Source organism: Mesorhizobium sp. M0862 (assembly GCF_040319795.1).
Lineage (GTDB): Bacteria > Pseudomonadota > Alphaproteobacteria > Rhizobiales > Rhizobiaceae > Mesorhizobium.
The window spans coordinates 1-228,024 of sequence record NZ_JAMYOJ010000010.1 but is presented as its reverse complement, the minus strand read 5'-3'; the positions used below and the strand labels follow the sequence as shown (position 1 = coordinate 228,024).

207 protein-coding genes and 2 pseudogenes (1 of these 209 only partly in view) are annotated in these 228,024 nt (G+C 63.7%); 103 read left to right on the top strand and 106 right to left on the bottom strand.

Annotation, left to right across the window (positions count from 1 at the left end; all coding sequences use genetic code 11):
- The 5 genes in view from NKI15_RS17570 to NKI15_RS17550 are tightly spaced (at most 21 nt apart) and all read left to right on the top strand, a layout consistent with a single transcriptional unit that may run on beyond the window.
- Positions 1–207, top strand: the end of a protein-coding gene (locus tag NKI15_RS17570) for a carbohydrate ABC transporter permease (protein ID WP_023682778.1). 753 nt of this gene lie to the left of the window's left edge; the window shows 207 of its 960 coding nt (coding positions 754–960); its start codon lies beyond the left edge, outside the window; it ends in the stop codon at positions 205–207.
- Entirely contained in the window at positions 204–1,064 is an 861-nt protein-coding gene (locus NKI15_RS17565) for a carbohydrate ABC transporter permease (protein ID WP_023749045.1), read from the top strand. Before NKI15_RS17570 ends, NKI15_RS17565 begins: the two co-directional genes overlap by 4 nt.
- 21 nt (positions 1,065–1,085) lie before the next feature.
- Positions 1,086–1,940 (top strand): sugar phosphate isomerase/epimerase family protein, encoded by an 855-nt coding sequence (locus NKI15_RS17560; protein WP_023749046.1) that lies wholly within the window; start codon positions 1,086–1,088, stop codon positions 1,938–1,940.
- Positions 1,937–2,800, top strand: coding sequence for a PfkB family carbohydrate kinase (locus tag NKI15_RS17555; RefSeq protein WP_023749047.1), 864 nt, complete (start codon positions 1,937–1,939; stop codon positions 2,798–2,800). Before NKI15_RS17560 ends, NKI15_RS17555 begins: the two co-directional genes overlap by 4 nt.
- Positions 2,797–4,215 carry an NAD(P)/FAD-dependent oxidoreductase gene (locus tag NKI15_RS17550; protein ID WP_023830434.1) on the top strand — a complete coding sequence of 473 codons (1,419 nt, stop codon included), beginning with the start codon at positions 2,797–2,799 and terminating at the stop codon, positions 4,213–4,215. Before NKI15_RS17555 ends, NKI15_RS17550 begins: the two co-directional genes overlap by 4 nt.
- Before the next feature lie 177 nt (positions 4,216–4,392).
- Here NKI15_RS17550 and NKI15_RS17545 read toward each other — a convergent pair whose 3' ends face one another.
- A complete protein-coding gene (locus NKI15_RS17545; protein WP_023751096.1) occupies positions 4,393–5,487 on the bottom strand; it encodes a LacI family DNA-binding transcriptional regulator in 1,095 nt (364 codons plus the stop codon).
- Between the two features lie 213 nt (positions 5,488–5,700).
- On the opposite strand from NKI15_RS17545, the gene NKI15_RS17540 reads away from it, so the two are divergent.
- From NKI15_RS17540 to NKI15_RS17500, 9 genes are all read left to right on the top strand, one after another.
- Positions 5,701–6,543 carry an ABC transporter substrate-binding protein gene (locus tag NKI15_RS17540; protein WP_031245644.1) on the top strand — a complete coding sequence of 281 codons (843 nt, stop codon included), beginning with the start codon at positions 5,701–5,703 and terminating at the stop codon, positions 6,541–6,543.
- Positions 6,544–6,636: 93 nt separating this feature from the next.
- Complete coding sequence (locus NKI15_RS17535) at positions 6,637–8,178, top strand: amino acid ABC transporter permease/ATP-binding protein (protein WP_023695154.1); 1,542 nt, start codon at positions 6,637–6,639, stop codon at positions 8,176–8,178.
- A 60-nt stretch (positions 8,179–8,238) separates the two neighbouring features.
- The gene (locus NKI15_RS17530) at positions 8,239–9,366 is read left to right on the top strand and encodes an NAD(P)/FAD-dependent oxidoreductase (RefSeq protein WP_023695155.1); all 1,128 of its coding nucleotides are present in this window, start codon (positions 8,239–8,241) and stop codon (positions 9,364–9,366) included.
- Between the two features lie 180 nt (positions 9,367–9,546).
- Complete coding sequence (locus NKI15_RS17525) at positions 9,547–9,762, top strand: hypothetical protein (protein WP_023686879.1); 216 nt, start codon at positions 9,547–9,549, stop codon at positions 9,760–9,762.
- A 13-nt stretch (positions 9,763–9,775) separates the two neighbouring features.
- A complete protein-coding gene (locus tag NKI15_RS17520) occupies positions 9,776–10,021 on the top strand; it encodes a hypothetical protein (RefSeq protein WP_023686880.1) in 246 nt (81 codons plus the stop codon).
- 481 nt (positions 10,022–10,502) lie between these two features.
- Entirely contained in the window at positions 10,503–10,664 is a 162-nt protein-coding gene (locus NKI15_RS17515) for a hypothetical protein (RefSeq protein WP_023695157.1), read from the top strand.
- A gap of 10 nt (positions 10,665–10,674) precedes the next feature.
- On the top strand, positions 10,675–12,441 hold the full coding sequence (locus NKI15_RS17510) for a thiamine pyrophosphate-dependent enzyme (protein ID WP_023695158.1): 1,767 nt from the start codon (positions 10,675–10,677) through the stop codon (positions 12,439–12,441).
- Between the two features lie 23 nt (positions 12,442–12,464).
- On the top strand, positions 12,465–12,629 hold the full coding sequence (locus NKI15_RS17505) for a hypothetical protein (protein WP_023695159.1): 165 nt from the start codon (positions 12,465–12,467) through the stop codon (positions 12,627–12,629).
- 1 nt (position 12,630) lies between these two features.
- Positions 12,631–13,500 (top strand): SDR family oxidoreductase, encoded by an 870-nt coding sequence (locus NKI15_RS17500; RefSeq protein ID WP_023692305.1) that lies wholly within the window; start codon positions 12,631–12,633, stop codon positions 13,498–13,500.
- Positions 13,501–13,806: 306 nt separating this feature from the next.
- Here the strand turns inward: NKI15_RS17500 and NKI15_RS17495 are convergent, their stop codons facing one another.
- Positions 13,807–14,319, bottom strand: a complete 513-nt coding sequence (locus tag NKI15_RS17495; RefSeq protein WP_023667764.1) for an OmpA family protein — start codon at positions 14,317–14,319, stop codon at positions 13,807–13,809.
- Between the two features lie 10 nt (positions 14,320–14,329).
- The gene (locus NKI15_RS17490) at positions 14,330–14,989 is read right to left on the bottom strand and encodes a L,D-transpeptidase (protein WP_023682764.1); all 660 of its coding nucleotides are present in this window, start codon (positions 14,987–14,989) and stop codon (positions 14,330–14,332) included.
- Between the two features lie 1,010 nt (positions 14,990–15,999).
- Between NKI15_RS17490 and NKI15_RS17485 the strand changes: the two genes are divergently transcribed.
- On the top strand, positions 16,000–16,164 hold the full coding sequence (locus NKI15_RS17485; RefSeq protein WP_023667766.1) for a hypothetical protein: 165 nt from the start codon (positions 16,000–16,002) through the stop codon (positions 16,162–16,164).
- 198 nt (positions 16,165–16,362) lie between these two features.
- Here the strand turns inward: NKI15_RS17485 and NKI15_RS17480 are convergent, their stop codons facing one another.
- Complete coding sequence (locus NKI15_RS17480; protein ID WP_245263685.1) at positions 16,363–16,974, bottom strand: EF-hand domain-containing protein; 612 nt, start codon at positions 16,972–16,974, stop codon at positions 16,363–16,365.
- A 400-nt stretch (positions 16,975–17,374) separates the two neighbouring features.
- On the opposite strand from NKI15_RS17480, the gene NKI15_RS17475 reads away from it, so the two are divergent.
- Positions 17,375–17,842: a hypothetical protein gene (locus NKI15_RS17475; RefSeq protein ID WP_023667769.1), complete on the top strand. Its 468-nt coding sequence runs from the start codon at positions 17,375–17,377 to the stop codon at positions 17,840–17,842.
- Positions 17,843–18,124: 282 nt separating this feature from the next.
- Here the strand turns inward: NKI15_RS17475 and NKI15_RS17470 are convergent, their stop codons facing one another.
- On the bottom strand, positions 18,125–18,382 hold the full coding sequence (locus NKI15_RS17470) for a hypothetical protein (RefSeq protein ID WP_245260390.1): 258 nt from the start codon (positions 18,380–18,382) through the stop codon (positions 18,125–18,127).
- Between the two features lie 1,124 nt (positions 18,383–19,506).
- Here NKI15_RS17470 and NKI15_RS17465 point away from each other — a divergent pair.
- On the top strand, positions 19,507–19,731 hold the full coding sequence (locus NKI15_RS17465) for a hypothetical protein (RefSeq protein WP_155922421.1): 225 nt from the start codon (positions 19,507–19,509) through the stop codon (positions 19,729–19,731).
- Between the two features lie 256 nt (positions 19,732–19,987).
- Here the strand turns inward: NKI15_RS17465 and NKI15_RS17460 are convergent, their stop codons facing one another.
- The 3 genes from NKI15_RS17460 to NKI15_RS17450 form a co-directional block, all read right to left on the bottom strand.
- Positions 19,988–20,536: a hypothetical protein gene (locus NKI15_RS17460; RefSeq protein WP_023667774.1), complete on the bottom strand. Its 549-nt coding sequence runs from the start codon at positions 20,534–20,536 to the stop codon at positions 19,988–19,990.
- Positions 20,537–20,546: 10 nt separating this feature from the next.
- A complete protein-coding gene (locus tag NKI15_RS17455; RefSeq protein ID WP_023667775.1) occupies positions 20,547–21,722 on the bottom strand; it encodes a zinc-dependent alcohol dehydrogenase in 1,176 nt (391 codons plus the stop codon).
- Between the two features lie 527 nt (positions 21,723–22,249).
- Positions 22,250–22,879, bottom strand: coding sequence for a TetR/AcrR family transcriptional regulator (locus NKI15_RS17450; RefSeq protein WP_023667776.1), 630 nt, complete (start codon positions 22,877–22,879; stop codon positions 22,250–22,252).
- Between the two features lie 129 nt (positions 22,880–23,008).
- Between NKI15_RS17450 and NKI15_RS17445 the strand changes: the two genes are divergently transcribed.
- Positions 23,009–23,905 (top strand): NAD(P)/FAD-dependent oxidoreductase, encoded by an 897-nt coding sequence (locus NKI15_RS17445; RefSeq protein ID WP_023667777.1) that lies wholly within the window; start codon positions 23,009–23,011, stop codon positions 23,903–23,905.
- A 332-nt stretch (positions 23,906–24,237) separates the two neighbouring features.
- Here NKI15_RS17445 and NKI15_RS17440 read toward each other — a convergent pair whose 3' ends face one another.
- From NKI15_RS17440 to NKI15_RS17430, 3 genes are read right to left on the bottom strand one after another with little or no spacing between them, the layout of a single operon-like run.
- The gene (locus NKI15_RS17440; RefSeq protein ID WP_352514628.1) at positions 24,238–25,020 is read right to left on the bottom strand and encodes an alpha/beta hydrolase; all 783 of its coding nucleotides are present in this window, start codon (positions 25,018–25,020) and stop codon (positions 24,238–24,240) included.
- A gap of 41 nt (positions 25,021–25,061) precedes the next feature.
- Positions 25,062–26,510, bottom strand: coding sequence for an NAD-dependent succinate-semialdehyde dehydrogenase (locus tag NKI15_RS17435; protein ID WP_245271171.1), 1,449 nt, complete (start codon positions 26,508–26,510; stop codon positions 25,062–25,064).
- 58 nt (positions 26,511–26,568) lie between these two features.
- On the bottom strand, positions 26,569–27,798 hold the full coding sequence (locus NKI15_RS17430; protein ID WP_023704693.1) for an iron-containing alcohol dehydrogenase: 1,230 nt from the start codon (positions 27,796–27,798) through the stop codon (positions 26,569–26,571).
- Between the two features lie 172 nt (positions 27,799–27,970).
- On the opposite strand from NKI15_RS17430, the gene NKI15_RS17425 reads away from it, so the two are divergent.
- Together NKI15_RS17425 and NKI15_RS17420 are read left to right on the top strand one after the other, a co-directional pair.
- Complete coding sequence (locus tag NKI15_RS17425; protein WP_023704694.1) at positions 27,971–28,669, top strand: GntR family transcriptional regulator; 699 nt, start codon at positions 27,971–27,973, stop codon at positions 28,667–28,669.
- Positions 28,670–28,827: 158 nt separating this feature from the next.
- Entirely contained in the window at positions 28,828–29,421 is a 594-nt protein-coding gene (locus NKI15_RS17420; protein WP_023667783.1) for a DJ-1/PfpI family protein, read from the top strand.
- Positions 29,422–29,691: 270 nt separating this feature from the next.
- Here NKI15_RS17420 and NKI15_RS17415 read toward each other — a convergent pair.
- The 4 genes and pseudogenes from NKI15_RS17415 to NKI15_RS17400 all read right to left on the bottom strand — a co-directional run bounded on the left by NKI15_RS17415 (position 29,692) and on the right by NKI15_RS17400 (position 32,629).
- Positions 29,692–30,322, bottom strand: a pseudogene (locus NKI15_RS17415) (class I SAM-dependent methyltransferase).
- A 137-nt stretch (positions 30,323–30,459) separates the two neighbouring features.
- A complete protein-coding gene (locus NKI15_RS17410) occupies positions 30,460–31,059 on the bottom strand; it encodes an NADPH-dependent F420 reductase (protein ID WP_023708105.1) in 600 nt (199 codons plus the stop codon).
- 32 nt (positions 31,060–31,091) lie between these two features.
- Positions 31,092–31,793, bottom strand: a complete 702-nt coding sequence (locus NKI15_RS17405; protein ID WP_245261085.1) for an SDR family NAD(P)-dependent oxidoreductase — start codon at positions 31,791–31,793, stop codon at positions 31,092–31,094.
- Positions 31,794–31,894: 101 nt separating this feature from the next.
- Positions 31,895–32,629, bottom strand: coding sequence for an SDR family NAD(P)-dependent oxidoreductase (locus NKI15_RS17400; protein ID WP_023751778.1), 735 nt, complete (start codon positions 32,627–32,629; stop codon positions 31,895–31,897).
- A gap of 228 nt (positions 32,630–32,857) precedes the next feature.
- Here NKI15_RS17400 and NKI15_RS17395 point away from each other — a divergent pair, with 228 nt between their 5' ends.
- Positions 32,858–33,754: a LysR family transcriptional regulator gene (locus tag NKI15_RS17395; protein ID WP_023667788.1), complete on the top strand. Its 897-nt coding sequence runs from the start codon at positions 32,858–32,860 to the stop codon at positions 33,752–33,754.
- A gap of 160 nt (positions 33,755–33,914) precedes the next feature.
- Here NKI15_RS17395 and NKI15_RS17390 read toward each other — a convergent pair whose 3' ends face one another.
- Genes NKI15_RS17390 through NKI15_RS17370 form a run of 5 tightly spaced genes read right to left on the bottom strand, consistent with a single transcriptional unit; the run spans position 33,915 to position 40,529 of the window.
- Positions 33,915–35,477 carry an indolepyruvate oxidoreductase subunit beta family protein gene (locus NKI15_RS17390; RefSeq protein ID WP_023704701.1) on the bottom strand — a complete coding sequence of 521 codons (1,563 nt, stop codon included), beginning with the start codon at positions 35,475–35,477 and terminating at the stop codon, positions 33,915–33,917.
- On the bottom strand, positions 35,470–37,623 hold the full coding sequence (locus tag NKI15_RS17385) for a thiamine pyrophosphate-dependent enzyme (RefSeq protein ID WP_023704702.1): 2,154 nt from the start codon (positions 37,621–37,623) through the stop codon (positions 35,470–35,472). Before NKI15_RS17385 ends, NKI15_RS17390 begins: the two co-directional genes overlap by 8 nt.
- A 44-nt stretch (positions 37,624–37,667) precedes the next feature.
- Positions 37,668–38,150: a MarR family winged helix-turn-helix transcriptional regulator gene (locus NKI15_RS17380; RefSeq protein ID WP_023667791.1), complete on the bottom strand. Its 483-nt coding sequence runs from the start codon at positions 38,148–38,150 to the stop codon at positions 37,668–37,670.
- Positions 38,150–39,721 carry a phytoene desaturase family protein gene (locus tag NKI15_RS17375; RefSeq protein WP_023704704.1) on the bottom strand — a complete coding sequence of 524 codons (1,572 nt, stop codon included), beginning with the start codon at positions 39,719–39,721 and terminating at the stop codon, positions 38,150–38,152. Before NKI15_RS17375 ends, NKI15_RS17380 begins: the two co-directional genes overlap by 1 nt.
- Positions 39,722–39,737: 16 nt before the next feature.
- A complete protein-coding gene (locus tag NKI15_RS17370) occupies positions 39,738–40,529 on the bottom strand; it encodes a cyclase family protein (RefSeq protein ID WP_023708108.1) in 792 nt (263 codons plus the stop codon).
- Between the two features lie 119 nt (positions 40,530–40,648).
- Between NKI15_RS17370 and NKI15_RS17365 the strand changes: the two genes are divergently transcribed.
- The 14 genes and pseudogenes from NKI15_RS17365 to NKI15_RS17305 all read left to right on the top strand — a co-directional run bounded on the left by NKI15_RS17365 (position 40,649) and on the right by NKI15_RS17305 (position 54,354).
- On the top strand, positions 40,649–42,223 hold the full coding sequence (locus NKI15_RS17365; RefSeq protein ID WP_023704706.1) for a phytoene desaturase family protein: 1,575 nt from the start codon (positions 40,649–40,651) through the stop codon (positions 42,221–42,223).
- Between the two features lie 112 nt (positions 42,224–42,335).
- The gene (locus NKI15_RS17360) at positions 42,336–43,865 is read left to right on the top strand and encodes an ABC transporter substrate-binding protein (protein WP_023686913.1); all 1,530 of its coding nucleotides are present in this window, start codon (positions 42,336–42,338) and stop codon (positions 43,863–43,865) included.
- A gap of 33 nt (positions 43,866–43,898) precedes the next feature.
- A pseudogene (locus NKI15_RS31980) lies at positions 43,899–44,011 on the top strand (endonuclease domain-containing protein); the annotation flags it as partial.
- Between the two features lie 42 nt (positions 44,012–44,053).
- Positions 44,054–45,061, top strand: coding sequence for an ABC transporter permease (locus NKI15_RS17355; RefSeq protein WP_023699867.1), 1,008 nt, complete (start codon positions 44,054–44,056; stop codon positions 45,059–45,061).
- Positions 45,054–45,902: an ABC transporter permease gene (locus NKI15_RS17350; RefSeq protein ID WP_023704707.1), complete on the top strand. Its 849-nt coding sequence runs from the start codon at positions 45,054–45,056 to the stop codon at positions 45,900–45,902. Before NKI15_RS17355 ends, NKI15_RS17350 begins: the two co-directional genes overlap by 8 nt.
- Positions 45,899–46,777, top strand: a complete 879-nt coding sequence (locus NKI15_RS17345) for an ABC transporter ATP-binding protein (RefSeq protein WP_023704708.1) — start codon at positions 45,899–45,901, stop codon at positions 46,775–46,777. The genes NKI15_RS17350 and NKI15_RS17345 overlap by 4 nt, the downstream gene beginning before the upstream one ends.
- A complete protein-coding gene (locus NKI15_RS17340) occupies positions 46,770–47,600 on the top strand; it encodes an ATP-binding cassette domain-containing protein (protein ID WP_023704709.1) in 831 nt (276 codons plus the stop codon). Before NKI15_RS17345 ends, NKI15_RS17340 begins: the two co-directional genes overlap by 8 nt.
- A gap of 77 nt (positions 47,601–47,677) precedes the next feature.
- Complete coding sequence (locus NKI15_RS17335; RefSeq protein WP_023704710.1) at positions 47,678–48,277, top strand: VOC family protein; 600 nt, start codon at positions 47,678–47,680, stop codon at positions 48,275–48,277.
- 140 nt (positions 48,278–48,417) lie between these two features.
- Positions 48,418–50,712 (top strand): bifunctional salicylyl-CoA 5-hydroxylase/oxidoreductase, encoded by a 2,295-nt coding sequence (locus NKI15_RS17330; protein ID WP_023704711.1) that lies wholly within the window; start codon positions 48,418–48,420, stop codon positions 50,710–50,712.
- The gene (locus NKI15_RS17325; protein ID WP_023704712.1) at positions 50,709–51,482 is read left to right on the top strand and encodes an SDR family NAD(P)-dependent oxidoreductase; all 774 of its coding nucleotides are present in this window, start codon (positions 50,709–50,711) and stop codon (positions 51,480–51,482) included. The genes NKI15_RS17330 and NKI15_RS17325 overlap by 4 nt, the downstream gene beginning before the upstream one ends.
- A complete protein-coding gene (locus NKI15_RS17320) occupies positions 51,476–51,946 on the top strand; it encodes a MarR family winged helix-turn-helix transcriptional regulator (protein ID WP_023667803.1) in 471 nt (156 codons plus the stop codon). The genes NKI15_RS17325 and NKI15_RS17320 overlap by 7 nt, the downstream gene beginning before the upstream one ends.
- On the top strand, positions 51,943–52,755 hold the full coding sequence (locus tag NKI15_RS17315) for an enoyl-CoA hydratase family protein (RefSeq protein ID WP_023704713.1): 813 nt from the start codon (positions 51,943–51,945) through the stop codon (positions 52,753–52,755). The genes NKI15_RS17320 and NKI15_RS17315 overlap by 4 nt, the downstream gene beginning before the upstream one ends.
- Complete coding sequence (locus tag NKI15_RS17310; protein WP_023695191.1) at positions 52,755–53,903, top strand: acyl-CoA dehydrogenase family protein; 1,149 nt, start codon at positions 52,755–52,757, stop codon at positions 53,901–53,903. The genes NKI15_RS17315 and NKI15_RS17310 overlap by 1 nt, the downstream gene beginning before the upstream one ends.
- 55 nt (positions 53,904–53,958) lie before the next feature.
- Positions 53,959–54,354: a RidA family protein gene (locus NKI15_RS17305; protein WP_023667806.1), complete on the top strand. Its 396-nt coding sequence runs from the start codon at positions 53,959–53,961 to the stop codon at positions 54,352–54,354.
- 23 nt (positions 54,355–54,377) lie between these two features.
- Here the strand turns inward: NKI15_RS17305 and NKI15_RS17300 are convergent, their stop codons facing one another.
- Entirely contained in the window at positions 54,378–55,469 is a 1,092-nt protein-coding gene (locus NKI15_RS17300; RefSeq protein WP_286439858.1) for an LLM class flavin-dependent oxidoreductase, read from the bottom strand.
- A gap of 123 nt (positions 55,470–55,592) precedes the next feature.
- On the opposite strand from NKI15_RS17300, the gene NKI15_RS17295 reads away from it, so the two are divergent.
- The 5 genes from NKI15_RS17295 (at position 55,593) to NKI15_RS17275 (ending at position 60,726) form a co-directional block, all read left to right on the top strand.
- Positions 55,593–56,354 (top strand): HpcH/HpaI aldolase family protein, encoded by a 762-nt coding sequence (locus NKI15_RS17295; protein ID WP_023749762.1) that lies wholly within the window; start codon positions 55,593–55,595, stop codon positions 56,352–56,354.
- Positions 56,355–56,510: 156 nt separating this feature from the next.
- Positions 56,511–57,710 (top strand): pyridoxal phosphate-dependent aminotransferase, encoded by a 1,200-nt coding sequence (locus NKI15_RS17290; protein WP_023704716.1) that lies wholly within the window; start codon positions 56,511–56,513, stop codon positions 57,708–57,710.
- A gap of 76 nt (positions 57,711–57,786) precedes the next feature.
- Positions 57,787–58,584, top strand: coding sequence for an ABC transporter substrate-binding protein (locus NKI15_RS17285; RefSeq protein WP_023682726.1), 798 nt, complete (start codon positions 57,787–57,789; stop codon positions 58,582–58,584).
- 150 nt (positions 58,585–58,734) lie between these two features.
- Positions 58,735–59,409, top strand: a complete 675-nt coding sequence (locus NKI15_RS17280) for an amino acid ABC transporter permease (protein ID WP_023667812.1) — start codon at positions 58,735–58,737, stop codon at positions 59,407–59,409.
- 45 nt (positions 59,410–59,454) lie between these two features.
- Positions 59,455–60,726, top strand: coding sequence for a cysteine desulfurase-like protein (locus NKI15_RS17275; RefSeq protein WP_023704717.1), 1,272 nt, complete (start codon positions 59,455–59,457; stop codon positions 60,724–60,726).
- 8 nt (positions 60,727–60,734) lie between these two features.
- Here NKI15_RS17275 and NKI15_RS17270 read toward each other — a convergent pair whose 3' ends face one another.
- The 3 genes from NKI15_RS17270 to NKI15_RS17260 all read right to left on the bottom strand — a co-directional run bounded on the left by NKI15_RS17270 (position 60,735) and on the right by NKI15_RS17260 (position 64,296).
- Positions 60,735–62,696, bottom strand: coding sequence for a 3-hydroxyacyl-CoA dehydrogenase NAD-binding domain-containing protein (locus NKI15_RS17270; RefSeq protein ID WP_352514630.1), 1,962 nt, complete (start codon positions 62,694–62,696; stop codon positions 60,735–60,737).
- 224 nt (positions 62,697–62,920) lie between these two features.
- Positions 62,921–63,898: a UDP-glucuronic acid decarboxylase family protein gene (locus NKI15_RS17265; RefSeq protein ID WP_023818597.1), complete on the bottom strand. Its 978-nt coding sequence runs from the start codon at positions 63,896–63,898 to the stop codon at positions 62,921–62,923.
- Positions 63,899–64,077: 179 nt separating this feature from the next.
- Positions 64,078–64,296 carry a hypothetical protein gene (locus NKI15_RS17260; RefSeq protein WP_023709688.1) on the bottom strand — a complete coding sequence of 73 codons (219 nt, stop codon included), beginning with the start codon at positions 64,294–64,296 and terminating at the stop codon, positions 64,078–64,080.
- A 68-nt stretch (positions 64,297–64,364) separates the two neighbouring features.
- Here NKI15_RS17260 and NKI15_RS17255 point away from each other — a divergent pair, with 68 nt between their 5' ends.
- The gene (locus NKI15_RS17255) at positions 64,365–65,645 is read left to right on the top strand and encodes a nucleotide sugar dehydrogenase (protein WP_352514631.1); all 1,281 of its coding nucleotides are present in this window, start codon (positions 64,365–64,367) and stop codon (positions 65,643–65,645) included.
- Positions 65,646–65,676: 31 nt separating this feature from the next.
- Entirely contained in the window at positions 65,677–66,696 is a 1,020-nt protein-coding gene (locus NKI15_RS17250) for an NAD-dependent epimerase (protein WP_352514632.1), read from the top strand.
- A gap of 70 nt (positions 66,697–66,766) precedes the next feature.
- Here NKI15_RS17250 and NKI15_RS17245 read toward each other — a convergent pair whose 3' ends face one another.
- Positions 66,767–67,606 carry an AraC family transcriptional regulator N-terminal domain-containing protein gene (locus NKI15_RS17245; protein WP_352796638.1) on the bottom strand — a complete coding sequence of 280 codons (840 nt, stop codon included), beginning with the start codon at positions 67,604–67,606 and terminating at the stop codon, positions 66,767–66,769.
- A 204-nt stretch (positions 67,607–67,810) separates the two neighbouring features.
- Here NKI15_RS17245 and NKI15_RS17240 point away from each other — a divergent pair, with 204 nt between their 5' ends.
- Complete coding sequence (locus NKI15_RS17240; protein ID WP_023682721.1) at positions 67,811–68,536, top strand: SDR family oxidoreductase; 726 nt, start codon at positions 67,811–67,813, stop codon at positions 68,534–68,536.
- A gap of 338 nt (positions 68,537–68,874) precedes the next feature.
- Here NKI15_RS17240 and NKI15_RS17235 read toward each other — a convergent pair whose 3' ends face one another.
- Positions 68,875–69,621: an IclR family transcriptional regulator gene (locus tag NKI15_RS17235; protein ID WP_023738344.1), complete on the bottom strand. Its 747-nt coding sequence runs from the start codon at positions 69,619–69,621 to the stop codon at positions 68,875–68,877.
- Between the two features lie 268 nt (positions 69,622–69,889).
- A complete protein-coding gene (locus NKI15_RS17230) occupies positions 69,890–70,759 on the bottom strand; it encodes a helix-turn-helix domain-containing protein (RefSeq protein ID WP_023692273.1) in 870 nt (289 codons plus the stop codon).
- Positions 70,760–70,851: 92 nt separating this feature from the next.
- Here NKI15_RS17230 and NKI15_RS17225 point away from each other — a divergent pair, with 92 nt between their 5' ends.
- Both NKI15_RS17225 and NKI15_RS17220 read left to right on the top strand, forming a co-directional pair.
- A complete protein-coding gene (locus NKI15_RS17225) occupies positions 70,852–72,396 on the top strand; it encodes a 4-hydroxyphenylacetate 3-hydroxylase N-terminal domain-containing protein (RefSeq protein ID WP_352886433.1) in 1,545 nt (514 codons plus the stop codon).
- Positions 72,397–72,402: 6 nt separating this feature from the next.
- Positions 72,403–72,912, top strand: coding sequence for a flavin reductase (locus NKI15_RS17220; RefSeq protein WP_023692271.1), 510 nt, complete (start codon positions 72,403–72,405; stop codon positions 72,910–72,912).
- 10 nt (positions 72,913–72,922) lie between these two features.
- On the opposite strand, the gene hpaR is transcribed toward NKI15_RS17220, so the two are convergent.
- On the bottom strand, positions 72,923–73,318 hold the full coding sequence (gene hpaR / locus NKI15_RS17215) for a homoprotocatechuate degradation operon regulator HpaR (protein ID WP_023714916.1): 396 nt from the start codon (positions 73,316–73,318) through the stop codon (positions 72,923–72,925).
- Between the two features lie 201 nt (positions 73,319–73,519).
- Here hpaR and NKI15_RS17210 point away from each other — a divergent pair, with 201 nt between their 5' ends.
- Genes NKI15_RS17210 through hpaH form a run of 5 tightly spaced genes read left to right on the top strand, consistent with a single transcriptional unit; the run spans position 73,520 to position 78,138 of the window.
- Complete coding sequence (locus tag NKI15_RS17210) at positions 73,520–73,906, top strand: 5-carboxymethyl-2-hydroxymuconate Delta-isomerase (protein ID WP_023667827.1); 387 nt, start codon at positions 73,520–73,522, stop codon at positions 73,904–73,906.
- An 11-nt stretch (positions 73,907–73,917) separates the two neighbouring features.
- Positions 73,918–75,435: a 5-carboxymethyl-2-hydroxymuconate semialdehyde dehydrogenase gene (gene hpaE / locus NKI15_RS17205; RefSeq protein WP_023747996.1), complete on the top strand. Its 1,518-nt coding sequence runs from the start codon at positions 73,918–73,920 to the stop codon at positions 75,433–75,435.
- 14 nt (positions 75,436–75,449) lie between these two features.
- A complete protein-coding gene (gene hpaD / locus NKI15_RS17200) occupies positions 75,450–76,430 on the top strand; it encodes a 3,4-dihydroxyphenylacetate 2,3-dioxygenase (RefSeq protein ID WP_023667829.1) in 981 nt (326 codons plus the stop codon).
- 29 nt (positions 76,431–76,459) lie between these two features.
- Entirely contained in the window at positions 76,460–77,335 is an 876-nt protein-coding gene (locus NKI15_RS17195; protein ID WP_023704726.1) for a fumarylacetoacetate hydrolase family protein, read from the top strand.
- The gene (gene hpaH / locus NKI15_RS17190; protein ID WP_023710038.1) at positions 77,329–78,138 is read left to right on the top strand and encodes a 2-oxo-hept-4-ene-1,7-dioate hydratase; all 810 of its coding nucleotides are present in this window, start codon (positions 77,329–77,331) and stop codon (positions 78,136–78,138) included. The genes NKI15_RS17195 and hpaH overlap by 7 nt, the downstream gene beginning before the upstream one ends.
- A 17-nt stretch (positions 78,139–78,155) precedes the next feature.
- On the opposite strand, the gene NKI15_RS17185 is transcribed toward hpaH, so the two are convergent.
- Genes NKI15_RS17185 through NKI15_RS17160 form a run of 6 tightly spaced genes read right to left on the bottom strand, consistent with a single transcriptional unit; the run spans position 78,156 to position 84,607 of the window.
- The gene (locus NKI15_RS17185; protein ID WP_023704727.1) at positions 78,156–79,187 is read right to left on the bottom strand and encodes a phosphotransferase enzyme family protein; all 1,032 of its coding nucleotides are present in this window, start codon (positions 79,185–79,187) and stop codon (positions 78,156–78,158) included.
- The gene (locus NKI15_RS17180) at positions 79,184–80,491 is read right to left on the bottom strand and encodes an aminotransferase class III-fold pyridoxal phosphate-dependent enzyme (RefSeq protein ID WP_023704728.1); all 1,308 of its coding nucleotides are present in this window, start codon (positions 80,489–80,491) and stop codon (positions 79,184–79,186) included. Before NKI15_RS17180 ends, NKI15_RS17185 begins: the two co-directional genes overlap by 4 nt.
- A 33-nt stretch (positions 80,492–80,524) precedes the next feature.
- The gene (locus NKI15_RS17175) at positions 80,525–81,874 is read right to left on the bottom strand and encodes an aminotransferase class III-fold pyridoxal phosphate-dependent enzyme (protein WP_023708115.1); all 1,350 of its coding nucleotides are present in this window, start codon (positions 81,872–81,874) and stop codon (positions 80,525–80,527) included.
- Positions 81,875–81,894: 20 nt separating this feature from the next.
- Positions 81,895–82,557 carry an HAD family hydrolase gene (locus tag NKI15_RS17170; RefSeq protein WP_023704730.1) on the bottom strand — a complete coding sequence of 221 codons (663 nt, stop codon included), beginning with the start codon at positions 82,555–82,557 and terminating at the stop codon, positions 81,895–81,897.
- Positions 82,554–83,837: a Tm-1-like ATP-binding domain-containing protein gene (locus NKI15_RS17165; protein ID WP_023686943.1), complete on the bottom strand. Its 1,284-nt coding sequence runs from the start codon at positions 83,835–83,837 to the stop codon at positions 82,554–82,556. Before NKI15_RS17165 ends, NKI15_RS17170 begins: the two co-directional genes overlap by 4 nt.
- Positions 83,837–84,607 carry an IclR family transcriptional regulator gene (locus tag NKI15_RS17160; RefSeq protein ID WP_023704732.1) on the bottom strand — a complete coding sequence of 257 codons (771 nt, stop codon included), beginning with the start codon at positions 84,605–84,607 and terminating at the stop codon, positions 83,837–83,839. Before NKI15_RS17160 ends, NKI15_RS17165 begins: the two co-directional genes overlap by 1 nt.
- A gap of 166 nt (positions 84,608–84,773) precedes the next feature.
- On the opposite strand from NKI15_RS17160, the gene NKI15_RS17155 reads away from it, so the two are divergent.
- From NKI15_RS17155 to NKI15_RS17145, 3 genes are all read left to right on the top strand, one after another.
- On the top strand, positions 84,774–86,222 hold the full coding sequence (locus NKI15_RS17155; protein WP_023704733.1) for an APC family permease: 1,449 nt from the start codon (positions 84,774–84,776) through the stop codon (positions 86,220–86,222).
- A 63-nt stretch (positions 86,223–86,285) separates the two neighbouring features.
- On the top strand, positions 86,286–87,479 hold the full coding sequence (locus NKI15_RS17150) for a cytochrome P450 (RefSeq protein ID WP_023704734.1): 1,194 nt from the start codon (positions 86,286–86,288) through the stop codon (positions 87,477–87,479).
- On the top strand, positions 87,476–88,963 hold the full coding sequence (locus tag NKI15_RS17145) for an aldehyde dehydrogenase (RefSeq protein WP_023704735.1): 1,488 nt from the start codon (positions 87,476–87,478) through the stop codon (positions 88,961–88,963). The genes NKI15_RS17150 and NKI15_RS17145 overlap by 4 nt, the downstream gene beginning before the upstream one ends.
- Positions 88,964–89,140: 177 nt before the next feature.
- On the opposite strand, the gene NKI15_RS17140 is transcribed toward NKI15_RS17145, so the two are convergent.
- Complete coding sequence (locus NKI15_RS17140; protein ID WP_023708117.1) at positions 89,141–91,429, bottom strand: mechanosensitive ion channel family protein; 2,289 nt, start codon at positions 91,427–91,429, stop codon at positions 89,141–89,143.
- 282 nt (positions 91,430–91,711) lie between these two features.
- Here NKI15_RS17140 and NKI15_RS17135 point away from each other — a divergent pair, with 282 nt between their 5' ends.
- The 8 genes from NKI15_RS17135 to NKI15_RS17100 all read left to right on the top strand — a co-directional run bounded on the left by NKI15_RS17135 (position 91,712) and on the right by NKI15_RS17100 (position 102,649).
- Positions 91,712–92,314, top strand: coding sequence for an ANTAR domain-containing response regulator (locus NKI15_RS17135; RefSeq protein WP_023667842.1), 603 nt, complete (start codon positions 91,712–91,714; stop codon positions 92,312–92,314).
- A 2-nt stretch (positions 92,315–92,316) separates the two neighbouring features.
- Complete coding sequence (locus tag NKI15_RS17130) at positions 92,317–93,555, top strand: CmpA/NrtA family ABC transporter substrate-binding protein (RefSeq protein WP_031196722.1); 1,239 nt, start codon at positions 92,317–92,319, stop codon at positions 93,553–93,555.
- Between the two features lie 343 nt (positions 93,556–93,898).
- Positions 93,899–95,227, top strand: coding sequence for a CmpA/NrtA family ABC transporter substrate-binding protein (locus NKI15_RS17125; RefSeq protein WP_023704740.1), 1,329 nt, complete (start codon positions 93,899–93,901; stop codon positions 95,225–95,227).
- Between the two features lie 92 nt (positions 95,228–95,319).
- Positions 95,320–96,210 (top strand): nitrate ABC transporter permease, encoded by an 891-nt coding sequence (gene ntrB, locus NKI15_RS17120; protein ID WP_023747991.1) that lies wholly within the window; start codon positions 95,320–95,322, stop codon positions 96,208–96,210.
- Between the two features lie 10 nt (positions 96,211–96,220).
- A complete protein-coding gene (locus tag NKI15_RS17115) occupies positions 96,221–97,018 on the top strand; it encodes an ABC transporter ATP-binding protein (protein ID WP_023682696.1) in 798 nt (265 codons plus the stop codon).
- Positions 97,019–97,022: 4 nt separating this feature from the next.
- A complete protein-coding gene (gene nirB, locus NKI15_RS17110; RefSeq protein WP_352886430.1) occupies positions 97,023–99,473 on the top strand; it encodes a nitrite reductase large subunit NirB in 2,451 nt (816 codons plus the stop codon).
- A 5-nt stretch (positions 99,474–99,478) separates the two neighbouring features.
- Positions 99,479–99,808 (top strand): nitrite reductase small subunit NirD, encoded by a 330-nt coding sequence (nirD, locus tag NKI15_RS17105; protein ID WP_023686954.1) that lies wholly within the window; start codon positions 99,479–99,481, stop codon positions 99,806–99,808.
- Between the two features lie 3 nt (positions 99,809–99,811).
- Positions 99,812–102,649: a nitrate reductase gene (locus NKI15_RS17100; protein ID WP_352886426.1), complete on the top strand. Its 2,838-nt coding sequence runs from the start codon at positions 99,812–99,814 to the stop codon at positions 102,647–102,649.
- 125 nt (positions 102,650–102,774) lie between these two features.
- Here NKI15_RS17100 and NKI15_RS17095 read toward each other — a convergent pair whose 3' ends face one another.
- The 5 genes from NKI15_RS17095 to NKI15_RS17075 are packed head-to-tail and all read right to left on the bottom strand — an operon-like array spanning position 102,775 to position 107,498.
- On the bottom strand, positions 102,775–104,070 hold the full coding sequence (locus NKI15_RS17095) for an NAD(P)/FAD-dependent oxidoreductase (protein WP_352886424.1): 1,296 nt from the start codon (positions 104,068–104,070) through the stop codon (positions 102,775–102,777).
- On the bottom strand, positions 104,067–105,050 hold the full coding sequence (locus NKI15_RS17090) for a branched-chain amino acid ABC transporter permease (protein WP_352886446.1): 984 nt from the start codon (positions 105,048–105,050) through the stop codon (positions 104,067–104,069). The genes NKI15_RS17095 and NKI15_RS17090 overlap by 4 nt, the downstream gene beginning before the upstream one ends.
- Positions 105,047–105,955: a branched-chain amino acid ABC transporter permease gene (locus NKI15_RS17085; protein WP_352886421.1), complete on the bottom strand. Its 909-nt coding sequence runs from the start codon at positions 105,953–105,955 to the stop codon at positions 105,047–105,049. The genes NKI15_RS17090 and NKI15_RS17085 overlap by 4 nt, the downstream gene beginning before the upstream one ends.
- Complete coding sequence (locus NKI15_RS17080; RefSeq protein WP_352886413.1) at positions 105,952–106,701, bottom strand: branched-chain amino acid ABC transporter ATP-binding protein; 750 nt, start codon at positions 106,699–106,701, stop codon at positions 105,952–105,954. The genes NKI15_RS17085 and NKI15_RS17080 overlap by 4 nt, the downstream gene beginning before the upstream one ends.
- The gene (locus NKI15_RS17075; RefSeq protein WP_023682688.1) at positions 106,698–107,498 is read right to left on the bottom strand and encodes an ABC transporter ATP-binding protein; all 801 of its coding nucleotides are present in this window, start codon (positions 107,496–107,498) and stop codon (positions 106,698–106,700) included. Before NKI15_RS17075 ends, NKI15_RS17080 begins: the two co-directional genes overlap by 4 nt.
- Positions 107,499–107,622: 124 nt before the next feature.
- On the opposite strand from NKI15_RS17075, the gene NKI15_RS17070 reads away from it, so the two are divergent.
- From NKI15_RS17070 to NKI15_RS17045, 6 genes are read left to right on the top strand one after another with little or no spacing between them, the layout of a single operon-like run.
- Positions 107,623–108,345 carry a GntR family transcriptional regulator gene (locus tag NKI15_RS17070; protein WP_023682687.1) on the top strand — a complete coding sequence of 241 codons (723 nt, stop codon included), beginning with the start codon at positions 107,623–107,625 and terminating at the stop codon, positions 108,343–108,345.
- A 1-nt stretch (position 108,346) separates the two neighbouring features.
- Positions 108,347–108,835 (top strand): DUF3830 family protein, encoded by a 489-nt coding sequence (locus NKI15_RS17065; RefSeq protein ID WP_023667857.1) that lies wholly within the window; start codon positions 108,347–108,349, stop codon positions 108,833–108,835.
- On the top strand, positions 108,836–109,189 hold the full coding sequence (locus tag NKI15_RS17060) for a TIGR04076 family protein (protein ID WP_023682686.1): 354 nt from the start codon (positions 108,836–108,838) through the stop codon (positions 109,187–109,189).
- A complete protein-coding gene (locus tag NKI15_RS17055; protein WP_352625487.1) occupies positions 109,186–110,241 on the top strand; it encodes an aldo/keto reductase in 1,056 nt (351 codons plus the stop codon). Before NKI15_RS17060 ends, NKI15_RS17055 begins: the two co-directional genes overlap by 4 nt.
- Complete coding sequence (locus NKI15_RS17050) at positions 110,238–110,666, top strand: hypothetical protein (RefSeq protein WP_023704753.1); 429 nt, start codon at positions 110,238–110,240, stop codon at positions 110,664–110,666. The genes NKI15_RS17055 and NKI15_RS17050 overlap by 4 nt, the downstream gene beginning before the upstream one ends.
- A 35-nt stretch (positions 110,667–110,701) precedes the next feature.
- On the top strand, positions 110,702–111,961 hold the full coding sequence (locus NKI15_RS17045) for an ABC transporter substrate-binding protein (protein WP_023704754.1): 1,260 nt from the start codon (positions 110,702–110,704) through the stop codon (positions 111,959–111,961).
- An 81-nt stretch (positions 111,962–112,042) separates the two neighbouring features.
- On the opposite strand, the gene NKI15_RS17040 is transcribed toward NKI15_RS17045, so the two are convergent.
- Genes NKI15_RS17040 through NKI15_RS17015 form a run of 6 tightly spaced genes read right to left on the bottom strand, consistent with a single transcriptional unit; the run spans position 112,043 to position 116,869 of the window.
- Positions 112,043–113,065, bottom strand: a complete 1,023-nt coding sequence (locus NKI15_RS17040; RefSeq protein WP_023740577.1) for a LacI family DNA-binding transcriptional regulator — start codon at positions 113,063–113,065, stop codon at positions 112,043–112,045.
- On the bottom strand, positions 113,059–113,850 hold the full coding sequence (locus tag NKI15_RS17035) for a transporter substrate-binding domain-containing protein (protein ID WP_023704756.1): 792 nt from the start codon (positions 113,848–113,850) through the stop codon (positions 113,059–113,061). Before NKI15_RS17035 ends, NKI15_RS17040 begins: the two co-directional genes overlap by 7 nt.
- Before the next feature lie 11 nt (positions 113,851–113,861).
- Entirely contained in the window at positions 113,862–114,788 is a 927-nt protein-coding gene (locus NKI15_RS17030; RefSeq protein ID WP_023667864.1) for an isoaspartyl peptidase/L-asparaginase, read from the bottom strand.
- A 2-nt stretch (positions 114,789–114,790) separates the two neighbouring features.
- Positions 114,791–115,525: an amino acid ABC transporter ATP-binding protein gene (locus tag NKI15_RS17025; protein WP_023699816.1), complete on the bottom strand. Its 735-nt coding sequence runs from the start codon at positions 115,523–115,525 to the stop codon at positions 114,791–114,793.
- Between the two features lies 1 nt (position 115,526).
- Complete coding sequence (locus tag NKI15_RS17020) at positions 115,527–116,198, bottom strand: amino acid ABC transporter permease (RefSeq protein ID WP_023704757.1); 672 nt, start codon at positions 116,196–116,198, stop codon at positions 115,527–115,529.
- Positions 116,198–116,869 (bottom strand): amino acid ABC transporter permease, encoded by a 672-nt coding sequence (locus NKI15_RS17015; protein WP_023695231.1) that lies wholly within the window; start codon positions 116,867–116,869, stop codon positions 116,198–116,200. The genes NKI15_RS17020 and NKI15_RS17015 overlap by 1 nt, the downstream gene beginning before the upstream one ends.
- Before the next feature lie 178 nt (positions 116,870–117,047).
- Here NKI15_RS17015 and NKI15_RS17010 point away from each other — a divergent pair, with 178 nt between their 5' ends.
- The gene (locus tag NKI15_RS17010; protein ID WP_023692240.1) at positions 117,048–117,224 is read left to right on the top strand and encodes a hypothetical protein; all 177 of its coding nucleotides are present in this window, start codon (positions 117,048–117,050) and stop codon (positions 117,222–117,224) included.
- 12 nt (positions 117,225–117,236) lie between these two features.
- Here the strand turns inward: NKI15_RS17010 and NKI15_RS17005 are convergent, their stop codons facing one another.
- The 4 genes from NKI15_RS17005 to NKI15_RS16990 form a co-directional block, all read right to left on the bottom strand.
- The gene (locus NKI15_RS17005; protein ID WP_352514636.1) at positions 117,237–118,331 is read right to left on the bottom strand and encodes an alcohol dehydrogenase family protein; all 1,095 of its coding nucleotides are present in this window, start codon (positions 118,329–118,331) and stop codon (positions 117,237–117,239) included.
- A gap of 17 nt (positions 118,332–118,348) precedes the next feature.
- On the bottom strand, positions 118,349–119,728 hold the full coding sequence (locus NKI15_RS17000; RefSeq protein WP_352514637.1) for an aspartate aminotransferase family protein: 1,380 nt from the start codon (positions 119,726–119,728) through the stop codon (positions 118,349–118,351).
- A 30-nt stretch (positions 119,729–119,758) separates the two neighbouring features.
- Entirely contained in the window at positions 119,759–121,252 is a 1,494-nt protein-coding gene (locus tag NKI15_RS16995; RefSeq protein ID WP_352514638.1) for an NAD-dependent succinate-semialdehyde dehydrogenase, read from the bottom strand.
- 129 nt (positions 121,253–121,381) lie between these two features.
- Positions 121,382–121,873, bottom strand: a complete 492-nt coding sequence (locus tag NKI15_RS16990) for an Lrp/AsnC family transcriptional regulator (RefSeq protein ID WP_031214542.1) — start codon at positions 121,871–121,873, stop codon at positions 121,382–121,384.
- 83 nt (positions 121,874–121,956) lie between these two features.
- On the opposite strand from NKI15_RS16990, the gene ehuR reads away from it, so the two are divergent.
- The 10 genes from ehuR (at position 121,957) to doeB (ending at position 132,050) form a co-directional block, all read left to right on the top strand.
- Positions 121,957–123,342: a MocR-like ectoine utilization transcription factor EhuR gene (gene ehuR / locus NKI15_RS16985; RefSeq protein WP_023667872.1), complete on the top strand. Its 1,386-nt coding sequence runs from the start codon at positions 121,957–121,959 to the stop codon at positions 123,340–123,342.
- 124 nt (positions 123,343–123,466) lie between these two features.
- The gene (gene ehuA, locus NKI15_RS16980; RefSeq protein WP_023667873.1) at positions 123,467–124,252 is read left to right on the top strand and encodes an ectoine/hydroxyectoine ABC transporter ATP-binding protein EhuA; all 786 of its coding nucleotides are present in this window, start codon (positions 123,467–123,469) and stop codon (positions 124,250–124,252) included.
- 63 nt (positions 124,253–124,315) lie between these two features.
- A complete protein-coding gene (ehuB, locus tag NKI15_RS16975; protein ID WP_023686968.1) occupies positions 124,316–125,167 on the top strand; it encodes an ectoine/hydroxyectoine ABC transporter substrate-binding protein EhuB in 852 nt (283 codons plus the stop codon).
- Between the two features lie 206 nt (positions 125,168–125,373).
- Positions 125,374–126,033, top strand: coding sequence for an ectoine/hydroxyectoine ABC transporter permease subunit EhuC (ehuC, locus tag NKI15_RS16970; protein WP_023667875.1), 660 nt, complete (start codon positions 125,374–125,376; stop codon positions 126,031–126,033).
- Between the two features lie 34 nt (positions 126,034–126,067).
- On the top strand, positions 126,068–126,727 hold the full coding sequence (ehuD, locus tag NKI15_RS16965; RefSeq protein WP_023686970.1) for an ectoine/hydroxyectoine ABC transporter permease subunit EhuD: 660 nt from the start codon (positions 126,068–126,070) through the stop codon (positions 126,725–126,727).
- Positions 126,728–126,735: 8 nt separating this feature from the next.
- Positions 126,736–127,515: an ectoine utilization protein EutA gene (gene eutA, locus NKI15_RS16960; RefSeq protein WP_023710008.1), complete on the top strand. Its 780-nt coding sequence runs from the start codon at positions 126,736–126,738 to the stop codon at positions 127,513–127,515.
- A 5-nt stretch (positions 127,516–127,520) separates the two neighbouring features.
- The gene (eutB, locus tag NKI15_RS16955; protein WP_023710007.1) at positions 127,521–128,507 is read left to right on the top strand and encodes a hydroxyectoine utilization dehydratase EutB; all 987 of its coding nucleotides are present in this window, start codon (positions 127,521–127,523) and stop codon (positions 128,505–128,507) included.
- A gap of 232 nt (positions 128,508–128,739) precedes the next feature.
- The gene (locus NKI15_RS16950) at positions 128,740–129,732 is read left to right on the top strand and encodes a cyclodeaminase (RefSeq protein WP_023749144.1); all 993 of its coding nucleotides are present in this window, start codon (positions 128,740–128,742) and stop codon (positions 129,730–129,732) included.
- Between the two features lie 129 nt (positions 129,733–129,861).
- Positions 129,862–131,040: an ectoine hydrolase DoeA gene (doeA, locus tag NKI15_RS16945; RefSeq protein ID WP_023738380.1), complete on the top strand. Its 1,179-nt coding sequence runs from the start codon at positions 129,862–129,864 to the stop codon at positions 131,038–131,040.
- Positions 131,041–131,045: 5 nt separating this feature from the next.
- On the top strand, positions 131,046–132,050 hold the full coding sequence (gene doeB / locus NKI15_RS16940) for a N(2)-acetyl-L-2,4-diaminobutanoate deacetylase DoeB (RefSeq protein ID WP_023738381.1): 1,005 nt from the start codon (positions 131,046–131,048) through the stop codon (positions 132,048–132,050).
- 25 nt (positions 132,051–132,075) lie between these two features.
- On the opposite strand, the gene NKI15_RS16935 is transcribed toward doeB, so the two are convergent.
- Together NKI15_RS16935 and NKI15_RS16930 are read right to left on the bottom strand one after the other, a co-directional pair.
- Positions 132,076–133,572 carry an aldehyde dehydrogenase family protein gene (locus NKI15_RS16935; RefSeq protein WP_352514639.1) on the bottom strand — a complete coding sequence of 499 codons (1,497 nt, stop codon included), beginning with the start codon at positions 133,570–133,572 and terminating at the stop codon, positions 132,076–132,078.
- A gap of 532 nt (positions 133,573–134,104) precedes the next feature.
- Positions 134,105–135,622, bottom strand: a complete 1,518-nt coding sequence (locus NKI15_RS16930) for a winged helix-turn-helix domain-containing tetratricopeptide repeat protein (protein ID WP_031245143.1) — start codon at positions 135,620–135,622, stop codon at positions 134,105–134,107.
- Positions 135,623–135,874: 252 nt separating this feature from the next.
- Here NKI15_RS16930 and NKI15_RS16925 point away from each other — a divergent pair, with 252 nt between their 5' ends.
- Both NKI15_RS16925 and NKI15_RS16920 read left to right on the top strand, forming a co-directional pair.
- Positions 135,875–136,102, top strand: a complete 228-nt coding sequence (locus NKI15_RS16925) for a DUF1127 domain-containing protein (protein ID WP_023729208.1) — start codon at positions 135,875–135,877, stop codon at positions 136,100–136,102.
- Positions 136,103–136,204: 102 nt separating this feature from the next.
- Complete coding sequence (locus NKI15_RS16920; RefSeq protein ID WP_023704772.1) at positions 136,205–137,386, top strand: MFS transporter; 1,182 nt, start codon at positions 136,205–136,207, stop codon at positions 137,384–137,386.
- Here the strand turns inward: NKI15_RS16920 and NKI15_RS16915 are convergent.
- The 5 genes from NKI15_RS16915 to NKI15_RS16895 form a co-directional block, all read right to left on the bottom strand.
- Positions 137,377–137,511, bottom strand: a complete 135-nt coding sequence (locus tag NKI15_RS16915; RefSeq protein ID WP_352886406.1) for a hypothetical protein — start codon at positions 137,509–137,511, stop codon at positions 137,377–137,379. The two genes, NKI15_RS16920 and NKI15_RS16915, sit on opposite strands and share 10 nt — an antisense overlap.
- A gap of 212 nt (positions 137,512–137,723) precedes the next feature.
- A complete protein-coding gene (locus NKI15_RS16910; RefSeq protein WP_023667887.1) occupies positions 137,724–137,888 on the bottom strand; it encodes a DUF3309 family protein in 165 nt (54 codons plus the stop codon).
- Between the two features lie 362 nt (positions 137,889–138,250).
- Complete coding sequence (locus tag NKI15_RS16905) at positions 138,251–140,137, bottom strand: ABC transporter ATP-binding protein (protein ID WP_023749751.1); 1,887 nt, start codon at positions 140,135–140,137, stop codon at positions 138,251–138,253.
- Positions 140,137–141,993 (bottom strand): ABC transporter ATP-binding protein, encoded by a 1,857-nt coding sequence (locus tag NKI15_RS16900; RefSeq protein ID WP_352514648.1) that lies wholly within the window; start codon positions 141,991–141,993, stop codon positions 140,137–140,139. Before NKI15_RS16900 ends, NKI15_RS16905 begins: the two co-directional genes overlap by 1 nt.
- A gap of 243 nt (positions 141,994–142,236) precedes the next feature.
- Positions 142,237–143,151, bottom strand: a complete 915-nt coding sequence (locus NKI15_RS16895) for a dihydrodipicolinate synthase family protein (protein ID WP_352444531.1) — start codon at positions 143,149–143,151, stop codon at positions 142,237–142,239.
- A gap of 247 nt (positions 143,152–143,398) precedes the next feature.
- On the opposite strand from NKI15_RS16895, the gene NKI15_RS16890 reads away from it, so the two are divergent.
- Positions 143,399–144,331, top strand: a complete 933-nt coding sequence (locus tag NKI15_RS16890) for a LysR family transcriptional regulator (RefSeq protein WP_352444529.1) — start codon at positions 143,399–143,401, stop codon at positions 144,329–144,331.
- Here the strand turns inward: NKI15_RS16890 and NKI15_RS16885 are convergent.
- From NKI15_RS16885 to NKI15_RS16875, 3 genes are all read right to left on the bottom strand, one after another.
- The gene (locus NKI15_RS16885) at positions 144,282–145,013 is read right to left on the bottom strand and encodes an SDR family oxidoreductase (RefSeq protein ID WP_352444527.1); all 732 of its coding nucleotides are present in this window, start codon (positions 145,011–145,013) and stop codon (positions 144,282–144,284) included. The two genes, NKI15_RS16890 and NKI15_RS16885, sit on opposite strands and share 50 nt — an antisense overlap.
- Before the next feature lie 165 nt (positions 145,014–145,178).
- A complete protein-coding gene (locus tag NKI15_RS16880) occupies positions 145,179–145,787 on the bottom strand; it encodes an NAD(P)-dependent oxidoreductase (protein WP_023667893.1) in 609 nt (202 codons plus the stop codon).
- Between the two features lie 52 nt (positions 145,788–145,839).
- A complete protein-coding gene (locus NKI15_RS16875) occupies positions 145,840–146,478 on the bottom strand; it encodes a DsbA family protein (RefSeq protein ID WP_023686986.1) in 639 nt (212 codons plus the stop codon).
- Between the two features lie 102 nt (positions 146,479–146,580).
- Here NKI15_RS16875 and NKI15_RS16870 point away from each other — a divergent pair, with 102 nt between their 5' ends.
- The 3 genes from NKI15_RS16870 (at position 146,581) to frp (ending at position 148,274) form a co-directional block, all read left to right on the top strand.
- Positions 146,581–147,492, top strand: a complete 912-nt coding sequence (locus tag NKI15_RS16870) for a LysR family transcriptional regulator (RefSeq protein WP_352514640.1) — start codon at positions 146,581–146,583, stop codon at positions 147,490–147,492.
- A 95-nt stretch (positions 147,493–147,587) separates the two neighbouring features.
- On the top strand, positions 147,588–147,863 hold the full coding sequence (locus NKI15_RS16865) for a hypothetical protein (protein WP_023704780.1): 276 nt from the start codon (positions 147,588–147,590) through the stop codon (positions 147,861–147,863).
- A gap of 75 nt (positions 147,864–147,938) precedes the next feature.
- Positions 147,939–148,274: a fluorescence recovery protein gene (gene frp / locus NKI15_RS16860; RefSeq protein ID WP_023704781.1), complete on the top strand. Its 336-nt coding sequence runs from the start codon at positions 147,939–147,941 to the stop codon at positions 148,272–148,274.
- 77 nt (positions 148,275–148,351) lie between these two features.
- Here frp and NKI15_RS16855 read toward each other — a convergent pair whose 3' ends face one another.
- The 9 genes from NKI15_RS16855 to NKI15_RS16815 form a co-directional block, all read right to left on the bottom strand.
- Positions 148,352–149,380, bottom strand: coding sequence for an ROK family protein (locus NKI15_RS16855; protein ID WP_023704782.1), 1,029 nt, complete (start codon positions 149,378–149,380; stop codon positions 148,352–148,354).
- Positions 149,380–150,105: a ribulose-phosphate 3-epimerase gene (locus NKI15_RS16850; RefSeq protein WP_023704783.1), complete on the bottom strand. Its 726-nt coding sequence runs from the start codon at positions 150,103–150,105 to the stop codon at positions 149,380–149,382. The genes NKI15_RS16855 and NKI15_RS16850 overlap by 1 nt, the downstream gene beginning before the upstream one ends.
- Before the next feature lie 4 nt (positions 150,106–150,109).
- Entirely contained in the window at positions 150,110–150,931 is an 822-nt protein-coding gene (locus NKI15_RS16845) for a sugar phosphate isomerase/epimerase family protein (RefSeq protein WP_023708129.1), read from the bottom strand.
- Between the two features lie 38 nt (positions 150,932–150,969).
- Complete coding sequence (locus tag NKI15_RS16840; protein WP_023704785.1) at positions 150,970–151,812, bottom strand: carbohydrate ABC transporter permease; 843 nt, start codon at positions 151,810–151,812, stop codon at positions 150,970–150,972.
- A 4-nt stretch (positions 151,813–151,816) separates the two neighbouring features.
- Complete coding sequence (locus NKI15_RS16835; protein ID WP_023682645.1) at positions 151,817–152,713, bottom strand: carbohydrate ABC transporter permease; 897 nt, start codon at positions 152,711–152,713, stop codon at positions 151,817–151,819.
- Positions 152,714–152,852: 139 nt separating this feature from the next.
- Positions 152,853–154,100 carry an ABC transporter substrate-binding protein gene (locus tag NKI15_RS16830; protein WP_352886401.1) on the bottom strand — a complete coding sequence of 416 codons (1,248 nt, stop codon included), beginning with the start codon at positions 154,098–154,100 and terminating at the stop codon, positions 152,853–152,855.
- A 115-nt stretch (positions 154,101–154,215) separates the two neighbouring features.
- Positions 154,216–155,361, bottom strand: a complete 1,146-nt coding sequence (locus tag NKI15_RS16825; protein ID WP_023682644.1) for an ABC transporter ATP-binding protein — start codon at positions 155,359–155,361, stop codon at positions 154,216–154,218.
- Between the two features lie 90 nt (positions 155,362–155,451).
- Positions 155,452–156,402, bottom strand: a complete 951-nt coding sequence (locus tag NKI15_RS16820; RefSeq protein ID WP_352514642.1) for a PfkB family carbohydrate kinase — start codon at positions 156,400–156,402, stop codon at positions 155,452–155,454.
- 3 nt (positions 156,403–156,405) lie between these two features.
- Positions 156,406–157,206 carry a beta/alpha barrel domain-containing protein gene (locus tag NKI15_RS16815; protein WP_023692211.1) on the bottom strand — a complete coding sequence of 267 codons (801 nt, stop codon included), beginning with the start codon at positions 157,204–157,206 and terminating at the stop codon, positions 156,406–156,408.
- A 162-nt stretch (positions 157,207–157,368) separates the two neighbouring features.
- On the opposite strand from NKI15_RS16815, the gene NKI15_RS16810 reads away from it, so the two are divergent.
- From NKI15_RS16810 to NKI15_RS16800, 3 genes are all read left to right on the top strand, one after another.
- Entirely contained in the window at positions 157,369–158,130 is a 762-nt protein-coding gene (locus tag NKI15_RS16810) for a DeoR/GlpR family DNA-binding transcription regulator (RefSeq protein ID WP_352514649.1), read from the top strand.
- A 254-nt stretch (positions 158,131–158,384) separates the two neighbouring features.
- A complete protein-coding gene (locus tag NKI15_RS16805; RefSeq protein WP_023714869.1) occupies positions 158,385–159,533 on the top strand; it encodes a Gfo/Idh/MocA family protein in 1,149 nt (382 codons plus the stop codon).
- A 13-nt stretch (positions 159,534–159,546) separates the two neighbouring features.
- Positions 159,547–160,524, top strand: a complete 978-nt coding sequence (locus tag NKI15_RS16800; protein ID WP_031197971.1) for an alpha/beta hydrolase — start codon at positions 159,547–159,549, stop codon at positions 160,522–160,524.
- On the opposite strand, the gene NKI15_RS16795 is transcribed toward NKI15_RS16800, so the two are convergent.
- The gene (locus tag NKI15_RS16795; protein WP_031197970.1) at positions 160,512–161,576 is read right to left on the bottom strand and encodes a LacI family DNA-binding transcriptional regulator; all 1,065 of its coding nucleotides are present in this window, start codon (positions 161,574–161,576) and stop codon (positions 160,512–160,514) included. The genes NKI15_RS16800 and NKI15_RS16795 overlap by 13 nt on opposite strands.
- 225 nt (positions 161,577–161,801) lie before the next feature.
- On the opposite strand from NKI15_RS16795, the gene NKI15_RS16790 reads away from it, so the two are divergent.
- A complete protein-coding gene (locus NKI15_RS16790; protein ID WP_023667911.1) occupies positions 161,802–163,187 on the top strand; it encodes an FAD-binding oxidoreductase in 1,386 nt (461 codons plus the stop codon).
- A gap of 13 nt (positions 163,188–163,200) precedes the next feature.
- Here NKI15_RS16790 and NKI15_RS16785 read toward each other — a convergent pair whose 3' ends face one another.
- Positions 163,201–163,845 (bottom strand): YjbE family putative metal transport protein, encoded by a 645-nt coding sequence (locus tag NKI15_RS16785; RefSeq protein ID WP_023667912.1) that lies wholly within the window; start codon positions 163,843–163,845, stop codon positions 163,201–163,203.
- A gap of 257 nt (positions 163,846–164,102) precedes the next feature.
- Here NKI15_RS16785 and NKI15_RS16780 point away from each other — a divergent pair, with 257 nt between their 5' ends.
- The 3 genes from NKI15_RS16780 to NKI15_RS16770 all read left to right on the top strand — a co-directional run bounded on the left by NKI15_RS16780 (position 164,103) and on the right by NKI15_RS16770 (position 167,291).
- Positions 164,103–164,744: a ThuA domain-containing protein gene (locus NKI15_RS16780; RefSeq protein WP_023667913.1), complete on the top strand. Its 642-nt coding sequence runs from the start codon at positions 164,103–164,105 to the stop codon at positions 164,742–164,744.
- 139 nt (positions 164,745–164,883) lie between these two features.
- Positions 164,884–165,984, top strand: a complete 1,101-nt coding sequence (locus tag NKI15_RS16775) for an OmpA family protein (RefSeq protein ID WP_023682638.1) — start codon at positions 164,884–164,886, stop codon at positions 165,982–165,984.
- 56 nt (positions 165,985–166,040) lie between these two features.
- The gene (locus tag NKI15_RS16770) at positions 166,041–167,291 is read left to right on the top strand and encodes a caspase family protein (protein ID WP_352514650.1); all 1,251 of its coding nucleotides are present in this window, start codon (positions 166,041–166,043) and stop codon (positions 167,289–167,291) included.
- A 58-nt stretch (positions 167,292–167,349) separates the two neighbouring features.
- Here the strand turns inward: NKI15_RS16770 and NKI15_RS16765 are convergent, their stop codons facing one another.
- Positions 167,350–167,913 (bottom strand): DUF6931 family protein, encoded by a 564-nt coding sequence (locus NKI15_RS16765; RefSeq protein ID WP_352711024.1) that lies wholly within the window; start codon positions 167,911–167,913, stop codon positions 167,350–167,352.
- Between the two features lie 229 nt (positions 167,914–168,142).
- Between NKI15_RS16765 and NKI15_RS16760 the strand changes: the two genes are divergently transcribed.
- A complete protein-coding gene (locus NKI15_RS16760) occupies positions 168,143–168,679 on the top strand; it encodes an OmpA family protein (protein WP_023732205.1) in 537 nt (178 codons plus the stop codon).
- A gap of 79 nt (positions 168,680–168,758) precedes the next feature.
- On the opposite strand, the gene NKI15_RS16755 is transcribed toward NKI15_RS16760, so the two are convergent.
- From NKI15_RS16755 to tagH (NKI15_RS16720), 8 genes are all read right to left on the bottom strand, one after another.
- Positions 168,759–170,372, bottom strand: coding sequence for a caspase family protein (locus NKI15_RS16755; RefSeq protein ID WP_245261078.1), 1,614 nt, complete (start codon positions 170,370–170,372; stop codon positions 168,759–168,761).
- 265 nt (positions 170,373–170,637) lie between these two features.
- Positions 170,638–173,034, bottom strand: coding sequence for a M23 family metallopeptidase (locus tag NKI15_RS16750; RefSeq protein ID WP_023704801.1), 2,397 nt, complete (start codon positions 173,032–173,034; stop codon positions 170,638–170,640).
- The gene (locus tag NKI15_RS16745) at positions 173,031–173,492 is read right to left on the bottom strand and encodes a DUF1036 domain-containing protein (RefSeq protein ID WP_023667922.1); all 462 of its coding nucleotides are present in this window, start codon (positions 173,490–173,492) and stop codon (positions 173,031–173,033) included. The genes NKI15_RS16750 and NKI15_RS16745 overlap by 4 nt, the downstream gene beginning before the upstream one ends.
- Positions 173,493–173,503: 11 nt before the next feature.
- Positions 173,504–175,957 (bottom strand): serine/threonine-protein kinase, encoded by a 2,454-nt coding sequence (locus NKI15_RS16740; RefSeq protein ID WP_023704802.1) that lies wholly within the window; start codon positions 175,955–175,957, stop codon positions 173,504–173,506.
- Positions 175,954–176,712 carry a PP2C family protein-serine/threonine phosphatase gene (locus tag NKI15_RS16735; protein ID WP_023692196.1) on the bottom strand — a complete coding sequence of 253 codons (759 nt, stop codon included), beginning with the start codon at positions 176,710–176,712 and terminating at the stop codon, positions 175,954–175,956. The genes NKI15_RS16740 and NKI15_RS16735 overlap by 4 nt, the downstream gene beginning before the upstream one ends.
- Positions 176,713–176,869: 157 nt before the next feature.
- On the bottom strand, positions 176,870–180,391 hold the full coding sequence (gene tssM / locus NKI15_RS16730) for a type VI secretion system membrane subunit TssM (RefSeq protein WP_023704803.1): 3,522 nt from the start codon (positions 180,389–180,391) through the stop codon (positions 176,870–176,872).
- On the bottom strand, positions 180,388–181,911 hold the full coding sequence (tssL, locus tag NKI15_RS16725) for a type VI secretion system protein TssL, long form (protein ID WP_023704804.1): 1,524 nt from the start codon (positions 181,909–181,911) through the stop codon (positions 180,388–180,390). Before tssL ends, tssM (NKI15_RS16730) begins: the two co-directional genes overlap by 4 nt.
- A gap of 250 nt (positions 181,912–182,161) precedes the next feature.
- Positions 182,162–183,184, bottom strand: coding sequence for a type VI secretion system-associated FHA domain protein TagH (gene tagH, locus NKI15_RS16720; RefSeq protein WP_023704805.1), 1,023 nt, complete (start codon positions 183,182–183,184; stop codon positions 182,162–182,164).
- Positions 183,185–183,455: 271 nt separating this feature from the next.
- Between tagH (NKI15_RS16720) and NKI15_RS16715 the strand changes: the two genes are divergently transcribed.
- The 3 genes from NKI15_RS16715 to NKI15_RS16705 are packed head-to-tail and all read left to right on the top strand — an operon-like array spanning position 183,456 to position 187,396.
- Positions 183,456–185,789 (top strand): type VI secretion system Vgr family protein, encoded by a 2,334-nt coding sequence (locus NKI15_RS16715; RefSeq protein ID WP_023704806.1) that lies wholly within the window; start codon positions 183,456–183,458, stop codon positions 185,787–185,789.
- A gap of 7 nt (positions 185,790–185,796) precedes the next feature.
- Positions 185,797–186,222 carry a DUF6484 domain-containing protein gene (locus NKI15_RS16710; RefSeq protein WP_023682625.1) on the top strand — a complete coding sequence of 142 codons (426 nt, stop codon included), beginning with the start codon at positions 185,797–185,799 and terminating at the stop codon, positions 186,220–186,222.
- Between the two features lie 10 nt (positions 186,223–186,232).
- Positions 186,233–187,396, top strand: a complete 1,164-nt coding sequence (locus NKI15_RS16705; RefSeq protein ID WP_023704807.1) for a hypothetical protein — start codon at positions 186,233–186,235, stop codon at positions 187,394–187,396.
- Positions 187,397–187,429: 33 nt separating this feature from the next.
- Here the strand turns inward: NKI15_RS16705 and NKI15_RS16700 are convergent, their stop codons facing one another.
- The 18 genes from NKI15_RS16700 to tssA all read right to left on the bottom strand — a co-directional run bounded on the left by NKI15_RS16700 (position 187,430) and on the right by tssA (position 207,564).
- Positions 187,430–188,476: a hypothetical protein gene (locus NKI15_RS16700; protein ID WP_023682623.1), complete on the bottom strand. Its 1,047-nt coding sequence runs from the start codon at positions 188,474–188,476 to the stop codon at positions 187,430–187,432.
- Positions 188,464–189,555 (bottom strand): DUF2169 family type VI secretion system accessory protein, encoded by a 1,092-nt coding sequence (locus tag NKI15_RS16695; protein ID WP_023682622.1) that lies wholly within the window; start codon positions 189,553–189,555, stop codon positions 188,464–188,466. Before NKI15_RS16695 ends, NKI15_RS16700 begins: the two co-directional genes overlap by 13 nt.
- Before the next feature lie 3 nt (positions 189,556–189,558).
- A complete protein-coding gene (locus tag NKI15_RS16690; RefSeq protein ID WP_023682621.1) occupies positions 189,559–190,038 on the bottom strand; it encodes a hypothetical protein in 480 nt (159 codons plus the stop codon).
- A gap of 18 nt (positions 190,039–190,056) precedes the next feature.
- Positions 190,057–190,506, bottom strand: a complete 450-nt coding sequence (locus tag NKI15_RS16685; RefSeq protein WP_023682620.1) for a hypothetical protein — start codon at positions 190,504–190,506, stop codon at positions 190,057–190,059.
- A gap of 3 nt (positions 190,507–190,509) precedes the next feature.
- The gene (locus NKI15_RS16680; RefSeq protein WP_023708137.1) at positions 190,510–191,349 is read right to left on the bottom strand and encodes a DUF4150 domain-containing protein; all 840 of its coding nucleotides are present in this window, start codon (positions 191,347–191,349) and stop codon (positions 190,510–190,512) included.
- Between the two features lie 32 nt (positions 191,350–191,381).
- Positions 191,382–191,918, bottom strand: a complete 537-nt coding sequence (gene tagF, locus NKI15_RS16675) for a type VI secretion system-associated protein TagF (protein ID WP_023704809.1) — start codon at positions 191,916–191,918, stop codon at positions 191,382–191,384.
- Positions 191,900–195,439 carry a type VI secretion system membrane subunit TssM gene (tssM, locus tag NKI15_RS16670; protein ID WP_023704810.1) on the bottom strand — a complete coding sequence of 1,180 codons (3,540 nt, stop codon included), beginning with the start codon at positions 195,437–195,439 and terminating at the stop codon, positions 191,900–191,902. Before tssM (NKI15_RS16670) ends, tagF begins: the two co-directional genes overlap by 19 nt.
- Position 195,440: 1 nt before the next feature.
- Positions 195,441–196,769 carry a type IVB secretion system protein IcmH/DotU gene (gene icmH / locus NKI15_RS16665; RefSeq protein WP_023738409.1) on the bottom strand — a complete coding sequence of 443 codons (1,329 nt, stop codon included), beginning with the start codon at positions 196,767–196,769 and terminating at the stop codon, positions 195,441–195,443.
- A gap of 4 nt (positions 196,770–196,773) precedes the next feature.
- Positions 196,774–198,108, bottom strand: coding sequence for a type VI secretion system baseplate subunit TssK (gene tssK / locus NKI15_RS16660; RefSeq protein WP_023738410.1), 1,335 nt, complete (start codon positions 198,106–198,108; stop codon positions 196,774–196,776).
- A 160-nt stretch (positions 198,109–198,268) separates the two neighbouring features.
- A complete protein-coding gene (tssJ, locus tag NKI15_RS16655) occupies positions 198,269–198,721 on the bottom strand; it encodes a type VI secretion system lipoprotein TssJ (protein ID WP_023704813.1) in 453 nt (150 codons plus the stop codon).
- Positions 198,722–198,724: 3 nt separating this feature from the next.
- Entirely contained in the window at positions 198,725–200,209 is a 1,485-nt protein-coding gene (tagH, locus tag NKI15_RS16650) for a type VI secretion system-associated FHA domain protein TagH (protein ID WP_023704814.1), read from the bottom strand.
- Positions 200,206–201,249, bottom strand: a complete 1,044-nt coding sequence (gene tssG, locus NKI15_RS16645; protein WP_023673712.1) for a type VI secretion system baseplate subunit TssG — start codon at positions 201,247–201,249, stop codon at positions 200,206–200,208. Before tssG ends, tagH (NKI15_RS16650) begins: the two co-directional genes overlap by 4 nt.
- Positions 201,213–203,087, bottom strand: coding sequence for a type VI secretion system baseplate subunit TssF (gene tssF / locus NKI15_RS16640; protein ID WP_023709681.1), 1,875 nt, complete (start codon positions 203,085–203,087; stop codon positions 201,213–201,215). The genes tssG and tssF overlap by 37 nt, the downstream gene beginning before the upstream one ends.
- Positions 203,088–203,090: 3 nt before the next feature.
- Positions 203,091–203,846: a type VI secretion system baseplate subunit TssE gene (tssE, locus tag NKI15_RS16635; protein ID WP_023704816.1), complete on the bottom strand. Its 756-nt coding sequence runs from the start codon at positions 203,844–203,846 to the stop codon at positions 203,091–203,093.
- Entirely contained in the window at positions 203,833–204,282 is a 450-nt protein-coding gene (locus NKI15_RS16630) for an Hcp family type VI secretion system effector (RefSeq protein ID WP_023673716.1), read from the bottom strand. The genes tssE and NKI15_RS16630 overlap by 14 nt, the downstream gene beginning before the upstream one ends.
- 51 nt (positions 204,283–204,333) lie before the next feature.
- A complete protein-coding gene (gene tssC, locus NKI15_RS16625; protein ID WP_023682611.1) occupies positions 204,334–205,839 on the bottom strand; it encodes a type VI secretion system contractile sheath large subunit in 1,506 nt (501 codons plus the stop codon).
- Between the two features lie 3 nt (positions 205,840–205,842).
- Entirely contained in the window at positions 205,843–206,379 is a 537-nt protein-coding gene (gene tssB / locus NKI15_RS16620) for a type VI secretion system contractile sheath small subunit (protein WP_023673718.1), read from the bottom strand.
- A gap of 6 nt (positions 206,380–206,385) precedes the next feature.
- On the bottom strand, positions 206,386–207,564 hold the full coding sequence (tssA, locus tag NKI15_RS16615; RefSeq protein WP_023704817.1) for a type VI secretion system protein TssA: 1,179 nt from the start codon (positions 207,562–207,564) through the stop codon (positions 206,386–206,388).
- 323 nt (positions 207,565–207,887) lie between these two features.
- On the opposite strand from tssA, the gene tssH reads away from it, so the two are divergent.
- Positions 207,888–210,662 (top strand): type VI secretion system ATPase TssH, encoded by a 2,775-nt coding sequence (gene tssH, locus NKI15_RS16610; protein ID WP_023749738.1) that lies wholly within the window; start codon positions 207,888–207,890, stop codon positions 210,660–210,662.
- Here tssH and NKI15_RS16605 read toward each other — a convergent pair whose 3' ends face one another.
- The 6 genes from NKI15_RS16605 to NKI15_RS16580 form a co-directional block, all read right to left on the bottom strand.
- On the bottom strand, positions 210,663–211,898 hold the full coding sequence (locus NKI15_RS16605; protein ID WP_023704819.1) for a VWA domain-containing protein: 1,236 nt from the start codon (positions 211,896–211,898) through the stop codon (positions 210,663–210,665).
- Between the two features lie 2 nt (positions 211,899–211,900).
- Positions 211,901–214,153 carry a DUF5682 family protein gene (locus NKI15_RS16600; protein WP_023708142.1) on the bottom strand — a complete coding sequence of 751 codons (2,253 nt, stop codon included), beginning with the start codon at positions 214,151–214,153 and terminating at the stop codon, positions 211,901–211,903.
- 4 nt (positions 214,154–214,157) lie between these two features.
- Complete coding sequence (locus tag NKI15_RS16595; protein ID WP_023687038.1) at positions 214,158–215,237, bottom strand: ATP-binding protein; 1,080 nt, start codon at positions 215,235–215,237, stop codon at positions 214,158–214,160.
- Between the two features lie 19 nt (positions 215,238–215,256).
- Positions 215,257–216,690 (bottom strand): DUF5691 domain-containing protein, encoded by a 1,434-nt coding sequence (locus tag NKI15_RS16590; protein WP_023704821.1) that lies wholly within the window; start codon positions 216,688–216,690, stop codon positions 215,257–215,259.
- The gene (locus NKI15_RS16585) at positions 216,687–218,090 is read right to left on the bottom strand and encodes an SWIM zinc finger family protein (RefSeq protein WP_023684463.1); all 1,404 of its coding nucleotides are present in this window, start codon (positions 218,088–218,090) and stop codon (positions 216,687–216,689) included. The genes NKI15_RS16590 and NKI15_RS16585 overlap by 4 nt, the downstream gene beginning before the upstream one ends.
- 98 nt (positions 218,091–218,188) lie before the next feature.
- Positions 218,189–218,728: an Lrp/AsnC family transcriptional regulator gene (locus NKI15_RS16580; protein ID WP_023724276.1), complete on the bottom strand. Its 540-nt coding sequence runs from the start codon at positions 218,726–218,728 to the stop codon at positions 218,189–218,191.
- A 48-nt stretch (positions 218,729–218,776) separates the two neighbouring features.
- On the opposite strand from NKI15_RS16580, the gene NKI15_RS16575 reads away from it, so the two are divergent.
- Together NKI15_RS16575 and NKI15_RS16570 are read left to right on the top strand one after the other, a co-directional pair.
- Positions 218,777–219,955, top strand: coding sequence for an MFS transporter (locus NKI15_RS16575; RefSeq protein WP_023704822.1), 1,179 nt, complete (start codon positions 218,777–218,779; stop codon positions 219,953–219,955).
- Between the two features lie 60 nt (positions 219,956–220,015).
- Positions 220,016–220,435 carry a GNAT family N-acetyltransferase gene (locus NKI15_RS16570; protein WP_023692175.1) on the top strand — a complete coding sequence of 140 codons (420 nt, stop codon included), beginning with the start codon at positions 220,016–220,018 and terminating at the stop codon, positions 220,433–220,435.
- Here the strand turns inward: NKI15_RS16570 and NKI15_RS16565 are convergent.
- Positions 220,432–221,547 (bottom strand): anhydro-N-acetylmuramic acid kinase, encoded by a 1,116-nt coding sequence (locus NKI15_RS16565; protein ID WP_023709179.1) that lies wholly within the window; start codon positions 221,545–221,547, stop codon positions 220,432–220,434. The two genes, NKI15_RS16570 and NKI15_RS16565, sit on opposite strands and share 4 nt — an antisense overlap.
- A gap of 213 nt (positions 221,548–221,760) precedes the next feature.
- Here NKI15_RS16565 and NKI15_RS16560 point away from each other — a divergent pair, with 213 nt between their 5' ends.
- The 5 genes from NKI15_RS16560 to NKI15_RS16540 all read left to right on the top strand — a co-directional run bounded on the left by NKI15_RS16560 (position 221,761) and on the right by NKI15_RS16540 (position 226,524).
- A complete protein-coding gene (locus NKI15_RS16560) occupies positions 221,761–222,444 on the top strand; it encodes an SDR family NAD(P)-dependent oxidoreductase (protein ID WP_023704824.1) in 684 nt (227 codons plus the stop codon).
- Positions 222,445–222,616: 172 nt separating this feature from the next.
- Positions 222,617–223,471 (top strand): MetQ/NlpA family lipoprotein, encoded by an 855-nt coding sequence (locus NKI15_RS16555; protein ID WP_023668580.1) that lies wholly within the window; start codon positions 222,617–222,619, stop codon positions 223,469–223,471.
- A gap of 83 nt (positions 223,472–223,554) precedes the next feature.
- Complete coding sequence (locus NKI15_RS16550; RefSeq protein WP_023704825.1) at positions 223,555–224,643, top strand: methionine ABC transporter ATP-binding protein; 1,089 nt, start codon at positions 223,555–223,557, stop codon at positions 224,641–224,643.
- Positions 224,624–225,280 carry a methionine ABC transporter permease gene (locus tag NKI15_RS16545; protein ID WP_023668578.1) on the top strand — a complete coding sequence of 219 codons (657 nt, stop codon included), beginning with the start codon at positions 224,624–224,626 and terminating at the stop codon, positions 225,278–225,280. Before NKI15_RS16550 ends, NKI15_RS16545 begins: the two co-directional genes overlap by 20 nt.
- A gap of 137 nt (positions 225,281–225,417) precedes the next feature.
- On the top strand, positions 225,418–226,524 hold the full coding sequence (locus NKI15_RS16540) for an isopenicillin N synthase family dioxygenase (RefSeq protein WP_023704826.1): 1,107 nt from the start codon (positions 225,418–225,420) through the stop codon (positions 226,522–226,524).
- A gap of 160 nt (positions 226,525–226,684) precedes the next feature.
- On the opposite strand, the gene fba is transcribed toward NKI15_RS16540, so the two are convergent.
- The gene (gene fba, locus NKI15_RS16535) at positions 226,685–227,749 is read right to left on the bottom strand and encodes a class II fructose-bisphosphate aldolase (RefSeq protein ID WP_352514647.1); all 1,065 of its coding nucleotides are present in this window, start codon (positions 227,747–227,749) and stop codon (positions 226,685–226,687) included.
- Between the last annotated feature and the right edge of the window lie 275 nt (positions 227,750–228,024).

Below are 228,024 nucleotides of genomic sequence, written 5' to 3'. Positions count from 1 at the left end.
TTCCAGGTGTTCAACGAGGTCATGGTGATGACCGCAGGCGGGCCCAACAACAGCAGCCAGGTGCTGGGCACGTGGCTCTACCAGAAGGCCTTCATCGAGGACAATTTCGGCTATGGCGCGGCGATCGCCGCCGTCATCTTCATGTTGACCATGCTCACAGGTGCGGCACAGCTCTGGTACACCAAGCGCCGCCGGGTGCAGCTATGAGTGCGATGGTCGCAGCCGGTCGCAGCCGGCACGTCAATGTGTGGTCGGTCATCGCCAGGACGTTGCTCTATTCATTCCTGGTCTGCCTTGGTGTCGTCGTCATCTATCCGCTGATCTGGATGGCGCTGAGCGGCTTCAAGGACAATGCGCAGATCTTCGGCGATCCCTTCGCCCTGCCCACCCATTGGTCGTGGAACAATTACGTGCAAGCGTGGAACCAGGGCGTGCGTGGCTACGTGACAGTCTCGGTGCTGGTGACCGTCGCTTCGGCCATATGCACCGTGCTGATCAGCGCCTGGACGGCTTTCGGCCTGACCCGCACCAAGATGCCGGCAAAGCCGCTGGTTATCGCCATCGTTCTGGGCGGCTTGATGCTGAGCCCCACGGTGGCGATCATTCCACTGGTGAAGATGTTGCAGGCGCTCGGTCTCTACAACACCTACTGGGCGCTGATCATTCTCTACACGGCGTTCCGTGTGCCGTTCACCACCTTCCTCATCCGCGCCTACATGCTGGATCTGCCTGAAGACATCGACGAGGCGGCGACGATGGATGGCGCCAGCGAGGGTCAGATCTTCTGGCGCATCACCTTGCCGCTGTGCCGGCCGATCATCATTTCCTGCGTCATCCTGCACGTCCTGTTCGCCTGGAACGAATATCTCTTCGCCATGATCTTCACGAGCGGCTCGGATGTGCAGACGCTGCCGGTCGGACTGACGTCGATCATGGCAACCCACGGGACCAACTATGCCGTGGTGTTCGCGGCCATGACGATCTCGGCGCTGCCTATCGTGATCGTGTTCTTTGCCGCACAACGCTACTTCATCCGTGGCTTGGCCGAAGGCATCGGCAAATAACAATTCCCGAAAGGAGCCTTCATGCCGCAGCTCGCTGCTCATCAGCTGATCGGAGCCAATTTCAGCTTCCAGCACTTCCCCTTCGATGAGGTCGCCAGGACGATCCGAGGCTTTGGCCTGCTCGAGATCGAGCTGTGGGGGATTGCCCAGCATCTGGACCTGTTCCACGCCACGGACGCACGTGTCGAATCCATTCGCCGGGTACTCGCCGACAACGAGCTGTCGGCTTGGTGCTTTACGCCTGAGCAGGTGTTGTATCCAATCAACATCGCCTCAGGCGACGCCGCACTGCGCCAGGACAGCATCGAGCGGTTTTGCCGTGCAGCCGACATCTGCGCGGCGCTTGGCGCCCGCTATCTCTTCCTGACGCCCGGCCGGGGCTACGAGAGCGAACCCCGGCAACCGGCATGGGACCGCGCGGTCGGTTCGATCGGCGAGATCGCCCGGCGCGCCGCCGCAAACGGGGTGCGCTGCCTGCTCGAGCCGTTGCAGCGGTTCGAGAGCAACCTCGTCAATAATGCGGCAGGCCTGCGCCAAATGCTGGATGAGGTGGGCGCCGGCAACGTCGATGTCGTGCTCGACACTGTCGCCATGGCCACGGCCGGCGACACCGTGGCCGGCTATGTCGACCTGTTCGGCTCGCGGCTGGCGCATGTTCATCTGGTCGACGGCACGCCAGGCGGGCATCTGGTGTGGGGGGAGGGCACGCTGCCGCTCGACCACTATGTCAGCGAACTCGCGCGCCTCGGCTATGCCGGTAAGTTCACCTTCGAGCCGTTCGGCAACGGCTCCTACGCGCTCGATCCGGTAAAAGCCTGGACACGCTGCCTTGGCGCCATCGCGCCGTATATCGATCGCGCAACGGTGCCGGCATGAGGTCGAAGAAGCTTATCGCGGTCGGGGACAATTGCCTTGATGCCTATTTGACCAACAACTTGATGACGGTGGGCGGCAACGCCTTGAATGTCGCGGCGCAATGGCGGCGCAACGGCTGGTCCGCGCGCTATTTCGGCGCCGTCGGGAACGATCCCGAAGGCGACGTGGTGCTTGCCGAGCTGGCAGGTGCCGGCCTATCCCCCGACGACGTCGAACGGCGTCCCGGCGATACGGCCGTCACCTTGCTGCGCGATGAATCCGGCGACCGGAAGTTCCTGCACGAATCCTTCGGTGTGGGCGAAAACTTCATGCCGCTGCCCGCGCATTATGCGGTCATCGCCGCGGCCGACTGGGTGCATCTCGGCACCAACGCCAACAAGCACCTTGTCCAACGATTGGTGGCGGACCATGTGCCGTTCAGCATCGATCTATCGACCGCCCATATGGCGCTGCCGCTCGATGGTGTCCCGCTTTTGTTTGCGTCCGGACCGGACGATGTCGATGTTCCCATCGAGCCATCGCTGGGCGCGCTCAGGGCGGCCGGCGCAAGGCAGGTAGTTTTGACCTGTGGTCGACGCGGCTCCTACTTCGACGATGGCACGAATGTCGTGCATGCGCCGGCGACGCTTGTCGATGTCGTGGATACGTGTGGCGCCGGCGACAGTTTCATTGCCACTTTCCTCGCCGGCTTCCATTTCGGCGGCCTCGGCGCCCTGGAGGCATTGCACAGGGCGTCGATCGCGGCGGCGCAGACCTGCACCCATCTTGGCGGGTTTCCCCAGAGACCGCGTCCGATACCCGATTGGCTGCCAGCCAAATATGCCAGCTTCATTGTCGATGCGCAGGGAGCCCAAGCGTGAGTACAATTCGTTTGCGGCAGCCTGCGGTCGCGCTTGCATCTGACCGGTCGTTTTGGCTGCAGGACATTGCCGCCGCCCCCGCAACCGAGCCATTGCGAGGCGACGAGCGCGCCGACGTGGTGATCGTCGGTGGCGGCTATACCGGTCTGTGGACGGCGCTGCGGATCCTTGAGCTGGCGCCGCAAACGCGGGTGGTCATCCTTGAAGCCGATCTGTGCGGATCGGGGGCCTCGGGGCGCAACGGCGGTCAGGTCCATTCATGGTTCGCCGAAATCGACCAGATCAGTGCGGTCGTCGGTCTCGAGGAAGCGCGCCTGCTGTGCGCCGACACGGTGGCATCGATCGCGGAGCTGAAGACGCTGCAGCAAAACGGCACCATAGACATGGACCTGAGGCTGGACGGATGGTTGTGGACAGCAAGCTCCATTGCGCAGGAAGGCGCTTGGGAGACCGCCGTGGCCTTGACGGCGGCTGTTGGAGAAAACCGTTTCAGCCCGCTGACAGCCGAGGACATTCAACGCCGCACCGGTTCATCGGCCTCCTATGTCGGCGTGGTCGAGACCACTGCCGGCACGGTCCATCCCGCCAAACTTGCCATCGGATTGCGCAAGTTGGCACTGGCACGCAGCGTCATCATCCATGAGCGCAGCCCGGTCCTCGCCATCGAACCCGGCATGACATGCACGGTGCGCACGGCGCATGGCGCGGTACGGGCTGACAAAATCGTGCTTGCCGCCAACGCCTGGCTTTCCGCGCTGCCGGAACTGCGGCGGCATCTTTATGTGGTCGGCAGCGAGGTGATTGCCACTGCCGCCGTTCCCGAACTGCTCGACAGCATCGGTTGGCGCGACGGTGCCTCGATCTGCGATTCCCAGGCCCAGGTGCTCTACTACCAGCGCACCATCGGGGGCAGGGTGGTCTTCGGTCGTGGCAGCGGCAACGTCGCCTTCAGTGGAAATTTCGGCGCCAGCTTCAACCGCAGCCCGGAGCACGGCCGCGACAATATGCGAGAGCTGCATCGGGTCTACCCGTCGCTGCGCGGTGTGGCGATCGAATATGACTGGTCGGGGCCGATCGACTGCGTGCCTGAACACGTTCCTGTCTTCGACCACCTGCGCGATCATCCCAATATCTTCTACGGCATGGGATTTAATGGCACCGGCATCGCGCAGACGCCGATAGCCGGACGCATTCTGGCGAGCCTGGTGCTCGAGCGAAAGGATCGCTGGAGCGAAAGCGGTCTGGTCGGCATCGAGCGGCGCATGTCGCTGCCGCCCGAGCCTTTGCGTTATCTCGGCGCCAGACTTGTCCGCGCCGCGGTGCGCCGCAAGAACGAGGCCGAGATCCGCAACCGCAAGGCCGGCAGGATCAGCAGTCTTTTGGCGGCCCTGAAGCCAGGCAGGCGCAAGAAGTAGCCGGGCCTCTGGCTCATCGTCACGCTCTTCAAACCATGAGCCGGCACGTGCCGTCCCGATGACGGTGGACGCGGCATTGCGATCAGGGTGTTTGCTGGGTTGATCGACGTACATTCTTAAAGCGGAGTGCGTCGACCTTGTTCTAACGTATTCATGTGGGCCGTACCGCCGCCAGGCCTATGCTTGGCGCACTTGCGGCTTTCCATCCGAGGGCGGGCCAACGGATCCGCGTGCAATGATGGCGGTCGGCAAAACGAGCCTTTCCGCCGGGCGGGAATCTCCCTTCAATCGCCGGATGAGCAATTCCGCGACGCTCTTGCCAAGCGCGTAGACGGGCTGGTCGATAACGGTGATGGGCGGCGTGGTGACGCTCGTCCAGTCCGCATCATGGAAAGTGATGAGCGAAATGTCGTCGGGAACCCGCAGGCCGCGCTCGCGGGTCACCTTGAAGATCTCCAGCGCAATGACGCTGTCGGAGGCGAGGATCGCCGTCGGCCGATCCGGCGCCGACAGCATCTCGCCGGCAACCCTGCGCGTTTCGGTGGGGCTTGTCGCGCCAAGGCGAACAAAGCGTTCTGGCCGATCAAGTCCGGCCTCTCGGCACACGGTGAGGAAACCGTCGATGCGCTCACGGACCGACGAGGTGTAGATCTGCCCGAGATCGCGGTACTCGTGCCCTTCGGCGTCGACCGCGGTCACATAGGCGATGTTGCGGTGGCCGGCATCGGCTAGAAAGCGGGTCGCCAGCATGGCGATGCCGCGATCGTCGGTCGTGACCGTATCGACATCCAGATCTGCCAGCGCCCTATCCAGCAGGGCAAGCGGTCGGCCCGAGCGGTGGATATCGCGCAGGTGCGCGATGTCGCGCGATTCCGACGGCGTGACGATCAGCCCGTCGACGCGCTTGCCGATGAGCAGTTTCACGGCCGCCTTTTCCGCCTCGATCTTCTCGCCGGAATTGGCCAGGATGACGTTGAACCCGGCTGCCTTTGCCGCGTCGCTGATGCCGCGTACCGCGAGGCTGAAGAACGGGTTCTCGATGTCGCCGACAACCACGCCGATGATGCCGGAGCGGCCGGTCGTCATGCTGCGGGCGAGCTCGTTCGCACGATAGTCCAAGGCCTTGGCCGCGGCCATGACTTCCGCGCGGATCATGTCGCTGACGACGCCGTATCCGCCGAGCACGCGCGCGGCTGTCGCTTTCGAAACATTGGCCGCACGGGCGACGTCGCTGACCGTTATCGACGGGGTCTTGCGGGCGGTTCTTTTCATCGGATGACGACTACAAGAGTTGTTGACGGGAGGTCAACGTGGCGATAACGATTAGCAAAGAGACCGGTCTCACACAAGATGAGACCGGTCTCTTTAGAAGGAGTGGAGCCGAGAGGCGTGACGGACCGTGATTTCGGCAAGGGCATGTCGGGGAGCCAGATGGCGGCTCGACGGAAATACCAAGAAGAACAGACCTTCAGAGTGGAGAAAGACATGAGCAGCAAAGAAATTCTCAAGTCGTTGATGTGCCCGGTCAGAACCGGCGCAATGGCTCTTATGGCGATGTGCGTCGGCGCCGGGCTGGTTTCAGGAGCGGCCGCCGCGGATGACAATCCCTATGGCCTCATTGATGCGAAGGTCATCAGCGTCGGGACCATGGGCGATGCCAAACCCTACGCTTTCACCCAGGCCGATGGGTCGTTCACCGGCTTCGACATCGAATTGTTCCGCAACGTCGCGAGCCGCCTTGGATTCAAGCCCGACCAGGTGACCTTCACCGGCCAGGAATTCTCGGCGCTGATGCCTTCCGTTGCAAACGAGCGCTTCGATGTCGCGGTCGCGGCAATCGGCACGACGGAAGCACGCAAAAAGACCGTCGACTTTTCCGACGGGTATATCGCAGGCTATCTCTCCGTGCTTACCGCCGACAAGGCGATCACGGCGGCGGACGGGCTCAAGGGCAAACGTCTCGGCGTCGTACAAGGCACGCTCCAGGAAATCTACGCGGCGAAGAATTTTGTCGGAACCGATCTCGTCAAATTCCCCGACAACAACTCCGCCGTTTCGGCGCTTAACAACGGAACCGTGGATGCCCACTTCCTCGATTACGAGGCCGCCAAGGACTATGGCCTTCGCTACCCGAACCTGAAGATCGCGGTCAATATTCCTTCCTTTGACGCGCCGGCCGGCCTTGTCCTGCGCAAGGGCAACGACAAGCTCCGCAATGCGCTGAACACCGCCCTTCACGCGGCCATGCAGGACGGCACCTGGAAGACGCTTTATGAAAAGTGGTTCCCCGGCTCGCCGATGCCCGACCAGTATCTTCCCAAGAAGTAGACCGTACCGGCCGCTGGCTTTCATGCTGGCGGCCGGATTACGCCTCCGTCCTTGATGCGGACGATGTGAATAGCGCAACCAAAAGGGGGGCGAATGAACTGGCTCGAAAACCTGCGGCGCAGTTTCCTCGACTGGCAGGCCATGGCGGACGTGCTGCCCAGCATGATCACCATCGGATTGAAGAACACCTTGATCCTCGCGGCCGCGTCGACGGTACTGGGTGTCATCCTCGGCATGATCCTGGCGGTCATGGGCATCTCGCAATCGCGCTGGCTGCGCATTCCGGCGCGGGTCTACACGGATATATTCCGTGGGCTGCCGGCGATCGTCACCATCCTGCTGATAGGCCAGGGCTTTGCCCGCATCGGCCGTGAAATCTTCGGCCCTTCGCCCTTTCCGCTCGGCATTCTTGCGCTGAGCCTGATCGCCGGCGCCTATATCGGCGAAATATTCCGCTCGGGCATCCAGAGCGTCGAGCGCGGGCAGATGGAGGCCTGCAGGGCGCTCAGCATGAGCTACGGCCAAGGCATGCGCCTGATCGTGATCCCGCAAGGCATCCGCCGCGTCTTGCCGGCCCTCGTCAACCAGTTCATCGGCAACGTCAAGGATTCAAGCCTTGTCTACTTCCTCGGTCTGCTCGCCTCGGAGCGCGAGATCTTCCGTGTCGGTCAGGACCAGGCAGTGGTCACCGGAAATCTCTCGCCATTGCTTCTGGCCGGCGTGTTCTATCTCGTCATCACCGTGCCGTTGACCCATGTGGTCAACTACATCGACAACTCGCTGCGGGTCGGAAAGCAAAAGGCAGGCCTCGTCATCAGCGGCCTGGCCGAAGTGAGCGAACTGGAGGGCGCCACCGGCAGTGCACTTTCGGAGGCCGGCTCTGATGCCCGCTCAGCGCTGCCCCGCTTCAAGGGCGGCAGTCTCGCCATTACCGATCTCGACATGGCCTATGGCGACCTCGATGTTCTCAAAGGCGTCAGCCTGGCAGTCAAGCCTGGCACGGTCACATGCGTGATCGGCCCATCAGGTTCGGGCAAGTCGACCCTGCTGCGCTGCCTCAACCGCCTGGTCGAGCCCAAGGGCGGTGAGGTGTTGCTCGATGGTGCGAGCATCCTGGCGATGAAGCCTGAAAAACTGCGCCGGCGTGTCGGCATGGTTTTCCAGCAGTTCAATCTGTTTCCCGACCACACCGCGCTCGAAAACGTCATGCTGTCGCTGACCAAGGTAAAGGGGCTCCCTGTACAGGAAGCTGAGCGCATCGCCGAGGCGCGCCTTGCCGACGTCGGGCTTGCGACCCGCAAACACCATCGTCCAGGGAGCCTTTCCGGTGGCCAGCAGCAGCGTGTGGCAATCGCTCGTGCATTGGCGATGGACCCGGAGGTCATCTTGTTCGATGAGGTAACGAGCGCACTCGATCCAGAACTGGTGAAGGGTGTGCTCAACCTCATGGCGGATCTCGGCCGGCGCGGCATGACAATGGTCGTGGTGACGCATGAAATGGGCTTCGCCCGCAAGGTCGCCGATCAGGTCGTCTTCATGGATGAAGGCCGCATCATCGAGGCCGGCACGCCTGCCGCGATTTTCGACACGCCGAAAAGCCCGCGTCTGAAGCACTTCCTTGCCGAAGTGCTTTGATCACGCATGAGCCCTTCAAGACGGCCGCCCAAACCAACCTCCACCAGTGAAAGATATCTCATGGCTGCATCACATCAGGTTTCCAAGGTCGTTGTTGTCGGCGGCGGCATTTTTGGCGTCTCCTCGGCCGTTCATCTTGCAAGGCTCGGCATCGAGACCGTGCTGGTCAATGATGGACCGCTCGCCAAGGGAGCTTCCGGCCGCTCGCTCGCCTGGATCAATTCGGCGCGCAGGCGCTCGGCTGAATATCATCGCCTGCGCATGATCGGTATCGACCGCTACCGCAGTTTGTCGGCGCGATGCCCGGATGCCGCCTGGCTGCGTTTCGACGGTGGCCTGACGTGGGATGCGGACGATGCCTCAAACGAGATCGCCGATGTCTTCGCTCACGAAAAACGTCTCGGCTATGATGCGCAGCATCTGTCCGCGGACGCCATAAGGTTGGTCACGCCGGGTGTCTGCGCAAGCGCTGTCACGCCTCAAGGCGCGATCTTCAACGCGGGCGAGGGCTGGGTCGACCTGCCGTCGCTGATCGAAATATTGATCGCGGAATTCGTGGAGCGGGGCGGCCAGGTGGTCACCGAGGCCGGAAGCGCTACCGTCACCGTCGCCAACGGCCGGGCCACCGGCGTCACCACCACCAGCGGGATCAGCTTCGCCGCCAACGCGGTGCTTCTGGCGACCGGTGCGGATGTGCCGCGAATGGTCGCCGTGGCCGGTCAGCGTATTGCCGATGGGACACCAATCGCGCTGCTGGTCAGGACCAAGCCAGTCGACTTGCCTCTACGCGCCGTGCTCAACACGCCGCGCGTCGCCATCCGGCCGACGCCTGATGGCGCCCTCGCGCTCGATTCTGCCTGGTCGGAAGAAGAGGTGGTAGTCAATCCGGACGGGACTTATCGCGTAAAAGCATCGACCATCCAGGGCCTTCTCGACGAAGCGTCGAATGTTCTCGACGGTCATCCGAAATTGGAATTGGAGAGCTACGGTGTCGGGCCCAAGCCAATCCCCGGAGACGGCGAGCCGGTCTTCGGCCAGTTGCGGGAGATCGAGGGGTATTACGTCGCCTTCAGCCACAGCGGCGCAACACTTGGCTTGATTGCCGGCGAACTGCTTGCAACCGAGATCGCCACCGGAACAGAGCACCCACTCCTTGCAAGCTTTCGACCGTCTCGATTTTCACTTTAGCCCGCCGATTCGCCTCGGAATGGGATGTAATGTGGCATGCCTGGAGTTTCGCTAGCCGAGACGGCGGCCGCCTGGCCGCTTACGCGCACCGAACCTGACACCGGAACATTTTCTCCACGTTGAAGTTGGACAGCGCCAGGACCGTCTTTCGTCCAAGCTCAACCAGCGCTGAGAAATTCCATGACCAACCAACACCCCAAGACTAAACAGCCCACGGACAAGGATCTGCGAGACAACCCGGGAATCGGCACCTCGAAGGGCGCGGTCAAGGGCGGCGATATGCTCGACGAGAGCGATGCTCTCGATGGGGACAATACGTTCGAAGGCGATGTCGAGAACGACGTCACGCCTCAGGGCGGCATCAACCCTGACCAGACCGGACGCACGAACAAGTAGGAGGCACCTTGCCATGGCCGGCCGGAAGACCCACGAGCAGCAGCTGCGCATCATCGAAAAGCGCGAGAACTCCAGCAATGCCGGCGACGATTTCAATGCCGAGGATGAGCTGAAGAGATCCAAGCAGGAGCGCGAGGCGCGGCAAGACGGCGCCAATCTACGCGACGAGGGCGTGGAATTGACCGACAAGGACGATCGCCAGATGATCCGCGGCGAAAACCAGGAGAGCGAGCACCACAAGCGCAGGCAGGACGACTAAGCCTGCCGTCTTTTTAAAGCTATCGAGGAGCCATGCCAGACTACCGGCACGCCAGGCACCGCATGGTCGAAGCGCACATCGCCCGCCGCGGTGTGCGCGACGAACGAGTCCTTTCGCCACTGAGGCGGAATCCCGCGCGGGAAATTCGTCGACGAGGGGTGCGAGGAGTTCGCCTATGGGGACGGTGCGGGCGGCGTTGCGCTCTGGCTATAGGGACCTGCGAAGACGCGACCTGAACATCGGCCAGCTCTGCCGCGAGCGCTTTTGGCGATCAGGCAGCCTCGGCCACTACGTGCAATCCTCGGCCTCGCAGCAGTTCGATGCCTTCGTCTGGTTCGATCGCACCTCGCCTGTTCAGCCGCTAACTGCCGAACACGCCTCATCGAGGGTAATACCTGACACGTTTCCCTTGGGCACCTGAGTAGGCGGCATTGCCTTCGGGCACGGAACATCTCACCGACTTTCTGGTTAGGCAGGCCGGATGAAGGGAGCTTTGCGCATGGCCACTAATTTGGAAGACGGCAAGACCGCTCAATCTTCCGACCAGTTGCATGGCGGCAATCGCGGCGGCAACAAAGACCAGCGTAAGACTGACAAGACCGCGAACAAGAGCAGCCAGGCGGCGGGATCCGCATCGCGGTAAGGACTGAGACATGCCGACCGCCGCGGACATCCTCATCGAGACGCTGATCGACTGGAACGTCGATATCATCTTTGGCCTGCCGGGCGACGGCATCAATGGCATCATGGAGGCGCTGCGCGGGCGGCAGGACCGCATCCGCTTCATTCAGGTGCGGCACGAGGAATCCGCGGCGTTCATGGCGTGCGCCTACTCAAAATGGACAGGCAAGCTCGGTGTCTGCCTCGCAACTTCCGGCCCTGGCGGCACACACCTCCTGACGGGACTCTACGATGCCAAGCTCGACCAAGCGCCGGTGCTCGCCATTACCGGCATGCAGTTCCACGACCTTATCGAGACCTTCACCCAGCAGGATGTCGACTTGACGCGCGTCTTCAGCGATGTCGCCGTCTTCAACGCGCAGGTCTCCGACGCGGCGCATATGGAAAGCCTGGCCGGTCTCGCCTGCAGGTCGGCGCTGGCACGTCGCGGCGTTGCGCATCTGTCGATCGCCAGCGATGTGCAGGAGCACACGCTCGACCAAGCCAAGCGCTCGAAGCGCAACAAACCGTCGCATACGCCGGATCGTTGGTTCGAAGGAAGCAGGCTTCCCGACGAAGAACAACTTGCGAAAGCCGCCGAGATCCTGAACGGGGCGACAAAGGTCGCGATCCTCGCCGGTCGGGGCGCGCTTGGTGCCAGGCACGAGTTGGAAGAGACGGCGGAGCTGCTTGGTGCCCCCGTCGCAAAGGCCTTGCTCGGTAAGGCTGCCTTGCCCGACGATCACCCGCTGACGACCGGCGGCATCGGGATTCTCGGCACGCTGCCGTCGCAGGAAATCATGGAGGAATGTGACGCGCTGCTCGTCGTCGGCTCGACCTTTCCCTACATCGAATACTACCCGAAGCCGGGACAGGCGCGCGGGGTGCAGATCGAGCGCGACCCGCAGCGCATCGGCCTGCGCTATCCCATTGAGGCCGGCCTTGCCGGCGATGCCGCCGTGACGCTGCGACTGCTGAACAAGCGCCTGAAGCGCAAGGATGATCGCAGCTTCCTCGAGAAGGCGCAGGCGGGCATGCGACGCTGGCGCGAGATGATGGCGCAGTCGGAGCAAAAGGCCGCCACTTCGCTCAAGCCCCAGGTGGTCACACGCGCATTTGGGAAACGATTGCCCGATGATGCGATCCTGGTTGCCGATTCCGGCCAGAACACCGAGATGGCGGCCCGCCATATCGAGCTGCGTGACGGGCAGGCCTTCGGCGTCTCGGGCGCGCTGGCCTCGATGGCATGCGGACTGCCCTATGCGATCGCCGCGGGCCTGGCCTTTCCCGGCCGGCCGGTCTTCGCGGTCGTCGGCGACGGCGGTCTCGCGATGCAACTCGGCGAGTTCTCGACGGCAGTTCGGTACCGGGTCCCACTCAAGGTGCTCGTGCTCAAGAACGGCATGCTCAATCAGATCGCCTGGGAGCAGATGATGTTCCTCGGCAACCCGCAATTCGCCTGCGAACTCCAGCCCATCGACTTCGCCATGGCCGCCGAAGCCATGGGCGGCATTGGTTACAGCGTCTCTCGCGCCGAGGAGGTGGAAGGTGTTCTCGACGCTGCCCTGGCTGCTGAGGGTCCGGTGGTCATCGAGGCCGTGGTCGACCCGTACGAACCGATGATGCCACCGAAGATGCCACCGGATTATGCGAAAAATTTCCGCAAGGCGCTACCGGACACTCCCGGACGCGCGGAAATCGAGGCGAATGTGGCGCAAGAGCCGCTGAGGTCGATGATTACCGCCGGCGAGAAAGACTGACGACACGCAAGAAGGAGCACGAGTTGAACAAGACCGACAGCGGCACCGCAAATCGCAGTTCGCCGGACCTCATGGGCGGCGACCAAGCGTGCAAGGCCGAGGAATGGGGCGGTGGCTCGAAAGCCGCCAAGGGACCGATCACGGAACCGGATCGACACAACCGCAACTCCAGCCAAAAAAGGAGCTGACATGCAGGATGCCCAGCAGAAATATCCTCGGCCGCCGCTTCCCGAACAGCAGCAGGACATGCCCGGCTACACCGACGAGATGGATCCACGGCCCGACCACGGAGAGGAGAGCTATCGCGGCAGCGGTAAGCTGATGGACCGCGTCGCGCTGATCACCGGCGCGGACTCGGGCATCGGCCGGGCGGTGGCTATCGCGTTTGCACGCGAAGGCGCCGACGTCATGATCTCCTATCTTGAAGAGGACGAAGATGCGCAGGAGACGGCGCGCTTGGTCGAGGAAGCGGGGCGCAAGGCGGTGCTCGCACGCGGCGACATCTCGGACGAAATCTTCGCGCGGTCGCTTGTGCAGCGAGCTATCGATGAATGCGGGCGCCTGGACATCCTCGTCAACAATGCAGCCCACCAGGCGTCGTTCGAGAAGCTGGAGGACATCAGCGCGGAGGAATGGGATCTCACCTTTCGCACCAATGTCTATGCGATGTTCTATCTGTCCCAGGAAGCAGTGAAGCACATGGAACCCGGCTCGACCATCATCAACACATCCTCAATCAACGCGACCAGTCCCTCGCCGGCACTGCTTGCCTACGCCACTACCAAAGGAGCGATCGCCAACTTCACCGCCGGACTTGCAGGACTGGTAGCTGAACGCGGCATTCGGGTAAACGCGGTCGCTCCCGGGCCGATTTGGACGCCGCTGATCCCGTCGACAATGCCCTCTGAGAAGGTCAAGGAGTTCGGGAAGAACACACCGCTCAAGCGTCCCGGGCAACCGGCAGAGCTTGCAGCGACCTATGTGCTGCTTGCCTCGGAAGGATCGAGCTACACCACCGGCGCACTCTACGAGGTCACCGGTGGACGGCCGATGCTTTGAGCGAGCGTACCTGCCAGCTCCACGGCGCCCACTCCCGGTAGCACACCGACATGTGGCGAGGCTCATGCGCGATCAGGATCGCGGACAACCGCCACGTCCGCAAACTGGTCGAGGCGGATGCCGAAGCCTCCCACCAGACCCTGAACCGGAGGTTGGTAGACGGGAAGCTGACTTCACTCCGGGTTCAACCGGAGCGTCAGCTTTCGGGGAGGGGCAAACGCTGGGTGAATGTCCCCGATAGGCGCATTGCAGCCATGCCGCCGTCGCGTTGTGAGACTGATTTGGCGACCAGCAAAACAGCAGCCTCTACGACTCGTCCCTCTCATCGCGCAAATTAGACACAACGCGGCGGTTCTGCGACCTGCAGGCGGAGTCGGGGCAGTCGCGGACCAGCCTGTCCTTGCCGTAGCCCTTGGCCCACATGCGGTTCCGGTCTATGCCGCCGGCGGCGAGGTAGTCCATCACCGCATCGGCGCGCTGCTGTGACAGCGCCGTTTCGCTTGCGCCGGGATCGTCGGCGAAACCCTGCAGCTTGAGCAGCCAGCGCGGATGCTTTGTCAACCAGGCGATCTGGGTGTCGAGGGTGGCCTTGGCGACAGAATCGAGCGCGGCCGAACCTTTCGTGAAGTAGGTGCGGCGGCCGACATTGAGGATAAAATCCTCCTCGCTGCCCGGCTGCACGTTCTGGAAGCCGGCAATCTCGGCGTTGGTGACGTCGGGCGTCGACGGGGCCAGCGTGTTGCTGGTCGAGCAGGATGTGGCCACAACCAGCAGGCCGGCGGCGAGCAGCCGGCGCGTGTTTTCAATCATGCGGTTCATGATGCGCCAATCATTCGACAGTGGTGGAAGCGGGCGCCTGGTCGGCGATGTGCGGCAGGACCTCCACCGCGGTGCCGATCGGGCACCGCTGGTAGAGGTCGATGATGTCTTCGGGGAACATGCGGATGCAGCCGCTGGAAGCGTCGGTGCCGATGCTCCATGGCTCCAGCGTGCCATGCAGGCGGTAGCCGATGTCGGCGCCGTCGCGGTACAGATAGAGCGCGCGCGGCCCGAGCGGATTGTTGGACGCGCCGCCTGCGATCATGGGCGGCAGGTCCGGTTTGCGCTCACGCATTTCGGGGGGCGGGACCCATTGCGGCCACAGCGCGCGGCGATCGATCGTCGCGCGGCCGTACCATTTGAAGCCTTCCTTGCCGACGCCGACGCCGTAGCGGATGGCAGTCTTGTTTTCCATGATGAGGTAGAGGAAGTGGTGGCGGGTATCGACCACGACGGTGCCGACCGGCTCGCTGCTGAAATACTTGACGATCTGGCGATGCCATCTCTTGTCGATCTTGGCGAAGTTGGTCTTGCGATAGACGAAATCGTTATCGCTGGCGGTACCGGCGAAAAAGGATTTTGCCCCCGCGGCTTGAACAATATTGCTGGTTCCACCGACCGCGACCAGCGCCAGACCGCCGAGCACGACACCCCTGCGTGATAAAACCATCGGCAATCCCCCATGCCTTAAGCCTGGCGAACCATAGTTGAGAATGATTCCGGCTCAAAGTGGAAAATGCTGCAGTGGGTGGGCCGCAAGCGGTCTGTCCGCTTGACGGCAAAATAGCGGCTGCCCGCCGGCTCACGCCGGCGGGCTTTTTTGTGCGGACGGGAACATCCTCGCTCCAAGGGTGTTTTGTCACACCCGGCTCGTTCTTCATCGGTCGTGCCGGTGACCAAGATGTCCCCTCATTCATCATGGTCGGCCCGCGCAGCCTTGACCGCACGCGCGGGCCATCCCATCACAAGGCCCGCTGGCTCACGCTGGCGGGTTTTTCCGCGTCCATGCGCCGACACTCATCTTCGCATGCCTGTCACAACGAGCCAGGCGGATTCCAGTATCCGCACGCGGCGAGGAGGACTTGCGACATGCCTCGCTGCGGGATTTTCGCGATGAGTCTACCTGGCTCCCGCTGAACGCCATGGCCTGACCACCGGGCGCGTTGGACGACCTTCAAGTCGAAAAAGCCCGCGGCAATCGCACCTTAGGCGAAGAGGCTTTGCTTTGTTGATGCAGTTGTCATCGCATCAATCGTGGGTAGCAACGCGGTTGTTGCGTGTTGTTGGAGAGATGGGGTTTCCCGAAAAGAATGAACATGCGCAGACAAAAGAAGCGAGCAGGATGGCCGTGAGTACATCTGCCAAATATCTATTACCTCATATGCGCTCGCTCCTCGGAAGGCGATCCCGCCACCCTCTCGACAGTGAAGATGGCGGGATCTCAACCGGCGACAAGGGACTTCGATCGACGGTGGGTTTCCAATTCGGCGTCCGGCTGCGTGTTCCGCCGTTCGGGCTTCTTCCAACCGCAATCAGACGCAAGTCCTATCCCATAAGACTGATGGCCAAATTCGGAACATCCGCTGAAGCATTGCGTTCGGCAGCGTGAAACCCCAAGGCAAAGGATGACTAATCATGTCGAATTGCGAGACTGCAAAATCACATTCGTTAGGAAATCGCGTGGCTGATCTCACAGCCAAGATGCGTGAAGCGCAGATTGACGCGGGTGAAATGATGGCCTTCCACAAGGTTGCAACTATGTTGGAGGACAGCCAAGGACGTATCAATGGCGACGACTTGATCGCCGCATCCTTCGTTCTGCTGGAAGACCGAGCGCCCGAGTGACCTTGCGTTGGTCGGCTTCGATCGTTCCTCGATCAGCAATGCGAAGCCTTTTTTGTCACGGCTGGCGTCTCGCGGGACTGCGGGAATAGCTCAAGCCTAAAGGTGCTGGCCGGGCGCCTAACAGCCAAGAGACACCGCTTCGGGATCGGCCGCCACGCGCCCGCTTTGTCCGAGGGAGGGCATTCCCTTTGAAGACAGCTACGGCGTGTCCTCGCTATCAGTGCCATGCATGCTGGAGCCATGCATGAAGGACTGGATCTCGTTCACATCGATCTTGCCATCACCATTCTCGTCAACGCTACTGAACATCCTGCCCACCGCGCGTTGAACCTCGTCCTCGGACACCGATCCGTCGCCATCGGTGTCCAACAGCCCGAACATCAGTCGCATGCCGGCACCGCGCATCATCTGATGATGCCAGCGTCCAGCCATTCTGTGTCCACGATCGCGGTCACCGTGGTTCTGCCAACGGTCGCCATCTTCATCGTGGCGGTCAGCATCCTCGTTGCGATCGCCTTGATAGTTGCGACTATCTTCCTCGCGGAAACCCTCTTCGGAACCGCGATCCTGCTGCAGTCGGTCACGGACAGCTTGCTCAACCATCTGGCGGATCATTTCGCGTGTTGGTCCATCCGCTTGTCCGGTCGCATCCGGCAACTGTCCGGCGGTCGGCGGTTCGGTTGCCGGAGCGGGTGCAGGTTTCGAGGGTGATGGTGTTCCGCTTGTCTGGGCGAGTGCGGGGGAGGTCAGGGCAATGAAAACGGCGGCCGCGGCCGTCGTGCTGTGTGGAAATCTCATGGCATGCTCCATCAGTGCTTTCGCTTGAAGGCCAAACTGGAGCTCGATGTGATTGTTCCCCGAAGGGATCAGGTCACGGCGAAGTTACTGAGGCATGCCCCCGTCTGAGGTAGATCAGGGTCTTCGCCAGGGAATAATTCGGCTCCTCTTCCCTAGGCACAAGAGGAACCGGCGCCCATTTTTGCGGGCAATGAACGTTGGACATTCGGCCTCGCCAATTTTCTGCCAGTCGATCATACCGACGCACCAATTCCCTCTGCGTCCTCTCCTTTCGTGGGACGGAAGCCGTTTCGACCGCACGCCGTCAATCGCGAATCCCGCGTCCATATGCTGCGCGGCCATGATGCATATTTTTTATGTCACGGACCTCTGTCCGTCTGGACACCATGTTAGCCAGCGCTAAATCAGAGCAATGCGACGCCTCCTGCTGGGACTTACAGTTTTTCTCTTTTGGACCACGTTGCTTCAGGCCGAGGCGTGGCAGCCCTTCGGCGTCCGACAGCTTGGCTTTAGTTTCGATATTCCTCCGAATTTCGTCCTGACCCAGAATTCGGAGCAGGGCGCGGCTTTTCAGGGCCCAAGAGACGCGTTTCTGGTCGTTTGGGGCGCGCGACTGGGCAAAGCAAGTTTTCGCGCCGAGATCGAACATCGCATGATCGAGGACGAAAAGGCCGGTTGGCGACTGACCTATCGGCGCCTAGCCCCGAAATGGGCCAGCTACTCCGGGGTCAAGAATGGCGAGATTCGCTACGTCCGTGCAATTATGGTCTGCAACCAGCGTGCCGCGCTTTTCACAATGAATTATCGGAAATCCGAAAAGAAACCGTATGACCCTGTTGTTGTGCGCATGGTCCGGTCCCTGAGAGCGGAAGGATGTTAGCCAGCAAAGAGCGAGGTTGCCGTACTGTGCTTCCCTCGGCTAAGGGCCAGTGGTCAACCCGGCTCCCCAATAGCCTCGCCCAGTCACATGAAAGCAGGCACCGGCAGATATGCAGCCGAACGTTCTCACGCTGGCTCAGCCGCTCAAAGCCCATCACCGAAAAGCTGCTTAGTGCGGTCGCCAGCTAGAGCTACCACTGAGCCATTCCCGCTGCGGCTGGGTAGCGCCTCAGTTCCGTACGCGTTCATACCAAGAACGGGCGGGGCGAACGTCCTGATAGAGCTACGGCTGTAGAAGCGCGCCGCCAAACTGCGCCCACAAGCGCTCGCACTCTCTCGCCCTTAGGCTCGGGGTACCGGGCGCGCCATAGAAGACCATGGCGCCGCGAATGTCGTATCCAAGCACCGAGGCGTTGGCCACGAACTGGATGGCTCTTCCCAAGCTGGTGATGCCGATGTCGACCTCAGCTTTGTTGGTGAGGTCGACCACGCCTACTATTTCCGCATTGGCGCTCCTGCCCGCCAAAACGGCCGTCGACATCGCATCATGCACGGCAAGAAGCATTTCGGTGAGTTGCCCGGTGGAAGGGCTCTACAAACGCTTAAACGTCAGGTTTGTTCCCAACTGGCCCTGGCGGCTTTCCGACGACCAAGAATGCGACTGCGATTACGCGTATCAATAGAATCACTGCGAACAGGATTGCCATGATTTCCGCACTGTGTCGGATCACTCCGCGGCGAAGAAAACCCCGCAACATATCTCAGATAGCGGCGGGTGTTCGGCTGTAAGAACCAAACTGGGTCCCGCGGCCTCTCATGTGCGCGTAGGTGACATCGTCTGCTGGACCGAACGGTCAAGCCGAAGAGCCCAGTTCCTCTCGGCATCGAGCAGTTCATTCTGCTCAATCAAGCCGTTCATAAACAGCCTGAGTATATGCGCAGCTATGCGCTCTCCGTTCTGCGAAGCAAGAGGTAGGGCGCGCTCTTTGCAGACCGTGTGACAAACCTGGGCGAGCATCTCAATCTCGCTTGGCCCCAAAAACCGACCCGGATACAACATACCGTTTTCCTGTTGGAGAGTTGGAATGGCTATCCATTACGCAGGGTCACCGGCAGCCACAATCAACTATGATAGTGAGATGTCGAGTCCCGGTGGAAAAAACAGTGAAGTCCCAAAAGTGGTCGCGCTTGTCTCCGATTGACAGATGCCTCGACGCTACACCGACCAGCGCTACCGCACCCGCTTCATCGACGCGGCTTTGCAAAGGCCTATGACCAGTTCGCTACCAGCTGCCGGACCGCCCAGGCGAGCATGCCGCCGGCCCTCCCGAAGCGCGATGTGGATGAGGCAGCCTTTTCCGTATACATCCAGTTGTTACGTTGCGCATCTGCTTCGGTTCGAAAACTCGCCGCGAGCCTGGCGTGCTCGCGTGTCCGGGCCGAAACAGCCCACATGTTGATAACGACATCGATGAGGCTGCCGCCGACCTCGTTGGCATAGGATGCTTCCCGGCATGGGCATCGACCAATGCCCCGGGCCGACCAGCACGAACCTGCGGGGGCTTTCCCGGAACAAAGCGTCGACGATCCGGTTCGGCAGGAAGCGGCCAAAATTCATGCCATCGGAGATGCCGAGGCAGATGACAGATGAAAGGGAAGCTGAAGATGACGAAGTCTCGCGACCGCACCGTTCCCGGCGACGGCAAGATCGAAACCGGCCCGAACACATCTCCGCAACAGGATCCGGCAGAGGGGTCGCGCGAGACAATCGATCGCGAACTCGAGCGGACAGACGACGATAATAATTCCGACGAAGCGGAACGCTTGCGCCGAGACCTGCGGAAAGGGGTGGCGGAAGAGACCGAGCTTCCCGAACGCGGCTCGGCCTGAGGATCGCCGGAACCTTGCCAAGGCAAGAGACATGGAAGGCTCGACGCCGGTCGGATCGCTGCTTGCTTCGTGCCTTTAACGCACCGGCCACACAACCCATGCGCGGCGGTGACCCAGGAGACGGCGAGAACGGCCGCGCGACGGTCCACTCTGTTCCAGCAAACTCGGCTCGCCGAGAGCTACCACCTCTGGCGTTAGGGCCTGACGAGATGCCACCTGTCCAGGTCGCATGGCGCCAGGGGTTCGGCAATCTCTATCAGGCTGCGCCGGCCTCCTGGCTGCGCTGCGAGCGGGCACGGTCGCGGGCTGCGGCAGTGCCTCCGGGAAAGCCGCTTCGATCGCTGTAGTCGCGTGGCTTGGTCCCGCTCCGAGAGTGGCGCGCGGTCACGCTTTTCGCAGCGATGATGTCGAGCAATGTGATGCCGGCGACCATGGCAAGCGCAAGGCCTACATTATCGCGCTTTGGGTTGCCAGGCCGATACGCTGTCAGCAATGTCGCGATATCCAGGCCGTCGCCGGCCACCCGGCTCCACAGCCCAGCTTGCTTGTCCACTGAAAGCGAGAGTATGCCGCTGCTTATTTCCCGCGCCCCATAAGCGCGGATCAGATCTTCCTTGCCGCGCATGCCGAGCGCGCCGGCAATCCGCTCGGCGCCAACCAGCTCGGCGACGCCAAGCGCGATGCTGAACCAGCCGAGCTTGCGGGCAAGGCCATCGGATGCCCCGACCGCACTCTGCCCAGTCTTCAGCACTTTGGGATCGCCAGGCGATCGGGTGATGTTGGTAAGTTTGGCAATCACGTTCATGACGATTTCCCTACGGTTTCAATACAACCTTGATGCAGCTGTCCTGCTTGTCGCGAAACACCTTGTACATCTCGGGTCCCTGCTCGAGCCCCACGGTATGGGTGATGACGAAGGATGGGTCGATCTGGCCATCTTCGATGCGGCGCAACAGATCCTCGGTCCAACGGTTGACATGGGTCTGCCCCATTCGGAAGGTGAGCCCCTTGTTCATTGCCTGTCCCATCGGAATCTTGTCGACCAGCCCGCTGTAGACGCCGGGGATCGAGATCACGCCGGCCGGCCGGCAGACATAGATCATCTCACGCAGAACGTGCGGTCGATCATTTTCCATCAGCATCAACTGCTTTGCGCGATCGTAGACGGTATCGGGCTGGGCCAGCGAGACGTGGCTTTCCATGCCGACGCAATCGATGCACTTCTCCGGGCCCTTTCCGCCGGTGAGTTCCCGCAGTCGTTCGACGACACTTTCCTCGGCGAAATTGATGGCGATGGCGCCGCCGGCCGCGGCCATGGAAAGCCGTTCCGGCAGGCAATCGATCGCCACCACCTGTTTCGCGCCGAGCAGCAGGGCGCTGCGTATGGCCATCTGCCCGACTGGGCCGCAGCCCCACACCGCAACCGTATCGTTGGGCTCAATGTCGCACTGTGCCGCCGCCTGCCATCCGGTAGGAAAAATATCGCCGAGGAAGAGAACCTGCTCGTCGGTAAGGCTGTCAGGCACCTTTACGTGCGTGGCATCGGCGAACGGCACACGCATGTATTCCGCCTGTCCCCCGGGATAGCCGCCGGTCAAATGAGTGTAGCCGAACAGACCCGCGGTGGTGTGCCCGAACACCTTGTCACCGAGATTCTTCTTGCGGTTTGTGCGTTCGCAAACCGAAAAGTTCTGTCGCTTGCACTGGTCGCACTCACCGCAGATTATGGTGAACGGCACGACGATGCGGTCTCCCTCCTTCAGAGCGCCGTTGACGCCCTTGCCGACCTCGACGACCTCTCCCATCATCTCGTGGCCCATGATGTCGCCGGGCAGCATGGCTGGCACATAGTTGTGGTAGAGGTGAAGGTCGGAGCCGCATATCGCACAACTCGTCACCTTGATGATCGCGTCACGTTCATCCTCAATTCCCGGGTCCGAAACCTGATCGCAGCGTATGTCTTCCTTGCCGTGCCAGACCAACGCTCGCATAGCTTGCTCCTATTTTCGCAAGATCTGTGGGTAGGGACCTCGCGCCTGTCCTAAGCGGGCCGATGCCTGGTTGGATCGACTGTGCCGCTGCTTGTCGAACCACAGGGGCGGACCGATGTTCCGGGAGCTCGAGAGAATTTTTGGGCCATTCCAGACCTGCACCTTGGAAGGATCTGTCGCGGGCACCAGCGGCCTTCCCAGGCGCGTCGGGGCACGAACCGCTGGAGCCCGAGCCACGAATGGACGTACTCAAGTGTACCAAAGAAGGTTCCGTCCGCAGGTGTCCTTCGCGGCGGCTGATACCCCATCTGCTCGATTCTCGCGGGCCATAACCGGCATTCTCTTCCTCGCCCGCACAGGGTCGGCCGAAGCAGCGCTGTGACCGGAGCAGGTAGGAGATGCCGCTCACCGGCGGGCGCGCAGTCCGACCCCGACGCGATCGACATGAGGTGGATGGGCGCCATCGCGACGGCGGCTCTAGCGGAGTATTTCGCAGAAATACAATGATTAGCGGGCAGGGCAGAGTGCTAGCCGTGCGCAGCGATGAACATGGCGACGGCCGACCGGCAATAGGATTCGATTTCGTTGTCGTCCGCCGCTCTCGCCTGATCGAAGCGTGCGATAATCAAAAGATCGGATCCTTTGAAAAGCGCGGCAAACAAGCGGGCGGACCGGAGAGGATCGGGCACGTTCAGAACCGCCTTCGCGTGCAACTGACGCAACAGGACCTCGATTTGGGCGATGACATGGGCGGGGCCGGCTTCGAAATGGAGCTTGCTTAACGACCTTGGATTCGTCTGGTCGGCCATGACCATGGCTTCGACACTGCGGACGTCTGATCTCAACAGCGTGCGAAGCAGGGACGATCCCACCGCCATGAGCTGATCTTCGACCGAACCGCCGACGCCTTCAAGAAGGGCCTGTGGCGCAAACAACTGATGGCAGCCGGCCGCCATCGCCGCGCTGAACAGCGCCTCCTTGTTCTCGAAGTGCCGATAGATGCTGAGTTTGGATATCTTCGCCCGCTGGGCGACCTTGTCCAATGTGGTCGCTTGAAAACCCAATTCCACAAAGAGTTCGGACGCAGCGTCGAGTATCGTTTGGCCAAGCGCCTCGTTGGCGGGCCGGCCGCGCCGGCCCTGGCTATTTTCGGTCACGACAATTCCAGTCCTTGACATTATCCTAATTCTTGGATTACGATACCATGTAGTTTCTGAAATGCGCAAGCCGATGGGTAGGTTTCAACCAGGTCCAACCAGCCCCTCATCCACAACACGGAGCCCATTATGGATGACGTCATCATCATCGGCGGCAGCTTTGCCGGTCTCGCCGGTGCCCTGCAACTCGGCCGTGCCCGCCGTAAGGTCACCGTTCTCGATACCGGCCTGCCGCGCAACCGCTTCGCCGGCCACTCGCATGGCCTGCTCGGCCACGATCACAAGCCACCGCTGGACATCCTGGCCGAGGCGCGGCGGCAGCTGGCGCGCTATCCCACGATCAAGCTGGTCAATGCCCGGGCCGACAGCCTGTCCGGCGCCATCGACGATTTCTCCGTCCTCACTGGCGATGGCGGAAGCCTCGGCGCGCGCCGCCTGATCCTGAGCTATGGCGTCGCCGACCAGATGCCTGATGTTCCGGGCTTTGCCGAAGGTTGGGGCACGTCCATCGTGCCCTGCCCCTATTGCGACGGCTTTGAAGTCGCCGGCCAGCATTGGGGCCTCGTCTGGTCCGGCCCACAGTCGATGAATCAGGTCAGGCTGTTCCACGATTGGACCGACAGGTTGACGGTCTTTGCCGATGGTCACGACATTCCGCCCGATATCCGGGCCGGTCTGGCGCGCCGCAACATACCTGTCGTCGACGGCCGGATCAGCGAGATCGCCCATCACGGGGGGCATAACGCCACCGTCAAGCTCGATACCGGCCCCAAGGTCGCGGTCGACATCCTGTTCGCGCATCCGCGCAACAAGCCGTCCGCAAGCCTGCATGAATCACTGGGCCTCGCCACGGTCGATACGCCCCTCGGCGTAATCCTCAAGGTCGACGAGCGCCGCGAAACCAGCATGCCCGGCATCTACGCCGCGGGCGACCTCGCCAACCCCCTCACGCCGCCATCGGTCACCCTGGCAATATCGCACGGCGCGATGGCGGGCATCTTCGCCCAGCAGTCGATGCTGGTGTGAGAGCGCAGATTCCCTTCTCCGGGGTGCCGCGGGCTATCGTATTCTGAAGGTTGCGGGCCGGTGTTGCGGAACGTCGGCCCGCTCTCCCCTGAGGGGCGTCTTTGGCCGGCCAGCCTTGAGAACTCAACTGGGCTGCCTGCATGACGGCGATCGCCGACATCGGTTATCAAGCTCAATCACGCTGGAAAGCATGAACCACGTCGACGTCGACATCGCCGGCGGGCTTACGGTATGGGGACCGGTGGCGGGAGATTCGCCACCGCTGTCGGTACCCGATGCTGCGACGCTACTTTGCAGAACGGTCGCGTCCAGCAGCGCTTCTGGCGGAAGTCTCAGGCGGCCACGACGCGGGCCAGCAGTGACGAGGCCTCGGTACCAGCCAAGCCAAGGTCACGGACGCTGCTCATGTGATTGGCCCCGCCAAGGGTCGTGCGCGAAACAGTCAGTCCCTGTGTGTCAAGGTGGTCCGTGAAGAGTGCGGCCTGGCTGTGGAACGGCGGCGTTTCATCGGCGCCGACCAAGATATCTACGCCCACGGATGGATCGAAACTGTGATCGATGGGCGAGAATCGGCGGGCCTCCTCCTCGGTGATCGCGATCTCGGCGGCAAGGAACGACATCTGCAATGGCTTCAGGTCGTAAAGGCCGCCAAGCAGCAGCGCAGCTTTGATGCCGGAAGCCCGCTCGTCACCGTCGAAAAGCATTGTTGCCAGATGCGCACCGGCGGAATGACCGCTAACGGTCAGCAGGCCGGGATTGCCGCCATGGTGTGCGACATTGTCAAATACCCATCGCTTGGCGCGGCGCACCTGGTCGACGATCCTGGCCATCCTGACGGTCGGCATCAGCGCGTAGTCGACAATGACCGCGATCGCACCTGCGTTCGTAACGGTCTCGGCGACGTAGGAATAGTCGCGCTTGGAGAACATGCGCCAATAGCCCCCGTGGATGAACATGTGCACCGGCAGGCGGTCCCGTTTGCCCTCGGGAAAGAACAGATCCACGGTTTCGGTGGCGTCAGCCCCGTAGGCGACATCGGCGACCATGGGAACATTCGCCCTGGTGTCCTCGCTTCTGCGAACGATCTCGGCGACCATGTCGTCGAACTCGACCACATGATCGCGAATGCGAAACGGATCTTTGGCGTGATGTCCGCTCACAGGGTCACGGCGATGTACTTGGCCTCCATGAACTCGGCAACGCCATGCTTCTGGCCGCCTTCTCGCCCCAACCCGCTTTGCTTGACTCCGCCGAAGGGCGCCGCCGGATCCGACATCAGGCCGCGGTTGAGCGCGATCATGCCCGACTCGATCTTTGATGCCACGCGCATTCCTCTGGCCAGGTCGCGCGTGTAGATGTAGGCCGCGAGACCGTATTCTGTGTCGTTGGCCTTGGCGATGACCTCCGCCTCGCTGTCGAAGCGACTGATCGGCGCCACGGGACCGAAGATCTCCTCGTGAGCCATGGCAACGTCGGCCGGCACGTCCTTGAGCACCGTTGGCGGATAGAAAAAGCCTCTGCCTTCAGATACGCCGCCGCCACACAGGATTTTGGCGCCGCGGGCAACGGCGTCCTGCACAAGCCGGTCGATCTTGTGCACAGCCTTCCTGGTGATCATCGGCCCGCATTCTGTGTCTGAGTCTGTGCCCGGGCCCAGGTTGAGTGCCGCCATGCGTTTGCTCAAGCCTTCCGCGAAGGCATCATGGATGCCGGCCTGGACGTAAAGCCGGTTGGCGGCCGTGCAGGCTTCGCCGGCGTTGCGCATCTTGGCAACCATCGCACCGTCGAGGGCGGCTTCCAGGTCGGCGTCGTCGAAGACGATGAAGGGTGCGTTGCCGCCAAGCTCCATGGAACAGGAAATGACGTGCTTTGCGGCTTCGGCCAGCAGCACGCGCCCGACGCCGGTCGAGCCGGTGAAGGACAGCTTTCGCACGCGCGGATCGGCCAGCATGGCCGCCGTCACCGGTCCGGGGGTCGAGGTCGTCAGGACGTTGACGACGCCGGGCGGCACGCCGGCTTCCTCGTAGAGCGCCGCAAGCGCATAGGCCGTCAGCGGCGTCTCGCTGGCGGGCTTCAGGATCACCGTACAGCCGGCCGCCAGCGCCGGAGCGATTTTACGTGTCGCCATGGCGGCTGGGAAATTCCATGGCGTGATGAGCACGCAAATGCCGATGGGCTGGTAGTCGACAATGATCCGGTTCGCGCCCGAGGGTGCAAGGCCGAACTCGCCGCTGATGCGGACCGCCTCCTCGGCGTTCCAGCGGAAAAACTCAGCGGCGTAGGCGACTTCACCGCGCGCATCGCGCAGCGCCTTGCCGTTCTCCAGCGAGATCAGCGCAGCCAACGTCTCCATCCGTTCGGTCATCAGTTCGAAGCAGCGCCGCAGGATTTCCGATCGCCTGCGTGGCGGGGTCTCGCGCCAGCCGGCCGCCGCCTTCGCGGCAGCGTCGACGGCGGCGGCGGCGTCGGCGAGCGTTGCATCGGGAACCGCAGCGATCACGGCTTCAGTCGAGGGATCGACCACTTCGATCACGCGACCCTCCGATGAAGGCCGCCAGCGTCCGCCAATGTAGAGACCGTGCGAGACCGTGGCGTAGTCGAACATATCTTGATCCTCGTCGGATATGCCTGCGGCAATGTTCATTGGATGAACTCCTGGTCGGTCACATCATGGTGGCGGACATGTCGCCGCCATAAGCAGCCCTGACCAGCCGTCGCATCGCGGCAAGGTCGAACGGGCGGGGATTGTTCTTGATCAACCGGTCGATGCCCAGCGCCTGCTCAGCCGTCCAGTCGATCTTGTCTTCGGGAAGACCCAGTTCGGCCAATGTCGGTGTGATGCCGATGGCGCCGAACAGCCGGCTCACCTCACGGATGGTGGCGTGCGCCAAGGCATCGGCGTCGCCGCCGCCCTGATGGGAAAGGCCGAGAGCAGTGCCGACTTCCGCAATCTCCGCGGCTGCTGCGGCCAGATTGTAGGTCATCACGTAGGGCAGCATCGTGGCCACTCCCAGGCCATGCGGGGTGTGGGTAAGCGCGCCAACGGGATACTGCACCGCATGGGCGGCGGCCGTTCCCGCCGTACCGAAGGCGCAACCGGCGGCCAGCGCTCCCATCATGACGTCGGCGCGCGCATCCTCGTCCGATCCGTCGCGATATGCCTTTTCGAGACTGCGGCCGAGCAGCCTGATGGCCAGAAGCGCGAAATGGTCGGTCAGAGCGCTCTTGCCGATGAACACGTGCTGTTGCGGTAAATGAGGGTCGACGCCGCGTTTGGCCGCTGTATAGGCCTCGATTGCGTGCGTCAGCGCGTCGGCGCCGGCGATCGCCGTCAAGGACGGTGGACAGGTCACCGTCAGATCCGGATCGCAAAGCGCCACTGCCGCGATGAGATGCGGACTGGCGATACCCACTTTCAGCGTCCGATCCGGGTCGGAGATCACGGCGACGGGGGTCACCTCGGAGCCTGTTCCAGCCGTCGTCGGCACTGCGATTACCGGAAGGGTAGGGCCGGGTACCTTGAACTCGCCATAGTAGTCCTCGAGCTTGCCGCCATGGCTGAGCAGAAGTGCAGCGCATTTGGCCATGTCCAGGCAGCTGCCGCCCCCGATGCCGATCACCATGTCCGGCTTGAAATCTTTCGCTTGCGCAATGCAGGCGGCGACGCTGTCGCGCGGCACATCCGGCAGCGTTCGGTCGAAGACCAACGTCTCGATCGCCGCGTTGTGCAAGCCAGCGAGAATCTCGGCGAACTGCGACGTCGCCGCGAAGCGCTCATCGGTACAGACGAACGCGCGGCGCCCATATTTGGCGGCGATGGCAGGGAGGACATGGCGCTGGCCTTTGCCGAACAGAATCTCGCTCGGCAGGCGCGCCGCTGCAAACAAGCTCATGCACAAGATCCTGCGAAGACGGGTTGGAAGCCGACAGGCTTGGCTTCGTGCCAGAGGCCGACCTCGGCGCTGCAGGTCATGATCATGCGATATCCTCATAAAATCGTATAGGATATAGGATTGAGTTTCGCGGAGCATCATGTTAGTGGGTGGTTCTGTCAAGAGGCAAACGATGCAGAACACGGACCTGACGGTTGACAATGAAGCCCGTGCGACCGGTCGTATTCAGCGCGCCAACAGTCTGGCTGGCGACGTTTACGAAGCAATCTTCGCGCAGCTCATGTCTTTGAGGATTGCTCCGGGATCGCGCATCACCGTCGACAATCTCGTCAAGGAATTCAACGTCTCGCATACCCCCATTCGTGAAGCGCTTGGCAGGCTGGAGGGGGAAGGGCTGGTTCTGAAAACCCACCTGATCGGCTATCGCGCCGCCCCGCAAATCACCCGCCGGCGCTTCGACGAGCTTTACGAGCTGCGTCTATTGCTTGAACCTGCCGCCGCGGCCAAAGCCACCGCAACAATGGACGGCGAGCGCCTTGCCGCGCTGCAGGAGACGGCCGGCGTCATGGCTCGGCGGGTGGGGAAAGACGAACGCCTGCGCTATTCGAACTTCGCCCGTCAGGATGCGATCTTCCACGACAAGATCGTCGAGTTCGCCCAGAACGAACTCATTCGCGAGACGCTGAATCACCAGCATACCCACTTCCATATCTTCCGCCTGATGTATCACTCCAGGGTGACCGAAGAGGCGCTCGACGAGCACGAGGCTATTCTCGCTGCCTTTGCCGCGGGCGATCCGGACGCCGCCGAAAAAGCCATGCGTGCGCACATCGAAAATTCGCGGGACAGGCTCCTGCCTGCGTTCGAGTAGCCTGGCGATGTTGCTTGCCCGAGGCACCCTCAAGCGCGGCGCGCCGCTGTTCGCCCAGCCTGCCGCCTACGAATTCTACTCCCCGTTCTGAGCCGATTTCGATACCGGGAAGGAGGCGCAGTGCACCTCGCCCCTGAAACAAGCCGAGAGGAAAAGACATGCCAGCCAAAAAAATCCTGATGCTGACCGGTGATTTCACCGAGGAGTATGAAATCTTCGTCTATCAGCAGGCGATGGAAGCGGTGGGACACACCGTTCATGTCGTGTGCCCCGACAAAAGCGCCGGAGACATGATCAAGACATCGCTGCACGATTTCGAGGGCGATCAGACCTACACCGAAAAGCCCGGCCACAACGCGCTGATCAACAAGACCTTTGCCGACGCCGAGAAGCAGCTGAGCCAGTACGACGCTGTCTATTGCGCCGGCGGTCGTGGCCCCGAATACATCCGCACCGACAAGCGGATACAGGCAATGGTGCGCCATTTCCACGAGGCGAAAAAGCCGATCTTCACGATCTGCCATGGCGTCCAGATTCTGATCGCGGTCGACGGCGTCGTGCGCGGCAAGAAGGTGGCGGCGCTCGCCGCTTGCGAGCCGGAGGTGACGCTTGCCGGCGGCACTTATATCGATTTGTCTCCCACCGACGCCTATGTCGATGGGACCATGGTTTCAGCCAAAGGCTGGACCGCGCTTGCGGCGTTCATCCGTGAATGCCTGAAGGTGCTGGGAACGGAAATCCACCATTCTTGAACCGTTTGTCCCGGCGCATCCCTGAGGGGATGCGCCGGCTCCCTCAACGGCGCGGCGACTTCCGTCATTTCATCAAGTTCAGATCAGGAACCTGCGGCAGGTGTGCTCCAGAACCTTGTGCCATCATCACCTCGGACGCCTTCAAGGCGCTGCCGCATCGCGTGCGTGCACCAGCGCGCCATCCTCGTTGAGCTTTCCCAGCTTGACGGGTGCGAACCCGAGTTGATGGACTCAATGGGAGGTCGACATGAAGTCGGCGCCCGGGAGCTGTCAGGGCTTCACGAACCGAAACGCGAAGCGATCGGTCTCGCCCTTGATCGCGGGATCGAACACCTTGATCGAGTGCGGGTCATCCTTATTCACCAGCACGGTGCTTTCCGCGTCCAGTACGAAGCCGGCCGCCTCCACCTCCTCGCCGACGAATGCAGGGTCGATCCGATGCAGCGACCGGGTCGCTCGTGCCCGACCCAGCGGCGGCGGCGTGGTCGACGATGACGTAGGACCCACCGGGTTTCAGCCGCTTGTAGACAGCTCGATTGAAGTCGGCCGCCGTCGCACCCTTCTTCTGGACCAGGGCGGTGTGAAGATCGTGGTAAAACAGGTGCAGCCATAGGACATCCGCTGGCGGCGTGACCTCCGGCATCGCGACGAGATCCGCCGAGGCGGCTTCGACGTTCTCTCGGCCCGGCTCCTTCGCGAGCGTCCGCATGAGGCCGACCGGATCGTTCTTGAAGTGGGCGACTTCGGCCGGCACGAAGCTGTAGACCCGCCCCTCTGATCCGACGATGTCGGAGAAGAGGCGCGTCCAGTCTCCGTCGCCAGGGTAGACGTCGATCACGGTGGAGCCCGCCTCGATTCGTGCGAACCGGATTAACTCGGATACCTTGGATTGGTCGTACATCGAAATCTCCTTAGGAGTGGATATTCTTCTCGGTGCTCATAGTGATTTCTCCATTTTGCTCGGATCGGATCGCGCTTGATCCGATCCGAGTTCCGATCGAGTGCGTGGTTTCTTTGCCGGTGGGGACGTCGCGCTCGTCAGTCGAATTTGACCAAGTCCTTGAAGATCAGATGACCCCAGCTGTCTCCGCGCGCCTGGACCAGCAGGCCACCTTCCGACACCCCGCCAAGCTTGATCGGCGCGAAACCGAGATTTTCCGCAAGCTCCCCAGTCTGTGTTGCGGCAGCATCATCGTCGCTTGCCAGGAACACGACCCTCCGGCCACCATGTACGGCCGGATCCTGATCAAGCACCGGGGCGACCAGATGGTTGAAGCCCTTGACCAGTTTTGCGCCAGAGAAGGCCTGCGCAATGAACTTGGAAGAAGGTTGTCCTCCCAGTTCCTCCGGGGGCACGCCATAGGCATTGGTCACATCGATGATCGTCTTCCCCTGCCAGGTGGGGAGCGCCTTCGCGAGATCCGGGTGCGCCTCGAAGCGGACAGCCAAAAAGATGATGTCCGCCTTGATGGCTTCCGCCAGTTTTTTGGGGATGATCGTGGGTCCGATCGCGGCCGCATCGGCGGCAAAGCTTTCCGGGTCGCGTGTGGTTGCAACGGAAACTTCGATGCCGTTTCGGGCAAACGCCTTGGCAAGGGCCTGTCCGATATTGCCGAATCCTACGATTGCATAGTTCATAGTACTTCTCCGATCTGGTGCTAATGCCGGGGTCAGACTTGCGCCATGCCTCCGTCTACGGCGAGATCCACGCCGGTGACGAAAGAACTTTCATCGGAGGCGAGGAACGTGACGGCAGCAGCGATTTCCTCTGGTTTGCCCCTGCGACCCATTGGGATCTGTGACGCAAACTGGGCGGCCGCTTGCTCGGCTTGCTCAGGGGTAAGGCCAGTCGTTGTCTCCAAGGCCGGCGTCTCGATTGGTCCCGGACTCATTGCATTGACGCGGATTTTGCGGTCTTTGAATTCCAGTGTCCAAGCGCGCGCGAAGTTGCGTACAGCCGCCTTGCTCGCGGCGTAGGTACTAAACCCTGGAAGCCCCAACACGTTCGACACTGAAGAATTCAGGATGATCGAACCGCCGTCTTTGAACAGGGGAAGGGCCTTCTGCACCGTAAAGAACAGACCCTTCACGTTCACATCGAAGGTCTGATCAAAATGTGCCTCGGTAGCGACGGCGAGCGGTGCGATCGTCCCCGCGCCGGCGTTGGCGAAGAGAATGTCGATATGACCATGTTTCACCTTCACGACGGCATAGAGGCGATCCAGATCTTCCAGGAGCGACACGTCACCCACGACCGTCGTAACGTTTTTCATGATGAAGGCTGCGGCCTCCTTCAGCTCCTTCTCTCTTCGCCCGGTAATCACGACGTGCGCTCCTTCTTCTACGAAGCGCTTGGCTGTGGCCAATCCGATCCCGCTGCTTCAGCCCGTGATGACTGCGATCTTGCCTTCGAGTTTTTTCATAATTCTTTGTCTTTCGTTGCGCGCGGCCCAGGTACGGACCGCGCTGGGGGTCAGAGTTGAGCCAGGCCGCCGTCGACGGCGACTTCGCTGGCGGTCATGAAGCTGCTGTCCGGCGACGCGAGAAAGGCGGCCACGGCCCCGATCTCCGCCGGATTGGCCATGCGCTGGAGCGGAGTCATCGCGCCGTAGGCCTTCTGGCCTTCCTCGCCCAACGCCTCCTTCGCGAGTTCGGTCGCCGTCGCCCCGGGCGACAACACGTTTACCCGGATGCCGGTGCCCTTCAGGTCCTCCGCCCAGGTCCGCGCCAGGTTGCGCACTGCCGCCTTGCTCGCGCTATAGGCAGTGAACCCCGGAGCGCCCGTGGTGCCGGCGCTCGAGCCGGTCAGGATGATCGAACCGCCCTGGCTCATCAGCGGCAGCGCCTTCTGGACCGTGAAGATCGTACCCTTCACATTGGTGTCGAAGGTTTCGTCAATGTGCCTGGCGGTGATCTGCCCGAGCGGAAGCAGACTTCCCGCCCCGGCATTGGCGAAGACGATATCGAGGCTTCCGCGCTCGGCCTTCACCGCAGCGTAGAGTCGGTCGAGGTCGGCCTCATCCGAGACCGAGCCCTTAACCGCGCGGGCACTAGGCCCAAGGTCAGCCACGGCGGCGTTGAGCGCTTCCTGCCGGCGGCCGAAGATGAAGACGAAGGCGCCCTCCTCGATAAAGCGCTTGGCTGCGGCGCGACCGATGCCCGTAGCGCCGCCAGTTATCACAGCGGTCTTTCCATTCAGTCTGTTCATGTCATGCATCCTTCGTTTCGCCGTCTCGTATCTTTGGCTGTACGGGAAAGTCCCGCGAGAGCCTCAAGATGGGTTCGCCGAAGTCGGGCGGTGAGTGCGCAATCGCGCACATCGCTGGTGCGAAAACGATCCAGCTAGATGATTGAACGCCGCGGCGACCGCACGAACTACGGCTGATCGTGTTAGTATGGGCTTTGCAAGCCGCACTTCGCTGCGCAGGAATGCACCATGATCGACTGGGATGACGTTCGCTACTTTCTTGCCGCCGCGCGCGTAGGCTCGGTGCGTGCTGCCGCCGCACACCTCGGTGTGAACCACTCGACCGTGCTGCGGCGCATCGCTCAGCTCGAGGAACGCCTCGGGGCGCAGATGTTCGAAAAGCTGCCTTCCGGCTACCGCTTGACGGCTGCGGGCGAGGAGGTCCTCGATCTCGCGACCCAGATGGAAGCGTCGTCGCACCAACTGGAGACGCGAGTCTTCGGTCGTGACCAGAGCGCGCGCGGGCTTTTGCGGGTGACGCTTCCACCGTTCCTCGCCACACACCTGCTCATGCCGGATCTCGCCGACTTCGCGCGTTTGCATCGCGACATCGAGATGGAAATCTTGTCGTCCGGTGAGCTGGCAAATCTGACCAACCGAGAGGCCGACGTCGCGATCCGCATTGTCGCCGACCGCAAGACCCTGCCGCTCAATCTTCACGGCCTGAAGGGACCGGAGCTGTTCAGCGGCGTCTACATGTCTCGCGATCGACTAGCCGCGTGGCGTGCGGGCACGCCTGATCCCATCCGGTGGATAGGCATAGACAATCATGGAATTCCGGACTGGGCGCGCGAGGGAGAAGTTCACGTCACGGGAGTACCGTTCAGGACACCTGACGCCGAGACGCAGATCATCGCGGCGCACCAAGGGATTGGGATAACGAAACTGCCGTGCTTCGTCGGAGATGCCGACCCCCTGCTGGTGAGGGTGCCGGGGATCGACGTGCCCATGCATGGGACACTGTGGCTTCTCACGCAAGGCGAGACACGCAAGACGAAGCGGGTGCGGCTCTTCACCGAGTTCGTATCCCGCAGGCTCGCCGCGTACGCTCCGCTTCTCTCGGGGCTGTCCATATCGCGCGACTGACGCCCGCAGGTCGGCCGGCAACGCTTCCCGCAATCCGGGTGGAAGCCGAGCTGCGATCGCTTGAAGCGGCGTGTTCAATCCGCGAATCTAGTGGGAGTAGGGAAACGGCGGCAGTAGCGTAGAGGTACCAGCCTAAGCTCGACCTCCTCCGACACCATGATCACAACGATGCCACCGTCTTCAGCGCGCCATCGAGCATGTCGCCTTTCTCGTCTTTCAGCGCAGCTTCGCGCAACCGCCTGATCCAGTCGGCAGCGTCATCGCGGCCCTTGACCAGATCGAGCGCCGACAGCACGCGATCGAATTTGGACTGGGCGCGGAGGTGGGTGTCGCTGTAGCCCTTGATCAGCCGGCGGCAGTTCAGGATTTCGACGGCGAGCGCGTAGTCCTGAGGCGCGTGGCTGAGCGCCAGCGCATACCAGCGCTCCAGATGCGCCGTCTCGACCTTGTGGCGCAACAGGCGCCGCCGCCAGCGGCGCAGGCCTCCGATGAACCAGAGGACCGCAAAGCCGGCAAAGCTGTCGGTGCGAATGCGCCGGCCATGGTTGATGCGACGATCAAGGAAAGCAGCGAGTTTCGGCCGGTTCTCAATGTAGCTGCCCAACCCCGCCGGCAAAGTGCCGCAGAACTCCTCGATGCGCGGATGGAAATACTCGGTTACCTGCAGGATCGAGCCGTTCTTGACGCCGACCTCGCGGCGCACGCGCTGGTCGCGGGTCGAGCGAGTCTTGAGATCGGCGACGCGGATCATGTCGTCATAGCACAGCGCGTTGGCCAGATGCTTGGCGGCGGCGATGGACAATGCATGGGCGTGGCCGGGATCATCAAGCGCAACGGCCTTGTCCAACCGGTCGAGATACTCGCCGCCATAGGAGATGTCCTGATAGTCGACGACCTTTCTCAGCGCCCGGAGCGCCATGTCGCGCACCGCCGCGGGCATCAGGTCGATGCGGGCAGCCAGTGCCTGCCAACCCTGCAGCAGGTTCTGCGGACCGCTCACGCGCCCTGCACCCGGAGCGGGGTCGACCGTGGCCGGTTCTGCCGGCTCTGGCGCGGGGACGGTCGTACCGCGCGCGCGGTCGTAGGCAACGGCGAAGGCAGCGAGGCTGGCTTTCGCGCCCCGGCCGCCGGCGCCGATCGCTTGCTCATAGCTTTCACGCCTGAACGGCAATGCGTCGGAGCCTGCCAGCGCGCCAAGGAGGCTGGCGGAAATCATCGAGCCATTATCGGCGGCGATCTTTTCCATGTCGAAGGCGATGAAGCGTTTCGATGCAGCTTCCGCCGTCGCGTGTACCTTCGAAGACGAGGCCCGGCCGTCACCCGGCTCGATCTTTTCCGACACCGCGGCAATGCGATGCGAAGAAGCAATGAGCGTGGTGCGATCGGGCGTGACGAAGCCCCTGATGATGGCGCGGCCGGCTTCCATCAGCTCGGCGGCGATCAGTATGTCGACGTCGCCCTGCGAAGGCGACAGGGCAAAGACCGGCAGCCGGCCGGTGTCGCGGGCCATCTCGACGTAATAGATCGTAGCGCCGGTGCGCTGGGCGACGCCGGCGACGGAGGTCGATTGCGCGACGTAACCATTGCGCTCGGCGACATCGGTGATCCAGTCGGCGAGCACACCGCCGCCCTGGCCACCGACCGCGAGCAAAGCGAGTTTGATCACCGGCTCGGTATCGGCGGCACCGGATTTCGGACGCAAGGGCGAAGCCTGGTCAAGCATCGGCGAACGTCAACCTGCGGCTCTCGCGGCGGCGCTGCATCAGGCCGATCACGGCGCGGCGAGCGCTTTCCAGGAAACGGTCCCAGCGGCCCGGATTGTGCACGACATCGGCGCGGTAGAAGGATGGGCACAGCACGGCGGCGTCCGCCACCTCGCCGCAATTGCCGCAGCCGACGCAGCTCTGGTCGATCGATGCCACCGGATCGTCACGCAACGGATCGTCGAGCGATTTCACCGACAGCGACGGGCAGCCGGACAGCCGCATGCAGGCGTGGTCGCCGGTGCAGATGTCCTCGTCGACCCCGAATTTCGGCTTGACGACACGGGTCCCTCCCTTGATCGCCTTGTCGACCAGCGGCTTTTCGCGACGCTGGCGGTTGAGCATGCATTCGGAAGAGGCGACGATGACCTTTGGTCCCTTTTCCTCCGTCGTCAGCGCCTCGCGCAGCGTGTCCTGCATCTTGCCGACATCGTAGGTGCGGTCGATGTGGCGCAGCCATTTGACGCCCATGCCCTTCACCGCTTCGGTGATCGGATGCTTGGTCGACTTGGTCTTGTTGCCCGCACGCGACGACAGGATGTCCTGCCCACCGGTGGCGGCGGAGTAAAAATTGTCGACGATGACGATGACGCCGTCGTTCTTGTTGAAGACCGCGTTGCCGATCGAGGAGGTCAGGCCATTGTGCCAGAAGCCGCCATCGCCGACGAAAGAGATCGACCGCCGTTTGGCGTCGGGCGAATTGAACGCCGATGCCGATGCCGGCCCCAGCCCGTAGCCCATGGTGGTGGCGCCGAGCTCGAAAGGCGGCATGATCGAGAACAAATGGCAGCCGATGTCGGATGCGATGTGATGGTTCCCGAGTTCCTGCTCGACCAGCTTTGTCGCGGCAAAGATCGGCCGCTCCGGGCAACCGATGCAGAAGCCCGGCGGACGGCCCGGCACGACGTTGATCAGGTCGGCGGCGTCGACGCCATCGCCGACCTTGTTGGGCGCGCGCACCTCGCCCGGCAAGAGATGCGGGGATTCGGCGCGCAGGAAGGCGCCAATGCCGTCGAGCATGACCTGGCCGGTATATTCGCCGGCCATCGGCAGATATTCCTTGCCGACCAGCCTGGTGCCGCGCCCGGCCTTGTGCAGCATGGCGGCAAAGGCTTGCTCGATGTAGTTGGGCTGGCCCTCCTCGACCACGAGCACCGCCTGCTTGCCTTCGCAGAAGGTGAGGAACTCGTCGTCGATCAGGGGATAGACGGCATTGAGCACGTAGAGCGGCACATCGGTCTCGCCATAGGTGTCAGCGAGGCCGAGACGCTGCAGCGCGCGGATGACCGAATTGTACATGCCGCCCTGCATGACGATGCCGACCGAGCCGTGGTCCGAGCCGAAGAATTCGTTGATCTTGTTCTTGGCGATGAACTCCACCGCCGCCGGCCAGCGCTTCTGCACCTTCTCCTTCTCGTGCAGGAAGGAGGCGGGCGGCAACACGATGCGGCCGGTGTCGCGGCGCGGCGCGTCGAGCGCATCGGCCACCGTCATCGGCGGGCGCTTGTTGTCCTTGGCGATGAAATGGCCATGCACATGGCAGCAGCGGATGCGCACCTGCAGCATCACCGGCGTGTTGGATGCCTCGGACAGCTCGAAACCATCCTCCACCGCCTTGACGATCGACGGCAAATTGGGGCGCGGGTCGAGTAGCCAGACCTGGCTCTTCATGGCGAAGGCATGGCTGCGCTCCTGCATGATCGAGGAGCCTTCGCCATAGTCTTCGCCGACGATGATCAGCGCGCCGCCGGTGACGCCGCCGGAGGCGAGGTTGGCCAGTGCGTCGGACGCGACATTGGTGCCGACGGTCGACTTGAAGGTCGCCGCACCGCGAATGGGGTAATGCACCGAGGCCGCCAGCATGGCGGTGGCGGTGGCTTCCGAGGCGCTCGCCTCGAAATGCACCCCGAGTTCGCCCAGAATCTCCTGTGCGTCGGCCAGCACGTCCATCAGATGGCTGATCGGCGCGCCCTGGTATCCGCCGACATAGCCGACGCCGCATTGCAGCAGCGCCTTGGTGATGGCGAGAATGCCTTCGCCCGCAAATTCCTCGCCGGCGCCGAGCCTGAGTTTTTCGACTTCCTTGGCAAAAGAGCGTTCGGCCATTTTTCCAACCTTCCGTTGCCGGCGGTGCGGCCGGCGCCTAACGTCTAGATGTCGTGCTTGCGAATGTTCTTCAGCATCTTCTGCAATGTGGCGATCAGCGCCGCGTATTCGGCGTCGTCGACATCGTCGAACATCGCCTCGAACGCGTCATGCATTGCCGGCCAGGCGCGCGCGAACTCGGCGCGGCCGTCATCGGTCAGGAAGACATGGCGGATGCGGCTGTCTGTGACGCCTTGCTCGCGCCGCACGAAGCCTTGCCCTTCCAGCGTGTCGAGCGTGCGGCTCAAGGTCGACTGCTCGATGACGGTGTAGACCGAGAGGTCGTTGACGGTGACACCGTCGGTGACCGACAGCACGGCGAGCGTGCGGACCTGCGGAATGGTCAGGCCCTGCTTGCGGAAATCGTCGCGCAAGGTGGCGTTGTAGCGCCCCATGATGCGGTTCATCAGATAGGGCGCGAATTGCTGCAGGCCGATCTGGCCAAGCGTCGAAATGCGCTGGCGTTTTTCTGCGACCTTCTGCTCCATCACAGCCTGCCCGCCAGAAGAAAGCCGGAGCCGCCGCCGAGCCCTGCACCCGGATGGGTGGAGGCGCCGATGTGATAGAGGTTTTTGATGCCGGTCTGATGGTTGCGGCTGGTCTTGAACGGCCGCCACAGGAACGACTGGTCGATGGTGGACGACCCGCCATACGGGTCGCCGCCGACCAGATTGATGTTCATCGCTTCGAGATCGGCCGGTGAATAGGCGCGGCGCGCAATCACGCTGCCCTTGAAGCCATCGATGTGGCTGGCGAGAATGGTTTCGACGCGGTCGGCGTAGGCTTCACGCAGCGCCTCGGTCCATTGTCCGTCAGCCGGTGCATGCAGCGTGCCTGCGGCGTCGCCCTTGATGTGCCTGGGCGCCTCGGGCAGTTGCAGCCACAGGATCGCCTTGCCCTCCGGGCAGCGCGACGGATCGAGCGCATGCGGCTGGCCGACGCAGATGGTCGGCACTTCGGGCAGCATGCCGCGCGCCGCCTCGTTGCAGGCTTTCGAGACGCCATCGAGCCCCGGCGTCAGGTGCAACAATGCCACCTGGTCCAGGCCAGCACCGCGCCATGCCGGCGGCTTGTTCAGCGCATAGTGAATCTGGAAATTGCCTTTGCCGTAGCGATATTTCTGTGTCGCTTCGACATCGGCCTTGGGAGCCTCGCTGCCGAGCAACCGGTGGTAAAGCTGCGTCGGCGTGACCGAACAGATGACGCTCTTGTTTGCTGTAATCGTTTCGCCCGAGGCGAGCCGTACGCCGGTCGCGCGGCCACCGCTCTGGACGATCGAGGCGACATCGGCGGCGGTACGGATGTCGCCACCACGTTCCCTTATCAGAGCTTCGAAGGCGGTGAGCAGGGTCTTCGCTCCACCCTTGACGATCGGCGCCCCGGCCGCTTCCAGCGCGAAGGCAATGACCTTGGCGATCTGCCCTGAGAAGGCGTCTTCCGGTCCGAGCCCGGCGTGCAGCACCCAGGGCGCCCACAGCGCGCGGATTGTCTCGGACCGATAGGTGCTTTCCAGCCAGCTGCGCGCCGGCACCAGTGCTTCGCCGAGAAAGGCGGCAAGGCCGCGTGGGCTGCGCCGCCAGGCATCGCCGGCCAGCAGTTTCGCCGTCGGATAGGACCACAGGCTGCCGCCGAGCAGGCCGAACAACAGGCCGGCATTGCGCTCGATGCCGCTGACATCGTCCGCATGCCGGTCGCCATCGTCGGCGGCAATCGCATTGATTGCCGCGACATTGGCGGCGCGGTTGGTGGTGAGCACTGCATGACTGCCGTCCGGCCGCAGCACGCCAGTTGGCGTGCCGGTGTGGCAGAATTCCAGCCCGTGCCTGGCGAGATCGCCGCCCAACGCCGCAAAAGCCGGCGAGGTGATGAACAGCACGAAGGTGGTTGCCATCACGTCATGGATAAAGCCGGGAGCGGTGATCTCCTCGGTACGCACGCAGCCGCCGATGCGGTCATTGCGCTCGAGGACGAGCACACGCGCCCCTTTGCCGCCGAGCATCGCCGCGCAGACCAGCGCGTTGATGCCGCTGCCAACGATGATGTGATCCGGCTGGCTCACCTTGGCGTGCTTTCACCTAGCCGTTGGATACAAGCGCCAGCGCGCGGATAGGGCTGCCGGTGCCATGCTCGATCTTGAGCGGTGCGGCGATCAGGATGGCGCCCTTTGGAGGCAACTGGTCGAGGTTGCAGAGGCTGGCGAGGCCATAGCGGTTCGCCTTGTGCATCAGCGTGTGGGCTGGAAATGGCGGCTCCATCCCGCCTGCCTTGCCGGCATCGGTGCCGATCGTCTCTGAGCCCCAGCCCTTGATATCCTTGCTGATCAGGAACTGGATGGCTTCGGCTGTCGGACCTGGCGTATGTGGGCCGGTTTCGTTGGCGTTGAGGAATTCGGCTTCCGAGCCATTGCGCTTATACCAGTCGGTGCGCATCACCACCCACTCCCCGGCGTTGATGGCGCCATGCTTGGCTTCCCACGCCTTGATGTGGTCGACGGTGAGCAGGAAGTCGTGGTCAGCGGCGGCTTCCTTCGAGCAGTCGATGACATTGACCGGACCAATGAAATTCTGCGCCGGAATGGTGTCGGTGGCGCCGTCCGGATAGTCCTTGCCGCTGATCCAATGCTGCGGCGCATCGAAATGCGTGCCCGAATGCTCCCCAAGCTTCAGCCAGTTCCATGCCCACCACGGGCCGTTCTTGTCATAACGGGAGATGTTATGGATCTCGACCTTTGGCGTGTCGACGGCAAGCTCCGGCGGCAGCTTGATAAGAGGCGTGTCGGGTCCGAGTTGCGCAGAGAGGTCGACCACCCTGATGGCGCCTGAAAGCAGCTGGCCGGCGACTTCGCCGAGGAGTTTTTGCGTGTCCATGGTCTGAAGTTCCCTCTTTCTGGTGAAGATCAAGGCTCGTCTCGGCCCTTAATATCCTACTAGACGAAAACATATGCATCTGCAATTATCTTTAAGCATAAAGGAAATGGGAACGGGGCGTGAGCGAGTTCGACGCCATCTTTGTCGGGGCGGGCCACAACAGTCTGGCATGCGCCGCGCATCTGGCGCTGAAAGGCTGGAAAACCGGGATTTTCGAGCGCAGCGCAGCAATCGGCGGTGCCGTCCAGACCCACGAATACACCCTCCCAGGGTTCCGGCACGATTTCGGTGCAATGAATCTGAGCCTGTTTGCCGGCTCCGCCTTCCACCGGAAATATGCAAATGAATTGAAAGCGCAGGGTCTTGAGTTCGCGCCGGTCGCCGACTGTTTCGCCAGCGCCTTTCCGGACGGACGCTGGTTCGGCGTCAGCAATGACTTGGAAAGGACTGCCACGCGGCTGGCCGCGTTCTCCGCCGCCGATGCCGCGACGTGGCGCAAGCTCGTTGCCGCCTTTCCTGCTGAGGCCGAGCATCTGTTCCGGCTGCTGGGATCGCCGATGAGTGCCCGCGCGCTTGCCGGCACCGCCTGGAACCTGTGGCGCAAGAAGGGCATGTCAGGCGCGCTCGATACCGGCCGGCTTTTGCTGTCGTCACCTCGCGCCTGGCTGGAGGAGACCTTCGAGTCGCCTTATGTGCGGGCAACGCTTGCCACCTGGGGCATGCATCTCGATTTCGCACCCGACATCGCCGGCGGCGCCGTGTTCCCCTATCTGGAATCGATCGCCAACCAGAGCTTTGGCATGGTGCTAGGCAAGGGCGGCGCCGACACGATCATCCGGGCGCTGGCAGGTATGGTCACCTCGGCGGGCGGCACGATCGTCACCGGGGCGGAAGTTGCCGAGATCACCGTTGCCGGCGGCAAGGCATCGGGCGTGCGACTCGCTTCAGGTGAGACACATACGGCCACCAAGGCAGTGATTGCCGGCGTCGCGCCCAGGGCGCTGACCGGCAAGTTGCTGCCCAACGGTTCCGGCGACGCCGGCTTCGACACGGCGATGCAGAAATTCAGGCACGCGCCGGGCACGATGATGATCCATCTGGCGCTCGACGACCTGCCCGATTGGCGCGCCGGCGCGGAGCTTCGGCAGTTCGCCTATGTGCATCTGTCGCCCTCGCTCGACGCGATGTCGCGCACCTATCAGCAGGCGATGGCGGGCATGCTGCCGGACGAACCGGTGCTGGTCGTCGGCCAGCCGACAGCGGTCGATCCGTCACGCGCGCCGCAGGGCAAGCATGTGCTGTGGGTGCAGGTGCGCATGCTGCCCGCCGAAATCCTGGGCGATGCGGCCGGCAAGATCGCGCCCGCGCATTGGGATCAGGTCAAGGACGTCTATGCCGAACGCGTGCTCGACACCATCGAGATCTACGCACCCGGACTGCACGCGAAAATCCTCGGCCGTGCAGTGTTCTCGCCAATCGACCTCGAGCGTGAGAACCCCAATCTCGTCGGTGGCGACCAGGTCTGCGGCAGCCATCATCTGGCGCAGAACTTCTTGTTTCGCCCGGCGCGCGGTTATGCCGGCTGGAACACGCCGGTCGGCAATCTGCATCTCATAGGCGCCGCGACATGGCCCGGCGCCGGCACCGGCGCGGCCTCCGGCTTCATGCTCGCGCAACAGCTTGGCGGGAGGTAGCTCGCAAGATTTCATGAAGGCGACGAGAGGCAAGGCGCTGCTGCCCACGAAGCCCGGATCGATAAACTGATAGTGCCGCGCAAAGACAACAAAACCAACAAGGGGAACGACCATGACAATCAACAGACGAGAATTGCTGGGATACAGTGCCGCGGCACTTGGGGTGGCGGCGATCGGCCTGCCTGAGATCGCCAAGGCGGCAGCGGGCGAGCTGACCATCGCCTATAACGTCAACCTGCCGTCCTGGGATCCGACCACCGGACCCTCGGCCGTCAACCCGACGATCCAGGGCCTCTACCAGTCGGTGTTCGACCAGTTCATTCCGCAAAAGCCGGACCTGTCCTTTGCGCCTGGCCTGCTCACCGAATGGGGCTGGAACGAGGATCGCACCAAGGTGACGATGACGGTGCGCGAAGGCGTGACCTGGCATGACGGCTCGCCCTTCACGCCCGAGGACGTGGTCTGGTCGCTGCAGCGGGCGGGCGACGAAAAGACCGGCAATCCGATCCAGTTCGTCTGGAAGAACGTCAACAATTTCAAGATCGACGGCAACAAGATCACCGGCGACGTCGTGCAGTTCGATCCGGTCTACTTTAAATGGATGTCGTTCCTGACCGGCTACATCCTGCCGAAGGCCTATTACGAGAAGGTCGGCGCCGAAGGTTTCGAGAAGGCGCCGATCGGCACCGGCCCTTACATGGTGGAAAAATTCGAGCGAAATGCTTTCCTCCGACTGAAGGCCAACCCGCACTATTGGGGCGACAAGCCGGCCTTCGAGAATGTGACGATCAAGTTCGTCACTGATGCGGCGAGCCGCGTTGCCGAAATCGAATCCGGTTCCTCGCAGGTGACGCTGGAGGTCCCCTATGAAGAGTATGACCGGCTGATCGCCAAGGACGGGCTTGCCGGCTCGTGCAAGCCCGTTTCCGACATCGGCATGATCTTCTTCAACGACATCGAAGCGATGCTGGACAAGAACGTCCGCCAGGCCGCCGTCATGGCTGTGGACAAGGAGCTTCTGGTCAAGCGGCTGCTGCGCGGCTATGGCCAACCGATCGCTACGCTGGAGACCCCGGAGTACACGGCCTTCGACGCCTCGATCAAGGTCGAGCACAATCCGGAAAAGGCCAAGGAGCTGCTCGCGGCTTCCGGCTATTCGCCGGAAAAACCGGTCAAGTTCACCATCCAGACGACCAAGGGCTTCAAGCCCAAGGATTATGAGATGATCCAGGCAATCGTCGGCATGTGGCGTAAGGTCGGCATCGAGGCGACGATCGAGGTCTACGAGATCGCCAAGCACTATGAACTGCGCGCCGCCGACAAGCTGGCGCCGGCCGCCTTCTACAATTGGGGCAACGCCATCGGCGACCCGACGACGTCGACGGGTTTTGCCATGTATGGGCCGAGCCCGCACTCGGTGTGGGACAGCCAGGATCTGATCGACATGATCAATCCGCTCTGGGGCGAGAAGGACGAGGCCAAGCGCATCGCCGGCTGGAAGGCTGTCGACAAGTATATCGCCGAGCAGGCCTATGTGCTGCCGCTGATTCAGTATGCGCAACCTATCGTGCATGCCAAGGGCGTCAACGTGGTGCAGCATGTGTCCGGCGCGCTGCTGCCGGCGCTGATGACCCCGGCCTGATATCGGCTTGTGGGCGCCACCCTTCGCTGAGCGGCCCCCTCATCCGGCCCTTCGGGCCACCTTCTCCCCGCTGGGGAGAAGAGACCAGCTCAGCTGTCCGTGACCTCTTCTCCCCTCGGGGAGAAGGTGGCCGCGAAGCGGACGAATGAGGGGGCTCTTCGTTAGAAACGCACTGGGCCAACACCAGAATGCTCCTGCAACGATTCCTGATCCGTCTGCTGACGATGCTGATCACGCTGTTCGGCGTGGCTGTCGTCGTCTTCGTCGTGATCCGCGTCGCGCCTGGTGACCCGATCGCCATGATGCTGCCCCCCGGTGCGACAGATGCCGACATCGACCGGCTGCGTGCACTCTACGGGCTCGACAAGACCATCGTGCAGCAATTCTTCATCTGGCTGTCCGGCGTCGTCAGGGGCGATTTCGGCACCTCGATTTCGCTCAGGCAAGATGTGCTCAGCCTCGTCTTCAACCGCTTGCCGGCAACGCTGGAACTCGCCATCGTCGCGCTGATCATGGCGGTTGGGCTCGGCGGCACGACGGCGATCCTCGGCGCCCGCGAACGTGGCACGGCGGTCGAAGCCGGCATCGATATCGCCAGCGGTGCCGCCCTTTCCATTCCCGATTTCCTGTGGGGCCTCGTGCTGATCCTTTTGTTTGGCGTGCTGGTGCCGATCTTCGACATTTCCGGCCGCGTGTCGCCGCAGCTCGACCTGCCCTTCGTCACCCAGTTCTATTTCTTCGAGAGCTTGCTTCGGCTGCGCCTCGACCTGACCTGGGATCTCCTGAAGCACATGCTGATGCCGGCTGTGGCGCTGGCGCTGCCGCTGGCCGCAATCATCGCGCAGTTGCTGAAACAGTCGCTGAAGGAAGTGCTGGACCTCGACTATGTCGTGCTGGCGCGGGTGAAGGGGTTTTCGGAAACGCAGGTTATCTTACGCGAGGCGCTGAAGAACGCTGCCTTGCCGACACTGACTCTCGTCGGCGTCCAGTTCACCTTCCTCATCGGCGGCACGGTCATCGTCGAGCGGCTGTTTTCCTACGAAGGGCTCGGTAACATGGCGATCGATGCCGTCATCAACCGCGACCTGCCGCTGATCCAAGGCATCGTGCTGGTGTTCGCGCTGCTGTTCGTGCTGATCAATCTTGGCGTCGACATGATGTACGCGCTGCTCAATCCGAGGCTGCGCCATGGATGAGGCACGCATCGCCTGGCGCGGACTGGGCCCGAGGCTGTGGCTGGCCGGCGGCTGGCTGCTGCTGGCGCTGCTGGCCGCGATCTTCGCGCCGCTGGTCGCACCGCAGGACCCGCTGGCGCAAGACCTGATGCTGGAACGGCTGCCGCCATTCTGGATGAGTGGTGCGGAATCCGGCTATTGGCTGGGCACCGACAGCCTCGGCCGCGATCTCCTCTCCCGGCTGATCTTCGGCGGCCGTATCGCCTTCATCGTCGCTTTCGCGGCGGCGATCGCCGCCTGCCTTGTCGGCTCGACGCTCGGACTGGTCGCCGGCTATTTCGGCGGCTGGGCCGACCGCATCATTTCACGCATCGTCGACGTCTGGATGGCATTCCCGCCGGTGCTGTTCGCCATCCTGCTGGTCGCGGTGCTCGGCACCGGCCTCAGTTCCGTCATCCTCGCCATCGCCATCATCGACTGGACGCGCTTTTGCCGGGTGATCCGCGCCGAAGCGATGGGCCAGTCGCGCATGGACTACGTCGAGAACGCCCGCATCGCCGGCTATGGCCGCATCGGCATCATGCTGCGCGAGGTGCTGCCCAATGTACTGCCCTCGATCGTGGCGCTGCTGTCGCTGGAAATGGGCATCGCCGTCATCGTCGAGGCCATCCTGTCCTTCGTCAATCTGTCGATCTCGACCGACGATCCCACCTGGGGCGGCATCATCGCCGAGGGCCGGCTGTCGATACATCAAGCCTGGTGGGTGCTGGTGTTTCCGCTTGTCACGCTGATCCTCACCGTGCTGTCCTTCAGCCAGTTCGGCGAGGCGCTGAAGACACGCTTCGATCCGGTGCTGCGATGAGCGCTTGCCTGGATATTGCCAATCTGAGCGCCGTGCTGCCGAACGGCCAGCGCGTGCTGCGCTCGGTGTCGCTTTCCGTGCAGCGGGGTGAGGTGCGTGCTCTTGTCGGCGAGAGCGGCGCCGGCAAGACGATGATCGGCAAGGCGGTGCTCGGTGTGCTGCCGTCAAGCGTGCGCATCGTCGAAGGCGCCATGCAGCTCGAAGGCGAAGACCTCGGCAGGCTGCAGCCCAAGGCAAGGCGCACGCTGATCGGCGCCCGCACGGCGCTGATCCCGCAAGATCCGTTGACTGCGCTCAACCCGTCGCGCCGCATCGGTCCGCAGATGACTGACCGGCTGGTGCGCATTCTCGGCTGGAACGGTGACAAGGCGGACAAGCGTATCCGGCAATTGTTGGATGAGGTGCAGATCCGCGATCCCGACCGGGTGCTGAAATGCTATCCGCACGAGCTGTCCGGCGGCATGCGCCAGCGCGTGCTGATCGCCGCCGCCTTCGCCGCCGAGCCACGGCTGATCGTGGCCGACGAGCCGACAACCGCGCTCGACGTTACCGTGCAAAAGCAGATCCTGCGACTGATCGCCGAGCTGCAGCGCGAGCATGGCACCGCGATCCTGTTCGTCACCCACGATCTCGGCGTCGTTGCAAAGATCAGCCAGCAAGTGTCTGTGCTCTACGCCGGCAAGGTGGTGGAAGAGGCTGACACAGCCGCTCTCTTCGCCGCGCCTGAGCATCCCTATACGCGGGCATTGATGGCCGCTACGCCGCGCTATACGGATCCCTTTGCCTCGCTGAAGCCGGTGGACGAGACCGTGCTGGCCGGGCTTGCCGCCGAGATCGGCGCGGCAGACCAGGCGTGGAGGCGGCCGCATGGTTGAGCCGCTGTTTTCCGTGCGCGGGCTGAAGGTGGCGCTGCCCGACATGACCCGCAAGCCGCTGATCGGGCGCGCGCCGCTGGCCGAGATTTTGAGAGGCCTGGATTTCGATTTGCCGAGGGGCTTGGTGACCGGCATCGTCGGTGAATCCGGGTCCGGAAAATCGACGCTCGGCCGCACGCTTGTCAGACTTCTGGAGCCGAGCGTCGGCAGCATCCATTTCGAGGGCCGCGATATCGCCCACCTGCCGGATGCAGAGCTGCGACCTCTGCGCCGCGACCTGCAGATGATCTTCCAGGACCCGATGTCGTCGCTCAACCCGCGTCGCACCATCGCCGGCATCATTGCCGCGCCGCTCAAGCAGAATGGGCTTGGCGACAGGCTCAAGGAACGCGTCGCCGAGGCATTGCATCGCGTCGGCCTGCCGCAAAGCTTCGCTAGTCGCTATCGTCATGAACTGTCGGGCGGCCAGCGCCAGCGCGTCGGAATTGCGCGCGCGTTGGCGCTGTCGCCGAAATTCGTGCTGGCCGACGAGATCGTCTCCGGCCTCGACGTATCGACGCAGGCGCAGATCCTCACCCTTTTGGAGAGACTGGCGGCGGAGATGGGGCTGACCGTCGCCTTCATCAGCCACGACCTGTCGGTCATCCGGCGGCTGTGCCAACAAGTGATCGTGATGCGCGAGGGCAGGATCGTCGAGGCGAGCGCCACCGATGCGCTGTTCGACAATCCCAAGGAGACCTACACGCGCGACCTGCTTGCCGCCATCCCACTGCCTGAGATCGACGCGGACTGGTTGCGGCCAGCAACGAAAGCGCCGGCATAGGACTGTTCACCCCCCACGCCGAACAGCGGGCTTCGGACGTGCATGAGGGCAAAATCAGCCCGCGAACGGAGGGTAATATGAATTACGCAGCCCGCGGCACGATGCTTGCCGCGATCCTGTTCGGCTCGATGGGAACGGCTTCGGCCGATGCGATCCCCGGCATGCGCGGCCACGACCACACCGGGATCACGGTGCCCGACATGAAGCAGGCGGTCGACTTCTTCACCGAAGTGGTCGGCTGCAAGAAGGCGATGTCGTTCGGTCCGTTCGCCGATGACAAGGGCACCTTCATGCAGGATCTTCTGGGCGTCGATCCGAAGGCTGTCATCGAGCAGGTCACCATGGTGCGTTGCGGCTATGGATCGAATATAGAGCTGTTCAAATACACCGCGCCCGACCAGAAGGATTTGACGCCGAAGAACAGCGATATCGGCGGCTTCCACATCGCATTGTACGTCGATGATGTCGCCGCGGCCAAAGCCTATCTCGACGGCAAGGGCGTGAAGACGCGGATGGGGCCGCTGCCGGTCAAGGAAGGTCCGGCGGCCGGCCAGACCATTCTCTATTTCCAGGCGCCATGGGGGCTGCAGCTGGAGGCGATCAGCTATCCCGACGGGATGGCCTATGAGAAAGGCGCCGAGACTGTGCTGTGGAGCCCGAAGAACCCGGAGAAGTGATTTCCAGAGCGCGCTTGCGGGCCAACCCGCAGGCGCGCCACCCGTGTTCAGCAATCGTTCCAACATGAAACTTTAAGCTTGAAATATTTTATCTCCGGCGCGATACTTGAGATGCAGCAAGCGAAGAGGAGATCGCACGGATGAAGGTTGCGGTTCTCGGTGGCGGACCAGCCGGCCTCTACTTTGCCATTTCAATGAAGCTGCGGGACGCCGCCCACGAGGTCACGGTGTTCGAGCGCAACCGCGCCGACGATACGTTCGGCTGGGGCGTCGTGCTGTCGGCCGAAACACTTGACAACCTTGCCAAAAACGACCCGGTCAGCGCTGTCTGGATCAAGAAGCATTTCGCCTATTGGGACGACATCGCCGTCATCCATGACGGCGTGCGCACGGTCTCGTCGGGCCACGGTTTCTGTGGCATCGGCCGCAAGCGGCTTCTGATCCTGCTGCAGCGACGCGCGCGCGAACTTGGCGTGAGGCTGATGTTCGAGAGCGATATCGCCGACCCTCAGCCCTATATGGAGACGCATGATCTGGTCGTCGCCGCCGATGGGCTGAACTCAAGGGCGCGCAACACCTTCGTCGAAGTCTTCAAGCCCGACATCGACACCCGCAAGTGCAAATTCGTCTGGCTCGGCACCAACCAGAAATTCGACGATGCCTTCACCTTCATCTTCGAGAAGACCGAGCATGGCTGGGTGTGGGCGCACGCCTATCAATTCGACAGCGAGACAGCGACCTTCATTGTCGAGTGCAGCGAACAGACCTGGGCTGCCTTCGGCTTCGGCGCCATGTCGCAGCAGGAATCCATCGCCGTCTGCGAGCGCATTTTTGAGAAACATCTCGGCGGCCACGCTCTGATGACCAATGCCAATCACATCAGAGGTTCGGCCTGGATCAATTTCCCGCGCGTGCTCTGCGAACGCTGGTCCTACAAGAACCTGGCGCTGATGGGCGACGCGGCGGCCTCGGCACATTTCTCGATCGGCTCCGGCACCAAGCTCGCATTGGAAAGCGCGGTGGCGCTGGCCGAATATGTCAAAACCGAACCGGACCTCGACGCCGCCTTCCGCAAGTATGAGGATGCGCGCCGCACCGAGGTGCTGAAGCTGCAGTCGGCGGCGCGCAATTCGCTGGAGTGGTTCGAGGAGGTCGAGCGCTATCTCGGCCTCGATCCGGTGCAGTTCAATTATTCGCTGCTGACCCGCTCGCAGCGCATTAGCCACGAGAATTTGCGGCTGCGAGATGCCAAATGGCTTGAGAGCGCCGAGGAATGGTTCCAGCGCCAGGCGGGGGCAGGCGGCAACAGGCAGCGCCGGGCGCCGATGTTCGCGCCGTTCAAGCTGCGCGACATGCAGCTCAACAACCGGGTCGTCGTTTCGCCGATGGCGCAGTACAAGGCCGTCGACGGCTGCCCGACCGACTGGCATTTCGCCCACTATGCCGAGCGTGCGAAGGGCGGCGCCGGGCTTGTCTATATCGAGATGACCTGCGTCAGCCCGGAAGGACGCATCACGCCCGGCTGTCCCGGCTTCTATGCGTCCGAACATGAGGTGGCGTGGAAGCGGCTTGTCGATTTCGTCCACGCCGAGACCGAGGCGAAAATCTGCGCGCAGATTGGCCATTCCGGGGCCAAGGGCTCGACCCGTGTCGGCTGGGAGGGCACCGACGTGCCGCTCTCCTCGGGCAATTGGCCGGTCATAGCAGCCTCGGCGATTGCATGGTCGCCGCAAAACCAGGTGCCGAAAGCCATGGACCGCGCCGATATGGATTTGGTGCGCGACCAGTTCGTGGCCTCCACCGAAATGGCCGATCGTTGCGGCTTCGACATGCTGGAGATCCACGCCGCGCACGGCTATCTCCTGTCGTCCTTCATCACGCCGGTCACCAACCAGCGCACGGATGAGTATGGCGGTTCGCTGGAAAATCGCATGCGCTATCCCCTGGAAATCTTCCATGCGGTGCGCGCCGCCTGGCCGGCGCGAAAGCCGATTTCGGTGCGCATTTCGGCCAATGATTGGGTCGGCATCGAGGGTGTGACGCCGGCCGATGCGGTGGAGATCGCGCGCATGCTGCACGAAGCCGGCGTCGACATCTGCGACGTCTCGGCAGGTCAGACCTCGATTGCCGCCAAGCCTGTCTATGGCCGCATGTTCCAGACACCATTCTCGGACCGCATCCGCAACGAGGTCGGCATGGCGACGATGGCGGTCGGCAACATCTATGAGCCGGACCATGTCAATTCGATCCTGATGGCAGGCCGCGCCGACCTGGTGGCCCTGGCACGGCCGCATCTCGCCGATCCCTACTGGACGCTGCATGCGGCGGTGAGGCTCACTGACCGTGGGGTCAAATGGCCGGATCCCTATCTTCCCGGACGCGACCAGATCTACCGGCTGGCCGAGCGCGATGCGGCGGCGGGGCTGAAAGTATGACGACGGCCTTGGCGATTTCAGGCAAACATGCGCTGGTCACTGGCGGCGGCTCCGGCGTCGGCCGGGCCATAGCACTCGTGCTGGCCGAGGCCGGCATACAGGTGACCATATGCGGGCGGCGCGAGGCCGAGCTTGCCAAGGTGGCTGGCGAGAACGACCGCATCCACGCCATGTCAGCCGATGTTGCCAACGAGGCGGCGGTGACATCGCTCTACGCGCAAGCGGAAGCCGTGCGCGGCCCGTTCGACATCGTCGTCGCCAATGCCGGCATGGCCGGCAGCACGCCGGCGCACAAGACCTCGCTTGCCGACTGGCAGCGCACGCTCGACGTCAATCTGACCGGCGCCTTCCTGACGGTGAAGCCGGCGCTGGCCGGCATGGCCGCGCGCAAGGCGGGCCGGATCGTCTTCGTCGCCTCGACCGCAGGGCTGAAAGGCTACGCCTATGTCGCACCCTATGTGGCGGCCAAGCACGGCGTCGTCGGGCTGATGCGGGCGCTGGCCGCCGAGACGGCGAAATCCGGCGTGACCGTCAACGCCGTTTGCCCGGGCTTCGTAGAGACCGGCATGCTGGAGGAGTCCATTCAGCGCGTCGTCGAAAAGACCGGCCGCTCAGTCGAGCAGGCGCGGGCGAGCCTTGCCTCGACCAACCCGCAAGGCCGTTTCATCCAGCCGCAGGAAGTTGCCGCGGCGGTGCTCTGGCTGTGCGGCGATGCGGCTGCGTCGATTACCGGACAAGCAATTTCGATCTCAGGAGGCGAAACATGGTAGCCGGCCCATTGCCCGCGCCGTCGGGACCCGGCAAGGACCGGCTGCGTCTCTGGATCAGGCTGCTGCGCGCCTCGCGCACGATCGAAGCGGAGCTGCGCGAGCGCCTGAAGAAGGAATTCGATACGACGCTGCCGCGTTTCGACGTCATGGCCGCCCTCTACCGCGCGCCGGAAGGCATGCTGATGAGCGATCTGTCGCGCTTCCTGCTGGTATCCAACGGCAATGTCACCGGCATCGTCGACCGGCTGGTTTCGGAAGGGGTGGTCGCGCGCGCGCGCCGCAATGGCGATCGCCGCACATCCATGGTGCGACTGACCGACGAGGGTTCCAAATCTTTTGCCGCAATGGCCGCGGCGCATGAGGGTTGGATCGGAGAATTGCTGGCCAAGGTCAGCGAGGAGGATGCGCGCCGGCTGACCGGCATGCTGACCTCGTTCCGCAGCAACTGGGAGGGACGCGAATGAGTTCGATGGCCGGCCTCAAGCCGAAGCACTTCCTTTGGGAAGTCGAAGGCAGGATCGCCAAGGTGCGGCTCGACCGGCCGGAGCGCAAGAATCCGCTGACCTTCGACAGCTATGCGGAACTGCGCGACACGTTCCGCGATCTCGTCTATGCCGACGGCGTCGACGCCGTGGTGTTCCTGCCCAATGGCGGCAATTTCTGCTCGGGCGGCGATGTCCACGACATTATCGGCCCATTGGTCAAGATGGACATGAAGGAATTGCTCGCCTTCACCCGCATGACCGGCGATTTCGTCAAGGCGATGCTCAACTGCGGCAAGCCGATCATCGCGGCGGTCGACGGGGTCGCGGTCGGCGCCGGCGCCATCATCGCCATGAGCGCCGACATCCGCATCGCCACGCCGGAGGCCAAGACCGCTTTCCTGTTCACCCGCGTCGGCCTTGCCGGCTGCGACATGGGCGCCTGCGCGATCCTGCCGCGCATCATCGGCCAGGGCCGTGCCGCCGAATTGCTCTACACCGGCCGCACGATGACGGCGGCGGAAGGCGAGCGCTGGGGCTTCTACAACAGGCTGGTCGATGCCGCAGTGCTCGAGGCCGACGCGCTCGAGATGGCGGCGCGCATCGTCTCCGGCCCGACCTTCGCGCACGGCATCACCAAGACGCAGCTCAACCAGGAATGGTCGATGGGCCTCGACCAGGCAATCGAAGCGGAAGCGCAGGCGCAGGCGATCTGCATGCAGACGCGTGACTTCGAGCGCGCCTACAAGGCCTTCGTCGCCAAGGAGAAACCGGTGTTCGAGGGCAATTGATGGCTGACAAGAGTTTCCTCAACTGGCCGTTTTTCGAAGACCGGCATCGCGAACTCGCCGAACGCCTTGATGCCTGGTGCGCCAGGAACCTGCCCGTCGATCACCATGACGTCGATGCCGCCTGCCGCGAGCTGGTGGCGAAACTTGGCCGCGACGGCTGGCTGAAGCCGACGGCGCTCGATACGGACAATCCGGGACCGCTCGATGTCCGCACCTTGTGCATCACCCGCGAGACGCTGGCGCGCCATGACGGGTTGGCCGACTTTGCCTTTGCCATGCAGGGGCTCGGCACCGGCGCGCTCAGCCTGTTCGGCACGCCCGACCAGCAGCAATGGCTGGCAAAGACCAGGGCCGGCAAGACGATTTCCGCCTTCGCGCTTTCGGAGCCACGCTCCGGGTCGGATGTCGCCAACACCGAAATGATGGCGAGCCGCGATGGCGACTTCTATATCCTCAGCGGCGAGAAGACCTGGATTTCCAATGGCGGCATCGCCGATCTCTACGTCGTCTTTGCCCGCACCGCCGAGGCACCGGGTGCCAAGGGACTTTCCGCCTTTCTCGTACCCGCTGATACCAAGGGGCTTGGCATTGCCGAGCGCCTTGAAGTGATCGCGCCGCATCCGCTGGCGCGGCTTTCCTTCGATCAGGTCCGGGTGCCGGCCTCGGCGCTGATCGGCAAACCGGGAGACGGCTTCCGCATCGCCATGTCGGTGCTTGACGTGTTCCGCTCCACGGTCGGCGCGGCGGCACTCGGCTTTGCCCGCCGGGCGCTGGACGAAAGCATTAGCAGGGTGGCCGAGCGCAAACTTTTCGGCGCTCCGATGGCAGAGCTGCAGATGGTGCAAGGCCATATCGCCGACATGGCGCTGGACATCGATGCCGCAGCGCTGCTGGTCTACCGCGCTGCCTGGACCAAGGACATGGGCGCGGCTCGTGTCACCCGCGAGGCGGCGATGGCCAAGCTGTTCGCCACCGACAAGGCGCAAGAGGTGATCGACAAGGCTGTGCAGCTGCATGGGGGGGACGGCGTCCGCAAGGGCCATATCGTCGAGAGCCTCTATCGCGAGATCCGCGCGCTACGTATCTACGAGGGCGCATCCGATGTGCAGAAGGTGGTGATCGCACGGCAGGTGATGGGCGCGGCCTGACAGCGACGTATTTGATTTTGAGATTTGGTTTTAAGAATACCGGGGAGGCTTGAAAATGCACGAGATCCTGCAGCCGGAGGGCTGGGCGAAACCGGTCGGCTACGCCAACGGCATTGCTGCGCGCGGCAGGCTCGTCTTCGTGGGCGGACAGGTCGGCTGGAACGGGCAGTGCCAGTTCGAGACCGACGATTTCGCCGGCCAGGTGCGGCAGACGCTGCAAAACATCGTCGCCGTGCTGGCGGAAGCCGGCGCGGAGCCACGGCACATCACCGCGATGACCTGGTATTTCACCGACAAGGCCGAATATCTTGGCAATCTCAAGGGTATAGGCGAGGCCTATCGCGAGGTGATCGGCCGGCATTTTCCAGCGATGGCCGCCATGCAGGTGGTGGCGCTAGTGGAAGATCGCGCCAAGATCGAAATTCAGGCAACCGCCGTCATTCCGGATTAACGAATTCGTTATTCCCGGATTGATCAGCAGCGCAGCCCCGCCCGCTTCAGCAGCGGAAATACGTGGTCGCAGAAATAGGGCAGTTCCTGGGTGTAGTTGACGAACGACAGCGCGATGCCCTGGTAGCCATGCCCGGCTATTGCCGCCATCTCGGCGGCAATCGTCTCCGGCGTTCCAACCAGCGGGTAGGTGCCGGCGCCGCCGGCGAAACGCTGCCGGTAGCGGTCATAGGCATGCGGGTCATGCGACTGCGAGAACTCCTTCTTGCCTGCCATATGAGCATCGACCGCATCGTGGTCGACCAGATCGACGGCATAGCGCGTGTAGTAGGCCTGCGCCTCTTCCATGGTTGGACGGCAGACGACATGCGCCACCGTGTAGACGCCGACGTTGCGGCCAACCTTGTCGGCCCGCTCGCTGATGTCGGCGACATGCTTGCCGGCATCGCTCATTTCCGAAAAGGTCGTGAACAGATAATCGCATCGGGCGGCGGCGAAATCCCGGCCCGGGCCACCGAAAGCAGCGTTCATGGTCACCGGGCGTGGAACCTGCAGGCTCGCCGGCCGGCTCACCGCCTCCTTGAGGCGATAGTAGGTGCCTTCATAGTCCAGAGGCTGGTCCGAGGCGTAGAGCTTTTCCAGGATTTCGATCCATTCGGCGGCCTGGTCGTAGCCCTTCTCGACCAAAGGCGTGCCGAACATGCCGAATTCCTTCGGGTTCCAGCCGCAGACGATGTTCAAGCCGGCGCGGCCCTGGCTGATATGGTCGACAGTTGCCAGCGCCTTGGCGGCATAGAGCGGATGCACCAGCGGCACATGCACGGTCATGAACAGGCCGATCTGCTCGGTGGCCACCGCCAGCGCTGCTGCCCAGGTGAAGGTCTCGAACGACCATTCGCGCACCTTGTTGCGGCCGCCAAAGCCACGCCAGCGCGCGATCGGCAGCATAAATTCCAGCCCGGCGCGGTCGGCGATCTGCGCCGCCGTCAGATTGTCCTGCCAGCTTGCCGTCCAGCGTTCCGGCACATCGGTGATGGCCAGACCGCCATCGGCATTGGTCGAGAAGACGCCCAGCTTCAGTTTGTTCGGGCCGTGCAGGGGATGCGTTTTGATCATCATGGGAACTCGTGGCGGGAGACCGACACGCTAGGCCCGCGCAAAAATATTTCAAGCCTGAAATAGCTTCGCCTCGCCGCCGATTGCGGATATGATTTTGGGCTAGGCGAAACGGGGATGGAGATGAGCGCGTTCCGTCAGAAGTGCATCGGCAAGACCAATCTCGTCGGCTCTTTCGCCGCCATTCCGCATCCCGTCGCCGTCGAAGTGATGGCGCTCGCCGGCCTCGACTTCCTCTGCGTCGACTGGGAACATGCTCAGATCGCGCGGGGCACGATCGAAACCATGGTGCGCGCGGCCGACGTGCACCGCGTGCCGGCCATGGTGCGTGTTCCCGGCCATGCGCCGGAAGCTATCCAGGCGGCGCTCGACAGCGGCGCACAAGGCGTGCTCGTGCCGCGCGTCTCGACCGCTGCTCAGGCCGAGGCGGCGGTGAAAGCCTCGCGCTATCCGCCGCTGGGCGAACGCGGCGTCGGGCCTGGCCGCGCGGCCGGCTATGGCTATCGCATCCCCGAATATCTGGCCGCGGCCAATGACAGGGTGGTCGTCGCGGTCCAGGTCGAGACATCGGAGGGGCTGGCCAACATCGAGGCGATCGCGGCCATAGACGGCATCGATGTGGTCTTCGTCGGCCCCGGCGATCTCTCCGTGTCGATCGATGCGATCGGGCCGAAAGGCGTGGACAAGCTCAATGAGGCGATCACAAGGATCATCCGCGAGACCGTCGCGCATGGCAGGACATCGGGCATATTTTGCGCCAGCCCACAGACGATCAGCCAGTGGGCCGCTATCGGCGCGAGCTTCTTCGTGCTGGCCAGCGACACGATGTTTCTTGGCGCCGGCGCCGCGGCCAACTGCACCGCTGCGCGCGCCGAGCTGGGGTGAGACGGGCGGGATCAGGTAAAAACTTTTTAAGCTTAAAACTTTTTCCTTGAAAAGCGCCGCACATTGGATAGCATCCAAAGTGGATGGCGACTGTCGTGCCGGTGGGGCTTGCCGGGCAGTCCGTCGTGGTGCTCCGGGTGGGAGGGGTTTCAGTCCTTGTCGTTCATACTGCCCCAGTCATCGTCCAGCGCGCGCTATGCGTTCGACGGCGTGCGCGCCCAGATCCGTGACCTGCACACTGAAAACATCGCCAACCTTGCCGTGCGCGCCCGAGAACTGGGCGACGTGATCGCGCTCTGGTACGGCGAAGGCGACATGGTGACGCCGGCCTTCATCCGCGATGCCGCGAAGGCCGCCTTCGATGAAGGCCAGACGTTCTACGTCCCCAACATGCGTGGCCAGGGGCCACTGAACGAAGCCCTGGCCGAGTATCAGACGCGCATCCACGGCCGGTCTATCCCGATTGCGCGCACCACCGTCACGCCCGGCGGTATGCAGGCGCTGTACCTGGCGCTGGAACTGCTGGTCGATACCGGCAGCAACGTCGTCTATGTCGCGCCGCAATGGCCCAACATCCACAACGCCATCCATCTGATCGGCGGCGAGCCAAGGCCGTTTTCGCTCGACTTCAAGGGCGACTGGCATCTCGATCTCGACCGGCTGTTCGCCACTTGCGATGCGCGCACACGCGCGATCCTCCTGTCGACGCCGTCCAACCCGACCGGCTGGACCGCGTCGCGCGAGGAGATGCAGGCGCTGCTCGACTTCAGCCGGCGCACCGGCATCTGGATCATCTCCGACGAGGTCTATGGCCGGCTCTATTTCGACGGCAATGTTGCTCCTTCCATCCTGCAGATCGCCGAGGATGGCGACCGGGTGCTGTCGGTCAACAGTTTTTCGAAGGCGTGGGCGATGACCGGCTGGCGCATCGGCTGGCTGACGCATCCGTCGGGGGTGGCCGACCAGCTTGGCGCCATGACGCAGTACATCAACAGCGGCACCGCCGCGCCTATCCAGGCAGGCGCTGTCGCCGCCATCCGCCAAGGCGAGCCGCTGGTCGAGGAGATCAGGCAGCGGATCAAAACCGGCCTCGACCTTGCCTATGACAGGCTGGCACAGATTCCCGGCATCATCCTGCCGACGAAACCGCGCGGAGGCATGTATGCCTTCTTTGCCATGGACGGCGAAAGCGACGCCCGGCAGGCCTGCGCCAGGATACTGGAGACGGCGCGCGTCGGGCTGGCTCCCGGCCACCTCTTTGGAAATTCGGCAGCGGCCTTCCTGCGGATGTGCGTGTGCCGTGAACGCGACCAGATAGCGACCGCGCTCGAGCGCATGGTCGCCGCCATGAATTGACGCCCCGCTGGGAGGTGGGACGGCAACAAACCGTGCGGGAGCAAACCCGCCCGATCACAACCAGAGGGAACACAAAATGAGCTTCACTCGTCGCAACCTGCTTCTTCTCGCCGCCACGATCGGCATCGCTGCCGGCCCGGCCACCGCCTTTGCCGCCGATGTGCTCAATGTCGGCGCCTACCCGACCAATCCGCCCTTCGAATACAAGAACGAGAGCGGCACTTTCGAGGGCTTTGAAGTCGACATCGTCAACGAAGCGGCCAAGCGTGCCGGCATGACCACCGACATTGCCGACCTCGGCTTCCAGGCGCTGTTCGCGGCTGTCAGTTCCAACCGCATCGATGTCGCGATCTCCTCGATCACCATCACGCCGGAGCGACTGAAAACGCTGTCCTTCACCCAGCCCTATTATGACTCCGACATGGGCATTGCGACGAAGACCGATAGCGCTGTTAACACCGAGGCCGACCTCAAGGGCAAGATCGTCGGCGTGCTTTCAGGCTCGACCGGCGAGACCTGGGTCAAGGCGCATCAGGAGGCTGACGGCTACAGCGACGTGAAGGGCTATGACACGCAGCAGAATCTTCTGCTCGACCTCAGCGCGGGCCGCGTGGACGCCGCCGTCAGCGATATTCCGGGCATGGAATACTCCTTCACCAAGATGAAGGACCTGAAGGTCAAGCAGCGCATCAAGACCGGCGAACAGTACGGCCTGATGATGAGCAAGGACCATCCGCTGCTCGGCAAGCTGAACGACGCGCTGACCGCGATGAAGAAGGACGGAACGCTGGCCGCGATCCACAAGAAGTGGTTCGGCAGCGACGCGCCAGCCGATTCCTCGACGGTCAAGGAAATGCCGCTGCCCAAGGCCTGACCGGCAATGCATTTAAATCGTGCCGGCTCCCGGGCCGGCACGATTCATTTCACGCTCCGGCGCCTGCTGCCGCACGGATAGCCTCATGGGAGGCAAGGTCGATTGGTTTTAACTTGAGCATCCTTTGCTCTGGGGTTCGGGAACGCTCCCATGTCGCTAATCGACACCTTCTTCAATCCTGACGTGATCATGTCCAGCCTGCCGGCGCTGTTGCGTGGCTTCCTGAACACGCTGCTGCTCGGCATTTTGAGTATCGGCATCGGCATTCCCATCGGCCTGGGGATCAGCCTGTTGCGGCTCTATGCGCCGAAGCCGCTGCGCTGGCTGGCGGTCGGCTACACCGACATCTTCCGCGCCCTGCCGGTGCTGGTGGTGCTGATCCTGATCTATTATGCGCTGCCCTTCCTCGGCATCCGTCTGTCGTCCTGGGCCTCCGCCGTGACGGCGTTCGCCATCATCATGTCGGCCTATTCAGCAGAAGTGTTCCGCTCCGGCATTGAGAGCATTCCGAAAGGCCAATTCGAGGCAGCACAGGCGCTCGGCCTGCCTTTCCTTTTGACCTTGCGCAAGGTGGTGCTGCCGCAGGCGATCCGCGTCGTCATCCCGCCGATGACCAGCAATTGCGTCTCGATGTTCAAGGACACGTCGCTCGCTTCCACCGTTGCGCTGCCTGAACTGTTGAAGGAAGCGACCAACGCGCAGTCGCTCTATGCCAATCCCTCGCCGCTGATCGGCGCCGCTTTGGTCTATCTCATCTTCCTCTGGCCGATGGTCCGCCTCGTCAGCCTGCTCGAAGACCGCTTCAAGACCGAGAAGACGCGCTGACCTCATCAACCGTCCCGCTTCCCAAGCCATTCGCAGGAGATACAGTTGAGCAATTACCAAGCCGCCGGCGGCTTTCCGGTGGACACCATCCGCGCCATGTTTCCGGCCTTGCAGCGCGCCGGTGATTTCATCTTCATGGACAACGCCGCCGGCGCGCAGATCCCGCAGAGCGTGCTCGACGCGGTGACCAACCACCTGGTCTCGCACAATGTGCAGCGCGGCGGACGTTACGGCCGCAGCGTCGCGGTCGACCAAACGGTCGCCAATGCGCGCGAGAGCGTGGCCTTGCTGATCAACGCCTACAGTCCGTCGGAAATCTGCTTCGGCATGAACGCCACCTCGTTCATTCGCCTGGTCAGCCTCGGCATCGGCCAGATGCTGGCCAAGGACACAGAGCGCGACGAGATCGTCATCACCGATATGGACCACGACGCCAACATCGCCACGTGGCTGGCGCTGGAGCCCGCCGGAGCCAAGTTCAAATGGTGGCGCATGCGCGAGGACGGCAACCTGCATGTCGACGACCTCAAGCCGCTGGTTTCCGATCGCACCCGTCTCGTCGCCTGCACGGTGACCGCGCATTCGATCGGCTCGATCGTCGACGTCGCTTCGGTGGCCGCGATCGCGCATGCGGCTGGCGCCGAAGTGTTCCTTGACTGCGTGCATTACGGACCGCACGGGCTGATCGACGTGCAGGCCTGGGACTGCGACTATCTCGTCTGCTCCGGCTACAAGAATTTCTCGCCGCATATGGGCTTTCTGTGGGGCCGCTTCGAAACGCTGAAGCGGCTACCGACCTTCCGCGAGGATTTCATCCCCGACGAGCCGCCTTACAAGGTCGAGGCCGGCACCTTCATCTACGAGAACGTCTCAGGCATGGATGCCGCGGTGCAGTACCTGGAACTGATCGGCCGCAATCTGGCGCCCTCCAACAACCGCTCGCGGCGCGACAACATCGTTGCCGGCATGGGCGCTATCCGCGACTACGAAGTGCTCCTGGCGCGTGAGATGCTCGCGGTGCTCAAAGCTTGCGGCGCGACCATTTACGGGGTTTCGGAAGAGACCCGCATCAAGGAGCGCGTGCCGACCTTCTGCTTCAACATCGGCAAGCTGTCGCCGCAGCGGATCGTCGAGGAAATGGCTGAGATGCAGATCGGCATCCGCGACGGCCATATGTATGCGCCCCGGTTGATGAAGCGTCTCAACCTGTCGATGGACAGCGGCGCCATCCGCGCCTCGCTGGTCCATTACAACACGGTCGACGAGGTCAGGCGTTTCGGCCAGGCGTTGCGCGCCGTCGTAGCCAAGCTGTCGTAGCTTGTCCGTCAGATGTCTCCGGCGTGGAACATCGGCCCGCCCTTGTGGGCCGGGAAGCCATAGCCGTTGATCATCACCAGATCGATGTCGGAGGCACGCGCCGCGATGCCTTCGGCAAGCAAGGCCTTGCCCTCTTCGGCCATTGCCGCCAGCAAGCGCGTGACGATCTCATCGGGCGAAAAGCGGCGCGGCACGATGTCCTTGGCCGCTCGCACGGCCTCGATCAGCGCCGTTACTTGCGGGTCGCTCCTGCGTTCGCCGTCCGAATAATCGTACCAGCCGCGCCCGGTCTTGCGGCCGAAGCGGCCGGCCTCGCACAGCCGGTCGGCGATTTCGACATAACGTGCTTGCGGATCGCGCATCGCCGCCTGTCGCTTGCGCCGCGCCCAGGCTATCTCCAGCCCAGCCATATCGTTGACCGCGAAGATCCCCATCGGGAAGCCCCAGGCCTCCAGCGCGGCATCCACCTCATCGGGTGCTGCGCCATCCTCCACCATGAACTCCGCCTCGCGGCGGTAGGCGGAATAGATGCGGTTGCCGATGAAACCCTCGGTAACGCCGCACACGACAGGCAGCTTGCCGAGCTTCCTGACGAAGGCGATCGCCGAGGCGAGCACATCGGGCGCCGTCGCCGCGCAATCCACCACTTCGGTTAGCCGCATGACGTTGGCCGGGGAGAAAAAATGCAGGCCGACGATCCGTTCGGGCCGGGCGGTTGCCGAGGCGATCTCGTCGGGGTTGAGGTAGCTGGTGTTGGTCGCAAGGATGGCGTCCGGGCGGACGATACGTTCGAGCTTCCGGAAGAGTTCGGTTTTTACCGCGAGATCGTCGAACACTGCCTCGATGACCAGATCGGCCTGCACCAGCCTGTCGGCTTCGCTGGCCGCTTCAAACCGGCTCAGCGCCTCCCTGCGCGCATGATCGGTGAGACGGCCGGATTGGACTGACTTGTCGAGAAGGCCGGCGATACGCGCGTATGCTTTTGCCGCGGCGTCGTCAGTCTGCTCGACGCCGATTACGCCATAGCCGGCATTCAAGGCCGAGACCGCGATGCCTGCACCCATCAGGCCGGTTCCGACGATACCGACGGTCTCGACCTTGCGAGGCGTGACACCCTCCAGCCTGTCGACTTTGCTGGCTTGCCTCTCGGCAAAGAAGACGTGGCGCAACGCTGCCGTTTCGCGAGAATCCCGGAGGCGCAGGAAGGTCGCGCGTTCGTCCGCAAGACCGTCGTCAAGTTTGGCCGTGGACGCAGCCTGGACCAATCTCACGGCTTCTGCAGGCGCGATCTGTCCACGGCTGCGGGAAAGCACCTTTCTTGCGGCTGCCGCTTCGGCTTCGGGTTGCGAGCGTGGGACGGAAAGCGCACCCGTGCGCCGCAAGGGTTGGCCAACGAGACGGCGGACGACATCGAGCGCGCCTTCGGGAAGATCGTCGGCAATGGTATCGATCAGACCGAGAGCGAGCGCTTCGTCGGCATTTGCGGGCCGACCCGTGCCGATCAGGTCAATTGCGGCGACCGTGCCGATGAGGCGGGGCAGGCGTTGGGTTCCGCTGGCCCCAGGCACTAACCCGAGCTTGACCTCGGGCAGGCCGAAGCTGGCCGCCTTGCTGGCCACCCGGTAGTGGCAGGCCAGCGCAATCTCGCAGCCGCCGCCGAGCGCCGCGCCGCCTACTGCCGCCACGATCGGTTTGGCGAAGCTCTCGATCGCTTCGATCACGTCAGGCAGTGTGGGCTCGATAGCGGGCTTGCCGAATTCCTTGATATCGGCGCCACCGATGAAGGTGCGCCCAATGGCGGTCAGCACCACGGCAGACACTTCATCCGACGCCGCACGCCCAAGCGCATCCATCAATCCGGCCCTGACATGGAAGGACAGCGCGTTGACCGGCGGATTTTCGATCGTGACGACGAGAACGCCATCGACGATCTTGCCTGTGACACTCTCGGAAAATCGTGCTGTGTTCATGGAGTTTTATCCCGGAACGACGGCAAATCTTCCTCCTCCTTCTGCTCTCCGCCAAATGCCGGTGTCCCGGCTCGGACGGATGAAGCGCCATGGATCTTCAAAATAATTTCAAGCTTAAAATAATTAGAATTCGAAAAACTTCAAGCCTACCGGAGTCGACTGCAAAAGGCGTCGCTACCACGACGGTGATCGGTCAGACTTGACGGTTGCACTGCGGTGCCGGGTCAAGGCGAGTTTGTGGAAACCTTCGGCAGCAGGGCTTTGAAATAGTCGATCGTCTGTTGCAGCCCGGCTTCCAAAGTCACCGTCGGCTCCCAGCCGACAAGCCTTTTGGCAAGGGTGATATCGGGCTGGCGGTGCCGCGGATCGTCTTGCGGAAGATCGCCGTAAATTATATCCGAACCTGATCCGGTCATCTGCGTCGTCAGTTCGGCCAAGCGCCTGATCGTTACTTCCCTTGGATTGCCGATGTTTACTGGACCGGTCACCTCCGGCCCCGTATCCATGAGGCGCAGCATGCCGCTCACCAGGTCGTCGACGTAGCAAAACGACCTTGTCTGTGAGCCGTCGCCGAAAATGGTTATCGGTTCACCACGAAGCGCCTGCACGATGAAATTTGAGACAACCCTGCCGTCTGCCGGGTGCATGCGCGGCCCGAACGTATTGAAAATCCGCGCGACCTTGACCCACAAGCCATGTTGTCGGTGATAGTCGAAGAACAGCGTTTCGGCGCAGCGTTTGCCTTCATCGTAGCATGAGCGCGGCCCGATCGGGTTTACATTGCCCCAGTAACTCTCGGGCTGCGGATGCACAGACGCGTCACCATAGACCTCACTGGTGGAGGCCTGAAAGACTTTGCATTTCAGCCGCTTTGCCAGTCCAAGAACATTGATGGCGCCGTGCACGGCGGTCTTGATCGTCTGAACCGGGTCGTACTGGTAGTGAACAGGCGAGGCCGGACACGCCAGGTTGTAAATCTCATCGACTTCGACGTAGAGCGGAAAGGTCACGTCATGGCGCATGAATTCGAAGCGGGGATGCTTGGCCAAATGGTCGATATTGCGCTTTGATCCGGTGAAAAGGTTGTCGACACACAAGATTTCGTCGCCTCGTTCCAACAGGCGGTCAATAAGATGCGAGCCGATAAACCCTGCGCCCCCGGTAACGAGAATGCGTCTGCGGCTGTCATAGAGTCTGGCCAATTTCTGCTCCCAGGCAAATGCTGATCGACCAGATATCGGTCGCCACACGCAGGATACGACGTGTCCGCAGCCAATGCACAAGGACCAAACTGAAATTTCGCAGATCCGCTCGGTGCCGATGCGAATTCCGATCCGGGCATTTGGTTTGATCAGAAGGCACGATTGAGGCCGATAGTGACCTATGGATTGGCAGCAGAGAATATCAGCCCTGTCGTCAGGGCCGCCGCTGCGTAGATGGCCGGCAGAACCTGACGGTTCACCCCAATCCGCAGCAGAGAGTGGCTCGAAACCCGATCCTGCTGGATTTTATCCACAACATCGATGACATCGGCGGATGGCAACATGAAAAAAACGGTGACGCCTATTTGCGTGAGACATTCCTCTTCGCGATAGAGCATCGTTGAATTGGCCAACAGCCTGCCATACAAGCACGTCGGCTCAACAGGTGGCTCGAGGAACCCCACGGATGTCCGAACGCATTGCAGTTGTCGGCCTGGGTTATGTCGGCCTGCCGGTAGCCATTGCCTTTGGGAAGGTTTTCCCCGGCACCATAGCTTTTGACATCAGCGAGCGTCGGATCGGGGAATTGCGTGGCGGCGTCGATCGTACGGGGGAAGTTGACGCAACGGCGCTCAAGGAGACCTCGATAGGGCTGACCACCGACCGGGAGATGTTGAAAGGCGCTACTTTCTTCATCGTTGCCGTGCCAACCCCTATCGACGCAAATCGCGCTCCCGATCTAGCTTCTTTGAAACTGGCGTCCGAACTCGTCGGCGAGGCGGTGAGCAAAGGCGCCGTCGTCGTTTTTGAGTCGACAGTCTATCCAGGTGTGACCGAAGATTTCTGTGGGCCGATCATCGAGCAGGTTTCCGGCCTGCGACATCCCCGCGACTTTGCCCTCGGCTATTCGCCCGAACGCGCCAACCCCGGCGATCGAGAACACTCGCTGCAAAAGATCGTCAAAGTCGTCTCCGGCGAGAATAACGAGACGCTGGAGCGCGTCGCGAACGTTTATGGCCGTATCATCGATGCCGGCGTCTACCGCGCCCCGTCGATCAAGGTGGCCGAGGCAGCGAAGGTTATCGAGAACACCCAGCGCGATCTGAACATCGCGCTGATGAACGAACTGGCAATGATCTTCGAGCGGCTCGATATCCGGACGCAGGATGTTCTTGATGCTGCGTCGACGAAATGGAACTTCCTTCCCTTCAAACCGGGGTTCGTCGGCGGCCACTGCATCAGCGTCGATCCATATTATTTGACCGCCAAGGCCGAGGCCGAAGGTTACCATCCGCAGATCATCCTCGCCGGACGTCGCATCAATGACGGCATGGGGGCCTTCGTCGCCCAGCAGGTTGTCAAACGGCTGATTGGTTCTGACACGCCCGTCAAAGGGGCTTCTGTCGGCATTCTCGGGCTGACATTCAAGGAGGACGTGCCGGATTTGCGCAACAGCCGCGTTTTCGACATGGTCAAGGAACTAAGGCAGTTCGGAATTGTCCCCAAAGTCCATGATCCCCTTGCCGATGTCGAAACCGCTCGGCGTGATCACGGCGAAACAATCCTGCCGCTCGATGAGATAAACGATTTGCAGGCGCTTGTTCTGGCGGTGCCTCACAGGCAATATCTCACCAACGAAAGAGCGCGTCTTTTTCAAATGATCAGGCCGGGGGGGACACTGTTCGATGTCAAGTCGGCCATCAAGCCCAATGAAGTTCCCGACAACATAAAATACTGGAGCTTGTAAAGCTCGCCTGAAATTAACGCTAGGATATGCAGTGACATCAAGCAGGCCGATACTGATCACCGGCGCAGCCGGGTTCATAGGGTTTCATCTTTGCCTGAGGCTGCTTGCCGAAGGACGCCAGGTTATCGGCCTCGACTCCATGAACGAGTATTATGACGTCAGCCTGAAGCAGGCTCGTCTCGAGCGGCTGAAAGCGTTTTCGAATTTTTGTTTCGAGCATGCCGATCTCACGGAGCGGGACCGTATTTCGGAGCTCTTCCTTTCGGCCGCGCCGGAGGTTGTCGTCAATCTCGCGGCGCAAGCCGGCGTACGCTATTCGATCAGCAATCCGCACGCCTATGTGGAAAGCAACCTCAGCGGCTTTGTCAACATCCTGGAAGGATGCCGGCAGGCCTCCGTCGGCCATCTGGTCTATGCATCGTCGAGTTCGATTTATGGCGGCAGCACCCGCATGCCGTTTTCCGTGCACGATCCGGCGGACCATCCGCTCAGCCTTTACGCCGCAAGCAAGAAGGCGAACGAGCTGATGGCGCACACATATAGCCATCTGTTTGGACTGCCGACCACCGGGCTGCGTTTTTTCACCGTCTATGGTCCGTGGGGGCGGCCGGACATGGCGCTGTTCATCTTCGCCAAGGCTATCCTCGCCGGCGAGCCGATCGAGGTCTTCAACTATGGCAACATGCAGCGGGATTTCACCTATATCGACGACATTGTCGAAGGCATTATCCGCGTCATGCAGCAACCCGCGACACCCAATCCTGAGTGGAAAAGTGACGCGCCAGACCCAGCGACCAGCAACGCCCCGTTCAGGATTCACAACATCGGCGGCAATTCGCCCGTTCAACTGAACCGATTGATCGAAGTGCTCGAAGACGCGCTGGGACGCAAGGCAAACCGCAACCTCATGCCACTTCAGCCAGGCGACGTTCCGGCAACTTTCGCCAATGTCAGCTCGCTCGAGGAGGCGGCCGGCTTCAAGCCCAAAATCCCGATCGAAATAGGGGTTCCGCGCTTTGTCGAATGGTACCGGGAGTTCTACCGAGCATGATCGGACGCTTCGCCACCTGGAGGCGGCTGGCTCCTGACCAGCCATGGCTGGCGCATGCCGCTCGGAAAACTCAATAAGCCGCAGCCGAACTGGGTGTCGCCTGAAGGCGGTCAATATCTTTCCGGGGCGGCGCACCGAACAGGCGACGATATTCTCGGCTGAACTGCGAAGGGCTGTCATAGCCCACCGCGAACCCGGCCGTGCCTGCGTTTGCGCCGCCGGCAAGCATAATCCTTCGCGCCTCCTGCAGGCGCAGCTGCTTCTGGTATTCGAGCGGGGTCATGCGCGTAATCGCCTTGAAATGGGCATGAAGTGACGACGCGCTCATGCCTGATGCCGCCGCAATGTCTTCGATGCGCAGTTGTGCCTGGAAATGATTGCGGATCGTGGCGATGGCGCGGCTGACCTGGCTCAGGTGGCTGTCCACCGACGCCATCTGGCGAAGCGTGTCACCGTGCGGTCCGGTGAGGAGCCGGTAAAGGATTTCGCGTTCGATCAGCGGCGCCAGCACGGTGATGCTCTCGGGGCGATCGAGCAGCCTGACAAGCCGACAGGCGGCATCGATCAGGTCGGGGTCACTTGGATAGGCAGCTAACACCGGCAGATCCCTGCTGGGGGATGCACGTCCTTCTTTCACAAGCAGTTCGGCCAGCGCGGTGGAATCAAAATCTATCTTGCAACAGAGGTAGGGCGCCGCCGGGCTCGCCTCCAACACATGCCCGACCAGCGGCAGGTCGACCGAGACGAGCAGGTAGCTCGATGCGTCATAGACCACGCTCTGGTCGGCCAGCGAGACGCGCTTCGATCCTTGGGCGATTATGCAAAGCGACGCCTCGTAGACCGCAGGCACGGGTGCACTGGGCTGGTTGGCGCGAATGAGCGACAGCCGCGGCACCTCAGTGCCGGCCATGCCAGATTTCGGCGCAAAGCGGGTGATCAGCTCGGCGAGTTCATTGATTTTCCCCATGCCGCATAATCTTCATGGCGCGAAATGTTGCAAGGCATTTCGAGTTCATTTGGAGGATCGTGCAAACTCTTTGGACGATCACGCTACCGCCCTTTGCCGGTTCGCCGCCATCTATCTCCCCGTCACCGCAGCGAAAAAGGAACGATCATGACGGGACTTAAAGACAAGGTTGTACTCATCACCGGCGCCTCCAGCGGCATCGGCGAAGCGACGGTTCGGGAACTTGCCGGTGCCGGCGCCAGACTGTTCATCGGGGCCCGCCGCACCGAGCGGCTCAAGGCGCTGGCCGCAGAAATAGGCAAAGGCGTCGCGTGGCGCGAACTCGACGTGACTGACGCGGCGAATTTCGACGCCTTTGCCGATGCCGCTCATGCCGAATTCGGGCAGATCGATGTGCTGGTCAACAATGCCGGCGTCATGCCGCTGTCGCCGCTTGCCGCGCTGAAGCGCGATGAGTGGTCTCGCATGATCAATGTCAACATCGGCGGCGTGCTGAACGGGATCGCCGCGGTGCTGCCGCGCTTCGTCGCCCAGAAGAATGGGCATATCGTCAATGTCGCCTCGGTCGGTGCGCATATCGTGCTGCCCACCGCGGCGGTCTATTGCGGCACGAAATATGCCGTCTGGGCAATCACCGAGGGGCTGCGGCAGGAGCATGACGACATCCGCGCCACGATCATCTCCCCCGGAGTGACGGCAACCGAACTGGGCGACGATATCAGCGATCCTCAGGTCGCCACGGCTCTGAAAGAATGGCGGCAGAAGTCGCTCACACCGGACGCCATTGCACGGGCGATCCGTTTTGCGCTTGATCAACCCGATGGCGTCGACGTCAACGAAGTGATCGTGCGGCCAACCGCTGCCAATATGTAGAACTTGCTGCCGGATGCCGGCTTTCGGCGAGCTAGGGCGCTCTCCGAGATCCGGCAAACGGCCCACCCCTTAATGCACCCGCCCTCAGCCTCTGGCGCAACTCCCGCGGGCCACATCGTACCGGCTCTCGAACGCGCGCGAAAAATTGCGCACCCGAATTGAACCCGCAAGCAAAGGCGATTTCCGAGGTCGTGGGCGACGCTCGGGCGGGCGACAACAATTCTTCCTTGCTGCGCTCCAGCCGCCTGTCCCAGACGAACAGTTCCGGTCTCGCGGCAAGGCCGGTGCGCCGCTGGGAACTTAACCCGCTAATCATCTCCCCTGCGACGGTAGAGATGTCAGGCTTCGCCGGCCAGGCGCGCTGAAATCAGCCGCGCCGCCTTGATCACCGCTTCGCCCTGGCTGGCCGCCATGCTGTCATCGGCGCGTGACACAGGCGAGGCCACCGCCAGAGTGCCTAGAGGACGGCCATCGGAGCCGAGGATTGCCGCGGCTATGCTGTGCACGCCTTCTTCATAGCCTTGGGAGCTCGAGGAATAGCCGCGCTTGGCGGCAAGCCGGATCGCCTTCATCAGCCTGTCGGGTTGCGTCACCGTGTGTGGCGTGAAGGTCGGCAACGGCTTGTCGACATAGGCCTCGGCCGCTTCCCGAGGCGAAGCGGCGAGAAAGGCGATGCCGGAGGCGGTGCCGTGCAAGGGCAGCACCTGGCCGACATCGACATTGACCCGGTTGGCCTTTGCCGACAGCTCGACATGGACCGTCAGCAGTGCGCCGGCGCTGAATTCCGACAGATGCACCGTCTCGCCGGTTTCCAGCGCCAGCTCGCGAACCACAGGTGCTGCCACGCGCACGAAGGGAAAATGCGCGTCGCGAAAGCGGGCCAGCCGCGACAGGCCGGCGCCGAGCCGGTAGCGGCGGCTTGCCGGCTCTTGTTCGATCAGGCGGTGGTCGGCCAGCGCCATCAGCAGGCGCCGCGCCGTCGCCTTGTCGAGGCCGGTTTTGCGGGCGAGCTCGGACAGGCCGATCTCCGGTTCGCCGAGCGTGAACTGTTCCAACAGCGATATCGCTTTGCCGACTGTGCTCATCGTGCATCCTCAAGATACTTCGCATGGGAGGGAAGCCAATCCACCTTGCAGTCCGCTCATAGCACATAAAATGGTGGTTCAAATAACGAACCGTTTGGAAGCGACAAAAAACACCAGCAAGTTTCGCGGCGACATCAATCTCGATGCGCCGCGCCGTGCGAGGGGTGATGCTGCGCGGCAACACCTATCAACAGGTGGATCAACTCGGCGGCGCTGCGCCTGGCCGGCGTGTCGACCCAAACGCCTGATCCTGGCCGGCGCGGAAGCTTCAACTCTGCCCCAGCTGCGCGCGGCGCCAGGCGGCGGGCGCCTGGCCAACCCGCTCCCGGAAGAAGCGTGAGAAATAGGCCGGATCGTCGAAGCCGATTTCGTAGGCGATGTCCTCGACGGTGCGCACGGTGAACAGCAGCAAGCGCTTGGCCTCCAGCAACCGTCGCTCGCCCATGAGCCGCTTGACGCCGCTGCCAAGCACCCTATGGGCGGCCTTGTCGAGAAGATGCGGTGTCGTGGCCAGCGCCTCGACGTAGCGGTCGACGGGCCAGTTGTCGCGGAAATGCGCATCGACCAGACGGCGCAAGCCGCGCGCCAATGCAGCATCGGAAGAGCCAGTCGCATCCATTACCTCGGGACCAAGACGCGCGACGTGGGAGAGCGCGACGGCAATCAGCGCCGGCAGGGTCTTGTCACTCCCGGCCTGCGCCTCGGCATATTCCGTGGCGATCATCTCCAGCACCGCCGCAAGCCTTTTCCACGCGACGTGCTGAGGAAGGCTATCGGCAAAAACCGGCCGATCCAATGGCAGCAGGCTGTGAGCGGCTATTGCCGCAAGCGCATCATCGGCGACCGAAACGACGATGGCGTCGGTGCCGGGCCCGATCGAGAAGCCATGCACGATGGTGCTCGGCACGAAGCTGACGGCCGGCGCCGAAAAGTGCCAGGATTGATCCTCGATGCGATAAGTGCCGGAGCCGCTTGTCCAGTAGGTGATCTGGCCCATTTGCGGATGCTTGTGCGCGGCAACCTGGCCGAGATGAATGTTGCTGCGCGCAAGCACCGTCTCGACATGCAGGAAGCCGACTTCGAGCGGCCGCACCGGCTCGCCATAGACAAAGAAATCAGGAATGGAATTGAGGCTCATGGCGCCGGAAAAAGTCCAATCGGTTTTGCCGTTACGTCCTAACCGATCCTTGCCAGGAGAGCTAGAGTTGATGCCATAAGTGGAGGAACATCATGCGATCGGAAGACTTTCGTGCCGACAATGGGCGCCCGTTCACCGGGGCCGAGTATCTGGAGAGCTTGCGCGACGGCCGCGAGGTCTACATCAACGGCGAGCGCATTGCCGATGTCACCACCCATCCGGCGATGCGCAATTCGGCGCGGTCGCTGGCGCGCCTCTATGATGCGCTGCACGATCCCAAGCGGCAGGGCACGCTGACCTCGCCTACCGATACCGGTTCGGGCGGCTACACCCACAAATATTTCCGCGTCGCCAAATCCTCCGGCGAACTCGCGGCCCAGCAGACCGCGATCGCCGAGTGGTCACGCATGTCCTATGGCTGGATGGGCCGCACGCCCGATTACAAGGCGGCACTGATGAACACGCTCGGCGCCAATGCCGACTGGTACGGCCCGTTCAAGGACAATGCGCTCGCCTGGCACAAGCGTGCGCAGGAAGCCGTGCTGTTCATGAACCACGCCATCGTCAACCCGCCGATCGACCGCCACAAGCCGGCCGAACAGGTGAAGGATGTCTTCGTCCACATCACCAAGGAGACCGACGCCGGCATCTATGTCTCCGGGGCCAAGGTGGTGGCGACGTCCTCGGCGCTGACCCACTACAATTTCCTGGCGCAGAGCTCGGCGACGGTCACCGAAGATCCGTCGCTGTCGGTCATGTTCATCGTGCCGATGAATGCGCCGGGGGTAAAGATGTTCTGCCGCGTCTCCTATGAGCAGACGGCCAACACGGCGGCGGCTCCGTTCGACTATCCGTTGTCGTCGCGCTTCGACGAGAACGATGCCATCCTGGTGCTCGACAATGTCTTCATCCCCTGGGAGGACGTGCTGGTGCTGCGCGACGCGAAGAAAATCCTGTCCTTCCATCCGGCTTCGGGCTTCATGCATGGCTATTGCTTCCAGGGCTGCACACGCTTTGCCGTCAAGCTCGACTTCCTCGCCGGCCTGCTGGCCAAGGCGCTGCGCGCCACCGGCGGAGATGCCTTCCGAGGCAACCAGGCGGCGCTGGGCGAGGTCATCGCGCTCAGGCACATGTTCTGGAGCTTTTCCAACGCCATGGCTTATAATCCGATCCCCTGGGCGAATGGCGCTGTCCTGCCCAACCTGGAAGCAGCCCTTGCCTACCGGACTTTCATGTCGGAAGCCTACCCGCGCGTCATCGACACGGTGCGCCGGGTGATCGCCTCCGGCTTGATCTACCTGCCGTCATCGGTGCGCGACTTCAACAATCCCGAGATCGACAAATACCTCGCGCAATATGTGCGCGGTTCCAACGACATGGGCCATGTCGAGCGCATCAAGATCATGAAACTGTTGTGGGACGCGACCGGCACCGAGTTCGGCGGCCGCCACGCGCTCTACGAACTCAACTATGCCGGTGCGCCGGAAGAGGTGCGGCTGCAGGTGCTGAAGGGCGCCGAACGCGGCGGCCGGCTGAAGGCCATGGAAGAACTGGTCGACACCTGCATGGCCGACTATGACGAGAACGGCTGGACGGGAGATACCTGGCTCAATCCGCTCGCTTCTACGGCCGGGTGATGTCAGATGGCCACGCAGATTTCGAAGGCCGATTTCCGCGACGCCATGGCAAGGGTCTGCGCGCCGGTCAACATCGTCACGACAGATGGTCCGGCCGGGCGCGGCGGCTTCACCGCCACCGCCATGTGCAGTGTGTCGGACGAACCGCCGACACTGCTGGTGTGCATGAACGGCCGCTCGACGCAGGCCGCCATGTTCCTCGCCAACCGGCGCTTCTGCGTCAACGTGCTGACGCATGACCATATGCACCTGGCCGGCAAGTTCGCCGGCGCGACCAGGGACATGGAGGCACGCTATTCGGCGGCGCGCTGGCAAACGCTGGCCTCAGGCACGCCGGCGCTGTCCGATGCGATCGTCAATTTCGATTGCGAGATCGAGGATGTGCACATAGTCGGCACGCATAATGTCATGATCGGCCGGGTTATCGACGTCAGGCACGGCAGCGGCGGCTCGGCGCTGCTTTATGTCGACCGCAATTACACGCAGCCGACGCGGCTTGGCAGTTTTGGCGGCTGAGCGGGAGCAGTCAGTTCTCGCCGGCGATCAGGCTCTCCAGCAGATCGAGCAATTGCTCGAGCCTCTCATGTCCGAAGCGCTGTTCGATGTCGCGGTAGATGACGAGGCGTTCCGGCGACAAGGCATCGATAAGGGCGGAGCCCGCCGGGGCGATCGTCAGCACGACACGGCGGCCATCGCCTTCCGCCCTGTTGCGGGTGATGAATTTTCGGCCCTCGAGCGTCTTGATGATGCGTGTCAGGCTGGGCGGCAGCACCGAAGCGCGATCGGCAAGTTCCGTCGCCTCGACAGGGCCGGCCTCGCTCAGAACGCGCAGCACACGCCATTGCTGTTCGGTCACGTCATGCGCCGCCAGCATAGGGCGAAACCGCGCCATCACCACTTCGCGGGCATGGAGCAGCGCCATCGGCAGAGAACGACGGGTGTTTTCAGGCAGCAAGAAGCAGCGTCCCCAATGATGCGGGCGGTCGGCGGGACCGCACGCCAAAACCTGACCTTTCCATCCCGTATCGTCGCCTCAACTTGGATGCAAGGCTTGACTTCAGTGATGCTGCATGTAATTAACGCGTTAACTACAGCAGCGCAACAATCCGGGAGGCGAGACGCGGTGCCTCACTTTTCCATCGAGTATTCGGCCAACCTCGATGCCAAGGTCGACATGAGCGAATTGTGCGCGCTGGTGTTGCGCACCGTGCTCGGCACCGGGCTGTTTGAAACCGGCGCGGTGCGGGTGCGGGCCTTCCGTGCGGAAGCCTATGCCATCGCCGACAGCCTGCCGGAAAACGCTTTCCTCGACATGTCGTTTCGCATTGGAACCGGGCGCAGCGCCGAGGACAAGAAACGAACCGGGGAGGCGGTCTTCGCCGCGGTGAGCGAATACCTTGGCCCCCTGTTCGATACCCCGCATTTCGCTCTTTCCCTGGAGATCAGGGAGATCGACCCGGTACTGAGCTGGAAGAAAAACGCAATCCATCCGCGACTGCGCGGCAAGTGACGGAAGCTGATATGTCCGACCTCGAAGGCAATCTGAAAAAGGCCGAGGCCTATCTGGCCCGTTTCAAGCGCGACGGCGTGCTGAACCAGATCGGCGGCGAAGCGGTGCCGGCGGTGGATGGCTCGACCTTCGAGAGCATGTCGCCGGTCGATCTCAAGCCGCTGGCCAAGGTCGCGCGTGGCAGTGCCGCCGATATCGACCGCGCCGCCAAGGCGGCAAAGGCGGCGTTCCCGGCCTGGGCCGCCATGCCGGGCGACGGGCGCAAGAAGCTGCTGCACAAGATAGCCGATGCGATCGAAGCGCGCGCCGAGGAGATCGCCTTCGTCGAGTGCATGGACACCGGCCAGGCGCTGAAATTCATGGCCAAGGCCGCGCTGCGCGGCGCCGAGAATTTCCGCTTCTTCGCCGACCGCGCGCCGGAAGCGCGCGACGGCGAGACGCTGCGCACGACAGGCCAGGTCAACATCACCACGCGCGTGCCGATCGGCCCGGTCGGCATCATCACGCCGTGGAACACGCCGTTCATGCTGTCGACATGGAAGATCGCGCCGGCGCTGGCGGCAGGCTGCACCGTCGTCCACAAGCCGGCCGAATTTTCGCCGCTGACCGCTCGCCTGCTGGTCGAGATCGCCGAGGAGGCCGGCCTGCCGAAAGGCGTGTGGAACCTGGTCAACGGCCTCGGCGAGCACGCCGGCAAGGCGCTGACCGAGCACCCTGACATCAAGGCGATCGGTTTTGTCGGTGAGAGCCGCACCGGCTCGATGATCATGAAACAGGGCGCCGATACGCTGAAGCGCGTGCATTTCGAACTGGGCGGGAAGAACCCGGTGATCGTCTTCGCCGACGCCGATCTCGAACGTGCGGCGGATGCGGCCGTGTTCATGATCTACTCGCTCAACGGCGAACGCTGCACCTCATCGTCGCGGCTGCTGGTCGAAGCCTCGGTCTACGACACATTCACGGATCTGGCCGCGGAGAAGGCAAAGCGCATCAAGGTTGGCCATCCGCTCGATCCCAAAACGGTGGTCGGTCCGCTGATCCATCCGGTGCACGAGGAAAAGGTGCTGTCCTATATCGAGATCGGCAAATCGGAAGGCGCGGTGGTAGCCGCCGGCGGCGGCAAGTTCGCCGGTCCGGGCGGTGGCTGCTATGTCAGCCCGACGCTGTTTACCGGCGCCACCAACAGGATGCGCATTGCCCAGGAAGAGATTTTCGGGCCGGTGCTGACTGCCATTTCCTTCAAGGACGAGGCCGAAGCGCTGGCGCTGGCCAACGACACCCAATACGGCCTGACCGGCTATCTCTGGACGTCGGATGTTACCCGCGCCTTCCGCTTCACCGATGCGCTGGACGCCGGCATGATCTGGGTCAATTCGGAGAATGTGCGGCATTTGCCGACGCCGTTTGGCGGCGTCAAGAATTCCGGCATCGGCCGCGACGGCGGCGACCATTCCTTCGATTTCTACATGGAGACGAAGAACATCGCCTTCGCCACTTCAGCGCACGCGATCCAGAAACTCGGCGGCTGACCGGAGGACATCGGATGCCACTGCCCAAACCAAACCTCTATCCCGCCTTCAACATCGTGCGCCTCAGCCATGTCGAACTGGCGGTCACCGACCTTGCGAAATCCCGCGCCTTCTATGTCGACACGCTCGGCCTGCAGGTTACCGACGAGACATCGGAAGCCATCTATCTAAGGGCGTTGGAAGAGCGCGGACACCACTGCATCGTGCTGAAGAAGGCCGGCAGCGCCGAAGCCCGCGATCTCGGCTTCAAGGTTTTTTCGGATGAGGATCTCGACAAGGCCGAGCATTTCTTCAAGGCAAAAGGCCTGCCGGTCGAGTGGGTCGAGCGACCGTACCAGTCGCGCACCTTCCGCACCCGCGACCCGCACGGCATTCCGCTCGAGTTCTTTGCCCAAATGGAAAGGCTGCCGCCGATTCATCAGAAATATGCGCTTTACAAGGGCGTGAAGCCGCTGCGCATCGACCACTTCAACTGCTTCTCGCCCAATGTCGACGAGTCCGTCGCCTTCTACAACGAGCTTGGCTTCCGCGTCACCGAATACACCGAGGATGCCAGTAGCGGAAAGCTGTGGGCGGCCTGGACGCACCGCAAGGGCGGCGTCCACGACATCGCCTTCACCAACGGTGTGGGTCCGCGCCTGCATCACGTCGCCTTCTGGGTGCCGACACCGCTCAACATCATCGACCTGCTCGATCTGATGGCGACGACGGGTTACCTCGCAAATATCGAGCGCGGCCCCGGCCGGCATGGCATTTCCAACGCCTTCTTCCTCTATGTCAGAGACCCGGACAATCACCGCATCGAGATCTACTGCTCGGACTACCAGACGGTCGATCCGGATCTGGAGCCGATCAAGTGGGACCTCAAGGACCCGCAGCGCCAGACGCTGTGGGGCGCGCCGGCGCCGAAAAGCTGGTTCGAGGAGGGCAGCACCTTTGCCGGCGCGGCCGCACGCCAACCGGATTTGACGGCGTCGCCGATCATCGCACCGTGACCACAGACGCGAACCTGACGGAGACCGGGATGACTGCACCTGGGCGGCTCGCCACCTTCACCGTTGGCGGCAAGACGCGCTATGGCGTGGTCACAGATAAGGGCGTCGTCGACCTGTCGGCGCGGCACAGCCAGTGGCCGACGCTGCGCGAAGTGATCGAGGCCGGCGTGCTACGGCGGCTGGCGGAAGAGGCCGAAGCCTACGCCGTCGATTTTCCAGTCGGCGCCATCGCTTATGAAATCCCTCTGCCGTCGCCGGAAAAGATCATCTGCGTCGGCGTCAACTACCCGGACCGCAACGAAGAGTACAAGGACGGCCAGGCCGCGCCTTCCAACCCGTCGCTGTTCATCCGCTTCCCCCGCTCCTTCGTCGGCCACGACGCGCCGCTGGTGCGGCCGCCGGAATCGCCGCAGCTGGACTATGAGGGCGAGATCGTCATCGTCATCGGCAAGGGTGGACGACGCATCGCCGAGAGGGATGCGCTTGACCATATCGCGGCACTATCCCTGTGCAACGAAGGCACCATTCGCGATTGGGTACGGCACGCCAAGTTCAACGTCACGCAGGGCAAGAATTTCGACCGCACCGGCTCGCTCGGTCCGTGGCTGGTGCCGTTCACCGACGAGGCGCAGATTGCCGACATCGCGCTGACCACCCGCGTCAATGGCGAATTGCGCCAGCAGGACCGCACCAGCCGGATGATCTTCTCGTTCCGCAAGATCATCGCCTATGTCTCCACCTTCACCACGCTGGTGCCAGGCGATATCATCGTCACCGGTACGCCGACCGGCGCCGGCGCCCGCTTCGACCCGCCGATCTGGCTGAAGCCGGGCGACGTGATCGAAGTCGAAGCCGACGGCATCGGCGTGCTCCGCAACGGGGTCGTCGACGAGGCAGCATCGTGACCCCCGAGCAAGTTGAAGATGCCGCGGCAAGGCTGTTCGAAGCCGAGCGTTCGCGCCGCCAGATCCGTCTGCTCAGCCTCGATTTTCCCGACGCGACGATGGAGGATGCCTATCGCGTCCAGGCAGCGCTGGTGAAACGCAAGACCGATGCCGGGCTGACCCCGAAGGGCTGGAAGATCGGCCTGACATCGAAGGCGATGCAATATGCGCTCGCCATCGACACGCCGGATTCGGGCGTGCTGTTCGACGACATGTTCTTCAACGACGGCGCGACGATACCCGTCGGCCGCTTCATCCAGCCGCGCGTCGAGGCCGAGATAGCCTTCGTCATGAAGGCGCCGCTGAGGGGCCCAGGCGTGACCATCTTCGACGTGCTCAACGCCACCGATTATATCACGCCGGCGCTCGAAATCCTCGACACGCGCATCGAACGCGTCAATGCCGAGACAAAGAAGGCGCGCACTTTCTTCGATACGATTTCCGACAACGCCGCCAATGCCGGCATTGTCATCGGCGGTCGGCCGCAACGACCCGATGAAGCCGATATGCGCTGGATCGGCGCCATCGTCTCGCGCAATGCGGAGGTCGAGGAGACCGGGCTTGGCGCCGGCGTGCTCAACCATCCGGCGATGGGCATTGCCTGGCTGGCGGACAGGCTCGCCCGCTACGGCATGTCCATCGCGGCCGGCGAGGTGGTGCTGTCCGGATCGTTTGTGCGCCCGGTCGAGGCGCGGCCCGGCGATACCATCGTCGCCGACTTCGGCAGCTCGGGAACGGTCAGCATCCATTTCGCCAAGAGCTGACGGCTCTCATCGGCTCGTCAGTTGGGCTGTTCGCCGCGCAGGTAGTCAATCACCACATCGGCTGCGATGGTCGACATCCGCAAGCCGACATCCCTGGTGATGTCGCCTTCGACGCGGCTTTGCACCCAGCCAAGAAAGGCGAAGGCACGCAACGCGGCGAATAGAGGCAATGCGGCGATGTCCTGCGGGATCAGCGCACGCTCTTGCTGGTAGCCGTCAAGCAAAGCGGTTTCGATCAGCGGGTAGATCGCCTCCTCGCGGTTCTGATAGAGGGCGACGGCAAGGTCGTACATGTGCCAGCCATGGCCGCAATCGTCGAAATCGATGATGCGCACCGCGCTGTCATGGATGAGCACATTTTCGCGCACCAGATCGGCGTGGATGATGCCGAAATTGCGCGCGCTGCGCTCATGTTCCGACAGCGCCTTCACTGCCTTGTCGCGCGCCTGCAAGACCAGCGCGCGGCGAGGACCATCGAGAAGGGGCGAGGTCTCGAACCGGCCCCAGACCGGGTTCGCACCGAAGAAGCCGTCGAAGTCCCAGGCATGGCGGACGAAGCCCGCGGGCGGCGTCCACGAGGCAGTGACATTGTGCATATGGGCGATGGTCCGCCCGATCGCCGTGAAGATCTGGATCGACTGGTCGGCCGTGTAGGCCAGTGGCACGCCGCGTGCGCCCACGGCGCGGCCCTCCAGCCAGCTCAGGCAATCGGCCTGCCGGGGCTGCGCCGAGGTGGCCGTTCTGACAAGCACGAACGGATCGCCGGCCTGTGTTGCGACGCAAGACGGCGTGGCGACGCCGGCGGATTGCAGGAAGCCCATCCATTGCAGTTCCGAACGCAGCGCGGCGTCCGTGTGGTAGCCGAGCCGGTGGATGCGCATGGCTGCCGGCTGGCCATCCGGCAGCCGCACGCGGAAGACGGCGTTCTCGCGGTGCTTCAGAAGTTCCGGCTCAGAGTTGCGGACGCCCCAATGTTCGAGCGCACGCCTGGCGAGCTCCGTGACATCGGCTGCCGTTTCGGGCTGGGATTGGGTGGAAACAGAATTCACGCCGGCACTCCGCCGACTTGGCCCAGCACCTCGTCCAGCAGGCCGATCAGGAACTCGGCATTGTCGCGCGAGAACGGCATGGGCGGGCGGATCTTGAGCACATTGCCGTGGATGCCGGTCTTGCCCATCAGCACGCCGCGATGGCGCATGCGATTGGCGACCTGCTCGGCAATGTCGGGCGCCGGTTCGCGCGTGTCGCGGTCGTGGACCAGCTCGGCGCCGAAGAACAGTCCGGCCCCCCTGACCTCGCCGATGCACTCATGCCGATCGGCCAGCGGGCGCAGCAGGCCAAGCGCATAGGCGCCGACGTCTTGCGCGTTGGCGACAAGGTTTTCCTGTTCGATGACGTCGAGGACGGCATTGGCGACTGCGCAGGAGACCGGGTTGCCGCCAAAGGTGTTGAAGTAGCGGAAAGCGTCGCGGAAGGTCGCCAGTATCTCCTTGGTGGTGACCACGGCCGCGATCGGATGGCCATTGCCCATCGGCTTGCCCATGGTGACGATGTCGGGGACGAAGCCGGCGCGCTGATGGCCCCAGAAATGGCTGCCGGTGCGGCCGAAGCCGGGCTGCACTTCGTCGGCGATGACCAGACCACCGGCTTCGCGCACGGCCCCCAAGGCGTCGTCGAAAAATCCGGTGGGCAGAGCCGGGAAACCTTCATTGGCGAGCAGCGGACACAAGATGATGCCAGACAGGCCAATGCCATCCTGTGCCAGCGAGGCGATCGCTTGACGCACGGCGTCGCCAAAGGCCTTGCCATTGGCCATCGCATCGGGATGGCGATAGCTGTCGGGGGCCGGCACCAGCCTGACATGGGGGGCGCGGCCGCGGATCGGAGGCATGCGCGTGCTCAGCTGCGAAACCGCCGTCGTGTTGCCATGATAGGTGGCGTCGGTGGCGATGATGCCCATATTGCCGGAGGCGGCCTGCGCCATGCGCAGCGCGATGTCGTTGGCCTCGCTGCCGGTGCAGGTCAGGATTGCGGTGGCGAGGCTTGCATTGAAGGTCGCCGTCAGCCGCTCGACATAGTCGAGAATTGCGGTGTGCAGATAGCGTGTGTGGGTGTTGAGCAGGCTTGCCTGACGGCACAAGGCCTCGACCACATGCGGGTGGCAATGGCCGACATGGGCGACGTTGTTGTAGGCATCGAGATACTTGCGGCCGTCGGCATCGTAGAGCCAGACGCCTTCGCCGCGCACCAGGTGCACGGGCTCGTCGTAGAACAATTGCGATTTCGCGCCGAGCAGGCGGGCACGCCGCTTGACGAGCGCTTCCTCGCTCGGGTTCTTCTCAGATTGGGTCATTGCGTACCAAACTCCATTGCGTCAGCGGGTCTATCAGGCCCTCGACAGACCTGCATCGATGGCCTCGCCGATCTTTGCCACGTCGGCGGCGCCGATGATCAGCGGCGGCGACAGGATGATGTTGTTGCCGGACACGCGCAGCATGACGCCGGCGTCATAAGTGGCTTCCGAAACCACGGCCATGGTCTTCTTGTCCACCGGCTTTTTCGTCGTGCGATCGGAGACCAGCTCTAGCGCAGCCATCAGGCCCTTGTACCTGATGTCGCCGACGATCGCGTGCTTGGCTTTTAGCCCCTCCAGCGTCGCCGCGAGCTCGATGCCGCGCGCGGCTGCGTTCTCGTCCAGGCGAAGCCGCTTGGTCTCGGCAAGTGCAGCCAGCCCTGCCGCGCAGCCGACAGGATGGCCGGAATAGGTATAGCCATGACCGATCGCCCCGAAGCTGGTCTTGTCGGCCTCGAAGACGTCGGCGACCTTGGCGCCGATCAAGGTGGCGCCGAGCGGGAAATAGCCCGAGGTGATCGCCTTGGCGATGGTCATGAAATCCGGCTTCACGCCGGATAGCCGCGAACCCGACCAGGCGCCGGTGCGACCGAACCCCGTGACCACCTCGTCGGCGATCAGCAGGATTTCGTGGCGGTCGCATATCTCGCGGACCAGCGGCATGAAGCTGTCATGCGGAACGATGACGCCGCCGGCGCCGAGAACCGGCTCCATGATGAAGGCGGCAATGGTGTCGCCGCCCTGGAAGGCGATCTCATCCTCCAGCGCTTTGGCGCACAGTTTGGCCAGCCGCGCCGGATCGGTCTCATCGAACGGATTGCGGAAGGTCCAGGGTGCGGGAATGTGGAAGACGCCGGGCATAAGCGGCTCATAGTTGCGGCGGAAATTGGCGTTGCCGTTGACTGACGCGCCACCGAAATGGGTGCCGTGATAGCCCTTCTTCAGCGCGAGGAATTTTGTCCGGTCGCCCTGGCCGCGGATCTTCCAGTATTGGCGGGCGAGCCGCAGTGCGGTTTCGACCGAATCCGAGCCGCCCGAGGTGAAGAAGGTCCGCACCATGCCTTCCGGTTCGAACCATTCGCTGAGTTCGTAAGCGAGCTCGATCGACGGGCCGGTCGACGTGCCGCGAAACCCGGAATAGTAGGGCAGGGCGCTGAGCTGGTCGGCGATGGCCTTCTTGATCGGGTCGCAGGAGTAGCCGAGATTGACGTTCCACAGTCCGCCAACCGCATCGAGCACGGTGTTGCCGTCGATGTCGGTGACCATCACGCCTTCGCCTTTCATGATCACCTTTGGCGGGTTGGCCCGCATCTCGGCCGGGTGTGCCATCGGATGCCAGATCGGCTTGGCGTTTTTCTCGGTGAGGAAATTGATGTCGCGCATCGCAAGGCTCCGCAAATGTCTCAGGAGATGAGGTCGAAATGGCCGAGGGCCTCGGCATAGGAAAGTGCCGGCCGCGCGACGTCGAAATGAACGGTGCGCATGCCGACGGCACGGCCGCCATCGACATTGCGCTGCTGGTCGTCAACGAACACACAGGCGCGGGCAGGCAGGCCAAGCGCCTCGGTCACCAAGGCATAGGCGCGCGGATCGGGCTTGAGGATGCGGGTATAGGTGGCGTCGACGATGGTGTCGAACAGCTCGAGCAGCGGCAGCCGCTGACGGAAGCCGGCGCCATAGAACAGATCTAGCTCGTTGGACAGGATCGCCAGGCGAAATCCCGCCGCATGCACGGTCCGGATGGCGCGGACGGCTTCGGGCCGCACGATCTTTTCCGGCTCGGCTCCGCGTGCGCGCTGGACGAATGTCTCCATTGCCTCCCAGTCCTCGCCGACGAGCCGGCCGACTTCGCTGGTGCGGGTGCGCCAATAATCGCGCTCGCTGATGTCGTTGGCCTGCATGGAGCGCCACAGCGGATCTGAATCCGGGTCGAACGGCCCGTGCCATTGCAGCGTTCCCGGCGCGAGGCCGAGCGCCTGTTCGGTCAAGGCATGGGTCTCGAAAAGGGTCCGGGTGACGACGCCGCCGAAATCGAGGACGAGCGCCTGGGCAGGAACAGCGCTCACGCAGCCACTCCCTTGGCCGGCATGCCGCGCGGGATGATGCCTTCCTCGACCCAGCGGTCGAAGATTTCGAGCGCCTTGCCGACGAACTCGTCGCTGTTGATGTGGGCGTCGATCTCGTGGAACTCGACGCCGGCGGGAATGGCCTTGCGCATCTCATCGGTGAACGCCGCGAGGGCTTCGGGTTCGTACAGCGGCTCGCCCTGCGCATCCCATTCCTGGATGCCGCCGGAGGGCAGGATGAAAGCGGAGCGCCCCTTCGACGCACCGAGCTTGGCGGCGATGGTCCTGGCGACTTCACGGCGGTCGGCGGCATCGACGGTGATCGAGCCGATCAACCTGTTATGAGCATGGAATGGCCGCTGCGCGAACTTTGTCGGCAGCGCCTGCCAGGTCGGCAAATCGACCATGTCTACGGCGCCAGGGGCTGCGATCTGCGGAATGCCGCGGGCGCCGGCATTCTCGAGCCGGTCGGCGCCGGAGCTGACGACCGAACCGGCAAGATGATTGGTGATCTCCTGCAGGCTGAAGTCGAACACCGCGCAGAAATGGTCCTGGCTGGCGATCGATTCGAAGGCCCGGCCCCCCATCCCGGTGGTGTGAAAGACTGCGACGTCATAGCCGCGCTGCTCCAACGCCGGCTTCAGCGTCTTCATATAGCGCAGGCAACTGCTGCCCAGCGAAGTCATGCCGATGGTCGGTCCGACCGCCGGGGCCGAAGCACGGGATGCAAGCACGATCCTCGCCGCACCGACCACCGCGCCGCAGGCCTGGGAAAGGACCAGCTTGCAGATGGTGTTGAGGCCGTAGAGCCCGCCTGCCCACAGGATCATCATCAGGTCGGGCGCGACGCGCTCGGGCGGAATGAGATGCGAGTAGGCGATGGTCGAGACGACGAATTTCGGCACGCCGAGCGGCAGGCACAGCGCGACATCGAGCGCCAAATCGGTTCCCATCGAACCACCGATGGCGATGAAGGCGTCGATCTCGCCGCGCTGGTGAAGCTGGCGCACCAGCTGAACGGCGCCGACGGCCATCAATGTCATGGCGGTGTTTTCGTCGCCGCTCGAGACGATTTCGGCCATCGTCACGCCAGCGGCCCGCGCAACGGCATGCTTGTCGTGATCGGGACTATAGGCGGGGGCGCCCAGCACGCTGACATCCATCATCACGGCGCGGCCACCGGATGCCTCGATACACGCTTTCATGAACAGCAGTTCGTCGGTCTTGGTGTCGCCCGTGCCGATGACCAGGATGCGGGGCGTCGCCATATCTGCAGACATCAGGCCTGCCTCCTCAGGGTTTGCAGGTTTTCGCCATTGAGGCGCATCGAAATCTCCCGTGCCGCGGTCACAACCGCAAGCCCTCGTTCCACGATCGTAGCCGGTGTCGTCCTGGCCTTCGGGGCTGCCACCGCAATTGTCCCCAGCGCAAGACCATCGGCGGCGCGGATTGCAGCCGCGACGCCGATCACGCCGTCCTCATGGCCCTGGTCGCAGATCGAATAGCCGCGGTCGCGCGCCTCGCCGATCGACTTTGAAATGGCGGCCGGCTCGACGAGGGTATGATCGGTGAAGGCCTCAAGCGAACCTGTCAGGCATGCTTTCACGGTCGCGTTGTCGGCGAAGGCGAGATAGGCGATGCCGGAGGCGGTGGAATGCAGCGGCAGAAGCTGGCCGACATCGATGTTCACCCGGTTTGCCCAGCTTGAATGCTCGACATAAACGGTGATCAGCCTGTCGACGCCGAATTCCGACAGATGCACCGTCTCGGTTGTCGAACCCGCCAAATCCTGCGCCACGGGAATTGCCGTTTGCAGGAACGGGAAGCAGGCTTCGCGGATACGCGCCAGCCGCGACAGGCCGGCGCCGAGGCGATAGTGCCGCGTGCCGGCATCCTGCTCGACGAAACCATGGCCGCCAAGCGCCACCAGTAGCCGCCGCGTCGTCGCCTTGTCGAACGCACACCGCCGCGCGAGATCGGAAAGTCCGAACTCGGGTTCGTCCACCGTGAACAGCTCCAGAAGTGAAATCGCCTTGCCGACCGTACCCATCCAGCCTCCCGCTCGGATAGAAACTTAATGTGTGAATTAACTTGACAGGCATCCGCATTCTTTGCAAGTCTATATTCAAAATAAGGGTTCAAATAATGAACCGATGGAATTCAGGGAACAGGCCGAGCGGCCGCGAACCCACGGGTTCGTAAAACTGGAGGGACAAATGTCAGCAGTTTCGGAACAGGCGCCCGCCAACAGGCTGCGCAAGAACAGTCTTGGCGTCGGCGCTATCACCTTCATGGTGATTTCGGCGGCGGCGCCGCTCACCGCGGTCGCCGGCGGCACGCCGCTCGGCATGCTTATGGGCAATGGGGCGGGCTTTGCCGGCACCTATCTTATCGTGACCGTGTTGCTGCTGCTGTTTGCGGTCGGCTACGTCGCCATGTCGCGCCATGTCGGCAATGCCGGCGCCTTCTATGCCTATGCCGCGCGCGGGCTGGGCGGTTTTGCCGGCGGCGCAACCGCAATCATCGCGATCCTGTCCTACAACGCCATGCAGATCGGGGTCATGGGCCTGCTGGGGGCCGCAACCGCCGGCCTGTTCGCCGGCTGGGGCATCGACCTGCCCTGGTGGGTGTGGAGCTTCATCGCCGTCGCCATCGTCGCGGTGTTGGGCTACCGCCAGGTCGACCTCTCGGCCAAGATCCTGACGGTGCTGGTGCTGTGCGAATACATCGTTGTGCTGGTGCTAGACCTCGCCATCCTCAAGACCGGTGGCGACAGTGGTCTCTCTGCGGCGCCGTTCAGCTGGAGCCAGATCGTCAGCGGCTCGCCCGCCATCGCCATCCTGTTCTGTTTCGCCGCCTTCATCGGTTTCGAGGCGACGACGATCTACGCCGAGGAAGCCCGCGACCCCAAGGTGACCATTCCGCGCGCCACCTATTTCTCAGTGTTGCTGATCGGCGTCTTCTACATGGTCACGGCCTGGCTGATGGCGGTCGGCGCCGGCGTCGACAAATTGTTGCCCGCACTGCAAGCGCTTCAGGATCCGACGACTTTCCTGTTCGGCCTGTCCGACCGCTACGCCGGAACCATGCTGTCGCACGCCATGGGCATCCTGTTCGTGTCGAGCCTGTTTGCCGGCGTGCTGGCGTTCCACAACGCGGTTGCCCGCTACATCTACGTCTCGGGCCGCGAGAAGCTGTTGCCTGAAGCGATCGGCGTGACGCATTCAGTGCACCAGAGCCCGCATGTTGCTTCCGTCATCCAGAGCGTGTTGGCAGCGATCGTCATCGGACTGTTCGCGATACTCGGCCTCGATCCGGTTCTGGCGCTGTTTTCCTGGCTGACCAATGTCGCGACGCTGGGAGTCATCGTCATGATGGCAGTGGCCTCGCTCGCCGTGGTGATGTACTTCCGCGCCAACCCGTCGACGCAGGAGAATACGCTGAAGACCACCATCGTGCCTGGGCTGGCCTTCATCGCTTTCGTCGTCATCATCTACCTGATCGTCATTAATTTCGGTGGCCTGTCCGGGGCCGGTGGCTTCCTTGGCGTGTTGCTGCCGGGGCTGGTGCTGATTGCCGCGGTGGTCGGCCTGCTGCTTGCCGGTGCGTTGAAGAGCCGGGATCCGGTTGCCTTCGAAAATCTCGGCGTGCCGCTGAAGGACTAGGACAAAGGACAAGGGGGTAGCGCGTTCGGCGCCGCCCCTTTCCATCGCAAGGGAGTAACGGCGTTGAGCTTTGCCGAGAGCATCACCGTTGAGGCGCTGGAAGCCGATCCGTATCCGATCTATGCGGAACTGCGGCGCAGTGCGCCTGTCGCTTTCGTGCCGGCGGTCAATCTCTGGTTCGTCACCCGCTGGAAGGACGTCGAGACCGTCGCAAAGTCACCCGACATCTTCTCCGCCGTCGTCGGTACGTCTCCGGTCGAACGCTCGTTCGGCAAGCCGACCATCCTGACCACCGACGGCGAAACGCATAGACAGCTGCGCCAAGGCGTCGATCCGAAATACCGGCCGCGCACCGTCGCCGCCTATGCCGGCGATCTCGTACGGTCGATTGCCGAACCTTTTCTCGACCGGATCGCCGAACAAGGCTCCGCCGAGCTGATGGCGGATTATTTCGAGCCGGTGTCGACGCTCAGCCTGGCGCGCTCGCTTGGCCTTGCCGACATCGACATGCCGACGCTGCGCCGCTGGTTCTATGGCCTTGCGCAGGGCGCCATCAATTTCGAGAACGACCCGAAGCGGCAAGAGATCGCCGACGCGATCAGCGCCGAGGTCGGCGCAGCCATCCGGCCGACTCTGGATAGACTGGCGCGCGCCCCCGACGGCTCGGCGCTGTCGCATATGCTGCATGACGGCATGCCGGAAGGCACGACGCGGCCGATCGATTTCTTGATGCCGAGCATCAAGGTCATTCTGCTTGGCGGCATGCAGGAGCCCGGACATGGTGCCGGTTCGATCCTCGCCGGCCTGCTTGCGCATCCCGAACAATTGCGGCAGGTGCTCGCCGATCCCGAGACCTTTGTGCCCAGGGCTGTCGATGAAGGCTTGCGCTGGGTGGCGCCGATCGGAACCCAGACGCGGCAGACGACGCAGGCGGTCGAGCTTGGCGGCGTAACCATCCCTGCCGGCGCCGCGGTCGCTGCACTTGTCTCCTCGGCAAGCCGCGACGAGAGCCGCTTTGCCGATCCAGACCGCTTCGACATCAACCGCAGGGAAGGCAATCATGCCGCCTTCGGCTTTGGTCATCATTTCTGTTCGGGCCGGTTTTTCGCGCGCGAGCAGATGTGCATTGCGTTAAGGCTGCTGCTCCTGCGCTTCCCCGATCTCAGCTTGGTGCCAGGCAAGGTGCCGGTGTTTCGCGGCTGGGAATTCCGCGCGCCAACCACGTTGTATGTTTCCCTGGGAGTTCGCCACCAATGATCAGCCAGAATGCCATCGACGCGCTGCGCAAGACGGAGATCGGCGAGCGGGGCTTGTTTATCGACGGCGTACAGGCCGCAGCGACGAGCGGCGCGACGCTGGCGGTGATTTCGCCGATCGACGGCCGCCCTTTTGCCAGCATCGCTGACGGCAATGCCGCCGACATCGATCGCGCGGTCCGATCGGCGCGAAAAGCATTCGAGAAGGGTTCATGGTCGCGCGCCGCCCCTGCCTTTCGCAAGAAGGTGCTGACGAAATTTGCCGAGCTGATCGAAAAACATGTCGATGGGCTGGCCGTGCTTGGCGTGCGCGACAACGGCACCGAGATCGGCATGGCCTACAAGGCCGAGCCGCTGTCGGCGGCCGGCACCATCCGCTACTACGCCGAGGCGATCGACAAGGTCTATGGCGAGATCGCGCCGACGGCCGACAATGTGCTCGGGCTGATCCACAGGGAGCCACTCGGTGTCGTCGGCGTCATCGTGCCGTGGAACTTCCCGCTGATGATCGGTGCCTGGAAGATTGCGCCCGCACTGGCCACCGGCAACAGCGTCGTCGTCAAGCCGCCGGAGATCGCCTCGCTGACCTTGCTGCGGCTGGCCGAACTCGCAAGCGAGGCTGGACTTCCCGAAGGCGTGTTCAACGTCGTTACCGGTCATGGTGCTGTCGCCGGCGAAGCGCTTGGCCTCCATATGGATGTCGACGCCATCGCCTTTACCGGATCGGGGCCGGTCGGCCGGCGGCTGCTCGAATACTCCGCCCGTTCCAATTTGAAGCGGGTCTTCCTCGAGCTTGGCGGCAAGTCGCCCAACATCGTCTTTGCCGACGCTCCGGACCTGAAGCAGGCGGCGGTCGTCTCGGCCAACGGCATCTTTCGCAATTCAGGCCAGGTCTGCGTGGCGGGCTCGCGTCTGCTCGTCCAGTCGTCGGTCTATGATCTTTTCATGGACGAACTTGTCTCGGCAACCACGCGGCTCAAGGTCGGCGACCCGCTCGATCTCGCCAGCGATATCGGTGCGGTATCGAGCGCCGAACAGCTGGACAAGAATCTCGGCTTCGTCGCCATGGCGCAAGCCGAAGGCGCCCGTCTCGTCGCCGGTGGCGAACGGATACTGACCGAGACTGGCGGCAGCTACATGGCGCCGACGATCTTCGAGAACGTGACGCAAGAGATGCAGTTGGCGCGCGAGGAGGTGTTCGGACCGGTGCTCGGCGTGATGCGCTTCGAGACCGAGGAGGAGGCGGTGCATCTCGCCAACTCCACTGTCTACGGACTTGCCTCGGCGGTGTGGACCGCCAATCTTTCCACGGCCCATCGCATGGTGCGCGCCATCAACGCCGGTGTCGTCCACGTCAACACCTATGGCGGAGCCGATATCACCGTGCCGCTTGGCGGCGTCAAACAGTCCGGTTTCGGCCGTGACAAGTCGCTGCATGCGCTGGAGAAATTTGTCGACCTCAAGACCGCCTGGATTGCGCTCTGAGCCTTGCGGAAAGGCCAGCGTATCTGCTCTTTTCGTCAAGCTTGGCCTCAGAAACGCCACGCTGGTGCTGGTTGGCGGCGATCGCGTCACCGCTATCGGCAATTCCGACTAGCGTGGTGTCGTGGGTCCTGGTTTTGCGCGGAAAGCCGTGTTGCGGCCGGCCGGTATCACGGCGTCCTACTCCGTTGTGCTCGCTTTTTTTCTGCGCCGATTGGTGTGCGACTGGGCGACGGCCATTCGTAATTCGGGTGTGATCTCCAAAGGCGCATTCTCTGTCCCATGCGGGTCTTGCAGCCCCTGGACGTGGACGGTCGGGAATGGGAGCTCGATGCCCTGCTCCTTGAAGGCCTGGCGGAGGCGCAAAAAGAACCTGCCTTTCATGCTGAAGGCGCCTCCAGGTCTGGTCGTGACCTTGACCCTCAAGACGATGCCGTACTCGCCGAACTCCTGCACCCCCTGCATCTTGATCGGTTCGATCACCCAGGGTTTGAACTCCGGATCTTCCGCCAGTTCCAGGCCAATTCGCTTGATCAGTTTGCGAGCAAAGTCGATATCGGTGTCATAGCCAACGGTGATGTTGAATTTGTCGGTGACCCAGTCACGGCTCTGGTTCTGCACGGCGCCGAGTTCGCCGAAAGGTATCGTGAACAGCGGACCACGATGGTGGCGCAGCTTCACCGAGCGCAGCGAAAAGCTCTCCACCGTACCCCTGTAGCTGCCCGATGAAATGTATTCGCCGACACGGAAAGCATCGTCGAGCAGATAAAACACGCCAGAGATCACGTCCTTGACGATGGTTTGCGCGCCAAAACCCACCGCGACGCCGACGACGCCGGCGCCGGCGATCAGCGGGCCGATCTGGATGCCGATCGAAGCGAGCATCATCAGCACCGCCATCACGATGATCACTGCTAGCAGAATGTTCTGGATGATCGGCAACAGCGTGTGCAGCCGCGCCTGATGCGGATCGAGGGTGAGGATGTCTTCTTCGCTCACCACCGCTTGCGGTATCGCGACGCCCAGCTTTCGTTCGATCAAGGCTTTGATGATCGACCAGCCGAAATCGGCAGCAAGGGCAATGACCACGACGTTGATCAAGCCGCGCAATATGAGCATGGTGGTCGTATCGCTGCCGCGCATGGATTGCATGTCCAGGCCCAGTACGCGTGCGAGAAGGTAAGCCGCCGCGAGGATGAAAATCATCCGGATACCGCGATCGATGACAGCGATCGTCACCGCCGGGATCGTGGGCCGGCCCGCATCTTCCGAACCGGGCCGCAGGACGAAATTAACCCCGCGCTCTGTCAGCACAATTGCCAAAGGCAGGAAGAATGCGGTGAAGGTAAACCAGAAGAATGTGTAGAGGCCGGCAATGCGTTCGAGGAACAGAACGACGAAATAAGCCGTCAACAACCATGTCACTGCCGTGTGACCGCTGTGGCGCGCGCCGTCTCGCTGCGTTCTTGGCCGACGCCAAATGGCCAGCAGGAAGAGCAACAGCAGGATGAAATCGGCGCCGACGGACAGGACCATCATTCCGTCCTGGTCTATGCCGAGACCCGGCAAGAGGACAAACGCGGCGGCGAAGAAGGCGAAAACGCCGACGATCCGGGGCAGCCAATAAGCCCAATGGTCAGCAGCTCCGTTGGTGATCGGCAGGGCACGAACCTCGATGGCGTGCTCGACCTCCATGAAAGAAGGGACGAGTGTGGCCATCACGTATAGGCGCACAGCCCACGTAAAGACCGCAGCCATCAGAAATGTCAGCACAATCTCGCGGATGAGCGCTGGCCAGTCGAACAGCATGAACGCACCGGCGCTGCCCAGCGCGAACGAGCCGATCATCATGCTGGAATAAAGCGTGCGGCCGCCGATCTTCTTGGCCCGCCCGATGGGCGTATCTCTGGGTTGCGCGATGATCCAAAGACGAAATGGACGGGTGAGCTTGTATATTGCCCAGGTGAGCGCCAGGCCGGCAGCGATAAAGATCGCAATCAGCACCAATATGCTGACGGGGCCCTTGCTGGACATATCGTCCATTGTCTGGGCCCGGACGCGCGCGAACTGGCCTGGCAGTGTGGGCACGGTTCGCACGATTTTCTCGATGTGATGCTTGATCCGATCAAGCGTCGAGGATGCCATTGTATTCATCTGGCCCGGTGCGGCCACGGCGTCGGCCGGCGGAGCGCCAGCCGCAGCAGGCGCTTCCGTTGATCCAGCGGCCGGATTTCGTTGCTCGGCCACCCAGGCCTTCACCGACGGATCGTCGAGAAGCTCGAACAGCTGTTTGACCTTGTCGGGCGCGACGGCGGCCGGTGACTGCGCCTGTGCCGGGCCAGCCAGCAGGAGGGCGATCCCAAGGACGAACGGCCCGGCAATCAGGGCAAACATCGTCGTCAGGCCTCCGAGACGCCGTGCCGGGCGCGCCAGCTTGCTGGCTCCCAATCGTCGTTTCATGAGCAGCATCGTGCGGTAACCTTCCGGTCAGATCGGCGAGCAAGGACAGCTATGTCCGTCGTTGCCCCCACCTTTAACAAGCCGATGTTGCGGTGCAAGTCTCATCGCACCTAGACCGTTGGGTAGGGCACCAGGCGACCGGCAAGGCTGTCATCACCAGCGCCAGCGTTGCGCTGCGTTCCTTGTCCCGACCACCTAGACCGGGTCGTTGTCGGTCGTCGGTTGCTCCGCGGCGGGAGCCTGTGACCATGCCGCATTGCACAATTTTGCGACCTTGCCCACAATGCACGCATGGTCCGCAGCTCACTCGCCGTCCTGGTCATCGACGAAAACCGTATCCGCGCCGCGATCATCGAGGCAGGTTTGCGCGAGGCCGGCCATGAGCGGGTCACCGTCATCCACGACGTGACCGGCATTGCGCGGCGCATCGCCGAGATCGAGCCGGACGTCATCGTCATCGACCTGGAAAACCCGAACCGCGACATGCTGGAAAACATGTTCCAGCTGTCGCGTGCGGTGAAGCGGCCGATCGCCATGTTCGTCGACCGATCGGACCAGGCATCGATCGAAGCGGCGGTCGATGCCGGCGTTTCGGCCTATGTCGTCGACGGCCTCAGGCAAGAGCGCGTCAAGCCGATCCTGGACATGGCGGTCAGCCGCTTCAACGCTTTCTCGCGCATGGCGCGCGAGCTGGAAGAGGTTCGAGGGGAGCTTGAGAGCCGCAAGGTGATCGACCGTGCCAAGGGCATCCTGATGAAGTCGCGCGGCCTGACCGAAGAGGCCGCCTACACGCTCCTGCGCAAGACGGCGATGAACCAGAACCGCAAGATCGGCGACATTGCCCAGAGCCTGGTGACTGCCGCCGGGCTGCTCGGGCCGTCGGAGGACGAATGAGCATGAGCGCCGAGCACCAGATCACCGCCGGCTTCATGCCGCTCTTCGACAGTGCCGTGCTGGTTGCGGCGGGTGAGCTTGGATTTGCCGCACGCGAGGGCATCGATCTCACACTGCACCGCGAGACCTCCTGGGCCAACATCCGCGACCGCATCGCCATCGGCCATTTCCACCTGGCGCACATGCTGGGGCCGATGCCGCTTGCCTGCAATCTCGGGCTGACGCCGCTTGCTTCCGAGACCATCGTGCCGTTTTCGCTCGGGCTTGGCGGAAATTGCGTCACCATCTCCAACGCCGTCTGGGAAGGCATGGCGGCACACGGCGCCATACCCGATCTCGAGCCCGCGCGGGCGGGCGCAGCCCTTCGTGCGTTCATTCGCGAGCGCGCCAGGGCTGGCGGCGATCCGCTGCGCTTTGCCGTGGTGCACCCGCATTCGGGGCATAATTACGAACTGCGCTACTGGCTTGCCGGGTGCGGCATCGATCCGGAGCGCGAGATCGAGATCGTCATCGTGCCACCGCCCTTCATGGCCGATGCGCTGGCCGCCGGGCGGATCGACGGCTACTGCGTCGGCGAGCCCTGGAACAGCGCCTCGGTCGCCGCCGGCACCGGCCATATCGTCACCGTCAAAGCGCTGCTGTGGCGCAACAGCCCGGAGAAGGTGATCGGCGTGCGCAAGGCCTGGTCGCAGGAGAACCCGGTCCCGCTGGCAGCATTGCTGCGCGCGCTGCATCATTCGGCGCGCTGGTGCCAGGATCCGGGCAACCGCGCCGAACTGGCTGGTGTGATGGCTCAAGCTGGCTTCCTCGGCCTACCACCAGCTGTCCAGATGCCGATCCTGACCGGCCATCTTGAACTGGGCGGCGGCGCCGAACTGGATGTCGACGACTTCTTCCTGCCCTTCGACAAGGCGGCGAACTTTCCGTGGAAGAGCCATGCGCTGTGGTTCTATACGCAGATGGTGCGCTGGGGGCATGTCGAGCACACGCCGGAAAACCTTGTTATCGCCCGTGACTGCTACCGTCCCGACCTCTACCGCTCGGCGCTAAAGCCGCTTGGCGTTGCACTTCCCGGCGCCAATGCGAAGGTCGAGGGCGCGCTTAAGGTCGCCACGGCTGTCGGTGCGACCGGGGCAGGCCTGGTGCTTGGGCCGGACGGCTTCTTCGACGGTCAGACCTTCGACCCCGACGAGATCGACGGCTACATAGGGCGCCAGAAAGCGGCTCGCGCGGAAGCCTGATCATTCTCGCGCCATTCTTGTGCATTGCACAAAAAATGTGCGTGCGATTGCTGTAGTGAACAATCTTTGATCTGCTTGCGATGTCGCCTCGCGTGCCGGCGTCTGTCGCGTAATGTTGATTTCATTTAGGTTTTTAGTTTCACTCAGAACTGGCACGGTTCCTGCTTTGAGTTAGCCAGGCCCTTCGCGGGTCACGGAACAGGCGTCCAATGGCGGGCGCCACAGGCAAAGCTGCCGCTCAGGTCAACGACGCGATCCCGGATGTACGGACGCGCGAGGCCTGGACGGCGGCTTTTTTGTTTTGGCCACTCGACGAAGCCCTCGCGTTCAACCGGAGATCACGATGAAAGAAAAAATAGGGAAATGGATCGGGACGGGAACATCGCTCAAGGATGTGACGCGCCGCGATTTTCTTGTCAGCAGCGCCATGACGGCCGGCCTGTTCGTGGCGGCCCGCAAGCTCTTCCCCTCGGGCGCCTATGCCGCCACGACCGCTCCGGAGGTCACCGGCGCCAAGCTCGGCTTCATCGCGCTGACCGACGCGGCGCCGCTGATGATCGCCAAGGAGAAGGGGCTGTTCGCCAAGTTCGGCATGCCCGACGTCGAGGTGCTCAAGCAGGCCTCCTGGGGCGCGACGCGCGACAATCTGATGCTCGGCGGCGAAGCCAACGGCATCGACGGCGCTCACATCCTGACGCCGCTGCCCTATCTCATGCACACCGGCAAGGTGACGCAGAACAACCAGCCGATGCCGATGGCTATCGTGGCGCGGCTCAACTACGACTGCCAGGGCATTTCGGTTGCGCAGGAATACGCCGGCACCGGTGTCGGCCTCGACGCCTCCAAGCTGAAGGACGCCTTCGCCGCCAAGAAGGCGGCCGGCAAGGAAATCAAGGCCGCCATGACGTTCCCGGGCGGGACCCATGATTTGTGGCTCCGTTACTGGCTGGCCGCCGGCGGCATCGATCCCGACAAGGACGTCTCGACCATCGTCGTGCCGCCGCCGCAGATGGTCGCCAACATGAAAGTCGGCAACATGGACGTGTTCTGCGTTGGCGAACCGTGGAACGAACAGCTCGTCCACCAGGGCGTTGGTTTCACCGCCGCCACCACCGGCGAACTGTGGAAGGGTCATCCCGAAAAGGCGCTCGGCCTCCGCGCCGAATTCATCGACAAATACCCGAACGCCACCAAGGCGATCGTGATGGCCGTCATGGAGGCCCAGCAATGGTGTGAGGCCACGGAGAACAAGGACGAGATGGCCGCCATCATCGGCAAGCGGCAATGGATGAACGTGCCTGTCGCCGACATTATCGGCCGCCTCAAGGGCGACATCAACTACGGCAATGGCCGCGTGGCCACCGGCACTGACCTCTACATGAAATTCTGGAAGGGTGGCGTCTCCTATCCCTACAAGAGCCACGACAGCTGGTTCCTCGCCGAAAACATCCGTTGGGGAAAATTCGCGCCGACCACCGACATCAAGACGCTGGTCGATCAGGTCAATCGCGAGGATATCTGGCGCGAGGCGGCGAAGGATCTCGGCGTTGCCGCAGCCGATATTCCGGCCTCGTCGTCGCGCGGCGTCGAGACCTTCTTCGACGGCAAGATTTTCGACCCGGCCAACCCGTCGGCCTATCTCGACAGCCTGAAGATCAAGGCATCGGCTTGACCAGCGCAAACGGCGCGTTCCGCCGTTTGTCGCCCCAGCGCAACGGCGCTTCGCCGTTGTCGACCGCATCGACCCCGGAGTTATTGTCAGACATGTCCATCCAAGCCATTGAGGAAACCACGGTGAAGGCGTTCCCCGCGAAGCCTGCCGCGGTCATCGCTTTCACCGCCAGGGCGCGGCGCCGCTTCGACCCGATCGCGATCGCCGGCAGGCTGGCCACCGCCCTGGTGCCGCCGGTCATCGTTATCGCCTTCATGCTGGTCGTGTGGCAGATCGCCTGCTCGTCGCCGACCGCCAGCCTGCCGCCGCCCAGCCAGGTGTGGAACGAGGCCTATGACCTGATCGCGCATCCGTTCTTCAACAACGGCCCGCAGGATATCGGCCTTGCGTGGCGGGTGCTGATCTCTCTGCAGCGCGTCGCCATCGGCTTCGGCCTGGCGGCGATCGTCGGCGTCGCGCTCGGCGCCCTGGTCGGCCAGTCGATCTGGGCCATGCGTGGCCTCGATCCAGTGTTCCAGATACTGCGCACCGTGCCGCCGCTGGCCTGGTTGCCGCTGTCGCTGGCTGCTTTCCGCGATTCCAGCCCGTCGGCGCTGTTCGTTATCTTCATCACCTCGATCTGGCCGATCATCATCAACACCGCCGTCGGCGTGCGAAACATTCCGGAAGACTACCGCAACGTCTCGCGCATCCTGCGGCTCAACCAGTTCGAATTTTTCGTCAAGATCATGGTTCCGGCAGCTGCACCTTACATCTTCACCGGCCTCAGAATCGGCATCGGCCTGTCCTGGCTCGCCATCGTCGCCGCCGAAATGCTGACCGGCGGCGTCGGCATCGGCTTCTTCATCTGGGACGCCTGGAACTCGTCGCGGCTGCCCGACATCATCGTCGCGCTCGCCTATATCGGCGTCACCGGCTTCTGCCTCGACCGCCTGGTCGCTGCGGTCGGCGCTTTCGTCACCCGCGGCACAACGGCAAAGTGAGGAGAGGGCGATGACGGCCTATCTGAAGCTCGACCATATCGACAAATCCTTTGCCCGCGGCGGTCAGGTCAGCGAGGTGCTCAAGGACATCAGGCTGACCATCGACAAGGGCGAATTCGTCTCCATCATCGGCCATTCCGGCTGTGGCAAGTCGACCTTGCTCAATCTGATCGCCGGGCTGACCAAGGTTTCCGCCGGCGCCGTGCTGCTTGAAAACAAGGAGGTCGACAGCCCCGGACCCGAGCGCGCCGTGGTGTTCCAGAACCACAGCCTGCTGCCATGGCTCACCGTCTACGAAAACATCAGCCTGGCGGTGTCGAAAGTCTTTGGTCGTTCCAAGAGCAGGACCGAACGGCATGACTGGATCATGCGCAATCTTGATCTCGTGCAGATGGCCCATGCCAAGGACAAGCGGCCGGCCGAAATATCGGGTGGCATGAAGCAGCGCGTCGGCATTGCCCGGGCGCTTGCCATGGAGCCGAAGATCCTGTTGCTCGACGAGCCGTTCGGGGCACTCGACGCGCTGACGCGCGCCCATCTGCAGGATGCGGTTATGGACATCCATTCCCGGCTCGGCTCGACGACGATCATGATCACCCACGATGTCGACGAGGCGGTGCTGTTGTCCGACCGCATCGTCATGATGACCAACGGTCCAGCGGCGACCATCGGTGAGGTGCTTGCGGTGCCGCTGGCGCGGCCGCGTCGCCGCGTCGAACTCTCTTCCGACCGCACCTTTTTGCGCTGCCGCGAAGCGGTGCTGAAGTTCCTCTATGAACGTCACCGCTTCGTCGAAGCCGCGGAGTAACGCCATGACCGAAAAACTCGTCATCATCGGCAACGGCATGGCCCCCGGGCGCATGCTGGAGCATCTGCTCGAACAGGCGCCGGGCCGCTACACCGTGACCATCTTCAACGCCGAGCCGCGGGTGAACTACGACCGCATCATGCTGTCGCCGGTTCTCTCCGGCGAAAAGGCCTATGAGGAAATCATCATCCACGGCGACGGCTGGTACATCGCCAACAACATCACCCTCTACAAGGGTCACAAGATCGTCGCCATCGACCGGGCGGCCAAGACCGTCACCTCCGACCACGGCGTCACCGAGCCTTACGACAAGCTCGTCATCGCCACCGGATCGGTGCCTTTCATCATTCCGGTGCCCGGTCACGATCTGCCGGGCGTGCTGACCTATCGCGACCTCGACGATGTTCAGGCCATGATGCTTGCCGCCCAGTCGCGCGCCAAGGCCGTGGTCATCGGCGGCGGCCTGCTCGGGCTGGAGGCGGCAGCAGGTTTGAATGCCCAAGGCATGGACGTCACCGTGCTGCATGTCATGCCGACATTGATGGAGCGTCAGCTCGACCCCGCCGCCGGCTATCTCCTGCAGCGCGCGGTGGAACAGCGCGGCATCAAGGTCATCACCAAGGCCAACACCCAGGCGATCACCGGCAACGGCAAGGTCGGGCAGGTGGAGCTTGCCGACGGCACTATTATCCCGGCAACGCTGGTGGTGATGGCGGTCGGCATCCGGCCGAATGCGGCGCTGGCCAGGGAGGCCGGCATAGTCGTCAATCGTGGTATCGTCGTCGATGCCGGCATGCGCAGCAACGACCCCGACATCTACGCGCTCGGCGAATGCGCCGAGGTCAACGGCCAGGTCTACGGGCTGGTCGCGCCGCTCTACGAGATGGCGCGCGTTGCCGCGAACCAGTTGGCCGGCAACGAGGCAGCGGCCTTCGTCCACATGGACACGCCGACCAAGCTCAAGGTCACCGGCATCGACCTGTTCTCGCTTGGCGACTTCGCCGAAGGCGAGGACCGCCAGGAGATCGTGCTGCGCGATGCCGCCGCCGGCGTCTACAAGCGCCTTGTGCTCAAGGACGACCGCATCATCGGCACCGTGCTTTATGGCGAGACGGCGGATGGGGCCTGGTTCAACGATCTCAAGAAGAAGCAGACCGACATATCGGAGATGCGCGACACGCTCATCTTCGGCCAGTCCTACCAGGGGGGTGCCCCGCTGGACCCTATGGCGGCCGTTGCAGCCTTGCCGGATGATGCGGAAATCTGCGGCTGCAACGGCGTTTGCAAGGGAAAGATCACCGGCGCGATCACGGCCAAGGGCCTGGCTTCGCTCGACGACGTGCGCGCCCACACCAAGGCATCGGCTTCCTGCGGTTCGTGCACCGGGCTGGTCGAGAAGCTGATGGTGCTGACCATCGGCGACAAATACAACCCGGCCGCCGTGCAACCGATGTGCGGCTGCACCACGCTCGGCCATGACGAGGTGCGCCGGCTGATCATCGCCAAGAGCCTGAAGACCATTCCCGCCGTCATGCAGGAGCTGGAATGGACGACCTCCTGCGGCTGCGCAAAATGTCGGCCGGCGCTCAACTACTACCTCGTCTGCGACTGGCCGAACGATTACGCCGACGACTATCAGTCGCGCTTCATCAACGAACGCGTCCACGCCAACATCCAGAAGGACGGCACCTATTCGGTGGTGCCGCGCATGTGGGGCGGCGTCACCAACGCCGCCGAACTGCGCGCCATCGCCGACGTCGTCGACAAGTTCGAGATACCGATGGTCAAGGTCACCGGCGGCCAGCGCATCGACATGCTGGGCATCCGCAAGGAGGATCTGCCGGCGGTGTGGGCCGATCTCGGCCAGGCCGGCTTCGTCTCAGGCCATGCTTACGCCAAGGGCCTGCGCACGGTGAAGACCTGTGTCGGCTCCGACTGGTGCCGCTTCGGCACGCAGGATTCGACCGGCCTCGGCATTCGCATCGAGAAATTCATGTGGGGCTCGTGGACCCCGGCCAAGGTTAAGATGGCGGTGTCGGGCTGTCCGCGCAACTGCGCCGAGGCGACCTGCAAGGATGTCGGCGTGATCTGTGTCGACAGTGGCTACGAGATCCATTTCGCCGGCGCCGCCGGCCTCGACATCAAGGGCACCGAAGTGCTTGGCCTGGTCAAGACCGAGGACGAGGCGCTGGAGCATATCGTGGCGCTGACGCAGATGTATCGCGAGCAGGGCCGCTATCTCGAGCGCATCTACAAATGGGCCAAGCGCATCGGCATCCCCGAGATCAAGCGCCAGATCATGGACGACGGTGCAAAGCGCAAGGCCTATTACGAGCGCTTCGTCTTCAGCCAGAAATTCGCCCAGGTCGACCCGTGGTCGGAACGCGTCTCCGGCAAGGACAAGCACGAGTTCCGGCCAATGGCTTCTGTCGGGTTTGCGCAGGCGGCGGAGTGATCAAAATGGACTGGATATCGATCGGCTCACTCTCCGACATCCCGCGGCGTGGCGCGCGCTGCGTCGACACACCCGAGGGTAAGATCGCCGTCTTCCGCACGCAGGACGATCAGGTCTACGCCATCGACGATCATTGCCCGCACAGAGGTGGGCCGCTGAGCCAAGGCATCGTCCACGGCACCGCCGTCACCTGTCCCTTGCACAATTGGGTCATCTCGCTGGAGACGGGCAAGGCGCTCGGCGCCGACGAGGGCGCCGTGCGCACCATTCCTGTGCGGATCGAGGGCGAGCTCCTGTTCATTGCGCTGAAAGCGCTGGCCAGCCGCGCGGCCTGAAGCATGGAACTGGGCGAAGCGCGCGAGGTGAGGACCACCTGCCCCTATTGCGGGGTGGGTTGCGGCGTGCTGGCGAAAGTCGCCGCGGACGGTGAAGTCAGCGTCCGCGGCGACCCCGACCATCCAGCGAACTTCGGCCGGCTCTGCTCCAAGGGCTCGGCCCTGGCCGAAACCATCGACCTCGACGGCAGGCTGCTCTACCCCGAAATCCACGGTCGCCGTGCCGGCTGGGACGAGGCGCTCGACCGCGTCGCTTCGACCTTTTCGCAAACCATCGCCGAGCACGGTCCTGACTCCGTCGCCTTCTATGTCTCCGGCCAGTTGCTGACCGAAGACTACTATGTCGCCAACAAGCTGATGAAGGGCTTCATCGGCTCGGCCAACATCGACACCAATTCGCGGCTATGCATGGCCTCCTCGGTTGCCGGCCACCGCCGCGCCTTCGGCTCCGACACCGTGCCCGGCACCTACGAGGATCTCGAGCTCGCCGACCTGATCGTGCTGGTCGGCTCCAATCTCGCCTGGTGCCATCCCGTGCTCTTCCAGCGCATCGCGGCGGCCCGGGAAAAACGACCGGAGATGAAGGTCGTGCTGGTCGACCCGCGCCGCACCATGACCGCTGATATCGCCGACATTCACCTGGCGATCGCGCCGGATGGCGACGTTGCTTTGTTCACTGGTCTGCTCGCCTGGCTCGGCCAGCACAACGCACTCGACCGCGCTTACATCACCGCCCACACGACCGGCTTCGGGCAAGCGCTCTTCGCTGCCTCGAAACTCGATCTTGCCGGCGTTGCCGCCGCCACCGGCTTGAGCGAAGAGGAGCTTGCCCGCTTCTATAGCCTGTTTGCCACCACCGCAAAGACAGTGACGGTCTACAGCCAAGGCGTGAACCAGTCGTCTTCGGGCACTGACAAGGTCAACGCCATCATCAACTGCCATCTCGCCACCGGCCGCATCGGCAAACCTGGGGCAGGACCGTTTTCAGTGACCGGCCAGCCCAACGCCATGGGCGGCCGCGAGGTCGGCGGCATGGCCAATATGCTGGCCGCCCATATGGAGATCGAAAACCCCGAGCACCGCGACCGCGTGCAGCGTTTCTGGAATGCGCCGGCCGTCGCCCCAAAGCCCGGTCTGAAGGCGGTCGAGATGTTTCAGGCGATCGCCGCCGGCCGCATCAAGGCATTGTGGATCATGGCCACCAACCCGGTCGACTCGATGCCGGATGCCGATGCCGTCGAGGCGGCGATCAAGGCTTGCCCGTTCGTCGTGGTCTCGGATGTGCTGGCGAGCACGGACACCATGCGCCACGCCCATGTGCGGCTGCCCGCCGCCGCATGGGGCGAGAAGGACGGCACCGTGACCAATTCAGAGCGCCGCATCTCGCGCCAGCGCAGCTTTCTTGCTGTGCCCGGTGAGGCGCGGCCGGATTGGTTGATCGTCGCCGAGGTGGGCAAGCGGATGGGGTTTGACGAGGCGTTTTCCTATTCGTCGCCAGCGGAAATCTTCGCCGAACACGCCGCGCTGTCGGGGTTCGAGAATGACGGCGCACGGGATTTCGATATTGGTGGTTATGCTGGTGTTGATAAGGAGGCCTATGCAGCGCTTGAGCCTTTCCAATGGCCGGCGCCGAGCCCAGCCATCCCCCTCTGGCCTGCCGGCCATCTCCCCCGCAAGGGGGGAGATCAGCCGTCGCCTCGGCCTTCGCCAATTACCAACGATGCAGAAGATATGCCGGCGTCAAAGCTGCCAATCTCCCCCCTTGCGGGGGAGATGTCCGGCAGGACAGAGGGGGGTGTTCAAGCGGGACTTGACCCTTCCAACACCCGCTTCTTCGCCAACGGCAATTTCTACAATCCCGACCGCAAGGCCCGCTTCATCGCCATTCGTCCCATCGTCGAGACACGCACCAGCCCGGACTATCCGCTGATCCTCAACACCGGCCGCGTTCGCGACCATTGGCACACAATGACCCGCACCGGCAAAAGCCCACGTCTCTCCCAGCACATGGCCGAGCCCTTCGTCGAGATCCACCCGGCGGACGCCACGCATCACGGCATTGGCGACGCCGACATCGTGCGCGTCTCCAGCCCGCGCGGCGATGTGCTGGTGCGCGCGCTGGTGACGGCACGCCAGCGCCAGGGGAGCGTGTTTGCGCCGATGCACTGGACTGACCAGTTTTCGGCAAAGGGCCGGCTCGATGCGCTGACCGCGCCTCTGACCGATCCGGTTTCCGGTCAGCCTGCGCTGAAACATGTCGGCGCCCGTATCGAGAAATTCGCCGCGAGAGCCTTCGGCTTCGCTGTGGTGCGCCACAAGCCGGTGCCGGTCGCAGCAGATTACTGGGCCGTGGCCAAATGCAAGGGCGGCTGGCGAGTGGAGCTTGCCTTTGCCGACGACGACATCGACTGGGCTGGTTTTGCTGGTTCGCTTTTCGATGTTCGCGTAGCCGACATGCTCGCCTATCACGACCGCGATACCGGCCAGCATCGTGTTGCTGCCTTTGACGACCAGCACCTCGCCGGGGCTTTGTTTATCGCGTCGGGACCGGTGGCGGTTTCGCGGGGTTGGGCGGCACAGCAACTCCAGGAGGTTCACACCAGCCAGCGCGAACGCTTCAGGATCGTGGCCGGTCGCGCCGGCGCCGATCGGCCCGATGCGGGCGCGACCGTCTGCTCCTGTTTCAACGTCGGGGTCAACCAGATCGTGGCGGCAGTGGCGGCCGGGTGCACGACAGTCGAAGCCATAGGCGGCGCCCTGAAGGCCGGCACCAATTGCGGCTCCTGCCGGTCCGAGATCCGGGCGGTCATCCGGGCCAATCGGGTTCAGGCTGCGGAGTAGATGCGGCTGGCTGGGGAGGGGATCTGACGATATCCTCTTGGGCCACCATGGTCATCGATTGCGGTGGCGGTCCTTTTCGGGCCGCCATGAGCGCGCCGGCAAGGGGGATCACCTGGCTTGGCTGTCTAATCCAGCCGGTCGCGCAGGATGCTCCAGGGGAGCAGCATATTCGGTGCATAGCGCACGAGGCTGTGCAGCGGGATCGGCGATGGTGCGGCGAAAGGGAGCGGCAAATCCCTTGCGTCCGTTCCGCTCGCCCAGTCCGCCAACATCTTGCCCATTGCCGTGGTCATGGCGATGCCGCGACCGTTGCAGGCGAAGCCGGCGATCAGGCCCGGGCCGAGGTCGATGAGACGCGGCAGGAAATCCGGCACCACCGCCGCCACGCCTGTCCAGCTGTAGGCAAGCGGCGGCAGGTCAGGCAAATCGAGATGCCTGGCGAGCCGTCGCCAAATCGTTTGCGGCATGCGCGTCTCAGCGCCGGCTCCGACGACATGCATGCCGCCGCTGATCAGCCGGTTCTGGCCATCGAAGCGGCACGTGAACAGGTTGCGCCTGGTGTCGCCAACGCCCTGGCCGCCGGGCAGCAGGCGCGCGCGTATGGCCCGCGACAGCGGCGCGGTGGCGATCTGGAAGACTTTCAGCGGGATGTAGGTCCGCGCCAGTGTCGGGTTCAGCGCTCCACCATAGGCGTTGGTGGCGACCAAGACCTTGCCCGCTCGCGTAGTGCTGGACGCGGTCTTCAAGGCCCAGCCATCCGGAGTGCGGTCGATGGAAGTGACACGCGTCTGCTCGAAGATGCGTGCGCCAGCCTTTTCTGCGGCGTCGGCCAGGCCGCGCGCATACTCGACCGGATTGAGGACGCCGCCAGATCTGTCCATCCAGCCGCCGGCATAGCCGTCGATGCCGGTGAGCTCCGTGACCGCCATGGCATCGAGCGCAACGGTCGGCCTGCCCCGCGCCGCCCATTGCTCGGCGCGCGATCGCGTCTTTTCCAGCGCGGCGGACGAATGCGCCGGCTGGATCCAACCATTCTGCACAGCGTCGCATTCGATGCCGTGCCGCTTGATCAGGCCGAAGACGAGATCAGCGCTGCCGGCGGCGAAGTCAACCAGGCGCCCGCCGCGCTCGGGTCCGAGTTCGGCGATGATGTCGTTTGGATCCCGCTTGGCGAAGTTCGGAACGACGAAGCCGGCATTCCGGCCGGTCGCACCCCAAGCAAGGAATTCGGCTTCGAGGATCGCGACCGAAAGCCCCTTCTCGGCGGCATGCAATGCCGTCGACAGGCCGGAAAAGCCGCCGCCAACGATTGCGAGATCGACGTCGAGCCCGCCTTGCAGCGTGCCCCGGTCGCAGCGGTTGCGGCTGACGGCATGCCAGAGTGAAACGCCATGCACGTCTTGCCGGATCATGGCATTCATGGTCCGGCCTCGTTCTCCCTGGCCGCCGCCTTTTTCTGTTTGCCGGGCTTCGGCCGGCGCGGCCGATCGCCGAACAATCCGTTCGGCCGGATCAGCAGGATGACGCACAGCATGACGCCGATGGCGACGATCTGCAGCGAGGCCGCGCGTGCTTGCTGCTCGGGCGCAAACAGCACGCTGGTCAGCGTGCCCGACCCCGCCCATATCGCCCAGACCATGATGCTGCCGGCAATGGCGCCGGCATTGCTGCCCGAGCCGCCGACGATCAGCATCACCCAGACCTGGAAGGTCAGGATCGGCAGATAGTTATCGGGCGCGATGAAGCCGGTGAAATGCGCCTGCAAAGCGCCGGCCAGCGCCATGATGGCGCCGCCGACAGCAAAGGCCTGGACGCGGTAGAAGCGCGCGCTCTTGCCCAGCGAAATCGCCGCTCGCTCGTCCTCGCGCAGCGCCTTGAGCACGCGGCCCCAGGGGCTGCGCGACAGGTGCTCCAGAGCGAGATAGGCGATCAGCGTCACAGCCGAAACGACGGCGAGGTTCGACAGGTTGAACAACAGCGGCGTTTCGGCAAGGCCGCCGAACGGGCGCGGGATGAAACCGATGCCGAACGGGCCGCCCGTGAGTTTTTGCGCGTTGAGCGCGACCAGCTGCACGACGACGGCGACGCCGAAGGTGGTGATCGCCAGGTAGTCTGATCGCAGACGCAGCGTGGCCATGCCGGTAATTGCTGCGGCGATACCGCCGACGATCATGGCGCCCGCCCAGCCGGCCAGGATCGGCAGACCGAAGCCGCCGAAGCGCGCGGCATCGTCCGGGGTCGTGAGCAGCGCCGATGTATAGGCGCCGATGGCGACGAATCCGGCAAGGCCGACATTGAAAAGGCCAGTCAGCCCCCACTGCAGATTGAGCCCCAGTGTGACCAGCGAAAAGATCAGTGCGGTGGTCAGGAAGAAGGCGCCGTAGCCGAGCAGGTCCATCAGCGTTCCCTCACACCAAACAGGCCGATCGGCCGCACGAACAGCACCGCCATCAGGATGATGAAGGAGATTGCGGCGCGCCATTCGGCGCCGATCAGCTGCACCGCACCGGCTTCGGCAAGGCCAATGATCAGGCCGCCGAGCACGGCGCCCGGTATGCTGCCGATGCCGCCCAGGATGGCGGCTGCGAACATCGGTAGCAGCATGTCGAAGCCCATGAACGGGCGGATCTGCACGAGAATGCCGATCATCACGCCGGCCACGCAGGCCAGCGCCCCGCCGATGATCCAGGTGACGCGCACCACGGAGGCAACATCGATGCCGACGATGAGGGCCAGGGCCGCATTTTGGCTCAGCGCCTGCATGGAGCGGCCGGTCTGCGTGCGTGTCATCAACAGATGCACGCCGAGCACCAGCACTGCGGTCAGCAGCAGCAGCGCGATCTGATCGGGCGTGATGCGGATGCCGAAGCCGACCGGCATGGCGATCTGGATCGCCCGGCTGAAATAGGTCGGGCGTGAGCTGAAGGTGAATTCGAGCAGGCTGCGCAGCGCCATCGAGGCGCCGAAGCTCGCCATCACCACGATGATGGCTTGCCCCTGCGAGCGCAGCCGCGAAAACAGCACCTTGTCGAGCAACAGCGCCAGCAGGGCGGTGAAAGTCATGCCGACAACCAGCGCAACCAGCAGCGGCCAGCCGAAAGACAGCGGTCCAATGGGGGCCACCTTGCCGAACATCGCGCCGATGGCGCTGACGACGGCGAGCGTCGCATAGGTGCCCCAGGCCATGAAGTCGCCATGGGCGAAGTTCGAGAAGCGCAGGATCGAGTAGGTCAGCGTCACGCCGATGGCGCCAAGGCCGATCATCGAGCCGGTCAGCAGCCCATCGACGACAAATTGCAGGCTCATGCCGCGCCTCCCTTGCCGACGGGGGACGGGCGTTGGCCGAGATAGAGTTCGGCGACGACAGGATCGTTCCACAGTTCGGAAGCAACGCCCTCGTGCCGGTCCTTGCCGTCGACCAGCACATAGGCGCGGTCGCCGATGGCAAGCGCTGCCTTGGCGTTCTGTTCGACCAGCAGGATGGTGACGCCGGACTTGCGGATGCCGGCCAGCATCTCGAACACCGTCGATACGAATTTCGGCGACAGGCCGGCCGACGGCTCGTCGAGCACCAGCACCTTGGGATGGACGATTAGGGCGCGTGCGACGGCAAGCATCTGCCGTTGTCCGCCCGACAGATTGCCGGCGGCGGTGCGGCGCTGGCGGACGAGGTCGGGGAAGGCCGCATACATTTCCTCGATGCGGGCAGGGATTTCGCGTCGCTCGAGGATGCCGCAGGCGACTTTCAGATTGTCCTCGACCGACATCAGCGGAAAGATGTTCTCCGTCTGCGGTACGAAGGCGAGGCCGAGCCGGACCATGGTGTGGGCCGGCGCGGCGGTTATGTCCTTGCCGTCCAGGAACACCGCGCCGCCGGTGATCGGGACAAGGCCGGCGATCGCCTTGATGAAGCTCGACTTGCCGGCGCCGTTGGGGCCGAGCACGACGACGATCTCCCCCTTGCCGACGGTGATCGAGGCGCCGCGCACGATCGGCACGCCAGGCTCGTAGCCCGCTTCGAGATCGCGCACGTCGAGGACCGTCTCATTCATGCCGCACCTCCGAGATAGGCCTCGATGACGCGCGGGTCGCGGGCGACCTCTTCCGCAGTGCCTTCGCTGAGCAACTGGCCGCTCGCCATGACCAGCACGCGGTGGCAGAGCCGCGTCACCATGTCGATATTGTGCTCGATCAGCAGAAAGGTGATGCCGCGCGCGTTGATGTCGCGGATGCGGTCGATGATGATCTCGAGCAGCGTTGCGTTGACGCCGGCCGCCGGCTCGTCGAGCAGGATGATCGCCGGATCGGCCATCATGACGCGGGCGAGTTCGAGCAGCTTGCGTTGGCCCCCGGAAAGCACGCGCGCCGGTTCGTGCGCCAGCCGAGCGAGCGAGACGAGCTCCAGCAGCTCGAGTGCCTTTGCCCTGGCTGCTCTTTCCTGTGCCGCCACTCGCCACGGCGTGACGAAGTTGGCGAGCAATTTTTCGCCGGCTTGGCCCTGCGCCGCCAGCATGATGTTTTCGATCAGCGTCAGATTGGGCAGGGGGCGCGGGATCTGGAAGGTGCGGCCAAGACCACGGCCGATACGCAGATGAGCGGCTTCGCCGGAGACGCGCGTGCCATTGAGCAGGATATCGCCGCTGGTTGGCAATATGCTGCCCGCCAACAGATCGAACATCGTCGTCTTGCCGGCGCCATTCGGCCCGATCAGGCCGAGGATTTCGCCCGCTTTGACATCAAACGAGACATCGTTGACGGCGACAAGGCCGCCAAAACGCCTGACGACGTTTCGTGCCGTCAGAACTGGCGCACGGGTCTCCTGCCGTTGGCGCTCCGCTGCATCGCTCATCAAACCCTCTGGCCGAAGACGATCGTTGTCGCCTCCTGATTTTTGATTTGTGATCACACTTGCGTTGATCACGCTATTCGGCTTTAATTTCATTCGCAAGCCGAAAACGGGGCAAATGCCGGTAATGCAGAAGGCTGCCATCGACAAGAACAACGGGACGATCGCAGCCCAGCTTACGCCGGTCGGCCGCGAGACGGTGCAGGATCGCGTCTATTCCGAGTTGCGCCGTGCTCTGATCGGTGGCCTTTTCGAGCCAAACCAGGTGCTGACTATCCGCGGTCTCGCCGATGCGCTGGTCACCTCGACCATGCCGGTACGCGAAGCGCTTGGACGGCTGATCACGGAAAAGGCGCTGGAGGCGCTGCCCAACCGCTCGGTGCGCGTGCCGCCGATCACGCTGGAGCGCATCGACGACCTCCTGCGCGCCCGCTCACTCATCGAAGGCGAAGCGATCGCGCTTGCCGCCACGCGTATGAGCCCGCGCCAGATCGCTTCGATCGAAGCCATGCTGGGCGAGTGGGACGAGATGCGGGCCCTGAAGCACAAGAAGGATATCGACCGCGAAGCGACGCTCAACCAGAGCTTCCATTTTGAGATCTACCGCTGCTGCGGCTCGGCTGTGCTGATCCCGATGATCGAAAGCCTCTGGCTTCAATCGGGACCCTGCATCCGCGTCGCCATCTATGCCTTCTCCGAGGCCGGCGAGGTCGATACCGCGCACTATCACCGCGGCATTGTCGCGGCACTTGCCAAACAGGATGCGCTAGCGGCGCGCGAGGCGCTGGTAGCCGACATCAGCCGCCCCTTCGCCTTCCTGCGCGACAAACTTCAATCGGCGAAGGACTGACATGCCCAAGCCCGCCATCGGCATCACAGAACCACGCTCGAAGCTTTCCGTGACGGCGCTGCTATTGCCCGAAAAGGCGCCGGAGAATGCCGCCTTCCTGCTGGCTTATCTGGCGCAGCCACGCATCATCCCAGGCATCCATGCGATGTGGACAGGACCGGAAATCTCGTGCCCGGTTCCGTCAGCCGATCTCCACGGCCAGGCCTATGCCCAGTCTTTGCCACCGGAGAATGCAACGCTGACGCCGCAGCCCGGCGATATCGTGCTGTCCTATGTGCCGCCACGCGTGTGGGGCGGCAATCCCAATGCCATCTTCGATATCGGCCTGTACTACGGGCAGGGGGCGCGGCTGCTGTTCCCGATCGGCTGGCTGGCCGGCAGCGTGGTCGCGCAAGTGCTTGCCGGAGAGCGCGATCAGTTTGCCGCCGCCTGCGGCGTCATCCGCCGCAACGGCGCCTGTGACATCACCTTCAGCCTGGTGGAGGCCTGAATGGCCGACGACAGTTTCGAACTCTTCGATCTGCGCGTCGAAGCGGTCATCCCCGAGGGCAAGCCGGTCTATTGCGGCGCCAGGGCCGGCGACTATTTCGAACTCAAGGGCGAAATGCTGTCGCTGCCGGCGGGGCAGGGTTTTTCGATTTACTCGATCTCCGCCGTGTTGCCGCTCCTGGCGGCAAAGCAGCGCCCGACGCATGCAAATGACTGGATGACCTCGGATGCCGAGATCGCCTGTCCCGATCCCAATTGCGCCAGCCGGCTGCGGATCGTCAGGCTGGCCAAGCGGCGGTTCAGCCATGCCCAAACCACGGCTGTGCCGCTGCCGAAGGAGACCGACAAAAGATGAGCGCCAGGACCGTCGAACTCAGCCCCGGCTATACGATCTCGCGCGTCATCCGCGGCGGCTGGCAGCTGGCCGGCGGCCATGGCGCTATCGACCGCAGGCAGGCCGTGACCGACCTCATCGCCACCTTCGATGCCGGCATCTGGACCTATGATTGCGCCGACATCTACACCGGCGTCGAGGAACTGATCGGCGCCGCGCGCCTGCGGCTGGCCGGCGAGCGCGGTCTCGATGTTGCGGCCAGGATGAAGGTGCACACCAAGCTGGTGCCGGACCTCGAACGACTGGCAAGCATCAGCCGCGACTACATCAGGGGCATCGTCAATCAGTCGCTTCGCAGGCTGAAGACGGAGCGGATCGATCTTGTGCAGTTTCACTGGTGGGATTATGACCAGCCTCGTTACGTCGAGGCGATGGGTTGGCTCGACGAGCTTCGGCTGGAAGGCAAGGTGCGCAATCTCGGCACCACCAATTTCGATACGCCGAGGCTAGCCGAAATCCTCTCCGCGGGCATCCCGCTGGTCAGCCAGCAACTGCAATATTCAGTGCTCGACCAGCGGCCGGCAAACAGCCTTGCGGGCCTTGCCGCTAAGAACGGTGTCCGCTTCCTCTGCTACGGCTCGGTGGCGGGCGGCTTCCTCAGCGACAAATGGCTTGGCGTGGCCGAGCCCTCCACGCCGCTCGAAAACCGCTCGCTGGTCAAATACAAGCTGATCATCGACGACTTCGGCGGCTGGGAGCTGTTCCAGTCTCTGCTCAAGGCGCTGAAAGCGGTCGGCGATCGCCACGGCGTCGACATCGCCACCATCGCCTCGGCATGGGTGCTCGAGCAGCCGCAGGTCGCGGCCGTCATTGTGGGTGCGCGCAACCAGGCACATGCGCTGGCCAATACGAAAATCATGGACGTCGCGCTCGACGCCGACGATCGCGCGCGGATTGCTGCCGCCATCGCACAAGGCACCGGCCTCGCGGGCGATGTCTACGCGCTGGAGCGCGACCGTCATGGCCGCCACGGCTCGATCATGCATTACAACCTCAATGCGGGGAAGAAATGAGCGGAGAGCCTTCCCTTTTTTCGCGTGCCAGCGCTGAAATCATCGACCTGCATCGCTTCTTCGTCGACTGGTTTGTCGCCGCGCGAGCCGACGCTGTGGAGTTCGGCCGCTTCGATGCCGTCATGGGCGAAGGCCTCACCATGGTCGCGCCGAATGGCCAGATCCTCGATCGCGACGCGGTCGTAGATCATGTCCGGACAAGCCGCGCCACTTGCGACGACGGTTTTGCCATATCGATCGAGGACATCAGGCCGGGTTGGCAGGACGCGGACACGATCGTCGTCTTCTACGTCGAGGCGCAACTGCGCGCCGGCAAGCATAGCCGCCGGCAGTCCAGTGCGGTCTTCACCACCAGTTCATCGGCACCAAACGGCGTCGAATGGCGGCATCTGCATGAGACCTGGCTGCAGGCGCCGGAAGGCTGAACAGGCAAAGTTCAAACAAGAAAAGGGGAACGGCAATGAAGAAGACGATACTTCAAATCACCACAGCACTGGCTCTCGTGACGATGGCCGGCGCCGCACACGCAGCGGACTGCAAGATCACCGTCGGCCTGGTCATGGAGCTCACCGGTCCGGCCGGCGAATACGGCCAGGCCGGCGCGAAGTCCGTCGAAATGGCCTTCCGCGACATCAATGAAGCCGGTGGCGTACGCGGCTGCGATCTCGCAACCGACACGCGCGACAGCCAGAGCCAGGGCAATATCGCGGTCGATGCCGCGACCCAGCTGGTACAGGTCAAGAAGGTGCCGGTGATCATCGGCGGCATCATCTCCTCCGTGTCGATCCCGATTTTGACCTCGGTCACCGGGCCGGCCAAGATCGTGCAGGTGTCGCCGGCTTCGTCCTCGCCGACGCTGACCGCCCTTGGCCGCGACGGCAAGACCAACGGCATCTTCTTCCGCACCATCACGTCGGATGCGCTGCAAGGCGTGGCCGCCGCCAAATACGCCATCGACAAGGGCTTCAAGAAACTGTCGATCATCCATGTCAACAACGACTTCGGCGTCAACATGGTGGCCGAATTCTCGCGCGCCTACAAAGCGCTCGGCGGCACCATCGTCTCCGACACGCCCTATAATGAAAAGCAGTCGAGCTATGCTTCGGAAGTGACGGCGGCGATGGGAGGCGAGCCGGACGGACTCTACCTCGTCAGCACGCCGGTCGACGGCGCAACGGTCGCCCGCACCTGGATATCGCAGGGCGGCGTGCAGAAATTCCTGCTCAATGACGGGATGAACAGCCCGGACTTCATCGAATCCGTCGGCGCCGACTATCTCAAGGATGCCTATGGTACCTCTTCCGGCACCAGCCCGACGGCCTCCACCGACTACTTCCTGAAAAACTACAAGGAGTTTTCGGGTATCGAGCCGTCGAACCCGGCAGCCGACCGTTCCTATGATGCCGGCGCCATTGTCGGCCTCGCCATTGCCATTGCCGGCTCCGAGGATCCAGCCAAGATCAAGGATGCCATGTACAAGGCGGTCGATCCGGCCGGCACACCGATCTTTGCAGGCAAGGACGAATTCGCCAAGGCGCTCGGCCTGATCAAGGATGGCAAGCCGATCCGCTATGAAGGCGTCATCGGTCCGGTCAGCTTCGACAAATATGGCGACATCACCGGCCCGTTCCGGTTGTGGAAGATCGTCGACGGCAAGGTGACGACCGACGGTGAAATGACAACCGACGACGTCAACGCGCTGCAGGCGAAATTGCAGTAGGCGCTGGTACATTGTCCGGCGCGATCTCCGTTCGATCTCTGGGAGATCGACGCCGGACAAGCAGTCCAACATCGGCGCTAGTTACGCGGTCAAGCGCGAAATCAGCCGGGTCAATATAACGACAGGCGGCTGGCCGGGCATGAAGACCTGCGGATTGGAGAGGGCGCCAACGATATGACCCACATAGTCTGATTTGTCGTAGCCGATTGACGATATCGGGTAGGCGTAGAAATTGGTCAGGGACACATTGTCGAAGCCATAGAGGCGGAAGCGGCTGGGCCGGTTGTCGGGGAAATCCGCCCGGCAGACATCCAGAACACCCATGGCCATCGCGTCGGACGTACAAAAGACCGCATCTGGACAGCCGCGTTCCGTCAGGCCGACTGCCGCCGCATGACCCGACTCGTAGGAATAGTCTCCCTGGATCGTCTGCAGCAGTTCAATTCCATGATGCCGGAACGCTCCGAGGTAGTGGCCGATGCGCAGCTGTTCGACGCGCGAGGACGAACGGCCGGTCAGCAGGCTGGCCGTGCGCACGCGCTTGGCCGCCGCATCCGCCACGGCCTCGGCGATGCCGACGCCTTCATCGGGAATGACGGTGGGTGACAGATCGTCATGCAGTCCGTTCAGCATGATGACCAGGTCCGAGCGAAACATGCGCCGCACCGTCGCTGCATCGGCAAAGTCGGAGAACACCACGGCGGCATCGACATGATAGGCAACGCCGTTGCGCAGAAAATCCTCGACCCCTTCCGCCGAGCCGATGCGGATGAGGATGACCTGCTTGCCGATCGACTGGATTGCGTCGAGCAGCCGGTCGAACAGGTCGAGATCTGAAAGGTCGTGAATGTGGTTGACCACGACGGCAACCAGATTGACGGTCTTGGTGGTCAGGCTTTGCGCCAGGAGATTGGGTTTGTAGCCGAGCTGCGCGGCGGCCTGCACGACACGTTCGCGTTTGTCCGCCGAGACCGGTCGCGGTCCGCTCGACAGCGCACGGCTGGCCGCGGCACGCGACACGCCTGCCAGCCGCGCGACATCGGCGATCGTTGCGACGGCGCCTCGAGTGTGCGCCGATCGGTTACCGGTAGTGGGTGTCACCACAGCGGGTTGAGCGCCGGCGGGTTGGAGTCCGGCCCCCACCACTTCTTGTAGGTCGTCTCATAGGTGCCCGACTGGATGAAGTCGGACACGAACATGTCGAGCCAGCGGACGAATTCGGGATCGCCCTTGGCGACCGCGATGCCGATCGGATCGTTGGAATAGAGGCCAGGCAGCGTCACCAGGCTCGGTGTCTTGGTCGCGAGGTAATCGAGCAGCGAGGAATCCTCGATCGCCGCATCGACGCGCTTCTGTTGCAGCTGCAGAACCCCGTCGGGCGCGAACTGGTCGACATAGACGAGCTCTGCTTCCGGCACGGCCGCCTTGAGGAAGGTTTCGCCCGTGGTGCCGCGGCCGACGACAACCTTCTTGCCGGCGAGCCCCTTGAGGTCGGTTATCCCGGCATCCTTCTGGACGATGACGCGCAGCCCGGCCCGGTTGTAGGGGATGGTGAAGTTGACGGTCTTGGCCCGCTCGAGCGTTGCCGAGGTGTTTGCGACCGCGACATCGATCTGTCCCGACACCAGCATGGAAATACGGGCATCGCCCGAGACGTCGACGAACTCGACCGGCACCCCGAGCTTTTGCGCCAGCAGCGTCGCGACATCGACATCGTAGCCGACAGGGTTGTTTTGTGCATCGCGAAAGCCGATCGGCTCGCCGCCGAGCGATACGCCGATGCGAATGGTGCCGCGTGAGCGGATGTCGTCAATCATGCCGGCAAGGGCCGGAAAAGCCGAACCGGCCACGATGGCCAGCGCGGCGAAGGCACGCACTACGGTTTTCATGGTTCCTCTCCTTATTTTCTAGTGACACGTTTTGCTGCCCGCAATTCGGGTGCGGGCATGGAATCCTTCCAGAGCCAGTAGCGGACCTCGCCCTCGCATCTGAAATTCACCACCTCGTGGTTCTGCTCGGCGTCGACGGCGTGGATGACCACTCCGGCCAGGAAGCCGGTGTCGAGTTCAGCCAGTTCCTCGACCGCCAGCGCGACCGCATCCGACAGGGATCGGCCAAGCTTCATGGCCAGCACGACGGTCCGTGCGGTGGCGCAGCGCATCGTCATCTCGCCGGTATGGGTGCACGCCGCCGCGCCATAGCGGCTGTCGGCGTAAAAGCCTGCGCCGGGAATGGGAGAATCGCCGAGCCGGCCCGGATATTTCCACGCCCAGCCCGAGGTCGAACTCGCGGCATGGACGCCGCGCCGCGCATCCGCCGACAGGAACACGGTGGTGTCGCGGACCCGCTCGGGATCGGTGATAGTACGGCTGAGCGGCGCCAGATCGATATCGGGGAATTTCGCCAGCTGTTGCGGTGTGAGTTCCTGTTGCAGCCGCTCCCACCAGACGCGCTTGCTGTCCTCGAACAAGACTTCGTCTTCGGCAAAACCGATTTCGCTGGCAAAGCGCCGCGCCCCTTCGCCGGTCAGCATCACATGCGGCAGGCGCTTCATTACCTGCTGCGCCAGGGCAGCGACCGCCAAGGTCCTTGGCACGGCGCCGACTGAACCGACCTCTCTTGTATTGCCGTCCATGACGCCGGCGTCGAACTCCATCTCGCCCAGCATGTTCGGCCAGCCGCCATAACCGACGCTGCGAACCTTGACCTCTTTCTCCACCATGCCGATGCCGGCAACCATCGCGTCCAGGCTGACGGCGCCATCGCGCAGCATTTGCACCGAGGTTTCGAATCCCGGCCATGCTTCGTTGTTGGCTAACAGCAGCATTCCTAGTCCTTGCGCATCTTGGAGAGAAACTGCGCAACCCGCGGCTGCGCCCGGCCGCCGTCCGCGGCGAAGAAACGATCCGTTGGCAGATCGACCACCAGCCTGCCCTTGTCGAGGAAGACGATGCGGTTGGAAATCTCGCGCGCGAATTCGATCTCGTGGGTGACGAACAGCATCGTCGTGCCTTGCGCGGCGAGCTTTGCCAGGATGGCCAGCACCTCGGAAGTCATTTCCGGGTCGAGCGCGCTGGTCACTTCATCGAGCAGCAGATAGCGCGGCTGCATGGCGAGCGCCCGGCAGATGCCGACACGCTGGCGCTGCCCGCCCGACAACTGCGCCGGGTAGGCGTTGGCCCGATCGGCGAGGCCGACGGACTCGAGCAGCTTGCGCGCCAGCGCCTCGGCCTCAGGGCGCGGCATCTTCAGCACCTCGATCGGGGCGAGCGTAATGTTCTGAAGCGCGCTCATATGCGGATAGAGGTTGAACAGCTGGAAGACGGTGCCTGAGCGCTTGCGCGCCTCGGCCAGCTCCTTCGGCTTGCTGACATCGAAATCGTCGACCGTGATGCGGCCCGACTTCAGCTTTTCGAGGCCGTTGATGCAACGGATCAGTGTCGACTTGCCGGACCCCGACGACCCGAGGATCGAGACCACTTCGCCGGGCGCGATCGTCAGGTCGACGCCGTCCAGCACAGTGACCTCGCCGAACGCTTTGTGCACGTTTTCGATCTTGAGCATGTTAAAGCCCCCGCCAGGCGCTGTGCGCCCGCAGGCGGTTTTCAAGACGCTCGCCAAGCAGGGCGACCAGCTTTGCCGCGCCATAGTAGAGCAGCCCGACGACGGTCCAGACCACGAACGGCTTCAAGGTTCGCATGTTGAGGATGTGGCCAATCTTGGTCAGGTCGACGACGCCGATGACAGAAATCAGCGACGTCACCTGAAGCTGGTTGACCAGCAGCGCGACGAGCGGGCCGACCGCGAAGGCGGCAGCCTGGGGCGAAACGATATGGCGCAGGACCTGCCACCGGGTCAGGCCGAAGACACGCGCGGCCTCGACCTGCTCGCGTTCGATCGACTCGATCGCCGAGACCGCGATGACATAGACGAATGCCGCGGTGTTCGCCGACAGAGTGATGGTCGCTGCGGTGACCGGCGTCACCCTTATATGCAACAGCGCCGGCAGGCCGAAGAACACCAGGAACAGCTGCACCAACACCGGCGAGTTCTTCAACAGCTCCGACAGGAAGGTGACGACCTGGGCCAGAACCGGCACACGGTAGAACCGCACCAGCGCCCAGCTCAGGCCAATCAGCAGTCCGATCAGAGAGGTGACGAGAAACAGCGCGACGTTGGTGCCGAGACCTTGCGCCAGCAGGATCAGGTCGTAGGAGGTGAAATCGCTGAACCGCATCAGCCGACCGCCTCCATCATGTCCCGATTGAGATGGCGGTGGAGCAGGGTGACGCCCAGCGAAACCAGATAAGTCAGGGCCGCATAGGCACAGAGCAGCACCACATAGACCTCGAAGGGCCGATAGGTCTGCGAGACCACGATCTGGGCTGAGCCGGTGAGCTCGTTGAGCGTGATGGTCGAGAGGATCGAGGACGTAAGGATCATGTTGATGAGCACGGATCCGAGCGGTCGCACGGAGGTGCGCAGCGCAATCGGCAGCACGATGCGGGTAAAGATCTTGCGCCTGGACAGGCCGCTCACTTCAGCGGCGTCGATGATGCCCTGGTCGATGGCGAGGATGCCGGCTCGAATGATGTCGGAGGCATAGGCGCCGCCGGCAATGGAAAGCGCCACGACGCCGGTGGTGAAGGCGTCGATGTAAATGCCGAGCTCGGGCAGGCCGTAATAGAAGAAGAACAGCTGGACGATGAACGGCACATTGCGGAAGAGATCGACGTAGACGAAGGCGATCCGTCGAAGCAGTGCCGAGGCGGAGGTGCGTGCGATCGCCACCAACGCGCCCATGACGACGCTTCCCACCAGCGACAGCGCGCAAGCCGCCGCCGTAAGTTCGGCGCCGCGCGCCAGAAAACCCAGATGCGGGAGCAGAATGGACAGATCGAAATGCACCGGCGATCCCCAGTGAAACCGGTTTCACTCTTTTGGCTTTCGCCTCGTCTGTCAAGATGCAGGGTCTGGTTGCCGGCCTGTGGCTTGCATTCGTTGCGATGATTCCGGTTCGCCTCATGCGCGCTATGTCTCAAGCGCCGGCAATTCGCCGCCGGCTTTCAGCTCGAGGACGCCGCCTATGCCAGCCGCGCGTCGCCGCAATCCCTCGGCCATGGCGGCTGGGGGCGGCGCCCTCGATTTTGCCGATCCCGGCGCCGGTGTCGGATTCGGCTACGTCACCAACCGCATGCTGGGTTTCGACGACGTCGATCCACGCCGCAAGGTGTTGATTGATGCCGTTTACGACGCGCTCTGACGTTGGGAGCCGTTATGCGCGGATGTTCCACATGGCGTCCGGCACAACCACCAGCTTGCCGACGAAATCCTTGGCGATGAAGTCGGCCTGCGCCTTGTGGAAATCGGACAGTTTGTAGACACCGCCGACCAGCGGCCGGATTTTCTTCGCTTCGATGTATCCAACGATGCGGCGGAAGTCGGCGCGCGTGCCCTGGCTCGATCCGTGCAGTTGCAGCTGCTTGAGATACATGGTCCTGAGATCGAGCTGCACGACCGGGCCGGCGATGGCGCCGGCGGTGGTGTAGCGGCCTTCAGGTCGCAGGATGCGCAGCAGGTCGTTGAAGATCGCGCCGCCGACGAGATCGGCGACCACATCGATCGGCTGGTCGCCAGTGGCTTCATTCACGGCGGCGGGAAGATCGGCAACCCCACGGGTAATGACCGCTTCGGCGCCGATGTCGCGCACCGCCTGCTCCTTGCCCTTGCCGACGACCGCATAGGGAATGGCGCCGCGCGCCCGCGCCAGCTGCACGATGCCGGAACCGACGCCGCCCGAGGCGCCGGTGACCAGCACGCGCTCGCCGGCTTTCAGCCCGGCGCGCTCCAGCATCTGTTCGCCGGTGAGGTAGGCGCAGCAGAAGGTGGCGAGTTCGACGTCGCTCATGTCAGTATCGACGAAATGCGCATTCTCGCGCGGCACCGTCTGGTACTCGGCGTACCCGCCGTCGCGACCGTGGCCCATATAGTCAATGTCGGCGAGGGAATCGTCGTCGCGGTTGTAGATCGAAAAATCGACCATTACCCGTTCGCCGATACGGCCCGGGGAAACGCCTTCGCCGACGGCAGCGATGGTGCCGACCGTGTCGGTGCCCTGGATGCGCGGGAAGGTAAGCGTGTTGCCTTGCCGCCGCCACGTCGACACGGCGGCAGCGTCCTCCTCCGTGCCATAGGCGCCCTGGCGTACCCAGACATCGGTGTTGTTCATACCGCAAGCGCTGACCTTAACCAGCACCTCGCCGGCGGCAGGCACAGGCACTTTCACATCGCTGCGATAGACGAGCTTTTCCGGTCCGCCATGCCCGGTGAGCAGCACGGCGGCCATGGTGGCGGGGAGGGTCTTGGTCATGGCATTCACGGTCGATCTCAGAGATTGGAAAACACGCTGTTGACGGCATCGGCGGTTTTCGAAACGACGATGTCGGCTTCCTCACGCGTCAGGCAGAGCGGCGGCGCGAAGCCTAGTATGTCGCCCTGCGGCATGGCGCGGCCGATGACGCCGCTGGCGGCAAGTGCTGTCGCCACTTGGGGCCCGATCTTGAGCGAGGCGTCGAAGAACACCCGGTCGTCCTTGTCGGCGACAAATTCGACTGCCGCCAGCATGCCATCGCCGCGCACGTCGCCGACATGTCTGTGACCGCCGACGGCCTTGGCCAGTTCGGCGCGGAAATAGGCGCCCCTCTCATCGGCGTTTGTCACCAGGTCCATCTCGTCGATCAGTTCGAGATTGGCGACACCTGCGGCGACGCAGATCGGATGCGCCGCATAAGTCCAGCCATGGCCGAGCGAACCGAGCTTGTCGGAGCCCTGCACCAGCACCTGCCACATCTTGTCGGCGACGATGACGCCCGACAGCGGCGCATAGGCCGAGGTCAGCCCCTTGGCGATGGTGATGAGGTCTGGCTTGATGCCGTAATGGTCGGAGCCGAACATGGTGCCCAGACGGCCGAAGCCCGTCACCACCTCGTCGGCGACCAGCAGCACGTCATACTTCTTCAGCACCGCCTGGATCTTCTCCCAGTAGCCGGCCGGCGGCGGCACGATGCCGCCAGTGCCGAGAATCGGCTCGCCGATGAAAGCGGCGACGGTTTCGGGACCTTCTGCCAGGATCATCTCCTCAAGCTTGTCGGCGCAATGCTGCGAGAACTGCTCCTCGCTCATCGAGCGGTCGGCGCGGCGGAAATAATAGGGCGCCTCGGTGTGCAGGACCGGTGCGCGCGGCAGGTCGAAGGCATTGTGGAACAGGTCGAGCCCGGTCAGTGATCCCGTCATCACGCCCGAGCCGTGATAGCCGCGCCAGCGCGAGATGATCTTCTTCTTCTCCGGCCGGCCCAGCACATTGTTGTAGTACCAGATCAGCTTGATGTTGGTTTCGTTAGCGTCGGAACCGGAGAGGCCGAAATAGACCCTCGACATGCCCTTCGGCGCGCGGTCGATGATCATCTTGGCCAGCGTGATCGACGCCTCGGTGCCGTGGCCGACATAGGCGTGATAGTAGGCGAGGTTCTTCGCCTGGGTGGCGATGGCATCCGCGATCTTTTGGCGGCCATAGCCGACATTGACGCAATAGAGACCGGCAAAGGCATCGATGCTCTTCTTGCCATTGTTGTCCCAGACGGTGACGCCTTCACCGCCGGCCATGATGCGGGTCGGGCTCTCGCCCCGCGCATGCGTGCCCATATGGGTCGAAGGATGGAAGAAATGGTCGCGATCCCAGGCGTTGAGTTCGTTGGATTGGTCGAGCATTTTTGACTCCTTGAGAAATCCGGGTGAGGCCTAAGCCACATCTAAACAGAGATATTTGAGATCTGTGAAAGCTTCGAGCCCATGGCGCGAGCCTTCGCGGCCGATGCCGGATTGCTTGACGCCGCCGAATGGGATCGGCGCGCCGGTGATCTTGACGCGGTTGATGGCGACCATGCCGTAGTCGAGCGCGCGGCCCAGGCGCTGCTGGCGGGCGCCGTTCTCGGCAACGACATAGGCAACCAGGCCGTATTCTGTGGCGTTGGCACGGGCGATCACTTCGTCCTCACTGTCGAACGGCGTGACGGCGGCGACCGGCCCAAAGGTCTCCTCGCGCATGATCAGCGCTTCGTCGCTGACATCGGCCAGCAGCGTCGGCTGGTAGAACAGCGGCCCGGCCTGATGCCGCTTGCCGCCGGTGAGACAGCGCGCGCCACGAGCGATGGCATCGGCGACCTGCTCTTCGACCTTTGCGACGGCACGCTCATGCATCAGCGGCCCGATGTCGATCTTGTCGGTAAGGCCGTTGCCGGTGCGCAGCGCCTCGATACGCCTGGCAAAAGCGGCGCAGAAGCGATCGTAGATCGGGCGCTGGACGTAGATGCGGTTGGCGGCGAGGCAGTCCTGGCCGGAGGTGGCGAATTTGGCATCGATGGCGATGCTCACCGCCTTGTCCAGATCGGTATCGGCAAAGACGATCAGCGGCGCGTGGCCCCCAAGCTCCATCACCAGCCGCTTCATCGTCGGCGCGCTTTGCGCCGCGATCAGCCGGCCGATCTCGGTCGAGCCGGTGAAGCTTATGGCGCGAACGCGCGGGTCCTCGCACATGCGACCGACAATGGTAGCAGCCTTGCCGGTGATGACATTGAAGACGCCGGCGGGCAGGCCGGCGCGCTCGCCGAGTTCAGCCAGCGCCAGCGCCGACAGCGGCGTCTCCGAGGATGGGTGTGCGACGATGGTGCAGCCGGCGGCGAGTGCGGCGGCCGCCTTGCGGGTCAGCATCGCCGCCGGAAAATTCCAGGGCGTGACGACGCCGACAACGCCGAGCGGCTCGCGCCGCACCATCATCTCGGCATTCGGCAGATGGCTGGTGACGCTCTCGGCGTTGAGGCGCTTTGCCTCTTCGGCATACCATTCGACGAAAGAGGCGGCATAGTCGATTTCGCCGAGCGATTCCTGCAGCGGCTTGCCCTGTTCCAAAGTCATCAGCAGGGCAAGGTCGTCTTTCGCCGCGATGATCAGCTCGAACCATTTTCGCAGAATTCTCGACCGCTCCTGCGGCAGCAGTGACCGCCAAGCCGGGAAGGCACGCGCGGCGGCACCGATTGCCCTTGTCGTTTGCTGCGCATCGAGCGCGGCGACAAACGCGACCGTCGCGCCTGTGGCCGGATCGGTGACTTCAAAGCTTTCGGCCGCTTCGCTCGCGGTCCAGTGACCGTCGACATAGGCGAGCTCGCGCAGCAGCCGGCGGTCGGAGAGGCGGTCGAGCGCCTCATGGCGATGCGAGCGGGCAAAATGCGCGGACATGGTCGAGGCCTCCCGGTTCGGACGATGCAGGAAGACTATCGGTCACATGCAGACAGAGAGACTGTTTCGACGCCCTGAAGGAGAGAGAGTCTCTCTATTGTGCCGTCCCGACAGACATTCTCTCCGGGCTTATGCCGACGCCGGCAACAGGTCGGCTATCGGTAGCACGATTTCGTCCTTCACCGTCTTGGTGACGATGTAGGTGAAGTAGCGGTCGATGCCGATCTCGCGCTCAAGCAAGCCGTCGACCAGCCGCTGATAGGCGTCGATGTCGCGCGCCATCACCTTCAAGACATAGTCGACGCCGCCACCGACCGACCAGCAGGCGACGATTTCGGGGATGTCGCGGATGACGCGTTCGAAGCGGTCGAAATCGGCCTGGCGATGGCTGGCCAGCGTCACCTCGATAAGCACGGTGGCGACCGGCGCCACGACGCGCATGGCGATCCTTGCGTGATAGCCCGAGACGATGCCGGCCTTCTCCAGCTTGCGCAACCGCATCCAGCACGGCGTCGGCGACAGCCCGACCTGTTCGGCCAGCGCCAGCTTGGTGATGCGCCCTTCGCGCTGGATGACGTCGAGTATCCTGAGGTCGATCGCGTCGAGTTTCGCTGATGTCATCGGCGTCCGCTTTTTTGTCGGCATCACCATGACGGCGCATTATTTCGATTGTCAATTGCACTGATTTCGATCTCTAATAAGTCATGACATTATGGCAACCCGACCCCACGCTCCTCCGCCGGCCAGCCTATCAATCGCTGGCCGACCAGTTCGCGCGCGCCATTCATGACGGGCGGCTGGCCAACGGCGCGCGGCTTCCAACGCATCGAAGGCTGGCAGACGATCTGAAACTGTCGGTGCAGACGGTCAGCCGCGCCTACGAAGAACTGATCCGGCGCGGCCTGATTTCGGGCGAGATCGGCCGTGGCAGCTTTGTCCAGACGCAGCGCCGCGACCCGGAGCCGCCCTATCTGCCGGAGCGCCTCGGCGAGGTCATCGATCTGTCAATCCTGAAGCCGGTCTGCGAGCCGATGCATTTGGAGCGACTGAAGCAGGCGCTGGGCTGGCTGGCCGAAAACCTGCCATCCAGTTCTGCGTTGTCGTTCCGGCCCAACATGGTGTTCCCGCGTCACCGCGCGGTGGCTGTCGAATGGCTGAAACTGTGTGGGCTCGACACCTCCGCACAGAATATCAGCCTGACCAATGGCGCGACCGCCGGGATGACCGTGGCGCTGATGAGCGTTGCGCCGCCGGGATCGACTGTCGCCACCGAGGCTATCGGCCACCACACGCTGGTGCCGCTGGCGCGCTATCTCGGCTTCAACCTCGAAGGGCTGCCGATCGACGGCAATGGCTTGATCCCCGAGGCGCTGGACGAGGCCTGCCGGCTCACCGACATTCGCGCGGTATTCGTGCAGCCCTCGGTGATCAACCCGACGGCGACGCTGATGGACGCCAGACGGCGCGAAGAGATCGCCGCGGTCGCGCGCAAGCACGACATCGCCATCATCGAGAACGATGTGCTGGGTCCCTTGGTGGAGGACCGGCCGCCGCCTGTCGCGGCCTTTGCACCGGAGCGCACGCTCTACGTCACGTCCTTCACCAAGATCACCGTACCTGGCCTGCGCATCGGCTATCTCGCAGCGCCGGATCGCTACGTCGCGGCGGTGGCCAACCGGCATCTAGTGTCGAACTGGATGGCGACGCCGCTGGTGGCCGAGATCGCCACCAAATGGGTGACCGACGGCACCGCGATGGAACTCGTCCGCTGGCAGCGCACGGCCTTACGCCGCCGCCAGGATATCGCCGCCGAGGTGCTGGCCGGGGTCGACTACCGCGCCAGGCGCGACGGGCTGCATGTCTGGCTGCAGCTGCCACCCGACCGCGCCGAGGAGAGTTTTGTCGCCCAAGCCCGTTTGCAAGGCGTGGCAATAGCGCCCGGCACCTCTTTTCGCATTTCGGATACGCCTTGGCACCCGGCGGTGCGCATCTCGCTAGGCTCGACCACCGAGGGGGAACTGCGCGCCGGCTTAGGCGTTGTCACCAAGCTGCTGCTTGGCGATCCGGAGCATCTGCTGCTCGCTATCTGAGCGGAAATTGCCCTGAAATCATGCAGCGCCGGAAATATTGTCATGATTTTATTTTCCCAATTGACATGATTTGGCGCGTTCCCCATCGTTAAGGGCACAGGCTTCTCCAGCAGGGGAAATTCATTTGTCCACACCCATCATCAAGGTCGACGCCATTTCGAAGAGCTTCGGCTCGTTCAAGGTGCTGGACGGCCTGTCGATGCAGGTCATGCCCGGCGAGAAGCTGGCGCTGATCGGCCCGTCCGGCTCGGGCAAGACGACGATCCTGCGCATCCTGATGACGCTGGAGAAGATCGACGGCGGCCATATCCAGATCGATGGCGAGCAGCTCTACCACATGGAGCGCAACGGCCAGCTGCTGCCCGCCGACGAGCGGCACCTGACCAAGATGCGGCAGAAGATCGGCATGGTCTTCCAGCTGTTCAATCTGTTTCCGCACAAATGTGTCATGGATAACGTCACGCTGGCGCCGATGCTGACCAAGGGCACGCCTCGCGCCGCCGCTGAAAAGCGGGCCATGGAACTGCTCGACATGGTCGGCATGGCCGACAAGGCGAAGTCGATGCCGGCGCAGCTGTCCGGCGGCCAGAAGCAGCGCGTGGCGATTGCCCGTGCGCTGGCATTGTCGCCGAAGATCATGCTGTTCGACGAGGTGACGTCGGCCCTCGATCCGGAGCTGGTCGAGGAGGTGATGAATGTCATGCGCAAGCTCGCCGCAGAGACCGACATGACCATGCTGCTGGTCACCCACGAGATGGGCTTTGCCCACGACTTCGCCGACCGCGTGCTGTTCTTCGACCGCGGCAAGATCGTCGAAGAGGGCAAACCAGACGAGATTTTCCGCCATCCAAAGCAGGAGCGCACGCAAGGCTTCCTGAAGAAGATCATCGCGGCCGGACATCGTGTCTGACCGCTTTGCGGGGCGGAAGACCGCCCCAGACAAAACCAAGAAGACAACAAGGAGTTGGGAACAATGAAGAAACTTGGCATTCTGGCCGGCGTCGCCGGTCTCGCACTGACGGCGGTGCTCGCCGCGTCGAGCACCGGTTCGGCCGATGACGGCAAGCTCGAGCAATTGAAGGCACAGGGCTTTGCCCGCGTCGCCATCGCCAACGAGCCGCCCTATACTGCGGTCGCTGCCGACGGCAAGGTTTCGGGTGCGGCGCCCGACGTGGCGCGCGAGGTCTTCAAGCGCCTCGGTGTTGCCGACATCGTCGCTTCCATTTCGGAGTATGGCGCGATGATTCCCGGCCTGCAGGCCGGCCGCTTCGACGTCGTCACCGCCGGCCTGTTCATGAAGCCGGAGCGTTGCGCGGCGGTCGTCTATTCCGAGCCGGTGCTGTGCGACGCCGAGGCGATGCTGGTGAAGAAGGGCAATCCGAAGGGCTTCAAGAGCTACGAGGACGTCGCCAAGGACACGTCGGCCACCATCGGCGCGCCGGGCGGCGGCACCGAGGAGAAGCTGGCGCTCAACGCCGGCGTGCCGCGCGAGCGCGTCATCGTCGTGCCGGACGGCCAGAGCGGCCTGAAGATGCTGCAGGACGGTCGCATCGATGCCTATTCGCTTCCCGTCCTGTCGATCAACGACCTCGTCAAGAAAGCCAACGATCCGAACCTCGAAGTCATCGCCCCGGTGGTCGGCGCGCCGGTCTATTGCGACGGCGCCGCCTTCAAGAAAGGCGATGAGGCCCTGCGCGATGCCTTCGATGTCGAGCTCGCCAAGCTGAAGAAATCCGGCGAGTTCGCCAAGATCATCGAGCCCTACGGCTTCTCGGCCGCAGCCGCGATGTCGACCACGCGGGACAAGCTCTGCGCGGCGAAATAGCGCCGTTTTTGCCTTCTCCCTGTTCACGGGGAGAAGGTGGCCCGAAGGGCCGGATGAGGGGCGGCGCCAGGTTCTGAGAATTTAGCGCTGCCCCTCATCTGCCTGCCCGTCCTCCGCAGCAGCTGCGCTGCAGCTTCGGAGGGTGGACTGGCATCTTCTCTCCGTGAACGGGGAGAAGGAAGCTAACCGCCAACGTTGGAACCCGAATGACCCAGTGGTCCGGCTACCTCGGCCTGATATTGCAGGGAGCGCTTGTCACCATCGAGCTGACGCTGATGGGGTCGGTGCTCGCCCTGATCATGGCCTTCCTCGCCGGCATGGGCCGCGTGTCGCGCTTCTTTGCGCTGCGCTGGCTGGCCACCGCCTATATAGAATTCTTCCGCGGCACCTCGATCTTCGTGCAGCTGTTCTTTGCCTATTTCGTGTTGCCGTTGATCGGCCTCGAACTGACCCCGCTGCAGGCGGGTGTGCTGGCGCTGGGCCTCAATGTCGGCGCCTATGCGGCCGAGGTGGTACGCGGCGCCATCCAGTCGGTCGGCCGCGAACAATATGAAGCCTGCATCGCGCTCAACCTCGGCCGCTGGCAAGGTATGCGCCATGTCATCCTGCCGCAGGCGCTACTGGTCATGCTGCCGACCTTCGGCAACAATGCCATCGAACTGCTCAAGGCGACCTCCGTGGTGTCGCTGATCTCGCTCGCCGATCTCACCTTTCAGGCGCAGGTCGTGCGCTCGCAGACCGGCAACACGCTGGCGCCGTTCACCACCATCCTGATCATCTATTTCGCCCTGGCGCTGATCATCTCCTGGGGCGTGCGTTCTCTGGAACGCCGCATGGCGCGCGGCCTCGACGGGGTGCGCGTCTGATGGCCAATGCCCTTCTGATAAATTGGGCCTCCTGATGGATTGGGATTGGAACTTCGTCTGGGAGATCCTGCCGACGCTGATCCAGGGCGTGAAGATCACCATCCTGGCAACGCTGCTCGGCTCCGTGCTGGCCGCTATCGTGGGTCTGGGCATCGCGCTGGCGCGACGCTCGCCCAACAAGGTCCTGTCGCGCACCGTCGGCTGGGCGGCCGAATTCATCCGCGGCACGCCACTTCTGGTGCAACTTTATTTCATCTTCTATGTCCTGCCGGATTTCGGCATCCTGTTGCCGCCGCTGGTCGCCGGCGTCATCGGGCTCGGCCTGCACTACGGCACCTACACGGCGGAAGTCTATCGCGCCGGCATCGACAACGTGCCGCGCGGCCAGTGGGAGGCGGCCAAGGCCTGCAATCTGAGCGCCACGCAGACCTGGACCAACATCATCATTCCGCAAGCGATCCCACCGATGATCCCGGCTTTGGCCAATTATTTCATCGCCATGTTCAAGGAGACGCCGCTCCTATCGGCGATCACCGTGCTGGAGCTGATGAACCAGGCCAAGAGCGTCGCCAACACCTACTACCGCTACATTGAGCCGATCACGCTGGTCGGCGCTTTCTTCCTCGTTATCAGCCTCTTCTCGGTCGTGCTGCTGCGCTGGCTGGAACATCGCTACGGCAAGATCGAAAGGTAATTCTCAAGATGAAACCGCTGCCCGAGATCAGGCTGATGCCGACAAGGCCGGCGCTCGACGCGCGTCCGCTGGAAAAGCGCGTCGGCCTGATCATCCTTGCCACCGACCACACCAGCGAGCCGGACTTTCGCCGCATGGTGGCGAGCGAGCGGGTCGGCGTCTATGTCGCGCGCATTCCCTACAAGAATCCAACCACGCCCGAGAATCTCCGCAAGATGCAGCCCGAGCTGGCGGCGGGTGCTGCCCTCATCCTGCCCGATGAGCCGCTCGACGCGATCTGCTACTCCTGCACCTCGGCCTCGGTGGTGATTGGCGACGCTGAAATCGAGGCCGCGATCCAGTCTGCCAAGCCGGGTGTTCCCGTCGTCACGCCGCCGATGGCCGGCGTGCGCGGGCTGCAGGCGCTGGGCGCGAAAAAGATCAGCATCCTCACCCCCTACACCGTCGAAACCTCCAGGCCGATGGCAGCTTACTTCGCCGAGCGCGGCTTCGAGATCGTCAGCTTCACCTGTCTCGGCTTCGAGGACGATCGCGAGATGGCGCGCATTGCGCCGGCAGCGATTGTCGATCTCGCACGAGAGGCGACACACGCTGAGGCCGATGCACTGTTCGTGTCCTGCACCGCATTGCGCGGAGCGCTCGCGGTTCCCGGCATGGAACAGGCGATCGACCGCCCGGTCGTCACCAGCAATCAGGCCAGCGCCTGGAATTGTTTGCGGTTGTGTGGCGACGGGACGTCGCATCCCGAATTTGGCCGTCTGATGACGCTGCCTTTGCCGCGCGATTGACGATCATGACGACAGTCACCCTTAACGATATTCGTGCCGCCCGGGAGCGAATTGCCGGCAAAATCGAACGCACGCCGACAGGGTTATCTCACAGCCTTTCCGAACGACTGGGCATCCCCGTCCACCTCAAGCTTGAACACCGCCAGACCACCGGCAGCTTCAAGCTGCGCGGCGCCTCGAATGCCGTTGCTTCGCTGAGCGCCGAGGAGAAGGCGCGCGGCGTGGTCGCGGCGTCGACCGGCAATCATGGCCGTGCGCTGGCCCATGCTGCGAAGCTCGAAGGCATGCGTGCGGTGATCTGCATGTCGCGACTGGTGCCGGGCAACAAGCTCGACGAAATCCGTCGGCTTGGCGCGGATGTCCGCATCATCGGCAACAGTCAGGACGAGGCGCAGCAGGAGGTCGAACGGCTGGTGGCGCAGGAGGGACTGGTGATGCTGCCGCCCTTCGACCACCCGGCCATCATCGCCGGGCAAGGCACGCTCGGACTGGAGATGATCGAGCAGGTCCCGGATGCCGCTCTCGTCCTGGTGCAACTCTCCGGTGGTGGACTCGCCTCGGGCATCGCCGCCGCCGTCAAGGGCGTCAGCCCCGGGACAAAAATCATCGGCGTTTCGATGGCGCGTGGTGCTGCGATGAAGGCGAGCCTGGATGCCGGTCGCCCGGTCGAGGTGGAAGAACTGCCGACGCTGGCGGATTCGCTCGGCGGCGGCATCGGTCTCGGCAACCGGCTGACCTTCGCCATGTGCCGCGATCTGCTCGACGACGTCATCCTGCTCAGCGAGGACGAGATCGCCGCCGGCATCCGCCATGCCTATGAACAGGAGCGCGAGATCGTCGAAGGCGCCGGAGCGGTCGGCATCGCTGCGCTACTCGCCGGCAAGGTCAGGGCGACCGGGCCGGTGGTCGTTCTTCTCTCGGGCCGCAATATCGACATGAACACGCATCGCAAGATCGTCTGCGGTGACGCAATCGCGGAGCGCGCGGCATGAAAACTCTCCCACGCCGAATTCCCGCCCACCCCCCTCTGTCCTGCCGGACATCTCCCCCGCAAGGGGGGAGATCGGCAGCTTCGATGCGGTCGCTATTCTTGCTGCGCTGGAGATTGGAGAAGGCAGGAGTGCAGTCCAATCTCCCCCCTTGCGGGGGAGATGGCCGGCAGGCCAGAGGGGGGTGTGACGGAACACTATCCTTCGTGGTGCGCGCTAGTACGGAGCGCGACACATGAGTCCGATGACCATCCTCACCGAGAAGGAACTGCGCACAATCGTGCCGCTCGATCTCGACGCGGTCGCCTGCGTCGAAAACGCTTTCCGCGCGCTCGCCACATTGCCGGTGGCGATGCCGCCGATTCTGCGGTTGGACATTCACGAGCAGCGCGGCGAGGTGGATGTGAAGTCCGCCTATGTGCCAGGAATAGACGGTTTCGCCGTTAAGATAAGCTCCGGCTTCTTCGACAATCCGAAGCTCGGTCTGCCCAGCGGGGGCGGCATGATGGTGTTGCTCTCGGCAAGAACCGGTGTGGTCGAGGCGCTGCTGCTCGACAATGGCTATCTCACAGATGTCCGCACCGCTGCTGCCGGCGCCGTCGCGGCGAAGCATCTGTCGCGGCCGGATTCGTCCGTCGCCGCAATCTTCGGCGCCGGCGTGCAAGCCGGGCTGCAACTCGAAGCACTCATGTTGGTGCGGCCGATCGCCGAGGCACGTATCTGGGCGCGCGATGCGGTCAAGGCGGAGACGGCCGCAGGCGCGCTGCGCGAAAAGCTCGGCATTCTCGTGCGCGCCGAGCCGGATGCAGCCAAAGCAACCATCGGCGCCGACATCATCGTCACCACCACGCCGTCGACCGAGCCGCTGATCAAGGCCGGCTTTGTCGTTGCCGGGCAGCACATCACCGCCATGGGCTCGGATGCCGAACACAAGAACGAGATCGCGCCGGCGATCCTGCGCATGGCCGATCTCTATGTCGCCGACAGCGCCAAGCAGACACGGCGTCTGGGAGAACTGCATCACGCCATCGCATCGGGCGTGATGGGAGCCGATGCCGCGGTCACCGAACTCGGCCAGATCATCGCCGGCGAACGGCACGGAAGGCGCTCACCCAGCGACATCACCATCGCCGACCTCACCGGCACCGGCGTGCAGGATACGGCGATCGCCACGCTCGCTCGCAACCGGGCGCGGGCGGCCAATGCCGGAACCATTTTTGAAAGCTGATGCTGGCCAAAGCGTGATCCGGAAGTGGAACCCGGTTTTTCCCAGAGATCACGTTCAAACAAGAACGACGAGCCTGTTTCCAACAAAGTTGAAACAGGCTCCAGGCCCAACAAACGAGGACCAAGAACAATGCAGCCGAACCTAAAATTCTCGCGTGGCGAATTTGCGGATCGCCTCGCCAAGACGCGAAAAGCCATGGAGGGGAAAGGCGTCGATCTGCTTGTTATCAGCGACCCATCCAACATGGCCTGGCTGACCGGCTATGATGGCTGGTCGTTCTATGTGCATCAGGCGGTGATCGTGCCACCATCGGGCGAGCCGGTCTGGTACGGTCGCGGCCAGGATGCCAATGGCGCCAAGCGCACCGCCTATCTCGCGCATGACAACATCGTCGGCTATGCCGACCACTACGTGCAGTCGACCGAGCGCCACCCGATGGATTTTTTGGCAAGCGTGCTTAGTGATCGCGGCTGGGGCAAGCTGACCGTCGGCGTCGAGATGGACAATTACTGGTTCTCGGCTGCCGCCTTCGCCGCGTTGCAGAAGCACCTGCCCAACGCCCGCTTCGTCGACGCGACAGCGCTGGTCAATTGGCAGCGCGCGGTGAAGAGCCCGACTGAAATCGACTATATGCGCAAGGCGGCTCGGATCGTCGAAGCCATGCACCAGCGCATCGTCGACAAGATCGAAGTAGGCATGCGCAAATGCGATCTGGTCGCCGAGATCTACGATGCCGGCACGCGCGGTGTCGATGGCGTCGGCGGCGACTATCCGGCGATCGTGCCGCTGCTGCCGTCGGGCGCCGACGCCTCGGCGCCGCATCTCACCTGGGACGACCAGCCGATGAAGTCGGGCGAGGGCACCTTCTTCGAGATCGCCGGCTGCTACAACCGCTACCATTGCCCGCTGTCGCGCACCGTCTTTCTCGGCAAGCCGACACAGGAATTCCTCGATGCCGAGAAGGCGACACTGGAAGGCATGGAGGCGGGGCTGGCGGCGGCAAAGCCCGGCAATGCCTGTGAGGACATCGCCAACGCCTTTTTCGCCGTGTTGAAGAAATATGGCATCGTCAAGGACAACCGCACCGGCTATTCCATCGGTCTCTCGTATCCGCCGGATTGGGGCGAACGCACCATGAGCCTGCGCCCCGGCGACCGCACCGAACTCAAGCCTGGCATGACCTTCCATTTCATGACCGGTCTCTGGCTGGAGACCATGGGACTGGAAATCACCGAATCCATCCTGATCACCGAAACCGGTGTAGAGTGCCTCGCCAATGTACCGCGCAAACTGGTGGTGAAGAATTGAGCCCGATGCCTAGCCTCCGCCCTTCCCCGATCGCCCCGACCGTCGATTTCGACAAGGACGGCGTGCAACATGGTTTCCTGCGCCTGCCCTACAGCCGCGACGACTCGGCCTGGGGTTCGGTGATGATCCCGATCTGCGTCATCCGCAACGGCAAGGGGCCGGCCGCGCTGCTCACCGGCGGCAACCATGGCGACGAGTATGAGGGGCCGCTGGCGCTCTACGATCTCGCCCGCACGCTCGATCCCAAACAGGTCAGCGGCACGGTGATCATCGTGCCGGCGATGAACTATCCGGCCTTTCGCGCCGGCACCCGGACGTCGCCGATCGACAAGGGCAACATGAACCGCTGCTTTCCCGGCCGTCCCGACGGCACGGTGACCGAGAAGATCGCCGACTACTTTCAACGCGAACTGCTGCCGCGCGCCGACCTCGTCTTCGATTTCCACTCCGGCGGCAGGACGCTGGATTTCGTGCCCTTCTGTGCCGCCCACACGGTGCCCGACAAGGCGCTGGAGCAGAAAGCCTTCGACGCGGTCGCCGCGTTCTCGGCCCCGTTCTCGATGCGCATGATCGAGATTGACTCCGTCGGCATGTATGACACGGCGGCCGAGGAATTGGGCAAGGTCTTCGTCAGCACCGAGCTTGGCGGCGGCGGCACCTCGCGTGCCCAGACCGTGCGGATCGCGCGGCGCGGCATCAACAATGTGCTGCGCCATGCCGGTATCCTTGATGGTGCGGTCGAGAAGGGCAGAACTCAGTGGCTCGACATGCCGTCAGGCGATTGTTTCTCCTTCGCCGAGGACGACGGCATGATCGAGACCATGGTCGATCTCGGCGAGCCTGTGAAAGAAGGCGCGGTGCTGGCGCGCATCCATTCCACCGGCCGCACTGGCATCGCCCCGCAGGAGATCAAGGCAAAAATGTCCGGCATGCTGGCTGCGCGGCATTTCCCCGGCCTGGTCAAAGCCGGTGACTGCGCGGCCGTCCTGGCCGTTTTGGTTTCATCGTGATTTCGCATAGAACGCCGCGCGAATATCAGTCGGTCTGGATCCAGACCGACTTGGTCTCCAGATACTCGTGCAGATGCTCGATGCCGCCCTCGCGGCCATAACCCGACATCTTCATGCCGCCGAACGGCACCGCCGGGTCGATGGCATGGTACATGTTGACCCAGACCGAGCCGGCCTTGACCCGGCGCGCAAGCTTGTGGGCGGTGCCCAGATGCGTGGTGAAGATGCCGGCGGCCAGGCCATAGGGCGTCGCATTGGCGCGCGCCACCGCTTCGTCGAGCGTGTCGAAGGGCATCGCCGAAATCACCGGGCCGAAAATCTCCTCGCGCGCGATGGTCATCTGGTCCGACACGGCGCCGAAGACCGTCGGCGCAATGAAGTTGCCGCCATCGTAGAGCTCGCCGGTCAGCCGCGAGCCACCGGCGACCAGTTCGGCGCCTTCGTCGCTGCCGGCCCTGATATAGCCCTCCACCTTGCCTGCCTGCCTGGCATTGATGAGCGGTCCGATTTCCGTCTCTGCCTCGATGCCATGGCCGATCCGCAGTCTGCCGGCGAAATCGGCGAGCCGGCGGACGAACTCGTCATGGATTTCGCGCGCCACGAACAGCCGCGAGCCGGCAATGCAGATCTGGCCCGAATGCACGAACACCGCCATCGCCGCGATCGGAACAGCCTTGTCGATGTCGGCGTCGCGGCAGACGATGATCGGCGACTTGCCGCCGAGCTCCAGCGAAACGCGCTTGAGGTTAGCCACGGCTGCCCGCGCGATGGCCTGGCCGGTCAGCGTCGATCCGGTGAAAACGATCTTGTTGACGTCTGGATGTTCGGCGAGCCGCGCACCGGCTTCGGCCCCGGTGCCGGTGACGACGTTGACGACGCCGTCGGGCACGCCGGCTTCCTGCATCAGTTGCGCGATCAGCAGCGGCGTCAGCGACGCATCCTCGGACGGTTTCAGCACGATGGTGCAGCCTGTCGCCAGCGCCGGCGCGATCTTCCAGATCGAGGCGGCGGTCGGCGCGTTCCAGGGAATGATCGCACCAACGACGCCCACCGGCTCGCGCCGGGTGAAGGTGACGATCTCGCCGGGAATCGAATTGTCGATCGTCTCGCCATGCAGCGCCGTCGCCATGCCGGCATAGAAGCGCAGCATGCCGATGACGCGGCGCCGGTTGGCGAGCGTGCGCGTGATCGGCAGTCCCATATCGAGCGTGTCGGAAACGCTGAGCTCTTCCCAATGCGTCTCGAAGAGATCGGCGATCCTGAGCAGCACGCACTGCCGCTCGTAGGGCGAGAATTTGGACCATGGGCCTTCGAAGGCCGCGCGCGCGGCGGCCACCGCCGAGTCGATATCGGCAGCCCCGCCGCGCGGCACTGTCGCCAGCACCTCGCCTGTTGCCGGATTGAGTGCCTGCATGCCGTGGCCGGACTGCGCCGCGACCCACTTGCCGCCAATGAACATCGGTCGGAATTCGCCATGGTAAAGCGCCGTGGCCTTCGCCTTCGGGTCGAAGTTCAGCGTCATCTCTTCCTCCTCGCAATTCCGTGGCGACTATTACTCCCGCCGCCGACCTCAAACAAGGAAAGCTAAAGGGCGCTCGGACAATCAGATTGCGCGGACTTCCCGATCACGCCAGCCGCTAGAGCGTGATCCAGAAAAGTGGGAAACGGTTTTCGGAAAAGATCATGCTTCGACAAACGGCATCTAGAAAATCACCGGCATCTAGAAAAATCATCGCGAGTTGTCGGAGCGCGTCGCTGAAAGCTCAAGGAGGCAAGCCCGATCATTGCCCACGGCGACCGCGATGCCGGCATTGCAGACGAGAGCGCAACAGGTAGTCGCCAGCCGCCACCCAGCGCTCACCCGTGGCCGGATCGATCGTGGCCGTTCCAGCCGGCTTCACCGTGACAGAGGTTTCGCGCGCCGCTTCGCTGCAATCGCTGTTGGATGACTGCACGCGGAAGCAAGATCGGTCGAGCGGCCTCGCGACTTGCAAACATTGACAGATTGAGCCGCAACCGACGGTGCCTGGCATTCGATCGAGCACGCCGGTCCGTCACTCCGGAAGGCCGGCCTTTCGGAAGCCATCGACGAAATGGTCGAGCGTGGCCGTGTCGCGGAACGGCTCCGTCTCGACCCAGTGGCTGGTGGTGAAATGTGGGTTCGCGACAAGGAACAGGTCGACCTCGGCGCGCGCCTCATCGATCCGGCCGAGTTGCGCAAGGCTTGCCGCAAGGAAACGGCGCGAGCTTGTCCGATACGTCTCGTCCCGGCGCGTCGTCTCGACGGCGGCTTCATAGTCGCGCGCCGCATATTGCGCCTGGCCGAGCGTCAGGTAGTACCAGCTTGCCGGAAACGGGTTCAGCCGGAACGCCTTGCCGATATAGTCGAGGCCGTCCTCGACGCGCCCGGCCAGGACCGCGATGTCGGACAATGTCGCCCAGGCATCGGCCTCGTTCGGGTCGAGTTCGAACGCCTTGGCAAATCCCACATCCGCTTCGTCGAATCTGCGCTCATAGGCAAGCAGGTTGGCAAGCACCCAGTGGCAGCCGGCATCGTTGGGATCGATCGCCACAGCCTTGCGCGCCAGTTCCAGGGCAAGGCCGCGGGCAGGCTCAATGGGCTCTCCCCAATGCACCCATCCCATCCAGTGGTTCATGGCAAGCCAGCGATAGGCTTCGGCATAGTCCGGATCGAGCGCAAGCGCGCGCGTCAGCAACAGATGCGCTTCGCGCGCCGTCTCCGGCGAGACGTCGATCAGGTTGCGGGCCCGCACGCACAGATCGTAGGCCTCGAGATTTCGGGGCCGATTGCGCGGCAGCGGCGCGCGCAGCCGGCCAAGCAGCGCCTCGACGATCTTGGCCGTCACCTCGTCCTGAACGGCAAAGATATCTTCCAGGCCGCGATCGAAGCGGTCTGCCCATAAGTGCTCGCCGCTCAGCGCGTCGACCAGCTGGGCGTTGATGCGCACGCGCCCGGCGGCGCGTCTGGCGCTGCCCTCCAACAGATAGCGCACGCCAAGTTCCCTGGCGACCTCGCGCACATCCACCGCCTTGCCCTTGTAGGCAAAGGTCGAGTTGCGCGCGATGACGAACAGGCCGCCGATCCTCGACAGGTCGGTGATCAGGTCTTCGCTCAACCCGTCGGCAAAGGCTTCCTGCTCGGGGTCGTTGCTGAAATTGGCAAAGGGCAGCACGGCTATCGACGGTTTGGCGGGCAGCGGCAAAGCCTGTCGCTTCTCGTCGCCGAGCTGTTCGATGGCGCCGGCGAAGCGATAGCCGACGCGCGGAACGGTCGATATCCATTCTCCGCCGTTCGTGGCCGGACCCAGCAGCTTGCGCAATTGCGCAATCTGGACGGTGAGGTTGCCTTCCTCAACGGCGGTGCCTGGCCATGCCGCATCCATCAACTCGGCCTTGGCCACGATCTCGCCGGGCCGGGCGACGAGCGCCGCCAGCAGCTGCAGTCCGCGGTGGCCGGCGGCGACGGGAACTTGGTCCCGAAGGAGCGTTCCCGCACCCGGATCGAGCACGAACGGACCAAAGGCAAAGCGCGATCCCTGCATAACGCGCATCTATAGAGCAATTCCAGGAAAGGTGTGAAGGCGGTTTTCCCACGGGAAAGCGCAGAGCGCTTCACGGACGTATGGCGTCAAAACAAAGAGTTGAGCACCTCGTCGTTTCGATGAATCGGCGAGGTGCTCTAACTGCTTTGGAACTTTTGAGAACTATTTGGCCGCGCTTAATTACGGCGCCGTCCGCATGCGGCAGAATTCAACCTCTTTCAAGCCGAGGGCTGTCGCCCCTCAAACCGAATGGAGGTTGCCATGAACGATACCCTTGCTTCTGCTCGTGCAGCCTTGCCGGAAAAGGCGGTGTCATCGGGCCGGCGTCCGACGGGCCCGCGGGGCATGATCGCGGCCTGGCGCGAGCGGATACGCTTTCGCTGGGACCTCAAGCAGATGGCGGAGACCAATCCGCACCTGATCGACGATATCGGTCTGACCAGACGCCAGGTCGAGGCCGAAATCGTCAAACGCTTCTGGCAAGTGTGAGCTGATGTCGCGGATAAGACCCGCCCGCCTGTTTGGGCGTACCGCGGCGTTTTGCCGGCATTTGCACTTGCCGGAACGTGCCGATCCTGCTTCGAAGCCGGCATGAGCGCCGAAGACGCGACGTCACCGCCGGAGAACCACATCGCATGGGCCGCGATGGCCGGCATCATCGCGACAGTTACGGTGTTCGCCATAGCACAGGGGCTGACGTATCCGCTGCTCAGCTTCATCCTGGAACGGCAAGGGACGACACCGGGCCTTATCGGCCTCTCGGCCGCGATGACGCCTCTGGGTTTCATTATATCGTCGCTCTTCACGCCGGCGCTGGTCCGGCGGGTGGGCGCGGCGCGCTTTGCGGTTGTGTGTTCGATCCTGGCAGCAACCGTCCTGATCGCGATTGCCTGGACGCAGGATGTATGGGCCTGGATGCCGTTGCGCTTCCTGCTCGGCTTCTTTGCCAATCCGCTTTACGTGATCAGTGAAACCTGGCTGGTCTCGATCACACCCGCCGCACGCCGAGGTCGCATCATGGGCCTATACTCCTCCATCGTTTCCGCCGGCTTTGGCCTCGGCCCGCTGTCGCTAGGCTTGGTCGGCACGCAAGGATGGCCACCCTTCATCATCGGCAGCGCGGCCTTCCTTGTCTGCGGCCTGATCGTGCTTGCCGTCGCGCCACGCCTGCCCGACATGCCGCGTGAGGGCGAAGCGGTGTCGGTCGGCGGCTTCTTCGCGCTGGCGCCGCTGCTCTTGTTCGCAGTCTTCACGGCTGCCGCCTTCGAGCAAGTCCTGCTTTCGCTGTTCGCGGTCTATGGTGCCGCGCTCGGCAGCACTGAGCAGCGCATCGCTTCGCTCATCACCTGTTTCATCGCCGGCAATGCCGTGCTGCAGGTCGTGCTTGGGCGCGCCGCCGAACGGTTTGGCTCGAAGCCGATGATGCTGTTCTGTGTCCTGGCTTGCCTGGCCGGTTGTTTGCTGTTGCCGTTGCTCTTCGCTACATGGCTTGTCTGGCCGCTCTTCTTCGTCTGGGGCGGGGTCTCGTTCGGGATCTACACGCTGTCGCTGATCCAGCTCGGCGAGCGTTTCACCGGTCAAGCCTTGATCGCCGGCAATGCCGCCTTCGCGTTCGTATGGGGGGTAGGCGGCATCGTCGGCTCACCCGTGGCCGGGCTGGCGATGCAACTGACCGGACATCAGGGACTGCCATTGTCGCTTGGCCTGCTGTGCTGCGTGCTGGTGGTGTTTCTGCTGGCGGAGTTACGGCGGGTTGACCGCGTTCAGGCGTAAGGCTTGCCTGCCATTGCGGCCTTCAGGCCGATGCTGCCCTTGTCGACAATAGCGAGAAAGGCCGGACCCGCCTCGTCGCCGTCCTGGGTTTCTCGAAGCGTCCGATCCGCCTCGATGAACGCCACGGCCGCCAGGCGGGTGTCGGGGTCTGCAGCTTACGCCCGCCGCCTTCGGATAGTGCCACCATTAGGATATCCCAGCTCGTCGCGTTCGCTCTCGCTCGCGCCGACGCCGGCCCAGTCCGGACCAGCAATGTCTTCAGCTGCCATGTCTTCAAACCTCGATGTCAGGCGAAAACGCGGCCGCCGTAGAAACTCGGCGGCCGCCAATGGCGACGCTATATTCGCCCGAGAACAACCAGAATGATCACGATGATCAGCACCAGCCCGAGGCCACCGCCGCCATAGTAACCAGTGCCGTAGAACGGGCCGCCGCCGAGGCCGCTGAAGCCGCCGAGCAACGCGATGATCAGGATGATAATAAGAATGGTACCCAGGCCCATATGCCGTCTCCTTCGCTGCCGCGCCGTTCACGGCGCGGCTCGAAGAACTAAACTCCCAGCAAGCCTTCCTGTTCCCCGGCGATTTTCATCCGACGGCTAAGGAACGAAAGCCATCATGACGGCGTTTGCTGAGGTTCAGGCGCAAGCTGCGCGTGCATCGCGCGCCAGGCGGCGCGTAGAATTCAGAATTTACGCGGGATTGCCTTTAGGCGGCCGGCCGCTCCTCCACCTGAACGCGCGGCAGGCGTGACGCCGGGCTTACGCTGGAAGGCGAGCTGAAACGTGTCGTCATCTGAAGCCGAATTGGTCGACGACGAGTTTTGGCCCCGCACCATTCCCAGTCGAGCTGAACCGGCAGCAGCTCACGTCGCCTTGCCGGCCGGCGCGCCTATGTCTTCCTCGGCAATATCGTCGAACGATGCGTAGTTCATGTTGTAGAGCCTGGCATAGAGGCCCTTGGCCGCCATCAGCTGCTCGTGATTTCCGCTCTCGACGATCTCGCCGTTCTGTAAGACGATGATGCGGTCGGCGCCGCGTATGGTCGCCAGCCGGTGCGCGATGACCAGCCCGGTGCGGCCTTCCAGCAGCGTGACCAGTGCCTTCTGGATCAGCATCTCGGTGTAGGAATCGATGCTCGCCGTGGCCTCGTCCAGCACCAGGATTTTCGCATCGGCGACCAGCGCCCGGGCGAAACTGATCAGCTGGCGCTGGCCGAGGGACAGATTGCCGCCGCGCTGTTCGAGCTCGGTGTCGTAGCCATCGGGCAAATGCTTGATGAAGTCGTGCGCGCCAACGGCTTGCGCGGCGCGCACAACCTCTTCGCGGGTAGCCGATGTCTTGTGGTAGCGGATGTTCTCCAGCACCGTGCCGGAAAACAGGAACGGCTCCTGCAGCACCATCGCCACCTGGTCGCCGAGCGAATCCTGCGTCACGTCGCGCACATCGTGGCCGCCGACCCGCACCTCGCCCGACCAGACATCATAGAAGCGGTGCACCAGCGCCATGCAGCTCGACTTGCCCGAACCGGTGGGGCCGACAAGCGCAACCGTCTCGCCCGGATTGACGCGGAAGGAGATGTTTTTCAGCACCGGCTGGTTCTGCCGGTAGCCGAAGGTGACGTTCCTGAACTCGACCGAACCGTCCATGTCGCGCGTCAGCGTCACCGCGCCTTGTCTGTCGCTGACGTCGACCGATACGTCCAGCACTTCGGAGATGCGTTGGCCCGACGCCATGGCGCGCTGCATGACCGAGTACTGCATGGTGAGCGAGCGGATCGGGTCGAAGAAGCGCTGGATATAGAACAGGAACGCCACCATGACGCCGATGTCGAGGCTGTGCGACAGCACCATCGAGCCGCCGACGACGATCACGGTTGCCATCGCAATGCCGGTCAGCGTGTCGACGATCGGCACCATCACCTGCGCATATTTGGCCGAGGTCAGGTGGGTCCTGAGATTGGCCAGCACCTTCTCGTCATAAAGGTCGAAATTGACGTGCTGGCGCTCCAGGCTCTGCACCGTGCGAACGCCATGGATGCCTTCGGCCAGCGCGCCATTGGCGATCGAGTTGGTCTCATGCGCGGCCATGAAGGCGACCTTGGCGTGCGGCAGCCAGAACAGGCGCACGATGAACAACGCCGGCATGGTCGACAGCGTCAGCAGACCGAGCCGGAAATCGAGCCACAACAGAACGCTGACGATGCCGAACAGCAGCACGATGTCGCCCACCGACATCACCGAGGTCTCGAGGAATTCCTGCATGGAATTGACGTCGCCCTGCAGGCGCGACATCAGCCGTCCCACTTCGGTCTTGTCCATGAAGCTCAGCGACACACGCTGCAGATGGCTGAACATGGCGCGGCGCAAATCCGACAGCACATTCTCGGCCACCTTGCCGACGACACTTTCCTGGACATAGCTGGCGCCATAGTTGATCAGGATGATCAGAGCGAAGGCGCCGATCGCCCAGTTCATCACCGAGCGGTCGGCCTTGCCAGCGGCCATGCCGTGGTCGATGGCGTAACGGATGACCAGCGGGATCGCCAATTGCGTCAGCGTGAACACCAGCACGGCGGCAACCGAGATGAAGATCCGGCCCTGATACGGTTTCACGAAGCTCCAGATGCGGCGCACGATACGCGGATCGTAGACCTTGCCGAAGACCTCTTCCTCGTCGCGGTGCGAACCGACGACGGCCCTGGTGGGCCGCCGGCTGGTGTCTTCCTTCTGGTCGTCGTTCTGTGTCGACATCATACGGCTCCCACCGCCACCGGCAAATCGTCGTCCGGCCGCAGCTGCAGGTCGTAAAGCGCGCGGTAGCGTCCACCCAGCGCCAACAATTCCTGGTGCGTGCCGCGCTCGGCGATGCGGCCATTCTCGACGAACAGGATCTGGTCGGCATGCATCAGCGAGCTCAGCCGGTGCGAGATGATCAGCGTCACGCGGTCCTTGGCGAAGCGCTTCATCGCGGTGCGGATTCGCTGCTCGGTGCCGGCGTCGACAGCCGCGGTGGAATCGTCGAAGACCAGCACCGAAGGCCGCAGCATCAGGGTGCGGGCGATGGTCAGGCGCTGCCGCTGGCCGCCGGAAAGCGATGAGCCGCGCTCGCCCACGACCGTGGTGTAGCCGGCCGGAAGCCCGATGATGTAATTGTGCAACTGGGCGTATTCAGCCGCCTGCCCGATGCGGGTCTCGCGTGCCCAGGGATTTCCATAGGCGATGTTGTTTTCGATCGAGGTGGTGAACAGGAAGGCGTCCTGCTGCACGACGCCGACCGCCTTGCGCAACGATTGCAGCGTGACCTCGCGTATATCCTGCCCGTCGATGGTGATCGCGCCTGACGTCACATCGTAGAAGCGCGGGATCAGATGCGCGATGGTCGACTTGCCGCTGCCCGGCGGGCCGACAATGCCGACGGTCTCGCCGGACCGGGCCTCGAAGGAAATGCCCGACAGTGCCGGCCGGCCGCCGGCGCCCGCGTAGCGGAAGCCGACATTGTCGAAGCGCAGCACGCCTTTGGTGACCACGAGATCCTTGGCATCGGGCGCATCCTGAATGTCGAGTTCGGCGTCAAGCAGTTCGAACAGCCTTGTGCCGCAGGTCGAGGCGCGGGCGAACGAGTTGACCATCAGCCCGAGCTGGCGCACCGGCATTTGCAGGATGGTCATGAAGGTGAGGAACTGCGCCAGCGTGCCGACGCTGATCTGGCCCGCCATCACCTTCTGGCCACCGAACCACAGCACCAGGCCCATGGCCGCCAGGAAGGAAAAATTCATGGCGCTGGTGTTAGAGACGCGGATGTCGACGCGCTGGTCGGCAAGCTCCAGCGCCGACTTCTTGGCGCGGTCGAATTTTTCCAGCTCATGCCGCTGCGCCGCAAAGGCGCGCACGACGCGGATTCCGCCGAGATTCTCGTCCATCACCCGGCTCAGCACTGACAGCCGCTCCTGCAGCGTCAGCCAGGTGCTGCGCAGCCTGAGCTGTGTGACCGAGGAGCGCCAGGCGACGAACGGCACGAAACTCAGACTGAGCAGCCCGAGCTCGAGATCGGTGCTGATCAGGAGATAGGAGCCGACGCCGATCAGCACGCCGAGCAGCACCACGCGCAATATGCCGGTGGAAAAGAACATGCGCACGCCGTCGAGGTCGAGCAGGCCAAGCGTAATCAGGTCACCGGTATGCACCCGGTCATGGAAGGAGAAGCTCAGCCGCTGGATCTTCTCGTAGAAGGCCAGGCGCAGCTCATAGCCGGTGCGGTGGCCGACGGCCTCGCCATAATAATTCTGCGCCATCGTGAAGAGGCCGCGCAGGATGCTGACGACGAGCAAGGTGATCGCCGTCGTCCACAGCGCCTGCTCAGCCGCCGCGCCGCCGCCTCCAGCCATCACGCCTTGCGCCTGGTCGATGGCGTGGCCCAGCAGGCGCGGGATGAACAGCTGCAGCGTCGCGGCGATGAAGGTCGAGGCGATGGTGACCGCAACCTGCCAGGGATGGCGCAACGTCATGCGCACGATGCGCAGCAGCGTGCTGAGGCCCTTGCCCCAGGACGCCTCCGCCACATGGGCAAACGATTTGCCGCGCTTCGCCGCGCCGCGGGTTGCATCCATTGCCAAGGAAAATATCCAATCCGGTCCGGACATTAGCCCAGACGAATGAAGAAGACTCAGTTTCAGATGCCGCGATGGTACGCCTCCATTTTGACCGTTCAAGGGCCAATGGCGGCATCGCACTGTGCCTGAAAGGGGCTGATCGTCCGCGACCGCTTAAGCCCGTGTCGGCGTTAGAGGCGGCAGGCTCGTCACTTTAGGCCGATTGAAAAGATGCGAGCATGTGGGTTGCGCCAACCGCCATCATGCGTGACCTCGGCCAATGTGATCGGCTGCGGGACCGAACGCAGTGAGCAGCGCCTTGCCGCTTTCCAGCGTCGCATTCTCATGCGGCGCGCGCAGGTTGAGCCAGCGTTTGTCGCCGGAGCGCACCGCCAGCACGGCCTTCATTGCCGGGATCAGGCCTGCATCCTGGATCACCTTGCGGAACGCCCTGATCGCGGCGTCCGCTTCCGTGACGTCTTGGCCAGCGATCGTCGCGTCGTAGAGGGCGCGGATGGCCGCAGCGTTGAGATTGACGGTCGCGGAGATACAGCCCGCAGCACCACTGGCGAGCCCCTTGGTCAGTTGCGCCTCCGAGCTGGGGAACACCGCGACGTCGGGTGCGGCGGCAATCACCGCCGCCGTGTTGTTCCAGTCGCCGGCGCTATCCTTGTAGGCGACGACCGTCTCTGGAAACGCCGCGCTCAACCGGGCGGTCAGGGCAGGGCTTACCGGCACGCCGGAGTTCTGCGGGATGTGGTAGAGGATCATCTTCAGCGCCGGGTTGGCCACCCTTTCGATCAGCTCGCTGTAGTAGCGCGCCTGGCCATCGTCCCCGGCGGCCGTGTAGAAGAACGATGGCAGCACCATCACGGCGGCGCAGCCGAGGCCGACCGCGTGCTTCGACAGTTCGACGGTTTCGGGCAATGCGGTGACGCCGGTGCCGGGCATCATGCGCCCCGGCGAAATGCCTGATGCAACCAGCCATTCCAGCGCCTGCATGCGCTCGTCGAGCGAGAGCGACAGTGCCTCGCCCGTGGTGCCGAACGGCGACAGCAAATGGGCGCCCTGGCCCAGCACCCATTTGGCATGTGAGATCCACAGGTCACGGGCAATGCGGCCATCGTTCTCGAACGGCGTCAGGATCGGGGCGATGGTTCCTTGCGGGCGGGGCATGTCGGTCCTTCCATCGGTGCTGGAAATCAGCTTGGCATAGAGCATACGTACGATGCGATCTGCCAGAGGCGATCTCTTGGGCCACCGCGCCGGCCGTGGGAAAACTTGCGGGTCATTGCCGCGAAATTCTGGCCCTTCGGTCTGCCGCAACCAGATGACGCCGGCGTCAATGGGTTGCAAATGGACCAGGGTTGCAAGTGGACCAGCCAAGCCCGAAATGTCGAACAGAGACAGATCCGGAAACGGCATGCACCCACGATTGCTCAAGACCTTCCTCGCCGTGGCGCGGCACCGTAATATCACCCGCGCAGCGCGGGAGGTTCATCTGGCGCAGTCGAGCGTCAGCGACCAGATCCAGTCGCTGGAAAGCGAACTTGGCGTCGTCCTCTTCATCCGCTCGCGCCACGGCCTCGACCTGACGACGGCCGGCGACGCGCTGAAACCCTATGCGGAAGAGATTCTGCAACTGGCGGAGGAGGCGCGTATTGCCGTCGAGGCAACGACGGGAATGACCGCCGGAACGGTTACGGTCGGCGCGCTGGAGACGATTGCCACTGTCAAACTTCCGCAATGGCTGGCGGCCTTTCGAGGCGACCACCCGGAGATCGGTCTGCGGCTGAAAATCGCCGGCAGCGACGCCCTGCTGCGCCAGCTCGAAGAGAGCGAGATCGACGTCGCCTTCTGTTTCGACAAGAGCGGTCTGGACGAACGCTTGGCCAGGCGCACGATATCGGCCGAGCCGCTGGTCCTTGTCGCCTCGCCCGAAGATGCGGCCGCATCGCGACAGAACGACCTGGCCGCGCTCGCCGCGATGCGTTTCGTGGTGACGGAAACCGGATGCGTCTACCGGCATCTGTTCGACACTGCCTTTGCCGAGATTGCAGCGCCAGAACTTGCCGCCGAAGTCGGCAGCATCGGCGCCATTGCGGGCCTGGTGGCGACTGGTGTCGGCATGGGCCTGGTGCCGCGGCTGGCCGTTGCCGACGCGCTCGATCGCGGCGAGATCGTCGAATTGCCGTGGCCGGGGTCGGCCCGCACGGCGTCGCTGGTCATGGTCTGGCGCCGCCGGCGGGTTCAGCCGCCGGCGCTGAAACTGCTGCTGGCGGCCGCGGCCAGGAATTTCGCTGCGCTCAGATCAGCCGATGACCGCCCTCGACATGCAGAACCGTCCCTGTCGTAAAACCGTTGCCCATCAGAAAGGCGATGGCATCGGCAATGTCGTCCGGCTGTCCGACGCGGCCGACCGGCAGGCGCCTGGCCATTGCATCGAGCGTCTCGTCCTTCTTGTCGCCGGCCACAAAACTCCAGATCGGCGTGTCGACCCAGCCCGGCGAGACGGCGTTGACACGGACCGGCGCCAGCTCGACCGCCAGCGCCCGCACCAACCCTTCCAGCGCAGCGTTGACAGCGGCAACGACCGAGCCGCGCGCCGCCGGCCGGTAGGCGGCGATGCCTGAGGTGAAGATGATGGAGCCGTTGGCCGAAAGCTGCGGCGCGCCATGCTTGGCGAGCAGCAGCGGCCCGTAGAATTTGCTTTCGACGACCCGCTGCGCCGCCTTCAGGTCGACTGAAGGCAATAGCTCATAGGCGCCTTCGATGTCGGCGGCGGTGCTGACGATATGGTCGAGCCGGCCAATTCGCTTGAACAGGTCAGCGACCTGATCCTCCCTGGCGATATCGGCCGCGACGGCGCTCAAAGCGGAAGGGTTCTGCAGCGCCTCGCCGGCACGCTTGAGCCTGGCTTCACTGCGGCTGACTATGATGACTTCGGCGCCTGAGTCCAGGCACCGCCTTGCCAACGCCAGCCCCATTCCGGAGCTGCCGCCAATGATAGCGATTTTCGATTTTGCGATGTCTGCCATGTTTCCGTTCCTGTCCTGAACCGCTCCGGCGAGAGTCGCAGACCGGCGGCAGGAGTGGAAACGGAAGAAAGCGATAGTGCCATCGGAGACTCCGATGGCACTATCGTCGATAGGAACCGACGCGGGCCACTCCGTCGAGTGGCCCACCTGTCAATAGAAGTGCGCTCAATAGCCGACCGTAAAGCGCTGCTTGATATGCGCCGGCTTTTCGATCTCGTCGGCCATGACGATGGCGTAGTCCTCGAAGGAAATGCTGCTGCCCTTGTCGGACGTCAGCAGCGTGTCCTTGCCGATGCGGTATTTGCCGGTCCGCTCGCCGGCGACGAACAGCGCCGAAGGCGACAGCAAGGTCCAGTCGAGATCGTCGACCGTCCGTAGCGTGTCGAGGAAGTCGGCGCCCTTCTGCGCCTCGGCCTTGTAGATATCAGGGAAGGTCGGCGTGTCGACCAGGCGCTTGCCGGGCGCAACCTCAAGGCTGCCGGCGCCGCCGACGACGAGGTAGCGTTTGACGCCGGAAGCACGCACGGCTGCGATAAGCGTATCGGGATCGCTGTCGAGGAAATGAACCGAGGAGATCACCGCGTCATGCCCCTTGATCAGGGCGGCAAGGCCATCCTTGTCGAAGACGTCGCCCTTCTTGGCAGTCACGCCCGGAAGTGCCGCGATCTTGTCTGGATGCCGGGCAATGGCGGTGATGCTGTGCCCGCGATCGGAGAGTTCCTTAAGCAGGCGCGAGCCGACCTGGCCGGACGCGCCGATAAGTGCGATTTTCATGGGGATTTTCCTTTCGTCTGGGGAGAATTTCATCTGGGGAGAATTTCTGGGCCTACGCCGCCTCGATGTGAGCGACGAGATTGTCGTAGCTGCCGAACAGCGCGTTGGCGCCGATCAGGCGCGGCGCCGTTTGGCCGATCACCGCGAGCGCGGGAACGCCATTGACATGCAGCCGCTGGAACAACATCCGCCCGCGGCTGACCAGGTCGTCATGCTTCGCCAGAAACGGCTGCGTCGGCGCTTTCAAAAGCTTTGCCGCGTCGCTCATGCCGGCGTCGGTCAGTACCGCGGCGACGCCGTCAACCGTCACAATATCGCGGCCGTCGACATAGCGGGCATGCTGGATCGCCTTCAGTGCCGCAAGTTCCTGGCGCCAGTCGTCCAGCCCGGCGGCGTTGATGCCCATGGTGGCAGCGGAAGAATCGAGCAAGGTGCCGCTGACATTGAGCACATTGTCGAGATAGGCCTGGCTGAAGCGCTGTCCGCTCAGCCGCGCGATGCGCTGGTCATTGTCCCAGGCGTGGGCGGCAAAACCAGCATCCAGCGGCCGCGCGCCGGCACCGGAGAAAAGCCCCACCGGCAGCAGTTGGAGCGCGGTCCCGCCGGCGGCCAGTCGATCCAGCATCGGCGTGGCGCCATAGCACCAACCGCAGAGCGGGTCGAAAAGATAGGTTAGGGTTGCATTGGTCATGGCGGCCTCATTCTGTTGCCCGATAGATGACAGCTGGACCGGTTGCGAAAAATAGCGATCAATCATACAATCTGTCTGATCAAATCATACAATGAGCTGCCTGTGACCGAACTCCTCAATCTCAACCGGCTCGTCTACTTCGCCACCGTGGTGGAGACCGGCTCGTTCACGGCCGCTGCCGACCGTCTCGATGTTGCCAAGGCTGTGGTCAGCCATCAGGTCGGCAAGCTCGAAGAAGAGCTCGGTGCAACGCTGCTGCGGCGCACGACGCGGCGCGTGACGGCGACCGAAGAGGGTCGTCTGTTCTATGACCGGACCGCGATCATCCTGCGCGAGGCGGAGGCAGCCTATGGCGACATTTCGCAGCGCGCGGCGCAACCGACGGGGACGCTGCGGCTGACGGCGCCGCTCGACTATGGCGAGAAGGTCGTGGCGCCGACCATCGCCGCCTATCTCAGAAAATACCCGAAAATGCGGGTCGAGACGATCTTCGACGATGCGGTCAGCAACCTGGTCGACGAGCAGATCGATCTTGGCATCCGCGTCGGCTGGCTTGCCGATTCCAGCAATCTGGCGCGGCGGCTGGGCAGCCTGCAGCAATTCGTCGTCGCCAGCCCGGAACTGGCCGAGATGCTGCCTGGGAATGCCGGGCCCAGGCAGGCGAAGTCGCTGCCCTGGGTCGGCAACGCCCAGTTGCGCGGGGTGGGCCAATGGCTGTTCTCGAGGGGCACGGAAACGGTGCTGGCCGAACTCAATCCTGTCGTCAGTTGCGACAAGACACCGGGCGTTCTGTCCTGCGTGCTGGCCGGCATCGGCCTCGGCATCTTTCCGGATTACAGTGTCGCCGACGACATTGCGCGCGGCCGGCTGGTGCGGGTGTTCGCGGACTGGACCTTGCCGTCCGGTGGCATCCATGCCGTCTTCCCGCCGGCGCGCTTCAGGCCGGCCAAGGTGCGCGCTTTCGTCGACCTCCTGGTTGCAGCCGAACGGCGGCGCGCGCGCAGTGCGGGCTGATTTCGGCACCGGCCGGCAATGCCGGCGAGGGAACCTTTGTTCGGCAGGCGCTTTTGGATATGCTGCGATTCCGAACCGTCAGAAGGGTACTGCCGATGACCACCAAGATCTTTGTGACCTGCATGCTCGCTCTCGCTGTCGGCTGCAGCCTGTCCACAGCGGCTGTCGCCAAGGACAAGCATCGCCATCGTCAGCCAGAACCCGAACGCTACGTCCCCGCCCATCGCGACCTCATCTACGCCCTGTTCGGCGGCCCGCGCTACTATGACAAAATGCTGATCACCACGGCGGCCGGCCCGTGCTCTTACGACCGGGTCGGGCCGGACGCGAATGCGCTGAACAAGGTCAACGATCACCATTGCGGAAAGTAGATTGGTCCCAAAGGCGGGGTCCTGCGTCCCAGGGTTACCGGATGACGGCCGCCGCGAACACGATAGAGACAGTCGATGACCGCTGGTGAGAAATGGTCTCCGTCCGAAAAGAAAGTCGCCCGCACTGCCTATGACGCAGCGCTGAAAGTGGCGCTCGACAAGACGTTGGCTGAACTCAAGAGCAGGGCCCACGTTGCGGCAACCCCTTCCGAAATATGGGATGTCGAAGACTTTCTGCGGCAGCAGCGACGGAAGATCGACCAGATGTTCGACTATCGCTATTCACAGCTAATACAGGTCTTCGCCAATCTCATCCGGCAAGGCTATCTCGAGGAGAATCTCCTTGTTGGCTTGTCGGAAGACAAGCGGCAAACGATCCGAAAATACGCCAGCTGGAATCGCGAAGGGTAGGGGTCCTCTTCGGGGACCTTGGCGCTGCATTCAAACTGGACCATTCACCATCTTCGCGCGCGCCGCGCAGCTCGAGTTCAGCCATGGCGTGCCTCCGTGGCATCGGCGGTCGCGCCTCTGTCCTTGTCGTCCTGCGCCATCGCCAGCGGCGCACCCGGTTCGCCTTCCCGCAGGATCAGGCTCGCGGCGCCGATCAGACCGGCGCGGTCGCCGAGTTCAGCCTGCACGACCGGCACGTCGCGATAGGCCGGCATCGCTCGCTGCTGGATGACCGCTCTGATCGACGGTGCCAGAAGGTCGAACCCGTTGGAAAGGCCGCCACCCATGACAATCAGATCGGGCGAATAGAGATGCAAGAGATTGGTGAAGCCGATGCCCAGCCATTGTGCTTCCGCCTCGATCAGGTCGAGAGCGTTGGCGTCGCCGGCCTTGGCAGCCTCTACGACATGCCTGGCCGAGACGTCGCCATCATTTGACAGCCGTCGTAAGAGCGAGCCGTCGCCGGGCGCGGTCAATCGCGTCGCGCGGCGGCCAAGCGCGGTTCCCGATGCGACAGCCTCGAAGCAGCCGATGGCGCCGCAGAAGCAGCGGTCGCCTTCGCCGGTGATGGTCATGTGGCCGATCTCAGCCGCCAGTCCGCGCCTGCCGTGATAGATGTGGCCATCGGCGACAACGCCGCCGCCAATGCCGGTCGATACGGTCACGAACACCAGCGATCCGCTGCCGCGTCCGGCGCCAAAACGCCATTCGCCGAGCGCCGCCGCATTGGCGTCGTTTTCCAGCCGCACCGGCAGGCCGAAATGCTGCCCCAGAATGTCGATCAGCGGCACGTCGTGCCAGCCGGCCAGCGTCGGCGGCGCGATCACGATGCCCGCCTTGGGGTCGAGCGGTCCCGGCGCGCCGACGCCGATGCCGGCGACGTTTGCCTGCGGGTGTTCCCTAAGCAGCGTGCCTGCCAGAGCGACGATCTGGCCGATCACCGCCTCCGATCCCGCACCGGCAAGCGTCGGCGCTGAAGCATGAGCGACGATGCGGCCATCGCTTTCGACCAGCGCACCGCGCAGCGCCGTGCCGCCGAGATCGAAGGCCAGCGCAAGCTTGGTCATCAGGCGGCGACCTCCAGCCCGTGCAGCCAGGCCATGCGCCGGGCAAGGTCGGGATCGCCGAAGGCCAGCGAGCCCAGCACCACGGTCTCCGCACCTGCGGCGCGCAGTAAGGGCACGGTCTCGTGGCGGATGCCGCCATCGGCGGCGAGCACGATGTCGGCCTCGCGGCCGGCTTTGCGCATCAGCGCGCGCGCCTCGATCAGGCGCGGACACGCCTGCTCCGACAGGCTCTGGCCCTTGACGCCGATGGAAGTGCCGAGCAGCGTCACGAATGCCACTTCCGGCAGGAAGGGCGTGACGGCCGCGACCGGTGTTTCCAGCCGCAGCACCACGCCGGCCTCGGCCCCGAGTTCACGCGCCAGTTTCACGGCGCGCAGACCGGTCTCGCCGTTTTCGGCGTGCACACTGATCAGGTCGGCGCCGGCCTCGATGAACTGGCGCGTCTGTTCCTCGACGATCTCGGCTTCGACCATCAAATGGACATGGATAGGCTTTGCGGTGAGCTTGGCGATGTGCGCCACCAGGTCCGGGAAGAACAGGAAGCCAGGGGTGAAGCGGGCATCGGCGACGTCGATATGATGGACATCGGCATGGGTCTCGATGCGCTTCAAATCGCGCTCCATATTGGCGAGGTCGGCCGACCACAGCGAAAACTCGCCGATAAGCCGGTTGCGCGGCAGGGCGGCAAATGCGGCGGGGCCGGACAGGGGCTTGTTCGTCGTCATCGTCTCAGGCTCCGTAGCCGCGCATTGTCTGGCGGTTGGTTTTGACGGCGCCGGCAGGGTCGGCGGCGGCCGTTTCGGACTCTTCCTCCAGCACCAGCCAGCCGTTGAAATTGGGTGCAGCACCAGCGATCTCGATCACCTTCGCCGTGTCACAGACGCCCTTGCCCAGCATCGCCCAGGTTCCATTCGCGTCGACATCCTTCAGATGCACATAGCGGATGCGGTCGCGATAAGTGGTGAGCGTATCCGCCATGTCCTGGCCACCGCGCAAGATGTGGCCGGTGTCGGGCACCCAGCCCACCAGCGAGGCGTCGAGCAGCCCGAAGATGCGGTCGTAGTCGGCGCGGTCGAACAGCAGCGTGTTGTGATGCGAGCTTGGATGCACCGCGACCTGGACGCCGGCCTCGCGCCCGAGTTCGCCGGCTTTGTTGTAGACCTCGGCGGCGGTGGCAAACTTGCCGTCGCGCGGCCCGTCGGAAACGATCGTGGCCGAGCCCATCGACACCAGCGCGCCGGGAAAGGCGGCGGCGAAGTCGATCCAGCGTTTGGCGGTCTCGAGGTCGGCGCCGATCTCATCCCTGAGCGTGAAACCGCTCTTCGAGCCGAAGGCGAAGGAGACGAGCGTCAGTCCGGATGATTTCAGCGCGGCCGCGAACTCCGCCGGCTTGCCGGCATAGCGGCCGATCATCGTGTCGGTGATCTCGATGCCGGCATAGCCGCCATCGGCAATCGCCTTGAGCAGATCGTCCGGGCCGCCGGCGAAGCGGTCCCCGAGCATTTCCCAGGTAAAGGTCTGGCAGCCGACTTTCAGGTCTTTCACGGTCATCCTTTCATTCCTTGATCCACCTCCGTTGGAGGGATACGCTACTTGACCGAGCCTGCGGTCATGCCGGCGAGGAAGAACCTCTGGGCAACCAGGTAGATGACCAGGAGCGGCAGCGAGCCGAGCACGCTCATCGCCATCATCTGGTTCCATTCGAATGCGTGTTGCCCCATCAACAACTGGATGCCGATCGGGACGGTGCGCATGGACGTCGACTTCGTCAGTGTCAGCGCAAAGAGAAATTCGTTCCAGCACAACAGGAAGGTGTAGACCGACGTCGCCACGATACCAGGCAGTGAAATCGGGACGATCACCCGCCACAGTGCGGTCCAACTGGTGCCGCCGTCGACAGCCACCGCTTCATCGAGGTCGCGGGGCAAGGTGTTCAGATATCCCGTCATCAGCAGGATCGCATAGGGCAGCGTGAACACCAGATAGGTCAGGATCAGCGCGACATAGGTGTCGAAGATGCCATACGAGACGACAAGCCCGAAGAAGGGGATCAAAAGCGTGATCGGCGGGATCGTCTGCGTGCTGATGATGAGCGTGTTGAGGCTGCCCTTGCCGCGGAAATTGAAACGGCTGAACCCGTAGGCCGCCAGCAAGGCGATCAGCACCGTCAGCACGGTCACCGCTCCGGCCACGAAGTAGCTGTTGAAGAAGAAGCGCAGCTTTACCGGGTCGCCCAGAATGGCCGCATACGCTTCCAGCGTGAAGGCCTTCGGCAGGACGGTTGGCGGCAGGGCGAAGATTTCGGTATTCGACTTGAACGAGCTGCTCAGCATCCAGTAGATCGGGAAGGCCGCGAAAAAGAGCCCTGCGGCAAGCGCGACATGGAGCGCGGCGGTGATCAGCCTGTCTTTCGGCGTGTGCCCTTTCCTCATGTGACTACCGAGCCTTTTGATAGCGGATGTAGAACAGCGTCAGGCCGAGAGAGATCAGCAGGATGACCACGGCGCTAGCCGAGGCCTGCGATAGGTTGTAGCTCGAAAACGCCAGCTTGTACGTGTAGGTGCTGAGGACCTCGGTCGAGTAGATCGGACCGCCACCCGTCGTTATCCAGATCAATGGAAAGACCTGCATGGTCCAGATGAAGTCGAGCAGCGAGATGCTGATGATGATCGGCATCAGCTGCGGAATGGTGATGAAGATCAGCTTCTGGTAGGCCTTCGCGCCGTCGATATCGGCGGCCTCGTAGAAATCCTTGGGAATGCCCTGCAAGCCTGCGAGCAGGCTGACCATGAAAAGCGGGTAGCCCGCCCAGATGTTGGCGAAGGTGACGGCGTGCAGCGCGGTCGCGGGCGAGGAAAACCACTCGACCTTGGAACCGATGATGCCCATCTGCATGAGAACACTGTTCACGACACCATTCGGCTCGAGCAGAAGGCGCCAGATCACCGCGATAATCACCGCGGTGAACAGCCAGGGCAGTATGTACAGCACGCGCAGAATGTTGCGCAGCGTAGGATTGATGCGGTCGCTGTTCAGCATGAGTGCGAAGAGCATGCCGATGGTCATATGGAAGACGACGCTCATGCAGGTGAAGTAGAGTGTGTGCCACAGCGAGGCCCAGAACACCGGATCGGCAAAGATCGCCTGGTAGTGTTTCAATCCGGCAAAGGACGGGTCGCGACGCAGCACCGCGCTGTTCTGGAACGAATAGCCAATCACCGTCACCATTGGCAGCAGCATCAGAAGGCCGATTATGAGGAGCGATGGTGACAGATAGAGATAGGGTGCGACCGCTCGTTTCAGTCGATGGTGGGAGCGCTTCTGCCCGGTCATGTGCGACCCCTGGGATGTGCCTTCAGGAGGAAGGTGCGCTTCAAAAACAGGTCCATCTCAAATTGCGATCCGTTGTTGACGGGTGGCCTGGCCGAGGCCGGGCCACCCGGTGGAAGATAGCAAACGGGCAATGGGCCGCTCAGAATTTCGCCATCCAGCCCTTTTGAGCGTTGGTTGCGGCTTGTTCCGGAGACTGCTCGCCGGCAAGCATCTTCTGAGCCTCCACGTCGAACTGGGTCATCAGGTCTTCAGCCACCGGCAGGCCCGTGAACTCGTTGGCGAGATAGCCGGTCTTGACGATTTCGAAAGCCTTGGCGAAAGCCTTGTCCGAGGTCACGAAATCGGGCTTGGCGTTGACGTTCCCCGGGAAGGCGTTTGCAAGCGACACGAGCTTGGCATTCACCTTTTCACTCATCAGATATTGGACGAGCTTCCAGGCTTCATCCTGATGTTTCGAGGCGGCAGAGATGCCGATGCCCCAGGAGGCATAGGGAAGGCCGCGCTTGCCGTTGTAGTCCGCCACGACTGGGACCGGGATGAGGTCGAAGTTCAGCTTGGGATTGCGTTTGCGGATGAGATTCACATGCGCGAGCGAGTCGATCATCATTCCGACCCGATCGTTGACGAATTCCTCGACCTTTTCCTGCTCGGTCTTGGTGGCAATGCCGGGCGAGATGACGCCGGCGTCGTTCAGCGATTTGACGAAGGTGAGCATATCGACGACCGGCTTGCCCTCGAGAGCCGGCTTGCCTTCAACCATCATCGATTGACCCGAGGCCCAGACCCACGACATCAGGTCGTTCTGGACACCGGACGGCGTTTGCAGCGACAGCGGCAGCACCCAGCCATACTGGTTCTTGTCGGCATGGGTCATCTTCTTGGCGGCTTCGAGAAACTCCGCGCGGGTCGACGGCAGCTTGGTGACGCCTGCCTGGGCGGCGAGGTCCAGATTGACGAAGACCGGATAGACGAACGAAGCCACGGGAAACATCACCGCCTTGCCGTCCACCTTGATGATATCCGCGACCTGGGTCTTGTCGAACCCGCTCGCATCCATCATCGGGTTCATGTCGGCTAGCGCACCCTGCGCGTTCAGATTGTTCACCCAGGCGCCGTCGAGACCGACGACGTCGCTGAGCGTTCCGGTTGCGGCGCCGACCGAGATCTGGTCTCGCGTGGTCGCATAGGGACCGCTGACCAGCGTCACCTTGATGCCGGGGTTTGCAGCCTCGAAGTCGTTCATGATTGCCCTGAGCGATCCCGCCGGCAATTCGGGCTCCCACCATTGGGTGAATTCCAGCGTCGTGTCCGCCATGGCGCCGGTTGCACCAAGCAACCATGCGGCCGCGGCTATTTTCAGCATCTCGGGTCGTATCCGAAACATCATTTTCTCCTCCTTCTTCAAGATCGGCCGCACAATGCGGACGATCGTCTGTTCATTCAGAAGCCTTCTTGTATCTTCCGCAGGCACCTCGCTCCCGCCCGCGGTCTTCCGCAGATCTTCAGATCGCCAGATGCGTTTCGGGATCGAAGAAATGGAACTTGGCATCATCCACGGCCAACCGGATTTCCGAGCCGGAGCGGACGGCGCTGATCGGCTCGAACCTCGCCACCGCGTTCGACGCCAGGCCGAAATCATCCACCGCATCCGGATCGCCGGAGTCCACCCGGACCGCGTCGATGTTCATGTGGACGATCTGTTCGGAGCCGAGTTCCTCGATCGAGGTCACCCTGGCCGGTATCGTCTGATACTTGCGACCGGATTCAAGGCTGCTGTCATAAAGATCCTCCGGTCTGATCCCGAACACGACCTTGCGCCCCGCATACGACCTCAAGGCCGGCCTGCGCACGAGGGCTGCATCCTGCAGCCGGACGGCGAAGTCGCGAAAAGCGAGCTCGCCGCCCTTCAGGGTCGCCTCGAAAAGGTTCATCGAAGGAGAGCCGATGAAGCCGGCAACGAAGGCGTTAACCGGCGATTCATAGAGCCTCTTGGGGGTGTCGACCTGCTGCAGCACACCGCCTTTCAGCACCGCGACCCTGTCGCCCATCGTCATCGCTTCGATCTGATCGTGGGTCACGTAAATGGTCGTGACGCCGAGCTGCTTTTGCAGGCTGGTGATTTCGGCGCGCATTTGCACACGCAGTTTCGCATCCAGATTGGAAAGCGGCTCGTCCATGAGAAAGGCGGCCGGCTCGCGCACCATGGCGCGGCCCATGGCAACCCGTTGACGCTGCCCGCCTGACAGGTTCGCGGGTTTGCTGTCCAGCAAAGACGTCAGCTGAAGAGTTTTGGCGATCTCGTCCACGCGCTTCTTGCGCTCGGCCTTCGGCTTGCCTGCCAGCCGCATCGAAAAGGCGATGTTTTCGGATACCGTCATATGCGGGTAGAGCGCGTAGCTCTGAAACACCATCGCGATGTCGCGGTCCTTGGGCGGCATGTCGACGACGTCGACCCCGCCGATCCGAAGGCTGCCGCTGGTGATGTCTTCCAACCCCGCGATCATTCGCAACGCCGTGGATTTGCCGCAGCCGGAAGGCCCGACGAGGATCAAGAACTCGCCGTCCTTGACCGACAGGTTCAACTGGTCGATTGCGCGAAAACTGTTCCCGTAGGTTTTGCAGATCTTCTCAAGAATGACTTCTGCCATATTCCTCCCTCCACAAGTATAAGCCCTGATTTTTTATGATTCTCCTGGGCTTGTGTTCGCCTGCGAAATGTTTCGTCGGATCGTTTCAGGTCATGCTCCAGCATCCACATGCGCATTTTTCAGGTTGACTGCTGACGGCGCGTTCGCCGATGCCAGGAGTTGCGTGACCTGGTCCTCGGTCGGAAGCGCCTCGCGCCCGCCACGCCCCGTTATCGAAACGGCCGCCGCCGCGGCCGCGAATGCCACCCGGCCCGCGGTGTCGGCTCCGCGCGTCAACGCATGGGCATAGGCGCCATGAAAGCAGTCACCCGCGCCTGTGGAGTCGACGACCGCAACCCGGTGCGGGGGCAGGTGCCAGAGACCTGTCTCTTCACGGCCGCGATAGTACACACCCCTGCCTCCATCGGTCAGAACCACGGCGGATCGCGATGGCAACCACAAGGCATCGAGCATCTCGGCAGGCGATCGGCGCCCCGTGGCAGTCCGTGCAAAGCTAAGTGGAACAATGAGATGGTCGCAGAGCGCGATCAGCCGCTCCGTGGCGGGGCCGCTGCTCCATTCGATATCGCCGAGGATCGCAAGGCCGAGATCGCGAGCCCGAGCCACGACATCCAGCGACCCGGTCGCATAGCTATCTACGATCAGGACGGTTGCGCGGCTGAGGATATCGTCCGGAAAGTCCGGAGCGGTGCCCAGCATCGCATCGTCGTCATACGCGATGAACCTTTCCCCGTCCGAGCCGACGGTGATCCGCGAGTGCACCGGGCGCGCGTCGGGATGGCGCGGCGCGAATGCGGTTTCAATACCGCTCGCCACGAGATCGAGCTGCACCGCGTTGTCCGAGGCACTGGCCAGCCATCCGACGAACCCGGCGGTTCCGCCGAGCCGCGCGACGGCGGCCAGCGCCGTCGCGACATTTCCCCCGAAGGCGCGGGTACTTTGCAGAACCTTACCCTTGCCCGCCGACAGTGGCTGATCGACGTAGACGATGTCGTCGATCGCAATAGCGCCGAAGCCGAGGATCGAGGGGATGGTGGGCATCGTTCAGGCACCCGCCTTCGCCAGGGCGTCTTGCGCCGAAAGGCCGTCATGGATGACGCCGCGAAAGGCAAGCGCTGCCTTCTCCGGATCGCCGTGCCCCCAGAGATTGCGGCCGACCACGGCGCCGCGCGCGCCGGCACGGATGGCGTCCGCCGTCTGCTGAAGCGCGCCGAGCAGCGTATCGGTCTTTGGACCGCCCGCGATGACAACCGGCACCGGGCAGGTCCGGACGGTCTCCCGGAACGACTCGAAATCGCCGGTGTAGCCGATCTTGATCACGTCGACGCCGGACTCGTAACCGATGCGCGCCGCATAGGCGATCTCGTCGGGGGTGAAGACGATCTTTGCTCCGTCGGTGAAATCGCGAGGGTAGATATGCGCCACCACAGGCATGCCGTAGCGGGCCGCCGCATTCACCGAATCGGTCAGCCAGCGTATGTATTTGCCCTCCGTCGCGCCGCGCACCGGAATGGCCACGGCCAACGCATCGGCGCCCGCGCGCACCGCATCCTCGGGCGTTGCGATCAGCTCGCTGATGCGATCGTCCGCGGTGAAACAGCCCGCCTGAATTACCAGGGAAGCTTTGCCCGCATATTGCGGCCACAGATGGCGCGCAGTGCCAGGCTGGATGCTGACATAGTCGGGTTTGCCCGCCATGACGCGTGCGAGCGCACCCGGCAGGTCGGCAAGGCCGCCTTTGCGCACGTCGCCATAGCCGACGAAGTGGTCGACCGCGCCGCCAAAAAGGTTCCCCGATGGATGCGAGAAGAGGCGCGCGAGACGCACCTTGGTTCCTAGGCTCATGAGTCCAAAATTCCCTGATCGGTTGATTTAAAAATGCTCAATCCAGTGTTTCCGAAAGAAAAAAGAAAAACAATCTTTCGAAAGCTTTCGAATCTGCATATTTCCGGTAAGGTGAGCCGAGGCCGGCGCGATTGCTCGGCGCAGGCAGGCAAGGGCAGGGCAATGTTGTCGGAGCAGAGACGCCAATCGATCCTGGGCGAGGTGCAACGCAGCGGACAGGTTCGCATCAAGGACCTGTCGGACGGGTTTGGCGTGTCGGAGGTCACGGTGCGCTCCGACCTCGAAATACTGGACCGCAAGGGACTGCTGACCAAGACCCGTGGAGGAGCGGTGACCCGGACCACCGATTCGACGACGGCCGCGTTCGCGCGGCGGATGCAAACGAACCTCGACGCAAAGAAGCGCATCGCCCGGGCGGCGCTCGACCTTTTCGAGGACAACCAGTCGATCATCTTCGACGGTGGCTCGACCTTGATGCAGCTTGCCATGCAGTTACCGCCGCTCAGCAATGTCGTGGTCGCGGCCACGGCCATGAATATCGTGCAGCATCTTATGCATCGTCCCGGGCTCGACGTTCATATGATCGGCGGCCGGGTCTATCCCGACACGGTGAGCACGCTGATCACCGATGCCGATACGGCTCTCGGCGGCCTGGTAGCGCATCAGGTCTTTGTTGGAGCGCATGCGGTAGACTCGTCACTGGATGTGGTCGACGTGAACGAAGACATGGCGCGAACGAAGCGAAACCTCGTTCGCATGGCCCGGCGCGTTGTCCTGCTCGCCGATTCGAGCAAATGGGGCGTCAGCGGGACGTCCAAGGCATTTTCGCTGTCGGCCGTCGATGTGGTGATCACCGACGATGGCCTGCCCGGTCCAATACGCAGCGAGCTTGATAGGATCGGGGCCAAGGTGATCTATGCCTGAACCCATCCCGGTCTCTGATGCGCGACGGAAAGCGCGCATGAGCCACGGGCTTCGCAGCGGCCGTCGGCCGTTTTTCATGCCGGTCATGTTCTCCTCCTCACGCTGGCGGCCTCCCAGTGCACGCCAGAATTCTCATAAGCTCTATAAAAATTTTACGCGCGTCAACATTTAAAGTCCTGTATAGCGGATTGCGGGGGGTCGTGGGAACTGCAACGGTTGCGCAGCATGCCCTTGGCTTCGGAGGAAAGCTGGAAATGCACGGAAAATCAGAGACAAAGCTCGGCATCGGTGTCATCGGCTGCGGCAACATCTCGATGACCTATCTGCGCAATGCAGCGCTCTTTGGTGGTGTCGAGCTACGCGCCTGCGCCGACATTTCCGCTGACATGGCCGAGCTGCGCGCCAGGGAATACGGCATCCGCGCCCTCGGCGTTGACGCGCTGCTGGCCGACCCCAATATCGACCTCGTGCTGAACCTGACAATCCCCGCGGCGCATTTCGATATTTCGTTCTCGGCGCTTTCGGCGGGCAAGCACGTCTTCACCGAAAAGCCGTTGGCAACCTCCGCCGCCGACGGCCGCCGGCTTGTCGCCGAGGCCGCGAAGCGCGGCCTGCTGATCGGCTCGGCGCCGGACACATTCCTGGGTGCAGCCGGCCGCCGCGCGCGCCGGCTGATGGATGACGGCGCGATCGGCAAGCCGGTGACCGGCACCGCTTTCATGATGGGACGGGGCATGGAGCACTGGCATCCCAATCCGCAATTCTACTATCAGCCCGGCGGCGGTCCGGTGTTCGACATGGGTCCCTACTACCTGACCATGCTGGTCAACCTGCTCGGACCGGTCGAGCGCGTCATGGCGATGGCGACGCACGGCCAGGAGGAGAGGCTGATCACGGCCGACGGGCCGTTCAAGAACACGACATTCAAGGTCGGCACGCCGACAAACATAGTGTCGCTGCTCGAATTCCGTTCCGGCGCCACCGTCACCTTCGGCGCCTCCTGGGACGTGTTCAAACACTCCAACCATCCGATCGAACTGCACGGCACCGAAGGCTCGCTCAGGCTGCCCGACCCCGACACGTTCGGCGGCACCGTTTCGCTGTCGGAGCGTGGCGCCGACTGGGCCGATTTCGCCAGCGAGAGCGAACTCTATGGCGACCGCAACTGGCCCTATTCCGCGCCCGACCGCGCCAATTACCGCATGCTCGGCGTCGCCGATCTGGCGCGCGCGCTGGCCGCGGGCAGAAAGCCGCGCGCCTCCGGTGAGCTGGCGCTGCATGTGCTTGAGATCATGGAGGCGATCCTGGGTTCGGGCGAAAGCCGTGGCTCGGTTGCCGTCAACGGCACGGTCGACCAGCCGCCGCTGCTTGGCGAAGACGAAGCCGCAACCCTGCTTGCCTGACGGAGGTTCGCCCGTGACGCCACCGTCCCCGTCGCCCCTAGATCCGGAGGCCCGGCATGTGCTCGAGCTCGGCAGCCAGGCCGGCGCGCCGCCGTTCGAAACGGGAACGCCTGAGCAGGCGCGCCGCGCCTACAATGAAGGCTTCCCGACCCTGCAAGGCGAGCGCGAGCTGGTCGCGTCGATCAGCGAGCGCATCATTGCAGGACCCGGCGGTCCGCTGAGGCTCAGGATCTATCGCGGGCAGGGCGCGCCTTCGGCAGGCGCTCCGGCGCTGCTCTATCTCCATGGCGGCGGCTGGGTAATCGGCAATCTCGACTCGCATGACGAGATCTGCCGCTGGTTCGCCAACGAGGCAGTCGCTGTCGTCGTTTCCGTCGACTACCGGCTGGCGCCGGAACACAAATTCCCGGCGGCAATAGAGGATTGCCGCGCAACGCTCAACTTCATGCAAAGCGCGGCGGACGAACTCGGCATCGAGGCTGCCAGCATTGCGGTTGCCGGCGACAGCGCCGGCGGCAATCTCGCTACGGTGCTCGGCCTGCTCACGCGGGGGGACAAAAATCCGCCGGCAGCGCAGCTGCTGTTTTATCCCAACACCGATGCCGGGCAGACGACGGACAGCTATCGCCGCTTCGCCATAGGCTTTGGCCTGACCGCCTCGACCATGGCCTGGTTCCGCGACCATTATGTCCGCAATGCCGCCGACATCGGCGACTGGCGTACCTCACCGCTGAAGGCGGAAAGCCTCGCCGGTGCGCCGCCCACCTTCATCGCCATCGCCGGTCACGACATCCTCGCCGACGAAGGCGAGGCCTATGCCAGGCGTCTGCAGCAGGCTGGCGTGCCGGTCGTGCTGGAACACTGGCCCGGTCAGATCCACGGCTTCGTCTCGATGGGCCGTCACGGCCCGGCAGCGAGACAGGCGGTTGCCGCCGCCATTGCCGCGTGGCGAAGCTTCGATCCTGCCTTTGGAAAGGCTCAAGCGGACTGACGCATCACCAGGGCGGCGTCGAGGCTGACCTTCGGCGCGACGTTTGCCGTATCCTCGTTGAGCAAAGCGAGCAGTGTCTCGACGCTGCGCCCCGCCATGGCGGCAAAATCCTGCGCGATGGTGGTCAGTGCGGGGCAGGTGTAGCGGCTCAGCGGATGGTCGTCATGGGCGGCGATACGCAGGTCGCAATCGGCCTTGCGGCCGATCTTCAGCCCTTTCGCGAAGGCTGCCGCCATCACGCCGAAAGCCAGGCGGTCATTCGCACACAGTATGGTCTTGCCGGGCAGACCTCCGGTCTTGCCGGGCAGACCCCCGGTCTTGCCCGGCAGGCCGCTGGCCCCGAGCATCTGTTCCATCTGCTTGTAGCCGATGCGCTCGAAATCCCATGTGTAGTCTCGGGTGTTGCCGATAACCACCGGCTCCTGGCCAAGTTGACGCATCGCGGCGACGTAACTGTTCAGGCGCTCCGGCGAATTGTGATTGACATGCGGGATGTCGAAATAGACCGGGGCGTCGCCGGAGCGGCAGAGATAGTCGACGATGGTCGAGACGCTCTGGGCATTGTTGTTGCCGACAAAGGGCGTGCCGCCTTCAAGATAGGTGTCGAAATAGACGACCGGCATTGTCTGGGTCAGCTTCTCCAGCGTGCGCCGGTCCGAGCGCAAGCCGAGCGGCGCGATCAGCGCGCCCGAAACTTTCAGCGACAGGATGGTACGTGTCGCCTCCATTTCGAGCTCGGTTGAGCCATGCGAGGAGATGACGATCGGCCAGTAGCCCTCGTCGCGCAGCCTGAGCTCGATGCGGCTGACCATTTCGGAATAGAAGGGATCGGTGACCGTCGGTACGACAATGCCGATGGCGCGGGTGCGCTTGCGGTTGAGGTTGCGGGCAAACAGATTGGGCTGGTAGTCGGACGACCGCAACGCCTCTTCGATGCGCTTGCGCGTTGCCGGCTTGACGCTGGTCGGATCGTCGAAATATTTCGACAGCGTCGGCCTGGAGACGCCGCAGGAGCGGGCGAAATCCTCCATCGTCTTGTGCGTCATTGGCATTCAATCCTCGTCTGGCACGCGCCAGAACCTCGGTCATCCCTTGACGCTGCCCACGGTCCTGCAGCCGGCGCGTCCGCCACGCAACGGCAGACGAAATTTACAGGAAACGTCAGTGGGTTCAACGCGCAATGACAGATTATACCGTGCGTAAATTTGTTCAATTGACGCGAAAATTGTCGCGCATCAAAGTCTCGGTCACAAAGAGCGCTGAAAAGTCCAGGCACCATGACACAACAGATCGATCGGCTTCTTTCCCAGCTATATCGTCGGCTCGATGCCGCCGCGATTGTGATCTGCGATGCTATCGATCCGCGCTATGGCGACGACCTCTCCGGCAAGGGCGGCGGCCAGCCCGAACTGGTCTTGCGTCCGCGCAACGCCGCCGACGTCGCCGAAATCCTGCGCCTATGCAGTGGTATCGGCCAGAAGCTGGTCGTCCATGGCGGCCGCACCGGGCTGGCCGGCGGCGCGCGCGTGCAGCCGGGCGAAGCGGTGCTGTCGCTGGAGCGCATGACCGCGGTCGAAGCGCCCGACGGCGCCGCGGCAACCATCATCGCGGAAGCCGGCGCGCCGCTGCAAATGGTGCAGGAAGCGGCCGATGCGTCCGGCCTGATGTTCGGCGTCGATATCGGCGCGCGCGGCACGGCGACGGTCGGCGGCAACATCGCCACCAATGCTGGCGGCATTCGCGTGCTGCGCTACGGCATGTACCGCGCCCAGGTGCTGGGGCTGGAGGCCGTGCTTGCCGACGGCTCGATCCTGACTTCGTTGCGTGGCCTGGCCAAGGACAATTCGGGATACGATCTCAACCAGCTTTTCATTGGCAGCGAAGGCACGCTGGGCGTGGTTACTCGCGCCTGCCTGCGGCTGCATCCCAAGCCCGCCACCGAGGTTGCCGCCTTTTGCGCACTTGGCTCGCTGGAGGCGGCGATTGCGTTGCTGGGGTTGCTCAAGCAGCGGCTCGGGCCCTTGCTTTCGGCCTATGAGGTAAACTTCTCGCCGCTCTACGGCGCCATGATTGCCGGCATGGCCGCGCCGGCGCCGCTGCCTGCCGGCGCGCCGGTTTATGTTTTGGCCGAGATCCAGGGCAACCAGGCCGAGCTGGACGGCGAGCGTTTCGCTTCGGTGCTGATGCAGGCGGTCGAGGACGGCATCGTCGCCGACGTGGTCGTCTCGCAGTCGCCGCGCGAATTCCGTGCGCTATGGGATGTGCGCGAAGAGGCCAACCGCTTCCTGTTTGCGATCGAGGGCATGATCGGCGTCGACATCAGCATCCCGTTGGCGACCATGGCGGGTTTCCTGCGCAACGCCGAAGCCGCGATCCACGCCGTCGACAGCCGCGCCGAGATCTACGTCTTCGGCCATCTCGGCGACGGCAATCTGCACTATCAGGTCGACACCACGGAACCGGCGGCCGCCTATGAGATCATCTATCGCGGCGTGGCGGCATGCGGTGGCGCCGTCTCGGCCGAGCACGGCATCGGCCTCGACAAGAAGAAATGGCTGAACCTCGTGCGCAGCGACGCCGAAATATCAGCCATGCGCCGGCTGAAGGTGGCGTTCGATCCGCACAACATTCTCAACCCAGGGCGGATTTTCGATATCATTTGATCGCCAGGAGAATCTAGCTTGCAACTGGCGAGAGCAGCGCGTGTAAGTCGACCGTTCTCATCTGCTCGACGCCGTCCAGAGTCATATTTCCCGCGACATAGACGATGATTGCCAGACCGAGCCAGCCGATCCAGCGATACCTGGCAAGCAGCGCCGCCACCAGCGTCGAGGCGACCGCCATCAGAACCACCGACAGGATGAGACCGAACACCAGCGCATTCATGTCGTGGGCGGCGGCGCCCGCCACGGCCAGCACATTGTCCAGCGACATCGAGACATCGGCGACGACGATCTGCAGGATCGCGGTGCGCAGCGCCTTGGCCGGCCGCGCCGTCGCAAGTGCTACGGCTTCAGTGTCGACGTCCTCGCCGTCGCCGGCCGAGCGCAACTCCTGGAACATGTTCCAGCACACCCAGAACAAAAGCATGCCGCCGACCAGCATGATCCCCGGAATTTCCAGCAGTTGCACCGCGATCACCGCAAAGACGACGCGGATCACCGCCGCCGCGGCAATGCCGGCGATGATCGCCTTCTGCCGCAACGCCTTGGCGAGGCCTGCGGCCGCCATGCCGATCACCACGACATTGTCGCCAGACAGCACAAGGTTGATGGTGATGACTTCCAGATAAGCGGCGACAGTCGTCTGGTCGAAACTCATAGAGCGGTCTCCCCGGAAGGCTCCGGCTGGTTGCGGCGGATCGGACCGATGTCTGCGCAAACGCGAAGACAGCTGATTTGAGTGCAGCCCGGCATTGAAACAAGACGCCAGCGCGGCCAATCGGTCCTCATCCACGGAATTCATCGCCGGGTCGTGATTTCCGACCAGAAATGCCCGTCCCAGAATGCCCATCATGGAAGGGAAGACAAAAGCGTTCCGCTTGCCTATCAATATTGCCGACCAAAGGAGAGACGAGCATGAGCAAGACGGCACTGATTTTCTGGGGCGGATGGGAGGGTCACACGCCGGCCCGCAGCTCCGCTGTCGTCAGCGAGATATTGACGGGGCATGGCTTCGAAGTGCGGATAGAAGAGGGCACATCGGCGCTCGCCGATCCGCAGCTCCCGGCCATCGATCTGATCGTGCCGGTGATCACCATGTCGACGATCGAGAAACCGGAGCTGCAAAACCTCACCGCCGCCGTCAGCGGCGGAACCGGCCTTGCCGGGTTCCACGGCACCATGGGCGACAGTTTTCGCAACGAGCCGGCCTATCAGTTCATGACCGGCGGCCAATGGGTCGCGCACCCCGGCGACATCATCCACTACCGTGTCGACATCATCAGCGACGATCCGATCGTCAGGGGTATCGAGGGTTTCGCCTACCATTCCGAGCAGTATTACATGCATGTCGACCCGAGCAACGAGGTGCTGGCGACGACGACGTTCAGCGGTGAGCATCTCGACTTCATCGACGGCGTCGTCATGCCCGTGGTCTGGAAGCGCCGCTACGGCAAGGGCCGCGTCTTCTTCAGCGCGCTCGGCCACACCGCGGATGAGTTTTCCGTCCCGCAAATGCGCACCATCTTCGAGCGTGGGGTGCTGTGGGCCAGCCGATAACCGGGGCCTGTCCGAGCAAGCAACGGCGATATCACGCCTCCGCTACTCGCTAAGCCGCGGCTAACGCTCTATGCTGGCTGAGGTCACGGCGTTCGACCGCCGTCATCGCAACTGAAATGTGTTGTCACGGGGGACATGCATGTTCGGGGTCGTCGGATTAGTAAGGCATGGAAAGTCGTCGCAGCGCTGGCGTCGGCCCGCTCTGGTGGTCGTGGTGTTCGGTCTGTTGCTGCTTGCGCCGCAGGCGGCCAACGCGCAGCCGAACTGGACGCTCGATCCGGCGAATTCGACGCTCACCTATCAATCGGTGAAGAAGAACACCATTGTCGAAACCAACAAGATCAGGAACCTCTCGGGCACGCTGACATCGGATGGCGCCGCCAAGGTCACGTTCGACCTCAACTCGGTCGACACCGGCATCGACCTTCGCAATGTCCGCATGCGCTTCCTGTTCTTCGAAACCTTTAAATTCCCGACGGCGGAAGTGACGGCGAAAGTCGATCCCGCCGCTTTTGCCGATCTCGCCACCAAACGGCGCATGAGCGCGCATATCCCGTTTCGCCTGAGCCTGCACGGCGTCGACAAGGACCTTGAGGCCAATGTCGTGGTCACCATGATCACCGACAGCATGGTGTCGATCGCATCGGAGGCGCCGGTCGCCGTGCATGTCGAGGATTTCGGCCTGTTGCCCAACATCGAAAAACTCCAGCAGGCGGCCAATGTCAGCAGCATCGTCCCGACGGCTTCGGTGTCGTTCGACTTCGTCTTCACCGCTGATGGGGCCAAGCCGGCGGCGGCGCCTGCCGTCGCAGCCCCAGCCGATGCCGGGCCGGTCGCCACAGATGCAGGCAAGACGTCCTTCAGCGACGATGAATGCCTGAACAGGTTCGAGGTGCTGTCGCGCACCGGCGCCGTCTATTTTCGCCCAGCCAGCGCTCGGCTCGATGAAAAGAGCCGCCCACTGCTGGCCGAGGTGGTCGGCGTCGTCGGCAAATGTCCGAAACTGAAGGTCGAGGTTTCGGGCCATACCGATTCCGACGGGTCGCCGACGGCCAACAAGAACCTGTCGGAACGGCGCGCCAAGGCGGTCGCCGACGCGATCATCGCTGCGGGCATTCCATCGGCGCAGATCACGGCTTCCGGCTATGGCGAGGAAAAGCCGGTGGCGCCGAACGATACGCCGAAGAACAAGGCGCTGAACCGGCGGATCGAGTTCTCCGCCACGCCGCTCGCCAACTGAGCCGGTCCTTAACTGAGAAGGCCCGTCAACCGAAAAGGAATCCGGTGCGTTTGGACATGATTGCAAGTTGCGGCAACTTCATGCGCGGCATCGGCCTCGCGGTGCTGGCGCTTGCGTTGACCATGACCATTACCATTACCATGACCGCGGCCAGTGCCGAACGCCGCATCGCCCTGGTGCTCGGCAATTCCCATTACCGGAACGCGCCGGTGCTGCCCAATCCGGTGAACGATGCGCAGGCAATGTCCGATCGCCTGAAGGGGCTGGGCTTCGAAATCGTCTCCGGCCTCGATCTCACCAAGGCGCAGACGCAGGAAAAGATCGCGCAATTCGCGCGGCAGGTGCGTGGCGCCGATATCGCGCTGTTCTTCTATGCCGGTCATGGCCTGCAGGTCTCGGGCAGGAATTACCTGCTGCCTGTCGATGCGGCGCTGGAGGACGAGACCTCGCTCGACTTCGAAGCCGTGCAGGTGGACTTCATCCTGCGGCAGATGTCGCGCGAGACCAGCATCAGGCTGGTGTTCCTCGACGCCTGCCGCGACAACCCGCTCGCCGATGTGCTTGCCAAGGAGACTGGCGGCGACAGCACGGCAAGCAGCGGCCTTGCCGAAATACCGATCGAGAATGGCGGCGCCGGCACGCTGGTCGCCTTCGCTGCCAGTCCCAACCAGCTCGCCTATGACGGACCGGGCGAGCACTCGCCATTTTCGGCGGCGCTGCTTGCCCATATCGGCGAGGTCAACGTCTCGATCACCGAAGCGATGAACCGGGTTACGTCGGATTTGTTCAAGGCCACAGCCGGACGCCAGCGGCCCTGGATCAACGTTTCGCTGGCCACCGATGTCGTGCTTCACAAGGTCGATCTCAAGGCGCCGCTGATCGTCGGCGATTCCGGCGCGGCTGCGCCCGAAGGCGATACGCAGGCGCGCACCGGCGCGGCCGCCAATCCGCCGGGTACGGACGCCGGCGAGCAGGCGCTGGAACAGCTGCGTGAGGAAATTCCGAAGCTGGGCTCGGACGCGCCAGTCCTTTTCGACGTTCCGGTCAATTTCGGCGACCCGGCGATCGACGGCAAGAGCATCGCCCAACTCATCCAGGGCAAGCCGCACTTCAGTCCGGTCGAGGGCCTGGAAAAGTCCGTCTGGGACAACCAGTGCAGCAACTGTCATCAATGGACCGAGGAGCGGCTGTGCGACCAGGCCAAGACCTACGTCACCAATGATGTCTCGGTGTTGCGCCTGCAACACCCGCTGGGCACGCGCTTCAAGGTGGCACTCGGCAAATGGGCGCAAAACGGCTGCAAATGAGACCGCCAACAATGGGTTGGATCAGATTTCAATGAAATCTCATCACGATCCAGAGCAATCAGGCTCGGCGCAGCGCCTCGGTTCCGGCCAGATGGATGCCCATCTCGACAAAGGCGGTGAGCACGGAGAAACGGTCCGCCACCGCAACCCGCGCCAGTCCGGCCAGTATGCCGGCATTGACGGCATGCGCAGCCGGCAGCGGCCGCAGCCTCGACCCGTTGGTCTGCGGCGTCAGGCCATTGATGTGCCGTTGCGCCGCTAGCGCGATCCAGCCGGCAGGCGTGTGCTGCTGCGTCATCGCCGCCCCGGCGACAGCCTCCCGGCGGCTTGCATTGTTGGGGTCGCCGACCCAGTCCTGGATCAGGGCCAGCGTTGCGAGATCCTGCTCTTCGAGCAGCTCGGTCAGATGCCCAAGGCACTCATGGCCCCACCAGATTGCGGCCCGGTCAGGCAGGAGATAGGCGCAAAAGGTAATCGCTTCCTCGGGGATGCGCCCGGCCATCAGCCGGCGGCAGAACTCGAGCGAGGGTTGGTCGGTCGGAACGGCCGTCATGTCCCGGGCGACAGCCGTGTTCGCGGCGAAGAGATCGCGTGCGGTCTGGAATCGAAGCCCGTTGACCATCGCTGCTGTTATCCTCCCCCAGCCCTCACTCAACCCGCCTGCGAGGCGCGGGTCAAGTCTGTCGACCACCACATGTCCATGACGTTGTTCACAGACAAACGCCTCACGGTTTGGTATATTCCACAGCCGACCGTGATCTCGACAGATCATTGTCGAACAGGAAGAGTTGGCCCGGATCCATGGATCGGGCCTGAGTGAAAATCGGATGCTCGAAACGGGAGTAACCGTTATGCAGCGGCACATTTCAGTCTTGGCATTGGCGACCGTGCTTTTCTCGACTCACGTCTATGCCGACCCACTTCAGAAATCGGAAGACATTGTGAAGTTCTTTGCCGGCACGATCGATCACGGCGCGGCACGCGGGATTTGTGTCGGCACCGAGGACGAGTGCAAGAGCAAGACCGGCCAGAAAGAAAAGCCTCCGGAGAAGACCGGCCTCGATATGCTGATCAATTTCAGCCTGGATTCGTCCGAGCTCGACGCCAAGGCGCGCAGCGAACTCGACGAATTTGCCAAGGCGCTGAAGGACGATCGGCTGAGCAAGCTGTCCTTCGTCGTCGAAGGCTATACCGACGCATCCGGCTCGGCGACCTACAATGAGGGGCTGTCGCAGCGCAGGGCGCAATCGGTCACCGCCTTCCTCGAATCCAACGGCATCGAATCCACCCGCATCAAGGCGGTCGGTCTCGGCGAGGCCAATCCACGCAATCCCGATCCCTACGATCCCGTCAACCGGCGGGTCGAGATGCGGATCAAGGCGCAGTAGCTTCGCCGGCTGCGTCTTCCGGCCATCAACGCCGCGCGTCCAACGGACACGCGGCGTTTTTGTCGTTCGATGTGATCGATCAGTTCTTGAGCACGCCGCCGACTGCTACGCCGGTGCCGAAGATCAGCGCCTTGGTCAGGAAATCATTGTTGTCCCGCGGTGGCGGTTCATCCTCGCGCACGACCTCTCGGTTGCGCCTTTTCTGCACGAACTGCTGTTGTCGGCGCGGCTTCTGGGCGTACTGCTTCTTGCGTGGCTTTTCCGCCACCGGCTTCAGCGTGCGGGCCTTCTGCACCACCTGTTTCTTCTGCTTGTCCACTCCGGCCTGGTCGGCCTCGTGCTTGGCACGAACGGCCTCCATCATCGGGTCCGTCTGGATAACCAGGAACGCCAGTTGCTCGCGCGTCAGGAAGGTGGTCGGAGGCAGCCCGTTCCCCTCTTGCCAGTCGCCGATCGCTTGCCGGGTCTTGGCGCCAATATTGCCGTCGACGCGGCCAAGCTCGTTGCCCAGCGCCTCGACGCGCAATTGCAGGTCGATGCGGCCCTGGCGATCGAGACCGATCGCGTTCTCCGTCGCCTCGGTGCCCAGCACCTTCTTCATGTCGTCCGAAATGCCGACCGAGGTGCGCACGGCAGAACCCGAGTTCGCTTCGTCGGCATCGAGCGCTGCCACCTGCCGTTCCTGGGCTTTCGGATCGTTCAGCGCATCGATGTTGAGCTGCGCCACCGTGGCGAAGCGGCCATTCGGGAACTGTTCGAGATAGGCTTCGTAGAATGGCGCGGTGTTGCGCTTCGAGGCCTCGTCCCAAAGCCGCTGCTCGACTTCCCACGAAGGCGGTTCGCTGGTGACGAGAGCAGGAGCGGGCGCTGCCACGGCGTTCGCGTCATCGGCGGCCGGTTTTACCATCGGTGCGGCTTCGGCGGCCGGTTTGCCAAGGAAGACCTCGCGGCCCAGCGATGCGTTGTGCCATGGCCGCTGGCGGCCTTGCGTGGTCTCGGCCACTTCGCCGCGCACCCGCGTCAGCGCGCTCTGGATCTCGACGCCGGGTTCGGTCAGGTGCCTGGCGAGCGCGGTCGAGTAGGGGCTGTCGACGCCGTTGCCGTCAAAGGCGATGGCGCCCGGGTCGGTGGCATAGGCAATCAGGATGCCGCCGGTGCCGACGCCCTCTGATTTAGGGTCGATCGGCGCCAGGCCGGTGCCCAGCGCGGTGGAGCGGGTCTTCGGCATCGAGGCCGCCAGTGTCCGTGCCAGCGGATTGTCGCGGCAGGCATCAAGGATGATGACGCCGACCGCCGGGTCGGGCGGCAGTGCGGCCATGAAGTCGTCGATCTGGACGGTGCGGGTCTTGAGATAGGCAGGTGACGTCAGTTCGGCGTCGACCGGGATCAAAAAGTTCTTGCCGTCGACTTGCATGCCGTGGCCGGCATAGAAGATGACGGCGAGGTCGGCATCGTAGGACTGCTCGGTGAATTTGCTGATCAGGCTGTGCATGCCGGCATTGTCCTGGTCGACGCCCTCGATCACCTCGAAGCCGGCATTGCGCAGCGTCGATGCGATGAGATGCGCGTCATTGGCCGGATTGGGCAATTCGACGGCATGGACGTATTTGCTGTTGCCGATGACCAGCGCGACGCGTTTGACGCCACCGGCATCCGGCGCCGCCGCCTGGACGGTGCCAAGCGCGGTCAGCATTAACAGAAAAAATCCGCTCAAAAGGACGGCAAACGCTTTCATGGGATCGGCCTTCCGCCCCAATGGGGCGCGTTATTGATGGCTGTGCATGCTAAATTTCACCAGCGACTGTATCGCTTCTGCCAAAATGGCTGTTGGGCGTATGTGATCCCAGCCACAGTTTTGGTTCACAAGGACCCAAAAACCTTCCCAAATATCCGCAAACATACCATTCGCCGGCCTCAGAACCAATCGGCTTGGCGAAAGCCGGGGCGAACTGCCAGCTCTAGCCCGGCTCAAGAGTATTTTGGATCGAGCCGACCAGTGCCGTTATCGCCTGCTTGTATTTTTCGAACTCCGGCGATGTCTGGCGGACTTCCGTCGTCGTCTGCTGGCCCGCATCGGTGGTGGCGGGCGTCGGCAATTTGCGGCCCATCTTCCGTTCCGCCCAGTCGACGACGTAGCTGGCGGTCTTGCCGGCAAGAAACGGGTTGGCCTGGATAACGGACGAGCCGAGCACGGCGCTCAACTGCGCCGATCCCGGCGACGCCAGCACCTGATGGGCGCCTTCCATACCGAGGAAATGGCAGAGATAGAGCCGGCCGGCGGTGATCTGGTGGCCACGCGCCTTGAGATAGGCTTCGCCCTCGCGCGCCAGATTGCGCACCATCTCACGCGAGATGGTGGCGTCGTAGCGCAAAGCGAGCAGGTCTGCGGTCGACAGCGAGCGCGCCAGTTCGGGACGATAGGTGTTCATCATCCGGATCCAGGTCTTGGATATGAACTGGCCGGCGCCTGTCGCCGAAGACAGCGGGTTCTTGGCCCGCGCGCTACCGCCCGATTCGACGTGGACGATACGGTCGGTCAGCGTTTCGACGGCGGGATCGCTGGAAGTGACGGCGATTGCAGCGGTCACTGTTCCGAGCGGATCGATCGCCTGACCGCTCTGATAGAGTTCGAAATGCAAATGTGGCCCGGTCGACAGGCCGGTGGTGCCGATATAGCCGATAATGTCGCCGGCCTTCACCTTGGTGCCGACACCGCTGGCAATGGCGAATTTCGACATATGCGCGTAGCGCGTCTCGCGGCCGCCGCCATGGGCGATCTTGACCACATTGCCGTAGCCGCCGCCGTCGCCCTGGAAGATGATCTCGCCGTCGAAGGCTGCTGCGATCGGGGTCCCCACGGGTGCTGCCCAGTCGACGCCCTTGTGGATGCGAACAACGCCCAGGATCGGATGCTTGCGCGGCCCGAAGGTCGACGTCATGACACCGTTGACCGGCGTCACCATGCCGTTGGCCACCGTCAGCGAGCGCACCTGGTCATCGCCCGAGACGCAGGAAAACTGGCCGTCGCTCTGCTGGAAAACGAAACAATCCAAGCTCTTTTGCGTGCCTTGGATACCGACATAGAGCACCCGTCCGTCGGTCTCGTTCTTGCCGCGCGGCGTCTGCGAATAGATCAGCACAAGACGCTGGTCCTCGCTGGCGAAAGCATCCAGATCCTGTCCCCGCGACAGATACATGATGGCTTCGCCGATGATGCCGCTCGGCACATTGTTGCGGGCCGCCGTCGAATAGATCGCGTCGAGCAGGCGGTATTGCCGTTTCTGCGTGCCTTCGGTCTCGGCGCCCGAATAATTGAACAGGTCCTCGCGCACCCACGGGTCGACGCCCGACACGAAGGCACCGGCCGCGTTGCGTGTCAGCGTGCCGACAAAGACGTTCCTGGCATAGATCGAGACCTGCATCAGCGACATCGTCGTGGTCTCGCGCGTCGGCCTGAAGCCGCGCATCGCCACGACATAACCAGGCTGCAGGCCGTCCTTGTCGAACAGCGCCTTCAGCGCCTCGCCGGCAAGCTTTGCGTCGTCGGCGGAAAAATGCGCATCGAGCGCCACGCTGTCCAGGCTGCGGTCGTTGAGGATTTTCACGAAAATGTCCTGGGTCGCCTCGAAGCGCTGGTATTCCGAGCTGACGGTGGCAACGCTGGTGTTGTTTTCGACCGGTGTCTTCTGAAAGGCGGGGAGTGCTGCTTCGCCCTCATCGATGGTCTCGCCCCAGCCGGCCTCGGGGTCATCGGCCGCCGCCGATGCACCCGGAGCGGCTTGCGGGTCAGGAGCTGGGCCGGAGGCCGCCGGAGCCCCGTCCGCGCCGGGCGATGGTTGAAGATCGTTCTGCAGGTCATTCTGCGGATCGCTGGGTTCGGCGGGTGGCGCGACCGCGGTCTTCCGCTGCGCCTGAAAGAAAGCGAAATCCTCTTGCGTCGAGGGGATCGTCGTCATGAATTTTTCGCTGGCGCTCAGCATCACGTCGGAGAGAACCATGATCTGAGGGGAGATACCGGCCTGGTCGAGCTCCGCCGGGCGCGGCATCCCGCTGCTCTTCGCGGCGCCGGCCTCCGGCGCCAGTGTGATCCACATCGGGTCGCCGGCAAGGTCGATGATGGCCGGCACGTAGACCGATGCGTCGGCCGGCACGTCGTCCGAGCCTTCGACGGCATGCAGTTCCTCGTCCTCGTCGCCGAACGACCAGTAGTCGGCGGTAAGATAGAAGCCGGTGGCAATCGCGGCGAGGACGATTGTCGCCAGGCCAGCCGCCAGCCCGAGCCAGATCCTGCGCCTGCGCAGCGCGGCGCGCGCCTGCTTCTTTGCTTTGAAGCTGGTGTCGATGCTGTGCGTCACGGCGCGCTTCCGGTCAGGAAGAAGGTCCAGCGCACCTGTTCCTGGGTGTCGACTTCGAGAAACTTCGCCGCGATATGGCCGCGCTGCCAGCATTCATCGATGCCGCGGATCGAGAACCGCCGCCGCTCGATGCACATGTCGGTGGAGCCTGCCAGAATGGCGTGGCCGAACACATCCGTCGCGTAGATGTAGATGTAGCGGTTGGTCAGCTCCTCGCGGATGACGTTGACGCATTGATTGGCGCCGATGGTCCACCAGCCATCGGTCTGGTCGGCATCGTCGACCTTTTGGCCGACGGCAAGATTGACGACATCGAGCGTCTGGTTGCAGACGGTGAATTCGGCGCGCGCTTGCCCGGTGGAAAGAAGCGCCAGCAACAGCGTCGCGACCGCGCTCGCGGCGAGCTTCACCCGCACGTTCCGGGCAAGCAGGACGGGATCTCGGCGACGACGTTGCATCGGCGTCGGTGCTAGCCGCCGAGGCGGAAATATTTGGCGGTCGCCGAAAATGCCGAACTCCTGGCGCCGATCTCGTCGAGTATCCTGGGCAACAGCACCGAGGCCGGCGTCGGCGTTGTGAAGTCCGCCGCCTTAATGTCCTGCGGCCCGGTGATCACCATGATGATCTGCGGCAACGCCTTGCCTGCCGCCTTGTCGGCGGCGCCGAGCCCGATCGGGATCGAGAAGGTCGCCTTGTCGGCTTGTACGACAACATGATCGTCGAGGTTGAAGGCGATGCCCCTGTGGTCGATCAGGAACACGCTCGACACCAGCCCGCCATGCGTCATCAGCGTGCCGTCGATCGGCGAGCCGTCCGGCACCGATGTCTGGTCGAGGACAAGCTGCGGCCTGTCGGCCGTGCTCGCGCCCATGAAACGCAGGAAGCCGGTGATCCCGCATTGCGGGGGCTGGATAAGGCGGACGCTGATATCCGGCTCGACATGGAACTTCGCCTGGAATTCCCCAAGCAACTGTTCGAAGGGTGGCACCGACGTGCCGAAGCCCTCGATCGCGACGCCCTTGTCGGCGGCCGACGTCACCGTCGCAAAAAAACAATCACCACCATTGAAGGCGCGTACCCAGGTGACCCGCTCCGCGGCCGCATCGGCCGGTGGCGGCACCTCCGGCTTGGGCACGTTCATGGCAATGTCGGGCTCTGCGGACTTGTCGGCCTGCTCGCCGCTGGCGATGTTGGGCCGGCTTGGGTTGGGCTCTGCGGTCGTTTCAGGCGCCTGCGTGTCCGGCTTGGGGGCCAGCGTGTCCGGCTTGGGCGCCTGCGTGTCCGGCTTGGGCGCCTGCGCGGTCGGTTCAGGCGCCTGCGCCTTGGGCTCGGGCGGTTGAGCGGTGGGTTGCGGCGCCGGTGCTGTGGGCGTGGGTGCCTCGGCCGTTGGTTCAGGTGTTTGCGTGGCCGGCGCTGTCGCCTTGGGCTCTACCGGCGGACTGACAGGCTCGGGGTTCTTCGCGGCATCGGACTGTGACGGGCCGGATGGCGGTTGCAGCGCGACGGTCTTGTCGATTGGTGCGGCCGGCAGCGGGGCCGTAGCGCTCGACGCGACTGGTGGCGTCGGCTGCGGCTCGACCGGCGCTTTGGCCTGATCTTCAGCCGCAGTCTCCGCTGGTTGCGGCTTTGGCACCGTCTTCTCGACCGGCGCAGTGTCCGGAACGGGCTTGTCAGCGACGATCGGCTTTGTCAGTTCGGGTTGGAGCGGCTTGCCGGTGTCGGTGACGCGAGGCCGGTCTCCGAATCCCACGATACCCGATGCATAGAGCCCTCCAAGCGATACCACGGCCACCGCCGACAGCACCGCGATCGTCAGATTTCTGCCTGTAGTAGCACGCTTCGGCGGTGTGCTTGCTCGTCTGGGAGTTTCAGCAGCCGGTTTCGGCTGCGACAGGTGCGCCGGGCGCACGTGCGGCACGAAAGACGGCTCCGCCGTGCCGCTTGGCGGGGCCGAACCGAAGCCTTGGGCCGGCGAGTCCCCGACCTTCGAGACAGGCCCTGCGGTCTGCCCGGTTCGCGGCAGACCGGGCCGGGGCGCGAGCGATGCCGGCGGCAAGGTTGCGTCGCTGTCGTCGCGCGTCAACCGGGCGATTTCGGCCATGCTGGCCGGTCGATCATCCGGGTCAGGCTGCAGCATCGCTTCGACAATGTCCCTGAAATCGGCATCGATGCCGGAGAGATCAGGGACGGTCCGCCGTTTTTCGACGATCTCGTATTGCGAGCCGCCCATATCGATCGGCTTGCCGCGCAGCGCCGCCGCCAGCACCAGCCCCAGGCTGTAGATGTCGGACTGTTCGCTGACCTCGCCGCCATAGAGCCCGAGCTGCTCGGGGGAGACGTAATTGTATTTTCCGGCAAACTTGCCGCCGATCAGCGTCTCGCCACCGACCGCGGCCGATCGCGCAATGCCGAAATCGATGATCTTTGCCCGCTCGACCCGGCCGCCCGGCAGGATGATGTTGTCGGGCGACAGATCGCGGTGGATGGCGCCGGCCTGGTGCACGGCGCTCAGGCCCGAGGCCAGCCGGTGGCACAGTTTGCGCACATCCGGAGTCGCCATCGCCCCGCCGCGCATGACGTCGTACAGCGACTGGCCGTCGACGAATTCCATCGCCAGATAGGGCCGCCCGATGCCGGGATCTATGGTGAAGACGTGGTAGCGCACGACCGCGTCATGCGACAGATGGTTGAGGATCGAGGCTTCCTTGCGAAACAGCGACAGGATCGTCTGATCGCGGGCGAATTCCGGCAGCACGATCTTGATCGCGACATGATCGCCGGTCTGGATGTTGTGGCCGCGATAGACTTCGCCCATGCCGCCCGACGCGATGCGTTCGTCGAGCTCGTAGATGCCGCTGAGCTGCGTGCCGACGCTGGTATCCGCCATGTTGGGCAATAGCCGGGTCTTGTCGTCGGAGCTCATCGGTCACGGCCTTCTGCTCGGGACAGGCCATTGCCTTTGTCTCTGATCTTGACCAGAACGATGGTGACGTTGTCCGTGCCGCCGCGCTCAAGCACCATGGAAAGCAGCTTTTCGCAGGCAGCCTGCGGCGCTGCCGAGAGCACTGCAGCCGCAATCTCCGCGTCACTGACATGCGCCGTCAGGCCGTCCGTGCTGAGGATGAAAATGTCGCCGGCAAGGGTCTCTCCCTGCTGGAAGTCGATGGCGATTTCGTCGTTGACGCCGATGGCGCGGGTGATGACGTTGCGGCGCGGCCAGTTCTCCGCTTCGGCCGCGCTGATCGCGCCGCTGTCGAGCAGTTCCTGGACCTCGGTGTGGTCGCGCGAAATCTGCGAGATCGCGGCGTTGCGCACGAGATAGACGCGGCTGTCGCCCGACCACAGGCAGGCGAACCTGCCGTCCATGGCCAGCAGTGCGGCAACGGTGGAGCCGATGGTCACGCCGCGTGAGCGCGAAATCCGGCGGATCTCGGCATGCGCCCGGTTCAGCCGATCCTCAAAGCGGGCGCGCAGATCCGGCGCCGAACTGGCGATGCCGATCGTCGCCAGATGCTCGACAATGCTTGCCGAAGCGACTTCTCCGGCCTCGTGCCCGCCCATGCCGTCGGCCACCACCCAGAGGCCGATCCGCGGCTCGACCAGAAAGCTGTCCTCATTGTGGTCGCGCACGCAGCCCTTGTGGCTCACGCCGTAGCTCTCAAAGGCGGCATCGTTCACTTGCCTACGCTCCGCAACGCCTTGGCTGACGTGCCTGGCCAGTCTGCCACAGCCCCATTCATTAGAGTATCGAAATCTAAGCCGCTGATGACGGACGGTGTGGTGCCGCCGCTGTCTCTGCGTCCTGCAATCGCTGGTCCTGCCATGCAATTCCCCATCAGAAAGCCTTCGGACAGCTGAACGCGGAGAGCGCCGGCAGCGTGAACGGATTACCGTCCTCCCCGGTCTTGATCGTGTAGGCGACATCGCGCCCGCCGATGAGGAAATGCGCTTCGAGACTGTCGCCATTGGCGGTGACCTGCCCCTTGTCCAGCAATCGTTTCAACGCCCAGGGACCGTCGAACTTGATTGCGGACTCGCGGCCGGGCAGCTCCGGCGTCAGGCTGAGACTGGCCGAACCGGTCTTGCCCGGCCACGGAATCAGGCCCGGCGTGTTGCCGGCTTGGGTGGCCTGCAGCACCTGGCCGTCGATATTGAGCAGCGCCATGTCGGCATCGCCATGCAGCGACAGCGGCGTGAAGGTGATGTTGATCGACGGCACCGGCCCGCCGAGCGGAAAGAAAGCCGCGCGGATTTGTGCCGCGAGCTGAAAGTTCTTCAGCGTCGATTTCGCCAGATTGCGGCCGAACCTGGTGTCCTGTTTCCAGTCCCAGTCCTGGCCGCTCATGTCGACCAGCGACGCCAGGTTCTGCGCGAAAAACCGGTCGAGAACCCCGCCCGGAGAAAACAACCTGGCAAAATCCGCCATGGCGACATCGTCGGTACCGGCGGGGGCGAATGGAAAGCGCCCGGCAATCATCTCTTCGCACGGACGGCCGACGGTCTCCTCCAGCATCTCGTTGAGATGCGTGGTCGATGTTTCGGCGACGGTGCCCTCGAAATCGTCCGCCGCCGCGCTCACCATCCTGGCCAGCGCCTTCGGCAGCCGCGAGGCGTTGGCGCGTAGAGTCGATATCTGCAGCTGCAGATTGGCGTTGGCCTGGTCCGTCTGGGCGGGGACATCGGCGGCCAGCCGCACGCTCTGATAGATTTCGCGGAAATTCTGGGTCAGGGCGTCGAGCGGCCGCTGCCCCGGCGCCCCGGCCACCAAAGCCTGGAAAGACCGGAACTGGGCTTCGATGTTGGCGCCGGGATCCTGGTTCTGCGTACTGACAAAGGCGGTCCCGGCCCTGCTCTGCGATTTGCGCGCTGCAAGCTCGATGCCGATGCGGGCGAGGCCCTTGGCGCGTGCCGCGATTTCCTGGCCGCTGTCTTGAGACGGCGCAGCCGGATTGCGCTCTTGCGTCAAAGCTGTTTCGCGCGCGATCGCCTCGAACAGCTGCATCAGCGGCGAACTCGGTGATCCCGCTGCGGACAGCGCCAGATATTGCGGTTTGTCGGCGGCCATTGCCTTGAACTTCAACCTGTCGAGCACCTCGTTCCACGCCGCCGCAAAGCCCTTGCCATAGCGATCGAGCAGCTCCGGGCCGAGCTTGAGCAATTCCTGGTCGAAACCGCCTTGCTCGCCGCTCGAGCCGATCACCCATTGATCGTCGACCAGCGCCTGCGCGCTCCTGGCAAGTTGCGCCAGATAGAAGTCGAAGCCGGCATGGGTGTAGAGACCGGGGACGCGAAGGCCGGCGAGATCGTTTCCGTCATTGCGCTCGAACAGCATCGGCGCCTCCGCGCCGGCTTGCGATGACACCGAAAAATCGTCCAGCGCCGCCGCATAGGTGGCCGACTGGATGAGCGCGGTGGCGCGATCGGCAAGGCTCATGCGGCCGAGCGAGCGCTGGGCGGATTCGACCAGCGCGCGGTTGAGTTCGAACGAGGGATCCTGGTCATCGTCGAGCGCCAGCATGGCGCGCAAATGCTTCTCCAGTTGCGCCCGGCCGTCGCGATTGTGGGCGCCGGGATAGCGGTTCTGTTCCCAGTCCCGCTTCAGCCAGGTGACGACCAGCTCGTCATCCACTTTCGGCGCCTTGCCGCCCAGCATCAGGTAAATCTTCAACGGCTCGTACAGCGCCATCGGATCGGCCATCCTGGCCTCGATCGTGCGTTCGAGCTGGAACAGCAGGCGCGAGCGGAACATCCGCTCCAGCCCCTGCCGATAGGCGGTCTCGGAGGCCGAAAGGATACGCTCACGCTGGCTGAGGCCGAACGTCGCCGTGGCCGGGGTGGGCTGGTCTCTCGTATCGTAGCCGGCCGGCAGGCCGCGCAGCGCATCGAGCGCGCCGATGACGGTTTCGAGGTCGGCATCCAACACCGTCGTGCTGGCCAGCAGCGGCGCGGCTGTCGCGCGGTATTGGCCTGCCGCCTGGCCGGTCGCGGCGACCAGCGATTTGTTGGTCGTAAAGCTCAGGCCGAGAACGCCAAGCGCGGCGATCGCTATGGCCGCGATCGCTGTCAGGCCGGCGTAGCGGGCGATCGCAACGCGCCTGTCGGCCGCCCTGTCATAGGACACCCAGCCGGACTCGGCGAAAATGACGCGGCTCAACAGATCGTGCAGGAAGAAGCTTTTGCCGGTGCCGGAAAGATGCGCCTGGGCATTCCTGCCGAAACTGCGGCCTATGCTGCCCAGCAACTGGTCGATCGGCGTGCCTTCCTGCGTGCCGGAAGAAAAATACAGGCCGCGCAGGGGGGCGTTCAGCTGCTTGCGCGTCGGCTCGAAAACGCCCTCGAGGAAATTCACGATCCGGCCTTTCAGCGCACCGAGCTGCGCGGCGAAGCCGAAAATGGCGATGCGCGCGACCGGATCGGTCTCCGACTGCAGCCGCTCGCTCATCTCTTCGGTCAGGCGCTTCACCAGCGCGTCGAATTCGGCTGGCGCTTCTGCGACCATGTTCAGGCCGCGCTCGGCGGTCTGGAAGGTCGCGCCCCACACCTTGCGCCGGCGTGCTTCGTCGAAACCGCCGAAATATTCCATGAATCCGGAGACTAGGTCGGCCTTGGTGAACAGCACATAGACGGGAAAGCGGACCTTCAGGACCTCGTGGATTTCCTGCAGGCGGCTGCGGATTTCGGCGACACGGGCCGCCTGCTCGCTGTCCGCCATCAGATCGGAAAGGCTGATGGCCAGGATGACGCCATTGATCGGCTGGCGCGTCCGGTGCCGCTTGAGCAGCGACAGGAACGCCAGCCAGCTTTTGCTGTCGGTCCGTGCATGGGAATCCTGCGTCGTGTAGCGCCCGGCCGTGTCGATCAGCACCGCCTCGTCGGTGAACCACCAGTCGCAATTGCGCGTACCGCCGACACCCGCCACCGGCTGCGCCTGGCCCGACCCGGCCAGCGGAAAGTTCAGGCCGGAATTGACCAGCGCGGTGGTCTTGCCGGCGCCCGGCGGGCCGATGACGATGTACCAGGGGACGTCGTAGAGGAAGTTGCGCTTGCCGCTCGACTGCCTGAGCGTCGCGACCGCTTCGTTCATGCGAGCTTCCAGCATCTTTGCATCGCTGCCGTCATCCTCGGCGCTGGCCATGGCGGCCTCCAGCGCCTTCTGCGCCTTGCGCCTGCGCCGGAACCGGATTGCGTAGATGATCGCCACCGTTCCGACGACGATGCCGATGATCGCTGCCCGCAGCCAGATGGGATCCAACGGCCGGGCGCCGGCAAAGCGGATCAACGGGCCGGCGTACCAGACCGCGGCGGCAAAGCCGGCGAGCGCGAGCGCGCTGAAGATGCGTAGCAGCCAGCCGGTCACAGCGTCTCCTCCCGCGGGATCATTACATCGACACGGCGGTTTTTGGCGCGGCCCTCCGGCGTTGCATTGTCGGCGATGGGCTCGTCCTCGCCCTTGCCCTCGACCTTTGTCCGCGACGGATCGCTGAAATGCGCTGCGATCATCTTTTCCACCGACTGGGCACGGGCGACGGAGAGGTCGAAATTCGATTTGAAGGCGCTGGTCTTCTTCGGCTTGACGTTGTCGGTGTGGCCGACGATCCGGATTGGCCCGCGCTCCGCATCGAGAGCCGCCGCGATGCTGGCGGCCACCGGCTCGAACTCCGGCTTGACCTCGGCTCGTCCCGACTGGAACAGCAGGGCGTTACTGATTTCAACGATGATGAAATCACCCTTGGTGCCGACGCTGACGCCGCCGGCTTCGATCTCCTTGGCCAAGGCAGTGCGGATGCGATCAACCTGCGCAATCGTCGTTGGCGCTGCGACCTTCACCTCCTCGGTCAGCGGGACGAAGCCGGTGCGCTCGATGGTGACCGGCGTCGCCGGATTGAGCGCCAGCAACTCGCCGGCAACAGCCTCGCCATCATTGGTGATGAGGACCCGCAGCGTGAAAAAAGCTGCGGTCAAGCCCGCCGCGGTTGCAGCGGCTATGCCCCAGAGCGGAACCCGCCTGGAGCCTTGCGCCGATGTGACCGACAAGCCTTGCCAGCGCGGCGAGATGTCGTCGTCACCGAGGACGCGGAAATAGGCTGATGTCTCGTAGACGTCGCGGCGGACCCGTTCGAGGCTCTCGCGCGGCTGGCCGCGATACTGGCCTTCGAAGCCAAGCGACAGGCAGACATGCATCAGCTCGATGAGATTGCGATGATGTTCCGGCGTCGCCAGCACCGTGTTCAGCGCCTGGAAAAAACCGGCGCCGGTGGGTTTGACCTGGAAGAAGCGCTGCAGCATGGCGTGCTGCGCCCACGCATCCCGGCTGGAACCGGGCAGATTGGCGACGATATCGTCGGCGGTTTCGCAAAGCACATAGCTGGCGATGCGCGCATCCTCTTCCGAGGTATCGGTCCTGGCGATCTTGCGGTCGAAATCCTCGATCAGGCCGGCGACATGCTGCGCCAGCGGCTCGGCCGGTCTTTCGACAGCCATCAGCCGCAGATGCCCAAGCAGTATCAGCAAGGGCGCCGCGGCAGCGACGATCGGGTTGGCCGCGCCATAATCGACGGCATCGCTGGCGCCGAGCAGCGCATCCCATGGCGTTTTCCCCGCCGTCCCGGCTGAGCCGTGAACGGGCCGATCGGCCGGCGCGTTGGCGAAGGGCGTTCCCTGATAGATCACCGTCCCCGTGACGTCGGACGGCGGCTGGCGGCCGGCGTTGGGATCGAAAATCGTGGGTTCCGGGACGCTGGCAGGGGCGATCACCGTACTGCCGGGGGCCGGCGCATCGCGGGCGAGAACCGTCTTTTGCTTGCGGCCGGGATTGGGGCGGCTGGGGCGGATGACGGTTTTGCCGGTCGGATCGAAAGGATCATCCTTCGAGCTCATCGCCGATCCCTGCCTCTACGCCCGCGCGGCGCGACGCACAGCGCCATGTCCGCGCGAACGCGGACCGCAGGACGCTTCTCGCCGTGACATGACATGTGCCGCAGACCCCCGAGGTCGACCAACCGTACCCGCGTGCTCAATTGCCGTATGTGATCGTAGTCTCAGAAGGTTGCGATGGAAACCCGGCGCAATTTTGGTCGCCGGCCGGTGCCTAGGTCGGCCTTCACGGTGTCTTCAGCGGTGCGCGGGCTTAGCCCTTGCCGGTCTTCTGTTTGGCGGCCTTGGCATAGGCTTCACTGAAATAGGTGAGGAATATGTCCAGCATGCCGTTCTCGTGCGCTTCCTCCTTGGCCCGCCAGGTCGCGACCAGCGCGTCCCAGGCGCGCGTTTTCTTCGAGGCAAAGGAGGATGGCGGCAGTTTTTTCGCAATCGCCTCGGGCGACAGATCGTCAAGCAACCGCGACAGCGCCGCCTGCATGGCGGCGAAGGTTGCGAATTCATGCGTCTTGAGGTCGTGGAAAGCGTCTTCGATGCTGTGCCGGGCATCAAGATAGCCGGATCTACGCCGCGCGAACATGATGTCGAGGATTTCGTCGGTCCCGGGCACGAACTTCAGCGGATTGTTGTCGGCGGCGTTGATCATGGTTCGATCGCTGGTCTTGGCCAGGACTTTTGCAGCGGCGCGCGCCTTCAACAGCAACACCAGCTCGTCGACGACGATGCGCAGCACCGCGCCGATCTCGCCGGCTACCTCCTGCGGTTGGCGCAGCAAAAGCACCTCTGGCGGAATGCCGGCGCCGGCGGCAATCGCGCGCAGGATCTCGTCGGCTTGCTGCGGCCGGCTGGAGACCGAAGCGGGTGGCGCGGTCGGTGACCGTGGCGATGCGACATGGTCTGGAAAGGATCCGGCACCAGGCATCTGCCGTTGCGTCGAACCATGGCCACCGAAGGCTGGGTTCCCGTCATCGATCGACACCGAGACGATATAGCGGCCGATCCGGAGCCGGTCACCTTGCGCCAACCGATGCGGGCCGGTCAGGCGCTGACTCGACCCGTTGACGAATGTGCCGTTGCGCGAGACGTCGTGGAGAAAAAAGGCGCCGCCTTCGTAGCGGATTTCGCAATGTCGGCCGGAGATGAACTTGTCCGGATCGGGCAAGGTCCAGGCGCAGTTCTCCCGCCCGATCTCGAAGCCGCGGTCGCGCGATGCGTAGCCGGGCGGCAGCCCGGCAGGCAGGACATCGACATTGCTGATCTGCAGACTGATGAACATGCGCTATGGACCGTCGACCGCTGCCGTTTCCATTGATCCGATGTGCCACAGTCTAGCAGCTTGCGGGCACAGCGGGAGAGCGGCGTTTCACACTGGCGAAAGCGGCGCAAACAGCAACGGCCTGCCGCTTGTCCTCTTTGGTCTGCCATAGAACATGTGGTAGGCTCAACATGGCTTGGGTGGCAAGTTGCGAAATATCCCTGAACGTGAGGTCGTTAACACAAGAAGGGCTTCGAACCTGCCACACTAGCGCTCAGGAGGGGCACGACCCATGCCGAGTGAACAACGCGCCGCGCTTGTGCAGACGCCGGTCGGCGCCGAGCTGTTGACCTTTACGCATCTCGTCGGCCGCGACGAGATCAGCCGCTGCCTTGCCTACACCGTTGGATTTGTCTCGACCAATGCCGATGTCGACCCGCTGAAGATGCTGGGCGGCGCCGTTTCGATCGAAGGCGAGGCCGACCCCAAGCGCTGGTTCAGCGGCCTCATCGCCGAGTTTCGCCTTACCCGCATCGAAGATCGGCTGGCTCACTATGAGGCGGTCGTCAGGCCGTGGCTGTGGTTCCTCGGCAATACCACCGACTGCCGCATTTTCCAGGACAAGACCGCCGTCGAGATCGTGGAGGAGATTTTCTCTAAATATGGCGGCATCGCCAAGTTCGAAAAGCGCTTGCAAGGCTCTTATCCGCCGCGCGAATATTGCGTGCAATATGACGAGAGCGACCTCGATTTCGTGCAGCGGCTGCTCGAGCACGAAGGCATAATGTACTTCTTCGAGCATGCCGAGGGCGAGCACACGCTGATCCTGGCCGACGCCATGAGCAAGCTGAAGCCAGCGCCGGGCTATGAGACGGTGCTCTATCAGTTCGAAGGGCAGGGCTCGCGCCGCGACGTCGAGTACATCACCGACTGGATTCCAGGCAGCGCGGTGCGCCCCGGCGCCTATGCCCACACCGATTATGACTTCGAAAAACCCGCCGCCGATTTGATGGCGAAGTCGGCGCAGCCCTTCGGCCACAAGCAGGCCGCGGGCGAGAACTATCGCCACCCCGGCGCGCATCTGGAAGTCGGGCGCGGCGACAGCCTGGCGGCGATCAGGCGCGAAGAAATCCAGGCGCCGCATATGCGCATTGCCGCTGTCGGCACCGTGCGCGGCCTGTTCTCCGGCTGCACCTTCAAGCTCGACGGCTTTCCGCGCGACGACCAGAACAAGGAGTATCTGGTGATCAGCGCCGAGTACCGGCTGTTCGATCCGGGCTATCGCGCCGGCGTCGACACCGATGGCGAGAATTTCAAGGTGGTGCTCGGTGTGGCGCCGACCTCAGTCGCTTATCGGCCGCCGCGCATCACGCCAAGGCCAATCATGCGCGGGCCGCAGACGGCGACCGTGGTCGGTCCGTCCGGCGAGGAGATCTTCACCGACAAATATGCCAGGGTGAAGGTGCAGTTCCACTGGGACCGCCTCGGCAAGAAGGACCAGAAGAGCTCCTGCTTCGTGCGGGTGTCGCAGACCTGGGCCGGAAGCGGCTGGGGCTTCATCCAGATCCCGCGCATCGGCCAGGAAGTGATCGTCGATTTCATCGAAGGCAATCCGGACCTGCCGATCATCACCGGCCGGGTCTACAACGCCTCGCAGATGCCGCCCTACGGACTGCCTGGCAACGCCACGCAGTCCGGCTGGAAGTCCAACTCGTCGAAGGGCGGTGGCGGCTACAACGAACTGATGTTCGAGGACAAGGCCGGCTCGGAGCTGGTCAACTTCCAGGCGCAGAAGGACCACCACCTTCTGATCAAGAATGATCGCCAGAAGCTGGTCCAGCACGACCAGTCCGACCGCATCGACCACGACGCCAAGCACTCCGTCGGCCACAACCTCGACGAGGACGTCGGCAACAACAAGACGGTCAAGGTCGGCGTCGACCAGACGACCAATATCGGGTCGAACGACACCGAGACGGTGGGCAAGAACCGCTCACTGACGGTGGGGGTCGATGAGACGATCAACATCGGCTCGAACTCGACCGAGACGATCGGCGCCAACCACACCCAGACCGTCGCGATCGTGCAGACGGTGACTGTTGGCGCGGCGCGGGTCGATTCGGTCGGAGCATCCGAGACCCGAACTGTGGGCGGTCCGCAGACGAACACGATCGGTGCGACGCGGTCGGTCACCGTAGGTGCTGCGCAGAGCCACGATATCGGCGCGGCTGATAGCTGGAACATCGCGGCGGCGCAAAGCGTCAATGTTGGCGCCGATCAGAGTTTCACCATCGGCGGGGCACAGTCGTCGCAGATCGGCAAGGGCAGGTCGGCAAAAATCGCTGCGGACGACGCAACCGATGTCGGCGGCGGGCACGCGCTCAAGGTCGGCAAAGGCAGCGGAATCCAGATAGCCGAAGACAGTGTGATCAAGGTCGGCAAGAATCTGATGATCGAGGCGGCCGACTCGATCACGCTCAAATGCGGTTCGGCCTCGATCACGATGAAAAAGGATGGCACCATTGTCGCTGATGGGAAGGATATTACCCTCAAGGGCAGCGGCAAGATCACCGTCAAGGCCGACGGCGAGGTGATCGTCAAGGGCAGCACGATCAACAACAATTGAGGGCATCATCATGGAAGTGCTGGAGCGTATCGACGGCGTCGTGATCGGCCTGCTGATCGGCTTCCAAGGCGGGGCGCCGCTGGTTGTCTTCGTCGGCAATCCGCGCGAGACCGCGATAGCGGCGCGCAGCCTGACGGAGCTGGACGTTTCGGCCGTCGGATCCGAACTGGCTTTGCTCTTCGAGGGCGGCGACCCGGCGCGGCCGCTGGTGGTCGGGCGCATCGTCGATCCTGCGCCCCGCGGCAGGAGCCTCGAAGTCGTCCGCGACGGCGAACGTGTCGTCATCAACGGCGATGAGCGCATTGAACTGCGCTGCGGCCTGGCATCGATCATTCTGGAGAAGAATGGACGCGTGACCATTCGTGGCACCCAGTTGACCAGCCAGGCCAGTGGCACCAACCGCATCCGCGGCGGGGCCGTGCATCTTAACTGAGGCATTGCCGATGCACAGCATCGCGACCATTGCGGCGATCGTGGACCAACACGCCGAGGACGCGGCGTTCCTGTGGCTTCGACGTCGTCTGGAGATCGACGGTCCAATCCTCGACGAGACCGATATCGGCCGCATCGACCAGCGTCTCGAAGCCAATCTCGAAGGGCTCATGGCAGCCGGCAAGGCCGGTTGGGAAGCTGCTCAAGCGCGCTTCGCCGACTACGCCGAACCGGGCGAGATTTTCGTGCTTGGCACTCTGGCAATGCGTTGGAGCGATGCCAAATTGGTGACCTCTGCAATCGACGCGGGCGCAAGCCTAGGTGACGCCGGCATATCGAGCCTGTCTGCCGCGATCGCGCGCACGCCGGGCGAAAACCTGCGCCCGTTCGTGGCGCAGTGGCTGGACACGCGCGACGCGCGGCTGCGCTGTCTTGGGCTATCTGCGCTCTGGCATCATCGCGTCGATCCGGGACAGCGCCTGCATGATCTGGCCAGCCATTCCAATGCGAACGTGCGTTGGCGCGCCGTCCGGCTCGCCGGCGTGCTCAGGCGGCGCGACCTGCTTCCGGAAGTCCTGGCTGGGCTTGACGGCGAGACAACGAAAGAACGTCTTGCGGCCGCCTTCGCTGCTTGCCTGCTTGGCGAGGCTCGGTCCGCGCACTCGGTGATCGACAAGATCGTGCTGACGGAGACGGACCATGCGCAGGCGGCGATCGAGTTGCGCCTGCTGACGACGCCGCCGAAGGCCGGCAAGGCCTGGCTGCAATCACGTCTCGGACAGCCTGTCTTGCGCATCGCGGCCACGGCATCGATCGGGCTGCTCGGCGACCAAGCGGTGGTGCCGTGGCTGATCGAGAAGATGCGCGAGCCGGAACTGGCATCCGCAGCGGGTGCAGCACTTCGCGATCTGTTCGAGGTGGACTTCGGCGACACCGACCTTTTCGTTGCCGATCCAGCTGTTCTTGGCGAGGGCTTTGCCCAACTCGACGACAGCTCGCTGCCGGCCGCCGATCGCGTCGAAGCATGGTGGGACGAAGGGCGCGGTGGGCGCAACCATCGTCTGTTCCGTTCGATGCGCAGGCTCAGGGTGGATGCGTTGCGCGCGGCAATCGCCACGCCCGAGGCGCCGCTGGCAGACTGGCGCAGGACACGCAAGTTCCCGGCGTGGATGTGATCGCTTTCGCCGAGGGAAGGCTTGTCCCTCCGTTCAGCGTTGGCGGAGGTCGGTAAGCGCGATCGCCGACCGGTTGCCACCCTCGGATGCAAGCTCGCAGGCTGCGACGCGGCCCGGCGCGTAACCGCTTATAAAACTGTCGGCCGCCAGCATCAGAACAAGTGCCGCACTAGCGGCTCCAATGTCGCCGACCGTCATCGCAGGGTAGGCTGTCGGGAATATCTCGCGGTGCGTGCGGTAGAAGCGCGAGCGACCGACCAGTTGTTCGAGCCCGCTGTACCGTTCCCCGTTTCCATTGCTGACAAGGAACTCGATATCGGGTTCCTTGGGTCCGGACCCGCTGAAGGCAGCAAGCAGCGAAGCCACCATCGCACGGCCTTGACTCTGGCGTTCGGAAAGAACGCTGTCGATCTCTTGAGCCAGGCCCGCCCCGCAAATCATTGCAGCCGGCCCGCTCCCCGGCGCTCGCGTCAGGCGCACGAAGACAGCGCCCTCGCCAGGGACTGCCCCTTGAGCATTGTTTTCGGATTTCAGACGATTGGCTCGCATCAAGCGCGCAATGTCGGTCCCGTTGACGAGGCTGTCCACACCACCCAGCAGCACCTGCGCGACGGTCCCGGATTCTAGCATGTCGCCGGCATAGTCGAGCAGTCCGGCGCTGGCTGCGGCACCGCCGTCAAATACCCGCGAGCCGGCATTGAAGCGCAGGCCGCATCGCTCGAAAATGGCATTCAAAAGGCGCCCCCGCTCGACCTCTTCATACGCCGGATGGTCGCGGAAACTCTCCGGCAGCGCGAGCAGAACAGCGGTCTGGTCCGGCGTTGCCTTGTTGTCGAGCATCGCCTCCTTGAGAGCGCGGGCGCCCATGCTGGCGAGCCATACCCCGTCATTGCGTCGCAGGCCCGCCTTGGCTGGAATGCGTGCCACGATCTGTGTGGTGGGAAACGGCTCTGAAAGAGGCACCTCCTGAAATGCTGACAGGTTGGCGCGAATGGCTGAGATGGTCTGGCGCGCGTTCAATCCAGCAGGCGTGACGGCGCCACCAACCGAGATGTAGAGCGGCCGCTTCACGGCTGCCACGCCGAGCGATCGCGCAGGGCCCCGTCGCCGCCGAGAAGATTGAGATAGAGTTTTCGCTTGCGGCGCGCATTGATCCAAACAGGAGAAATGTGGCCGAAGGCGATTTCCCGCAGCGCCGGCACGTTGCGCCGGATTACCACTGCCAAACGAGCCTTAAGGGTCACGCGCTTCAAGTCAGGCTCGATGAGCACGGTGTCAGGCTTGAACGCGTTTTCTTCTACACGATCGTCATAAATGAGCCGAAGCGGGGCCGTGATGCGCGGCAGGCGGAAATCCCATCTGCCCGAAGCCGTCATGCCGATCACCGTGATATCCTCGCCGTTGCCGATGCCGGCCATCTGCTGATCGGCTGGGGCGCACATATAATGCCGCGTGTCGAAGTCTTTGGGAGCGAGCGGCCATTGGGATTCGAGCCAAGCCTTGTCGTAGGTTCCGGCGAAAGCCAGGCGCGGTTGCCAGCCCCGGCCAATCGTCCCGAATCCCGCCGGCCTCAGGGATTCCCCAGGTCGGGCTTGCGCTTCGCCCGGATACATGACGTTGGGCGCCTCGGTTCTGACCGCAGGATCTGCAGACCGGGCGTTATGGTACCCCACGCCGACTGGGTTGCGCTGGTCCGTGCGCAAGTCTTCCAAAGTGCCGCCATAGGTGCGTTCATAGACGATCGGCATGGTCCGGAAAGGCGCCGGTGCGCTGTAGCCGCCGGAGTCGTAGATCCGGTCCCCGACGACCTGCAATACCTTGCGGATCGAGTTACCGACACGCAGGCCAACCTGCATCTCGCGTACCGGCCTTCCATCCGGCGCGTGCGCGACGCCATTCACGATCACCTCGGCGCCAGGCTTGACGGGCGCGATGTCCGCTTCGTAGCGGGTCGATGAAAGGGCCGGATCGCCAAAAGGCTCATCGCCAAAGATCACCGGCACCTGTTCGGCCGCTGGCTGGAATTCCTTTCCTTCATCCGTCGCCGTGAAACTTGCCGATAGCATGACAATCAGAGTTTCTTGGCCGTCAGCATTCAATTGGACGTGCGTCGCGGCGGCGAAGGGTGTCCTGTTTTCCAGCCAGACATCGAAGGCCATCGTTCAGCACCACCGGCCGTTTTCATCAAGCCCGATCGGCCAATAGGGCATGGCCGTCAGCAGTTCTACATATTCCTTGTTGCCTTCATCGACGACCCATTGCAGCAGGAACACCTCAGGCGCGAGGCGGTCGGCCGCGGGCAGCGTTTCCCCCACCGCAACGCATCGCAGCCAGTATTCCCGCACGAGCCACACCACCGCCGGATGATTCGCCGGGCCGGCCGCTGCATCATCCAGCTGGGCCGTGATCGCTTGATTGACGGTCAGGCCGCCATCGACCAGTTCGTCGAGGCCAGCTTCCCAGATCTCGGAAGCCACCTCGAACGTCTCCTGCAAGTCAGCGAGGTAGGCCTTGAACAGGGACCTATAGGCAGCAGAGGCCTCGCGGCGCGAAAGGCGGATTCCATGATCGGGACCGACAACGTCCTGGGGTGCGTTGAGAAGCCGGTTCAGGCCGAGTTCGACACTATGATCAATCCGCATTGCCATCTTCTTCTAGCCTCAGCACATTTCGAGAGATGGATCCTCGCCGATCGGGACATAGACGAAGTACTTGAAGTACTTGAATAGTTCCGTGTCGTATTCGGACATCATTTCGACCAGCAGCAGATTGGGCGGCACGGGACCGCTGGCGTCCGCTTCGTCGCCATCCTCACCCCAGTTCGATTCATCGTCCTCGTCGTCATCATCGGTCTGTCGGGCGTACCGTTCAAGGTTCAGGCCGTGAACCTTGAAGTAGTGCTTGCGGTAGATCGCCAGAATCCGTGGATGGGCCACCAGCCCGGCGGGCCAATGCAGATTGGCTATGTTCTCACCGGAGGCGTTCAGGCGCTGCTGCAGTGCGCCCCACCATTCCTCGATCGCCGGCATGACGGCGTGGAGCTCTGCGGTCCACGCATCGATTATCGCCGTATAGTCAGCGTCGAGATCGGCAAAACCCGTTGCACTCATCGCCTAGATCCCCCGAGCGTTCATGAACTTCCTAATCGCCTTGTTGTCCACCTTCGACTGCCGGCCCGGCTGGCTGTTGCTGTGGCTGGAGCAATGCGGCCTGACGTAAAGCGCTTTCATCGCATCCTTGAAGCCTTGTGGGACGATCTCTATATTGCATCCACCCGCGTACCACGCTGCCTTCTGCGTCGGCTGGTGATCGGCGATCAGCGGGGCTTCCTTCCCCGAAATTTGCCGGTTGACCTTGGCCTCCAGTCGCTTGATCGCGGTCTTGTTCTTGCCGGTCGTGCGTTTCTTCAACCTGTCAAGGTTACGTTTGCATTCCCAGCATGGCCGGTTCTGAACCTTGGCTTTCTGCGGGCCTGTTGGCTGGGTGTAATGATCGTCGTAGCAATAATCGGTCGTGCATTTCTTCTTCTCTTTCACCAGAAGAGCATTGCGGAAGTTGACCAAGGCGGCGGTATCGATGGTGTTCGGGAGTGGACTTGCCGTGTTCTGCTCCATGGTGTCGCCATGGCGGCAGACACCCTTACCCTCCACCTTGACGACGAACGACCAGAGCTTGAACACTCCCTTGCCCTTGATCTTGTGCGTTATGACCCCCGCGCCGAGGCCTTGGGTGGCCGGCTCGTTGCCGGTGCTGGTCGCAACCTCCGACGAGCTTTCGAGCGCGGTCGGATTGCCTTCGATCTTGACGCTCTTACTGCCTTTGGTGAGATCGCTGGAAGACAGCATGTTGACGTATGGAACCGGAACCGGGCCTGCCGGCGGGGAAGGCGGGCTCAAGCACACATCTCCCGGCGCCACGCCCTTGCCGCCGCTTCCTTTGTGGAAGAAGCCCATGCCTTCAGCAAAGACTGTGCTGCCCATCAGAGCTATTCCGTCTCAGGGCGCGGGGCGCGCATTTTCGGCAGGGCGTTGGCCGCCAGGTCGTGAATATCCGAGAACGCGAACTCATGCACCGACCAGTCGTCGAGCCAGAAGCCAATCCGGTTCGGATCGCCATGGCTGTTGCTGGGCGCGGCAAGGTTGGCCAAGCCTTCGGCTATCCAGGACTGCGTCCTCTGCAATTCGACCGCTTCATCAACGATTGACGCAACGCCGTCGAACCATGCATCGTCAGGTGCCGGTGTAGCCCCAATCCCGATGATCGCGAACGGATAGCGGCGTCCCACGCGGTCCTCGCTCATGCGCCATGCGCCGGCACAGGGCCGGTCGCCGAAAATGCCGCTCTTGACGATGAAGCGCCAAACACGCGAATCCAATTCCCCCTCGTCTGGCCTCTCGCGCAACTCCATCGACATCCAGCGGTCCCAGCGGTCGATGAAGGTCCGCGGCAGGTTTACGGCAACGAAATCTCCGGTCGCCGGAATCTTGCCGAAGAAGCCGGTGTTCAGATCTGCGGCGGACATGAGAATTTCTTGAACATCTGGAGGTTGTAGGGATTTTCCACGCTCGCCGCCTTGAGCTTGAAATCGGCGTACATGCCTTTCGTCCCCAGCCGCAGGCTGTAGACATCGGACAGCGACGTCCCGGTGAAGCGGCCGCCGCGCAGCATCCTCAGCCACGCCCAGCTGCCGGTCTCGTTGAGCATGATTTCGGGCGAGCCGTCGATCGGCTGGAAGGCGAGCGAGATGACGCCGGTGCCGTCCTTGCCGGGCCACGTCATCGGCTGAGGTCGCGTCGCATTGTTGAAATAGACCAGGTTCTGGCCGTCGAGGTTGAGCGTCACGCGGGTGACGTTGGGCGACAGGTCGGTCGGCTCCAGCGTGAACGCCATCACCGGGCCTTGACCACCGGGAAAGAGATCGTCGCGGATGCGCCGCGCCTGCTCGAAGGCGGCGAGCGCCGATGGGTCGAGGCCGAAATCGGCACGCCATTTCCAAGGCTGCGCCGAGGTGTCCACATAGCTGATCAGATGGTCGTTGATGAAGCCGTCGATCATCCCTGCCGGTCCGAACAGGCGGGCGAAGTCGCGCACATTGACGTCGACGGCGCTGTCTGGGCTGAACGGATAGCGGTCGTTGAGCGCGGCCTGGCAGAAGGGCAGGATATCGGCGCGCCAGATGGCGTTGAGCTCGGAGGCCACGGCCTTCTGCGTCAACCCGCTGGTGTCGCCGGCAATGCCGCTCAGCCAGGTGTTGACCGGGTCGGGCAGGATCTGTGCCTGGCGGGCGACGGCGCCGGTCAGTTCGGCCAGCCCGCCCTGTTTCTTGATCGCGTCCTGCGGGTCGGGATTGGCGGTCACCGTTTGCAGCACATTGGACAGCGCCGTCAGCGCAACGACCGCGGCATCGAGCGCCGGCGGCTGGCCGTCGACCTCGGCAATCGTGCTCTTGAGCGGCTTGAAGTGTTCGGCCACCAGCGTGCCGGTCAGGTCGACTTCGCTGGCCGATCCTGCGCGCGGCAACAGCTTGGCGCCGGTCTTGACGATCTTGCCCAGTTTGCCGAGCTTGCCCAGCAGTTTCGAGCCGCCCTTCGCCGCCGCCTTGTCGTCACCGGCCGGCGCGTCGTCCGAGCGGGTGAGGTCGACCTCCTGGACCACCGCCGTCAACAGCCGCTTCAACGCGGAATCGGCACTGGAAAGGTCTTTCAGATTCTCGCTGGCAATGTTGAGGTCGCTGAGCGGCGCCAGCCGCATGTCGCGCAAAAAACTGTCCCACTGCGCGATGTAGTCGTCGTAGTAGAGCTTCAGGATATCTTCCGACAGCGCCGACACCGACGTCTCGGAATTTTCCGAGCAGCCGCCGGCAAACACGGCGCGGTCGAGTGCCGCCTGGGCGGCGACATCCTCGACCCGGTCGAGGATCGCATCGTGGAAGCCGTCATAGGTGAAGGCGCCTGATATGCCGACGCGCAGCGTCTTGTCGGAGCGTCGCGAAAACACCTTGGCGCCGTTCGGCCCGGCGAAATTGGCGGGGATCCATTCCTTCAATCCGGCCACCGCCGGATCGGCCAGCAATTGCTTGTAGGCCCGCGCCGGCAGCGAGATCGTGCAGACCGTTTTCAGCGCTTCGGCGACCAGCGCCTGGTCGGGTTTGATGTAGCTATCATCGACCGCCATGCGGCGGATCGCTGCCAGCTGGTGTTCTTCCGCATCGGCGGTCAGGAAGGGCGCGGCCGGCGCGAATTCGGGCAGGTCGTTCACCCACCAATTCTCGACGAGGTCGGAGTCCATCTGAGACAGGCCGGTCATCATGCGGTAGGTCTTGAGCGCCCCCAGCATGAAGTCCGGATCGCGGATCTGCCGCCACATGGTCGCTTCGAGCAGCGCCACCATGCGCGGCTCCAGCACGTTGCGCAGAGCGTGGTCATAGGTGTCGGTCTGCGCCCGCATCATCTCGGCCGAAGCCGATGGTCCGAGCAGGTCCTGCGCCTTGTTCGGAGGCGCAGTCCTGGCATTGACGACTTCGTCCATGGCGGTCAGGGCAACGTCCATCGCCGGCTGCAGCACCGAGGCGGGCGTCGCCGCGGTCGACGTCAGCGGCGCCTGCAGCGCTTCGAACTGGCCGGCTTGCGCGGCGATGGCGTTGCGATTGTCGTAGTAGGACCAGGTGAACAGGCCGCCGGCGAGTATGGCCGCAGCCGCGCTGGCAGCAGCGGCACCGCGCCAGATCCAGCTGCGGCGGCGCTGCGCCAGCGGATCGAAGGTGCCGAGCCCGGCCTCCTTGAAGATCACCTCGGTCAGAAGGTTCTTGAGGAAGAAGCTGCGCTTCTCGAAACGCTGCGCCGGCATCGAGCGTCGTGCCGGCAGGCCGAAGGAGGAGGCCAGCGCCGCGGTCAGCCGGTCGATCGGCGCGCCTTCCTGGGTGGCCGAGGTCAGATAGAGGCCGCGCAGCCAGGCTGCCTCCTCGTAGCGGCTCTCGCCGAACATCGCCTCGACCAGCACCTGGATCGGCTCGGACAGGCTTTGCAGCTGTGCGGGAAAGCGGAAGATCTCGGCCCGTTCGGCCAGCTTGTCCTCGTCCTCCAGCCGCGGCACCAGCCGCTTTTCCAGCTCCCTCGACAGCGTCGTGATTTCGCCCGCGATCGTCTTGGCGTCGACGCGCGCGTCGAGTGGGAAGGTCGTCCCCCACACCTGTTCGCGCGCCGCCGTCGACAGGCCGCCGAAGAAGGCCTCGAAGCCTCTGATCAGATCGGCCTTGGTCAGCATGAGATAGACCGGCAAGCGGATTTCCAGCCGCTCCTCGAGCTCGGCCAGGCGCCTGCGGATCTTGCGGCCATGCGCCTTGACGGCTTCGTCGCCCTCGGACAGCGCGTCGATCCCAAGCGCAACGATGACGCCGTTCAGCGCCCGGCGGCCACGGTGCTTCTTCAACAGGTCGAGGAAGCCCAGCCATTCCACGGCGTCGACATCGGGCTGGCTCTCCTGCTGGACATAGCGGCCGGCGGTGTCGATCATCACTGCGTTTTCGGAGAAGAACCAGTCGCAGTTGCGCGTACCGCCGATGCCCTGCAGATCGTCGGTGAGGTCGATCGGAAAGTTGAGGCCGGATTGGCGCAAGGCCGTCGTCTTGCCGGTCGCCGGGGGGCCGACGATCACATACCACGGCATCTCGCGCAGGAACTTGCGGCCGCCGAGCTTGCGGCGCTTCAACTCGACCATGACGTCCTGGAACTTGGCGCCGACCGCGGCGACGTTTTCCTCGCCCGGGCTGAGCCGCTTTTCCTCGACCGGGGCGGAAATCTCGGCGACGAACATGCGGTTGGCGCGGATCGCGCGGCGCTGCGCGACGATCAGCCAAATCAGCCAGAAGATCACCAGAAGAGCGATGATGACGATGCGCACCGTCTGCGACGCCATCGGCACATAGTCGCCGACCCGTACGATCGGGCCGAATACCCAGATGATCAGCGACAGCAGCGCCAGGCCGATCAGCGTCCACAGGAAACGCGAAGTCAGGACCGCCCAGAGGAAGCGCAGGATGAACATGTCACAGCCTCTTTTCGACCAGCACTTCGACGCGGCGGTTCAAGGCCCGGCCTTCGCGTGTGCCGTCGTCGGCCACCGGATCGGTGGCGGCCCGGCCTTCGGAGCGCACGCGCTCCTTCGGCACGCCGTTCTGAATCAGGATATCGGCAATTTCCGCGGCGCGGGCTTCCGACAGCCGCTGGTTGGTGGACAGTGGGTTGGTCTTTTGCAAGGGAACGCCGTCGGTGTGGCCGACCACCGTGATATCGCCGATCAGCTCCTGGTTCTCGAGGATCACCTTGGCGACCGAGGCGATGAGCGGATCGAAGCCGTCTGTCAGCTGCGCCCGCGACGACTGGAAGAGTTCGGGATTGGAGGCCTGGATGACCAGCCGCGCCAGCGACACGCTCTCCGTGCCGCTCAGCGCCCTCTTGAGCTCATCCGGCGCGGCCGCCTGGAATTCCGGCAGCAGCGCGAAATCCACGGCCACCGGCGGCGGCGCGTCGACCTTCGGCGAAGCGCGGGTGACATCCGTACGCGTCGGCGGCGGCAAGGCGCGAACCAGCGCCGAAAGCTCGACCGCCTGGCTGCTCAGGCTCATCGACAGGCCGATATGGATGGCTGTCGCCATCACCGCCGCTGCCGCAACCATCACCCAGATCGGCACGATGAAGCGCTGCGGTTCGTCGGAGGCGATCACGCCCTTCCAGTTCGGCGACAGCGGCGCGCCTTCGGCGTCGCTGTCGCGCAGGAAACGCGCCGCCGCCACGCGCACGGCATTGAGCGAGCGATCACCGGAGCGGCCGGGCACGCGGTATTTGCCGCGGAAGCCGAGCGCCATGCAGTGATACTGCAGCTCCAGCATTTCGCGGTCGCGATTGGGATGGCGCTCCAGGTCTTCGAGACGGGCGAAGAACTGCGCGCCGGCATCGACGTCGCCGCGCAGCATCACCACCAGCGGCTGGCGCGGCCATGCGCTGGCGCCGCCCCAGGGCGTGTTCAGCGCCAGATCGTCGAGCAGGGCCGCTACCAGCCAGGCGGCCTGGTCGGCTCGCTCCAGCGACGAGCCTTGCGCCATTGTGGCGTCGCGGCAGCGCACGAGCTCATCGAGCAGCCTCGTGCGCAGCGCTTCCGGATTCTCCGGCGGCTGCGCGTTTTCCAGTTCGGGTGCAAATTCGAGCAAAGGCGAGAAGGCATTGACGAGCACGTTCGGATGCGCCCGCCCGGAGCGCTTCGCGGTGACGCCGCCCGACGCCGGCAGGGGCATGGCGCGGGGTGTTGGCGCTCCGCTCAGGCGGATGCGCGTCCGCTCCCGATCCTCGGACAGTCCGAATGGATCGTCCCTGCTCATCATCTCACCTGTTGACCGAGTAGCAGTCGACCTGCGGTTCGCTGGGCAGCACGCCCGAAACGCCGATCACAAAACCGGGCGCTTCGAGCAGCGAGGCCCAGTGCTCGCTTTTCTGGTCGAGTTCGAGGCACAGCCGGTCGCCGTCATAGGGAATTTCGCGCGGCTGTGAATGCAGGGGCTTCAACGGAATGCCGGGCAGGCGTGATTTCCACAGCCCTTCGAATTCGCTGGCCGAGCCGACGGTCGCCTGGTTGACGAAAATCTTGCGCAAGGCATCCTCCGACAGTTCGGAGCCGATCCGCACCACGATGCGGCTCGCCACCAGAAGTTTCGGGTTGTCGATGCGGATCTTCCACACATTGGTGGCATGGCGCATGACCGGCAGGGCGCGCGATTTCGGCTCGATGTAGCGCAGGCTGAGGATCAGCGAGCGCAGCGCGTCGGCCAGCGCCGAATAGGCCGGGCCTGGCGCCATGTGGTCGTAAGCAGGCAGTTCGCCGAGCCGTCTTGCGCTCGAGCCATAGGTCGCCATCGAGCCGGCGAGACCGGCCAGCTCCATATAGACCTCGGCTGGATGGAAGACATCCTGCGCCAGCATGTGGGCCAGCCGCGGCCGCGCGGCGTTGACCAAATTGAGGATCAGAAGATCCTCGACGCTGCGCCCGGGGCCGCCCAGCACCATCTTGCCATGCGCCTCGGCGATCTGGTCAAGGCCGGTGACCACTTCCTGCAGCAGGCGGCTGTACCAGGACGCCGCGCCGATGACCAAGGTCGGCGGCAGGAAGGTGTCGTCCAAGGCAACGCCGCCATCGGCGCGCACGCCCTTGAGTTCGGCCACCGGCAGCGCGGTGTAGCCGCCGACGGCCGTGCCCGGCGCCAGCAACAGCGCCTGCGGCCGTGCGATCTCGATTTCCTCAGGATCGGAGCCGCCATGCACGGCGTCGCGCACCGAGACGATCCGGCCGCGATAGCGTGCGCCGGACGGCTCGGCGTGAGCGGGGTCGAAGCCGACGCCGCCGGGCGGTTCGAGCGGCAGCGCGATCAGCACCGGTCCCGCGCCCATTTCCGGCGTCACCGCCAGCGGCCGCGGCGCATCCATCGTCTCGGGGATGGCGAATGGCGTCCCGTCGGGAAAGATGCCACGCGCCGAGAGCACCGAGATCTGGCCGGCATCGAGCTGTGCCTGATCGAGCGTCAGCGTTCGGAAGCCGAACGTATGCAGGTGCCCGGCCTGCAAGACGCCGCGCACCGTCGCTTCGAAGAAGCGGTCCTGTTGCTGGAAATGCTGGGTGCGGAGGAACAGCCCCTCCGACCACAGCACCCTGTTTGCATCGCTCATGCCGACACTCTCTGCTTCCTGCTCATCGCCTCGCGCGGCTTTGCGGATTTCGCCGCCCAATGCATGTCGCTCAAAAGTGGTCACGGTTTTGAGAGAACGACATGCATAAAAACAAAGACCTAAAGCGCGTCGCCTGGATCGCGTTCAAACGCGACGCGCTTTAGGCGGAAATGCCGCCGCTGCCGAGCTTCACATTGACGGTGAACTTCGATCCCGGCGAAACCGATTTGGTCGTACGCCAGTTGCGCCCGCCGGGTTCCCTGATCAGCGCGACGAAGCCGAGTGCTGCCACTTCCGGCTCGACCGTGATGGTCTTCGATGCGGTCTTGCCGGGTCCGACGGAAATCGTGTCGGAGCCGATGAGATCGCCGCCAAGTGCGGAGCCGGCACCGCCCTGCAGGGCGAAATAGTCGGCCGAATTGAAGGCGCCGGTGCTTTTCAGCCGCAAGATCATCACCGTCACCGGCCTGTCGCCGCCGCCCGGTCCCGGGTTCATTCCGGCGCCGCCGGCAAGATTCACTGTGATGACGGATGGTTTGGGCGGGCCGCTCTGACAAGCCGTCAGCAGTCCCGTCGCCCCGATGGCAAGGATAAATTGGCGTCTGTCGATCATGTCTCAGTCCTCCTCATATGCATCACGAAAATCAGCGCCGATCTCGCCCAGAAAACGCGTCTCGGCGCTGTGAGCGATTTCACGGTGGCGTTTCTGGTACAATTCCCAGAGCTTGGCGCCGCGCCCGCCGGTCAGCAGATTGCCGATCGCCGAACTCGACTTCAATTCCTGCTCGATCGCCGCCGGATCGAAGCGGTCGATCATGCGCTTGAGCGCGCCTTGCACGCCGCGCCAGGCACGAACGTGGTGCTGCGCCAGATCGCGCACCGCGTCCTTGATCGCCGCTTCGGCGCCGAGGAAACCGGGGCTGCGCTCGGCCAGCATGGTCACCAGAGCATCGTCGACCGAAGGCAGGAATTTGAGCGGGTTGACCTCGGACGCGCCAACCACGGTTTGAGCGACGCGGGCATTGCCCTTCTCTTCGGCGCGCTTGCGCAAAAGCTGCATCAGGCCTTCCATCATCAGCCGGTATTCGCGGCCGAATTTTTCCATGTCGGCCACCGGATCGCCGCCGGGAAAATCGGCCTCGTCCATGCCCATGCCGCGCAGGAAAGCGGCGCGCAATTCCGCGTCCGACGGTCCGGCTGACGGCCGCGCCGCGGATTGGCGGACAGGAGCGCGTGGTGGCGGTGGAGACGGGGGAGGCGGTGGCTGCGGTGGCGATGGCTCGACCGCGCGGACTGGCAGATCCCAGGGCGCTGCAGAGGGGGCAGGCGAGGGCGCATCGGTTGCACCGCCATCCGTCACGCCGGCGTCGAGGCTGGTGGACCCGGCAGGGCCGAAACCAAACCCGTCATCGTAGGCCGGCAGCTTCTCAGGATTGGATCTGCTCGGCTCTCTCGACAGCGGCGCGGAGTCGAGGCCGAAGGGATCGTCGAACGATGGCTTGGCGCCGTTTCTGTCAGTGGGCTCGGCCACCGGCGTTGCCACAGGGTCGAGGCTGAACGGATCGTCGAACGCCTGCGAGCTGCGTTCATCGGACCGCGCACGCGCGAATGCGCCGGGCACCGGCTTTTCGAACGGATCGGGCAGGTTGGCAGGGCGTGGCCGTCCCGGCTCTTCTTCCGTGGTGGACGAAAAGAAATCGTCGCCGCCGAGGCTGACCGGCGCCCGCGACGCCGCCGGCTTACTGGCAGGCGCTGAAGGCCTGGAGGCCGGCGCCTCGGTCTTCGCCGTCTGCAAATCGACCCACACCACATAGTCGCCCAGTCGCAGTCGCATGCCGCTTTGCAGGCGCGCGGTATTTCCCGCGCCGAGCGGGCTGGCGGCATCGTCGATGAACAACCCACTGCTGGAGGTATCGGTGACGAAATAGCCGCCCTGCTTGCTGGTGATCTTGCAGTGGGCGCGCGAGACGAACATGTCGGGATCGTTGATCTGCCAGTCGGCGTCGGCGCTGCGGCCGATTACCAGCTCGCCCTCGTCCAGCCGCGCCTGCCGCGTGGCTTGCGCGCGTGGTCCCTGTTCGAGAGTCAGAAGCAGGCTCATGCCGCCACCTCTTCCCGCCAGCCGACGATGGTCCGCAACCGCATGTCGTCGGCGTCCCCCTTTTCGACCGGTCGCGCCAGCCAGGTGGTGCGGGCAAGCTGGACGGTGCCGAGCTTCGCCGGCGGCACTGCCTTTGCCGCAAGCACGATCCTGAGATCGACATCGATGGTCTCGCCGATCAGGTCGCGCACCGCCTGCTTCAACAGCTTCAGCCGCTCACCGCCCGGCAGGAAGGCCTTGTAATCGATATAGCTGAGCGCGCCGATGCGCAGCTCGATGCGGCTCTGCCGGCTGAAGCTGCGCGGGCCGATGGTGGCGCTGCGGCCGAGCGTGGCATAGCTGCCGGCAAGCCGCGTCTGCAGCGCCTTGGGGATGGTCATCCAGGCCGCGACGAACTCCTTCAGCACCACCGGCACTTTGAAGGCTTCGGCCAGGAACAGCGTCAGTCGCTCGGGGCCGTCGACTTGGGCAGCGAGCGAGGCGGCCTGGCGAAGTTTTACTGTATCGAGTTCGGCATCCTGCGTGCCCGGCAGCCCGATGCCGGCCATCGCTTCCAGCATGGAACGGACGCGGCCCCCGACACCGCGTTCGACCTGCACAGCCGGATGCGCATCCGCCCAGGCCCGATAGTAGAGCGCGATCATCCTGTGCTGCAGGATATTGACAAAATCGACGAAGGTCGTGTCGCTCGTCTGCCGCGCCTCGGCGCCGGCATACCAGCGTTGCGACAGGCGATCGAGCACCCAGCGCGTCAGATGCAGTGGCATCGGCCCTTCGGGTCCGAGCAGGCCGAGATTGTTGACCGTGACGCGTGCCGGCGACTTGTCCGTCGGCTCGCGGAAATCCACCACGTCCTGCACTGCGAAGGACAGCCGCACATTCTGGCCGAGCCTTGCCGGCTCGCGGTCCGGCCGGCCGGAATGGCCGAACAGGCCGCCTTGCCGTTCGAGCCGGCGCAGCAGTTCGAAAAAGTCGAAACTCTCGGACAGGGTTGCGGCTCGCTCTAGATCAGGTAGCGATTGCCGGGCGTCATCGGCCATGGCACATCCTCCTGTTTCTGGAGCAACCGCGTGCGCGTGCGCACGAACCCGTTAATGCCGGCATGGCGGGCAAACAGCCGCGACAGCAGGCCCGACAGCAGCAGAGTGCTCTGTCCCGCCAGCACCGACTGGTCGACATGCAGCGTCACTTCCGTGCCGCGGCCGAAGCACATCGGCCCTTCGATCGCCAGCCTTTCGATCACCGCGCGCGAGTCGATGCGCACGATCGAGCGCACATTGCGGGCGAGCCCGGGGTCGCCGCGCTCGGCATAGAGATCGAGCAGCGCGTGCAGCGGATCGACGCCGCGGCCTTCCTTGGCCAGACTGAGGAAGTTGAGCGCCAGCTGTGACACCAGCCGCCAGGCCAGGTCGTCGGCGCGCGACTCGCCGTCGGCGCCGTGCGGCAGCGCTGCCGGGATCGCCGGCTGCGGCGAACGCAATGCGCCGAGCAGCCGGACCGTCTCCACAGGGTCGCCGGCTTCCAGCGTCAGGGTCGGCGTGTCGTCGAGGATGGCCAGGTCGCGATTGGTGCAAAGCGCCATGATATCGACGCGCTTGAGCGGCCTGTTGGCCTGGCTGTGGACCGGGCGCGAGATCGCCAGGAAGACGTCGTCGCCGGCATAGGAGGTCCGCGTCACGCCCTGGCGCCGCTCGTCCTCGGTCGGCCGGCGCGGCCGCCGCTCCGTCGAATAGACCCAGCCGCTGCCGCGATTTTGCCCAAGGCTGAAGAGTTCCGGTATCTCCGCGTCGGGTCCCTCGGCATCGGCGTCTTCGACGCGGATGACGCGGTAGATTTCAAAGTCGCGCGCCCGCGTGCGGTCGGCATGCAGCACCTGCCGCGTCTTGCGCTGGTCGAGCTCGACGATGTTGCACTCGCGCTCGAAGAGATTGATGATCGGCGTCGCGAACAGATCAAAATCCGCCGGCGTCAGGTCGGCGAGCTCGGGCACGGGACGCCTGAACAAAAAGACGATTTCGAGCCCGGCCTGGCATTTACGCACGACCGGCAGCAAGCCGGTGACGCGCGCATAATGGAAGCGCTCGGGCATCATGAAATATTCGCGTAGCAGGCGGTAGCCTTCGAAGGTCGGCCGCGTGCGCGGCATCAGCGCTTCGGCATCTGCGATGCCCACCATCTCCGGCGCCGGTAGCGGCGACAATGGATTGGTCTTGCCTTCCGGTCGTGCGCCGACACCGGAGCAGACGCCGAAGATGGCGTCGAAGATCAGCGGCGCCTTGGTGCGGTTGGCGAAATAGAAGTCGAGCCGGTCGAGCGCCAGTTCGTCGAGCTTGCCCTTTCCGGTCCGGGCAAGCGTGATGCGAAGTGCCGCTTCGCCACCCTTGCCGCTGATCGGGCCAATACCGGCGGCGGCAAGCGCGCTGCGGTCCTGGAAATAGCCGACCGAACTGATCGCGATCGGAAACAGCGTCATGTCCTGCGCGGTGGTGAAGGTGCAGCGCGTCGACAGGCCGGCCTGCAAGCTGGAGACCAGCCGCGTGCCGCGCTTGACGACATGGCCGGCAAGCATTGTCTGCACCTGCTGGCCGGGCTTCAGCACCACCATGGCGGTTGCCGGCGCCGGCGTGACGAGATCGGGATAAAGCACGTCGAGGATGCTGCGCGAAAACCGCGAGCGCTCGGCATCCACCTTCAGGCGCGTGCGCGCGGCGAGGAAGGCGACGCCGTCGAGCAACCGCTCGACATAGGGGTCGGGACACGGCACCGTATCCAGCGACAAATTGCGGGCAACCGCCGGATGCATGTCGGCGAACTCCGCCGCCAGCCCGCGTATGTGGGACAGTTCCTCCTCGTAATATTCTACGAAGACCCGGTCCATCTCTCAGGCTTCCCTGAACTCGGTGCGCGCCAGTCCGTTGTCGAGATTGATCGTCGTGCGCAGGCGCATGCGCTCGGGCGTCGGCGTCATGATCAGCACGGCGTCGATCTCGATCTTCAGGCCGGTCTTGTCGCCGAGGTTGACCGTGACTTTCGTCGCGCTCTCCTTCAGCCGCGGCTCGAATGCGGCGAGCACGGCGCGGATCTCGCGAGCCAGAACATCGCGATCGAAGTCGCGCGACGACCGGCCGGAGAAGGACGGCACGCCATAATTGACAACGCTGCGGCGCACCTCCGGAAAGTCGGCCAGCGATGTCGGACTGTCGGTCATCTGCTCGGCCTCGAGATCGGATAGCAGCGGCGCGGATTCGAAACGCTCGGTGTTGAACAGCGCCTCGATGTCGCGCCGCACGGCCTCGCGCAGCACATCGGGCGACACCACGATGCCTCGGCTTTCAAGCTCGCCACGGTGCCGGTTCTGAAACGCCAGCCGGTGCAGCCGGCGCTTCTGATCGGGGTTCAATGCGTCATCGGCGTCGATGCGCCTCGGTCCGTCTGCCAGCAGCTCGTCCAGGCGCTCTGCGCCAAGCTCCTCCTGCAGAGCCTGCCTGAGCCCGTCTATCTCCGAGCTCACGCCCGGCAGATCGTTGACGAGGCGGTCCCACAGCGAAGGCTGTACCGCCTCGCGCTTGGCCCGTGAACCGCCCGCCTGTACCTTGTCGGCGGCAGGGCGCTTTGCTCGCCCCTCACTTGCCGACATAGACATCCATTTCGGCTTCGTCATTGTCGTCATAGACGAACTTGATCTTCTTGTAGGCGAAGGAGACTTCCTCCTGGATCAGGTCGGCTTCATCATCGGCCTGCGACATGTCGTATTCCATGATCGAGGCGTCGGTCAGGGTAACGACCAGATAGTCCTTGCTCTCGCCGTCGATGGTCCGCCGAGCGGAGAATTTGACCTCGTCCAGCGCCTTGTTTTCGAACAGGGCCTTGGCCAGATAGGGTGAGGCCTTGTCGTAGTGCTTGGTGAACTTGATCATGCCCATCGACACGCGGCCTCGGCGCGAGAGGGAATTGGGGTCGTAGGGCGCGACCATCTTGTAATCGACGCCATGGATTTCGATCTCGTCGTCATGGCCGTCGCGCGTGCTGGGCCCCTTGATATCCGGAACTTTCAGAAAACCGTCGATCTTCATTGTGGGCATTTTCGTTCTCCACGCTTTCAAACAAAGGTTTGGTTGCTGCAATCAGGTCTTCACGGACGGCAATTCCGACACCAGCCTGAGCGAGGCATTGATGCCCTCCAGCTGGTAGTGCGGGCGCAGATAGAAGCGGGCGTTGTAGTAGCCCGGCCGGCCCTCCACGCTGTCGACCTGCACCTCGGCGGCGGCAAGCGGACGCTTGGCGCGCGCCTTGTCGTCGGCGAAGGCCGGGTTGGCCAGCACGTACCGGTTGATCCATTCGGTCAACCAGATCTGCATGTCGGTGCGTTCCTTGAACGAGCCGACCTTGTCGCGCGCAATCGCCTTGAGGTAGTGGGCGAAGCGCGAGACCGGGAACAGATAGGGCAGGTTGGCGGAGAGCCGCTCGTTGGACTGGGCGTCGGGGTCGACCAGGCGGCCGGCCCGCGTCTCGTCATCCTGCAGCGAATGGGCGCCGATAAAGGCCGCGAGATCGGTGTTCTTGCGGTGCAGGATCGGCATCAGCCCGAGCTTGGCCAGTTCCGCCTCGCGCCGGTCGTCGATGGCGACTTCCGTCGGGCATTTCATCGCGATCGAGCCGTCATCGGTCGGGAAGGAGTGCACCGGCAGGTTAAGCACAGTGCCGCCATTTTCGACGCCGCGGATCTGGGTGCCCCAGCCATAGAGCTTGTGGCTGCGGTTGATGTTGACGCCCATCGGGAAGGCAGCGTTCATCCAGACATATTTGTTGTGATCGCCCTGCACTTCCTCCTCGAAGGAGAAGCCCTTGACCGGGACTGTCTCCGAGCCGTAGGGCAGCCGCGCCAGCACGCGCGGCATGGTCAGCCCGATATAGCGCGCATCCTCGCTCTCGCGCAGCGATTGCCACGAGGCGTAGGCCGGGTTGGAGACGATCTGCTGCAGGTCCTGCGGGTTGGGCAGTTCCTGCCAGCTGTCCATGCGGAACAGCCGTGGCGAGGCGGCGGCGATGAACGGCGTGTGCGCCGAGGCGCAGATGCCGGAGATGTTGCGCAACAGGCCGACGTCGCGCGGGTGGTTGGAGAACTCGTAGGCGCCGATCACGCAGCCGATCGGTTCGCCGCCGAGCATCGAATACTCGTCGGTGTAGACTTTCTTGAAGATCGGGCTCTGGTCCCACATCTGGCCTTCATAGTCTTCGAGCGTATCGGCCAGCTGCTCCTTGGAAATGTTCATCACCCGGATCTTCAGCTTCTGATCCGTCTCGGTGTTGTTGATGAGGTACCAGAGGCCGCGCCAGGTGCCTTCCATCTGCCGCACTTCCGGCGCGTGCAGGATTTCGTTGACCTGGGTCGTCAGCATCTTGTCGATGCCGGCGATCAACGACTTGATCGACTTGATCGAGTTGGACGAGATCGTCGTCGTCTCGGAGCGCGACTGCGCCGCCAGCGCCAGGTTGCGCACCAGCTGCTGCAGCTTCTCGCTGTCGTCCTTCTTGACCTTGAAGTCCTTCTCCAAGAGCTGGCTGAATTCACCGAGATCGACGGCCTCGGCCTCGGCGACGGATGCTGCGGTCTTTTGCTGTTCGGCCATGATCTATTCCTCACCCTTGTCGTCGGACAGCGCCTGGGCGGCGATCTGGCCAAGCAGCGGCTGGTTGTTCAGCAATTGGGCGATGCGCTTTTCGGCATCGACGCGGCCGTCCATGAAGCCGAGCAGCTCCTCGAGCTGGCGCCGCATCTTGAGGATTTCGGCCAGTTGCGGGACCTGTTCGGCGATCTTGTCGGGGGCGAAATCGCCCATCTTGGTGAAGGTCAGGTCGAGCGCCAGTTCTTCGTCGCGCTCCTGTCCCTCGGCCTGCGGCAGCGTGTTCTTCACCCGCGCCTTGACCCTGGGCCCCAGCGCTTCCATGAATTTGGGGAAGCGGTTGGCATCGGTCTCGACAAAGGAACGGTCGAGCACCGTCTTGGACGCTTCCCTGGTCTGCGATGCGCCCGACAGGTCGGCCATCACGCCCATGACGAACGGCAGTTCGATCGTCGTCGGGCTGCCGTAGGTTTCGACATCGTAGGCGATCTGCACGCGCGGGGCGCGATTTCGCTCGATGACCTTCGCTTTGCTTTCGGCTGGCATGTGTTGCTACCTTTCATCCTTCTGGGCAGTCTTCTTGGCGTCGGGAACGCCGGCGAGCAGCCGGAATTCCTTGAGCCCCGACGGGGCGAGGTCTTCCATCAGTTCAACGAAATCCATGTGCACCATCCTGCGCACCCGGCGGGCGAGATGCGGGATCGGGCTCGACGGCTCGGTGCGGTCGTAGAACGCGACCACAAGGTCTAGGCACTTCACCACATCGTCGCGCGAGGAAATCCTGTCCGGGAGTCCCGCACCGGTCTCAGCGTAGCTTGCCATCGTCTCGGCTCCATGACCGTTTCTGACCGGCGCGGCCGGGCTTGCCGCGGCAGCAGCCGGGCTGGCGGCTCCCTTCGTCGCTGCCTCTTCCGTGGTCTCGACCGCCGTATTGCGTTCCAGCGTCGTCAGCACGCGCTGCAAAAATCGTTTCAGGTCCGGGACGGCAGCCCCGTTGCTGTCAAGACGGGCATTCAGGGCCGTATCGACCGCGTCGAGCGCCTCGATCGCTGCGTGCGCCCCGGCGATGAGCGCTGTCATCTGTTCACCGGCCTGGTCCTGATGGGCGGCACAACCGCTGCCCACCCGGTTCAGGAGCTGTCCGTGCGCGCTGACCAGCGCTGCCTTCTCCGTGGCATTCAATCCCGACGCCGCTTCCTGAAGCATGACGCGATCATCGAGCGCACCCTGTTCGAGATCGCGTCCGCTGATCGGCCCGATGGGACGCGGCGCGAAGAAGACCATCTGCCTGAGGTTCGCCATTAGGCCTTCCTGGCCGTTCTGCAGGTCGGCCAGCGCGTTGAGGCGGCGCAGGGCGGCCTCGCGTGGTTGGGGGCTGGCCCGCAGCGCCGGGTGCATCGTCTCCCAATGCGTCTCGAATGTCTTTGCAATCAGGGTCAGGCCCTGTGCCAGTCCGGCCAATCCCTCTTCATTGGCGAGCGCCCGGGCGACAATGACAAGCAGGCGCAGGTCGCGGCCATGCGAACGCAACTCCTCGGCCTTGCCGAGCACGGCAGGCCAGTCGACCGGAATGGTCGATTGCGCGGCTGGCTTGTTGCGCCCGTCATGGACGACCTTGACTTGCGGCTCCGTGAGCCGCTCCAGCTCATGAAAAGCCGGATCGTTGCGCAAGTCTTCGCCTGACGGATTTTCACCGTCCAGCGGAGCAAGCCAGAGTGCGAGATCGACCACAGATACCCCCGGCGACCGGCTCTAAAACCGTACGTGACCCAACGTTAGCACACGGTTGCATATTCCCACAATTCGCCATCCGCTCAAAAGTTAACGAGCGCTAATGAATGTCGGTGCAACTGCGTCTCGGATGGCGCAATTCATGGCGTGCCTGGCCAACCTCGTATGTGAAGCGCATCGCATAGGATTAGAAAAAATCGTGGTTGTCTGCATTTGGCGGCGCGGGACTCTCCACAAAGAGAAAGGCCGGCTGCATCAAGCGCTTTGTCAAGCGGCTGCTTATGTGGCAGGCTGTCGACGGGCAGATTGCAGGAGCACGTTCGATGGAACAGCGCCGGTCGTCGCAGGGGTTCAAACGCAAGGAACTGGTTGGCAAGCTCAATCCGGTCTGCCTGCGCGCCTTCAAGGCCGCCGCCGACAGCGCAAAGCTGCGCGGCAATCCTTACGTCGAACTCGTCCATTTCATAGAACAACTGGTGCTGTCCGAGCGTTCGGATGTGCAGATGATCATTGCCGATGCCGGCGTCGATGCCAGCCGGCTTACCAGCGAAATGACCCGCGCCGTCGACAAGCTGCCCTACGGCGCCACCTCGATCGAGGAATTTTCCGACCACATTTTCCACGCCATCCAGGAAGCCTGGAATCTGGCGACGCTGGAATTCGGCATGGAGGAGGTCCGCAGCGCCCATATCGTGCTCGCCTGCCTGAAGACGCCGGTGCTGGAAGGCCTGGTGGCGAAGATCAGCGGCGAATTCGACAAGATCGACGCCGACGGGGTCATCGCCCGCTTTGCCGAGGTGGTGGAGGGCTCGCTCGAAGCCGGCGCCATGGCAGCAGTGGCTCCCACCGCGGAGGCGCCGCGGCGCGCTCCGGGCGGGGATTCGGCGCTGGCCAAATACGCCACCGACCTCACCCAGCGCGCCCATGACGGCAAGATCGACCCGGTCGTCGGCCGCGACCCGGAGATCCGGCAGATCATCGATATCCTGATGCGCCGCCGGCAGAACAACCCGATCCTGACCGGCGAGGCCGGTGTCGGCAAGACCGCGGTGGTCGAGGGCTTTGCCCTGCGCATCGCCCAGGGCGACGTGCCGCCGCCGCTGCAAGGCATCAGCGTGCGCATGCTCGACGTCGGCCTGATGCAGGCCGGCGCCAGCGTCAAGGGCGAGTTCGAGAAGCGCCTGAAGGCGGTGATCGACGAGGTGCAATCCTCCGAAACGCCGGTCATCCTATTCATCGACGAGGCGCACACGCTGATCGGCGCCGGCGGTGCGGCGGGAACCGGCGATGCCGCCAATCTCTTGAAGCCGGCGCTGGCGCGCGGCGAACTGCGCACCATCGCGGCAACGACCTGGGCCGAGTACAAGCAGCACATCGAAAAGGACCCGGCGCTGACCCGCCGTTTCCAGGTGGTCAAGATCGACGAGCCGTCGGAAGCGGTCGCCGTGCTCATGCTGCGCGGTGTAGCCGGCGTGCTCGAACAGCATCACGAAGTGCAGATCCTGGACGAGGCGATCGAGGCGGCGGTCGGCCTGTCGCATCGCTACATCCCGGCGCGGCAATTGCCCGACAAGGCGGTCAGCCTGCTCGACACCGCTTGCGCCAGGGTCGCGATCTCGCAGCATGCGACGCCGGCCGAAGTAGAGGACATTTTGCGGCGCCGCCAGGCGCTGGAAGTCGAAAGCGGCATCATCGGCCGCGAGGCAGCGATCGGCATCGAAGTAACTGACCGGCAGGCGCGGGTCGAGGCCGGGCTCACTGAGACGGGGACCATGCTCGCCGCCGCCGAGGAGCGCTGGGAGCGCGAAAAGGCGCTGGTTGCCGAGATCCTCGAACTGCGCGCGCGGCTGCGCGGCGACGGCGTCCCGCTCGATGCGGTGGCGACAGCTGAGGCCGATGCCGAACCGGCAGCGCCGGACGAAGAAAAGACCAAGGTGCCCAAGGCCGAGACGCCCAAGGCCGAAACGTCCGAGACCGAAGCGCCGGCGGCCGAAGCTGCGCCGTCAGATCCTGTCGCCGATCTGGCGCGGCTGCGTGAACTCATGGCCGAGCTTGCCACCGCGCAAGGCGAGACGCCGCTGATCCTGCCGTCGGTCGACCGCAATGCGGTCGCTGCCGTGGTCCAGGACTGGACCGGCATCCCGACGGGACGGATGCTGTCCAGCCAGACCGAAAAGGCGCTCAAGCTGGCCACCACGCTGTCCGAACGTGTCGTCGGCCAGGATCACGCCATGGAGATGATTGCCAAGCGCGTGCAGACCAGCCGCGCCGGGCTCGGAGCGCCGGAAAAGCCGGTCGGCGTGTTCCTGCTCTGCGGCCCCTCAGGTGTCGGCAAGACCGAGACGGCCCTGGCGCTGGCCGAGACGCTCTATGGCGGCGAGCAGAACCTGATCTCGATCAACATGTCCGAATTCCAGGAGGCGCACACCGTCTCGACGCTCAAGGGCGCACCGCCCGGCTATGTCGGCTACGGCAAGGGTGGCATTCTCACCGAGGCCGTGCGCCGAAAACCCTATTCGGTGATCCTGCTCGACGAGGTCGAGAAGGCCCATCCCGACGTCCACGAGATCTTTTTCCAGGTCTTCGACAAGGGCATGATGGATGACAGCGAGGGAAGGCGCATCGACTTCAAGAACACGCTGATCCTGCTGACGTCCAATGTCGGCTCCGAAGTCATCATGGAGCGGACCGGCAACGGCACGGTGAGGGCAGGGCTCGACGGCCTCGATGCTGCACTGCGCGCTCCACTGCTGAAGGTGTTTCCAGCGGCCTTCCTCGGCCGCGTCGTGACCATCCCTTACTATCCGCTCTCGGATTCGATGATCGAGGCCATCACCCGCCATCAGTTCGGCAAGATCGCGCGGCGGCTGCGCGCCAGCCACGACGCCGAACTGGTGATCGGCGACGGCGTCATGGCGCTGGTCAAGGCGCGCTGCACCGAAATCGAGTCTGGTGGCCGCATGATCGACGCCATCCTCACCAACACGCTGTTGCCGGAACTCAGCCGCGGCGTGCTGAACCGGTCGCTCGACGGCGAGAAGATGACCAAGGTGACCGTCAGCGCTTCCACTGACGGGTTTGCCTATTCGTTCGAATAGTCAGGCCTGACTGCTCGGCTCCGTCTCGGCGCGGATCAGCTTTATGTCGGCGCCGGCTGCCCAGGCGCCGATATCCTCGCGCCGCAACGCCGCCGCCATCATGTCGGGAAACAGGTCCGGCGTGCAGGCGAAGACCGGTATGCCAAGTGCCGCGACCGAAGCCGACATCGCCTGATCATAGCCCGGCCGGCCCTGATCGGTCAGCGCCAACAGCACGATGACATTGACGCCGGACCGGACCAGCGCCGCAAGCCGCCGCAGCAAGTCCTGGCCGTTGCCGCCCTCATAGAGGTCGGTGATCAGCACGAAGTGGGATTTGGTCGGCCGCTCGATGCGGTCGGCGCAATAGGCGACCGCCTGGTTGATGTCGGTGCCGCCGCCGAGCTGCACGCCAAACAGCACCTCGACCGGGTCGCTGAGCTCTTCGGTCAGGTCGACGATGGCCGTGTCGAAACAGACCAGCTTGGTGCGCACGACCGGCAGCGACGCCATCACCGCGGCGAAAATCGAGGCGTAGATCACCGAGCTCGCCATCGAGCCGGACTGGTCGACGCACAGCACCACTTCGTCGAGATCGACCAGCCGGCGTTGCTTGCGCATGAAGCCGACCAGTTTTTCCGGCACGACGGTTTTGTGCTCAGGCTGGTAGTGGCGAAGATTGGCCGAGATGGTGCGCGGCCAGTCGATGTCGCGTTGGCGCGGCCGGTTGGTGCGTCGCGACTTGTCGAGCGCGCCACGGATCGCCTCGGCGGTCTTCTGCTCCAGCCGCTGCATCAGCTTGGCAACGATGTCGGCGATAATGGTGCGGGCGATGTCCTTGGTCTTGGCCGGCATCACCGAACGCAGCGAGATCAGGTCGGCGACGAGGTTGACGTCGGCCTCGATCGCCTTGAGGAATTCCGGCTCCATCAGCATCTGCTTCAGGTTCAGCCGCTCAAAGGCATCCTTCTGGACGATCTGGACCACTTGGGCGGGAAAGAAGGAGCGGATATCGCCCATCCATTGCGCCACGCGTGGCGCCGAGCGGCCGAGCCCGCCGCGCCGCTTGCGCGGGTCGGCATCCGCATTGGCGCCGTCGCCGTAAAGCGCATCGAGCGCCGAAGACAGTTTTTTGTCATCACTGGAAAGGGCGGAGGAAGCCTCGTCATCGGCGCCGATCGCCAGCCGCCAGCGGCGCTCGCGCCCGCTATCGGAGGATGCTGGGCCGGGTTCGGGCACTTCGGCTTCGTCATCCATTGTCACACTCCGCCCGCCAGCAATGGCCCAAGCCGCTCCAGGTGACGGCGCCAGCCCTCGCCGCCATCCGGCGCCGGCGTCAGGCCGGCCGGCAACCTTGCGGTGCGGCCGAGCACGGCCTCGATCAACCGCCGCCGCTCCATCGAGTCCAGATTGGAGAAGACGCGGCGCAGCAATGGCAGATGCGCGATGAAAGCGTCCTCGTCGAGCGATTTCAGCCACCCATCGACGGCGCCGCGCAGGCCCTCGTCGTAGATCAGCCGCTGGCCGGCAGTGCTGAAGAAACCTTCGAAGAACCCCGCTGCCTGGGCGACCGGCGTCCCCGGCGACAGCCTGCGTCCGAGCAGCCCGGCGGCGTCCTCTGCCGACAGTTGGCCGGCTTCATAGAGCAGATGCGCGGCGCAGCCGGCGAGCAGCGCCGTCGAGCCCGGACCTTCCAGCACGCCGGTCAGGCCGTTGCGCCATGCATCGAGCACGCCTTCGCCGGGCTCGACCAGCCGGATCGCCGTGTCGGCCTTGCGCACAGCACCGACCAGCGTGGTGGCGGCCTGCTCGTCCAGGTCGCGCACCGCATAGGGCAGCGCGATCGCGCCTTCGACGATCAACCGTTCCAACAAACCGGACAGCCGGTTAGTTTCGGTCTTGCGCGCCTCGCCGTAACGGATGATGTCGGCAAGCGGCGGCACCGAGGCCAGCATCTCCAGGCATTCGCTGCTGTGCGCTGCGCGCGCCTCCAACGCTACAAGGCCGGCGCTCGCGGCCTCCGACAGATCCGCGGTAATGGCGCTCTGGACAAGGGCGGCAAGCGTGTCGAGGCTCGCGGCCGCACCGAGCATCTGGATCAGGCGGCCATTGGCGGCCTTTTCGATAGTCGGGCCGTAGATCAGGTTCTCGACCAGGCGCACGGCATATTCCGGCTCCCAGGCCAGCGTCCATTTTTCGCGAAAGGTGCCGCGGCTGCGGCCGGCGTCGGCCAGCCTGCCCCATTGCACGCCAAGCACGTTCAGCCGGTGCAGCAATGTCGAACGAAACAGTCCGCTTTCGCTGCGCAGATCGACCGACAGCTCGCGTTCCAGCGCCTCCGGCTTCAGCCGCGCCGCCTTCTGGTTGCGCTGCAGGTCCTCGATCAGCGGCGCCAGCGGCGTGTCGGGCGGAATCTCGCCGACATCCGCGCCCAAAAGCAGCTCGGCCTCGACCAGCGCCCACAGCACCGCTTCGCCGTTGAACAGCGCCGCGATCGCGGCATCGCGCAATTCCTCGAAGCCGGGCTTCGGCCGCTCGCGAATGGCAGCCAGTGTGCGCGCAAGCCGCTCGGCCTCGATCAGCGACGCGGTCGACACCAGATGGCCCTTCGCCCGCAGCACCGCCGCGATCGTCGCCAGCCACAGCGTCGCGGCGTCGCGCCGCCCTCGTGTGAGCCACAGATGTTTGCACCAGCCGGGCGCGACGACGCCAGCGCCATAACCATAGCCCAGCGCAAGACGCGGCCCGGTCCATGGCGCCCATGTCATGATGCTTTTGCGCCGGGCAATTCCCTTGATCAGCGCCTGGTCGTTCTTCTGCGTGTGCGCGGCCTGCAGGGCCGGCACATGCCATGCGCCGCAGACGACGGCGATCGGTCCGGCGAATTCCTTGCGCGCGGCGGCGATTTCCAATCGCATATGCGCTTCACGCTTGGCCTCGAACGGCGCGATCGCACCTTCGCCGTCGCGCAGCGTCGTCATCGCATCGGTGATGGCAGCGAAGATTGGACCCGGCTGCGGATTCTGCTCGATAATGTCGGCCCACCAGCTTTCGCCATCTTCATAGCCGGCGGCCGCAGCCAGCGTGCCGATCGGGTCGCGATGCGATGCGGGCTCGCCATCCTCACCGGTTTCGTCCTTGGGTTCGGGCTTGTCGGCGTCAGCCGTTTTGTCGGTGTCGTCGGTTGCCGGTGCCGCGAACCGTGCCGATGACGGCAGGTCGATGAACCGCAATGCCGCCTTGTTCTCCACCGCCCACACCGCCGCCTGGTATTCCGGCGAGAACTCGGCGAACGGCCAGAAACTTGTCGCGGCCGGATCGTCCTCGGGGTAGCAGAGCAGCGCCACCGGCGGCTGCATCTGCGGGCGCGCCAGCAATGGCAGCAGGGCGGACGCGTCGCTCGGCCCTTCGATCAGCACCGCGACCGGCTGCAAGTCCCGCAGCGCCTGCACCAGGCTGTCGGCGGAGCCCGGCCCGTGATGGCGGATGCCGAAATAGGCGACGTCGCTCATGACCTCAGATCGCTGCGTTCAGCGCCGCGTAATAGCCGGCATAGTCCGGCCGCTTCTTGAGCACCGTTTCGAGATATTCCTCCAGCACCACCTTGTCCTGCACCGGGTCCTTGACGATGGCACCGACAAGGCTGGCGGCGAGGCCTTCGGCGCCGAGCTTGCCGCTGTCGAACCACGCCGCCTGGCTGAGGCCGCCGACCATGGTGGCGATCGCCTCGGCGGTCGAGAGCGAACCCGAAGGCGTCTTTAGCGTCACCTTGCCGTCGGCGGTTGCGCCCGAGCGCAGCTCGCGGAAAATGGTCAACACGCGAGCGATCTCCTCGCCGACATTTTTCGGCACCGGCAGGTCGAGCCCGCCGGCCATCTCGTCGACCCGCTTGGAGACGATCGCCACCTCTTCCGCCATGTCCTCGGGCAGCGGCAGCACCACCACATTGAAGCGGCGTTTCAGCGCCGAGGACAGCTCGTTGACGCCCTTGTCGCGGTTGTTTGCGGTGGCGATGATGTTGAAGCCGCGCTGGGCATAGAGCGACGTGTTGAGTTCCGGGATCGGCATCATCTTTTCCGACAGCACGGTGATCAGCGTATCCTGTACATCGGAGCCCATGCGCGTCAACTCTTCCAGGCGGCATAGCTTGCCGCTCTCCATGGCGCGGTAGAGCGGCGTCGGCACCAGCGCCTCCTGGCTCGGCCCTTTGGCCAAAAGCTGCGCATAGTTCCAGCCGTAGCGGACCTGGTTCTCGTCGGTGCCGGCCGTGCACTGCACGATTAGCGTCGAGTTGCCCATGATGGCGGCGGCGAGATGTTCCGACACCCAGGACTTGGCGGTGCCGGGAACGCCGAGCAACAGCAGCGCGCGGTCGGTAGCGAGTGTCGCCACCGCGGTTTCCATCAGCCGGCGGCGGCCAACATATTTCGGCGATATCACGGTGCCGTCGCTTGCCTTGCCGCCGAGCAGATAGGTCAGCACGGCCTTCGGCGACAGGCTCCATCCGGCCGGCTTCTGGCGTTCGTCATTGCGCGCCAGCGCCTGCAGTTCAGCGGCATAGGCCTGCTCGACAGGGAGGCGGATGGCTGCGTTCATGGTGCTGTTCTCCGGATTGTCATGTGTTGGTTCCCGTCAGGGCCGCGTTGAGGCGCAGGAAAGCGAGCGAGGCTGCCGCCGGCGGCATGCCAGCCGCAACGACATGCTCGATCAATTTTTCCCCTGTCGCCGCAGTGGCCAGAAAGCCCATCGTTTCCAGCAGGTCGTCGGCGGTTCGCTTCATAGCGTCATCATCGCCGGCGACAGCCGAACGCAATGCCGCCAAGCCCTGGCCGTTCGTCATGTCGGGCCATTCCAGCCAGTTGGCTTCGAAGCCCTCGGCAAGGGTGAGCGCGCTAATATACTGCGGCGTATCTTTCAGGATCAATCTGACCAGGACACGCTTCCTGCGGCTATCCAGGCGCGGTGTCAGGTGCAGCACGAACAGTGCCGGCTTGCCACCCTCGGCGATCAGCGTGTCGGCCATCTGCGTTACTGCAGCGTCGCTGCCCGACGCGGCGACCATTCGTGAGATCTGGATGTCGGCATTGTTGTCGGCACCGAACTGCCAGGCTGCAATGAAATCGGGTTCGCTGACCCCAAATCGGGAAGCAAGGTCGACCAGATTGCAGGTCTCGAACAGTTCGGCGCGGCGCTTTTCCTGCGCCGGGGATTTGAGTTTTGCCGGGGTGTAGGTGGTGCGGCGGCGGATAAAGCCGGATTTGCCTTCTGCGATGAAGGCGGCAAGTTCGGCAACGGGATCGTCGGCACCGCCACCAACACGACCGTGCTCGCCCAACCTCGCCAGCAGCCGGCTCGCCAGTTCCTGCACCTTGCCGGAGCGGTCAGTGGCCAGGCTTTTCAGGAACGGCGCGTCCTCAGGCGTCAGGCCGAAATGCATGAGTTCGATCAGTGCCAGCCGGACTTCCGCCGGCTCGCCGGGCGCCTTCGCTTCCATCAGGCTGCGGGCCGTGGCCGGATCGCGACGGCGCATCTCGGTCAACGCGATACGGCGCGCGGCGGGGTAAAAGTCATCCCAGTTCTGCACCGTCAGTTGCTCCTGCGGCGCAATCTTCAGCCCCTCGACGCTGGCCTGCCAGTCGATCCACGGCGCATAGATGTCAGGGCTGTTCTGGTCTGATGCCGACGGCATCCAGTCCATCGGATGCAGCACGTAGCCACGGCCGGCGACGAGCGTCGCCACGCGCGCCTTGCGCCGCGCATCGGCGGTGTTCTTCAAGGCAGCCCGCAACAGCGGCCGCAACCGCTCCGGCAGCAGCGGCAGGCCAAGCCTCGGCAGCGGCGGGCGCCGCTTCAGCGACTTCGGCGCGGCTGGCCTTAAGCCCACATCGAGCGCCTGCGCGGCGATGGCCAGCAACAGCCGCTCCCGTTCGTCCGGGCTTGCGCCGCCGGCGATTTCCTTCCACGCGGCTGGCGCCAGATCGAACGCAGTTCCGCCGGTGATCCAGCAGTCGCGCATCGTCGCCAGGCCGGTTTGCTCGAGCTCGTTCATGACAGATCGAGCCTCCCGAAGCCGCTTTGCGCGGCGAGCAGATCGAGCCGCGCGCCGTTCCACAGGGCTGCCGTTGCCGAAAGGTCGAGACCGAGCACGGTTTGATCGACGGTTCCGGCGACAGGCAGGGCGATCCCTTGCGGGTCGTGCGCCGCTTGCCACCAGGCGGTGCCGCGCTCATCGAGCAGGATCGCGCCGGCAGGCAGCATCAGCGGGCTATCGGTCGACCAGGGTGCTGCGTCCTGGTGCGCCGCATGCGCCGCCAGCGGATCCTTGACAATGCCGAGGCCGAAATCCGGCCAGGCGCCCGACACGACATCGCCCTTGCGCTCCGCTACCAGCGCCCGCAGCCGTTGGCGTGACGGATAGAACACCAGCCTTGCATCGAACCGGTCGCCAGGTGTGAACGCGGCAGAGCGGCGGCCGGCCGAGGCCGGAAAGAAATCGAGTAGCAGCGCAAATTGCGGCGTCGGGCTTTTCAGGTCGAGCAGCCAGGTAGAATGGCTGACAAGGCCGTCGCGGCGGGTCTCGATCTTCTCGCCGATGACTTCCCACTGGCTGTCGACCTGTCTTGCATCGGGATTGGCCAGCACCTGGTCGCGGGTTTCGGATGCCGACACCAGCCGCTTCAATTCGGGATCGTCTGGCGCCGAGCGCCAGGCCTTGGCCAGCAAAACCAGCTTGCCGAGTTCGCGGATCGCCGCGTCCGGCCGTTCCTCGCTGCGCAGCGCCATTAGCCGGGCCGGGATTTCGTCGATGCGTCCCGCAAGCGCCGTTGCTTTCATGTCGACCAGCCTGGCGGCAATGCGGCGGCAGCGCTCGCTGCTGGCGTCGGCAAAGGCGGAAAGGCCGAGCCGCAGCTGGTCGGCAATCCACTGGTCGAGTTCGTCCAGCGCGCCTGCCACCGCGGTGCGCGTATCTTCCGCCCGCTTGCGCTGCGCCGTCTCGCGGCGCTCCGTCGCGGCGGCGTCATCGACGGTGCTTTCCTCTGCCTGCGAGGCCTCGCCAATGCTCTTGCCAGACGCGCCCCTGCCAGACTTTGCGTCGACCGGCGGGGGCGCACTCTTCCTGCGCCGGCCAAGCCAGTCATTGACCCATTCCGGCGTTGTTTCGGCTGATGTGAAGCTGGCCGGCGCCGTGGCGGCGATCCACATCAGCGCCAGCGTGTGCTTGCAGGGAAATTTTCGCGACGGGCAGGTGCATTTGTAGCCGTGGTCGCCGGTGTCGACGACGGTGCGATAGGGGTTGGATCCCGAGCCCTGGCATTCGCCCCAGATCAGCGCCTGCTGCTCGTTCTTCTCCAGCCGCGGCCAGTTCGAGCGCTTGGTGAGCTTCGAGGCGGCGCTTAGCGACGCCTGATCGGGGGCCAGCGCCTCGATGGTTTTCAGTTCGAATTCCAAGCCGCGCCTCTCGTCACCCCAAATCAATGCCTGGCATCAATATAGGGTGCCGTTTGTGAAGGATTGTTGTGGCCCCGGCAAGACGAAGATAGCGCAGATCAGTACAACGGCGTGGCCATATGCCGGGGCGTCGGCCATTGCGCCGTGATCTCGGGCTGCACCGGGCGCTCGAGATAGGTCGACAGCACGACATAGCTTCGCGTCGAGGTGACGCCGGGCGTTTCGTAGAGACGCGCCAGCAGGCCTTCGAGCGCCCTGGTGTCCTCGGTGCGGACCTTGAGCAGCAGGCAGGTGTCGCCGGCCACCGAATGGATTTCCTCGACCTCAGGATATTGCGAAACGGCCATCAGCTCCGGCGTCTTGCCCCAGCCCTTGGTATCGATATGCACGAAGGTGAGCAGCGGCTTTTTCACCGCCTTCGGGTCGATGATCACAGCCGTGCCGCGGATGGCGCCGCTGCGCCGCAGGCGCTTGACCCGCTCATGCGCCGCCGGCGGCGACAGGCAGACGCGTTCGCCAAGTTCGGCGTAGCTGATCGTCGCATCCTCGACCAGCACGCCTAATATTTTTCGGTCGATTGCGTCGAGCTCTCGGGGAGCTACCTTGTTCTGCAGAACCCCATCTGTTTCTTCGTCCATATCGAAATTCCTTGTTGTCGCGGAATTCAGTTCGGCCATTATGACCCGATGACGAACGCGCATCAAGCTGCAACGCTCCATCAGCCGATCCCGGCGCTGGCCTATCTCCTGACCGGCTGCATCGCCGTCATCGGCTCGAACTCGCTGGTCCTGGGTCCAATTGCTCCGGCAGTCGCCGCATCCTTCGGCACCAGCGTGCCGGCGGTGATGGCCGCGTCGGCCGCCTTCGGCCTCGGCACTTCGGCCAGCGCGTTGTTCCTCGCCCGCTATATCGACGGCGTCGGCGCCCGCCGCATGCTGCAGGGCGCGCTGCTTCTTCTGGCCGTCGGGCTTCTCGCCAGCGCGCTGGCGCCGACGGTGATCATGCTGGTCGCGGCCCAGGCCGTCGCCGGCATCGCCGCCGGCGTCGCCATGCCGGCCATCTATGCCAGTGCAGCGGCAATTGCGCCGCCCGGCCGCGAAAGCGGCACGATCGGCGTCGTGCTGACCGGCTGGACGGTCTCCATGGTGGCCGGCGTGTCGCTGTCGGCCGTGCTTGCCGATCTCGTGCACTGGCGCGCCGTCTTCGCCGCCGTCGCGGTGCTTTCCGCCATTGCGCTTGCTGCCTTGTCGATGACCTCGCTCAGCGACGTCAGGAAGAGCGGCCCGGCACCGTCGCCGTTCGTTGCGCTGGCCATTCCGGGGATCGTGCCGCTGCTCATCGCCTGCACCGCCTTCATGACCGCTTTTTACGGCGTCTACGGCTATCTCGGCGATCATCTGCACCAGGATCTGGGCGAGCCCGTCAGCGCCAATGCGCTGGCCGCGCTCGCCTATGGCGCCGGCTTCGGCGCCGCGGCCTTCCTCGACGGCGTCATCGACCGCATCGGCGCGCGGCGCGTCATGCCCTTCGCCTATCTGCTGGTCGCCGTCGTCTATGTCGCCATCGCGCTCGCAAGCAGCAATTTCGTGCTGATCCTGGCTATGATCGCCATATGGGGCCTTGCCAATCATTTCGGCCTGAACGTGCTGGTGATGCGCCTTACCGCGCTCGATCCGTCGCGCCGTGGCACCATCATGGGCCTGAACAGTTCGGTCACCTACCTCGCCGTCTTCATCGGCACCACCAGCTTCGGGCCGCTTTATTCGACATTCGGCTTTGCCATCTGCGCGATCGTTGCCGCCGTGCTGATGCTGGTTGCGGCAGCAGCGGGGTCATGGCGGTCGCCGCCGCCCATCAAGCCGTAAAGCTTGCGTCCTCATCCCGTCCTTCGCTAGAGCTTGGCTTGCCATGCGAGCCCCGCCCGGATGAAGACGACGCTTGAAACCACTGCCGACCCCTCGTCAGACGACCTCGCCTTCCTGGCCGAGCGGCTGACGGCGTTCAATGACGGCGATGTCGGCCCCTCCGGCCGCAAGCCGATCGCGGTCTTCGTTCGTGACGAGCACGGCGCTGTCGTCGCCGGCATTTCGGGATACACCGCCTGGGGCTGGCTCTATGTGCAATGGCTGTGGGTCGACGAACGCCTGCGCGGCCAGCATATGGCCGGCGACATGCTGGACGCTGCCGAGCGCGAAGCAGTCGCCCGGGGCTGCCAGACCGCCTGGATCGACACGTTCAATCCGACAGCGGCCAAAGTCTATGAGCGGCAAGGCTACCGGCGTTTCGGCGAGCTGCCTGACTTTCCCATCGGCCGCAGCCGCATCTTCCTGCAGAAGAAGCTCTAACCTGCCAGCCGCCCGCCTTGCATCGGCCGCGGCACGCCGGTGGTGCTGGGAAAGCTGATCGGCAGGCCGCGCAGCACGCGCACGGCAAGGAAGGCAAAGCATTCGGCCTCCACCGCATCGCCTTTCCAGCCCAGTGTCTCGGCCTGCACCACCTCGACGTTGGCGCGCCTCGCCAGCATCGCCATCATCGTCGGGTTGCGGCGGCCGCCGCCACTGACCGCTAGGCGCTTCGGCCGGCGCGGCAACAAATCGAGCGCCTTGCCGACGGCCGAGACGGTGAAGGCCGTCAGCGTCGCCGCCCCATCCTCTGCGCTGAGGCCGTCGGCCATGGCGGCGCCGAAGTCGAAACGGTCGAGCGATTTCGGATAGGGCTTGGTCAGATACGGATGCTGGAGCAATTTGGCCAGCCGCACTTCATCGACGGTGCCGGCCGCGCCCAGTGCGCCGTCGCGGTCCATCTCGCCGAGGCCGTTTGCCTTGATGAAATCGTTGAGCGGCGCGTTGGCCGGGCCAGTGTCGAAGGCGACGATGTTGTCCTTGCCGTCCCACCAAGTGACGTTGCCGACACCGCCGAGATTGAGCACAGCGGTGTCCCCGCTGGCGTCGGCTTCCCTCAAAAGCGCCGCGTGGTAGGCAGCCGCCAGTGGTGCGCCCTGGCCGCCAGCGCGCACATCGTCCGAGCGGAAATCATAGGCGACCTTGGCGCCCAAAATGGAATGCATCAGCGCGCCATCGCCCAACTGGCGCGTATCGCCGCGCCGCCCGGGTTGCGGGGCACGATGCAGCACGGTTTGGCCGTGAAAACCGACCACGCCGATATCGCCTATGGTTAGGCCGTAGCTTTCGACAAGGTCCTTCACCGCCGCCGACTGCGCCCGCGTCAGCGCCTCCTCGGCTTCGGCAAAGATCGCCGGCTCGGGCCCGTCGAAATTCCACACCCGGGCCTGACGCAGCGTCTCCTCCAGCAAGGCACGGATCGCTGCGGGGTAGGGGGCCAGCGTATAGGTGCCGAAATCGGCGATCCGCTCGCCATCGGTCTTGATCAGCGCCACGTCGATATTGCCGTCAAGCACGGTGCCGGTCATCAGGCCGACGGCCCAGATTGGTTCCACGGTCGACTCCCTTGCGACACCGTTTGCGATTCCAACGCAATCACCTGTCGGACGGATTGTCTCGCCAGGCAAGACCCTGGCCGCGGTCGATTGCTCCGAACCTGCCGGCAGAGTTTTTCACCGAACAGCGAAAATCGAGCAACGCCGTTCTTGCGTCTCGCCGCTCAAGACGCCAGCTATGAGACGAACACGTCATCGCCAAGGAGAAACGACATGGCATCCGAAGTCGCAGTGATCGCCGGCGCGGGTGCGGGCCTGAGCGCCTCTTTGGCACGCCTTCTCACCACGGAAGGCTATCTTGTGGTGCTGGCCGCCCGCAACACGGCCAAACTCGCGGCGCTGGTCGGGGAAACCGGCGCGCTGGCCGTCGAAACCGACGTCGCCGATCCGGCCTCCGTCGCCGGCCTGTTTGACGCCGCCGACAAGCAAGGCCCGCTGGCCCTTGCCGTCTTCAATGCCAGCGGCCGCACGCGCGGCCCGATCGCCGAGGTCGATCCCGATGCGGTCAAACAAGCCTTGCTTGTCGGCGCCTATGGCGGCTTCCTGGTCGGCCAGCAAGCGGCGCGGCGGCTGCTTGCGCGCGGCTCCGGTTCGATTCTTTTCACCGGCGCCTCCGCCAGCATCAAGGGCTTTCCCAACTCCGCCGGCTTTGCCATGCCGAAATTCGGCCTGCGCGGTCTGGCTCAGTCGATGGCGCGCGAACTCTTCCCGAAGAACATCCATGTCGCCCATTTCATTATCGACGGCCAGATCGAGCCGGTCGGGACGAAGCCCGAGCGACCGGACAGCCAGCTGTCGCCCGATGCGATCGCGCAGACCTATCTCGCGACCCATCGCCAGCATCGCAGCGCCTGGAGCTTCGAGGTCGAGCTGCGGCCCTTTGTCGAGACATTCTGACCGGTCCGGCGTGACCGTTCTCGCAATTGCGAAATCTTTGAGAGAATATTCCCGGCTTCGTGTTTGAGAAGAAATGCGGTTCTTTGATCCGGCAAGCAGCATTGCCGATGATGTCGTCAAGGCTTGGTATTCCACCTCGCCGCAATGACTTCAGGATTACGAGGGATCGACAATGTCCGAACGCGGAAACGCTTCCAGCTCTCTTCTTTTTTCAGCCATCAGCCGGCGAGCTGCCCTTGCGGCACTTTTTGCCTCGGCCGTCACGCTTGCCGGTCTGGCTCAGCCGACGCCGTCCTTCGCCGAGGACAAGAAGTCTATCAAGGTCGGCATCATCAGCGGCGAGGATGAGGATGTCTGGCGCGTCGTCGTCGCCCAGGCCGCCGAAAAAGGCCTGACCGTCGAGACCGTGGTGTTCAACGACTACACCCAGCCCAACGAGGCGCTCGAGCGCGGCGAGATCGACGCCAACGCCTTCCAGCACCAGCCCTATCTCGACAACCAGATCAAGACCCAAGGGTACCACATCGTGCGCGTCGGCTACACCGGCGTCTGGCCGATCGGCCTCTACTCCAAGAAATACACCAAGGTTGCCGACCTGCCCGAAGGCGCCGTCATCGGCTTGCCCAACGACCCCTCGAATGAGGGCCGCGCGTTGCGCGTTCTGCAGAACGAAGGCGTGATCAAGCTGAAGGACGGCACCGGCATCCTGGCGACCACCGCCGACATTGCCGAGAACCCTAAGAAGGTCGTCATCAAGGAACTGGACGCCGGCATTGTCGGCCGCTCGGTCGAGGATCTCGACGCGGCTGTCGTCAACACCGACTGGGCGCTGAAGAGCGGTCTCGGCCCGGACAACCGCATCGCCCAGGAGCCAGTGGCCGACAACCCCTACCGCAACTTCATCGCCGTGAAATCCGGCAACGAGAACGAGGCGTGGGTGAAGACGCTGGTCGCGTCCTACCAGAACGAGGCGGTCAAGGCCGAGTTCGACAAGGTCTACAAGGGCACCGGGATCAGCGCCTATTGATTGGCGCCTGGTTGTCAGGAGCAGGCGGCCCGCTGTTGAGCGGGCGGCTGTCGCATTTGTCGAGCGTTGAAACGGACAGTGAGATGAACCAGCACGTCACGGCCGAGGCATCCGGTCCGGTCAATATATCGGCCGGGCAAGAAGATGTCGTACGCCTCGTCGACCTCAAGCGCCGCTTTGGCGCGACGCCTGCGCTCGACGGCGTCTCGCTGACGGTGAAGAAGGGCGAGATCCTCGGCATCATCGGCCGCAGCGGAGCCGGCAAGTCGACGCTGATCCGCTGCCTCAACGGGCTGGAGCGGCCGGACTCCGGCGACGTCTTCATCGAGGGCCGCGAGATCGGCCGGCTCGGCGAGCGTGAATTGCAGCCGCTGCGGCGTCGCATCGGCATGATCTTCCAGCACTTCAATCTGCTGTCGGCCAAGACCGTGGAGGACAATGTCGCGCTGCCGCTGAAGATCGAGGGCCGCCCAAAGGCCGAACGGCTGGCGCGCGCCGCCGAATTGCTCCACCTCGTCGGCCTGTCGGAGAAGGCGAAGGCCTATCCGTCCTCGCTGTCGGGCGGCCAGAAGCAGCGCGTCGGCATCGCCAGGGCGCTGGCCGCGCGGCCAGCGCTGCTGCTGTCCGACGAGGCGACCTCAGCGCTCGATCCGGAGACGACGCGCTCCATCCTGGCCTTGCTGAAAGACATCAACCGGCAGCTCGGCCTGACCATCCTGCTCATCACCCACGAGATGGAGGTGATCCGCTCGATCGCCGACCGCGTCGCGGTGATCGATGCCGGGCGCATCGTCGAGCAAGGCCCGGTGTGGTCGGTCTTTGCCGAGCCGCGTTCCGAAATCACCAGGAGCCTGCTCGGCGGCATCCGCCCGCAACTGCCGGCCGAGATTGCCGGCCGGCTTGCTCCCGGAGGCGGCGCCGAGCTCATCCTCAGGGTCGACGTCGCAGGTGAGGCCGCGCGCGGTCCGCTGCTGTCCGATCTTGCGGTGGCGGTGCCGGGGCCGTTCCGCCTCGTCCATGGTGGCATCGACCATGTCCAGCAGCAGCCGGTCGGCACGCTGTTCCTTGCGGTCGCGGGCAACGATCCGAAACATCTGTCGAAAGTAATCGCATTCCTGAAGGCCCGCGACGCACGGGTGGAGGTGCTTGGCCATGTCGCCGGTTCTGTTTGAACTTCTGCTGCGCTCGATCTGGGAGACGGTCCTGATGACGGCGGCATCGGGCCTCATCTCGCTCGTCTTCGGGCTGCCGCTCGGCCTGGCATTGATTGCCACCGAGCGCGGCGGCATTGCCGAAAGCCTGTGGGTGAACCGCGCGCTCGGCGCCGTCATCAACGGCTTCCGCTCGGTGCCTTTCATCATCCTTCTGGTGGCGCTGATCCCGGTGACGCGGCTGATCGTCGGCACCTCGATCGGCACCTGGGCGGCGATCGTGCCGTTGTCGATTGCGGCGACGCCCTACTATGCCCGCATCGCCGAAGTGTCGCTGCGCGAGGTCGATCGCGGCCTGATCGAGGCGGCGCGCGCCATGGGCGGCAACCGCTGGACGATCATCCGCGAGGTGCTGGTGCCCGAAGCTTTGCCCGGCATCGTCGCCGGTTTCACGGTGACGCTGGTAACGCTGATCGGCGCTTCGGCCATGGCCGGCGCCATCGGTGCCGGCGGGCTCGGCGATCTCGCCATCCGCTATGGCTACCAGCGTTTTGAGACCAGCGTCATGGTCGCCGTGGTCATTGTGCTGATCATTCTCGTTTGCGGCATCCAGTGGGTCGGCGACCGGCTGGTCGCCAGGCTGGACCGGCGCGGATGAGCGGCCACGAACGTTATTTGCCGGCAGGCTGCCAAACGCAGCGTCGGCTTTCTCTATCGGGGCCGAGATTGGATTGCGCGTTGCTTTGATCGGACCGGCCTGCGTGCCACCGTGACAGCGAAACAAGGAGCTTGACCATGCCCAGGATCGTACCCGTGCTTGATCTCGGCCGCCTCGAGCAGGGCGCTTCGGAACGGCGAACGTTTCTCTTCGACCTGCGCACGGCCGCGCGCGATGTCGGCTTCTTCTATTTGACCGGCCACGGCATATCGGCTGCGGATACCGCAGAAGTGCTCGACGCGTCGCGCCGCTTCTTTGCCCTGCCGGAAGCCGACAAACTGGCAATTGAAATGGTCAAGTCCTCGCAGTTCCGCGGCTACACGCGCGCCGGCGGCGAGCTGACCAAAGGCAAGGCCGACTGGCGCGAACAGCTCGACATCGGCGTCGAACGCGCGGCCATCGAACAAGGCCCCGGCGTGCCCGCCTGGACGCGGCTGCAAGGGCCCAACCAGTGGCCGGCCACGCTGCCCGAGCTGAAGCCGGCGCTGCTCGCATGGCAGGCCAAGGCGACCGCGGTGGCGATCCGGCTGCTTAGGGCCTTCGCTTTGTCGCTCGACCAGGCCGAGGACGCCTTCGATCCGATCTACCGGGCCGAGCCCAACCATCGCATGAAGATCGTGCGCTACCCCGGCCGCGACGCCACCGGCGACAACCAGGGCGTCGGCGCGCACAAGGATGGCGGTTTCCTGACGCTTCTGCTGCAGGACGAGAACAAGGGGCTGCAGGTCGAATATGACGGCGCCTGGGTCGACGTCGATCCGCTGCCCGACACGCTGGTGGTCAACATCGGCGAACTGCTCGAACTGGCGTCGAACGGCTATCTCCGGGCGACAGTCCACCGTGTGGTGACACCGCCGGCCGGCGTCGAGCGCGTCTCGGTCCCGTTCTTCTTCAGCGCCCGGCTCGACGCCACGATTCCGCTGCTCGACCTGCCCGAGGATGTAGCGGCCGAGGCGCGGGGGCCGGCCAGCGATCCCGACAACCCGCTGTTTCGCAATGTCGGCACCAATGTGCTGAAGAGCCGCCTGCGCTCGCATCCCGACGTGGCGCGCCGGCACTATGCCGATCTTCTGGAAACCGACGCCTCACCGGCTGAAATCTTTCAAAACGAGAACGAAATTTCCGAATCTCGCGTTGTTTTAGAAAGCCGTTCGTCGCCATATGCGGCGAATACGCGCATATAGGAATTATCGTTCGGCGGTTTCCTCCCATTCCACCGAGCGGTGTTCCCCTCTGAAGGTTCTTGACCTTCTTTTGGCCGGGCCGCTTTCGCGCCCGGCCTTTTTTATGTCAATAGCTCTTCTTTCTTCCCCACAAGGGAGAAGGTAGAGGCGCCAGGGGACTTCACCCAAACTTCGGATCAAGGCTCCCCGACTTGTAGCGCTTGGCCATCTCGGCCACCGGCAGCGGCTTGATCTTCTGCGCGTTGCCGGCGGTGCCGAACTGCTCGAAGCGCTCCTTGCACAGCTTGCGCATCGCAGCCATGGCCGGCGTCAAATATTTGCGCGGATCGAACTCCGACGGGTTTTCGGTAAGCACCTTGCGGATGGCGCCGGTCAGCGCCATGCGGTTGTCGGTGTCGATGTTGATCTTGCGCACGCCGTGCTTGATGCCGCGCTGGATCTCTTCCACCGGCACGCCCCAGGTCGGCTTCATCTGGCCGCCATATCTATTGATGATTTCCTGCAGGTCCTCGGGCACTGAGGACGAGCCGTGCATCACCAGATGCATGTTGGGCAGGCGGCGGTGGATTTCCTCGATGACGTTCATCGCCAGCACCGCGCCGTCTGGCTTGCGCGAAAATTTGTAGGCGCCGTGGCTGGTGCCCATGGCGACTGCCAGCGCATCGACATGGGTGTCCTTGACGAACTCGACCGCCTGTTCCGGATCGGTCAAGAGCTGGTCGTGGCTGATGGCGCCTTCGACGCCGTGGCCGTCCTCCTGCTCGCCGCCGCCGCTCTCAAGCGAACCGAGCACACCGATCTCGCCTTCCACCGACACGCCGCCCCAATGCGCCATGTCGACGACGCGCCGGGTGATGCCGGAATTGTAGGCATAGTCGGCCGGCGTCTTGCCGTCCTCTTTCAGCGAGCCGTCCATCATGACAGAGGTGAAGCCGTACTGGATGGCGGTGATGCAGGTGGCTTCGTTGTTGCCGTGGTCGAGATGCATGCAGACCGGAATGTCGGGGTGGATTTCGACCAGCGCGTCGATCAGCTTGGCCAGCACCACATCATTGGCGTAGGCGCGGGCGCCGCGGCTGGCCTGCAGGATGACCGGCGACTTGGTCTCCTCGGCCGCCTCCATGATGGCGAGGCCCTGTTCCATATTGTTCATGTTGAAAGCGGGTACGCCGTAGCCGTACTCGGCGGCGTGATCGAGCAATTGTCTCAGTGTTATGCGAGCCACCCAATAGTCTCCCGTATCTGGTTTCAAGCGCAACGTCGCGGGCCGGCCGATTGCCGGCCTAGATGCTTCTGGCCGGATTTCGCCAGAACCGCAACCGTCAGCGGCCATCGAGGCCGCAATTCTTGTTGCAGGGCTGAAATCCGGTAGCCAGCCGGTGAGGCGCTAATCTCCCCCATTGAGGGTAGTGTGCTGAGAGTTCTGCAAATTCGCTGAGAGGGGGCGGTCATGGCAGGCTGGTGATTGTTCACGTCACCTGATTCCCGCGAAGGAACGCC

Excerpts from the sequence above, each read along its gene's own strand:
- NKI15_RS17565 (WP_023749045.1), top strand. The coding sequence starts at position 204 with ATGAGTGCGATGGTCGCAGCCGGTCGCAGCCGGCACGTCAATGTGTGG.
- NKI15_RS17560 (WP_023749046.1), top strand. The coding sequence starts at position 1,086 with ATGCCGCAGCTCGCTGCTCATCAGCTGATCGGAGCCAATTTCAGCTTC.
- NKI15_RS17555 (WP_023749047.1), top strand. The coding sequence starts at position 1,937 with ATGAGGTCGAAGAAGCTTATCGCGGTCGGGGACAATTGCCTTGATGCC.
- NKI15_RS17545 (WP_023751096.1), bottom strand. The coding sequence starts at position 5,487 with ATGAAAAGAACCGCCCGCAAGACCCCGTCGATAACGGTCAGCGACGTC.
- NKI15_RS17540 (WP_031245644.1), top strand. The coding sequence starts at position 5,701 with ATGAGCAGCAAAGAAATTCTCAAGTCGTTGATGTGCCCGGTCAGAACC.
- NKI15_RS17535 (WP_023695154.1), top strand. The coding sequence starts at position 6,637 with ATGAACTGGCTCGAAAACCTGCGGCGCAGTTTCCTCGACTGGCAGGCC.
- NKI15_RS17530 (WP_023695155.1), top strand. The coding sequence starts at position 8,239 with ATGGCTGCATCACATCAGGTTTCCAAGGTCGTTGTTGTCGGCGGCGGC.
- NKI15_RS17525 (WP_023686879.1), top strand. The coding sequence starts at position 9,547 with ATGACCAACCAACACCCCAAGACTAAACAGCCCACGGACAAGGATCTG.
- NKI15_RS17520 (WP_023686880.1), top strand. The coding sequence starts at position 9,776 with ATGGCCGGCCGGAAGACCCACGAGCAGCAGCTGCGCATCATCGAAAAG.
- NKI15_RS17515 (WP_023695157.1), top strand. The coding sequence starts at position 10,503 with ATGAAGGGAGCTTTGCGCATGGCCACTAATTTGGAAGACGGCAAGACC.
- NKI15_RS17510 (WP_023695158.1), top strand. The coding sequence starts at position 10,675 with ATGCCGACCGCCGCGGACATCCTCATCGAGACGCTGATCGACTGGAAC.
- NKI15_RS17500 (WP_023692305.1), top strand. The coding sequence starts at position 12,631 with ATGCAGGATGCCCAGCAGAAATATCCTCGGCCGCCGCTTCCCGAACAG.
- NKI15_RS17495 (WP_023667764.1), bottom strand. The coding sequence starts at position 14,319 with ATGAACCGCATGATTGAAAACACGCGCCGGCTGCTCGCCGCCGGCCTG.
- NKI15_RS17490 (WP_023682764.1), bottom strand. The coding sequence starts at position 14,989 with ATGGTTTTATCACGCAGGGGTGTCGTGCTCGGCGGTCTGGCGCTGGTC.
- NKI15_RS17480 (WP_245263685.1), bottom strand. The coding sequence starts at position 16,974 with ATGGAGCATGCCATGAGATTTCCACACAGCACGACGGCCGCGGCCGCC.
- NKI15_RS17475 (WP_023667769.1), top strand. The coding sequence starts at position 17,375 with ATGCGACGCCTCCTGCTGGGACTTACAGTTTTTCTCTTTTGGACCACG.
- NKI15_RS17470 (WP_245260390.1), bottom strand. The coding sequence starts at position 18,382 with ATGTCGACGGCCGTTTTGGCGGGCAGGAGCGCCAATGCGGAAATAGTA.
- NKI15_RS17465 (WP_155922421.1), top strand. The coding sequence starts at position 19,507 with ATGACGAAGTCTCGCGACCGCACCGTTCCCGGCGACGGCAAGATCGAA.
- NKI15_RS17460 (WP_023667774.1), bottom strand. The coding sequence starts at position 20,536 with ATGAACGTGATTGCCAAACTTACCAACATCACCCGATCGCCTGGCGAT.
- NKI15_RS17455 (WP_023667775.1), bottom strand. The coding sequence starts at position 21,722 with ATGCGAGCGTTGGTCTGGCACGGCAAGGAAGACATACGCTGCGATCAG.
- NKI15_RS17445 (WP_023667777.1), top strand. The coding sequence starts at position 23,009 with ATGGATGACGTCATCATCATCGGCGGCAGCTTTGCCGGTCTCGCCGGT.
- NKI15_RS17435 (WP_245271171.1), bottom strand. The coding sequence starts at position 26,510 with ATGTTCGACTACGCCACGGTCTCGCACGGTCTCTACATTGGCGGACGC.
- NKI15_RS17430 (WP_023704693.1), bottom strand. The coding sequence starts at position 27,798 with ATGAGCTTGTTTGCAGCGGCGCGCCTGCCGAGCGAGATTCTGTTCGGC.
- NKI15_RS17425 (WP_023704694.1), top strand. The coding sequence starts at position 27,971 with ATGCAGAACACGGACCTGACGGTTGACAATGAAGCCCGTGCGACCGGT.
- NKI15_RS17420 (WP_023667783.1), top strand. The coding sequence starts at position 28,828 with ATGCCAGCCAAAAAAATCCTGATGCTGACCGGTGATTTCACCGAGGAG.
- NKI15_RS17410 (WP_023708105.1), bottom strand. The coding sequence starts at position 31,059 with ATGAACTATGCAATCGTAGGATTCGGCAATATCGGACAGGCCCTTGCC.
- NKI15_RS17400 (WP_023751778.1), bottom strand. The coding sequence starts at position 32,629 with ATGAACAGACTGAATGGAAAGACCGCTGTGATAACTGGCGGCGCTACG.
- NKI15_RS17395 (WP_023667788.1), top strand. The coding sequence starts at position 32,858 with ATGATCGACTGGGATGACGTTCGCTACTTTCTTGCCGCCGCGCGCGTA.
- NKI15_RS17390 (WP_023704701.1), bottom strand. The coding sequence starts at position 35,477 with ATGCTTGACCAGGCTTCGCCCTTGCGTCCGAAATCCGGTGCCGCCGAT.
- NKI15_RS17385 (WP_023704702.1), bottom strand. The coding sequence starts at position 37,623 with ATGGCCGAACGCTCTTTTGCCAAGGAAGTCGAAAAACTCAGGCTCGGC.
- NKI15_RS17380 (WP_023667791.1), bottom strand. The coding sequence starts at position 38,150 with ATGGAGCAGAAGGTCGCAGAAAAACGCCAGCGCATTTCGACGCTTGGC.
- NKI15_RS17370 (WP_023708108.1), bottom strand. The coding sequence starts at position 40,529 with ATGGACACGCAAAAACTCCTCGGCGAAGTCGCCGGCCAGCTGCTTTCA.
- NKI15_RS17360 (WP_023686913.1), top strand. The coding sequence starts at position 42,336 with ATGACAATCAACAGACGAGAATTGCTGGGATACAGTGCCGCGGCACTT.
- NKI15_RS17355 (WP_023699867.1), top strand. The coding sequence starts at position 44,054 with ATGCTCCTGCAACGATTCCTGATCCGTCTGCTGACGATGCTGATCACG.
- NKI15_RS17350 (WP_023704707.1), top strand. The coding sequence starts at position 45,054 with ATGGATGAGGCACGCATCGCCTGGCGCGGACTGGGCCCGAGGCTGTGG.
- NKI15_RS17345 (WP_023704708.1), top strand. The coding sequence starts at position 45,899 with ATGAGCGCTTGCCTGGATATTGCCAATCTGAGCGCCGTGCTGCCGAAC.
- NKI15_RS17340 (WP_023704709.1), top strand. The coding sequence starts at position 46,770 with ATGGTTGAGCCGCTGTTTTCCGTGCGCGGGCTGAAGGTGGCGCTGCCC.
- NKI15_RS17335 (WP_023704710.1), top strand. The coding sequence starts at position 47,678 with ATGAATTACGCAGCCCGCGGCACGATGCTTGCCGCGATCCTGTTCGGC.
- NKI15_RS17330 (WP_023704711.1), top strand. The coding sequence starts at position 48,418 with ATGAAGGTTGCGGTTCTCGGTGGCGGACCAGCCGGCCTCTACTTTGCC.
- NKI15_RS17325 (WP_023704712.1), top strand. The coding sequence starts at position 50,709 with ATGACGACGGCCTTGGCGATTTCAGGCAAACATGCGCTGGTCACTGGC.
- NKI15_RS17320 (WP_023667803.1), top strand. The coding sequence starts at position 51,476 with ATGGTAGCCGGCCCATTGCCCGCGCCGTCGGGACCCGGCAAGGACCGG.
- NKI15_RS17315 (WP_023704713.1), top strand. The coding sequence starts at position 51,943 with ATGAGTTCGATGGCCGGCCTCAAGCCGAAGCACTTCCTTTGGGAAGTC.
- NKI15_RS17310 (WP_023695191.1), top strand. The coding sequence starts at position 52,755 with ATGGCTGACAAGAGTTTCCTCAACTGGCCGTTTTTCGAAGACCGGCAT.
- NKI15_RS17305 (WP_023667806.1), top strand. The coding sequence starts at position 53,959 with ATGCACGAGATCCTGCAGCCGGAGGGCTGGGCGAAACCGGTCGGCTAC.
- NKI15_RS17300 (WP_286439858.1), bottom strand. The coding sequence starts at position 55,469 with ATGATCAAAACGCATCCCCTGCACGGCCCGAACAAACTGAAGCTGGGC.
- NKI15_RS17295 (WP_023749762.1), top strand. The coding sequence starts at position 55,593 with ATGAGCGCGTTCCGTCAGAAGTGCATCGGCAAGACCAATCTCGTCGGC.
- NKI15_RS17285 (WP_023682726.1), top strand. The coding sequence starts at position 57,787 with ATGAGCTTCACTCGTCGCAACCTGCTTCTTCTCGCCGCCACGATCGGC.
- NKI15_RS17280 (WP_023667812.1), top strand. The coding sequence starts at position 58,735 with ATGTCGCTAATCGACACCTTCTTCAATCCTGACGTGATCATGTCCAGC.
- NKI15_RS17270 (WP_352514630.1), bottom strand. The coding sequence starts at position 62,696 with ATGAACACAGCACGATTTTCCGAGAGTGTCACAGGCAAGATCGTCGAT.
- NKI15_RS17260 (WP_023709688.1), bottom strand. The coding sequence starts at position 64,296 with ATGCTCTATCGCGAAGAGGAATGTCTCACGCAAATAGGCGTCACCGTT.
- NKI15_RS17255 (WP_352514631.1), top strand. The coding sequence starts at position 64,365 with ATGTCCGAACGCATTGCAGTTGTCGGCCTGGGTTATGTCGGCCTGCCG.
- NKI15_RS17245 (WP_352796638.1), bottom strand. The coding sequence starts at position 67,606 with ATGGCCGGCACTGAGGTGCCGCGGCTGTCGCTCATTCGCGCCAACCAG.
- NKI15_RS17240 (WP_023682721.1), top strand. The coding sequence starts at position 67,811 with ATGACGGGACTTAAAGACAAGGTTGTACTCATCACCGGCGCCTCCAGC.
- NKI15_RS17235 (WP_023738344.1), bottom strand. The coding sequence starts at position 69,621 with ATGAGCACAGTCGGCAAAGCGATATCGCTGTTGGAACAGTTCACGCTC.
- NKI15_RS17230 (WP_023692273.1), bottom strand. The coding sequence starts at position 70,759 with ATGAGCCTCAATTCCATTCCTGATTTCTTTGTCTATGGCGAGCCGGTG.
- NKI15_RS17225 (WP_352886433.1), top strand. The coding sequence starts at position 70,852 with ATGCGATCGGAAGACTTTCGTGCCGACAATGGGCGCCCGTTCACCGGG.
- NKI15_RS17220 (WP_023692271.1), top strand. The coding sequence starts at position 72,403 with ATGGCCACGCAGATTTCGAAGGCCGATTTCCGCGACGCCATGGCAAGG.
- hpaR (WP_023714916.1), bottom strand. The coding sequence starts at position 73,318 with ATGGCGCTGCTCCATGCCCGCGAAGTGGTGATGGCGCGGTTTCGCCCT.
- hpaE (WP_023747996.1), top strand. The coding sequence starts at position 73,918 with ATGTCCGACCTCGAAGGCAATCTGAAAAAGGCCGAGGCCTATCTGGCC.
- hpaD (WP_023667829.1), top strand. The coding sequence starts at position 75,450 with ATGCCACTGCCCAAACCAAACCTCTATCCCGCCTTCAACATCGTGCGC.
- NKI15_RS17195 (WP_023704726.1), top strand. The coding sequence starts at position 76,460 with ATGACTGCACCTGGGCGGCTCGCCACCTTCACCGTTGGCGGCAAGACG.
- NKI15_RS17180 (WP_023704728.1), bottom strand. The coding sequence starts at position 80,491 with ATGACCCAATCTGAGAAGAACCCGAGCGAGGAAGCGCTCGTCAAGCGG.
- NKI15_RS17175 (WP_023708115.1), bottom strand. The coding sequence starts at position 81,874 with ATGCGCGACATCAATTTCCTCACCGAGAAAAACGCCAAGCCGATCTGG.
- NKI15_RS17165 (WP_023686943.1), bottom strand. The coding sequence starts at position 83,837 with ATGTCTGCAGATATGGCGACGCCCCGCATCCTGGTCATCGGCACGGGC.
- NKI15_RS17160 (WP_023704732.1), bottom strand. The coding sequence starts at position 84,607 with ATGGGTACGGTCGGCAAGGCGATTTCACTTCTGGAGCTGTTCACGGTG.
- NKI15_RS17155 (WP_023704733.1), top strand. The coding sequence starts at position 84,774 with ATGTCAGCAGTTTCGGAACAGGCGCCCGCCAACAGGCTGCGCAAGAAC.
- NKI15_RS17145 (WP_023704735.1), top strand. The coding sequence starts at position 87,476 with ATGATCAGCCAGAATGCCATCGACGCGCTGCGCAAGACGGAGATCGGC.
- NKI15_RS17140 (WP_023708117.1), bottom strand. The coding sequence starts at position 91,429 with ATGCTGCTCATGAAACGACGATTGGGAGCCAGCAAGCTGGCGCGCCCG.
- NKI15_RS17135 (WP_023667842.1), top strand. The coding sequence starts at position 91,712 with ATGGTCCGCAGCTCACTCGCCGTCCTGGTCATCGACGAAAACCGTATC.
- NKI15_RS17130 (WP_031196722.1), top strand. The coding sequence starts at position 92,317 with ATGAGCGCCGAGCACCAGATCACCGCCGGCTTCATGCCGCTCTTCGAC.
- NKI15_RS17125 (WP_023704740.1), top strand. The coding sequence starts at position 93,899 with ATGAAAGAAAAAATAGGGAAATGGATCGGGACGGGAACATCGCTCAAG.
- ntrB (WP_023747991.1), top strand. The coding sequence starts at position 95,320 with ATGTCCATCCAAGCCATTGAGGAAACCACGGTGAAGGCGTTCCCCGCG.
- NKI15_RS17115 (WP_023682696.1), top strand. The coding sequence starts at position 96,221 with ATGACGGCCTATCTGAAGCTCGACCATATCGACAAATCCTTTGCCCGC.
- nirB (WP_352886430.1), top strand. The coding sequence starts at position 97,023 with ATGACCGAAAAACTCGTCATCATCGGCAACGGCATGGCCCCCGGGCGC.
- nirD (WP_023686954.1), top strand. The coding sequence starts at position 99,479 with ATGGACTGGATATCGATCGGCTCACTCTCCGACATCCCGCGGCGTGGC.
- NKI15_RS17100 (WP_352886426.1), top strand. The coding sequence starts at position 99,812 with ATGGAACTGGGCGAAGCGCGCGAGGTGAGGACCACCTGCCCCTATTGC.
- NKI15_RS17095 (WP_352886424.1), bottom strand. The coding sequence starts at position 104,070 with ATGAATGCCATGATCCGGCAAGACGTGCATGGCGTTTCACTCTGGCAT.
- NKI15_RS17085 (WP_352886421.1), bottom strand. The coding sequence starts at position 105,955 with ATGAGCCTGCAATTTGTCGTCGATGGGCTGCTGACCGGCTCGATGATC.
- NKI15_RS17080 (WP_352886413.1), bottom strand. The coding sequence starts at position 106,701 with ATGAATGAGACGGTCCTCGACGTGCGCGATCTCGAAGCGGGCTACGAG.
- NKI15_RS17075 (WP_023682688.1), bottom strand. The coding sequence starts at position 107,498 with ATGAGCGATGCAGCGGAGCGCCAACGGCAGGAGACCCGTGCGCCAGTT.
- NKI15_RS17070 (WP_023682687.1), top strand. The coding sequence starts at position 107,623 with ATGCAGAAGGCTGCCATCGACAAGAACAACGGGACGATCGCAGCCCAG.
- NKI15_RS17065 (WP_023667857.1), top strand. The coding sequence starts at position 108,347 with ATGCCCAAGCCCGCCATCGGCATCACAGAACCACGCTCGAAGCTTTCC.
- NKI15_RS17060 (WP_023682686.1), top strand. The coding sequence starts at position 108,836 with ATGGCCGACGACAGTTTCGAACTCTTCGATCTGCGCGTCGAAGCGGTC.
- NKI15_RS17055 (WP_352625487.1), top strand. The coding sequence starts at position 109,186 with ATGAGCGCCAGGACCGTCGAACTCAGCCCCGGCTATACGATCTCGCGC.
- NKI15_RS17050 (WP_023704753.1), top strand. The coding sequence starts at position 110,238 with ATGAGCGGAGAGCCTTCCCTTTTTTCGCGTGCCAGCGCTGAAATCATC.
- NKI15_RS17045 (WP_023704754.1), top strand. The coding sequence starts at position 110,702 with ATGAAGAAGACGATACTTCAAATCACCACAGCACTGGCTCTCGTGACG.
- NKI15_RS17035 (WP_023704756.1), bottom strand. The coding sequence starts at position 113,850 with ATGAAAACCGTAGTGCGTGCCTTCGCCGCGCTGGCCATCGTGGCCGGT.
- NKI15_RS17030 (WP_023667864.1), bottom strand. The coding sequence starts at position 114,788 with ATGCTGCTGTTAGCCAACAACGAAGCATGGCCGGGATTCGAAACCTCG.
- NKI15_RS17025 (WP_023699816.1), bottom strand. The coding sequence starts at position 115,525 with ATGCTCAAGATCGAAAACGTGCACAAAGCGTTCGGCGAGGTCACTGTG.
- NKI15_RS17020 (WP_023704757.1), bottom strand. The coding sequence starts at position 116,198 with ATGCGGTTCAGCGATTTCACCTCCTACGACCTGATCCTGCTGGCGCAA.
- NKI15_RS17010 (WP_023692240.1), top strand. The coding sequence starts at position 117,048 with ATGCCAGCCGCGCGTCGCCGCAATCCCTCGGCCATGGCGGCTGGGGGC.
- NKI15_RS17005 (WP_352514636.1), bottom strand. The coding sequence starts at position 118,331 with ATGACCAAGACCCTCCCCGCCACCATGGCCGCCGTGCTGCTCACCGGG.
- NKI15_RS17000 (WP_352514637.1), bottom strand. The coding sequence starts at position 119,728 with ATGCTCGACCAATCCAACGAACTCAACGCCTGGGATCGCGACCATTTC.
- NKI15_RS16995 (WP_352514638.1), bottom strand. The coding sequence starts at position 121,252 with ATGTCCGCGCATTTTGCCCGCTCGCATCGCCATGAGGCGCTCGACCGC.
- NKI15_RS16990 (WP_031214542.1), bottom strand. The coding sequence starts at position 121,873 with ATGACATCAGCGAAACTCGACGCGATCGACCTCAGGATACTCGACGTC.
- ehuR (WP_023667872.1), top strand. The coding sequence starts at position 121,957 with ATGACATTATGGCAACCCGACCCCACGCTCCTCCGCCGGCCAGCCTAT.
- ehuB (WP_023686968.1), top strand. The coding sequence starts at position 124,316 with ATGAAGAAACTTGGCATTCTGGCCGGCGTCGCCGGTCTCGCACTGACG.
- ehuC (WP_023667875.1), top strand. The coding sequence starts at position 125,374 with ATGACCCAGTGGTCCGGCTACCTCGGCCTGATATTGCAGGGAGCGCTT.
- ehuD (WP_023686970.1), top strand. The coding sequence starts at position 126,068 with ATGGATTGGGATTGGAACTTCGTCTGGGAGATCCTGCCGACGCTGATC.
- eutA (WP_023710008.1), top strand. The coding sequence starts at position 126,736 with ATGAAACCGCTGCCCGAGATCAGGCTGATGCCGACAAGGCCGGCGCTC.
- eutB (WP_023710007.1), top strand. The coding sequence starts at position 127,521 with ATGACGACAGTCACCCTTAACGATATTCGTGCCGCCCGGGAGCGAATT.
- NKI15_RS16950 (WP_023749144.1), top strand. The coding sequence starts at position 128,740 with ATGAGTCCGATGACCATCCTCACCGAGAAGGAACTGCGCACAATCGTG.
- doeA (WP_023738380.1), top strand. The coding sequence starts at position 129,862 with ATGCAGCCGAACCTAAAATTCTCGCGTGGCGAATTTGCGGATCGCCTC.
- doeB (WP_023738381.1), top strand. The coding sequence starts at position 131,046 with ATGCCTAGCCTCCGCCCTTCCCCGATCGCCCCGACCGTCGATTTCGAC.
- NKI15_RS16935 (WP_352514639.1), bottom strand. The coding sequence starts at position 133,572 with ATGACGCTGAACTTCGACCCGAAGGCGAAGGCCACGGCGCTTTACCAT.
- NKI15_RS16930 (WP_031245143.1), bottom strand. The coding sequence starts at position 135,622 with ATGCGCGTTATGCAGGGATCGCGCTTTGCCTTTGGTCCGTTCGTGCTC.
- NKI15_RS16925 (WP_023729208.1), top strand. The coding sequence starts at position 135,875 with ATGAACGATACCCTTGCTTCTGCTCGTGCAGCCTTGCCGGAAAAGGCG.
- NKI15_RS16920 (WP_023704772.1), top strand. The coding sequence starts at position 136,205 with ATGAGCGCCGAAGACGCGACGTCACCGCCGGAGAACCACATCGCATGG.
- NKI15_RS16910 (WP_023667887.1), bottom strand. The coding sequence starts at position 137,888 with ATGGGCCTGGGTACCATTCTTATTATCATCCTGATCATCGCGTTGCTC.
- NKI15_RS16905 (WP_023749751.1), bottom strand. The coding sequence starts at position 140,137 with ATGTCGACACAGAACGACGACCAGAAGGAAGACACCAGCCGGCGGCCC.
- NKI15_RS16900 (WP_352514648.1), bottom strand. The coding sequence starts at position 141,993 with ATGGATGCAACCCGCGGCGCGGCGAAGCGCGGCAAATCGTTTGCCCAT.
- NKI15_RS16895 (WP_352444531.1), bottom strand. The coding sequence starts at position 143,151 with ATGCCCCGCCCGCAAGGAACCATCGCCCCGATCCTGACGCCGTTCGAG.
- NKI15_RS16890 (WP_352444529.1), top strand. The coding sequence starts at position 143,399 with ATGCACCCACGATTGCTCAAGACCTTCCTCGCCGTGGCGCGGCACCGT.
- NKI15_RS16885 (WP_352444527.1), bottom strand. The coding sequence starts at position 145,013 with ATGGCAGACATCGCAAAATCGAAAATCGCTATCATTGGCGGCAGCTCC.
- NKI15_RS16880 (WP_023667893.1), bottom strand. The coding sequence starts at position 145,787 with ATGAAAATCGCACTTATCGGCGCGTCCGGCCAGGTCGGCTCGCGCCTG.
- NKI15_RS16875 (WP_023686986.1), bottom strand. The coding sequence starts at position 146,478 with ATGACCAATGCAACCCTAACCTATCTTTTCGACCCGCTCTGCGGTTGG.
- NKI15_RS16865 (WP_023704780.1), top strand. The coding sequence starts at position 147,588 with ATGACCACCAAGATCTTTGTGACCTGCATGCTCGCTCTCGCTGTCGGC.
- frp (WP_023704781.1), top strand. The coding sequence starts at position 147,939 with ATGACCGCTGGTGAGAAATGGTCTCCGTCCGAAAAGAAAGTCGCCCGC.
- NKI15_RS16855 (WP_023704782.1), bottom strand. The coding sequence starts at position 149,380 with ATGACCAAGCTTGCGCTGGCCTTCGATCTCGGCGGCACGGCGCTGCGC.
- NKI15_RS16850 (WP_023704783.1), bottom strand. The coding sequence starts at position 150,105 with ATGACGACGAACAAGCCCCTGTCCGGCCCCGCCGCATTTGCCGCCCTG.
- NKI15_RS16845 (WP_023708129.1), bottom strand. The coding sequence starts at position 150,931 with ATGACCGTGAAAGACCTGAAAGTCGGCTGCCAGACCTTTACCTGGGAA.
- NKI15_RS16840 (WP_023704785.1), bottom strand. The coding sequence starts at position 151,812 with ATGAGGAAAGGGCACACGCCGAAAGACAGGCTGATCACCGCCGCGCTC.
- NKI15_RS16835 (WP_023682645.1), bottom strand. The coding sequence starts at position 152,713 with ATGACCGGGCAGAAGCGCTCCCACCATCGACTGAAACGAGCGGTCGCA.
- NKI15_RS16830 (WP_352886401.1), bottom strand. The coding sequence starts at position 154,100 with ATGATGTTTCGGATACGACCCGAGATGCTGAAAATAGCCGCGGCCGCA.
- NKI15_RS16825 (WP_023682644.1), bottom strand. The coding sequence starts at position 155,361 with ATGGCAGAAGTCATTCTTGAGAAGATCTGCAAAACCTACGGGAACAGT.
- NKI15_RS16820 (WP_352514642.1), bottom strand. The coding sequence starts at position 156,402 with ATGCCCACCATCCCCTCGATCCTCGGCTTCGGCGCTATTGCGATCGAC.
- NKI15_RS16815 (WP_023692211.1), bottom strand. The coding sequence starts at position 157,206 with ATGAGCCTAGGAACCAAGGTGCGTCTCGCGCGCCTCTTCTCGCATCCA.
- NKI15_RS16810 (WP_352514649.1), top strand. The coding sequence starts at position 157,369 with ATGTTGTCGGAGCAGAGACGCCAATCGATCCTGGGCGAGGTGCAACGC.
- NKI15_RS16805 (WP_023714869.1), top strand. The coding sequence starts at position 158,385 with ATGCACGGAAAATCAGAGACAAAGCTCGGCATCGGTGTCATCGGCTGC.
- NKI15_RS16795 (WP_031197970.1), bottom strand. The coding sequence starts at position 161,576 with ATGCCAATGACGCACAAGACGATGGAGGATTTCGCCCGCTCCTGCGGC.
- NKI15_RS16790 (WP_023667911.1), top strand. The coding sequence starts at position 161,802 with ATGACACAACAGATCGATCGGCTTCTTTCCCAGCTATATCGTCGGCTC.
- NKI15_RS16785 (WP_023667912.1), bottom strand. The coding sequence starts at position 163,845 with ATGAGTTTCGACCAGACGACTGTCGCCGCTTATCTGGAAGTCATCACC.
- NKI15_RS16780 (WP_023667913.1), top strand. The coding sequence starts at position 164,103 with ATGAGCAAGACGGCACTGATTTTCTGGGGCGGATGGGAGGGTCACACG.
- NKI15_RS16775 (WP_023682638.1), top strand. The coding sequence starts at position 164,884 with ATGTTCGGGGTCGTCGGATTAGTAAGGCATGGAAAGTCGTCGCAGCGC.
- NKI15_RS16770 (WP_352514650.1), top strand. The coding sequence starts at position 166,041 with ATGATTGCAAGTTGCGGCAACTTCATGCGCGGCATCGGCCTCGCGGTG.
- NKI15_RS16765 (WP_352711024.1), bottom strand. The coding sequence starts at position 167,913 with ATGGTCAACGGGCTTCGATTCCAGACCGCACGCGATCTCTTCGCCGCG.
- NKI15_RS16760 (WP_023732205.1), top strand. The coding sequence starts at position 168,143 with ATGCAGCGGCACATTTCAGTCTTGGCATTGGCGACCGTGCTTTTCTCG.
- NKI15_RS16755 (WP_245261078.1), bottom strand. The coding sequence starts at position 170,372 with ATGCTGACCGCGCTTGGCACCGTCCAGGCGGCGGCGCCGGATGCCGGT.
- NKI15_RS16745 (WP_023667922.1), bottom strand. The coding sequence starts at position 173,492 with ATGCAACGTCGTCGCCGAGATCCCGTCCTGCTTGCCCGGAACGTGCGG.
- NKI15_RS16740 (WP_023704802.1), bottom strand. The coding sequence starts at position 175,957 with ATGAGCTCCGACGACAAGACCCGGCTATTGCCCAACATGGCGGATACC.
- tssL (WP_023704804.1), bottom strand. The coding sequence starts at position 181,911 with ATGAGCTCGAAGGATGATCCTTTCGATCCGACCGGCAAAACCGTCATC.
- tagH (WP_023704805.1), bottom strand. The coding sequence starts at position 183,184 with ATGTTCATCAGTCTGCAGATCAGCAATGTCGATGTCCTGCCTGCCGGG.
- NKI15_RS16715 (WP_023704806.1), top strand. The coding sequence starts at position 183,456 with ATGCCGAGTGAACAACGCGCCGCGCTTGTGCAGACGCCGGTCGGCGCC.
- NKI15_RS16705 (WP_023704807.1), top strand. The coding sequence starts at position 186,233 with ATGCACAGCATCGCGACCATTGCGGCGATCGTGGACCAACACGCCGAG.
- NKI15_RS16695 (WP_023682622.1), bottom strand. The coding sequence starts at position 189,555 with ATGGCCTTCGATGTCTGGCTGGAAAACAGGACACCCTTCGCCGCCGCG.
- NKI15_RS16690 (WP_023682621.1), bottom strand. The coding sequence starts at position 190,038 with ATGCGGATTGATCATAGTGTCGAACTCGGCCTGAACCGGCTTCTCAAC.
- NKI15_RS16685 (WP_023682620.1), bottom strand. The coding sequence starts at position 190,506 with ATGAGTGCAACGGGTTTTGCCGATCTCGACGCTGACTATACGGCGATA.
- NKI15_RS16680 (WP_023708137.1), bottom strand. The coding sequence starts at position 191,349 with ATGGGCTTCTTCCACAAAGGAAGCGGCGGCAAGGGCGTGGCGCCGGGA.
- tagF (WP_023704809.1), bottom strand. The coding sequence starts at position 191,918 with ATGTCCGCCGCAGATCTGAACACCGGCTTCTTCGGCAAGATTCCGGCG.
- tssM (WP_023704810.1), bottom strand. The coding sequence starts at position 195,439 with ATGTTCATCCTGCGCTTCCTCTGGGCGGTCCTGACTTCGCGTTTCCTG.
- icmH (WP_023738409.1), bottom strand. The coding sequence starts at position 196,769 with ATGAGCAGGGACGATCCATTCGGACTGTCCGAGGATCGGGAGCGGACG.
- tssK (WP_023738410.1), bottom strand. The coding sequence starts at position 198,108 with ATGAGCGATGCAAACAGGGTGCTGTGGTCGGAGGGGCTGTTCCTCCGC.
- tssJ (WP_023704813.1), bottom strand. The coding sequence starts at position 198,721 with ATGATCGACAGACGCCAATTTATCCTTGCCATCGGGGCGACGGGACTG.
- tagH (WP_023704814.1), bottom strand. The coding sequence starts at position 200,209 with ATGAGCCTGCTTCTGACTCTCGAACAGGGACCACGCGCGCAAGCCACG.
- tssG (WP_023673712.1), bottom strand. The coding sequence starts at position 201,249 with ATGGCCGATGACGCCCGGCAATCGCTACCTGATCTAGAGCGAGCCGCA.
- tssF (WP_023709681.1), bottom strand. The coding sequence starts at position 203,087 with ATGGACCGGGTCTTCGTAGAATATTACGAGGAGGAACTGTCCCACATA.
- tssE (WP_023704816.1), bottom strand. The coding sequence starts at position 203,846 with ATGTCGGCAAGTGAGGGGCGAGCAAAGCGCCCTGCCGCCGACAAGGTA.
- NKI15_RS16630 (WP_023673716.1), bottom strand. The coding sequence starts at position 204,282 with ATGAAGATCGACGGTTTTCTGAAAGTTCCGGATATCAAGGGGCCCAGC.
- tssC (WP_023682611.1), bottom strand. The coding sequence starts at position 205,839 with ATGGCCGAACAGCAAAAGACCGCAGCATCCGTCGCCGAGGCCGAGGCC.
- tssB (WP_023673718.1), bottom strand. The coding sequence starts at position 206,379 with ATGCCAGCCGAAAGCAAAGCGAAGGTCATCGAGCGAAATCGCGCCCCG.
- tssH (WP_023749738.1), top strand. The coding sequence starts at position 207,888 with ATGGAACAGCGCCGGTCGTCGCAGGGGTTCAAACGCAAGGAACTGGTT.
- NKI15_RS16605 (WP_023704819.1), bottom strand. The coding sequence starts at position 211,898 with ATGGATGACGAAGCCGAAGTGCCCGAACCCGGCCCAGCATCCTCCGAT.
- NKI15_RS16600 (WP_023708142.1), bottom strand. The coding sequence starts at position 214,153 with ATGAGCGACGTCGCCTATTTCGGCATCCGCCATCACGGGCCGGGCTCC.
- NKI15_RS16595 (WP_023687038.1), bottom strand. The coding sequence starts at position 215,237 with ATGAACGCAGCCATCCGCCTCCCTGTCGAGCAGGCCTATGCCGCTGAA.
- NKI15_RS16590 (WP_023704821.1), bottom strand. The coding sequence starts at position 216,690 with ATGAACGAGCTCGAGCAAACCGGCCTGGCGACGATGCGCGACTGCTGG.
- NKI15_RS16580 (WP_023724276.1), bottom strand. The coding sequence starts at position 218,728 with ATGGACGAAGAAACAGATGGGGTTCTGCAGAACAAGGTAGCTCCCCGA.
- NKI15_RS16575 (WP_023704822.1), top strand. The coding sequence starts at position 218,777 with ATGACGAACGCGCATCAAGCTGCAACGCTCCATCAGCCGATCCCGGCG.
- NKI15_RS16570 (WP_023692175.1), top strand. The coding sequence starts at position 220,016 with ATGAAGACGACGCTTGAAACCACTGCCGACCCCTCGTCAGACGACCTC.
- NKI15_RS16560 (WP_023704824.1), top strand. The coding sequence starts at position 221,761 with ATGGCATCCGAAGTCGCAGTGATCGCCGGCGCGGGTGCGGGCCTGAGC.
- NKI15_RS16555 (WP_023668580.1), top strand. The coding sequence starts at position 222,617 with ATGTCCGAACGCGGAAACGCTTCCAGCTCTCTTCTTTTTTCAGCCATC.
- NKI15_RS16550 (WP_023704825.1), top strand. The coding sequence starts at position 223,555 with ATGAACCAGCACGTCACGGCCGAGGCATCCGGTCCGGTCAATATATCG.
- NKI15_RS16545 (WP_023668578.1), top strand. The coding sequence starts at position 224,624 with ATGTCGCCGGTTCTGTTTGAACTTCTGCTGCGCTCGATCTGGGAGACG.
- NKI15_RS16540 (WP_023704826.1), top strand. The coding sequence starts at position 225,418 with ATGCCCAGGATCGTACCCGTGCTTGATCTCGGCCGCCTCGAGCAGGGC.